The organism is Pseudomonas sp. EL_65y_Pfl2_R95, from assembly GCF_963971045.1.
Taxonomy (GTDB): Bacteria; Pseudomonadota; Gammaproteobacteria; order Pseudomonadales; family Pseudomonadaceae; genus Aquipseudomonas.
Genome location: NZ_CAXAOV010000001.1, coordinates 916303 through 1144253, shown reverse-complemented (window position 1 = coordinate 1144253; position 227951 = coordinate 916303). Strand labels below are relative to the sequence as shown.

The window sequence follows — 227951 nt, the reverse complement described above, 5'->3', positions numbered from 1 at the left end:
AAGTTTTTACTTAATTCTGTGAACAAAGACGAATCCAAATAACGAGGAACTGATAATGATCAAAGTACTTCGTAACAGCCTTATCCTGTTGCTGACGGCGCTGCCCCTTATCGCCGTTGCCGCGCCGACCGCTAATGAAGTGGTTCAGCAAACGACCACCAAGCTGCTTGATGACCTCAAGGCTAATAAAGAGCAGTACCGCAGCGATCCGAATGCGTTCTACACCGCCCTCGACTCCATTCTCGGGCCGGTGGTGGACGTTGATGGCATCTCCCGTGGCGTCATGACAGTGCGTTATTCGCGCAAAGCGACCCCGGCACAGATGGAGCGCTTTCAGGGCAACTTCAAGCAGAGCCTGATGCAGTTCTATGGCAATGCCCTGCTTGAGTACAACAATCAGGACATTCGCGTACTGCCGGCCACGGGTAAGCAAGATCCTGAGCGCACCACGGTGAACATGGAGATCAAGGACGGCAGTGGCACCATTTATCCGCTGGCCTACACCATGGTCAATAAAGGCGACTCATGGATGATGCGTAATATGGTCATCAATGGTATCAACGTCGGTAAACTGTTCCGCGATCAGTTCTCGCAGTCGATGCAGAAAAACGGCAACGATTTGGACAAGGTCATCGATACTTGGCCAGAAACTGTCGCCAAGGCGCGTCAGGCCAAGGGTGAGTCGTGAGTCAGGCCAGTATTGATGAGTTATCGCCAGGGGTGTTTCAGCTCTCTGGCGTGATCGATTACACCTCTGGGCCGCAGCTACGTAAAGATGGCGGCAAATTGCTCAAGGACTGCAATGTCAGCACCTGCGTAATTGATTGTGCGGCTGTCGACAAGTCCAGCAGCGTCGGACTTTCGCTGTTGCTGGCCTTTGTTCGCGATGCCCAGAGCAAAGGTAAAAGCATCCTGGTGCGCAATCTGCCCAAGGATATGCAAGAAATCGCCAAGGTGTCCGAACTTCTGGATATTTTGCCGCTTGAACAGGCACCCACTGAGCAGCACTCAGTGGACGTTGTAAGCGAGTAGTCACCATCTATACCGATCGGCGGGTTCTTCAGGATTCGCAGGTTCCGAGCTTTTTTTGTATGATGCGCCACCCGAGAGCTTAGGCTCCGCTGTCGCTAATGAATACGCTGATTGAGGTTGCTCATGCAGGCCCTAGAAGTAAAAAGTCTCCTGGAGGCTAAACTGCCGGATACCCAAGTTGAAGTTGAAGGCGAAGGCTGCAACTTCCAGCTGAATGTGATCGGCGACGAGGTGGCTGCTTTGAGCCCCGTCAAGCGTCAGCAGCAGGTCTACGCCCACCTGAATCCATGGATTGCCGATGGCAGTATTCATGCAGTGACTATGAAATTCTTCAGCCGTGCCGCATGGGCCGCGCGTTCCTAGAGGCAGCGAGACAGTAATGGATAAATTAATTATTACCGGCGGCGTCCGTCTTGACGGCGAGATCCGCATTTCCGGTGCGAAAAACTCTGCATTGCCGATTCTGGCGGCCACCTTGTTGGGTGATGCCCCGGTCACTATCTGCAATTTGCCGCACTTGCACGACATCACCACGATGATCGAGCTGTTCGGTCGCATGGGCATCGAGCCGATTATCGACGAGAAGCTCTCGGTCGAGGTTGATGCACGGGCCATCAAGACCCTGGTTGCGCCATACGAATTGGTTAAAACCATGCGTGCCTCGATTCTGGTGCTCGGGCCGATGGTCGCGCGCTTTGGCGAGGCTGAAGTGGCCCTGCCTGGCGGCTGTGCTATTGGCTCGCGTCCGGTGGATCTGCATATCCGTGGCCTTGAAGCCATGGGTGCAATCATTGACGTCGAGGGCGGCTACATCAAAGCCAAGGCGCCAGAAGGCGGCTTGCGCGGTGCGCGTTTCTTCTTCGATACCGTCAGTGTGACCGGTACTGAAAACATCATGATGGCCGCTACCTTGGCCAAAGGCCGTAGTGTGCTTGAAAATGCTGCACGCGAGCCGGAAGTGGTTGATCTGGCCAACTGCCTGATCGCAATGGGCGCGAAAATTCAAGGCGCCGGGACTGACACCATTACCATTGACGGCGTTGAGCGTCTTGGCGGCGCGCGCTTCAATGTGATGCCTGATCGTATCGAAACAGGCACCTACCTGGTGGCTGCAGCCGCTACAGGTGGGCGAGTCAAGCTCAAGGACACCGATGCTTCAACTTTGGAAGCCGTAATCTCCAAGCTTGAAGAAGCTGGCGCTGAAATTACCAGCGGTCCTGATTGGATCGAGCTGGATATGAAAGGCAAACGGCCGAAGGCTGTGACCTTGCGCACTGCGCCATATCCTGCGTTCCCAACCGACATGCAAGCTCAGTTCATCGCGCTTAATGCGATTGCTGAAGGCAGCGGTGCCGTGATTGAAACCGTCTTCGAAAACCGCTTTATGCACGTTCACGAGATGATTCGCATGGGCGCGCAGATTCTGGTTGAAGGCAATACAGCCGTGGTAACCGGTACCGACAAGCTCAAGGGCGCGCCAGTGATGGCCACCGATCTGCGTGCATCGGCCAGCTTGGTGATCGCGGCATTGGTTGCTGAGGGTGATACCTTGATCGACCGCATTTACCACATTGACCGTGGTTATGAATGCATCGAAGAAAAACTGCAGTTGTTGGGCGCGAAGATTCGCCGCATTCCGGGCTAGTTTTCCAGCGTACCGCCTGCGGGTAACGCAAACCGGGCAATATTGCTGCCTGGTTTGCGATGTTTAGTTTCTAAGGATTTACAACCACCATGCTCACCATCGCGCTGTCGAAAGGCCGCATTCTTGATGACACTCTGCCGCTGCTTGCTGCGGCGGGTATTGTGCCAACCGAGAACCCTGAAAAAAGCCGCAAGCTGATCATTCCGACGACTCAGGATGATGTGCGCTTGTTGATTGTGCGTGCGACCGATGTGCCAACCTACGTTGAGCATGGCGCCGCCGATTTGGGCGTTGCTGGTAAAGACGTATTGATGGAGTACGGTGGCCAGGGCTTGTACGAGCCTCTGGACTTGCGTATTGCCAAGTGCAAGCTGATGACTGCTGGCGCTGTGGGTGCTGTTGAGCCGAAAGGTCGCCTGCGGGTGGCGACTAAGTTCGTCAATGTGGCCAAGCAGTACTACGCAGAGCAGGGCCGCCAGGTTGACGTGATCAAACTCTACGGTTCCATGGAACTGGCGCCTTTGGTGGGATTGGCCGACAAGATTATCGATGTCGTCGACACCGGTAACACCTTGCGTGCCAACGGCCTCGAGGCTCAAGAGCTGATTGCAACTATTAGCTCGCGTCTGGTGGTCAACAAGGCTTCGATGAAGATGCAGCACGCGCGTATCCAGGCGCTGATCGACACCTTGCGTGAAGCGGTCGAGTCGCGACACCCTAATTAATACCTTTACGCAGCCCAGGGCTGCGTCCGCCTATCCGTGTCATAGCCAGAATATTCAGGTGCCCGCGCGGAGCGGCTGGTATTCTACGGGCGCTTGAGCATTTGCTAATTCAAGAGGCCCGTTATGACTGCTCCCATCGCTGTACGCCGACTCAATGCCGCTGACCAAGGTTTTGCCCATGATCTTGATCATTTGCTGAGCTGGGAGAGTGTGTCTGACGACGGGGTAAACCAGCGGGTGCTGGAGATCATCGCCGCGGTGCGCAGTCGGGGCGATGCCGCGCTGGTTGAATACACGCAACGGTTTGACGGGCTGGAAGTCGCCAGCATGGCGGATCTGATCCTGCCCCGTGAGCGTCTGGAGTTGGCACTGACGCGCATTACGCCGGCTCAGCGCCAGGCGCTTGAAGTCGCCGCAGAACGCGTGCGCCGCTATCACGAGAAGCAAAAACAAGACTCATGGCGCTACACCGAGGCCGATGGCACTGTTCTGGGTCAGCAGGTCACGCCTCTGGATCGTGCGGGTTTATACGTGCCGGGCGGCAAAGCGACTTACCCGTCATCGGTATTGATGAATGCGATCCCGGCGAAAGTCGCCGGCGTGGCTGAGGTGGTCATGGTGGTACCGACGCCACGCGGTGAGATCAATGAGATCGTGCTGGCCGCCGCCGCTATTGCCGGGGTTGACCGGGTGTTCACCATCGGCGGGGCCCAGGCTGTTGCCGCGCTGGCCTATGGCACTGAAAGCGTGCCGCCTGTAGACAAGATTGTCGGCCCAGGCAACATCTATGTGGCCACGGCCAAGCGCCATGTGTTCGGTAAGGTCGGCATCGACATGATTGCAGGACCGTCCGAAATCCTGGTGGTGTGCGATGGCCAAACCGATCCAGATTGGATCGCGATGGACCTGTTCTCACAGGCAGAACACGATGAAGACGCTCAGTCGATTCTGGTAAGCCCGGATGCTGACTTCCTCGATAAAGTCGCGGCGTCTATCGCCAAGCTGCTGCCAACCATGGAGCGCGAAGAGATAATCCGCACCTCGCTGGTAGCCCGCGGTGCGTTGATTCAAGTGGCCGATATGGCGCAAGCCATTGAAGTGGCGAATCGCATCGCGCCAGAGCATTTGGAATTGTCGGTGGAAGACCCTGAGCAGTGGTTGCCGCAGATACGCCATGCGGGCGCGATTTTTATGGGTCGCTACACCGCAGAAGCCCTGGGCGATTACTGCGCCGGACCGAATCACGTTTTACCGACCTCTGGTACGGCGCGTTTTTCTTCACCCTTGGGCGTGTATGACTTCCAGAAACGCTCATCAATCATTTATTGCTCAGCCGACGGTGCCTCTGAATTGGGTAAAACCGCTTCGGTGCTGGCTCGCGGTGAGTCGTTGACGGCTCATGCGCGCAGCGCTGAATACCGGATCAAACACTAATTCAGTTAATCTCTGGCGAGGCTCAATGCCTGCGCCAGGCTGTAGGAGAGCAGGGCAGTGAGTAAATTTTGGAGCCCCTTCGTCAAGCAATTGGTGCCTTATGTGCCGGGCGAGCAACCCAAGCTGGCCAAGCTGGTTAAGCTCAATACCAATGAAAACCCCTACGGGCCTTCGCCACTGGCGATTGCCGCCATGCAGGCGGAAGTGAACGATCAATTGCGCCTGTATCCCGATCCGAACAGTGATCGCCTCAAACAAGCGGTTGCCGAGTTCTATGGCGTGCAAACGGCGCAGGTTTTTGTCGGCAATGGCTCCGATGAAGTCCTTGCTCATGCGTTTCATGGCCTGTTTCAGCACGGAAAACCGCTGTTGTTTCCGGACATCAGTTACAGCTTTTACCCGGTCTATTGCGGCCTTTACGCAATTGAGCCCGGGATTATCGAGCTGGATGAACAGTTCCAAATCCAGGTTGAAGACTACGCGCGGCCTAATGGCGGCATCATTTTCCCGAACCCCAATGCGCCAACAGGCTGCCTGTTGCCGCTTGAGGCGATTGAGCGCCTGCTGAACCTCAATACAGAAAGCGTTGTGCTGGTGGATGAAGCCTACATCGATTTTGGGGGGGAATCGGCGATTAGCCTGGTGGATAAATACCCCAATTTGCTGGTCACTCAAACCTTGTCCAAATCACGTTCGCTGGCAGGGCTTCGGGTTGGTTTTGCGGTGGGGCATCCTGATTTGATTGAGGCGCTGGAGCGAATCAAAAACAGCTTTAACTCCTATCCGCTGGACCGTATTGCGATTGCCGGTGCCGCCGCTGCATTTGCTGACACTGTGTACTTCGAACAAAGTTGTCAGGCCGTCATCAACAGCCGCAATGACGTAGTGGCGGGCTTGGAGCAGCTAGGTTTCGAGGTGCTGCCTTCCGCAGCTAACTTCGTCTTTGCGCGCCACGTCCAGCGGGATGCGGCAGAGTTGGCCGGGCTGTTGCGCGAGCAAGGGGTGATTGTGCGTCACTTCAAACAGGCGCGGATCGCTCAGTTCTTGCGCATCAGTATTGGTACGCCCGAGCAGAACCAAGCGCTGTTAGACGCCTTGCACGGCATTTGCTCGATGCGGTGAAAACCTGTGATAGCGGTTTCGCCCACTGAGACCGCTGCCGATCAATAGATTACCTACTGATTGTCCTCGGTTTTAGTGGATGCCGGTGGGCGCACGCCAACCTCTGCGGTGAGGTCCATTGGCTTGCCGTTACGCAGAATCTCAATGCGAATTTTGTCACCCGGTTTGGTCCGCGCCACCTGATTCATCGAGCGGCGGCCATCGCCTGCCGGCTCGCCATCGATATTCATAATCAAATCACCCGGCTGCAGGCCGGCGCGTTGAGCAGGGCCGTCGCGGTAAATACCGGCGACAACAATGCCCGGGCGTCCTTCAAGGCCGAATGACTCTGCCAACTCTGGCGTCAGTGGCTGAACTTCAATGCCCAGCCAGCCGCGTATGACCTGGCCGTGTTCAATAATGGCCTGCATCACCTCAAGGGCAAGCTTTACCGGAATGGCAAAGCCTATGCCTTGCGAACCACCCGACTTGGAGAAGATAGCGGTGTTGATGCCGACGAGATTGCCGTCGGCATCCACCAGTGCGCCGCCTGAGTTACCGGGGTTGATTGCAGCGTCCGTCTGGATGAAGTCTTCGTATGTATTGAGGCCCAGTTGATTGCGGCCAGTGGCACTGATAATGCCCATGGTCACGGTTTGGCCGACCCCGAATGGGTTGCCAATGGCCAAGGTCACGTCGCCAATCTTGATATTATCCGAGCGGCCCAGAGTGATCGCAGGCATGTCATCCAGGTCAATCTTGAGGACTGCCAGGTCGGTTTCTGGGTCACTGCCAATCACCCTGGCCAGGGTTTCACGGCCGTCTTTGAGCGCCACAACGATTTGATCGGCGCCGGCCGTCACATGGTTGTTGGTCAGCAGATAACCTTCCGAACTCATGATTACAGCTGAACCGAGGCTCGACTCCATGCGGCGTTGTCTTGGCAGGTTGTCGCCAAAGAACTTTTTAAACTGCGGGTCTTCAAACAGAGGAAGCGCGGGCTTGTTAACGTATTTGGTGGTGTACAGGTTGGCAACTGCAGGCGACGCCAGGGTCACTGCATTGGCATATGAGGCCGGAGCGCTCGAAGGGTTGCCGCGGTGTTTGGGAGCCTGACGAACTTCTACATCGTGGTCAGGCAGGCCAACCCATTCTGGGTATTGCTGGATAAACAGTAAGGCGACTAACACGCCAACGAGCAAAGGCCAGCCAAAAAAACGCACTGCTTTGAGCATCAAAGAAGTCCTGAGAGTTGCGAGGGGCACCTGAGCCCCTTAAGGTGAGCCATTATAAGGGCCCTAGCGCGAATATTGCATTGGCTTGCATCAATCTATTAAGGAAACAACATGGCAATCGCCCTGACCACTCTTGTCGCAGAGACCCAACGCTATTTGAATGCAGACAGCATCAGTGACTATTGCCCCAATGGCTTGCAAGTTGAAGGGCGGCCCAATGTGCAGCGATTAGTCACAGGGGTAACCGCGAGTCAGGCGCTGATTGATGCCGCGATAGAAGCGCAAGCTGATGTTGTGTTGGTGCATCACGGCTATTTCTGGAAGGGAGAAGATCCGTGCATTACCGGCATGAAGCAGCGCCGGCTTAAGGCGCTGTTGGCCAATGACATCAGCTTGCTTGCCTACCACTTGCCGCTCGATGTGCACCCTGAAGTAGGCAATAACGTTCGGCTCGCTGCACAGTTGGGCATTACCGTCGAGGGGCCACTCAATCCAGATAACGCACGCACAGTCGGTTTGGTTGGGTCTCTGGATGAGCCGCAGAGCGCGAGGGATTTTGCCCGTCATGTGGGTGAGGTGCTTGGCCGCGAGCCGTTGCTGGTGGAAGGCTCTGAGATGATTCGCCGCGTGGGTTGGTGTACCGGTGGTGGGCAGGGCTATATCGATGAAGCCATTGCAGCTGGCGTCGATTTGTACCTGACCGGGGAGGCCTCTGAGCAGACTTTTCACAGTGCGCAGGAAAACGGCATCAGCTTTATTGCCGCCGGTCATCATGCAACCGAGCGCTATGGTGTGCAGGCATTGGGTGATTATCTGGCAAAGCGATTTGCTATCGACCATATCTTCATCGACTGCGCCAATCCAATTTGAATCTGTGCGCAGCGCGATAGCGACATTTTGTGCTGCTTTGGCGGGCGTGGGGCCTAGAAAATACTGAGCATAAAGTTAGATCGTTTTGATCTAGATGGCGTCCTGAATAGAAGCTAGCGCTGTGCTAGAGTGCGCCCATGTCCACGGCCCGCTGGCCCCATTACAAAGCAAATCGTGAGTAGCTATGCTCGACAAAATGACCCACCTGAAAGAGCTCGAGGCGGAAAGTATCCACATCATCCGTGAAGTGGCCGCCGAATTCGACAACCCGGTAATGCTCTATTCCATTGGCAAAGATTCTGCCGTGATGCTGCATTTGGCACGCAAGGCGTTCTTTCCTGGCAAGCTGCCGTTCCCGGTTATGCACGTCGATACTCGCTGGAAGTTCCAAGAGATGTATAGCTTCCGCGACAAGATGAAGGCTGAAATGGGCCTGGATCTGATTGTTCACGTCAATCAGGAAGGTGTGGCCCAGGGCATTAATCCCTTGACCCACGGCAGCGCCAAACACACCGACATCATGAAAACCGAGGGCCTCAAGCAGGCGCTCGACAAGCACGGTTTCGATGCCGCTTTTGGTGGTGCTCGTCGTGATGAAGAGAAATCCCGTGCCAAAGAGCGCGTTTACTCGTTCCGCGACAGCAAACACCGCTGGGACCCAAAGAATCAGCGCCCAGAACTGTGGAATGTCTACAACGGCAAGGTGAAGAAGGGCGAGTCGATTCGCGTTTTCCCGTTGTCGAACTGGACCGAGCTGGATATCTGGCAGTACATCTATCTGGAACAGATCCCGATTGTGCCGCTGTACTTTGCCGCTGAGCGCGAAGTGATCGAGAAGAATGGCACGCTGATCATGATCGATGACGAGCGCATTCTCGAGCACATGTCCGACGAAGAAAAATCACGTATCCAGAAGAAGATGGTGCGTTTCCGTACGCTCGGTGACTACCCGCTGACGGGCGCCGTTGAGTCGCAGGCGACCACGCTGGCAGACATCATTCAAGAAATGCTGCTGACGCGTACCTCTGAGCGCCAGGGTCGTGTAATTGACCATGATGGTGCCGGTTCGATGGAAGAGAAAAAACGTCAGGGGTACTTTTAAGATGTCGCACCAATCTGAATTGATCAGCGAAGATATTCTCGCTTACCTGGCGCAGCACGAACGTAAAGAACTGTTGCGGTTTTTGACCTGCGGCAATGTGGATGATGGCAAGAGCACCCTGATCGGGCGGCTGCTGCATGATTCCAAGATGATCTACGAAGATCACCTGGAAGCCATTACCCGCGACTCGAAGAAAAGCGGCACCACCGGCGAAGAGGTCGACCTTGCCCTGCTGGTTGATGGTCTGCAGGCCGAGCGTGAGCAAGGCATTACCATCGACGTGGCTTACCGTTATTTCTCGACGGCCAAGCGCAAATTCATCATTGCCGACACGCCGGGGCACGAGCAGTACACCCGAAACATGGCCACCGGTGCATCGACCTGTGACCTGGCAATCATCCTGATTGACGCTCGTTACGGCGTGCAAACCCAGACCAAGCGTCACAGCTTTATTACCTCGCTGCTGGGTATCAAGCACATCGTCGTGGCCATCAATAAGATGGACCTGAAAGATTTTGATCAAGGTGTCTTCGAGCAGATCAAAGCTGACTACCTGAAATTCGCCGAAGGTATCGAGCTGAAGCCAACGACCTTGCACTTCGTGCCGATGTCGGCGCTCAAGGGCGATAACGTAGTCAGCAAAAGTGAGCGTTCACCCTGGTATGCCGGCCAGGCGCTGATGGAAATTCTTGAGACCGTTGAGATTTCGGGTGACCGTAATTTCAATGATCTGCGCTTCCCGGTGCAGTACGTAAACCGTCCTAACCTGAACTTCCGTGGGTTTGCCGGTACCTTGGCCAGCGGCATCGTGCACAAGGGCGATGAAGTAATGGTCTTGCCGTCGGGTAAAGGCAGTCGCGTTAAGTCGATCGTGACTTACGAAGGCGAGCTGGAGCAGGCCGGTCCTGGTCAGGCGATTACCCTGACCCTTGAAGACGAAATCGATGTTTCCCGTGGCGATATGCTGGTCCACGCCGACAGCCGTCCGCAGGTGACTGACAGTTTTGATGCGATGCTGGTATGGATGGCTGATGAGCCGATGCTGCCGGGTAAAAAATACGACATCAAGCGCGCTACCAGCTACGTGCCGGGCTCGATTGCCAGTATTACTCACCGGGTTGACGTTAATACCTTGGAAGAGGGCGCTGCGAGCAGTCTGCAGCTTAACGAAATCGGCAAGGTACGCATTGCCCTAGACACCCCGATTGCCTTGGACGGTTATGCGCACAATCGCACCACCGGTTCCTTTATCGTGATTGATCGCCTGACCAATGGCACTGTGGGCGCGGGCATGATTATCGCTGATGCGGTGGGTGCTCAAGCGGGTTCAGGTCATCACGGCAAGTTGGCCCATGTCTCGGTTGAGGAACGTGCTGCACGACTCGGTCAGAAGCCTGCAACGGTTCTGTTCAGCGGCTTGTCGGGTGCAGGTAAAAGCACCTTGGCCTATGCGGTTGAGCGCAAACTGTTCGACATGGGTCGTGGGGTCTACGTGCTGGACGGCCAGAACTTGCGTCAGGACTTGAATAAGGGCCTGCCCCAGGATCGCTCGGGTCGCACAGAGAACTGGCGTCGTGCTGCGCACGTGGCGCGTCAGTTCAACGAAGCGGGTTTGATCACCTTGGCGGCTTTTGTTGCGCCGGATGCAGAAGGGCGTGAACAAGCCCGGACGCTGCTGGGTGCTGAGCGTCTGATCACGGTTTATGTTCAGGCTTCGCCGCAGGCGTGCCGTGAGCGTGACCCACAGGGCTTGTATGCAGCCAATGGCGATAACATCCCGGGCGAGTCATTCCCCTACGATGTGCCGCTCAATGCGGACGTGGTCGTCGACACTCAGACCGTATCGGTTGATGAGGGCGTCAAGCTCGTTCTGGCGGCGCTGCGTGAGCGTGGTGCAATCTAACTGAAGCGCGGCCCCTGTATCTGTTTGCAGGTACAGGGGCATAAAAAAACCGCTAATGCGGTTTTTTTTATGCCTGCCATAGGGTGGTCGACGCTTTTATCGGCCACCATTTTGCAGGGTTGCAAGGGTGACAAGCTTCGCCTTGCCACACGCAGGTTTTGCCTTATTAGCGCTTGCTCTTTAAACCGTAGTTTTCGTCGAGCATCCCTGGGATGTTGGCCATTTTCGGCGCGTAATCCTTGGGCGTTTCATGGTCGCGTGGCGGGGTTAAACGCTCGCGTTTATCACGTTTATCACCTGCCTCATCTGCATGCAGCGCGGCCATCAAGCGTTGGCGAGTTAACTCGTCGAGGGCCAGTTGGCTGGTGCCTTCAGTGAGATGCTCTTGGACGTCCTGATAGCTCTGGGTTAATTTCTTGACCAGATTTGCAGTGGTGTTGAAATGCGTGACGACATCACTCTGGTAGTTGTCAAAACGTTCCTGCAGATCGTCAAGCTGGCGTTGAGTTCGGCCAGGAACTGCATTGGGCGCCAAGCGCGCAATCAGAAATCCTATTGCGATACCTGCAACCAGGGCTATGGCCGGTATCAGCCAGGCTGTTAGCGTCTGTTCCACGAGTCCTTCCTCTCTAAACGGCTTTGCTTTACGTTAGCGGTTGGCGCCTGCGCTGTATAGCGTAATGCGAGCCGATGTGTTTTTTGGCGCAGGCTGACAGCCTAGACGAATCGACCCTGCGATGGGTCACGGAGTTCACTTTTGCTCACCCGTGAAACTGCTGTATTTATTCCTGGCCCAAGCGGTCAGCTTGAAGCCCTTGCGCTTGAAGTCCCCGACGCCCGTGGCGTGGCGCTTATATGCCACCCCAACCCGATACAGGGCGGCACCATGCTAAATAAAGTGGTGTCTACCTTGCAGCGCACTTCACGTGACGCAGGCTTGCACACCTTACGCTTTAACTATCGCGGTGTCGGTAGCAGCGCAGGTACCCATGATATGGGCACTGGCGAAGTCGATGACGCCGAGGCGGTCGCAGCGTATTTGCGTCAACAATACCCGAATTTGCCGCTGACCTTGATGGGTTTTTCCTTTGGTGGTTTTGTTGCCGCCACCCTGGCGGCTCGGTTGGAGGCGCAAACGGTAGATGTGGACAAGTTGTTTATGATCGCTCCGGCGGTGATGCGCCTGGACAAAAGCCCGCTGGCTCAGCGCTGCGCCATGACGGTCATCCAGCCTGAGGCGGATGAAGTGGTCGAGCCGCAGTTGGTTTATGACTGGTCAAGTGCGCTTGAGCGTCCACATGAGTTGTTGACCGTGGCAGAATGTGGGCACTTTTTTCATGGCAAACTGACGGATCTGAAAGATTTGTTATTGCCGCGCCTCTAATTAGTAAGCGAAAGCCCATGACCACTCGTATTCTTACCGGTATCACCACCACAGGCACCCCGCATCTAGGCAACTACGCCGGGGCTATTCGTCCGGCAATTGTGGCAAGCGGCGACGCAAACGTGGACTCGTTTTACTTTCTGGCTGACTACCATGCGCTGATCAAGTGTGATGACCCGCTGCGCATTCAGCGTTCGCGTCTGGAAATCGCGGCAACTTGGTTGGCCTGTGGTCTGGACGTTAACAAGGCAACCTTTTATCGCCAGTCGGATATTCCGGAAATTCCAGAGCTTTGCTGGTTATTGACCTGTGTGGCTGGCAAAGGCCTGCTTAATCGTGCTCACGCCTACAAAGCCTCTGTGGACAGAAATGTTGAGCTCGGCGAAGACCCAGACGCGGGCGTGACCATGGGGTTGTTTAGCTATCCGGTGTTAATGGCGGCGGACATTTTGATGTTCAACGCCCACAAGGTGCCTGTCGGTCGTGATCAGATTCAGCACGTCGAAATGGCACGCGATATCGCCCAGCGGTTCAATCATCTATTTGGTCAGGGCCAGGAACTCTTCACCCTGCCCGAGGCGGTGATTGAGGAAGATGTGGCGACATTGCCCGGCCTGGATGGTCGCAAAATGTCGAAAAGCTACGACAACACCATCCCGTTGTTCAGTGGCGCCAAGCAGATGAAAGAGGCAGTGGCGCGTATCGTCACCGACTCGAAGCTGCCGGGCGAAGCCAAAGATCCGGATAACTCGCACCTGTTCACCCTGTACCAGGCCTTCGCAACGCCAGAGCAGCAAGCGCAGTTCCGTGCTGAGTTAATCGATGGCTTGGGTTGGGGTGAGGCGAAGCAGCGTTTAAATGAGCTGCTTAATGCTCAGCTTGGTGATGCGCGAGAGAAATACCACGCACTGATTGAGCGCCCGGCTGATCTCGAAGATATTCTTCTCGAAGGTGCGGCAAAGGCGCGCAAGATCGCAACGCCGTTTCTGACCCAGCTGCGCGAGGCTGTGGGCCTGCGCTCATTCCGGTCGGCGGCTGCGAGCACCGAATCGTCGAAGAAGAAAGTCGGAAAGACTGCACGCTTCGTCAGCTTCCGCGATGAGGATGGCAGCTTCCGCTTCCGCTTGCTCGATGCCGCTGGCGAACAGCTGCTACTCTCGAAATCATTTTCTGATGGCAAGTCGGCGGGTATGGTTACCAAGCGCCTGCAGTCGGGTGAGCCGCTGGATGTTCGTGAAGACGGCAAGGTCTTTGCTGTTTGGCTAGAGGGTGAATCAGTGGCAAGCAGCCCTGAATTCGCTGATTTAGAGGCGCTTAGAGCTGCAGTTGAGCGCTTGCGCGAGGCCCTGGCGGCCGAGCAAGCGTAACTCAGTACCTACGGTTGATTGATTATCTGCGGGGCAGGGCCTAAAGTACCTGCCCCGTTTTTGTTGCTCAGCTAACGAATATGACTCCGCTAGAACGCTATCAAGCCGATCTCAAACGTCCAGACTTTTTCCATGATGCGGCGCAGGAAGTGGCTGTGCGCCATTTGCAGCGTCTGTACGACGATTTAGTCGCGGACTCACAAAACAGCAAGCCGGGTTTGTTCGGCAAACTATTCGCCAAGAAAACGCAGACGCCAATCAAAGGCTTGTATTTTTGGGGCGGAGTCGGCCGCGGTAAGACGTATCTGGTCGATACCTTTTTCGATGCGTTGCCGTTTGAGCAGAAGGTCCGCACCCACTTCCATCGCTTTATGAAGCGTGTGCACGAAGAAATGCGCGGCCTTAAAGGTGAGAAAAATCCACTGACCATTATTGGCAAGAAGTTTGCCGATGAAGCGCGGGTGATTTGTTTCGATGAATTCTTCGTCTCGGATATTACCGATGCGATGATTCTGGCGACCCTGCTTGAAGAGCTATTCAAAAATGGCGTGAGCCTGGTGGCTACGTCGAATATCGTGCCTGACGGGCTTTACAAGGACGGTTTGCAGCGCGCGCGCTTCTTGCCAGCTATTGCCTTGCTCAAGCAACACACTGACATCGTGAACGTCGACAGTGGTGTGGATTATCGTTTGCGCGCCCTTGAGCAGGCTGAATTGTTTCACTGGCCTTTGGGGGTCGAAGCAGAAGCCAGCCTGCACAAGAGCTTTAAGAGCTTGCTGCCAGACTGCACTCACGCGGTTGAGAACGAGTCGATCAGTATCGAGAACCGGCAGATCACTGCAGTGCGTGTCTGTGAAGACGTGGCTTGGTTCGAGTTCCGTGAGTTGTGTGACGGCCCGCGTAGCCAGAATGACTACATCGAGCTGGGCAAGGTGTTCCACGCGGTACTGCTGGCCAACGTCGAGCAGATGGGCGTTGCCACCGACGACATGGCCCGGCGCTTTATTAACTTGGTCGATGAATTCTACGACCGTAACGTAAAGCTTATTATCTCGGCAGAGGTTGAGCTGAAGGACCTGTACACCGGCGGCCGTCTGACCTTTGAGTTTCAGCGTACCCTTAGTCGTTTGCTGGAAATGCAGTCGCACGAATTTTTGGCGCGAGCGCACAGGCCCTAAACGGCTGTCAGACAAGCAAATCAGGCTGCCAATGAGCAGCCTTTTTTGTGCTTGTAAGCGCCTCAGTTGGCTGCGATGCGTTGCTTGAAGGCAGTCAGTAGTTGTTTGGCGTGGGCAACCTCCAGCGACTCCATAGCGCTTATCGGGGCAATGGCCACAGCTTGCTGCAAGTGGTGCAAGGCTTTGTCGTCCTGGGCGTCGTCATAGACGTAGCTCAGCGCGTTGGCATATTCATAATGTCCAATTGGCAGATCATCTCTGACGGCGAAGGAACGTTGGAAGTAGCGCTCCATTTTCTCGGCACTTACGCCGTATGTCAGGCCGCCTACCATCGAGCCAACCTTGCGAATAACCCCCGCCTGATAGCCGCCGTACAACGCCAGCGCATACGGCTGCTGTGGGTCCTTGCTGAGGATTGCATCCAGTTCGTCAGGGATCTGCGAGCTATAGCCGCGCTTGAGTGTTACCGGGATCGAGAGTTCTTCGCCCAGGCGCGCTTTGGCATAAATTCGGCCGAACTGGGCGATTACGTCGAGCTTGGCCAAATCACCGGCGTTGTCGGTCAGGTCGATGACTTGTTCAAGCAACCGGTGTTTCTCATCCTGATCCGTCTCAAGAAAGGTGGCGTAGATAACTTGCGCGAACATCGCGGGTATCTGGCCGCCAAACCCTAGACTCATGCCCTGCTGCCTGGCTTGGGCAAAGTCACCGCGAAACATGCTGCGCCAGGCATCCTGAAGTTTTGCTGCGTAAGTGCTGGCGGCTTCTTCTGCTGTGCCTTGATTCAGGCTTGCAGTTGCAGAAACGGTTAACAACAGAGGATGCTGGCGGGCCATGTTCAGCACCCATTTCGCATCAGGGAATGGGTAGTCATTACCAAAGCCACGCGTAAGCTGTGGCCAGGCTTCACGCAGTTTGTCGCCGGAGTAGTCGAAGCGGGACTGGTCGTAGGGAAAGGCTTTCCACTCGTTCTGCGCCTGGGCAGATACGCTGAGAAAGCTGAAGGTGGCAAGCAAAGCGACAAGCAGATTGCGCATAACGGCGTCCTATTGTTGTTGTTCGAGGGCTACCCCGATCATAGGACGCTGTTGTTTAACGCCTACCCATCCAAGGGTTTGCGCTGGCGCCGGCCCTTGCGCTTAGATCGGGCCGTTTTTGTGCTGGAACTGGCGGCGGTAAAGGTTGGGAGAGAGTTCAGTGTGTTGACGAAACAAACGGGCAAAAAAGCTGGCATCGTCATAGCCCACTTCGTAACTGATGGTCTTGATGCTTTTGCGGGTGGCGCTTAAAAGTCCCTTGGCTGTTTCGATGCGTAACCGTTGCAAGTAGTGCAGTGGCTTGTCACCGGTGGCACTCTGAAAACGCCGCATAAAATTTCGAATACTCATGCCGTGTTCGCGGGCGACGTCTTCAAAGCGAAACTTGTCGGCGTAGTGCTCTTCAAGCCATTGTTGAATCTGCAGGATCGTCAGGTCGTGGTGGAGTTTCTGGCCGCCAAAACCGATCCGACCCGGTGTATAGCTGCGTTGCACCTCAAACAGGATATCGCGGGCTACGCCTTGGGCAACGCTGGCACCGCAGAATTGCTCGATCAGGTAGATAAACAGGTCACAGGCCGATGTCACGCCGCCTGCGCAGTAGAGGTTGTCTGCATCTGTCAGGTGCTTGTCTTGATTGAGCAGTACCTTGGGGAAGCGCTGGCTGAATTCATCAAAAAAACGCCAGAAGGTGGTGGCTTCTTTACCATCGAGGAGCCCGGCCTGAGCCATCCAGAACACGCCGGTGGCTTCTCCGCAAATAGCGCTGCCCGCCTTATGGCAGTCTTGCAGCCAGGTGAGTACGTTGGGGTGACGCTGGCGCAGGGCATCAAAGTCATCCCAGAAGGCTGGCAGGATGATCACATCCGCCGGTTCAAGGCTGCTGTCGACAGGGATCATGACATCACTAAAGCTGCGTACGGGGAGGCCATCAGGGCTGACCAGGTGGATTTCTATGGTTGGGGTAAGGCCCATGCCTTGCTGCTTGCCATGGCGCAAGCTGGCCATGTGAAAGAAGTCTTTGGCTTGCAGCACGGTTGAGGCGAAAACACCGGTGGTTGCCAGAATGCACACGCGTTTGAGCGGAGTCGGGTGTTGAGTGGTCATGGTCTGTTTATTCTTATTTAGTTCGGCATGCACCTGAGTGCGGTTGGCCGATGTATCTGCGTTTTTCGCTTGAGTGCCCACTGGTAGGGGCAATTTGGTCAAGGTACGGCTTGATCGTCTTATTTTTTGGCGCTTGTGTCCAGTGTGACTGCGCTCGCTACTGCCCTAAAGTCTCATCACGTTTGCTAATTGATGAACCAGGTGACGGCATGATTCCAAGAACAATATTCAGCTCTGACCACGAACTCTTTCGCGACAGCGTGCGCAAGTTTCTTGAACAGGAAGCAGTGCCTTTTCACGCGCAGTGGGAAAAGGACGGCCATATCGACCGGGCGCTTTGGAATAAAGCGGGTGAGGCAGGGATGCTGTGCTCACACATCCCGGAAGAGTACGGCGGTATTGCCGCAGATTTTCTCTATAGCGCTGTGGTGATCGAGGAAGTAGGGCGTCTGGGTCTTACGGGGATTGGGTTTTCATTGCATTCAGACATTGTCGCGCCTTACATCCTGCATTACGGCTCTGAGGCGCTGAAGCAAAAGTACCTGCCGAAGTTGGTCAGTGGTGAAATGGTCACCGCCATTGCCATGACTGAGCCGGGTGCCGGGTCAGACTTGCAGGGGGTGAAAACCACGGCGGTGCTTGATGGCGATGAGTACGTTATCAACGGTTCCAAGACCTTTATCACCAACGGTTTTCTAGCTGATCTAGTGGTTGTGGTTGCCAAGACAGACCCTACGGCTGGCGCTAAAGGCACCAGTCTGTTTCTGGTGGAGGCCAATACCCCGGGGTTCGCCAAGGGCAAGCGTCTGGAAAAAGTCGGGATGAAAGCGCAAGACACCTCCGAGCTGTTCTTTCAGGATGTGCGCGTGCCTAAAGAAAATCTGTTGGGGCAGGCGGGGATGGGCTTCGCCTATCTGATGCAGGAGCTGCCGCAGGAGCGTTTGACCGTCGGCATCGGCGCTTTGGCCTCGGCTGAGGCAGCATTGCAGTGGACCTTGGAATACACCCGCGAACGCAAAGCCTTCGGCAAGGCCATTGCTGATTTTCAGAATACCCGTTTCAAGCTGGCGGAAATGGCCACTGAAATTCAGATCGGCAAGGTGTTTGTTGATCGCTGTCTGGAGTTGCATCTGCAGGGCAAGCTCGATGTGCCCACCGCGGCAATGCTTAAGTATTGGGGCACGGATTTGCAGTGCAAGGTGCTGGATGAGTGTGTGCAGCTGCACGGTGGCTACGGATTTATGTGGGAGTATCCGGTGGCGCGGGCCTGGGCAGATGCTCGGGTGCAGCGGATTTATGCGGGTACCAACGAGATCATGAAAGAAATAATCGCCCGCTCACTTTGAGCGGGGGTTGCAACAAAACGGAGAATCCCGGCAATTGCCGGGATTTTTCTGGGTGGCTTTGCAGTGCGATTGGGCGTTAAGGCGCGGGATTGGGTTGCGACTTGTGAATCGCGTCGATCGCTGCAAGTAGTTCGCTAGATAGCGTGATTTCGCTACTTTTTAAGTTGCTTTCCAGTTGTTTCATAGTGGTTGCGCCGATGATGTTGCTGGTCACGAATGGGCGCGCGGTAACGAATGCCAAGGCCATTTGCGCCGGGTCGAGGGCATGTTCCTGAGCGAGCTCGACATAGCGTGCGCAGGCCGATTCTGTTTCAGGGTTGCTGTAGCGGGCAAAGCGGCTGAACAGGCTGAGGCGAGCACCTGCGGGGCGTGCACCATTGGCATACTTGCCTGAGAGCATGCCGAATGCCAGTGGCGAGTAAGCCAGCAGGCCGCATTGCTCACGAATGGCAACTTCAGCCAAGCCCACTTCAAAGCTGCGGTTTAGCAGGTTGTAGGGGTTTTGGATGGACACACTGCGTGGCAGGCCACGGCGTTCGGCCAGCTCAAGAAACTTCATGGTGCCCCAAGGAGTTTCGTTGGACAGGCCAATGTGGCGGATCTTGCCGGCCTTGACCTGTTCGTCGAGTGCTTCGAGCACCTCTTCCAGTGGGGTGAACTCGCTGGCTTGGTGCTTGTAGTCGAGTTGGCCGAAATAGTTGGTCGGGCGCTCAGGCCAGTGCAGCTGGTAGAGGTCGATCCAGTCGGTCTGTAGGCGCTTAAGGCTGGCGTCGACGGCGGCGCTGATGTGCGTGCGGTTGTGTTTTAGCTTGCCGTCACGGATGTAATCGATGCCATTGCCTGGTCCGGCGATCTTGCTGGCCAGCACCCAGTCGGCGCGATCACCGGTTTTGGCGAAGTATTCACCTATAATTTGTTCGGTCTTGCTGTAGGTTTCGGCACGGGGTGGTACCGGGTACATTTCGGCGGTGTCGATAAAGTTGACGCCACAGGCTTTGGCTCGCTCAATCTGGGCGAAGCCCTCGTCGCGGGTGTTCTGTTCGCCCCACGTCATGGTACCTAGGCAGAGTGCGCTTACTGAAATGTCGGTTTTGCCTAGTTTGCGAAAGTCCATTACGTCGTCCTCTGGAAAAAGAGTTATACAATCAGGTTGCTAATTTTTTCGCAATCTGCATAATTGCGCAGCTCTTTCTGCAGTGGAAGTGATGCGCCGTCTGCCGAAGAAATCTTGCCGTGTAACGGACGCGCTGACCCGAGCCCCCGATAGCGTCTGTCTCCGGCTGCCTTTGACCTTGTCAAAGTACGCACTATTCAGTAAGATCCGCCGTCTTATTTATCAGGGCGGCCCCTGAGGCTATAAAGAATGAAAACTTTTACTGCTAAACCAGAAACAGTTAAGCGCGACTGGTTTGTCGTCGACGCTGCTGGTCAGACCCTGGGTCGTCTGGCTACCGAAATCGCTACCCGTCTGCGTGGCAAGCACAAACCTGAGTACACTCCGCACGTTGATACCGGCGACTACATCGTCGTAATCAATGCAGAGCAGGTACGTGTTACCGGTGCCAAGACTACCGATAAAATGTATTACTCTCACTCCGGTTTCCCGGGTGGCATCAAGTCGATCAACTTCGAAAAGTTGATCGCCAAGGCGCCAGAACGCGTGATCGAGACCGCGGTTAAGGGCATGCTGCCTAAAAACCCACTGGGTCGCGACATGTACCGTAAGCTGAAAGTCTATGCGGGCGCTGCTCACCCTCATACTGCTCAGCAGCCCCAAGAACTGAAGATTTAACGGAATAGTTCATTATGTCGGCGACTCAAAATTACGGCACTGGCCGTCGCAAGACTGCAACCGCACGCGTTTTCCTGCGTCCGGGTAATGGCAGCATCTCTATCAACAACCGCACTCTGGACGTGTTCTTCGGTCGCGAAACTGCCCGCATGGTAGTTCGTCAGCCGCTGGAACTGACCGAGATGACCGAAAAGTTTGATATCTTCGTTACCGTTGTTGGCGGTGGTGTAAGTGGTCAAGCTGGCGCAATCCGCCACGGTATCACGCGTGCATTGATGGATTATGACGAAGCTCTGCGTCCGGCTCTGCGTAAAGCAGGCTTCGTGACACGTGATGCTCGTGAAGTTGAACGTAAGAAGGTTGGTCTGCGTAAAGCGCGTAAGCGTCCGCAGTACTCGAAGCGTTAATTCGTTTCCTGCGTTCAAAAGCGCCCAGTTTCCTTTCGGAGCTGGGCGTTTTTTATGGGTGCTAAACTAGTCTGCGACATCGTGACGCATCTATATCGTGCGCGCGTGCTAAGGTGTTTAGAGCTTTTGACCGGGTAATTACCTTGTCAGAAATGGGGCTTTTCTTTACCATTTGGCGAATTTTTTGCGCGACCAGAATTTTACTTAGTATAGGCCTGAACAACAGGCCACAAAGCTGATGGGAGACGACTGAATGAGCAATGACGGCGTGAATGCAGGCCGGCGTCGCTTCCTGGTAGCAGCCACCTCTGTGGTGGGTGCTGCAGGAGCGGTGGGTGCCGCGGTCCCGTTCGTGGGGTCATGGTTCCCGAGCGCTAAGGCCAAAGCTGCCGGTGCACCAGTGAAGGTGAACGTTGGCAAGGTCGAGGCAGGGCAGCAGATGATTGCTGAATGGCGGGGGCAGCCGGTATTTATCGTGCGCCGTACTGAGGAAATCCTCGGTAACCTGACCAAGATCCATGATCGTATGGCCGACCCAGAGTCAAAAGCCTCTGTGCAACCAACTTATGTTGATCCGGTCACGCGCTCGATCAAGCCAGAGTTGTTGATCCTGGTTGGTATCTGCACGCACTTGGGTTGCTCGCCGACTTTCCGTCCGGAAGTTGCTCCTGCGGATTTGGGGCCTGATTGGGTGGGAGGGTATTTCTGCCCATGCCACGGCTCGCGTTACGACTTGGCGGGGCGCGTATATAAATCGCAGCCTGCTCCGTTGAATCTGCCAGTGCCGCCGTATTCGTATGATTCGGATAACATCGTCACCGTTGGCGTGGATCAGGAGAAAGCTTGATGAGCAAGTTCATGGAATGGGTTGATGCTCGCTTCCCCGCCACAAAAATGTGGGAAGACCACCTCAGCAAGTATTACGCACCGAAGAACTTCAACTTCTTCTACTTCTTTGGCTCGCTGGCCCTGTTGGTTCTGGTTAACCAGATCGTAACCGGTGTTTGGCTGACCATGAGTTACACACCGTCGGCTGAAGAGGCATTTGCTTCGGTCGAATACATCATGCGTGATGTCGATTACGGTTGGATTTTGCGTCTGATGCACTCTACAGGTGCTTCTGCGTTCTTTATCGTGGTCTACATGCATATGTTCCGCGGCCTGTTGTACGGCTCATACCAGAAGCCTCGCGAGCTGGTCTGGGTGTTCGGCATGCTGATTTACCTGGCGCTGATGGCTGAAGCCTTCATGGGTTATCTGCTGCCTTGGGGTCAGATGTCCTACTGGGGTGCCCAGGTAATTATCTCGCTGTTCGGTGCCATCCCGGTTATCGGCGATGACCTGACTCAGTGGATTCGTGGTGACTACCTGATTTCAGGGATTACCCTGAACCGCTTTTTCGCCTTGCATGTGGTGGCCCTGCCGATCGTAATTCTCGGTCTGGTTGTGCTGCATATTCTGGCGTTGCACGAAGTTGGTTCGAACAACCCGGACGGCGTCGATATCAAGAAGCACAAAGATGAAAACGGCATTCCACTAGACGGTATCCCGTTCCATCCTTACTACACCGTGAAAGACATTGTCGGTGTTGTGGTGTTCCTGTTCGTCTTCTGCGCGATTATCTTCTTCTTCCCTGAGATGGGTGGTTACTTCCTCGAAAAGCCTAACTTCGAAGCGGCTAACGCATTCAAGACGCCAGAACACATTGCGCCGGTTTGGTACTTCACACCGTTCTACGCAATTCTTCGTGCCATTCCTGACAAGCTCATGGGTGTAATTGCCATGGGTGCTGCCATCGCAGTGTTGTTCGTGCTGCCTTGGCTGGACCGCAGTCCAGTCAAATCGATGCGCTACAAAGGCTGGCTGAGCAAAATCTGGTTGCTGGTGTTCTGCATCTCATTCGTCATCCTCGGTATTTTGGGTGTGTTGGCGCCAACGCCAACCCGTACGTTGATCTCGCAGATTTGTACCTTCCTGTATTTCGCGTACTTCATCCTGATGCCGTTCTACACCAGGATGGAAAAAACCAAACCGGTTCCGGATAGGGTGACTGGCTGATGAAAAAGCTATTTGCAGCAATGATTGTGGCGTTTCTGCCGGTACTTGCTTTCGCTAATACCGAAGGCGTTCATCTGGACAAGGTTGATATCGACCTGACAGACAAGGCCGCTATGCAAGACGGTGCGCGTACCTTTGCGAACTATTGCATGGGTTGCCACGGTGCCAAGTTCCAGCGTTTTGAACGGGTTGCTGATGATCTCGGTGTTCCCCATGAAGTCATGCTCGAAAACGTCGTGTTCAACGGCGGTAAGATCGGTGACCACATGCAGAGCAGCATGCGTCCAGAAGATGCCAAAGGCTGGTTCGGTGCAGCGCCACCGGACCTGACACTGGTTGCGCGGGTGCGTGGTAATGATTGGTTGTACAGCTACCTGCGTAGCTTCTATGAAGACCCTACGCGTCCAATGGGCGTGAACAACACCGTATTCCATAACGTGGGCATGCCTAACGTTCTGGTTGGGTTGCAGGGTCGTCAGTACATGGGTTGCAAGCAGGTGCAGGTGATTGAAGACGGTAAGAAGCGGTTCGATCCGTTGACTGGCACGCCGATCACTCATCAAGCCTGTGATCAACTGGTCGTTGAACCGAAAACCGGTTCGCTTTCGGAAGAAGAGTTCGACGAGAAGATCAAGAACCTGGTGACCTTCCTCGCTTACTCGGCTAATCCGGTAAAACTGGAAAGTCAGCGTATCGGCACCTATGTTCTGCTGTATCTTGCCTTCTTCTTCGTATTTGCTTACTTATTGAAGCGTGAATACTGGAAGGACGTGCATTAATCTGTGTGTCTCTGTTGTTGACCTGCGCGCCCTACTGGGCGCGCAGGTTTTTCTGCTCCATATAACTTTATAAGCGAGGAGGACCGCCATGGGCGTGACCAATCGGTTGGCCTGTTACTCCGACCCCGCCGACCACTATTCCCACCGCGTACGTATCGTGCTCGCCGAGAAGGGTGTCAGCGCTGAGATCGTCACTGTCGAGCCGGGTCGTTACCCGCCAAAGCTGCTTGAGGTCAATCCTTATGCCAGCTTGCCGACGCTGGTTGATCGTGACTTGGCGTTGTATGAGTCGACAGTGGTAATGGAATACTTGGATGAGCGTTATCCGCACCCGCCACTGTTGCCGGTCTACCCGGTAGCCCGTGCTAACAGTCGTTTGTTGATTCACCGTATCCAGCGTGACTGGTGTGCTCTGGTCGACCTGATTCTTGATCCACGCAGTAAAGAGCCAGCCCGCGTGCAAGCGCGCAAGGAGCTGCGTGAGAGTCTGACGGGTGTATCGCCGCTGTTTGTCGATAAGCCATACTTTCTCAGCGATGAGTTGAGCCTGGTAGATTGTTGCTTGTTGCCAATTCTCTGGCGTTTGCCGGTGCTGGGTATTGAGTTGCCAAAACCCGCTAAACCGCTGCTCGAATACATGGAGCGGCAATTCGCCCGTGAGGCCTTCCAGGCCAGCTTGTCCACGGTTGAACGTGATATGCGTTAATGCGCGAGGAGAGGTCTATGAACTCGAGTCGTCCCTATCTGGTTCGTGCTCTGTATGAGTGGATCGTTGATAACGACTGCACGCCCCACTTGTTGGTCAATGCCGAGTACCCCGGCGTGCAAGTGCCCACAGGCTTTGCCAGTGATGGGCAGATAGTGCTCAATGTATCGCCCAGTGCGGTTCGTCACTTGCATATGGACAATGAAGCGGTGAGTTTCGAGGGACGCTTTGGTGGTGTGGCGCATACGCTGTACGTACCGGGGCCGTCGATTCTTGCTGTTTACGCCCGTGAAAACGGTCAGGGTATGGTTTTTGACTTGGAGGCGCCGAGCGTCGATGAGGAGGAAACGGTAACCGGACCTGATGATCAAGGGCCGCCTGATACTGATCCGCCGCGCCCGAGCGGCAGACCCAGCTTGAAGGTTGTGAAGTAGCCAGACAGCAGAAATAAAAAAAGGCGATCCAAGGATCGCCTTTTTTATGCCTGTAGAGGGCTAATTGATGTACTGGAACAGCTTGATGACTTTCTGCACACCGGAGACGCCCTGTACCACTTGCGAGGCGCTCTGGGCTTCCTGGCGCGTCACAAGGCCAAGCATATAGACGATGCCGTTTTCGGTGATGACCTTGATGTTGGTGCTCGGTACGTTGCTGTTGGCAAGCATTTCAGTTTTGATTTGCGCGGTCAGCAGCGAATCATTGCTGCGAGCGATCAGCGAAGTTGGCGGCAGGATTTGCAGTTCGTTGTAGACCTTTTTCACGCCTTGAACGGTGTTGGCCGCTCTTTCGGCCGTTTGCTTAAGCTCATCCCGTGGGGTTTGACCGGCTAGCAGGACAATGCCGTTGTAGCTGCTGACAACGATATGTGAGGTCGGGCTAGTCAGGTCAGGGCTGGCTTTCTGCACGGCGCTGCGCACGTCAGGGTCGAGCAATTTGTCGTCAATCGAGTTGCCGATGCTGCGGTTGCTGCAACCGCTAACCAATAAGGTTACCGCCAGTGCTGCAATGGCCAGTGGTGTACGGATCATTCTTCACTCCCGAATAGTAGGCTGTCGATTAGGTCGCACAAGCAATGGATGGTCAGAAGGTGTACTTCTTGTATGCGTGCGGTGGATTTTGCTGGGACACGGATTTCGACGTCCTCAGGCAGTAACAGTGAGGCCATATTGCCACCGTCGCGGCCGGTAAGGGCGACGACCGTCATTTCGCGGTCATGGGCAGCTTGGATGGCTTGAATAATATTGGCCGAGTTACCACTTGTGGAGATGGCCAATAGCACGTCGCCAGGCTGGCCCAGGGCGCGAATTTGCTTTGAGAAAATCTCGTTGTAGCTGTAGTCGTTCGCAATTGAGGTGATGGTCGAGCTGTCGGTGGTGAGGGCGATAGCCGGTAAGCTTGGACGCTCACGTTCAAAGCGATTGAGTAGCTCAGAAGAGAAGTGCTGGGCATCGCCGGCTGAACCTCCGTTGCCGCATGAGAGGATTTTGCCCTCGTTCAACAGGGCATTAACCATCGCCATGCTGCCTTGCTCGATAAGTGGTGCAAGGACTTCCATTGCCTGCTGTTTAGTGTCGATGCTGGCTTGGAATAACTGGTGAATACGGGCTTGCATATCCATCTAAGATGTCACCTTAAGTTTTGCGGGTGCAGAAGTTTAAATGTGTCTGGGGTGCTGCCTTATTGTGACCATGAATGGTTGACGGGTTCAGCTATCAAACGCATTTCTAATCCAATTCAATTGCAACTTGCCTTTGCTGGCGGCGTTTATGGCCACCACATCAAAGCGGCAGGGGTGTTGGTTCCAGCGTGATTCTTGTTGCAGAAAAGCCATGGCCACGTGGGTGAGCTTAGTGCGCTTGCGTGCATCCACGCTTTCGGTCGCACCGCCCCAGGCACTGTGGTGGCGAAAGCGAACCTCGACAAATACTACTGTATCGATGTCGAGCATGACCAGATCAAGCTCGCCTAGCCTGCACCGCCAGTTCTTTGCAATGAGGTGCAGGCCATGGTGTTCGAGGTGTTCGAGTGCCATGGCCTCAGCAGCGTTGCCGCTGCTTTGGCTGCTAGATCGGTCAATCAAGCGGGGTGTCGTTCAGGCGCTGAATCTGGCCGCCGGTGAATTTTGCCCAAGGCAACTGGCGTACAACTCGTTGCTGGGGGTCAAGGCTGAGGCTGCCGGTGAGGCCGTCAATGCGGGTGTTTGGCAGTGCCTTAAGCTGATCCAGGCGCGGTGCAAGGGTGAAGGCGTCTGCGCCCATTGCATAGAGGCGACCGAGGCTACCGCCTGCCTGCGGCCATTGGCTGACCACTTGCTGGCGGGTTGGGTCGTCTGTATTGAGCATCCATGGGGTTTCGCAAAATTGAATGCCTTCCATGTCCAGGTACTGGGCTTGGTTATACACGCCACTGTTGAGTGTGGATGTGGCATAGACCGGCATGTCACCTGCGTACTGGAATACCAGCGTTGGCTTGATCTGTTGCGCTTGCTGTGGCGTGGCGGCAAGGAATAGGAAATCAACATCCTGGCGGCGTGCAGGTTGAGCGGCGACGTCTGTGCCGAGTTTTTCCTCAATGTTTTTGCTGCGGTCCTCGCTCTGACGCAGTTGCAGGAGCTTGCCAATTTGTTGGGCCAGCTCTACTGGTTGGGCAATGCTCTGCGCTGCCAGTAATTCACCACCTTGGCCTTCCCAGCTTTCGCGGAAAGCTGCCAGTACGCGGTTGCCCCAGTCGCCACTTGGCGCCAAGGCAATCGCCCGGCGCATGCCGTCTGCCCAGGCGCGGCGAGCCGCTTCACGTGCTTCATCTTCAGCGGCAAGGCCAAATTGAAACAGTTGAGCAGGGCCTTCCTGATTACTTTGGCTGTAGTTCAGGGCCAGGGTTGTGATTGGAAGTTGTTCGCGGCTGCTCAGCTGGGTGACCAGATCTTTTTCCAGTGGGCCAACGACTAACTCAACGCCAGCACTCTGTGCCTGCTGGTAGAAGCTGTCCATGGAGCTGATTCGTGAGCTGTCATAAACCTGCACGTCGGGCAGTGTTTCGCCAGCTTGCTGGGCTTGATAATAAGCGGCCATGAAGCCGTCACGCAGGGCGCGACCCACGCTGGACAGTTTGCCTTCCTGGGGCAGCAGCAGGGCAATTTGGCCAATCGGCTTGCTCGACAGCTGTTTCAAATCTTGCAGGGGTTTTGGCAGTTGAGCTGCCGCCGGGTGGTCTGGGTGAGTGGCGACCCAGTTATCAATAGCGGCTTGCTGCTGTTCAAGGGTGGTCGCGCTTTTCGATGCGCGCGCAAGTGCCAGCCAGCCTGTCAGGTCGGCGTCACCTGTTGCTTGAAGTTGGTCGTTTGGCAGGCGGGAAACCAAAGCCCAGATCGCTTCGTGGTTGCTGGACGCTGCGCTTGCATCGCTAAGCAATGGCGCAATGTAGATGCGTTCGCGCGCGGCGGCGAGCAATTGACCGTCTTGCTCAAGGGCGTTGGCGCGCGTAAGTTGGCTGCGCACCTGCTGTTCAACGGGCAGTTCACCAAGGCGTTCAAAGCTCGGGTGGCTCAGTGCCTGCAAGGCAGCTTTGGGATTCTTTCGGGCCAATGCCAGTTCTGCGGCCAGGGTGCTGGCGAAGATTTGTTGGGCAGGTTTGAGGGTTTCAAGCTGAACCTGTTCAAGGATGCTGCTGGATCGGCCGAAGTCCTTTTGTTTATAGGCTTGGTCAGCTGCAGACAGGCGCAATAAATTAGCGTCTTCGGTCTGTGCGTCCCCTGCCTGCTGGAGCAATTGCTCAATGCTGGCTTGAGGTGTGCGCGGCAGTTCACCGACAGAGTTTGATGAGCTGGCACAAGCGGCAAGCAAGCCGACAAGGCAAAGGATGAGGAGCGGGCGCAGGCGGGCGATCATGTAAGCGTTCCTGATACTTGATCAAATGAGAGTTGAATTGTACCCAAGCTGGGCCATTGGTGCGATGTTGACGGCCCTTAAACGGGCTACAATGCGCGTTTTAGTGATAAATGAGGCGTGTGCAGTGACTTCTACAGATGCGTTGAGTTCAGCGTTGGGCACGCTTTATGTGGTTGCAACGCCCATTGGTAATCTGGAGGACATCAGTGCCCGTGCCCTGAAGGTGCTCAGTGAAGTGGGGCTAATCGCTGCAGAGGATACCCGGCATTCGGCGCGTTTGATGCAGCACTTTGGTCTATCCACACCGCTGGCAGCCTGCCATGAGCATAATGAACGTGACCAGGGTGGCAAGTTTTTGTCGCGTCTGCAGGCGGGTGAGGATGTCGCCCTGATTTCTGATGCGGGTACACCATTGATATCCGATCCTGGCTACCACTTGGTGCGCCAGGCGCGCGCTGCGGGTGTGGCGGTGGTCCCGGTGCCTGGGGCTTGCGCATTGATCGCGGCACTATCGGCAGCGGGCTTGCCATCGGATCGCTTTATATTTGAAGGTTTCTTGCCAGCGAAGTCGGCGGGTCGTCGGTCGCGTCTTGAGCAGGTTAAGGAAGAGCCGCGCACCCTTATTTTTTATGAGGCGCCGCACCGTATTGCTGAGTGCCTCGAAGATATGCGCGCCATCTTCGGTGACGAGCGCCCGGCCTTGTTGGCCCGTGAGCTGACAAAAACCTTTGAAACCCTTAAAGGCTTGCCGTTGGCAGAGTTGAGTGCCTGGGTGGCGGTGGACAGTAATCAGCAGCGCGGCGAATGTGTGGTGTTGGTGGCAGGCTGGCAAGCCCCCGAAGGTGATGCTGCGGTCAGTGCCGAAGCCTTGCGTGTGCTCGATTTGTTATTGAAAGAAATGCCCCTGAAGCGAGCGGCGGCCTTGGCGGCGGAAATTACCGGGGTGCGCAAAAATTTGCTGTATCAGGTGGCGCTGGAGCGTCAGGCAGAAAATTAATGGTTGCCAATATGCTGCGTGATGCGGCGCGCTGAACTTGCTTATCCGTTGTTGAAGCTGGATTTTTTACCCCGCCAATGCTCGGTTACGCTTGTTCTAACGGCCAAGTGCAATTACCCTAGGCGGCGGAGAGTCGATCGGACAGTCGCTGCCGCATTTCGTTCGCGATATGTGGGGGAGGAAAGTCCGGGCTCCATAGGGCAGAGTGCCAGGTAACGCCTGGGAGGCGTGAGCCTACGGAAAGTGCCACAGAAAATAACCGCCTAAGCGCTTCGGCGCCGGTAAGGGTGAAAAGGTGCGGTAAGAGCGCACCGCGCGGCTGGTAACAGTCCGTGGCTAGGCAAACCCCACTCGGAGCAAGACCAAATAGGGTTTCATTGGCGTGGCCCGCGCTGAAACCGGGTAGGTTGCTAAAGGCGTGCAGTGATGTACGTCGTAGAGGAATGACTGTCCTCGACAGAACCCGGCTTACAGATCGACTCTCCACCTTTCTTCTTGGTAGTACGCTTGGTGTCCTTCCTTGCGGTTCTAATACCTAAATAGTCTTACTCTTAACAAACTACTTTAAGTTTGAAGTGCAGCTATATGCTTGTGCTGACATTTAGTATTTAAAACCCGACTTAAGCTGTTCTCCCACCTTCGTAAAATTCGCTAAATCTCCGTTCTATAAGGGTTTTTCCCTGTTTAAGCACCTTGACGGTGGGGTATGCGCGTTCCTATAGTGTGCACAGGTGGTAAGAAGTGGCGCAAAGTGGGTTTTTTGGGCATGGAAAGCTAAATAACAAGGGGAAGCGCAATCGTGTTTCGTGGAGCCAACACCATAAGTCTCGACGCAAAAGGTCGACTCGCGATGCCAAGCCGGTATCGGGACGAGCTCGTGTCGCGCTGTGCTGGCCAGTTAATCATCACGATTGATGCAATTGACCCTTGTTTATGTGTGTATCCATTGCCTGAGTGGGAGCTTATTGAAGCCAAGCTTCGTGAGCTGGCCTCCTTTCGCGAAGAAAACCGCCGTTTGCAGCGTTTGTTGATCGGTAATGCGGTTGACCTGGAGCTGGATGCCAGTGGTCGCTTTCTGGTGCCGCCCCGCTTGCGCGAATACGCCAAGCTGGACAAGCGCGCCATGTTGGTCGGCCAACTCAATAAATTTCAATTGTGGGATGAAGACTCCTGGAATGCCGTGGCAGATGCCGATTTGGCCGCTATCAAGCAACCGGGTGCTTTGTCTGACGATCTACGTGACTTAATCCTGTGACTATTAATAGCGACTTCCGCCATATAACCGTGCTGCTCGACGAGGCTGTCGCAGGGCTGGCTGTGCGCGCAGACGGTTGCTACATGGACGGGACATTTGGGAGGGGCGGGCATAGCCGGCTTATCCTTGAGTCGCTCGGCCCTGATGGCCATTTGCTGGGGTTCGATAAAGACCCCCTGGCAATCGCCACAGGGAATGCGCTAGCGGCCGAAGACGGCCGCTTTGTCGTTGTGCAGAGAAGTTTTGCGGAACTTTCTGCAGAGGCGGCTGTCCGCGGGTTGTCGGCCAAGGTCAGCGGTATTTTGCTCGATCTGGGTGTGTCTTCGCCGCAATTGGATGATGCCACCCGTGGCTTTAGCTTTCTTAACGACGGTCCGCTGGATATGCGCATGGACCCTTCGCGGGGTGTCAGCGCTGCGCAGTGGATTGCCAGTGCCAGCGAAGAAGAAATTGCCCGGGTTTTTAAAGAGTATGGCGAAGAACGTTTTGCCAGGCGCATGGCGCGTGCCGTGGTTATGCGTCGCGCAGAGCAGCCATTCGAGCGCACTGCCGATTTGGCGCAGGTGCTGACCGTTGCCAATCCTGCCTGGGAAAAGGGTAAAAACCCAGCCACCCGTGCTTTCCAAGGGCTGCGCATCTACATCAATAATGAGCTTGGTGATCTTGAGCTTGGTCTTGATGCCGCGTTGGAAACACTTGAAGTCGGCGGTCGCCTGGTGGTGATCAGCTTCCATTCGCTGGAAGACCGTATTGTTAAGCAGTTTATGCGTAAGCACGCCAAGGGTGAGCAAGACAAGCTGCCCCGTGACTTGCCGATCATCCCTAAAGCATTTGAACCACGCCTGAAGTTAATTGGTAAGCCCGTGTTTGCCTCAGAAGCCGAGCTCAAGGCCAATCCGCGCTCCCGTAGCGCCGTAATGCGCATCGCGGAGAAGTTACGGTGAATCTGCGCATGGCGAAATCCTTTCCACGTGGCAGCGTGTTGATGCTGGCGCTATTTGTCGCCGTGCTCGCCTCAGCGCTGGCTGTTTCTTACTGCGCGCATTGGAATCGCCAACTGCTCAATGAACTCTATTCCGAGCTGAGTGTGCGTGACAAGGCGCAGGCTGAGTGGGGGCGATTGATTCTTGAGCAAAGCACTTGGACGGCGCACAACCGTATCGAAACACTGGCCAGTGAGCAGCTCAACATGCGCATTCCCGATGCCGCAGAAGTGCGGATGGTGAAGCCATGATCAAACTTGAAGGCGCACTTTACCCTTGGCGTTTCCGTCTTGTTTTGCTGCTCATGGCAGCCATGGTGGGTGCCATTGTCTGGCGCATCGTTGACCTGCAGATTTTTGACCACGACTTCCTTCAGGCCCACGGCGATGCGCGCAGTGTTCGTCATATTCCAATTCCTGCACACCGCGGCTTGATGACGGATCGCAACGGCGAGCCGTTGGCGGTGAGTACTCCGGTGACCACGCTTTGGGCAAACGGCAAAGAGCTACAGGCGGCTAAAGATATGTGGCCAACCCTGGCGCAAGCCTTGGGTCAGAATCCCGCTGATTTTGCCAAACGTCTGCAAGCTCACGCCAAGCGTGAGTTTATGTATTTGGTGCGGGGCTTGACGCCAGAGCAAGGCCAGAAAATTCTCGACCTCAATGTGCCTGGGGTCTACTCAATTGAAGAGTTCCGCCGCTTCTATCCTGCTGGAGAAGTGGCTGCGCAGGTGGTTGGTTTTACCGATGTCGATGATCGCGGCCGTGAAGGCATGGAATTGGCTTTTGATGATTGGCTGGCAGGTGTGCCGGGCAAGCGTCAGGTGCTTAAAGACCGGCGCGGACGACTGATTAAAGATGTTCAGGTTAGCCAGAACGCCAAAGCCGGTAAGGCGTTGGCGTTGTCGATTGACCTGCGCCTGCAATACCTTGCGCACCGCGAGTTACGCAACGCTCTGGTCGAGTTCGGCGCCAAGGCAGGCAGTCTGGTGATGATCGATGTAAAAACCGGCGAAATTCTGGCCATGGTTAACCAGCCAACCTATAACCCCAACAACCGCAGCACCCTCCAGCCTGCGGCTATGCGCAACCGGGCAATGACCGATCTGTTTGAGCCGGGTTCGACCGTTAAGCCATTCTCCATCAGTGCGGCATTGGAAAGTGGTCGCTGGAAACCCACTGATACCGTGAATGTGGCGCCAGGCTGGTTGCGTGTGGGTCGGTACACGATTCGCGATGTGTCGCGTAACAGTGGTGTGCTCGATCTGACCGGGATTTTGATCAAGTCGAGTAACGTCGGGGTCAGCAAGGTCGCGTTTGATATCGGCGCCGAAGCAATCCACGACGTGATGCGCCAGGTTGGTTTTGGCCAAGATACCGGTTTGAGCTTCCCGGGCGAGCGCGTGGGTAATCTGCCGACCCATCGCAAGTGGGGCCAAGCCGAGACTGCAACGCTGGCCTATGGCTATGGCCTTTCGGTGACAGCTGTTCAACTTGCGCATGCATATACCGTGCTGGCCAACGATGGCCGCTTGGTGCCTTTGTCGCTGATTCGAGTCGATAAAGCGCCAGATAGCGTGCAGGTTATTCCAGAAGACATTGCCAAGACTGTGCAGGGCATGTTGCAGCAAGTGATTGAAGCGCCGGGTGGTGTCTATCGGGCAAAAGTACCGGGTTACCACGTAGCGGGTAAGAGCGGGACTGCCCGTAAAACCACAGCCGGGACCAAAGGCTACACCCCGCACGCCTACCGCTCGCTGTTTGCCGGCTTTGCCCCGGCACAAAATCCACGTATCGCGCTGGCGGTGGTGATCGACGAACCGACTAAAGATGGCTATTACGGCGGCCTCGTTTCGGCACCGGTCTTCAGCCGAGTGATGGCCGGTGGCTTGCGCTTGATGAATGTCACGCCAGACAACCTGCCATCTGAAGAAGACGTGAAAACAGTTGATGCCACATCGAGTAAAGGAGGGCGCGGCTGATGCCTATGCCTCTTAATCAGCTGTTACCTAAAGCGAGCAGCAGCGTTTTGATTCGCGAATTGACTCTGGACAGCCGCAAAGTCCGCCCAGGTGATCTGTTTTTGGCGGTCCCGGGCTTGAGTCAAGACGGTCGTGAGCATATCGCCGATGCGCTTGAGCGCGGCGCTGCAGCCGTGGCCTATGAGGCTGGTGGCGCTTTTGACATGAGTGTCGATAAAGCCGAACTGGTTGCGATCAAGGATTTGGCCGGACAACTGTCTGCGATCGCAGGACGCTTTTATGGCGAGCCGAGTCGCGGCTTGCACATGGTCGGGATCACCGGCACTAACGGTAAAACCAGTGTTAGCCAGTTGTTGGCTCAGGCGCTCGACACGCTGGGCGAGCGTTGTGGGATTGTTGGCACCCTGGGCAATGGGTTCTACAACGGCCTCGCCCAAGGACTGCATACCACGCCAGACCCGATTGGCGTGCAGGCAGTGCTGGCTGATCTGAAAAAATCCGGTGCGCGTGCAGTGGCGATGGAAGTGTCGTCGCATGGGCTTGACCAAGGCCGGGTTGCAGCGCTGGCCTTCAATGTCGCGGTGTTCACTAACCTCTCCCGCGACCACCTGGATTACCACGGCACCATGGAAGCCTACGGCGCGGCCAAGGCCAAGCTGTTTGCCTGGTCGGGCCTGCGTTGCCGGGTAATCAATCTGGATGATGCATTTGGCCAGCAACTGGCCGGGCAAGATCATGAGTCGCGTTTAATCAGCTACAGCCTGAACAACGCCGACGCTTACCTGCATTGCCGTGATATTCAGTTTGACGATCAAGGCGTGCGCGCAACATTAGTTACACCGCGCGGGGAAGGCAGTCTGCGCAGCTCGCTATTGGGGCGGTTCAATCTGAGCAACCTGCTTGCCGTGGTCGGTGCCTTGCTCGGTCTGGATTACGCGCTGGACGAAATACTCAAGGTCTTGCCAGGCCTGCAGGGCCCCATTGGCCGTATGCAGCGGTTGGGCGGGCGTGAAGTTGCTGGGGTTAAACAACCACTGGTCGTGGTGGACTACGCACACACACCGGATGCGCTGGAAAAAGTACTCGAGGCCTTGCGTCCACACGTCAAGGGCCAGTTGCGCTGTGTGTTTGGCTGCGGCGGCGACCGTGATCGCGGCAAGCGTCCGTTGATGGCCGCCGTCGTTGAGCGCCTGGCTGATCAAGTCATAGTCACAGATGACAACCCGCGCAGTGAATCACCTGAGCAAATCTTCGCTGATATTCGTGACGGTTTGGTTAATGCCGAGGGTGCACAGTTTATTGCCGGTCGTGGTGCTGCCATCGCACAAGTGATTGGCGCTGCTCAAAGTGATGATGTGGTGGTACTCGCCGGCAAAGGCCATGAGGACTACCAGGAAATAAATGCAGTGCGCCAGCCATTCTCTGATTTGCAAGAAGCGACCAAAGCCTTGTCAGCATGGGAGGTGGCTCATGCTTAAAGCATTGCGCCTAAGCGAAATCGCTGACGCATTGAATGCGCGGCTGATCGGTGACGATTGCACCTTTGCCGCAGTCGGCACTGACAGTCGCTCGATCAAGCCGGGGCAGCTGTTTGTTGCCCTGGCCGGGCCAAATTTCGACGGCCACAATTATCTGGCCGATGTGAGTGCAAAAGGTGCGGTTGCTGCGTTGGTCGAGCGTGAAGTTGCAGGCGCACCGCTGCCGCAATTGTTGGTGGCTGATACGCGACGTGCCTTGGGGCAGTTGGGTGCAATCAATCGTCAGGCCTTTGGTGGACCCTTGGCTGCTGTAACCGGTTCGAGCGGTAAAACCACGGTCAAAGAAATGCTTGCCAGCATTCTGCGCGAAGCCTTTGTTGAGCATGGCGATGCAGTATTGGCCACCCGTGGCAACCTGAACAATGAACTGGGTGCTCCGCTTACCCTGCTCGAGCTGGCACCTGAGCACAAGGCTGCGGTCATTGAGTTGGGTGCATCGGGGGTGGGTGAAATAGCCTACACCGTAGCTTTGGCTCAGCCGCAAGTTGCCATCATCACCAATGCTGGCACCGCCCATGTCGGAGAGTTCGGCGGTCCAGAGAAAATCGTTGAGGCCAAGGGCGAAATACTACAAGGCTTGGGTGATGACGGCGTGGCAGTGCTCAATCTCGACGACAAGGCGTTCGCGACGTGGGCAGCCAAGGTCAAAGGCAAGCGCGTGCTGAGCTTCTCTATGCACAACGCAACGGCTGACTTCTTCGCCACAGAGATTGCCCGCGATTGCCGTGGCTGCCCTAACTTCCACCTGCACAGTGAACAAGGTCAGGCGCGAATTCAGCTCAACTTGCTCGGTGAGCACAACGTCAGCAATGCCTTGGCTGCCGCTGCTGCTGCAAGCGCATTGTCGGTCCCACTGGTGGATATCAAAGCCGGTCTGGAGGCCTTGCTTCCGGTCAAGGGTCGCGCGGTGGCGCAACTGACGGACACGGGCATGCGGGTAATTGATGACAGCTACAATGCCAACCCCGCGTCGATTTGCGCGGCGATTGATATTCTTGCCGGCTTTTCCGGGCGTACCGTGCTGGTCTTGGGTGACATGGGCGAGTTGGGCGCATGGGCCGAGCAAAGCCACCGTGATGTTGGCAGCTACGCCAAAGGTAAAGTCGATGCGCTCTACGCCGTCGGCCCTCTGATGGCCTATGCCGTTGAAGACTTCGCTACAAATGGCCGGCATTTCGCTGACCAAACCAGTCTGATCCAAGCCCTGCAGGCTGAGAGCAGTGACAGCACAATTCTAATTAAAGGTTCACGCAGCGCCGCGATGGAAAACATCGTGGCGGCGCTTTGTGGCACGTCTGGGGAGAAACACTAATGCTGCTGCTGCTGGCTGAATACCTGCAACAGTTCCACACGGGCTTCGCGGTGTTTCAATACCTGACACTGCGCGGCATCCTGGGCGTGCTCACCGCGTTGGCGCTGTCCCTGTGCTTGGGGCCGTGGATGATTCGCACCCTGCAGATTCGTCAGATTGGACAGTCGGTCCGCAATGATGGTCCGCAGTCGCACCTGTCGAAGAAAGGCACGCCCACCATGGGCGGCGCGCTTATCCTATCCGCCATTGCGGTCAGTACCTTGCTCTGGGCTGACCTGAGCAATCGCTATGTGTGGGTGGTATTGGCCGTGACGCTGCTGTTTGGCGCCATTGGTTGGGTCGATGATTATCGCAAAGTGATTGAGAAAAACTCCCGGGGATTGCCGAGCCGTTGGAAGTACTTCTGGCAGTCGGTGTTTGGGCTGAGTGCGGCAATCTTTCTGTTCGTCACCGCGCAAACCCCAGTCGAAACCACGCTGATTCTGCCGCTGCTTAAAGATGTCAGCATTCCGCTGGGTGCAGGGTTTGTGATCCTCACGTATCTGGTTATTGTCGGCTCAAGCAACGCGGTCAACCTGACAGACGGCCTCGACGGCCTGGCTATTCTGCCAACCGTCATGGTGGGTGGCGCGTTGGGGATCTTTTGCTACCTGTCGGGCAACATCAAGTTTGCCGATTACCTGTTGATTCCATACGTGCCGGGGGCAGGTGAGCTGATCGTGTTCTGCTCCGCCTTGGTCGGTGCCGGTTTGGGCTTTCTGTGGTTCAACACCTATCCGGCTCAAGTCTTTATGGGCGATGTCGGCGCGCTGGCGCTTGGCGCTGCACTGGGCACCATTGCGGTGATCGTGCGTCAGGAAGTGGTGCTGTTCATCATGGGCGGTGTGTTCGTGATGGAAACCCTATCGGTCATCATTCAGGTCGCCTCCTTCAAGCTAACCGGCAAGCGGGTGTTCCGCATGGCGCCCATTCATCACCACTTTGAACTCAAGGGCTGGCCTGAACCACGGGTCATCGTTCGTTTCTGGATCATCACCGTAATCTTGGTGTTGATCGGCCTTGCCACTCTTAAACTGCGCTGAGGACGAGATGAGTCTGATTGCTTCTGATCACTTCCGCATTATTGTCGGCCTCGGCAAGAGCGGTATGTCCCTGGTGCGCTTCCTGGCGCGCCAAGGCGTACGCTTTGCTGTTGTCGATACGCGTGCGAACCCGCCGGAGCTGAGCGCCTTGCGTGAACAGTTTCCGCAGGTCGAAGTGCGTTGTGGTGATCTGGACGTCGAGTACCTCTGCCGTGCGAGTGAATTGCTGGTTAGCCCGGGTATTGCGCTGGCGACCCCCGCTTTGCAGGAAGCAGCAAGCCGTGGCGTGAAAATCTCCGGCGACATCGAACTGTTCGCCCGTCATGCAAAAGCGCCAATCATTGCCATTACCGGCTCGAACGCGAAAAGCACGGTCACCACCTTGGTTGGTGACATGGCTGTGGCGGCGGGCAAGAAGGTGGCCGTTGGCGGCAACTTGGGCACTCCGGCCCTCGATCTGCTTGATGATGACGTTGAGTTGTACGTCATGGAGCTGTCGAGCTTCCAGTTGGAGACCACCGATCAGCTCAATGCTGAAGTGGCAACTTGCCTGAATATCAGCGAAGACCACATGGATCGCTACAGCGGCTTGCCGGCCTATCATCTGGCCAAGCACCGGATTTTCCGTGGCGCCAAGCAGGTGGTGGTGAATCGGGATGATCCATTGTCGCGGCCGCTGATTGCTGATCAAGTGCCCTGCTGGAGTTATGGCTTGGGTAAACCCGATTTTCAGCGTTTCGGTTTGCTTGAAGAAAAGGGTGAGAAATTCCTTGGTTTCAAGTTTGAGAGCTTGATGCCAGTGCGCGAGCTGAAGGTCCGTGGCGCCCATAACCAGTCAAATGCCTTGGCGGCCTTGGCCCTGGGCCATGCTGTTGGCCTGCCGATGCCGGCGATGCTCGAGAGCCTGAAGAAATTCACCGGTCTGGCCCATCGCTGCCAGTGGGTGGGCGAGCGTCAGGGCGTGAGTTACTACGATGACTCCAAAGCCACCAATGTGGGTGCTGCGCTGGCAGCCATTGAGGGCTTGGGTGCAGATATCCAAGGCAAGTTGGTGTTGATTGCCGGTGGTGATGGCAAAGGTGCTGATTTCTCGGCGCTGGCCAAGCCTGTGGCCAACTTCTGCCGCGCTGTGGTGCTGCTGGGTCGTGATGCTGAGCGCCTGGCCAAAGCGCTGGGTGATGCCGTGCCGCTGTATCAGGTTAGAACCCTTGATGAGGCAGTACTGCGCAGTGCCGAGCTCGCCGAGTCAGGTGATGCCGTGTTGCTGTCGCCAGCCTGTGCCAGCCTCGATATGTTCAAAAACTTTGAAGAGCGCGGCCGTTTGTTCAGCCAAGCAGTGGAGGGCCTCAACTGATGCTGTCCTTCCTGCGTCCTTATCCTTCGCCCCTGTTCAGCCGTCGCGGCTTTGATATGGACTTTGGCTTGCTTGCCGGTTGCCTGGCGCTGCTGGGCCTGGGGCTGGTGATGATTTCATCAGCCTCTACCGAAGTGGCTGCGGTGAACACCGGCAACCCGCTCTATTACATGATTCGCCACCTTATCTATCTACTGATTGGCCTGGGCGCGGCGGGTATTGTGGTCATGATTCCCTTGGCGACTTGGCAGCGCTGTGGCTGGCTGTTGCTGATTGCTGCAATCGGTTTGCTGGTGATGGTGCTGATCCCCGGAGTTGGTCGTGAGGTTAACGGCTCCATGCGCTGGATTGGCTTTGGTGCCTTCAACATCCAGCCCTCGGAAATTGCCAAAGTGTTTGCGGTGATTTACCTCGCCGGCTATCTGGTTCGTCGTCAGGAAGAAGTGCGGGAAAGCTGGGCGGGTTTCTTCAAGCCCTTTGTCGTGCTGCTGCCAATGGCCGCCTTGCTGCTGGCTGAACCTGACTTTGGTGCCACCGTGGTGATGTTTGGTGCTGCCGCGGCGATGTTGTTTCTAGGTGGTGTGGGCCTGTTTCGCTTTGGTCTCATGGTGTTGCTGGCCGGTGGCGCAGTATTCGCCTTGGTCCAGGACCCGTATCGCTGGGCGCGGATGACCAACTTTGCCGACCCATGGGCTGATCAATTCGGCGCGGGTTACCAGCTTAGCCAGGCCTTGATTGCCTTTGGCCGTGGCGAATGGTTCGGCGTTGGCCTGGGCAACAGCATCCAGAAGCAATTCTATCTGCCAGAAGCCCACACTGACTTTGTATTCTCGGTGCTCGCTGAAGAGTTGGGCATGGTCGGCGCGCTGATAACGGTCGCCTTGTTTGTATTCGTCTGCGTCCGTGCGCTGTACATCGGTTTGTGGGCTGAGCGGGCCAAGCAGTTCTTTGCCGCTTACACCGCATACGGATTGGCATTTTTGTGGATTGGTCAGTTTTTGATCAATATCGGGGTAAACATCGGCCTGCTGCCAACTAAAGGCCTGACCCTGCCATTCCTCAGCTACGGCGGTAGCTCGCTGGTGATCTGCTGCATCAGCTTGGCGCTGTTACTGCGTATTGAGTGGGAATGCCGCAATCAGTTTGGCAGCGAAGACGTCGAGTTCACTGAGGCGGACTTTGCTGAAGATCAGCCGGTCAAGCCGAGCCCTGCCAAGGAGGCCAATCATGCGCGGTAATGTGCTGATCATGGCCGGTGGCACTGGTGGCCATGTGTTCCCGGCGTTGGCCTGCGCGGCCGAGTTCAAGGCGCGTGGCTATAGCGTTCACTGGTTGGGTACGCCACGCGGCATCGAAAACGAATTGGTGCCTGCCGCTGGTTTGCCGCTGCACCTTATCAATGTGTCAGGGTTGCGCGGCAAGGGTAAGTTGTCACTCCTTAAAGCGCCCTTCCAACTGCTTAAGGCCTTGTTTCAGGCGCGTAAAGTAATGCGTCAGCTTGAGCCGGTGTGCGTACTGGGGATGGGCGGCTATGTCACCGGTCCAGGTGGCTTGGCTGCCAAGTTGGCAGGCGCGCCATTGATCATTCACGAACAAAATGCAGTGGCGGGAACCGCTAACCGCAGCTTGGTGCCATTCGCCAGTCGCGTGTGCGAGGCCTTCCCGAATACCTTCACCGACTCTGAGAAGCGCCGTACTACGGGTAATCCGGTGCGTGAAGAGTTGTTTCTTGAAACCCCACGCGACAGCTTGCAAAACCGCAGGCCGCGATTGCTGGTCATGGGTGGCAGCCTTGGCGCTGAGCCCTTGAATAAATTGCTCCCTAGTGCGCTTGCGCAGGTCTCTGCAGAGCTGCGCCCTGAGGTGTTCCATCAGGCAGGCAAGCAACACGCTGAATTGACTGACGAACGTTATCGCGAAGCGGGCGTCGAAGCGCAGGTCGCGCCGTTTATTAAGGACATGGCTCAGGCATATGCATGGGCTGATCTGGTGGTTTGCCGCGCTGGCGCGCTGACTATCAGTGAGCTGGCCGCCGCTGGGCTGGTTTCATTTTTGATACCGCTTCCGCACGCCATCGACGATCACCAAACACGCAATGCCGATTATCTGGTGAGTGAGGGTGCAGCCATCCTCCTACCCCAACGCTCCACTGATGCAGCCGCGCTTGCTGCACAGCTGACCGAGGTTTTGATGCACACCGAACAACTGACCGCAATGGCCGCCAAGGCGCGCCAACTGGCCAAGCCTGACGCAACCCGCACAGTGGTCGATATCTGCCTGGAGGTGGCCCGTGGTTGAGAATCAAAAAGCGTATCCGCAGCCTGAGATGCGCCGTATTCGCCGCATTCACTTCGTCGGCATCGGCGGTGCAGGTATGTGCGGTATTGCCGAGGTTCTGTTGAACCTGGGCTATGAGGTTTCCGGCTCCGACCTTAAAGCATCACCTGTGACCGAACGTCTCGAAAGCTTTGGGGCGCACATCTTTATTGGTCACCGTGCCGAAAACGCCGAGAGCGCCGATGTATTGGTGGTGTCGAGTGCAATCAATACAGCCAACCCGGAAGTCGCAGTTGCGCTTGAGCGCCGCATTCCTGTTGTGCCGCGTGCCGAGATGCTGGCCGAACTGATGCGCTATCGCCACGGTGTGGCGGTTGCGGGTACCCATGGCAAAACCACCACGACCAGCCTGCTTGCCTCGGTGTTTGCCGCTGGCGGCCTTGATCCGACCTTTGTTATCGGTGGCCGGCTCAATGCTGCCGGTACCAATGCCCAGCTTGGCACCAGCCGCTACCTGATTGCCGAAGCGGATGAAAGTGACGCCAGCTTCTTGCACCTGCAGCCCATGGTTGCGGTTGTCACCAACATCGATATGGATCACATGAGCACCTATGAAGGGGACTTCAATCGTTTGAAGAAAACCTTCATCGAGTTCCTGCACAACCTGCCGTTTTATGGCCTGGCAGTAATGTGTGTGGATGACCCGGTGGTGCGCGAAATTCTGCCCCAGGTCGCACGTCCCACCATGACTTACGGATTTGATGAAGGCGCCGATGTGCGTGCGATCAATGTTCGTCAGCAAGGCATGCAAACCTTCTTTACCGTGTTACGCCGCGACAGTGAGCCACTGGATGTGTCGGTCAACATGCCCGGTAACCACAATGTGCTCAATGCATTGGCAACGATCGCCATTGCCACGGATGAAGGCATCTCTGACGAAGCCATCGTACAGGGCTTGTCGGGGTTTCAAGGCGTCGGTCGCCGTTTCCAGGTATATGGCGAGCTGCCGGTTGAAGGCGGTGAAGTGATGCTGGTTGATGACTATGGTCACCACCCGCGTGAAGTTGCTGCGGTAATCAAAGCCGTGCGCGGCGGATGGCCAGAGCGTCGCCTGGTCATGGTCTACCAGCCGCACCGTTTCAGCCGGACCCGCGATCTCTACGACGATTTCGTTCAGGTGCTCGGTGAGACCAATGTGCTGCTGTTGATGGAAGTCTATCCCGCCGGTGAAGAACCGATTCCGGGGGCCGACAGTCGTCAGTTGTGTCACAGCATCCGTCAGCGCGGCCAACTGGACCCTATTTACATCGAGCGCGGTGTTGATCTCGCGCCATTGATCAAGCCACTTCTGCGCGCGGGCGACATCCTGTTGTGCCAAGGCGCAGGCGACATCGGTGGCTTGGCTCCACAACTGCTCAAGAGCCCACTGTTTAGCGCGTCTGCAGGTAAGTCGAAATGAGTGTTTTGAAGTCAGAGCTGCCGGTTAGCGCATTCGGCCGTGTTGCTGTGTTGTTTGGTGGCAAGAGCGCAGAGCGCGAGGTTTCACTGAAATCGGGCAATGCCGTGCTTAAAGCATTGCAAGCCGCCGGGGTCGATGCCTTTGGTATCGATGTAGGCGATGACTTGCTGCAACGCTTGCTCAACGAAAAAATCGACCGAGCCTTCATTGTTCTTCACGGCCGTGGCGGTGAAGACGGCAGCATGCAGGGTTTGCTCGAGTGCGCAGGTATTCCTTACACCGGCAGCGGCATCCTTGCATCGGCATTGGCAATGGACAAACTGCGCACTAAACAAGTTTGGCAGAGCCTGGGTTTACCGACACCGCGTCACGCCGTATTGGCCAGTGTTGAAGACTGCCAGGCCGCAGCCCGCGATCTGGGATTCCCGCTGATCGTCAAGCCAGCGCACGAGGGTTCGAGTATTGGCATGGCCAAGGTCAACAGTGCAGATGAGTTGGTCGCTGCGTGGCAAGACGCTTGTCAGTACGACAGCCAGGTTCTGGTCGAGCAGTGGGTCCACGGCCCTGAATACACCATCGCCACCTTGCGTGGACAGGTGCTGCCACCGATTGGCTTGGGCACCCCGCATAGTTTCTACGACTACGACGCCAAGTACCTGGCCAACGATACTCAGTACCGCATTCCAAGCGGTCTGGATGCGGCCAAGGAAGACGAGCTTAAAACCCTCACCGAGCGCGCTTGTGAGGCCGTAGGTGTGCAGGGTTGGGCGCGGGCGGATGTGATGCAAGATGCCAGTGGCAAGTTTTGGTTGCTTGAGGTGAATACGGTTCCGGGCATGACCGATCACAGTTTGGTGCCTATGGCTGCGCAAGCCGCCGGTTTGGATTTCCAACAGTTGGTGTTGGCGATTTTGGCCGACAGTATTGAGGCTCGGGGTTAAGTCATGAACGCCATTGCCCGCCATCAGCCAGGAACGACCCGTGCCCCCGTGCGCGGTAAGCCTGCGCAACGCGGTGCCAGCCGTTTGGTGGATAAGGAGCCGTTGGGTTCGCGCTTGCGCAAACCGAATCTGACCATCCTCAAGCGCCTGACGTGGCCGTTGCTGCTGCTGGCGCTGGGCTTTGGTGCATATGAGCTGTCAGTACGCCTGATGCCTTACGCCGATCGGCCAATTGCCAAGGTCAGCGTTGAGGGTGATCTGAGCTATGTCAGCCAGAAAGCGGTTCAGCAGCGAATCGCGCCCTACATCAAGGCGAAGTTCTTCAGTGTCGATTTAACGGGCATGCGCCACGAGCTGGAACAAATGCCCTGGATTGCCAGTGCTGCGGTCCGTCGGGTGTGGCCAGACCAGATTGTGGTCAGCCTTGAAGAGCAAATGCCGATTGCCCGCTGGGGTGATGGCTCGCTGCTGAACAACCAGGGTCAGGCCTTCGCACCAGAAGAATTGGCGCATTACGAACATTTACCGCAGTTGTACGGTCCTAAGCGTGCGCAACAACGGGTTATGCAGCAATACCAGGTGCTGAGCCAGATGTTGCGGCCGATGGGATTTTCAGTTGCACGGCTTGAACTGCGTGAGCGCGGAAGCTGGTTTTTAGTGACATCACAGGGGGTCGAGCTGCTGTTAGGGCGTGATCACCTCGTCGAGAAAATGCGCCGCTTTATTGCCATTTACGACAAAGAATTGAAAGAGCAAATCGCGAATATCGCGCGTATCGATCTGCGTTACTCCAACGGCCTGGCCGTTGCGTGGCGTCAGCCGGACGCGCCCACGGCGGCAGAAACCGCTGCTGTGCAGTGAATCAGGAGAAGGCAATACACATGGCAAACGTTGAGAGTGGCAAGATGATCGTTGGCCTCGACATAGGCACCTCTAAAGTGGTGGCGCTGGTGGGCGAAGTTACCCCAGACGGCCAATTGGAGATCGTCGGTATCGGTACGCATCCATCTCGCGGCCTGAAGAAGGGCGTGGTGGTTAATATCGAGTCGACAGTGCTGTCGATCCAGCGCGCGGTAGAAGAGGCGCAGCTGATGGCGGGTTGCCGGATTCACTCGGCATTCGTCGGTGTTGCAGGTAATCACATTCGCAGCCTCAACTCACACGGCATCGTCGCTATCCGTGATCGCGAAGTGAGCCGCGCTGACCTTGAACGTGTGCTGGATGCCGCCCAGGCGGTCGCTATCCCGGCCGATCAGCGGGTGCTGCACACCTTGCCGCAGGATTACGTGATCGACAACCAGGAGGGTGTTCGTGAGCCACTGGGTATGTCAGGCGTACGTCTTGAGGCCAAGGTTCATGTGGTCACCTGTGCAGTGAATGCCGCTCAGAACATCGAAAAGTGCGTGCGTCGCTGCGGCCTTGAGGTGGATGACATCATCCTCGAACAACTGGCTTCGGCCTATGCCGTGCTGACTGACGACGAGAAAGAGCTGGGTGTGTGCCTGGTTGATATCGGTGGTGGTACGACTGACATCTGCATCTTCACTGAAGGTGCAATCCGCCACACCGCGGTCATCCCGATTGCGGGAGATCAAGTCACCAACGACATCGCCATGGCACTGCGCACCCCGACGCAGTACGCCGAAGAAATCAAGATTCGTTATGCCTGTGCCTTGGCCAAGCTGGCGGGGCCTGGTGAAACCATCAAAGTGCCAAGCGTGGGTGATCGTGCCCCCCGTGACTTGTCTCGCCAAACCCTGGCTGAGGTGGTCGAGCCGCGTTATGACGAACTGTTCACCTTGATTCAGGCCGAGCTGCGCCGCAGCGGTTATGAGGACCTGATTCCAGCGGGCATCGTCCTGACGGGCGGCACCTCGAAGATGGAAGGTGCGGTAGAGCTGGCCGAAGAAATTTTCCACATGCCCGTGCGCCTGGGTGTTGCTCAGGGCGTTAAAGGGCTGGGTGATGTGGTGCGTAACCCGATTTATTCAACAGGTGTTGGCCTGTTGCTGTACGGGCTGCAGAAGCAGGCCGACGGCGTATCCATGTCTTCGCTGGGCAGCAGTGGTTACAGCGACGACAAGAAAGAACCGGTACTTGAGCGTTTGAAGCGTTGGGTACAGGGCAACTTCTGAGTGTTCAGTGGTTGTTAAAGCGTGTGCAGTAGGCGTTATAAAACTAGAGTGTAAAGGAGAGGGAAAATGTTCGAACTCGTAGATAACATCCCGCAGAGCGCAGTTATCAAAGTTATCGGTGTCGGTGGCGGTGGCGGCAATGCCGTAAACCACATGTGCGTCAGTAACATTGAAGGCGTTGAATTCATTTGCGCTAACACCGACGCTCAGGCGTTGAAGAACATTGGTGCGCGCACCGTCCTGCAACTCGGCACTGGCGTGACTAAAGGCCTGGGTGCGGGTGCTAATCCTGAAGTTGGCCGTCAGGCTGCTTTGGAAGACCGCGAGCGTATCGCTGAAGTGCTGCAGGGCACTGACATGGTCTTCATCACCACGGGGATGGGTGGCGGTACCGGCACCGGCGCTGCTCCTGTGATCGCAGAAGTCGCCAAAGAAATGGGGATTCTGACCGTTGCTGTTGTAACGCGTCCGTTCCCGTTCGAAGGCCGCAAGCGTATGCAAATTGCTGAAGAGGGCATCCGTTCTCTGTCGCAGAGCGTTGACTCGCTGATCACCATTCCTAATGAAAAACTGCTGACCATCCTCGGCAAAGATGCCAGCTTGCTGTCGGCTTTCGCTAAGGCTGACGATGTACTGGCCGGTGCCGTGCGCGGTATCTCCGACATCATCAAGCGTCCAGGTATGATCAACGTCGACTTTGCTGACGTTAAAACCGTGATGAGCGAGATGGGCATGGCGATGATGGGCACTGGTTGCGCCAGTGGTCCGAACCGCGCTCGTGAAGCCACTGAAGCGGCAATTCGCAACCCACTGCTGGAAGATGTAAACCTGCAGGGCGCGCGTGGCATCCTGGTTAACATTACCGCCGGTCCTGACCTGTCATTGGGTGAGTACTCCGACGTGGGTAACATCATTGAGCAATTCGCGTCCGAGCACGCCACCGTTAAAGTGGGCACCGTGATCGACCCGGATATGCGCGATGAGCTGCACGTGACTGTGGTTGCCACGGGCCTGGGTGCCAAAATCGAGAAGCCGGTCAAGGTTATCGACAACACCATGCAGGTCAGTTCAGCGCCAGTTTCAGCACCTTCGGCTACCCAGTCGGCCCCAGCTGCTACGGCAGCACCGCGTGAGCAAAGCGTTAACTACAAAGACTATGAGCGTCCAACCGTTCAGCGTCAGAGCCACGGTGCTGCGACTGCAGCGAAGTTGAATCCGCAGGACGATCTGGACTATCTGGACATCCCTGCTTTTCTGCGCCGTCAGGCCGATTAATGAAATGTATCAGGAGCATTAGGGTGATTGGTATTCAGCAAAGGCCGGTTCTGCTATCATCGCCGGCCATTGTTGAAAACAATTCGCAACTAGCGCTATAGCGGCCAGAGACATGATCAGACAACGCACCTTAAAGAACATTATCCGCGCCACTGGCGTCGGCCTGCATTCGGGGGAAAAGGTTTACCTGACCCTGAAGCCGGCACCTGTGGACACTGGTATCGTGTTCCGACGTACCGACTTAGACCCTGTCGTAGAAATTGCTGCGCGGGCGTGCAACGTCGGTGAAACCACCATGTCAACCACTCTGGTGAATGGTGACGTCAAGGTTGATACGGTAGAGCACTTGCTTTCGGCCATGGCAGGCCTGGGCATCGATAACGCCTACGTCGAACTCTCTGCATCCGAAGTACCGATCATGGACGGCAGTGCAGGTCCTTTTGTCTTCCTGATTCAATCCGCTGGCCTGCAAGAGCAGGACGCGGCTAAGAAATTCATCCGGATCATTCGTGAAGTGACTGTGGAGGAGGGCGACAAGCGCGCCACCTTCGTACCATTTGAAGGGTTCAAGGTGAGTTTCGAAATCGATTTCGATCACCCTGTTTTCCGTGACCGTACGCAAATGGCAAGCGTTGACTTCTCTAGCACCTCCTTTGTTAAGGAAGTCAGTCGTGCACGAACATTTGGTTTCATGCGCGACATCGAGTTCCTGCGTTCGCAGAACCTGGCACTCGGCGGCAGTGTAGATAACGCCATCGTGGTCGATGAAAACCGCGTGTTGAACGAAGACGGCCTGCGTTATGAGGACGAGTTCGTTAAACATAAGATTCTCGATGCGATCGGCGATCTCTACCTGCTGGGTAACAGCTTGATTGGTGAGTTCCGTGGTTTCAAATCCGGACACGCCCTGAACAACCGTTTGTTGCGCGAATTGATTGCGCAGCCGGATGCCTGGGAAACCGTGACCTTTGATGATCCGAAGAACGCGCCGATTTCCTACATGCGTCCAGTGGCTGCGGGTTAAACCGAACACTCTCCGCTTTATGCTTAAGGCCACCCAACGGTGGCCTTTTTTATTAGATTTTTTGCAAGGGGCACTGCCAGCCCGTTCGGCAAGTACGCTCAGTCAGCAGCTTTGGTGTGCTTGGCGAGTCGCTCTAACGCTGCGCGTAATGACGGGTCGCTGATGCCGTCGGCCGTGGACTGAATATGCTCGGCAGCACTGTCCGAAAGGATGATTGTGCGACCTTGCGCACGCCTTTCGACTGTTGGCGGTTGCACCTTGAAGTGAATCTTAGTTAATGTCGCGAACGCTTCGAGCGACTGCAATTGTTTCAGCAGTCGCTTTTGCTGATAACGCAGTCGGGTGGCCCAGTGGCCATCAGTGACAATAAGAAGCAAACAACCTTCTCGCCACGTCGCTACATGACAGTGTTCTCGGGCAGCAGGTTGGAGCTGGCTTTCAAGCAAGCGCTGTAATTGATCAAGCCGCTGAGCTTGATTAAACAAGGCTTGCAAGGGCTTCGCTTCGCGCAATAGTGCGGCGGGGGCCTTAGCTGGCAACGGACGAAAAGTCATGGCTGGACGCCTACGTTTGTGGAACCGCCATGGTAGCAGAAATGCTGCTACCGACTTGGGCTCCACCAAAAGGGGAAGTCGTGCAAATCATTTTATTAAGTCGGCGCCATGGCGCTGCCCGGACATTGAGCCTCGATTTAAGGTGGCTGGTGGCGGGACTATTTATGTTGGTGGGCGTTTCGCTCAGTCTTGGCACCTTTGTCGGTGTGTGGATGTCACCCGAAGCCGAGGTGGTGGCCCACGATGACAGCCAAATAATTAATCAGGCACTCGATGAACAGCGAGCCGAGGTCGGCGCTGTGCGGGTTGATGCGCAACGCCAACTCGATGCTTTTGCCGTCTATGTCGCCGAGCTTCAGGCGCGTTTGACCCGTCTGGATGCGCTGGGGGAACGTCTGACCGAATTGGCAGACATTGACTCAAGCGAGTTCGACTTTTCGTTAAACGTGGGCCAGGGCGGTCCTGAAGATCCCTATGACAGTGCTGCCTACGCGCCACCCGCGTTTATGAGTACCTTGGATGACCTGGCTCTGCAGCTCGACAGTCGTGAGCAGCAGCTAGAGGTGCTTGAGCAGCTATTGGCCGAGCGTCGCCTTAATGAAGCTGAATATTTGGCGGGCCGTCCAGTCTTGCAGGGTTATGTGTCTTCACCCTTTGGCCGCCGCACGGACCCATTGACCGGGCGCGGTAGCGTGCACAAGGGCGTTGATTTTGCCGCCAAGGCCGGAAGCCCCGTAGTTTCTGTCGCGGCGGGTGTCGTGACCTTTTCCGGGCGTAAAAACGGGTATGGTAATGTAGTTGAGATTAGCCATGCCGATGGCTACACAACCCTGTACGGGCATAATAAACGCAACATTGTACAAGTCGGTGATCTGGTCAAACGTGGGCAAACAATCGCTCTAGTTGGCAGCACCGGACGCTCTACGGGTTATCATGTGCACTTCGAAGTTACCAAGCTGGGTCGAGTGGTAAACCCTTCCAGCTACATCGCTCGTGTAAGTGGCGTCGAATAACGCCGCTTTCATCATCTGCGTTTCCGGGTAGAATGCCCCCTTCGCACGCAGCCATTAGGGCTGCATGGGCGGTTTTTGGATCGCCCTCCATCCATACGTGTGGGAAGAACCTGTCGATATGTTTGCGCCTTTGTTGAAAAAACTCTTTGGAAGCAAGAATGAGCGTGAGGTTAAGCGCATGCTCAAGGCGGTTCAGTCCGTTAACGGCTTCGAGGAGCAGCTGCTTGCCCTCTCGGATGAGCAACTGCGTGCCAAGACCGAAGAATTCAAGGCTCGTTTAGCCAAAGGTGACACGCTCGATCAGCTGTTGCCTGAAGCCTTTGCCGTGGCCCGTGAGGCCGGTAAGCGGGTTATGGGTATGCGTCACTTTGACGTGCAGTTGATCGGTGGCATGACCTTGCATGAAGGCAAAATTGCCGAAATGCGTACGGGTGAAGGTAAAACACTGGTGGCGACACTGGCTGTTTACCTCAATGCATTGGCCGGTAAGGGCGTGCATGTGGTCACGGTCAACGATTACCTGGCCCGTCGTGACGCCAACTGGATGCGTCCACTGTACGAATTCCTTGGTTTGTCCGTAGGAATCGTTACCCCTTTTATGCCGCCAGATGAAAAGCGTGCGGCATACGCCTCTGACATCACTTACGGCACCAACAACGAATTCGGTTTCGATTACCTGCGCGACAACATGGCGTTCAGCCTTGAAGACAAGTTTCAGCGTGAACTCAACTTCGCCGTAATCGACGAAGTCGACTCGATCCTGATCGACGAAGCCCGTACCCCGCTGATCATCTCTGGTCAGGCTGAAGACAGCTCAAAGATGTACGTTGAGATCAACAACCTGATCCCACGACTTGAGCTGCATGTCGAGGAAGAAGAAGGCGTTGTGACCAAAGAAGGTCACTACACCGTTGATGAAAAAACCCGTCAGGTTGAGCTCAATGAACAGGGTCACCAGTTTATCGAGGACATTCTGACCCAGGCCGGTCTGCTTGCTGAAGGCGAAAGCCTGTACTCGGCACACAACCTTGGCCTGCTGACGCACGTTTATGCTGGCCTGCGTGCGCACAAACTGTTCCACCGTAACGTCGAATACATCGTGCAGAACGATCAGGTGTTGCTCATCGATGAGCATACTGGCCGGACCATGCCGGGTCGTCGTTTGTCTGAAGGCTTGCATCAGGCTATTGAAGCAAAAGAAGGTCTGAACATTCAGGCTGAAAGCCAGACGCTTGCGTCGACTACCTTCCAGAACTACTTCCGGTTGTATAACAAGCTGTCCGGCATGACCGGTACGGCTGACACTGAAGCGTTCGAGTTCCATCAGATTTACGGCCTCGAAGTCATGGTTATCCCGACCAACCGTGCGCTGGCACGTAAAGACTTCAATGACTTGGTGTATCTGACTCAAGAAGAGAAGTATGCGGCTATCGTCGCGGATATCCAGGAGTGCCAGGCGCAGGGGCGGCCGATTCTGGTGGGTACCGCTTCGATTGAGACGTCTGAATACATGTCAGCCCTGCTCGAAAAGCAAGGCATCGAGCACAAGGTTCTCAACGCCAAGTTCCACGAAAAAGAAGCCGAAATCATTGCTCAGGCCGGCCGACCAGGCGCGCTGACCATCGCCACCAACATGGCGGGTCGCGGTACCGACATTCTGTTGGGCGGTAACTGGGAAGTTGAAGTGGCTGCGCTTGAAAACCCAACCGATGAGCAGATTGCCCAGGTTAAGGCCGACTGGCAGAAGCGTCACCAAGCGGTAATCGAGTCGGGCGGTTTGCATGTGATCGCTTCTGAGCGTCATGAATCGCGCCGTATCGACAATCAGTTGCGCGGTCGTTCAGGCCGTCAGGGTGATCCAGGTTCGAGCCGTTTCTATCTGTCGCTTGAGGACAGCTTGATGCGCATCTTCGCCTCTGACCGGGTGAAGAACTTCATGAAAGCCCTGGGCATGCAGCAAGGCGAAGCGATCGAGCACCGTATGGTCAGCAACGCCATTGAGAAAGCGCAGCGTAAGGTTGAAGGCCGTAACTTCGACATGCGTAAGCAACTGCTCGAGTTCGATGACGTGGCAAACGAACAGCGTAAAGTGATTTATCACATGCGTAATACGCTGTTGGCCTCGGACGAAATTGGTGAAACCATCGAGGAGTTCCGCAAGGAGGTTCTGGAAAGCACCATCAACGAGCATATTCCACCGCAGTCGTTGCCTGAGCAGTGGGATGTCACTGGCCTTGAGTCAGCGATTTACACGGGCTTCGGCATCAACCTGCCGATCCAGCAGTGGTTGGATGATGACCACAAACTCTATGAAGAAACCCTGCGTGAGCGGATTCTTCAGGAGCTGATCGCGGCGTACAACGAGAAGGAAGAACAAGCCAGCGCCGAAGCGCTGCGGACCTTCGAAAAACAGATCCTGCTGCGTGTGCTGGATGACTTGTGGAAAGACCACCTGTCGACCATGGATCATTTGCGTCACGGTATTCACTTGCGCGGTTACGCTCAGAAGAACCCGAAGCAAGAGTACAAGCGCGAGTCGTTCACCTTGTTCCAGGAGCTGCTTGATTCGATCAAGCGCGACACCATCCGCGTGCTTTCGCATGTGCAGGTTCGTCGTGAAGATCCGGCTGAGGAAGAAGAGCGTCTGCGCCGTGAAGCTGAAACCATGGCTGCACGCATGCAGTTCCAGCATGCTGAAGCCTCAGGTCTCGATGAGCCAGAGGTTGCGCCGCAAGACGATACTGCCGTGGCGACCGCGCCGGTGCGTGCTGATCAGAAGATCGGGCGTAACGAGCCATGCCCTTGCGGATCGGGTAAGAAATACAAGCATTGCCACGGGCAGTTAGGCTAATCGATATCACCTTGGCTGGCCGCTGGCTGGACAGGGTGAAGGCAATGGTTTGATTGACCCGAAACGCCGCGACCGGTTGAACCGATCGCGGCGTTTTACCATCTACTAACAAATGGCGTGACGCCTCAACATCTCAAGGAGTTTATTCATGGCTGTAGGTCTTGGCCCGCTGTCTACCCTGCACCCGGTTGCAGGCTTCGAACTGGGAATCGCCAGCGCCGGTATCAAGCGTCCTGGGCGAAAAGATGTTGTCGTCATGCGCTGCGCTGAAGGCTCAAGCGTTGCCGGGGTCTTCACCCTCAACTCCTTTTGCGCAGCGCCGGTTATCCTGGCGAAAAAGCGTGTGCTCGGCCCAGTGCGGTATCTGCTCACCAATACTGGCAATGCCAACGCCGGCACCGGTGAAGCGGGGTTGGAAAACGCCGCGCGCACCTGTGCCAAGCTGGCAGCGCTTGCCGGTGTCGATGAACAGTCGGTATTGCCGTTCTCAACCGGTGTGATTGGTGAGCCGCTACCGGTTGAGAAGATTGAGGCGGCCCTGCAAGCGGCGCTCGATAATCTTTCGGAAAACAACTGGGCGGATGCGGCAACTGGCATCATGACCACTGATACTTTGCCTAAAGGTGCAAGCCGTCAGTTTGTGCATGAAGGCGTTACAGTCACGGTCACCGGTATCAGCAAGGGCGCTGGCATGATCAAGCCGAATATGGCGACCATGCTTGGTTATATCGCCACCGACGCTAAAGTTGCCCAGGGCGTGCTGCAAGACCTGTTGCGTGATGCAGCGAACAAGTCGTTCAATCGCATTACCATTGATGGTGACACCTCGACGAATGACTGCTGCATGCTGGTGGCAACCGGCAAAGCCGCGCTGGATGAGATCACCCAAGCCAGTGGCGCATATTTTGCGGCATTGAAGCAGGCGGTGTTCGAGGTATGCATGGAAGTCGCCCAAGCCATTGTCCGTGACGGTGAAGGTGCGACCAAGTTTGTGACAGTTGCAGTGAATGGCGGCGCAACGCATCAAGAGTGCTTGGATGTGGGTTACGCCGTTGCGCATTCACCCCTGATCAAAACCGCGCTGTTCGCCTCGGATCCAAACTGGGGACGTATCCTGGCGGCCGTAGGCCGGGCAGGCGTTGCGCAGCTGGATGTAAGCAAGATTGATGTATTCCTCGGTGATGTCTGTATTGCCAGCAAAGGGTGCCGTGCAGCCTCCTACACCGAAGAGCAGGGTTCGGCGGTGATGGCTGAAGCGGAAATCACCATCCGTATTGAGCTGGGTCGCGGCCCGAGCAGTGAAACCATCTGGACAACTGATTTATCGCACGAGTACGTCAAGATCAATGCGGAATACCGCACCTGATCAAAACGCCCTATGTCAGACGCAGGGATAGATGCTTGTTCCTGCGTCTGAAGCAAGCCTGCAATGATTTGCCGGAGAACTCAGATGACGCTGCAATTAGTCGTAGGTGATAAACGCTACTCTTCTTGGTCTTTGCGTGCTGCGCTGGCGCTTGAGCTGGCCGGTACTGAATACACTGAGGTCATTATCGCGCTGAACAAGCCCGATACAGCTCAGCGTATTGCAGAGCATTCGCCAACCGGTAAAGTTCCGCTGTTGAAAACGGCGCAAGGGCCGGTGTGGGACTCCTTGGCGATCATCGAATACCTCGCTGAGCTGTATCCACAACTCTGGCCCCGGGACACTTATGCACGCGCCGTTGCCCGCAGCGTCTGTGCGCAAATGCACAGCAGTTTCGTCGGTTTGCGTACGCATATGCCAATGGATCTGCAGCGCAATAAGCCTTTAGCCGAAGTCCCTGCAGACGCTGTTGCCGATATCCAGCAGGTGTGTGCTGTGTGGGCAGAGTGCCGGGCGAGATTTGGTCAAGGTGGAGACTTTCTGTTTGGTCAACCAAGCGCTGCCGATGCCTTTTATGCGCCTGTAGCCAGTCGTCTGCGCAGCTATCAGGTTGAGCTGCCGCCCGAGGCCCAAGCCTATGTCGAGACCATCTACAATTGGTCAGCCTTTCAGGGCTGGTACACAGCTGCACAAGAGGAAGATTTTGGGTGAAACGCGTACATGTTGCCGCTGCAGTCATTCGTGGAAATGACGGCCGAATTCTCATCGCCAAACGTGCCGATGAGCAACATCAAGGTGGTTTATGGGAGTTTCCCGGCGGCAAGGTCGAGGCGGGCGAAGCCATTGAGGCTGCGCTTGCCCGTGAGCTGAGCGAAGAGCTGGGTATCGTGCCGACCGCTGCGCAACCGCTGATCCAGATTCGCCACGACTATCCAGACAAGCAGATTCTGCTCGATGTATGGGATGTCACCGCGTTTCAGGGCGAACCACAGGGGATCGAAGGACAGCCTTTGCAATGGGTGACGAATAAGCAGTTGCTGGAGTATGAGTTTCCGGCGGCGAACAAACCGATCGTCGCTGCCGCACGGCTTCCTGAGCACTACCTTATTACTCCAGAGGGCCTGGAGACGGGTGAACTGCTGCGTGGTATCAAGCGCGCCGTGGACGGTGGTGTGCGTTTGCTTCAGCTGCGTGCGCCGGCCATGTTTGATCCGCAGTATCGTGACCTGGCCCTCGACGCGGTTGGCCTTTGTACAGGCCGTGCGCAGCTTATGCTCAAAGGACCTTTGGAGTGGCTCAGCGACTTCCCGGCTGCGGGTTGGCATCTGACGTCCAAGCAATTGCATCAGCTTGCTTCCGGTGAGCGGCCGATTCCGCCTGAACGCTGGCTCGCGGCCTCTTGTCACTCGGCTGAGGAGCTTCTGCTGGCTCAAAAGCTGGGCGTTGATTTCGCTACGCTCTCGCCATTGCAGGCCACCCAGACCCATCCTGAAGCACAGCCTTTGGGGTGGCAGCAGGCTGAAACATTAGTGGCTGCAGCGCAGTTACCAGTCTATTTGTTGGGCGGTGTGGGGCCTCAAGACGCCTTGCGCGCACGCCAGTTGGGCGCACAGGGCGTCGCTGGGATTCGCGCCTTTTGGCCACAATAATCACATTCATTACGCGTTCCTTTGAGGCTACGCAGGTTATGTTTTTTTACTGAGGTGCCAGGTTGTGAGTAGTACTAAAGCGTGGCTGCGATCATTCTGGCCCGCACCCATGGCAATCAGTAAAAGTCAGCAGGCCTTCAGTTGCCTGGGGGCTTTCTTGGGTTTGTCGTTCACCGCCTGGTTTTGTCATTCGGTCCTCGGCGAGTCCGGTTTGTGGTTGATTGCGCCGATGGGGGCATCCGCGGTATTGCTATTTGCGGTGCCTTCAAGCCCGCTGGCACAACCTTGGTCAATTCTCGGTGGCTGCATTGTCTCGGCGCTGGTTGGTGTTAGTTGCGCACGTTGGTTGGGGCACAGTGGCTGGGTGGCGGGTTTAGCGGGCGGCCTGGCAATTGCCGTGATGTTCGCCTTGCGCTGCCTGCATCCACCTGGCGGCGCTGTGGCGTTGTCGGCCGTTTTGGCGGGAGAACCCGTTGCGCAGATGGGCTATCACTTTGTGGTTTACCCTGTGGCCATTAACGCGGCGGCGATGTTGTTAATCGCTTTGCTGTTCAATAACCTGTTGCACCGTCGTTATCCCCACCGCGTGAGCGATCACCAGAACCCGCATAAAACCACTGACGCGCTACCTCGTGATCGCGTCGGATTTACCCCGGACGATCTTGATGCGGTGCTACGCGCGCGCGGTGAACTGCTCGATATTGCCCGCGATGACCTTGAGGAAATTCTTCGGCAAACCGAAGAGCGTGCTTACCGTCGTCGCTTTGGCGAGATTCGGTGCGTGGATATCATGTCGGGTGATGTCATCAGCGTTAATCCGCAAACGCCGATCAGCGAGGCCCTCTCGATCTTGCTTGAACATCGCTTGAATGCGCTGCCCGTCATCAATCAAAACAAGCAGCTTCAAGGTATGTTGAACTTGCACGATGTAGTGGCCACAGCCGATGCTCAAGACACCTGTGAGCAGATCATGCAACGCAACGTGTTGACCTGCAGAGCCGAGTGGCCGGTGTCCTATTTGCTTGAAAGCTTGGGTTCATCGGTTGAGCATCGCATGCCGGTACTCGGTGAAAATAAAGTGTTAATGGGCATAGTCACGCAGACCGATCTAGTCGCTGCGTTATATCGGACTGCGTTAGAAACCCCAGCCTGACTTTGCACATCTTCGATTCAGGTGTTGTTTTGGCCGCTGCGTCTGTAGGCCACTCATTTTTAGTAAGAGAACTGTATTCCCATGGCGTCAGTGTTGAGTGTGATCCTGCCAATTTTTGCCCTTATCTTGGCTGGGTTTGGATGCCGGAAACTTAAGTTGCTAGGGCCCGATGCCGCGTCGGAAATTAACCGCATGGTGGTCTGGCTCTGCTTGCCGGCCATGCTGTTTGAGGCCACCGCTACCGCTGTGTGGTCGCATATTTGGCAGCCCAAATTCATTCTGGTTTACACCTTGGGCACCATGGTCCTGTTTATTGCGACTGTGATCTGGCGCATGGGTAAGTCGCGAGACCTCGCCGACGCCAGCATCCAAGGGCTCAGTGCGTCTTACGCCAACACAGGGTATATGGGCATTCCGTTGTGTTTGCTGGTGTTTGGTGATGATGGTTTGGAGCCTGCCCTGATCGCCAGTTTGATCGTCATTTGCGTGCTTTTTGCCTTGTCAGTGGTGTGCATTGAGGTGGCGTTGCAAGGCGAAAAAAACATGCTGCGCGCGGTGCGCAAAGTGGCTTTGGCGCTGGCAAAAAATCCGCTGGTTATTTCCCCGATCCTCGGCGGCGTCTGGGCCTATTCAGCTGTGCCCTTACCTGAAGCAGTGCATTCATTTCTAACCTTGTTAAGTAATGCCACCGCGCCTTGTGCGCTGATCTCACTGGGCTTGTTCCTGGCCCACAAGCAATCAGGAGAAAGTCAGGGCAGCATTCCACTGGTGCTGCTCAAGCTTTTTTTACATCCATTGCTGGTTTGGATTCTGGCGTTCTGGGTGTTCCAGTTGCCGCCGTTATGGGCGATGTCTGCAGTGTTATTGGCCGCTCTGCCCACCGGGACCGGGCCTTTCATGCTTGCCGAGTTTTATCGCCGTGATGCCGCTGTCGTCTCCAGCAGTATTCTGCTGTCGACAGTCGGCTCGCTGATTACTCTGTCGCTGTGTTTGTACTGGATTGAAACGGCGCGCCAAGGGGCTGCTTTGTAGCTGCTGCAGGCCTGTAAAGCACGATGCAGTAGCTGCCAAGGCTGATAATCCAGCAGAACAATGCCGTCCACAGGTTATGTGAAAAAAAGTGTGCGCCCTGCAGCATGCGCCCCACAGAAAATACCGTGCCCAGCGTCAACGTGAAGATCAGAGCTGCTTTGGCAAGCTTGGGCCGCCGGTCACGCAGCACGAAAAACAAGGCGAACCAAGCGAAGCCGGCTGTGGCATGACCGCCAGGCCAGCACCGACCTGGCTTCTCGGTGGGCGCGCGTTCACTGAGTAGTGGGGTGTAAATTTCCGTGCCGCCAAACTCAGTCAAGCTCCAAGGGCAATGCACGCCAGTCAAGGCCTTCAACGGGGTAACGAAGCTGGTTGACAGTGCCAGTGCCATCACCATGTAGCCCAGCGGGCGACGCAGGTGGTGCAGGCGCTTGAACGCCAAACTGGCGATGAACGAAACAATGGTCAACAGGCCTATGAGAATGATTGCCTGCTTGGCCCGGTCATGCAAAATGTCCTCGAGCCAGTAGCTGTGTTTGCCGATAAAACCATCGCCCGGACTGTACGCTAATTTCTCCAGGGCAAAATCAAGCGCAGTCGGATCTGCGATGAGCAACACCGCCATTATCAATAAGGGCACGCCAAAGCCAAGGTAAAGATTGAATGGCCTTGAACCAGTGGGGGCAGTGGAGTTCATGGATTTCATCCTGTCGCGCATCGCAATAATGCGCTGCATTCTACTGAGCCACTGTGATCCCGATGTCATAAGCATGTGAAAGAAACGTGAGGTGATCAAGGTGCCTGCCTGGATAAACGGGGCCAGCAGGTGCAGCACATCGACCATGGCGCGAATATTGGTGTTTAATAGGCCCTTAAAATTTCTACAGCCTGGCCCGGAGGGCACAATCAAGATGCGTATTCTTGTGGTTGAAGACAACCGGGACATCCTCGCCAATGTCATGGACTATCTAACCCTGAAAGGCTATACGGTCGATTGTGCACAGGATGGGGTCAGTGGTTTGCATTTGGCAGTGACTGAGCACTACGACCTGATTGTGCTGGATATCATGCTGCCGGGCATGGATGGCTATCAGCTGTGTAAACGCCTTCGCGAAGATGCGCGCAGCGAGACTCCGGTGATCATGCTCACTGCCCGTGATGCGCTGGATGACCGTCTACAAGGCTTGGGCGTTGGTGCAGATGATTACCTGCTCAAGCCCTTTGCATTGTCTGAACTGGTCGCGCGGATTGAAGCTGTATTGCGTCGCAGTCATGGCAGCCGTAAGCGGCAGATGCAAGTGGGTGACTTGGTCTATGACCTCGACACGCTGTACATCTCCCGCGCCAACCAACCGCTGAAGCTGAATCCTTTGGGTTTGAAACTACTGGCTGTGCTGATGCAAAAAAGCCCGGCGGTGGTTCGCCGTGAGGTGCTGGAAGAAACCTTATGGGGGGACAACTGCCCAGACAGCGACAGCTTGCGCAGCCATATTCACCAGTTGCGCCAGGTACTCGATAAACCCTTCGACAAACCCTTGCTGCATACCATTCACGGCGTCGGATACCGGCTTGCGGAGTCCGCTGATGGTGTCTAAACAACCGCTGCTGCGGCGCATTGTTATTGCCTTCGTGCTGATGACGTTTTGTGTCAGTGGTTTTTTTTCGTTAAGCATCGTTGCAGTTGTTCACTTCATTGAGGAGAACTTGGTTTCGCAGGAGCTTGATGAAGAGTTGCTCGGGGTTTTACAGCATGATCTCGCCAACGGCTTGCCGCCGAGACTGGATTCGCGCACGCAGTTTTTTGCCACAGATATGCCACGCTATGCAGTGCCAGACCGGTTTATCAAGGCGGAAGAAGGGTTCTCTGAGTCGGTGGATGATACTGACGCTTTTTATGTGTTTAAGCGCAGTATTAATGGGCAAGGTTATTTTTTGGTGCAAGAACAGCATGAATTTGAAGAGCGCGAAACCGCGCTTTATCACGCCGTTCTGGCGGGTTTTGTGCTCAGTGTGATTCTGGCCTGGATACTCGGTTTGTGGCTGGCGCGCAGAATCGTCGCGCCGGTCGTGCGCTTGGCGAATCAGGTACGTCACCGCGATCAGTTACACCACCTTGCCCCCGATATTGCCCCCGATTATGCCGATGATGAGGTCGGGCATCTGGCCAAGGCTTTTGACAGCACGCTGGGGCAGTTGCGTAACTCCCTGGAGCGCGAGCAGTTGTTCACCAGCGATGTCAGTCACGAACTGCGCACGCCGTTGATGGTGATCAACTCATCCTGTGAGTTGTTGGATGTAGCCACAAACCTCGACCCGCGACAGCTGGAAAAAGTCGAACGGATTAAGCGGGCGACCGATGAAATGAGCTCATTGGTGCAAACATTCCTGCTATTGGCCCGCTCGACGAGCAATCAATCCATTGAGGGTGGCAGCGCAACATTAGCGGTAGTGGCGCAGGAGCAAGGCGCGCGCTGGGGCGCGATGATCAGGGAAAAGGGCCTGCTATTTGAAATGGTCGATGAGGGCGCGGATGAGACCCGCTACAACCTGACATTCTTGCGCACCGTCATGTCCAATTTACTGCGTAATGCCTTGCACTACACCGAGAGCGGCGGCGTGCGCTTGCGTTTGATGGCAGATGGCTTTTGCGTCGAAGACAGCGGCATAGGTATTCCCCTTGAGCAGCATGAGAAAATGTTCCAGCCTTTTGTCCGTGGCCAGCAGGCGCGAGGCGAAGGTTTAGGTCTTGGTTTGTCCTTGGTTAAACGCATTTGCTTTCACGAGGGCTGGCGGGTGAGTGTAAGAAGCCGGGAACCCAGTGGCAGCGAGTTCAGGGTGTTTCTACGGGACGCCGGGTAACATTCTGAATCACTTGTACGCCTTGTGCCACAAGGGTTCTGGCATTTTTCACGTTTTTTTCACACCGCCATAACAGGGTGATGATGACTGGCCGGTTAGCCTCCGCTCACGATTTTAGTGAGATGAACCCATGTCCAAGACCCAGCCGATACAGCTCGAGTTCTCCGGAAAGTACGACCGCGAACACGCCCATATGTACCTCAACAAGCACCGCACCGGTTTCTCCCGGCGCGCGTCCCATTGGCGTGAAGTACAAATTGCCCGTGCGGCTTTGAAGATGGCGGGTGAGCCTAACCTGGTGCTTGATCTGCCATCTGGTGCGGGACGTTTTTGGCCGATGCTTTGTGAGCAACCCAACCGGATGATTCTTGCCGCCGACAATTCACAAGACATGCTGGATGCCGGTATGCACGGACAGCCCCCTGAGATTGTGGCCCGGGTGAAGCCCTTTCAGACCTCGGCTTTTAATATCGATCTGGGTGAAAACGCAGTCGATTGCATCTTCTCAATGCGTTTGATGCACCACATCGGCAAGCCAGAACACCGCCAGGCGATGCTCAAAGAATTCAAGCGCGTGACCCGCGATACCGTGGTGATGTCGTTATGGGTCGATGGCAATTATAAAGCTTGGAAACGTCAGCGCAGCGAAGCACGACGGCCAGATGCCGAGCGTGATCCAATGCTGCAAAACCGTTTTGTGATTGCCCGCGAGACGATCGAAGCCGAGTTTAGGCAAGCTGGTTTTAAAATTGTCGGGCATAAGGATTTCATCCCAGGCTATGCCTTGTGGCGTATCTATGTCTTGCGCAAGTTGGACTAAATAAACGTTGGATTATAGGTTTGCCCGATGAAACTTGAAGTCGTGACGGTAGAGATCCCGGATGCCAGTGGTTTGAAGGGCCGCACCGGCCTGCGGCGCATTTTGCAGGCTGCGGGCTATTCCCAGGCGGGCCTGTTGGCAGCCTTTAAAGGCGAGGCGGCTTTTCGTCAGTTGGTGTTGCTGAACCTGTTGCTGATCCCCATTGCTTTTATGCTCGATGTCAGCAAGGTCGAGCGTGCGGTGTTGATCGGCGTGTGCTTGTTGGCCTTAATAGTCGAGCTGCTTAATTCAGCGATCGAAGCTACTGTCGACCGTATTTCACTGGATTTGCACCCACTCTCCAAGCAAGCCAAAGATATGGGCAGTGCTGCGCAGTTTGTCGTATTGACTATGATCGCCATCGTTTGGGCGATGATTTTGCTGTAGCAGATATGTGGCCTTTGACCGCTTGACGGGACTGCGGCCTAATAGGCAGCTGTTGCAGTTGTCGAGAGCCTAAATGCCTGTTCAAGCCCGTTCCCCTTCTAATATGCGCCCCAGTACTGTCCACTTGCCACAAGGCCAGTGGTTAACAGTGCTGGAATGCTTATGCGCGCACTTTTCCGGTGTTGCACCTGAGGTCTGGGTTGATCGCTTTCAGCGCGGGCGTGTGCTCAACGCAGAGGGTGTTCCGCTCGGCTTGCAGCATCCTTATCAAGCTGGGTTGCGAGTGCATTATTTTCGTGAAGTGCCGATTGAAATAGTCATTCCGTTCAACGAAAGCGTTTTGCACATCGATGAGCATTTAATGGTGGTCGACAAGCCGCATTTTTTACCGGTGATGCCTTCCGGTGGCTATGTTGAGCAAACCTTGCAGGCGCGTTTGACCAAGCGTTTTGCCAATGCGGATATTGTGCCCTTGCACCGCATTGACCGGCACACCGCAGGTTTGGTGCTGTTTTCGACCAATGTGCAAACTCGAGGTCTGTATCAAGCGTTGTTTCGTGAACGCAAAATGTTCAAGCGCTACGAGGCACTTGCCAAGGCATTGCCTGAGCTGACCTTCCCGTTGCTGCGCAAAACCCGCTTCGGACCCGGCGAGCCATTCTTTCGCATGCAGGAAGTCGAAGGCGAAGCCAACACCGAGACGCGTATTGAAATTGCGCAGCGGTTGGGGGATCAGTGGTTGTACGCGCTCTATCCGGTGACCGGTAAGAAGCATCAGTTGCGGGTGCACCTCGCCGCATTGGGCGCACCCATCTGCAATGATCCGTTTTATCCGCAGGTGTTAGAGGCTCCGGGCGCGCCTGATGATTACAGCAAACCATTGAAGCTGTTGGCTCAGGCGCTCGGCTTTATTGATCCTGTCAGTGGCCGAGAGCGGCGCTTTCAGAGCCAGCTAAGTTTGCTCTGAGCAACGCACAGCTCGTCGGCCGTAGTTCGTTCACTTAGTCAGCGCGCTTAGGCGCTGCCTGCCAGAGTACTTCGCTGACCTGTTGGTGATGCGCGATGATTCTGGCGGCCACGAACAGCAGGTCTGACATACGGTTGATATACGCCAGCCCCTCCTTGCGGATCGGTTCCTGTGCGTTGAGCTGCTGGCAGCGCCGCTCGGCACTGCGCGCCAGGCTTCGGCAGATATGTGCCTGGGCGACGACCTGCGAACCACCCGGGAGGATGAAGTTCTTCAGTGGGCCCACGACTTCATTCCAGCGATCGATGGCCAGTTCCAGGCGTTCAACCTCGGCCGGTTGCAGGGCTTGATAGTCGGGCATGGCCAGTTCGCCACCCAGGTCGAACAAGCGGTGCTGACAAGGTTCAAGTACCGCAATCACATCACTCAGCCCAGGGTGTTGCTTGCTCAGTGGCTGCAACGTGGCAAGCAACAGGCCAATGTGGCTGTTTAGCGTGTCAATTTCGCCCATGGCTTCAATGCGGGGGTGGTCTTTGGCTACTCTGCGGCCATCTGCTAAGCCGGTTTCGCCAGCGTCGCCGGTGCGTGTATAAATCTTTGAAAGTCGAAATCCCATGGTTATAAACCTGTGTCCTGCGTGGGGGCTGCCAGAGGTATGCGCAGAATAAAGCAGGTGCCTTTATTCTTGTTGGCCTGTACCTCCATCTGCCCTTTGTGATTGTTTGTGACAATGAAATATGAAACGGATAAACCCAGTCCTGTGCCTTGGCCGACTTCCTTGGTGGTAAAAAAAGGCTCGAAGATACGTTTGCGCACTGATTCAGGCATGCCCACACCGTTGTCTTCGACTTCAATAATTGCCCATGGCGGACACAGGCGCGTGCGCAAGCTGATTTTCCCCGCAACGCGCTGATCATCGCGTTGGTGGATGGCCTGCGCGGCATTCTTCAACAGGTTGAGCAGCACCTGCTCCAACTCATTCGCGGTTGCGGGAACGGGGCCAAGTGCGGGGTCAAATTCACGCTCGATAATCAGGCTTTTGAAGTCGAACCGCTCGGTGAGGTCGAAGTCATTGCTGGCGATTTCAAGCGCCTGGTCGATGAGCCCAGGCAGGTTGCAGGGGCTAAGTTGACGATTGCTCAAACGGCTGAAGCTGAGCATATGGCTGACGATTTTCGCGGCCCGTGTACCTGCCTGCTGAATCCCGCCCAGAAGCTGGGGAATTTCCCTGGCTTGCAAATAGCGGTCGATGGCCTCAAGCGAAATATCCTCTTGCGTCGCTATTTCACGGTTGCGCTCAAGTTCGGGTGACAAGCGCCGGCGAATATTTTGCACGTTATGCAATATGGCGCCGAGCGGGTTGTTGATCTCGTGGGCCATGCCGGCGGCCAGCCCGCCCACGGAGAGCATTTTTTCCGACTGGACCATGACTTCTTCAAGATTGAGGCGCTGAGTAATGTCATCGATGCGGATCACCACCCCCCGCCCGCTGACCCCGGTCAGCGGATAGAAGGTCAGGGCGAAGTGGTGCGCCTGGCCATCACGGCTCCACGTGATACGTTCGATTTTTTCGACTTGATGCTTATCAATCGTGCGCTTGAGCTGGTTGAGATACAGCTTAAGGTGGGGGAAGGCCAGGAACACCGGCTGGTTAAGGGCTTCGTCCAATGTAGTGCCGGATAGTGCGCTCGCTTCCTGATTCCATTGGGTGACATAGAGCTCGTCATCCAAAGCGATAAGCGCCGAGGGCATCGAGTCAATGATGCTATTGAGGTAGTTCTGAAAACCGGTGAGTTTCTTTTCAATCTTGCTGCGAAACTGCACTTCCAGCTCAAGTTTGCGGTTCGAGTGGCGGGTTTCCTCCGCCAATTGTTGCGCCTGATCGAAGGCTGTTTGTGATTCATCCCGGGCGCGCTTGAGTTGCTGCTCACGTGCCTCAATGCGCATCAACATGGTATTAAACGCATCGGCAAGGCTGCCAATCTCGTCTCTGTTTCCGCGTTTAGCGCGCAACGAGTAGTTTTCTTCGCGGGTTACTTGGCGAGACAGTTCCTCAAGCTTGCGAATCGGTTTGGTGACCAGGCGGCGAATCTGCCGGGCGACCAAAAACCAGAGCATGGCACTGATGATCAGAATCAACAGGCTTGCGGTCCAGGTGCCGGTGTAGAAGGCGCCCGGAAGCTCACTGGAGGCCACTAACAGGAGGTGGCCAGGGCGACCAGCCAGTTGAGGTAGTTCAATCAACTGGTTGCTGCGAAACTCAGTCACGCGCCAAGAGTCGAGTTCGTCCAGGCGCTCAGGCATGTCGAGTTTTTCGCCGCGCTGCAACTGCGCGAGACTATTGCCGTCGCTGTCGTATATCACCGCACCGCGCAAAGGCGGGTAATCGTCCAATCGTTTAAGCAATGCTTGCGCTTCAGTGGCGGAGCTCAATGCTTTGGCACTCAGCACCGGGCTGGCAATAATACGCCCCAGTGTGTGCATCGCTTGCGGCGCGGTGCTTTGTTGGGAGATCCAGTAAGCCGCGCTGATAAAGGTCAAGTTAGCGACCAGCAACACTGTGATGACGAGCACCAGCAATGCGGCAAGCATTTTTCGGCCAACTGGAAGGTTTTCTAAACGCTGGCGCAGAGTCATGGCAGCAGAAGTCGTAATGGCTAAAGTGCTATTGAGGGTAGCGTGGTGCTAGTGGCGGGGCAATCCATGTGTATCAAGGTAGTGGCAAAGGCGGGTGTTTAACTCATTGAGTTGTGTCAATTGCAGTTGATGTTGTTCCGCGGCGGAACAGACGTAGCCCATCAAGTAGGCAATTTCAGTGCGGCGTTTTTGCCGGACATCCTGATGCATTGATGAGTAGTTGGCTGCGGTGGCATTGATCACCTTTAGTACCTGCTCATGCAAGCCTGTTGCGGCGTCAGGCATGCCGCACGCTTGCAGTAACTGGCTCAGCTCAGCACAGAGGCCTGCCACTTCGTCGGTGTGTTCACGTAAGCCGCCGTTGCGACAATCATATAACACCGTCAGCGGATTAATTGCGCAGTTAAGTGCCAGCTTGCGCCACAGGCGGCTGACGATATCCACCGTCCAGTCGTGACTTATCTGGCTTTGCTGTAAATCCTCAAGCCAACTCGGCGGTGCAGGCCGCAGCGGATCACCCAGCCATGTGTGACCATGCCCGGCATAAACGATGGAAAAGTCGGCCTGGCGAAATGCGCCTTCAGTGCTTGAGGCCAGAATACAGCGGGCGTTGATTAGGTCTGCGACGCGCTCCTGGCTGCCCAGACCGTTCTGCAGAAGGATCACCTCTGCATTGGCTGTGAGCAGGGGCGCCAGTTGGCTAGCGGCCGCGGGCGCATCATAGGCTTTGCAGGCCAGCAGCAGCCGAGAGACAGGCCCGCAGTTATCCAGCGCTACGGCAGGTATTGGGTAGCAGTTAACCTGATCGTCTTCAGTGAGGGTCAAGCCTGCGGCACTTTTATAGTCGGCAAGACGCTGCTGATCGCGCAGAATTAATTCGACATCGCAGCCGCTGCGAAACAGGCGAGCGGCCCACAATCCGCCTAGTGAGCCCGCGCCTAGAACATGCCAACGGCTAGTCACACGGCCTCTGGCAGGCGCATCGCCGCCACACGGCCACTGGCATAGGACTCCGGTAGTAGGCGCTTGGCATTGTTGATCAAGTCGACTGGGCTGACGGGTAGGTTGCGGTTATCCAGGCCGATGAGGCAAACCCCGGCCTTGAGGCTGATAAAACCTTCGCTGGTCTTGAATGCCTTGAGGTTGAGGCCTTCGTGCAAGCGTTTGAAGCTGCTGGGTGAGCACTCTTGCAGGTTGGACAGCAAGGTGACTAGGCCAAAGTGGTTGTCATCGATGCGGGTTAGCACATCCAGCGGTCGTACCAACTGCTGCAGACGCCTGCCAACGTTGTGCAACAGCTCATTGTAGAGAGATTCGCCATACTGTTTGCGCAGCTCATCCGCTTCTTGCAGGCCGATCAGCAGGTATCCCAAGGCGCCGCCGCGTGACTCGACATTGCGCAGGCTGGTTTCGAGTTTGAGTTCGAGGTAGCGTGAATTGCCCAATCCAGTCAGTGAATCAACCAGATTGCGCTGTTCAAGGCTGGCGATATTGTCGGCCAGCAGGCGGTTTTCGATCAGCAGGCGCTGCAATGTGTTGCACAAGCGATCAGCGGCGAAGACCCGCGGAACCAGTTGTTCATTCATCACGGATTTATTGATGAAGTCATCTACGCCACTGTCAAAAGCTTCGCTCAGGACATTTTCACCTTCTTTGCCGGTGAGCAAAATAACATAGGTGTAGTGGTCTGACGTTTCATCCAGCTGGCGTACTTGGGAAGTCAGCATCAAACCGTCTGTTTCAGGCATTAGCCAATCGGCAAGGAGTACGTTCGCAGGGCGTGCTTCAAGTTGCCTGAGTGCTTCGCTTGCGCTGTTGGCGAAGCGGATATCGATGTATCCGGCTTGGCTCAGCGTGCGGCCGATAATTGCACTGGAGAACTTGGCATCGTCCACCACCATGATGCTGAGGTGTGGGTTAGGCATTTAAAACTCACAAAAGGAGGTGTGAACTGGGAGCACTGCTGGGCAGTCGATGTCGCTCCCGATATATAATGATTAAGATTTTTACTCGTCAAGCAATCTGCGGCCCATTCGTGATGTGGGTCGCGCCAAATAGAGGGGAAACCTATGCCTTCGTTCGACGTGGTGTCCGAGTTGGACAAACACGAAGTGACCAATGCCATCGACAATGCCATGAAAGAGCTGGAGCGTCGCTACGACCTTCGCGGCAAAGGCAGCTTCGAAGCTAAGGAATTAACCGTCACTTTAACCGCTGACGCCGACTTTCAGCTTGAGCAAATGGCTGAAATTCTCAAGCTGAGTTTGGTCAAGCGCAAGATTGATGTGCAGTGCCTTGAATTTAAAGATGCTTACGCTTCAGGTAAGTTGGTCAAGCAAGAAGCTACCCTGCGTGAAGGGATCGATAAAGAGCTGGCGAAAAAAATCGTCGCCTATATCAAAGAGGCCAAGCTTAAAGTGCAGCCCGCGATTCAAGGCGAACAGGTTCGTGTGACAGGCAAAAAACGGGACGACCTGCAGGAGGCGATTGCCGTATTGCGTGCGAAAGAGTTCGATATGCCACTGCAATTCAACAATTTCCGCGATTAAAGCCCAATGGATTGAACCTTGACGGCGCGATGCCGTCGCAAAAAGGTGTAGTAGCAATTTAATCGCCATGGCTTGCCATGGCGATTTCGTTTTACCTATTTGCTGTAGTGAAGTTTGGTTTTTAAAGGAGTGCTCCATGGATATAACCGTCGATCAGATTCTCGAGATGTCTCAGGCATGGCTGCCAATTGTGGTGGGCTATGCCTTGAAGTTCGGTTTGGCTTTATTGACCCTGGCAATCGGCTGGTGGTTGATCAACGCCTTGACCCGTCGCGTTGCAACTGTGCTCAGCGCGCGCAAGGTTGACCCAGCGCTCACTGGTTTTGTCGGCAGCATTGCCAATATCATCTTGAAAATACTGCTGGTGGTCAGCGTTGCTTCGATGATTGGAGTTGAGACCACTTCATTTATTGCGGTCATTGGTGCAGCCGGTCTGGCGATTGGTTTGGCGCTGCAAGGCAGCCTGGCCAACTTTGCCGGCGGTGTGCTGATCATGATGTTTCGCCCGTTCCGTGTCGGCGACTGGATCGAAGGCCAAGGGGTTGGCGGTACCGTCGACACCATCCAGATTTTCCACACCACCCTGAAAACCGCTGACAACAAAGTGATCATTGTGCCCAACGGCAGCCTGTCGAACGGCAATATCACCAACTACTCGCGGGAGCCTAAGCGCCGTGCCGAGATTGTAGTGGGTATTGATTACTCCAGCGACATCAAAAAAGCCCGTGAAGTACTGCTGAACATCGCCAAGGACCCACGTGTGCATGCCTCACCAGAGCCGGTGGTGTATGTGACGGGGTTGGGTGAGAGCTCGGTCAATTTGTCATTGCGCGTGTGGGTCGCGACAGGCGATTTCTGGCCCGTGACCTTTGAGTTTACCGAGCGCACCAAGGTCGAGCTTGAGGAAGCCGGCATTGGCATTCCATTCCCGCAGCGTGTTATGCACATGGCGCCTGCACCGGCGACTAAAGAGTAAGGCATCCTGTGGCGTTAAACCTGCGTGCACGTAGCTGGGCGCAGGGACCTTCAGCCAGGCAGATGAGCATCATCTGCCTGGCTGAATGCCTGTACGGCTATCAGTCGGGTAGCTCGCTGATTTTGCGGCCGAACTCTTGCTCGTAAGCGTCTTTGAGGATTTTCCAATCCACCGCACTCCAAGCCGAGTGCCGGCGCAGTTGCTTCATGTCGTGCAACGCGGCCTGTTTACTGGTCAGGCGCTGACGGCATTTTTCCAGATCAAGTAGTGCGGCGTGTGACTTAGCGCCAGTGCCTTCGCCCTCAACATAGACAAACACGTGCTTGGCGTAGATGCAGCCATGTTGCCAGCGCGCACGGTTGAGACGGGCGATGTTGATTCCCACGGTTTTCAGCAGTTGCGTATGCAGGGCCTCACCGTATTGTTCGCGTCCACCAGAGGCGTACCAGTCTTCAATGGTTTGATAGCCTTCCAATGCTGCTGTCACTAGCAGGCCGCGCTCACCGCTGGTTGAGCAGTAAACAATCTGCGGGACATTCACACCCGCCTGGCGGGCGCCCGTCAGGGCATCGCGCTCGCGCAGAACGGTCAGGCGGCCGAATGGGTGTAGCCAGCTGCGGTGAATGTGACCGGTTTGACGTTTGGCATAGAGCAGGTTGCCGTTGTCATCCTGAATGCGCTGCACACCACTTTCGCCGCCGCGGCGCACATTGGGTGGCTCAACCCATTCACCTTGCTTTGCCCACCAGGCTTCAAACAGGTTGTTTTCAGCGCTGGAGGCCGAATGTTGCTCTGACTGCATACTGAGCTCCGTAGCGAAATCAATCAGCCCGCGCCGGTACAGTGCAATCCAACACAGCAGCAGGGTGTTGATTTCATTATTGTGTGGACCGAATGTCCGTGAATAACGAATCTAAAATAGTCGGCAACAATACCACCACTTTATCGTCAGATTGAAGTAGATCGGCCTTTAGTTATGATTCAAATAGTAATATTGCAGAGGTTAGCGATGCTGTTGTCGGCAGCATCGCCACAGATGGGTGGCCTTACGCTTGCTCGGTGGTGCTCTGAGGCTGGGTGCCTTCTGCGGGTGTAGGCGAGTCACCATTGGTTTGTGTGCGCTCGCGGCGCCATTGGATAAGGATCATAAACAACGTGGGTATGCCGAGCAGGGCGGTGATCAGGAAAAAGTGCTGGTAACCGAATTTCTCAACCATTACCCCTGAATAGCCGCCAATCAGGCGCGGCAACAGCAGCATGATTGAACTGAGCAGGGCATATTGAGTGGCGGAGAATTTGAGGTTGGTCAGGCTCGACAGGTAGGCAACAAATGCAGCCGTGGCGAGGCCCGCACTGAAGTTGTCCGCTGATATGGTGATAATCAGCATGTGCAGGTTCGCACCCATGCCCGCCAGCATCAGGAACAGTAAGTTGGTGGCTGCTGACGCCGCACCGCCGATAAACAGAATCGGCAAAATCCCGAAGCGCACGATCAGCAAACCACCGAAGCCTGCGCCAAACAGGGTCATAAACAAGCCGAACAACTTGCTGACACTGGCAATTTGATCTTTGGTGAAGCCCTGGTCGATATAGAAGACGTTAGCCATCACACCCATCACCGTATCAGACATGCGATAGGTGGCGATCAACCCCAGTAGCACGAACGCTTGCCAGCGGTAGCGCATCACAAAATCATTCACCGGTGTCAGTACCGGCGCCAAGCTGCGCCGGCCCATGGCTGACAGGCACAGTGTGGTCAGAATGGTGTAGAGCAGGGCACGCAGAAATGCGCGATCGGTGAGCAGCAGATCCAGCATGCTCATCTGGCCGGATATTACGCTGGCAAAGTCGGTGTTATACAACTGGGTGAACATTGCGGGAACTGAGACCAGCAGCACGATCAACACTAGCACCGAGGCGACTTGATGGCTGAAGCCATATCGAGCGGCCGCCATCTGGGTGCGGATTGGCACGTCCGGCTCTCGCATCCACAGGCTGGTAATCAGCGCGGGCACCATCAGCAAGGCAAATACCAGGTAGGTGCTTGACCACGCGCTGAATTGATAGAGCTGGGTGGTTGAGCCGAACCCCTCTGCGAAATACAGCGCGCCAGCTGTGGCGAGCAAGGCGGCAATACGGTAACCGGCCATGTAACTTGCGGCCAGCGCGGCTTGGCGGCTGTCATCCACGATTTCAAGACGATAGGCATCAACAGCAATGTCCTGGGTGGCAGAGGCGAACGCGACGACGACCGCCAGTGCAATCAACCAGGTGAGGCGGGTTTGTGGGTCGCACATGGCCATGCCCGCCATGCCGATCACAATCAATAGTTGCGAAAGTACTAGCCACGAACGACGTCGACCGAGTTTTCCCAGCAGGGGTAGGCGCCACTGATCGAGGAGCGGTGACCAAACCCATTTAAAGGCGTAGGCAAGGCCTATCAGGCTGGCGAAGCCAATGGTGTCACGGGCAACACCGGCTTCACGCAGCCACACTGACAGAGTGGAAAACACCAGCATGTAAGGCATGCCGGCAGCGAATCCAAGTAGCAGTAGTACCAGTGTCGAGGGGCTAGAGTAGGCAGCGAGAGCTTCGCGCCAGCTTTTTTGAGGCATTGGGCAGGTTTCAGCCTAAAGAAATACTTAACAAAGGGCGCACTCTAACCGCTGTGCTCCATTGGACGCCAGCCGTGCTGTCGGATATCCACTTTTTCCCCGCGAATCGTTAAGCCTTCGGCACGTAATCTGGCGCGTTGTTCCGCCCCTGAATGGCTGCCTGCACTCAAGCTCAGTCTGCCGCCGGCGGCCACCACCCGGTGCCAGGGTAATGTGCTGCCATCTGGCAATTTACTTAGGGTTCGCCCCACCCAGCGCGCAGCACGACCCAAGCCTGCGAGTTCGGCCAGTTGGCCATAACTCACCACGCACCCCTGAGGAACCTGTGCCAGCACCGTATACAAGGCGGTCAGGCGCTCCTGCTGGCTTGCTTTGGAGGCTTGCAAGGCGGCATCCTTGGCGGGTTTAACCTGTCTTGGGTCTGGGTGATTAATCATGTGGCTGCGTACCTGTTTACTTTTAATCCTGCTCGGGGTTGCTGCGCCGCTTATGGCCGATACCGTCTGGTTGAATAATGGTGACCGCATGAGCGGTGAAATTATCCTGCTCGATGGTGGAAAGCTGGCGCTGAAGACCAAATATGCCGGCCAAGTATTAATCAACTGGTCCGATATCGAAACACTCAGCGCCGAGCAGCCGCTGTTAATTCGTCGCCAAGGTTTGGACAGTACCCACAGTGAGCGCATTGCTGCCGCAGGCAAAGGCATGGTGCGCATTACCAACGGCTCTACAGAGACCGTGCCGCTGGCCAGTGTCACGCGCCTGGTGCCTGCGAGAGACTTGCTTAAAGACTTTACCTGGGAGGGCAATCTCGACGCCAAACTAAACCTTGAGCGCAAAGACGACAACTCCGATGAGTTCAGGATCAAAGGCGATACGCGCATCGAGCAAGGCCGCTGGCGTCAGGTGATGAATGGTGAGTACGAACGGGAGACAACCAACGACCGTTTGACCGATGACAACTGGCATGTTGAATACGATATTGACCGGTTTTTCAACGAGCATTGGTTTTGGCGTTTAGGCGGTGAGCAGGAAATCGATCACCTTGAGTTTGTCGAGAAACAGCAGATTATCGGCACCGGGCCCGGCTACCGATTCTGGGATGATTCCCTGGGCCGCTTCGATCTGATTGGGCAGGTCAACCAGGTTAAATTCGATTACCCCGGCGGCGACCTGAGCTTCCGTACGTTTTCAATGGCATGGGATTACAAGCGCTTGCTCTGGGGGACACGCCTGGAGCTCTACACCAACGCGGAAATTCAGTTCCCGGAGATCAGCGAGATTGATTATGTCATCGACAGTGAGTTTGGCCTGCGTTATCGGCTGAATAGTTGGGCGCGGGTGTCGATTTTGTATGAACTGGACCGCATTGAAGCGCAGGGCGCAAATAACAGCGATGAGAACTTTTTGATCGGCGTTGGCGTGGGGTGGTAGCCAATACCTGAGTCAATTGATCGGAAAATCCTGAACTTGACCGAAAAAGCTCGGTCAGTGGTTGTTCAGCTGTCGCGAATGTAGATAATGCGCGGCATCCCTTGAATCCACGCAGTCATAGTCCAACTATGTTTTCAAATACAGCTTTTCGTGCATTACTCAGTCTTACCTTGTCGCTGGTCGCATCCCCACTTTTAGCCGATACCGTCTGGCTAAAGAACGGCGATCGTCTGACTGGGACAATCAAATTCTTCGACGGCAGCAAATTACTCCTGCAAACCGATTATGCCGGGGCGATTCCGCTGAAGTGGAGCAACGTCAAAACCCTTGAAAGTGAGCGTGAGCTGCTGGTTAAGGAAGACGACTCGAACACAGAGCGGGCGAAATCATTACGCGCTGGCGATACCGGGCAAGTGGTGTTGGTCAATGGTGAGGAACGCACCGTCGAATTGGCCAGTATCACCCAGATCATGAAGCCCAAGCCCTTGGTCGAAGACCTGACATGGCGCGGTAATATCGATGCAGCCTTTGACTTCAAGCGTGCAGACACCGATACCGACGATTATGACCTCGACCTGAAAACCCAGGCTCGACATGGCAAGTGGCGGCATAATGCGACCGCCAGCTACAACCGCGAACTGTCGGACAATGTGGTCACCACTGACAACTGGGACGCCGAATATGCACTTGACCGGTTTCTGGATGAACATTGGTTCTGGCAAGGACGGCTTGAGTACAAGCGCGACAAGGTTGAAGACGTAGAGCGCCAGCGCACGGTCGGTACCGGTCCTGGTTATCAGTTCTGGGACGACGAGTTGGGCGCATTCTCTATTGCCGGCCTTCTTGACCGCACGGATTACGAATATGCCAACGGCGACAAGACCAACTTCTACGCCATCAGTGGCAAGTGGGATTACAACCGTTACCTGCTGGGCAAGGCGGTTGAGTTCTTTACCACGGGCGAGGTCGGCAAGCCGCTTGATAACGTAGCCGAGTACACCTTCGACGCCGAAGTGGGTCTGCGCTACAAGGTGACTGACTGGGCCTCGCTCAATATGAAGGCCGAGAAGGACTTGGTCAGCGGTGGCGACTCTGACAATGAGTTGGATGAAACCCGTTACAGCCTGGGCTTCGGTGTCGGCTGGTAAAGGCGACTCGTCTAGCAAAAAAGAACGCCCCGCATTGCGGGGCGTTTTTCGTTGAGCGGGCTAAGGCTCGCAATGATTACAGGCGCAGGCCGCCATCCAGTTCGAGAATACGACCGGTGTAGTAATCGTTTTCGAGGATGTAAGCCACTGAGTGGGCGATTTCAGCGGGTTTTCCCAGGCGGCGCAACGGAATGCCTGAGGTCATTTTCTCCAGGGCTTCTGGTTTCATGCTGGCAACCATCTCGGTCTCGATGAAACCTGGTGCAACGCCTGCAACGCGGATGCCGTAGCGTGCAAGCTCTTTGGCCCAGACCACTGTGTCTGCCGCTACACCGGCCTTGGCCGCCGAGTAGTTGGCCTGGCCCATGTTGCCAGCGCGCGAGATCGAGGAAATATTGATAATTGCGCCCTGATTGTTCAGCTCAACCATCTTCGCCGCGACTTCACGGGTGCAAAGGAACACACCCGTCAGGTTAACGTCGATAACCGCTTGCCACTGGGCCAAGCTCATTTTGCTCATCTCGCCATCTTTAACCTTGATGGTCAGGCCATCACGCAAAATTCCGGCGTTGTTAACCAGGCCATTGATGGCGCCGAAGTCTTCAGCGATTTGCGCGACAGTGTGAATGACTTGCTCTTCACTGGCGACGTTACACAGGTACGAGCGGGCTTCAGTGCCAAAAGCCTTACAGGCCGCTACGGCTTCGTCGAGACGCTCTTGATTGAGGTCGACCAGTGCCAGCTTGGCGCCTTTGCTGGCCAGGTATTCGCCCATGGCGCGGCCCAGGCCCTGGCAGCCACCGGTGATGATGATGACTTTGTCTTGCAGTTGCATGGAGTAACCCCCTAAAAGTGTGTTGTAAGCCCCTGCAGGCGACCGTGGGTCGAGCCTGTGATTCGTTCGATTGGCGAAATCTACTGAAAATTTGCCCTGGCAGCGTAAACTGCGGGCATAAGCGGATCTCTAGCGCTGGGTTGGCCGGTTAATTTAACCATGGCGCCAGCGGTATTTTTTATGACGAATTTTTTTCAGGGGGTCATTAAATGAGCGTAAGCGCGGCTAAGCATGCCCGAGAATTGTTGCTCAAGGAATACCGGGGTGTACTTTCGACGCATTCCAAGAGCATGCCTGGCTTCCCTTTTGGATCAGTGGTGCCGTACTGCCTTGATGAACAGGGTTACCCGTTGATCCTTATTAGCCGTATTGCCCAGCACACTCATAACCTGCAGCGGGACCCCAAATGCTCCCTTCTCGTCGGCGAGCGCGCGGCTGAAGATGTCCAGGCCGCAGGGCGCTTAACGGTGCTGGCCGAGGCCAAGCAGTTGGACGATGCGCAAGCCATTGAAGCCGCTGCTGCGCGTTACTACCGCTATTTTCCTGAGTCGGCTGATTATCATCGTGCCCATGATTTTGATTTCTGGCGTCTTGAACCGGTGCGCAGCCGCTACATTGGCGGATTCGGGGCAATCCACTGGGTGGACCAAGTGGCCTTGAGTAACACCTTTGCCGGGGAATCAGAGTTGAGCATGATCGAGCACATGAATGCTGATCACAGCAAAGCAATTGCCCACTATATTGAGCTTGCAGCCTTGCCAGCCCAGTCGCCTGCGCAGTTGGTGGGTATTGATAGCGAAGGTTTCCATCTGCGCATTGGCAAAAGTATCCACTGGTTGGCCTTCCCAACACTTTGTAACACTCCCGGGGCGGTGCGCCAGGCCTTGGTGGCATTGGCCCACGCCGACGTATGGCCGGTAAATAATGATGCTTAAGCTTGAATTAAGCACGCGAACCCATACTTCATCCTCACAGGAAGCTGTTCTTCCGTTAAGGAAATTCTGATGCGTGCTTTTTTGTTTTTAGTGTTGTTGTTCCCGCTCATCGAGCTGGCCGTATTGATTAAAGTGGGTGGCGCAATTGGTGCGATACCGACTATTTTGCTGGTAATTGGCTCCGCCGTGCTGGGTAGCATTCTTCTGCGAGTTGCTGGAATCGCGACTGCATTTCGTGCCCGTGAACGTCTTGCCCGTGGCGAACTGCCTGAGCAGGAAGTCCTGGAAGGCCTGATGATTGCAGTAGGAGGTGGCTTGCTGCTGCTGCCCGGTTTTATCAGCGACATCTTTGGTTTGCTCTGCCTGATTCCGTTCACCCGCCGTATTTTTGTCGGTAAAATCCGTGCGCGCGCAGCTGATCAGGCTGCACGCCAGCGTGCATTTGCGGATGACCTGGCAGCGGCCCAGCGTCCAGCCGATTCGCGTCCTAATGTGCTCGAAGGCGAGTACGAGCGCCGCGAATAACCGCAAAATCTTTGTTCAGATGCAATCAGCCCGTGCCTAGCACGGGCTTTTTCATTAAGGCTGACAAGGCACTGAGCTGCCGCGGGGATAGCGTCGCTACAGGGCAGGCATTTAAGCCTCTGGTCGCAGGTTTTATTGTAAAAAAAATTGCCGGCCACCCTTGAAATCCTCTTTTGCGCCCGCATGTAGCAGACACCGCAAGGTTTTCTGTCATTTAGACAGAACAGACTTCAGCGTTGTGCACTGCACAGCGCTACCGGCAACGCCGGACTTTGCTAACCGCCGGTGAAGACACCGGCTGATAAACCAATCTATTGGGAGAGATCGACAATGAAGCTTCGTCCTCTGCATGACCGCGTAGTGATTCGCCGCAGCGAAGAAGAAACCAAAACCGCTGGCGGTATCGTTCTGCCTGGTTCCGCTGCAGAAAAGCCTAACCAAGGCGAGATCGTTGCCGTAGGCACTGGTCGCGTGCTGGACAACGGCGAAGTTCGTGCACTGGCCGTCAAGGTTGGTGACAAGGTTGTGTTCGGCCCTTACTCCGGTAGCAACACCGTCAAAGTTGATGGCGAAGACCTGTTGGTAATGGGTGAAAGCGAAATCCTGGCCGTTGTTGAAGCCTGATTTCCACGAATCTCCGTTTAACCGTCAAGAATTGAGGAACCATTTCCATGGCTGCTAAAGAAGTTAAATTCGGCGACTCCGCCCGTAAAAAAATGCTCGCCGGTGTCAACGTCCTGGCTGACGCTGTAAAAGCAACTTTAGGCCCTAAAGGCCGTAACGTTGTGCTGGAAAAGAGCTTCGGTGCTCCGACCATCACCAAAGACGGCGTTTCTGTTGCTAAAGAAATCGAGCTGAAAGACCGCTTTGAAAACATGGGCGCTCAGCTGGTTAAAGACGTTGCCTCCAAGGCAAACGACGCTGCAGGCGACGGTACTACTACGGCTACAGTTCTGGCTCAAGCTATCGTCAACGAAGGCCTTAAAGCCGTCGCTGCTGGCATGAACCCAATGGACCTCAAGCGCGGTATCGATAAAGCAACCATCGCTATCGTTAAAGAGCTGAAGAACCTGTCCAAGCCATGCGCTGACACCAAGGCAATCGCTCAGGTCGGTACTATCTCGGCTAACTCCGACAACTCCATCGGCGACATCATCGCTGAAGCCATGGAAAAAGTCGGTAAAGAAGGCGTGATCACTGTTGAAGAAGGCTCGGGCCTGGAAAACGAATTGTCTGTTGTAGAAGGCATGCAGTTTGACCGTGGCTACCTGTCGCCATACTTCATCAACAAGCCAGACACCATGGTTGCTGAGCTTGAAACGCCGCTGATCCTGCTGGTCGACAAAAAGATCTCCAACATCCGCGAAATGCTGCCGGTGCTGGAAGCTGTTGCCAAAGCCGGTCGTCCACTGTTGATCGTTGCTGAAGACGTTGAAGGCGAAGCCCTGGCGACTCTGGTTGTGAACAACATGCGCGGTATTGTCAAAGTCGCTGCTGTTAAAGCGCCAGGCTTTGGTGATCGTCGTAAGGCCATGCTGCAGGACATCGCGATCCTGACTGGCGGTACTGTGATCTCTGAAGAAGTCGGTCTGAGCCTTGAAGGCACGACACTTGAGCACCTGGGTAACGCTAAGCGCGTAATCCTGAGCAAAGAAAACACCACCATCATCGATGGTGCTGGTCAGCAGGTTGATATCGAAGCCCGCGTTGCTCAGATCCGCAAGCAGGTTGAAGACACCTCTTCGGATTACGACAAAGAGAAACTGCAAGAGCGTCTGGCCAAACTGGCTGGCGGTGTTGCCGTGATCAAAGTCGGTGCTGGTACCGAAGTTGAAATGAAAGAGAAGAAAGCCCGCGTTGAAGATGCCCTGCACGCTACCCGTGCAGCGGTAGAAGAAGGCGTGGTACCTGGCGGTGGCGTGGCACTGGTTCGCGCTCTGCTGGCTATCGTCGACCTGAAAGGCGACAACGAAGATCAGAACGTCGGCATCGCACTGCTGCGTCGCGCTGTTGAAGCGCCACTGCGTCAGATTGTTGCCAACGCAGGCGACGAGCCAAGCGTTGTAGTCGACAAGGTCAAGCAAGGCGAAGGTAACTACGGTTACAACGCTGCAACTGGCGTGTACGGCGACATGATCGAAATGGGTATCCTTGATCCAGCTAAGGTTACTCGTTCGGCGCTGCAAGCGGCTTCCTCTATCGGCAGCCTGATGATCACTACCGAAGCGATGATCGCTGAAGTAGCTGACGACAAAGGCCCAGCAATGCCTGATATGGGCGGCATGGGTGGTATGGGTGGCATGGGCGGTATGATGTAACCCAGCCTGTACCTAAAGAACCCCGCGCCTGTCGCGGGGTTTTTTTTGCCTTCGGTAAAGGCCAACCACTGATCGACAAGCGTCTGTGACCACCGTTGGGCCTGAGTCAATTGACGTTTTTTTCACCAACTATTGGAGAGAATCAATGGCAGTGGGAAACAATCCAGAGCACCAGGTTCTGAGGCTCTGCCTGGTCGGAGCCTATTGCTGGTCGCTCCGATTCAAGCGCCTACCGCTTGTCGCACAAACCCACATTCTTCGCTTGGGTGATCTAGGGTAAGAAAACAGCGTTTAACAGCGCTATCAAGAGGTTGCAGTAATGAAGTTAGAAATTGCTCGAGGTTTGTTCCTGGTCGGCGCGCTAGGTGTGACGTCCCTGGCTTTCGCCGCGTGGAGCGAAGACAGCCCGCAGATTATTACCGGGTTCAGTCAAGGGTACTGTCCAGTGCCGATCAGTCAGCGTGCTGACGAGCAAACCAAACCTGATCACGACTTGCTGTTATTTATGTTCGGCATGTCGCAGGGCCTGAAGTAGGGCGCACGACGCTCATTCCGTCCGCCATTGTTAACCTTGGATCGTTGGATTATTCGCCCTCTGGTGGGCAGGCTTCGCCTTGTCGCCTCCTGGACAGTATTCATTGTGCATAAAAAAACGCCCGTGCGGTGCATGCCACGGGCGTTGTTGGGGCTGAGGGCAGGCTATGGCGTAACGGGCCCTGCGAGGTGATCTGGCTCAGGTTCAGGCGCTTTATCCGGGTGTGCAATCAGCGTGTACACGCAGGGCAATACGAACAAGGTGAACAGGGTGCCGACGCTCATGCCGGTGGCAATCACCAAGCCGATATCAAAGCGGCTCACTGCGCCCGCACCGGTGGCCAAAATCAGCGGCACCATGCCGAAAACCATTGCCGCCGTCGTCATAAGCACTGGACGCAGACGAATCGAAGCTGCTTCTTCAATGGCTTCACGACGTGACAGCCCTTTGTCGCGCCGTAGCTGATTGGCGAACTCGACAATTAAAATGCCGTGCTTGGTAATCAGTCCGATCAAGGTCACCAAACCCACCTGGGTGTAGATGTTCATACTCGACAGGCCGAGAAACAACGGTATCAGCGCGCCACAGATCGACAGCGGTACGGTGACCATGATCACCAGCGGGTCGCGGAAACTCTCGAATTGCGCGGCCAGCACCAGGAAAATCAGCGCCAAGGCGATGCCGAAGGTTGCATACAACGCCGTGCCTTCCTGGATGTACTGTCGTGAGGAGCCGGCGTAATCGAATGAGTAGCCCGCTGGCGCTTCTTCCTCGGCGATTTGCCGCACCGTGTCGATGGCTTCGCCCATGCTGACAATCGGGAAGCCTTGAATGATTGCCGAATTAAGCTGCTGAAACTGGTTGAGCTGGGTCGGCCGCGCGCGGTCGCTGACCTTGATCAGCGTCGACAGCGGTAGCAGCGCGCCACTTTCACTCTTGACGTAGTAACTGCTTAGCCAGCCGGGGTTGTCGCGATAGGCCCGTTCGACCTGAGCGATGACCTTGTAGCTGCGCCCCTCGATGGTGAAACGGTTGATCTCACCCTCGCCGAGCAAGCTGGACAGGGCAACGCCGATGTCTTCCATCGATACGCCCATCTGTGCAGCTTTTTCGCGGTCGATATCAACCACGACTTCAGGCTTGTCGAATGCCAGATCGACATCGAGGAAGGCGAACTTACCGGATTCTTCTGCACGCTTTTTGATCTTGTCGGTCAACGCCAGCAGTGACTCGTAATCATTCGGCGTGTTAACCACAAATTGGAAGGGCAGACCCTGGCCCGTGCCCGGCAAGGAAGGCAGATTGAAGGCAAACACTTGCAGCCCGGGAATGTCGTTGAGCTTGGCTTGCACCTCTGGCAACAACTCCATCTGGGTGCGCGAGCGCTGGTCCCACGGCTTTAATTGGAAGCCGCCAATACCCGATTGCACACCATCAAAGCCATTAATCTGGAACCAAGAATTGTACTCCGGGATGTCCTTGAAAATCGGCAGAAATTGATCGGTGTACTTATTTAGGTAATTGAGGTTGGTGGGTTGCGGTGCATTGGCAAACATAAAGATGATGCTTTGATCCTCTTCAGGCGCCAGTTCGTTCTTGGTGAACTTGAGCAGCACCGGAATCAGACACATGACGATGATCGCAAATACCAACACCACAGCGCGGGTTTCAAGGGTGCTGTGCAAGCTGCGCTGATAGCGGGTTTTGAGCCTGTCGAAGATCTGATCCAGCTTATGGGTGAGGCCGCCGGACTTCTGTTCATGGCGCAACAGCTTGGAGCACATCATCGGTGACAGCGTAAGGGCGACGATACCGGAGATGATCACTGCGCCGGCCAGGGTCAGAGCAAACTCTTTGAATAACGCCCCCGTCAGGCCGGAAAGAAAGCCGATAGGCGCATATACCGCTGCCAGGGTAATGGTCATTGAGACCACGGGCACGGCGATTTCTCGTGCGCCTTCAATGGCAGCATCGAACGGGGTTTTACCTTCTTCTATATGGCGGTGGATGTTCTCCACCACGACGATCGCATCGTCGACCACCAAACCAATGGCTAAGACCATCGCCAGCAGGGTCAGCAGGTTGATGGAATAGCCCATCAGTTGCATGAAAAACAACACGCCGATCATCGACAGTGGAATGGTGATCACCGGGATCAACACCGAACGCAGTGCGCCGAGGAACAGGAACACCACGATGATGACGATAATCACCGCTTCGCCCAGGGTCTTGACCACCTCATCGATCGACGCCTGGATAAACAGCGTGGCATCGTAGGCAATCGAAACTTTGAGGTTGGGCGGCTGTTGCGCTTCGAGCGACGGCAAGGCCTTGCGCACTTCTTTGATCACATCCAGCGGGTTGGCACTGGGCGTGCCCTTGATGCCGATATACACCGAGGGAATGCCATCAAAGGAGCTGATCGAGTCGTAATTCTCGGCACCCATTTCTACCCGGGCGACATCACTGATCAACACCCGACTGTCGCCTACGGTTTTCAGCGGAATGGCAGAAAAGCCGTCCACGGTTTTAAGGTCGGTCTCAGCATTGATGCTGGTGACCACGTACTCGCCTTTGACTTCGCCAGCCGCAGAAAGGAAGTTGTACTTGCGTACGGCGCTGTTTACGTCACCCGCGGTGATGCCATAGGCGGCCATTTTCACCGGGTCGAGCCATAAACGCATGGCAAACACCTGGTTGCCAAGAATCTCGGCTTCGGCCATGCCCGGCAAGGTCGCCAGCTTTGGCTGGATGACCCTCGACAGGTAATCGGTGATTTGCGGGTTGGTCAGCTCATCACTGTAAAAGCTTACGTACATCAAGGCGGAGGCGTCAGCGGCTTCTTTCGATAACACCGGATCTTCAGCGTCTTGAGGCAGCTGGTTTTTAACTTCGTTGGCCTTGGCCAGCAGTTCGGTAAACAAGCGGTCGCTGTCAGCGCCAATCCGCGCATAGATCGAGATCACCGAGAAATTCTGCCGACTTACAGAGGTCATGTAGTCAATGCCTTCGGCACTGGCCAGACTCTGCTGCAATGGCTGGGTAATGTAGCCCTGAATAGTCTCGGCGTTCGCCCCGGGGTAAGCGGTGGTCACGGTGATCAGGGCGTTTTCCAGCTGCGGATATTCACGAATGGTCAGTTTATTGAACGCCTGCAAACCGAGCAGGATAATCAACAAACTGACCACGGTCGCCAACACCGGGCGCCGAATAAATGGGTCAGTAAAAGCCATGTCTGATTCCTTGGGCTAGGCGCCGCTTATTGCTGGGCGTCAGGCGTGCTGGCCGTCGCAGAGGGTTGATCGACAATTTTTATATGGGCGTCGTTATCGAGCTTGAGTTGGCCGGAAGTCACCACCCGCTCACCTGTCTGCAGGCCTTTCAATATCACTACTAGGCCATCACGTCGCTCACCGGTTTCAATGACCCGGCGTTGCGCAATGAGCTGGGGCATGCCGTCCTCTTCGTTGACCACATTGCCTTGCTCGTCTTTCTTTTCAGCGACCACGTATACCGAATTGCCATACAGGGTGTAGGTCACGGCCGTTTCAGGAATAACTTTCTGGGCACTGTTGTCAGCTAACAACAGTTGCAGGTTGGCAAACATGCCCGGCAGTAGCTTGTTGTCTGGGTTTTTCAAGGTGGCGCGCACTTGCACATTGCGCGTGCTGTCTTCAACTTTAGGGTTGATCGCAGAAATGCTTGCCATGAAGTCTTGCTGCGGATAGGCCGCAACAGTGAACTTGAGTTTCTGGTTAACAGCGACTTGCGGCACATCCTGTTCTGGCAGGAAGAAATCTAGATACAACTGCGAAATGTCCTGCAGGGTGGCAATGCTGGTTCCCGATGAGAGGAAGTCACCCACGTCTACCTGACGGATACCGATGGTGCCGCTAAAAGGGGCCAGGATGCGTTTTTTTGCCAGCAATGCCTGTAATTGGTCGACGCTGGCTTTGGCTTTGGTGTTCTCGGCCGCGAGCTGATCGTATTCGCTCTTTGACAGGTTCTGCCGTGCGACCAGTTTTTGTCCGCGTTCAAACTGTACGCGCGCCAGATTGAGATCAGCCTTGGCGGTTGCCAGATTCGCCGTTTCGACGTCGCTGCTCATCTGCACCAGCGGTTGATCCTGCTTGACCTGTTCGCCGGATTCAAACAGCACGCTTTGCACAATGCCGCTGACTTCAACGGTGAGGTCGACGCCTTGGAAGGCTTTCAGGGTACCAATCGCGGGAATGCGCTGCTGCCAAGGGCGTTCTTCGACACGGCTGGCGCTGACGCTGATGGCCGGCTTGGGTGCTGAGAACATTTGAATTTGTTGGTAGATCGAGTAGCCCTTGTAGCCGCCAAGAGCAAGCACTACAAGAACAACCACGCCTATCATTATTAGCATCCGGCGAAGCAACATGTTGCATATCCTTGGCAGGTAAAAGGAGCCTAAAATTTGGCCAAGCGAGCACATTAGTGCCGTTACGCAGGCAAGTCAAAGCCTGCCATTAACAAATGATTTCGCATTGTGCAGGGGTTAATAAGAACAGGCCTTCAGGCCGCTTATTTAACCCTGTTTACCGCTGCGGGTTACAGATGGCGACCTGATCGTTGCAATGCATACACTGGGTGCATGCATTGCGGGGCCGGGTTATGCGCTCAGGCGTTGGGTCACATCGCTGAGGCCGGTCGATAAGCTGCGCAGGTTCTGGCTGGCAGCTTCGGTGCGTTGCACGTTCTTTTCATTCTCACTGGCGATGGTGGTGATCTCGGTCAGGTTGCGCGAGATATCCTCGGCCACTGCTGTTTGCTCTTCGGCGGCGGTTGCGATCTGGCGATTCATATCACGGATCGCCTCAACGGCTGCGGTAATCTGCTGCAAGGTGGTGCCTGCTTGCATCACTTGCTCAAGGCCTTTGTTGCTTAGCTCTTGGCCATTGTCAATGGCGCGAACGGCATTGCTGGCTCCGGTCTGCACGGTACTGATGATCTGGTTGATTTCGGCAGTTGACTGAGCCGTGCGCTGGGCTAGGGTGCGAACCTCATCGGCAACTACCGCAAAGCCGCGGCCAGCCTCACCCGCCCGTGCAGCCTCGATCGCCGCGTTGAGTGCGAGCAGGTTGGTTTGTTCGGCAATCCCACGAATGACCTCAAGCACCTTGCTGATGCGTCCACTGTCGCCTTCGAGCTGGCGGATAACCTCGGCGGTCATGACAATTGCCTGGCTCATGTCGGTGATGGTTTCGATAGTGGCTTGCATGACTTGCTCGCCTTGCTGAGCAGAACTGTCGGCATCATCGGCCGCGTTGGCGGCTTCACCGGCATGGCGGGAGACCTCTTGTGCGGTCGCGGACATTTCATGCATGGCGGTAGCCACTTGATCGGTGCGGGAAAACTGGTCGCGGCTGCCTTGGGCCATGATGGCGGCGATTGCGCTCAAGTCGCCACTGGCGCTGTCTAAATTTGTGGTGCTGCGCTGGAGCTGGTTGAAGGTTTCGGCCAGAAAGTCACGCAAGGTGTTTGCCGCTACAGCTAGGCGCCCGAGTTCGTCCTGGCGGTTGATCTCGGTACGATTGGCAAAGTTGCCCTGACTGAGCTGAGCGATGTACTCGATCAATTGTTGGATGGGGTTGACCAGATTGCGGTTGACCAGCCACAGGCTTATGAGCCCGACAATCACGCTCGATATCAGCATAAAACCAATACCCAGGCTCAAGGCTTGACTGGCCTGTGCTCCAATGGCGACCGATTGCGCATGACTGTGCTTGGCCAGTTGGCTGACCAGCGCTTCCATTTTCTGGCTGGCATCGCGGTCTATACCTTTAACCGCCGCATCACCTGCCGTTGCATCGCCACCGGCGTCTACGAAGGCTTGAAAACCTTTGCGGTAGGCGCTGCCCATTGTGCTGTGCTCATTTATCAGGCTATTAACTTGGGCCTGCAATTGTGGATTGGCGGTATGTGAAAGCTGTTTCAGTATTTGCTGAACACTGGCTTCGCGGGCTTGGAACTGCTGCCAGTATTTGTCGCGATCGACTGGATTTTTGCCGCGTAACAGCACGTTTTTCCATTCCTGAACCTGGATCTTGAATTCAACGTTGGCCTCATTGACCAAGCGTGAGGACAGTATCGGCCCATCAATCAGATCGCGGTAGGACTGCATCGAGCTGGACATAAAGCCAAAGCACAGCAGCGCAATGACTACAACCAGCAGCAAGCTGCCGCCCAGTAGGGCAAGAATTTGCGCGCGCAGGGAGCGTTTCAAGAACATGGTAATCACCTCTAATCAGAAATTTGCCGCAGCTTCGCGCGCTCCTTTTAGCGAGGCGATGTAACCTCCGTGTCGTGCTCTAGGCGCATGTTGAAGACTGCTATAACTGCTGTCGGCGGTGGGTCTTGAATCTTGAGGGTGTGCGGCCACCAGGCAGACTGGGCTGACTGGTGGTCGTGGGAGAAGAGGGGCCTGATCAGGCGAGGCGTAAGTGGTTATCCCACAAACCTGCCGGCAACTGCAGCGGCTGCATGGCGATTTTCTGTTCGCGGCAATCGTAGAGGCGGCAACGGCCTTGCCCGGAGCTGACCACAAAACCCTGTTCGACGGCGCCAACGCCGGCGCAATCAGGCAGCGGGGCATCAAGACGCACCGCGCCGGTGTCCAGGTCCCAGATAAACACCCGATTTCCCCGCGGTGCGGTCATCGCCAGCAGGCGCAGTTCGCTGTTAATCGCCACGCTGGCGGTGTACTGGTGCATGGCCTGGCGCTGCTCTTCGGCTAACGGGAAATGCTCGAAGGGCTTTCCCGGCCGCTTGATTGCCAGCAATGGGATTTTATCAGTTATATCGCCCATATATTGCTGGCCGCTGACGATGGTCCCATCGCTGGCAATGGCCAGGTGGCGCACGCTGTTCATGGTTTCTGGCAGCTGTTCTTTGCTGATCAGTGTGCCATCACGCTTGAGCAGTACCAGGCTGGGCTCCATGGCGTCGAGGTTCATCTCGACCCGGCTTTCAGCTTCGGTGCGAATACCGCCGTTGGCAACCACCAAGGTTTCACCGTCGGGCAGCCACAGCAGTTGATGAGGCCCTACACCGTGGGTCGACAGTTCATGGTCGCGCTCGAGCTGGGTGCCTTGCACCCGGTAGACGCTGATGACGCCGCGTCCCGGTTCGCTGGTGTCATTTTCCGTGGCATACAGCCAATTGCCATCTTTATGAAAAGCACCATGGCCATAGAAATGTCGATCAGCAGGTGAGGTCAGTGTCTGCAACAGCTTGCCGTCGCGGGTGTCGACCAAGTAACTCTCGGTGCTGGGACGGCGGCCCACGAACAAGGCCATTGGCTGGCTCGGATGGGGCACCACGTCGTGGCAGCGCTCTTTGACTGGGGTCGCGAAGGCCTTGCTGCCATCCAGGTGGTAACCAACGGCATAGTGCTGACCGTCGCTACCGTCGCGGGCTGAAACCAGCAGCGGTTGTGCGCCATTGCTGACCAGTGTCCAGCCGCCGAATGCGCTGGCAGCGAGGGCGGTGCCCGCCAGGCCGAGGAATGCTCTGCGTTTCATTCAGTCTCCGTCGTTGGCATTAAAGCCGAGTTGGATGCCCAAGGTTCTTGCAAGCTCGCCCTCATGCAGGCGGTGCAACACATTCAGGCTGTCGTAAAATTCATTGAGTCGAAGGCGACCGTCTTCTTCTTTGAGCAAGTCAGACAGTGGGCGCTGTATGGCAGCCAATTGCTGACGTGTATCAACATAGGCCGCGTCGATGCGTTTTTTAAGCGCATCTTGATCACTGCCGAGCAGGCTTTGCATGCCATCTTGGTTGGCACCGTGCCAGAGGCGCTCAGCGCTGGCCAAGGTTGCCGCGAGGTTGGCCAGGCTGGCATTGCTGCGCCATGCTTCGGCCTGATACGGCTGCGGCTGGCCTTTGCTTTGACGCCCCAAGGGTGTGCCGAGCTTTTTCTTCAGCACATCAATGGCGGTAACTTGGCTGCGCAGTATGTCAGCCAGTGCTTCCGGCGCTTCAGCGTAGCGATCATTAGGGAATGTTTTGAACTGACTGGCGACACCGTCTTTGGCCTGCCAGTCAGCGAGTATCTCGGCAGAGAGTTGTTGCTGGTGCTCTCCAATCGCGGTAATCAACGGGCAGAATTGTTCTTTCTGTTTGGCGTCAGTCAGGTCGATTGACTCGTCGTAGAGGATGTATTCATAGGCGGTCAAGCCTTGAACAACGACGCTGGACTTTTCCAGGTCCGCTTCGGTGAGCTGTGGTTTGCTCTTCAGTAAGCTTTGTACCTGGCGGGCGACAAGGTTCTTTTTGTCTGGCCAGAACTGCACCTGCCACGCCCGGTTGCCCTCGGTTATCGGCCCGACCAACACCGTTTGCAGGCCAGCCCATGCGCTTTGCGCGGCGAGGAATGCTTCGCGCGCCTGGGGTAAATCCTGCTTACCCGCACAGAATGCCTGTGCACTGACGGCGAGCTTTTGGTCGGCTTCAGCCCATGAGCTATAGGCGGGCAGCACCACGCCATCAGCCAATGCAGCGGTGACTTTCTGCTGCGGGTCAGATGGCGCACAAGCGCTGAGTAAAACGCTCAACAGGGTGAGGGTCAAAGGTGAGCGTTTCATGTGCAGCTCCTATAGCGAATTCAGAAAGGCCAGCAGCGCTTTGCGCTCCTCGGCGTTAAAAGCTAAGACGCGTTGTTTGGCCGCTTCGGCCTCGCCTCCATGCCAGGCAATAGCTTCGAGCAGGTTGCGTGCGCGACCGTCATGCAAATACTGGGTGTGGCCGTTAACCGCTTGGCTCAAGCCGATGCCCCATAGCGGGGGTGTCCGCCATTCTTGAGCGGTGGCGCTAAACTCTGGACGATTGTCAGATAAACCGGGACCCATGTCATGTAGCAACATATCGGTGAAAGGGCGAATGGCTTGATTGGCCAGTTCTGGCTCGGCGGCATCGGTCGCGGTGGTGAATTTTTCGATATGACACGCGCTGCACTGTGCTTGGTAAAACAGATTTTTGCCCTTGAGTACGTCTGGTTTATCGACACCGCGGCGTATGGGCACCGCCAGATTGCGGCTGTAAAACAGAATGCTGGCGAGCAGCTTGTCACTCACCTCAGGCTCTCCACCATTGGCTGCGGCGAGGCAGTCAACTTGTGCGGCGGTGCAGTCGTCATTTTTCATCAAGCTGGTGGTCAGGCCCATATCACCCGAAAACGCATGGGCGTTTTGTTGATTGAGTGTGGGCTGTCCTGCTTTCCAGCCGAAACGACCGATCACGGTTTGCCCGCGTGCATCGTCCCACACCTGGTTGGGTCGCCCGGAAATACCGTCGCCATTGCTGTCGTCCGGGTCGGCATTGGCGGTTATGTCTGCCTCGGGAATTGCCTCAAGCAACCCCAGGCCAATCATCGGTGGCGCAATTCGCGCCGAAAACATTGTATCCGGGTGCATTGGGCCGTAGCCGAGTTGAGTGATATTCAGCGTGGGTTTGCGCAACTCAATCCGGGTGCCATCGTTGAATTCGACAGTGCTCAGGGTGTAGCTGAACCGTACTTTGCCTTCCGGGGCAACGCCGGGGTTGGCCATATCCTGCAATTGACCGCCGTAGGTGGGCTCTGGAACCACGCCCAGGTGTTGGATGATTTTCGCCTGTTCAGCGGTGGTAGCCGGGATCGACAACCGGACCAACATGGAGGTGGCGGTGACCGCATCGGGTTCTGGCGGGTGGCCGCGGCCATCTTTGATATGACAGTTTTGACAGGCGTTGGTATTAAACAGCGGGCCCAGACCGTCGCGGGCAATGGTGGTTGCCGGGGCGATCACCCATGGGTTGCGGAAGAAGCTATTGCCGACACTGAAATCCAAGCGCCGTAATGGCGACAGATTCGCCGAAGGCTGGGAATACGCATTGTGGTCTGCTTTGGACACGCTGGTGCCGCCGCCAGAGAGCGCTTCGCCGGGCTCAGCCTGGGTGAACTGCGGCGGCTTTTCACACCCGCCTAATGCTAGCGCTAACGCGAAGCCGAGTAGGGGGAGAGGGCGTTGCAACAGCGCAAGCATCAGCATGTGTCCGAGAAAAACTGCGCGCAATACTACCAGTACAGCGACATTTAAATAAGAGCGATTTGCGTTATCAGCACGATTTGGCGCGTGCTGCGCCACTGGGTCGCAGGGCTTAGCCGAAGGTAACGCGCGGGAATAAAAAAGCCGGTGCGCTGTGAGCGTACCGGCTTTATCGACATCGCGCTCGCTTAGAACGAGTGATCCGCGTTGTCTGGGTTGAGGTCGCTGATGCCGAGCTTGCCCGCAGCGTCTTCGATAGCGCCAGTCTGCTTGACCAGTGCTGCGATCGCATCACGCACGATCTGATTGCCCTTTTCGTTATCAGCGGCGATCAGTTGGTCGTAGTGCTCGCCGTTGTTGGCGCTGTCGACCATGACCTGCAGCTTGGCTTCGGTGTCAGCCAAATCAGCTTTGAGGGTTTCGTCAGTTTTTGCATCAGCCTTGGCCACCAGCGATGACAGGCTTGGGCCAGTCAGGGTGGTGCCGTCGACTTTCTTGTACTCGCCCAGGTAGATGTTGCGGATACCTTTGGCATCGTAGAAGTGAGCGTTGTGGGTGTTGTCGCTGAAGCAATCCTGCTCGTCTTCAGTCGAGTTGGCTTCCAGTGAAACCTTCATGCGCTCGCCAGCCAATTCGCCCAGCGACAGGCTGCCCATGCCGAACAGCATTTTACGCATGCCGTTTACTGGGGTGTCTTTTTCGAGGCTTGCACGGTAGTTATCGGCAACACCGGCTTTCCATTGGCCAACCATTTCGTCGAGGTCGCTAACCAGCAGATCAGCAGCAGCTTTCAGGTATTCACGGCGACGCTCATTGTTGCCGCCAGTTGCACCTTCGCCAACCACGAAATCAGTGGCAGGGCGATCGCCCGCGCCTGGATTGGTACCGTTGAGGTCTTGGCCCCAAAGCAGGAACTCGATGGCGTGGTAGCCAGTTGCAACGTTGGCTTCCGAACCGCCCAGCTCATTCAAGCTGGCCAGTACTTCAGGGGTGATTTTGCTGACGTCGACTTTATCTTCGCCCACTTGAATTTCGGTGTTGGCCACGATGTTGGCGGTTGCGCCAGGGTTGCCCAGTGCGTGCTGGTAATCCTTGGCGACGTAATCGATCAGGCCTTCATCAAGCGGCCAAGCGTTCAGTTGACCTTCCCAGTCGTCCACTACCGCGTTACCAAAGCGGAACACTTCACTCTGCATGTAAGGCGTACGGGCAGCGATCCACGCTTCGCGAGCAGCTTTCAGGTTGGCGTCGTTTGGAGTGGCGAGCAGGGTATCGATAGCTGCATGCAGGGCTTTGCCTGTGCTGGCGGCATCGCTGAATACGGCGAAGGCGATGTCGGCGTAGTGCGAAACAACGGCTTTGGCGGCCGCTTCATCAACCTTGCTGGTGACATCCGCTTTTTCAGCGGCTGCAACCGGAGTGGCTTGTTTAGACTCAGCGGCGGCCTGAGTTGTAGGCGCCTTTTCTTCGCCACAGCCAGCGAGAGAGATAGCAATGGCCAAGAGGCTGGCGGAGGCCAGGGGCATACGAATCATGACAACATCCTTTGTAGTGGGTAAGGAGGGCGGGCGTTTCAACCGCTAAACTCGTAACATAATGCGAAAGATTTGCATTCCGTGTAAAGGGTATTGGGAACAATTCGTATAAAAAACTCATGCGCTGAGTCACGCTCTGAGCCACTCAATGCCGCTAGAATGCCACTATTGCGCCTTTGCAGACCTCATAGGGAAACGTTCATGGGCTCCACCAGTATTGTGTTGATCGTTCTCTTAGTCCTGCTGGCAGGCTATGCCGTGACGCTTTATAACGGCTTGGTGCGCTTGAAACACAGCATCAGTAAAGCCTGGGCCAACATTGATGTGCTGCTCAAGCAGCGTCACGAAGAACTGCCCAAGCTGGTCGAAACCTGCAAGCAATACATGCAGCATGAGCGCACAACGCTCGAACAAGTGGTTGTAGCGCGCCAAGCGGTATCCCATGCCCGTGAGCAGGGCGACGTACCCGCGTTGGGCAAGGCCGAGAGCGGTTTACGCGCCGGTCTGGGCCAGTTGTTTGCCCTGGCCGAGAACTATCCTGAACTTAAGGCCAATGAAAGCTTTCAGCACTTGCAACAGCGCATCAGTGGCTTGGAAAACGGCATTGCGGATCGCCGGGAGCTATATAACGAAGCAGTGAACCTCAATAATGTGCGCATCGAGCAGTTTCCCGATGTGCTCGTCGCCCGGGCGATGGGCTTCAAGTCAGGCGATTTGCTGCAGTTCTCCGAGGCTGAAAAAGCGGATGTAAATATCAAGTCCTTGTTCAGTTGAGTGATGGCCATCGAAGCTTATTGGCTGAGCTTGGCAATGAGCGGCGGCATAGCCGCCCTAGGCGCTTGGTGGTGCCTGCGCCGAGTCTCACAAGCACGTCACCTGCTGGATACCCCCACCTCGAAGATACGCTCGGCAGCCCAAGGTTACGTCGAGTTCTACGGGGTTATCACCGAGCAATCTGAAAACGCTGTGTTCGGGCCGTTAACCGGCAAACCCTGTGTTTGGTGGCGGTTTAAGATCGAAGAGCATGTGCAAGACGACAAAAAGCGCTCGTGGCGTTCGCTTGAGTCTGGGGTCAGTGAGGCTTTGTTTTCGCTGAGTGATGGCACCGGTGATTGCCTGATTAACCCCAAGGGTGCACACGTTCGAACCACGACCCGAGAAGCGTGGAGCGGCAATCAGCGTCATCCCCGCGTGGCCAATAAGGGCGGTATATTAGGCTTTCTCAGTCTTGGCACGCGTTACCGTTACACCGAGGAACGTTTGCATGTTGGCCAGCCGCTCTATGCGATTGGCGATTTTCGCAGCGCCGGTGGCGGTCGTCAGGGTTTGGATCTGGCGGCGCAGCAGAGCGCAGTGATTCGCGAGTGGAAGTCTGATTTTTCCGGCCTGCTGCAGCGCTTCGACAGCGACAAAAACGGCCAACTCGACGATCAGGAATGGAGTCGCGTGCGCTTGGCTGCGCAATTGGAAGCGGAGGACCGTCATCGTCTTCAAAGCCTAATGCCTGCAATGCATCACTTGGCAAAGCCGCGGGAGTCCCAGCCCTTTGTGCTCTCAACCACGGGTGAGGATGAGCTGGCACGTGGCTTCTACTGGCAAGCAGCGGGGGCTGCGGCGGTTTGTTTGGCTGGAGCATTGAGCTTGGCTTGGCAACTCGGGATTGTCTAAATCGCCGCAGTGAAAAAACCAAGTCCACGGCCGGATCTGAGGCTGTGACAACCCGAAGATTGTTCACCCTAGCTCAACGCTGAGCAAGGCTTAGCCGGCAAAAAAATACTGGATAAAAATCATTGTTCCGAACGCTGAGCTGTTACGAGGTGGCCGAACCGGACGCTGCTCGGATACGACGCGCCTGCTTTAGGTACAGGGTCAGTTCGCGCGCGGGAAGTGGCTTGCTATAGAAGTAACCCTGACCTTCATTACAGCCTTCGCTGATGATATAGGCTTCCTGTGCTGCGGTTTCCACGCCCTCGGCAATAACTTGCATGCCAAGACTTTTGCCCAGTTGGATGATAGCGCGAACAATGGTTGCGTCGTCTTCATCTTCGAGCAGGTCCTGGACGAAGCTTTTATCAATTTTGATCTTGTCCAGCGGCAGACTTTTCAGGTAACTCAACGACGAGTAACCGGTACCAAAGTCATCAATCGCGATAAGCGCCCCTGCGCGGCGCAGGCTGAGCAAGTGCTGAGCCGCAGTGCTGATATCTTCCATCAGGCCCGTTTCGGTTACTTCAAGTTCAAGGCTGCGTGCTGGCAGGCGATACATTTGCAGCAAGTTATTAACCATTCGCGGCAGTTCAGTGTGATGCAGTTGCACGGTTGAAAGGTTGACCGCCATGCGCAGGTGGTTATAGCCCTGATCATGCCACTCGCGCAGTTGCCGGCACGCTTGATCAAGCACCCACTCGCCAATGGCAATGATGCTGCCGTTTTGCTCGGCGAGCGGAATGAACTGATCAGGTGGAATCAGGCCAAGCTGCGGATGCTCCCACCGCAACAGCGCCTCAACGCCCACCACATGCTTGGCTTGGTAGCTGATTTGCGGTTGATAGACCAAAAATAGCTGGTTGCCTTCCAGGGCAACGCGCAGGTCTTTCTCAAGTTCGCGCAGACGGCGCATTTCGCTGTCCACGCTGGCAATGTAGAACTGATAGCGATTGCGCGAACGGCTTTTCGCCAGCGTCATGGTTTGCTCTGCTTTTTGCAAGAGCTTTTCAGTGCTGTCGCCATCTTCAGGGAACAGGGTAATGCCGATGGTTGCGCGCAGATGTACCGGCTGATCATCGAGGATAAAAGGATTGCTGAGGTCGTCGAGAACGTTTTGTGCCAGCTCTGCGGCCTCATAAGGCTGTTCAATGTCGGCTTGGACCAGTGCGAACTGGTCACCGCCCAGCCGCGCCAGCGCACCCAAGCGTCCGCCGTGACCGCGTAAACGGTCAGACAGCGCCAGCAACAGTTGGTCACCCGCCTGGTAACTAAACTGCTCATTGACCCCTTTAAAGTCATCCAGCCCCACGCAGAGAACGGCAACACGACGTTGCAAGCGACCTGCATCATTAAGGATCTGATCCAGTTGATGTTGCAATTGCTGGCGGTTAGGCAGGCCCGTGAGAAAGTCATACTGCGCCATGCGCTGCAGGCTGTTTTCTGCTTCGTGGCGCAGGCTGGTGTTGCGCTCAATGGATTCGAGTAACTGGTTGGCCGTATTGACCCATAGACCCAGCTCGTTATGTTCATTGCCTTTGGGCATTGGCAACTTGTGAGCGCTGGGTCGGTCAGGGTTTATATTGGCCAGGTGCTCAATGATTTTTGCCAGCGGCTTGGTCAATAGCCAGTGATAGACCAGATACAGCACCAAGCCCATGGCGAGGGCGCGCAGGACCCCGGACACGAAAATAATCACCGAGTTAGTGATGAAATTCTCACCGTAGAGTGCTGTGTCGAGGGTGATATTGAGGTCGCCGTAGTACTCACTGTACGGGCCCTTACCCACCAACTGGGTAGAGAAGTTTTGCGCTTTGCCAAGGATCGGGTCCGTTATCCAGCGCGTAGCGATTTCAGCCAGCGGCCGTTGGCGCTCTGCGAGCATCGGCTCGTTGGGGTGGCCGATAGACGCCATTTGCACTGACTCATGCTGGAACAGACCCTCGATAACCTGCATGCCCATTTCCCGGTCGAGGCTATACACCGCTTGGGTTGAGGGGTCGCGGAACATACCGAGGATGCGGTGGGCATCGTTGTCAACCGCCTGCTTGGTCTTATAGGCGTCAAATACAATCTGCGCACAGCTTAGGACCACACCCACGATTAATGCTGAAAGCAGCACGACGCGGAGTAATCTCAGTGACAGTCTGTTTTTCAGTTCCAACTTCAAAAGATATGTCCTTGTGATGCCGGCTGCCGGGAGGCACATTGAGTATTGGCAAACTCAGAGTTGCAGTCAAAAACCATCGTGGGCTGAGTGCTTCACGGCTACTGAAATCTAGCGGTGCTTTATAAAGTTATTATGGGCGATGCCCAGTGTTATATCGGCGATTATTGGCCGTAGCTTTAATAGGATAAAGTGTTTTTATAGCATAGTACTTTTAATTAAGATGGCTATGAGCCATCTTTTTAACACGCTACAGATATCCACAAAATAGTACAAAAAAAACCCGGCGTTTTTTGCCGGGTTTTTTAACAAGCACAAAGCCTGTTGCGGTACTGAATTAAGCGGCGAAGTTTTTCGCTACGAAATCCCAGTTTACCAAGTTCCAGAATGCTTCTACGTACTTCGGACGCGCATTGCGGTAGTCGATGTAGTAGGCGTGCTCCCAGACATCGCAAGTCAGCAGCGGAGTATCACCGCTAGTCAGCGGGCAGCCAGCGCCAATGGTGCTAGCCAGCGCCAGGGAACCGTCAGCTTTCTTGACCAGCCAGCCCCAACCAGAACCGAATGTACCGATCGAAGTTTTGCTGAACTCTTCTTTGAATTTGTCGAACGAACCGAATGCAGAGTTGATCGCGTCGGCCAGTGCGCCAGTAGGCTCGCCACCGCCGTTAGGGCTTAGGCAGTTCCAGTAAAAGGTGTGGTTCCAGATCTGTGCAGCGTTGTTGAAAACACCACCCGAAGAAGTCTTGATGATTTCTTCAAGGGTTTTGCCTTCAAACTCGGTGCCCGGCACCATGTTGTTCAGGTTCACAACGTAGGTGTTGTGGTGCTTGCCGTAGTGGTAATCCAGAGTCTCGGCGGAAATGTGCGGCTCGAGGGCGTTTTTCTCGTACGGCAGCGGTGGCAATTCAAAAGCCATGGTTAATCTCCTACTCAGGTCATGTGCGGTGAGCGCAAGGCCGATCACGGACGGCCATACAATACAGACTGTGTGAAAAAGACTGCGTTCGGCGCGAGGTCGATTTAACCCGACAAAAGCTACAGGTTGACCTTGGGGTCATCCCAGCCTGCCAGTGTTCGCTGCGCTCTCTACATTTTCACATTAAGACTGTTCGCGCCGATGCTAACTGTTCAGAGCCTGTTCACCGGTTGGCCAGGCTCGCAACGACGCAGACCACGGATCATAGCACCGGGACTGCGTCATAACCACGCAACAACTGTGTGGGAAAGCATCTGCGACCTAGGTTGTAGCCGCTTTCAAAGGGAAATAAGCCTGCGCTGAAGCTCAGATCACCTCGCGTATCAATTGCCAGGCAATGCTGAACATCATCAGCGCAACGCCTAAATCAATCAGTCGCCAGGTAATGGGTCGGGCCAGCCATGGCGCTAACCAAGCCGCACCCAATGCAAGGCTCATAAACCACAGCAGTGAAGCACTTGCCGCGCCTATCACATAGGCACCGGGCTCCGTTTGCTGAGCGCCAAGCGAGCCAATCAGCAACACGGTGTCGAGGTAAACATGGGGGTTGAGCAGGGTGACGGCGAGGGTCGCCAGAATGACGGCTTTCAATGATCGCGGCAGGGCCGACCCTCCTTGATCCAAGGCCTGTGGCTGCCAGGCGCGACGTAAGGCCTGACTCCCGTACCAGAGCAAGAATGCAGCCCCGCCCCAGCGTGCAACGCCCATTAAGGTAGGGCTTTGGCTGAGTACAGCGGCCAAGCCAAATACCCCGGCTGCCACCAGAACTGCATCGCAAGCAATACACAGCAGCGCTGCGGGGAGGTGATGCTCGCGGCGCAGACTTTGCGCTAGGACAAAAGCGTTCTGCGCACCAATCGCCATGATCAGGCCGATCGCCACCAGCAAACCGTTTATATAGCTTTGCCACATGGTTTTACGCCTCTGCAGCAGATTGCTGGCTCAGTTGCTGCAGAACCTCCAGCGCGCGCTGCCCTTGGTTGATGTCGACAAAAATATGATCGTGGTAGTAACCGGCGATCACGTTGCAACTGATGTGGTGCGTGGCGAGTGCGTTGGCGAATGCAGCGGTCAGACCGATGGCGCTGAGTGCCGAATGCACCTCAAGTGTTAGCCAGGCAGCAATGTAGTCAGCGTTCAGTGAAAGCTGCTGCGCCTGTGCTTGCGAGATAATCACGGTCAGGCCTTCGCGCTCACGAAAACTGCCTTGGGGCTCTATATCGCCCAGTTGTTTAAGCGACTCGACACTGCAAAACACGTAGGCGCCGGGGTTTAGGGTTGGGGTCATGCTTTGCAGCAGGGTTTGCAGTGATGTTTCGCCCGCCATGAGTGGATTCCTTTGGTTGGATATAGCCAGTGTGCGGGGTCAGGATGTATAAGGAAAAGCAATCTTGCTGATGAGTCATTAGGAAAACTAATGTGTTTGATTACAAGTTACTGGCGGCTTTAGCCGCAGTTGTTGAGCAAGCAGGTTTTGAGCGGGCGGCTCAGGTGCTGGGTTTGTCACAGTCAGCGGTGTCGCAGCGGGTCAAGTTGCTTGAAGCACGGGTCGGACAGCCGGTGCTCGTGCGCACCACGCCACCCACCCCTACTGAGGTGGGGCGACGTTTACTCAACCATGTGCAGCACGTTCGACTGTTGGAGCGAGACCTGCAAGGACAGGTGCCCGGCTTAAATCAGAATAGCGCTCCGGAACGCCTGCGTGTGGCCTTGAATGCCGACAGTCTGGCGACATGGTGGGCGGGTGCGGTTGGCCAGTTCTGTGCACAGCATCAGCTGTTACTGGAGCTGGTCGTTGAGGACCAGGATGTTGGCTTGAAGCGCATGCGAGCAGGTGACGTCGCCGCCTGTGTCTGTGCCACCGACCGGCCTGTTGCAGGCGCGCGAAGTGTCTTGCTGGGGGCAATGCGCTACCGGGCGTTGGCGAGCCCGGCGTTTATTGAACGCCATTTCAGTCAGGGTGTTGACGCTCAGGCCTTGGCTAGAGTGCCGGCGATTGTATTTGGCCCAGATGACTTTTTGCAGCATCGTTATTTAGCGGCTCAGGGCGTTGAAGGCGGATTTCTGCATCACTTGTGCCCCTCATCGGAAGGTTTTCTGCGGCTGGCTCAGGCCGGTTTAGGTTGGGGGCTGGTTCCCGAGCAGCAGGTCGTCAATGAGCTGGCCAGCGGTGAACTGGTAGAGCTGCAGCCGCAGCAGGCGATAGATGTTCCCTTGTATTGGCACCACTGGAGTAATGGCGGTGAACTGCTTAACCAATTGACCCGTCACCTGCTTGGCACGGTGCGTGGCAGCTTGATTGCGCCGTAAAGGCGTGAAATAACCGACCTCGCATCAAGTGCACGCCTGTTTACGGCCTGAGAGGTCGTGATTTTGGCATGTTGCGACACGCTATCTCACCGCCCTTGCTGATAAAGTGCAGCATCAGTCGATAACAATAACCAAGGGTGTTCAATGAAAATTCTCGTCACCGGCGCAAGCGGTTTTATTGGCGGACGCTTTGCTCGTTTTGCCTTGGAGCAAGGTTTGACGGTGAGGGTGAACGGACGTAGACCCGAAGTTGTTGAGCATCTTATAAAGCGCGGTGCTGAATTTATTCAGGGCGATTTGAATGATCCTGAATTGGCGCTGGCGCTCTGTGATGACGTCGAGGCGGTGGTGCATTGCGCGGGGGCTGTGGGTGTGTGGGGCAAGTATGAGCACTTTCATCAGGCCAACGTAGTCGTCACTGAGAACATCATCGAAGCCTGTTTGAAAAAGCAGGTGCGGCGCCTTGTGCATTTATCCTCGCCGTCGATTTATTTCGATGGTCAGTCGCATCTCAACATCAACGAAGAACAAGTGCCAAAACGATTTTCCGATCATTACGGCAAGACTAAATACTTGGCTGAGCAGCAGGTGTTTGGTGCGCAAGAATTTGGTCTTGAAGTGCTTGCTGTGCGCCCACGCTTTGTCACGGGCGCTGGTGATACCAGTATTTTTCCGCGGTTGATAAAGATGCACAGCAAAGGACGTTTGTCGATTATCGGCAATGGCCTGAACAAGGTGGATTTTACAAGTGTGCATAACCTAAATGACGCCTTGTTCAGTTGTTTGCTGGCGGCGGGCCCTGCCTTGGGCAAGGTTTACAACATCAGTAACGGTTCGCCAGTGCCGCTCTGGGATGCGGTCAATTATGTGCTGCGCCAGATGGGCCAGCCGCCGGTCACTCGACACATGCCGTATGGGCTTGCCTACAGCGCCGCGGCCCTGAATGAAAGCATCTGCAAGTTGATTCCGGGGCAGCCTGAGCCTGGTTTGTTTCGCTTGGGTGTTGCGGTAATGGCCAAGGATTTTACGCTGGATATCAGCCGGGCCCGGGAATTGCTCGACTACGATCCGCAGGTTAGCTTGTGGACTGCCCTTGATGAGTTTTGCCTGTGGTGGAAGGCCCAACAGCCCGCATAAACAAACTGCCTGACTTGTTTCAGGCGTAGACCCGCTGGCCGCGGTACATCCGCAATGAACCAGTTGGTGCATTGGGCTTAAGCGGAGAGATTTCGGTTTGTACGGGTTTGGCTGGCGGGGTAAATGCGCTTGGGGTATCGCTGAACTGCGCGAGCCTTTGACCCAGCAGGCGAGTTTCTTCATTGCTCGAGCTGATGCAAGCACTCAGCATCGCGCTAATCGCGTCCGGTTGGCTGAGGCGAATATCAATCGACATCTCTTCGCGCAAGCGCCGACGTAAACCTTGCATGCAATCGAGTACGGCTTTATTCAACTCCATTGATCACCCCTCGTAACTGTCAGATTCTTTTTAATTTAGACACTTGGTACGGGCAGACACCGCCTTCGTTGCGGCTTGACTGTACTTGGGGGCGTGCAAGCTGCGTACCAGATCACATAATGAGGAACTGTGCGGGTTCCTGCAGGTCGATCTGCTAGGAACTTGGCCGACTTCGGTGCGCCTTGCACCGGCTTAGCGCAAAACTGCTTACCATTCGGCGAATCGTTATACTAGGCGCCAGTACTATGGGTTTGGCTGCTGTTCTTCAATGTTGCTTTGATAACCCGCCTAGCAAGCCACGCTATCCGGCAGCGCTGCGTTTCACAGGCTTTACGGCCCTTTCAGTGTTTTTTGTTTAAAGGTTTAACCATGCGTAACGATGCTAATGATGAATTTGATGATGTGCCTAGCTTGTCAGCTGGTACGCGTGAGGAAGAGGAGTATGTGCCACCACGTCGCGAGCCAGCGGCTGATATCGCTCCGCGCCGCGCGGCTGCCCCGGTAAAAAAAGCCAGTACTGGGCCGCTCTGGGCATTGGTCGGTGCCTTGATGATTGCTTTCGCGGGGCTGGGTTGGTGGAGCTTCCAGCAGATCAGTCTGATGGAGCAGCAGTTAGTTGCCACTCAGGAAAGCTTTGCCCGTATCAGTGAGGAAGCCGCAGGACGGATCAAAGATATTTCCGGCAAAGTGGTTGCCACTGAATCGAATATCACCACCGGCAGTGAAGCCCTTAAGCTGCAAGTCAAACAACTTGAAGGCAAGTTGGCCGATTTGAATAAACAGCAGCTCGGCAGCAGTGGACAGCAGGGGGATTTGACCAAGCGTTTAGATGAGTTCAGCAGCGCGCTAAAAGCTCAGCAAGATGCCAATGCAGAGTTGAGTAAAGCATTGAAGGCGCTGGCTGTTGAGCAAACAGCATTGACTGCTGCTCAGGCTGAGTTGAAAGGCTCCATCGGTGAGCAAGCCAAGCTGTCGGGTCAGGTTAAGGACCTTGCCGCTGATGTGCAGGGACTGAAAAAGGTTGCGAACCCAACCCAAGCCATCAATGACTTGCAAGATGAGTTGCTGGTGCTGAAAAGCACCTTGGATAATCGCCCGACTCCGGCTCCGGCTGCAAAGAGCAATACCGCCGAGTTTGATGCCTTCCGTGCGCAGGTCACGCGCACCACCAGCACCCTTCAATCGCAGATCCGTAACTTGCAGGATCAGATCGACGCTAAGTAATGCTGAGTTGTAGACCAAGAAAACCCGCCTAGGCGGGTTTTCTTGTATTCATGAATCAGAATTACAAACGTGGGTAGTCGATGTAACCCACCGGGCCCGAACCGTAGAACGTCTCTGGTTGCGGGTCATTGAGTGCCGCATCCGTTTGCAAGCGGGCAGGCAAGTCAGGGTTAGCAATAAAGGGCACGCCGAAAGCGATCGCATCGGCTTTGCCACTTGCCAGCCACTCGTTGGATTGTGCTTTGGTAAAGCGCTCGTTGGCAATAAATACACCGCCAAAAGCTTGCTTGAGGCTTGGCGCCAGGCTGTCGTCTGCGGCCTTTTCACGGGCGCAGATAAAGGCGATGCCGCGCTTGCCCAACTCAGTGGCTACATAGGTGAAGGTTTCGCTGCGTTGTGAGTCGCCCATGTCGTGTGAGTCAGCACGGGGTGCCAAATGCACACCGACACGCCCAGCGCCCCAGACCGAGATCACCGCGTCAGTTACTTCGAGCAGCAGGCGTGCACGGTTTTCAATTGAGCCGCCGTAACGGTCAGTGCGCTTGTTGGTGCTGTCCTGCAGGAATTGGTCGAGCAGGTAGCCATTGGCCCCGTGAATTTCTACGCCATCAAACCCCGCGGCTTTTGCGTTCTCTGCACCCTGACGATAGGCCTCGATAATGTCGTCGAGCTCTTCGGTTTCCAGGGCGCGCGGCACTGGGTAATCGCGCAGCGGACGCAGCAAGCTGACGTGGCCGTTGGCAGCGATTGCGCTCGGCGCCACTGGCGCTTCACCGTTGAGGAAGCTCGGGTCAGAAATTCGGCCTACATGCCACAGTTGCAGGACAATCTTGCCGCCATTGGCGTGGACGGCTTGAGTAATGTTGCTCCAGCCGCGGATCTGCTCGTCAGACCAGATACCTGGGGTGTTGGCGTAACCGACACCCATGGGCGTTACAGCGGTGGCTTCTGAGATAATCAGGCCAGCACTGGCGCGCTGGACGTAGTACTCGGCCATCAAGGCATTCGGTACCCGGCGTTCATCTGCACGGGCGCGAGTCAGCGGTGCCATGATGATACGGTTGCGCAGTTCAAGGTCGCCGATTTTGATAGGGTCAAATAGAGTCGTCATTGCTTAATTCTCCAGCAGGTTTATTCGTTGAGTGCAAAAGCTGCAGTCGGTTCAGTGGCAGTCACTGCGTCAGGACGACGCGTGGTCAGTAACAGGGTAAAAAGTGCCAGCACAGCCAGGACTGCGGCGGCGAAAGGCACGCTGGTGAGGCCCAGACCTTGGGCGATAACCACGCCGCCAAGCCAGGCGCCCAGAGCGTTGCCGACGTTGAATGCACCAATATTCAGGGTTGAGACCAGGTTCGGCGCGCCGCCACCAAAGGTCACCACGTTGACTTGCAATGCAGGCACGGCAGCAAAGGCGGAAACAGCCCAGAAGAACAAGGTGACCTCTGCAGGGATCAGGGCATGGCTGGTCCAGCTAAACAGCGTTGAAATAATCGCCATGGCGGCGAACACCGCAATCAGCGTGAATTTCAGATGGCGATCGGCAAAGCGTCCACCGAGCACGTTGCCAAGAGTCAAGCCCAAACCAATCAGCAATAGCGTGAAGGTGATGCCCTTTGGCGATACTCCGGTGACTTCGCCAAGCAGTGGAGCAATGTAGGTAAACAGTGCAAACATTGAGGCCGAAAACAACACGGTGGTGCTCAGCGCCAGCCACAATCGAGAGTTGTTAAGCGCGCGGATTTCACTGCGCAGATCTGCCTTTTCAGCATCTTTCTGATTCGGCAGGTAGCGCCACAAGCCAATCAAGGCGACTACGCCAATCAGGGTGACGGCCCAGAAGGTCGAGCGCCAGCCAGCCATTTGTCCAAGGGCTGTGCCCAGTGGTACGCCAAGCACGTTGGCCAGGGTTAAACCGGTAAACATCAGTGCGACCGCGGAGGCGCGGCGATTAGCCGGAACCAAACTGGCGGCCACCACCGAGCCAATCCCGAAGAAAGCGCCGTGGCACAGTGCGGTGACGATGCGGGCAGCCATCAGCATTTGATAATCAGGTGCCAATGCGCAGAACAGGTTTCCGGCGATGAAGATACTCATAAGCGTCATCAGCGCGGCTTTACGCGGCCAGCTAGAGGTTGCCAAGGCCATGATCGGGGCGCCAATGGCCACACCCAATGCGTAGCCGGTAACCAGCCAACCTGCGCCGGGGATTGAAACGGATAAGTCGGTTGCGACCTCAGGCAGCAAGCCCATGATCACGAATTCTGTGGTGCCAATGGCAAACGCAGATAAAGCAAGAACGATTAGCGCGATGGGCATGTCCGCGGCTCCATTGTTAAGAATGTGAATTAAAAAACTGATTCGATCAAAGCTGCTTGCTGAGCTGGTCGAGGAAGGTTCGGATGGTGTGTTCATCGCGTTTGAAGAAGTGCCACTGTCCAACTTTCTTGCTGCTGATCAGACCGGCTTGCTGCAGCGTGCGCAGGTGAGCCGATACGCTCGACTGGGAAAGCCCGGTGCGTTGATCTATCTGGCCGGCACACACGCCAATTTCCAGGGGATGATCTTGGTCAGCAAAATACAGCTGAGGGGTTTTCAGCCAGGTCAAAATGTCTCGGCGAACGGGATGAGCCAACGCTTTGACGATTTCATCGATGTCGAGTTGTTTGTGGGTGCTCATCTGGTTAACTCCGTGATCGGCATAGCACTGATCGATTGGTATCGGCTTGAAACGAACTTTATATCGGGTTTGCACGATATACAGATCGTTTGTAGCAATACTCTTCATCAACACCGCTGATAAACAGCCCACAGCCGGTCAACACGGGCATGGGGCCGTTATAAACACCTGCCAATATTGCAACGCGTCAATAACAGGTAAGCTTTAGCGATGAATTATCTTGCCCATCTCCACCTTGGTGGTAACGCGCCAGCCCAATTGCTGGGCAGTCTTTACGGCGATTTTGTCAAAGGTCCGCTGGCGGGTCAGTGGCCAACTGATATCGAAGCGGCTATCCGTCTGCATCGACGTATCGACATGTTTACCGACAGCCATCCGTTGCAGCTCCAGGCGCGAGCGCGTTTTCCTTCGGCACGCCGGCGGTATTCGGGCATCTTGCTGGATGTGTTCTTTGATCATTGTTTGGCGTTGAACTGGGCGCAGTTCAGCGACGAGCCCTTGGCTCAGTTTACCGATCGGGTTTATCGGGTGTTGACTGACGAGGCTGAGCTGCCGGGGCGCCTGGCCTACATTGCGCCGCGTATGGCCGAGCAGGACTGGCTCGGCAGTTACACTGACTTCAGCGTGCTGGAGCAGGTCATCTACGGTATGCAGCGACGGTTGTCGCGGCCCGAAGGTTTGGATGGCTCGATGCGCGAACTGGAGCAGCTGTATGAGCCGCTCATGGATGATTTCCAGCAGTTTTACCCGCAGCTGCAAGCCTATGTCGCTGGCCAGTTGGCCAATAAACCTTAGGCAGCTTCGAGTTCACTCTCTTCTGTGACGGGCGCTGCACTGGCGCCAAATAATGCGCCGGTGATCGCTGCCTGCGCTTGCCGGGCCAGCGCATTGCGGTTCAAGCCGCTACTGTCGATAGGGGCTAACAATTGAATTTCCACCTGTGCGACGTCGCTATGAAGCAGACGCAACAAGTGAGAAAGCATGTCGTCATCTCCAATAAACGGGGCGATTTCATCACGCTCGCCATTGCGCAAATAACGAATCGCCACCGGCTGCAGTGCAACCGAAGTCTCAATGGCGCTGCTCAGTAAGCGGCCATGGAAGGTCCGAACAGCCTGACCATCGGTGGTGGTGCCTTCCGGAAACATCAATAAATTGCGCGACAACTGCAAGTGACGGCTGAGCTGCTGATTGAGCAGCGTGCTATCACCGGCGCCACGGCGAATAAACAGGGTGCCAGCCTTCAGCGCTAACCAACCCGCGACCGGCCAACTGCGTACTTCAGCTTTGGACAGAAACGACAGCGGCGCAATCATGCCGAGCAATGGAATGTCGGTCCAGGAGATGTGATTGCTGACCCACAACATGGGCGTTTTCGGTGACTCGCCACTGACCTTGATGCGAAAGGGCAGGGCGGCGCTCAGGCGTGCCATAAACCAGCGAGTCAGGCGCTGGCGAACGCTCATCAAATCATGTTTAACCATCCGTTCGCACAGGCTGATTACAGCCGCCATCAGGGTGCCCAGGGCGATAACGGCAAGCAAGCGCAACAGACGAAGATAGAGGCGCAGTTTAATCATGTGGGTTCCGTGGCTGGCAGGTGGCAACACACGTGAGTGTACAAGGCGCGGACGCCTGCATGCACTCACCGATCAACCTAGAGTTGGTGCAAACCGCGAGGCTGGCAGCTTGGGTTCAGCCGACCGCTTTAAAATGGCGGGCGTAACGCGGGCACAGCTCGTCACGTTTTAACAGAATAAACACGTCGGCCACTTGGAAGTCTTGGTCCCAGCAGGGCTCTCCACAGATCTTCGCCCCCAAGCGCATGTACGCTTTGAGCAGAGGTGGCATTTCAGCAATGACATTGCCGGGTAGGTCCAAGCTTGGTAGGGGTGTTTTAGGTTCAGCGCGCAGGTGTTCGGTACACAGATAACGCTCCCTTAGGCGCTGCATGATCGCCTGTGCCTGAACACCGCCGTCTTGCATTGGAATGCTGGCGCAGCCCATCAAGTAGCTGTAGCTGCCTTCGTTAAGTACCTCAGCCAACTCACTCCAAAGCACGGCGATAGTGCCACCGTTGCGGTACGCCGGGTCAACGCAGGTGCGACCAATTTCCAGCACCGGGCCTTGCAGATGAGCTAAACCATGCAGGCTGAATTCTTCTTCGCTGTAAAAGCTGCCTAAACTTGCAGCTGCTTGATGATCGAGCAGGCGCGTGGTGGCAACCAGTTCACCGCTGTTGAGGTCACGTACACCAATGTGGCTGCAGTGAACGTCGTAGTCATCCATGTCCAGACCAAGTTCGGCGCCTTTGAGCTTTGCATCAAACTCACGGCTGAATACGCGAAAGCGCAAGGCCTGAGCTTCTTTCAATGCGGCGCTGCCAAGTAAGCGTTCAGCTTGCAAGCGGCGGGTTGCGTTGCTGGTGTCGTGCGCTACCTGAGTCATAACCTTTTCTCCGTAAGTCGACTGCTGTTTGTTGGCGCTGTGCCTTGCAGTCGATCAATCTTGTTCGGCAGACTCAGGCTAAGTAGGGTGAGTGTCACCACTGTGAAGTTTTAGTGATGCTTGTGTGACAGCGGTCGCGGGCAGTCCAGCCCGCGCGACGGGTGACAGGAAGAGGATCGACCCATGCTCTGGGATAAAATGTTGCAGCCATATCCGCGCATGGCCGCTGGGCATACGCTCGAAGATTGGTACAGCGCGCTTTTAGAACAGCTGACCAAACCTTCGCCGCTTGAATTAGCTATGCTCGGTGGCCGACTCGCGCCAACGCCGGGCCTGGCGTTTCTTGCCGGTTACCAGGGCGCGCTGCGGGCGCTCTGGCCGTCCGCGCCTTGGACGCTGGGCGCGCTGTGCGTGACCGAGAACAAAAGTGTGCGACCTGCGGATATGCAGACACGCTTGAGCGAGTTGCACCTCAGTGGCCAGAAAGATTTTGTCACCGCAGGTGATGCTGCGCAGTGGCTGTTGGTTGCCGCGCGCGAGGAAGCTGATGGTCTGCTGCCGCGAGTCGCGGTCACAGTGGTTAGCAGTGGGGCGCCGGGTGTACGAGTTGAGCAACTGCCTGCGCTGGGGTTTATGCCGGATGTGAGTCATGCGCGATTGAGCCTCGATCACGCATGCTGTGAGCGCCTGCCCGGCGATGGTTGGGATGACTATGTAAAACCCTTTCGCAGCATCGAGGACCTGCATGTATTGGCTGCTGTCGGTGCTTGGCTTTATGGTGTTGGCCAAGAGTCAGGTTGGCCAGCGGATTTGCTGTTGCGCTTGCTGGCGTTGCTCAGTGGTTGCACAGAAGTCAGCAGGGGCAGCGCCAATGCGCCAACCACTCATGTGTTGCTTGGCGGTTTGTTTGCCCAGTTCGAGGCTCTGGCCCCAGAACTGGACGAGGAATTGGCCAGTGGGGATGCACATTGGGCAACCCTGTGGCAGCGGGACAAGGCACTTATGACGATCGCCCGAAGTGCACGCGTACAGCGTCTGCAAAAAGCGCTAGCACAGGTGGTTTTGCCTACTCGCTGAACGGCTTGGGCGCGCCGATTTTTGCCAAAGGCATGGATCAAGCCGCTCAGCGATGGGCCAAATTGTCACTTAAACAGGCGCGTTCGGCGCTACTTTGGTCATATTTGCCGTGCTAGTGTGCGGCCTCGAATCAATAAGAGGCGCACCAATGCCCGCTCCAACCCTAGCCAAGCTGAGTTTCGCACTGCTGCTCGCCACCACTAGCGTGGCAACCTACGCTGAGAATTGGCCGATACCGGATTGGTCGACAGAAGCCGTCACCCAAAGTGCTGGCCAGCAGTCGGCACTTGCCGCACTTGAGGACTATGCCTTTCCTGCGCGTGATGACGATACCCGCAAAGGCGTGCGCACGGACGCATTGCTGGTGGTGCGTGACGGCCAGATTATTTATGAGCGCTATGCCGGGCCAACCAAGGCCAGCACTCCGCACCTGACGTGGTCTGTCAGTAAGAGCATCTTTGCTGCGGTGTTGGGCGTGGCGTACGGGCAGGGGCGCTTCAAGCTTGATGCGCCTGTGGCGGATTACTACCCGCCGATGGCTGTGCATCCCGGCATCAAGATGGGCCATTTACTCAATTGGGCCTCAGGGCTCGATTGGGAAGAGGACTATGAATATGCGCCGCTGAAATCCTCGGTGGTCGCCATGCTTTATACCCGTGGCCGCGGTGATATGGCGGCTTTTGTCGCCAATCACCCAAGCGATGCCGAGCCGGGGGAGCGATTTCGCTATTCAAGTGGTGACAGCACCATGCTCGCCGCGGCGCTGAAAGGCATGACCCGCCCTGATGAATACAAAAATTACCCTTGGAAAGCGTTGTTTGAGCCCCTGGGTATCAACTCTGCGGTGTGGGAAACCGACCCGACCGGAACCTTTGTTGGCTCATCCTATGCCTACATGAGCGCTCGTGATCTCGCGCGGGTGGGGCTGTTGATGCAGCGTGACGGACGTTGGGGGGAGCAGCAGGTATTGCCGAAAGCCTGGATTGACTTCAACCTCACGCCGTTTGCCAACTATCAGCCCAATCCCGAACACCCCAATGATGCAATTCCCGGCGGCCAGTGGTGGCTTAATCTCGGGTTTAACGACGCTGGCAGACCGTGGCCGGATGCGCCTGCAGATACCTTCGCCGCACTTGGTCATTGGGGGCAAAGCCTGTATGTGATCCCCAGCGAAAAGCTGATTGTCGTGCGCTATGCCGATGATCGTGACGGCAGTTACCAGCACAACCAATTGCTCAAGTTGACGCAGGCAGCGTTTGTGGAGGCGCAACCATGATCCGTCGACTGCTTAGCCGATTGTTAATTGTATTGTTGGCGTTGTTGGCTATTTGGGCGTGGCTGAACCGTGAGCATTTGCAAGCGTTTCCGGGCATTCTCGGCGGCTACACGGCAAAAGAGTATTGCTCGTGTCGTTATGTCATGGATAACCCGGCGGATTACTGTGTCGCCTATGCCAAACAGTACTTGCCGCTCAGTGGTTTTGTTGATGATGAGGCCAATAAGCGGGTCACGGCACGTGCCTTGGGCAGGAGTCAATCAGCGCAGTGGCTGGGCGCGCGTGAAGGTTGCCAGCTTTTGCCTCAAGCAGCTGCTCTGTCTGAGTAACGCGGGGAAAATCAACGGTCAGTATTCGGTGAGGCTTTGCAAGGCGTGCTCATGCAGCTATCGTTGCGCTTGAGCCGCGTTGCTCAGCCTCTCGCATTGTTTGATTCGGAGATTTATGCGCCTTGATGATCATTGCTATCAGGTCGTCCTGCTCGCGCCGCTGGCGCAAGCCGACGCGGGTTGCAGAGTGGGTATAAGGCTTGAAGCACTGCTAAACAGCGCCGGCTTGTTGGCTATCAGTCGCTCAGCGCCGGTTGGTGCTGTCCCGATCCTGGCTCAACGCTAATGTCGGGGCTCGTATTTGATTGGCGCCAGGGTAATAAATTTACCTTGCTCTGCGACGGCCAGGAGTTCTTCCCGCGGATGCTTGAAGCAATCGACGCTGCGCGACAGCAAGTTGAATTCGAGCTGTACCTGATCGAAAGCGGTACCTGCGCTGACAAGGTGGTGCGTTGTCTCTGTGCGGCAGCCCAGCGCGGCGTTGCTGTGCGGTGTTTGTTTGATGGTTATGGTGCTCAGGGATTGGCGAAGGCAGACCGTGAGTTGCTTACCGATGCCGGGGTAGAACTGCGCTGGTATAACCCAATCCGCTGGCGCGGCGGGTTGCGCAATTTTTACCGTGATCATCGCAAGCTGTTATTGGTTGATGGGCACCTGGCATTTATCGGTGGCACCGGTGTGACTGACGCATTCTGGTGTACCGATAACCCGGAAAGCGTCTGGCATGAGTTGATGGTCGAAATCGATGGGCCAGTGCTGAAGGATTGGCAGCAACTGTTTGAACGCCAGTGGCAGGCGTGCAACGCGCGCCTTGCCTGGAAACCTAAAGCGACACTGGGACTCAAGCGCCTGCCAGTGTCGCCAGTGGTGGGTATCGGCCTCGGGCGCGTGGCTTATGCGGATGCTAAACAGCACCGCGATATTTTGCAGTCCTTGGTGCGAGCATTGCAGTCCGCCAAAGGTCGTATCTGGTTTGCCACGCCGTACTTCTTGCCAACGTGGAAGGTGCGCAGGGCATTACGCAAGGCGGCGGCTCGTGGAGTCGATGTGCGCTTGCTGCTGAGTGGGAGACGTACCGACCACCAACCTGTGCGTTTAGCCGGGCACCGCTACTACCCGCGGCTGCTGCGCGCCGGGGTGCAGATTTTTGAATACCAGCCCCGTTTTTCCCACCAGAAAATTGTGCTGGTCGATGATTGGGTCAGCATTGGTTCCTGTAATTTCGATCACTGGAATCTGCGTTTTAACCTTGATGCCAACCTTGAGGCCTTGGATAAAACCTTCACCCTGGCCATTGTTGATCGTCTTGAAGCTGACTTCGCCGATAGTCGGCAGGTCGATCTCGATCTGTGGCTGGCCCGACCCTGGTGGAAACGGGTGCAACAACGGTTATGGGGATGGCTGGACCGGGTGGCGGTGAACCTGCTGGATCGGCGCCGCTAAGGATTGCTGGCGCGATTTAAATGCAGCACTTTTGTTGGGGGGCGGTGACTGTTTAGCAAGCCTATGCTCGGCGCATAACAATAAAGGGAATGGTTATGCGCTGTCCTTACTGCTTACTCAATCTGATATTGGCTATAGGGTTTGGGCTTGCCGGCTGCTCAACGCTCGGTGCATTTTTCGCGGATACCCAGGGCCCCGCATTTATTGCCCAGCAGCCGGAAAACGCTCAGCAGGTGATTGCCTACATTTACCGACCTAAGAGCGATTGGGCTGATCAAGAACTTGAGGCACCCGGGGTTTTTCTGAATAACCAGCTTACAGGCAGTCTGCCGAGTAATGGTTACCTCGCCTTCGAGTTCGACCCCGCACGTTACAAAATTGAATTGCGCCGGCCACTCTTCGGCAGTTATTGGACCTGGTTTGCAGACGGGCCCTTGGACTTTGTCAGAATTGCCAGCTTCAGTTTGGATAGCGAAGCCGGAAACCATTATTTTTTTCGCTACGACGAGCTTAATCCTCCGCCGGGTGTGAGTGAGGCGCCTGCAATGGGGGATGGCCCTCTGCAAAGAGTGCCTGCTTCGGTTGCCCAGTCTGAGATTCTGTACACGCGGCAGATTCAACCCCTGCTCAAGATCGATGCAGAGGTGCCTGAGGAGCGTCCCCAGCGCAGCTTTTGGCGTAGTGTGGGTGAGTCTTTGCAGCATATCGGTATTTGACGGGCTGGATTTTTCACCCTGTCTGCAGGCTTTGTCATTATTGCTTGAAGTAGTCATCGGCTATTACCTGTCTACCCTGCAAGGGGCAGATACTGGCTGCCGAGATTAACGACCAAGCGAGGAATGCAAACATGGCTGCGAAGAAAATTCTGATGTTGGTGGGTGACTACGTCGAAGATTACGAAGTGATGGTGCCGTTTCAGGCATTGCAGATGGTCGGTTACACCGTCCATGCGGTATGCCCGGACAAGACCAGCGGGCAGTATGTACGCACCGCTATTCATGACTTTGAAGGCGACCAGACATACAGCGAGAAGCCCGGGCATAACTTTGTCCTGAACTTTGACTTTGCGGATGTAAAAGCCAAGGATTATCACGGGCTGGTCGTACCTGGAGGTCGTTCCCCCGAATACTTGCGCCTAAACGCCGAGGTGTTGAAGTTGATACAAGCCTTCGCCAAGGCTGACAAACCCATTGCTGCCGTTTGCCATGGTGCACAATTGCTGGCCGCTGCCGGCGTGCTCAAGGGGCGTGAGTGCAGCGCTTATCCAGCCTGCGCGCCTGAAGTGACCTTGGCCGGTGGTACTTTTGTGGATATCGCCGCTGACCATGCCCACGTTGAAGGTAATCTGGTGACCGCCCCGGCATGGCCAGCGCACCCTACATGGTTGGCAGGCTTTTTGATGCTGATGGGCGCTAAAGTTACCCTGTAATGTCAGTGCCGGCACCGAACAATCGAGGCCGCGCCTCGGTTGAACTGCTGCGTGCAAAACGAGAGCAAGCCTATGTGTGAGCTGTATGTAAAAGCCGACCCGATTCTGTATGAGTCACGTTCGCGCTCACTGCGAATTCGTGGCGTTGTGACTACCTTGCGCCTGGAAAATCAGTTTTGGGACATCCTCACTGAAATTGCCGAAGTTGACGGCATGACTACCAATCAACTGATTACCAAGCTCTTTGATGAGGTGATGGAGTACCGCGGTGAAGTGGTCAACTTTGCATCCTTCTTGCGGGTCAGTTGCAGTCGCTATCTCGCACAGCGACGCAGCAATGAGGCTGTTAACGTGACCGAGTTGACTCTGGTTGGGCGCAGAGGCTGAAACAAGGCTGCGTAACGCAAAACGCCCCGATCAAGTCGGGGCGTTTTGTTGGCAGCAGTTCATGCGAGCGTTACTTGACCTCGACCGCCAGGCTTTCGGAGATCTTTTTGTTCCAGATCGCCGGACCTGTGATGTGCACAGATTCACCTTTGGTGTCGACGGCTACGGTGACCGGCATGTCTTTGACCTCAAACTCGTAGATCGCTTCCATGCCCATTTCCGGGAACGCCAACACCTGCGACTTTTTGATCGCTTGTGACACCAGATAGGCAGCACCACCCACGGCCATCAGGTACACCGCTTTGTTGTCTTTGATCGCTTCGATGGCGGTAGGACCACGCTCGGATTTACCGATCATGCCCAAAAGGCCTGTACTTTCAAGGATCTGACGAGTGAACTTGTCCATCCGCGTAGCTGTGGTCGGACCGGCAGGCCCTACAACTTCGTCACCCACCGGATCAACCGGGCCAACGTAGTAGATAAAGCGGCCTTTTAGGTCCACCGGCAACTCTTCGCCACGATTGAGCATCTCGATCATGCGCTTGTGCGCCGCATCGCGACCGGTAAGCATCTTGCCGTTTAGCAAGATGGTTTCACCCGGTTTCCAGCTTTGCACGTCTTCAGGGGTCAGGGTGTCGAGGTCAACCCGGCGCGCCGATGGACCGGCTTCCCAAACGATCTCTGGATAAGCATCCAGCGACGGCGCTTCAAGCTCCGCAGGACCCGAGCCATCGAGCACGAAGTGGGCGTGACGGGTGGCGGCGCAGTTAGGAATCATGCACACCGGCAGCGAGGCTGCGTGGGTTGGATAATCCATGATCTTGACGTCGAGTACGGTGGTTAGACCGCCAAGGCCTTGAGCACCGATGCCCAATTGGTTGACCTTTTCGAACAACTCAAGCCGAATTTCTTCGATACGGTTTTGCGGGCCGCGAGCTTTCAACTCGTGAATGTCGATGGATTCCATCAACACTTCCTTGGCCATGACCGCGGCTTTTTCAGCCGTGCCGCCAATACCAATGCCGAGCATGCCTGGCGGACACCAGCCAGCACCCATGGTCGGAACGGTTTTGAGTACCCAGTCAACGATCGAGTCGGATGGATTGAGCATGGCCATTTTCGACTTGTTCTCGGAGCCGCCGCCTTTGGCTGCCACGTCGACCTCAACCTTATCGCCCGGGACGATAGAGAAGTGAATAACTGCCGGGGTATTGTCTTTGGTGTTTTTGCGAGCGCCAGCCGGGTCGGCCAGGATTGAGGCGCGCAATACGTTTTCAGGCAAGTTGTAGGCGCGGCGCACACCTTCGTTGATCATGTCGTCAACGCCCATGGTCGCGCCATCCCAGCGTACATCCATGCCCACGCGGATAAACACGGTGACAATGCCGGTGTCTTGGCAGATCGGACGATGGCCCGTCGCACACATGCGCGAGTTAATCAGGATCTGAGCCATGGAGTCGCGTGCAGCCGGCGACTCTTCACGCAGATAGGCTTCGTGCATCGCTTGAATGAAGTCAACGGGATGATAATAGGAGATGAACTGCAGGGCGTCTGCAACGCTCTGGATCAGATCGTCTTGCTTGATCACGGTCATGCTTGGCGCTCCTTTATTTGGGCAGGAACTTGATGGGTGCACCGATACAGTTATCCGGTGTGCGTACGGTAAAAAAGGGCGCGTAGTATAGCGCGCTGTCAGGCTAGCGGGCACCTGCCTGATGTGCAGTAGATTCTGCGCATCCGCTGCTAGTTAGTTTACAGAGTTAAAGGTACAGTAGTGGCAAGATGCCTTTATGGGATGGAATCCATGAGCAACAGTGCTCAAGTCCTTGCTAGCCGCACCCTGCAGAGCCTTATGCTGAAACGCTTTGGCATGGCTGTCTTTACCTATTTTCTGGCAATTGCCCTTGGCGCCATTGCATTCAAGTACAACCAGTTATCAATACCACTGGGCAACTTTCTACTGCTTGTTGGCGCTGTTGTACTCAGTCAGCTGGTATTTCTTGGCTTATTTGTCTCAGGCCGCAACCTGCTGTTTCAAGATCCCAGCCTGACCGAGCCGCAAGTGCTGGTCGGGTTGGTCTTGCAAACCCTGACCCTTGCCCTGCTGGACGATGCACGTGGACCGATGCTGGTCATGTATGTGCTTATTTTGATGTTTGGGGTTTTCCAGCTGCGGCCGAAGGTATTTGTGCGGTGCGCCATATTGGCATTTATCGGTTTTGCGGGTGTAAATCTAGTTGATGCCTACAACCTCAAATTAACCAAGCCGGGCCTGGCAGTGCTGGAGGTTTGCGTGCTCAGCGTGGCATTGGCGTGGCTGAGTTTGTTTGCAAGCTACGTGCATAGCATGCGCCAACGTATGCGCCAGCGACGTTTCGCACTGCAGGCGCACCAAGACACTCTGCGCGGGATGATGCGTCAGCTTGAGGATCTTGCCTCGACGGATGAACTTACCGGCTTATTCAACCGCCGGCACTTTCTCAATATCGCCTCCCGTGAGCTATCCAACTTGCGCAGGGGGCACCAGCACGGTTTAGCTTTGATTGACTTGGATCACTTCAAGCGGATCAACGATGTCTATGGTCATGCTAGCGGTGACCGGGTGTTGCAGACGTTCGCCAGCGTGGCACAGACCTGTCTGCGTGATGGGGATGTGGTCGCGCGTTATGGTGGGGAAGAGTTTGTATTGTTATTGCCCAACACTGAGCCGGATCATTTTGTCGCCTGTTGTGAACGTTTGCGTGAGGCCTTTAGCCGAGCTGAGCCTTTAGGTATAAAGGTGAGTAATCTCAGCTTATCAATAGGCATGACCTTGCTGAATATGGACGACAACCTCGACGAAGCACTTCACAGTGCTGACCAAGCGCTTTACCAGGCCAAACGCAGCGGTCGCAACCGCTGTGCCGCTGCGTGGGCGGGCGCAGATGCCTGAGTTACGTGCGGCAGGCCAGGTGGTAAAGGTCGCAACTGCTGCAAACCTTCTCGATAGCTTGCTTGATAACGGCATAAAGGTGCCTTACAGCTGCCGGGCGGGCAGTTGCCACGCCTGTATCGTGCGCTGCGTGACGGGAGAACCCCAGGACAACCAGCCTCAGGCCTTGGACGCCCAAAGCCGTGCGCAAGGCTGGCGGCTGGCATGTCAGTGTCAGATTGTGGGTGACCTGAGTATTGAGCTCTATGATCCGGGGAAGCAGGCCACTCGCGCAACGCTCTGCGCATGCGATTGGATCAGTACGGATGTATTGCGACTGCGCCTTATACCGGACAAGCCCGTCATGTACCGTGCAGGCCAGCATGCCTTGCTCTGGTCTGCGCAGGGTATTGCCCGGCCCTATTCGTTCGCGAGCCTGCCTGATGCTGACCCCTGGCTGGAGTTTCATATCGATTGCCGGCACAGCGGCGCATTTGCCGATGCCGCGCGCCACTTCAAGGTCGGTGAGCATCTGCATGTGGGTGTGGTCAGTGGTGGCGAACTGCATTACGAGCCTGACTGGCACGACCGGCCACTGATTTTGCTGGCCGCTGGTACTGGGCTAGCCCCTCTGTATGCCGTGTTACGCGACGCCTTGCAGCACAATCATCAAGGCAAGATCCGGCTTATTCACAGCGCCCATGATGTCCAGGCGCTGTACCTGGGTGAAGCCCTGCGAGACCTGCAAGACAGCACGCCATTGCTGGAAGTACAGCAAGTTAGCGCGGCTGAGTTGCCCGCGGCTTTGGCGCAACTGCGGCTTGTCTCCCGGCAAACTCTCGCCTTAATCTGCGGGCAACCCGGCAGTGTCGAGTTATTTGCGCGCAGCTTGTATATGGCAGGCGTGCCGCGCAATCAGACATTTTCTGACCTTTTCTTACCGCACGCCTAGTCGCTTGATGCGCTTGCGGACTGTTACCAGGAGTTCGCATGAGCGAGCACGTATTGACTGAGCGCGAAGGCGGTGTACTGATTCTGCGCATGAATCGCCTCGAGAAAAAGAACGCATTGACCCGGTCCATGTACAAGCGCATGGCTGATGCAATCAATCAGGCCGATCAAGATGCCAGCGTTCGTAGTTTGCTTATTACCGGCGGGCATGAGTGTTTCACCAGTGGCAACGACGTTGCCGATTTTCTGCAAGCGCCGCCCAGCGGGCTGAACAGTGAAGTGTTCATGTTTATGCAGGCGCTCTTTGACTTCTCCAAGCCCGCGATCGCCGCTGTGTGTGGTCCCGCCGTGGGCATTGGTACGACGCTGCTGCTGCACTGCGATCTAGTTTATGTCAGCCGCGATGCCACACTGAAAATGCCATTTGTAAGCTTGGGACTTTGTCCTGAATACGGTTCCAGCATGATTCTGCCGCGCTTGCTCGGACAGGCAAAAGCCACCGAACTATTGCTCTTGGGCAGCGCATTCAGTGGCGAGCAGGCGGCGGCTTGGGGCATTGCGAATCAAGCGCTGCACGACAGCGCCGCAACCCTGGCCAAGGCACATGATATGGCGCAGCGTTTCGGTTCACTGCCGCCTACAGCTTTGGTAGACAGCAAGCGCTTGATGCGCGCCCCCGACCGCGAGCAGCTGCGCCAGATCATTATCGAAGAAGGGGAACTGTTCAGCCAACGCCTGCACTCGCCTGAAGCACGGGAAGCCATGACCGCCTTTATGCAGCGGCGTAAGCCTGATTTCTCGAACCTGTAGAGGGCTGCCGGAACTTATTGGTGAGGGAAGGCATTTTCAGCGCTTTCTGCTGCTCCGGTAGCGAACAGCAACGGCAGCAGTGCGAAGTGAGACAGACACTGACTAAGCAGACTCACAACAAAATGCCCGATGCAGAGCATCGGGCGTCAGGGTGCTTCGGGTGGGCTTTTTACGAGGCTTAGACCAGTGCTTCGCCGACATGCAGAATCTTCATGCCGTTGGTGCCACCAATGGTGTGGTAGCTATCGCCTTTGGTCAGAATTACCCAGTCACCTTGCTCAACAACGCCGCGCTTGAGCAGTTCATCGACGGCTGCTTGGCTAACCTGCTCGGGTGGCAGTTCAGCGGGGTCGAAGGGGACAGGGTAAACACCGCGGAACATGGCGGCGCGTGCTTGCGTGCCACGGTGCGGGGAGAACGCGTAGATCGGAACGGATGAGCGAATCCGCGACATGATCAGTGGCGTGTAGCCGCTTTCAGTCAGGGCGATGATCGCTTTAACCCCCGGGAAGTGGTTGGCGGTGTACATCGCGGCCAGTGCAATGCTCTCATCGCAACGCTGGAAACGCTCACCCATGCGGTGTTTCGAGGTTTTGCTGGTTGGATGCTTCTCGGCGCCGACACAAATACGCGCCATCGCCTGAACGGCTTCGAGCGGGTAGGCACCTGCAGCGCTTTCTGCAGAGAGCATCACGGCGTCGGTATAGTCGAGCACGGCGTTGGCCACGTCTGAGACTTCAGCACGGGTTGGCATCGGGTTCTGAATCATCGACTCCATCATCTGCGTCGCAGTAATGACAGCCTTGTTGTGCGTACGCGCATGCTGGATGATTTTCTTCTGAATACCCACCAGCTCGGCGTCGCCAATTTCTACGCCGAGGTCTCCACGGGCAACCATCACTGCATCACTGGCGCGGATCAGCCCGTCGAGGGTTTCGTCGTCGGCAACGGCTTCAGCCCGTTCAATCTTGGCCACCAGCCAGGCAGTACCGCCCGATTCGTCACGCAGTTGGCGTGCGTATTCCATATCAGAGGCATCACGCGGAAACGAGACGGCGAGGTAGTCCAGGTCCATTTCGGCAGCGAGTTTGATATCGGCTTTGTCTTTTTCAGTCAATGCTGGCGCAGTCAAGCCGCCGCCACGACGGTTGATACCTTTGTGGTCGGAGAGCGGTCCGCCAATGAGCACTGAGCAATGCAAGGCATCGCCTGTTGCAGAATCAACGCGCATGACCACACGGCCGTCGTCGAGCAATAGCTCGTCGCCCACGCCGCAGTCTTTGACCAAATCGGGGTAGTCGATACCGACAATTTGCTGATTGCCTTCTGTCAGCGGGTGGCTGGTGGAGAAGGTGAAGCTATCGCCAACGGCAAGCTCAATACGCTTGTTGGCGAACTTGGCGATACGAATTTTAGGGCCTTGCAGGTCACCTAGCAGCGCTACATGGCGGCCGTGTTTGGCAGCAAGCTCGCGAACCAGCTTGGCGCGGGCCTTGTGCTCATCTGGTGTGCCGTGGGAAAAGTTCAGGCGGGCGACATCCAGGCCTGCGAGAATCAGTTGTTCAAGCACCTCTGGTGAGTTGCTGGATGGGCCAAGGGTGGCAACGATTTTAGTACGACGAAAGGTCATGCACAGACTCCTGAGTTGAAGCTGGCTGGGAGGCTACTACGCTGTGCGGCTGTAGTCATTGTTCATCTGCACTACCCGCTTATTTATCTGTCACCGGTTGGTTACGCAGTAAAGCGTGCGCCTTTTACCTTGAACAGGGTAGTTGAAGAACATGACGGCTTGATGCGGGCTAGGGTGGGCTGAGGTTCAGTGCGCGATCAAGGTGTACGGCGGCCTTATGCCGCAGCTTGGGGTCAGGTTGTTGCTGGAGCAGCTGGCGCAGGTAGGCGATTGATTTGTCTCGGTCTGCCCGTGGATTATCGGGAGCCTGGTACATCAAGGCCATCTGGTAGAGGGCTTTGTGTTTGATCTCTAGGGGCACGCCTGGGTCCTTTAAGGCAAGCTGGTAGAGCGCTTCGGCTTCAGGAGCACGGTCTTTTAAGACAGCGCGGCGTGATAGCAGGGTCATATCCGTGTCGAGACTGGGCTTGTTGAGGTCCAGATCAAGTTGCGGTTGCCAGTGTTCGAGCCGCTCGCGCGCGTTTTTTTGCACCTCGTGGGCCGCACGCTGCTCAATAATCGACAGGTGGCTGCGACCGCGCCGCGCCGCTTGGCTGCTGGGGAATTCACGGTTTATTTGCAGCAAGTAGTCTCGCGCCTTGGTGTCATCACGCTGGTCGTTGAAGCGGCTCATGTAGATCAGGGCGATTTGATACAGGGCAAAGGCGCGAATCTCGTCGCTGAGGTTGTGGTCCCGGTAGCCCGATAAATATAACTGCTCGGCTTGCAGGCTTTTTACATCACGGATGGCTTGCGCGCTGTAGGTCAGAAGGTCGCCTTCTTCTTCAATTGCAGCGGTCATGCGTTTGGCTTTAAGGGCTTTGTATTCAACCACTTCACCGGTGGTGACTTGAGCTATAAATAATGGCGTGGTGGGTGCGCAAGCGCTGATCGCCAAGCAGCCCGCGAGCAGATGTGGGACAAAGCGCCTAGGCTGCATTGTGCTTCCTTGTCGATCGATTGAAGGCTGCAGCATAGAGAGGAGCTTTTATGGGTAATACCCATCAGAGGTTCGGACTGTAGCTTTTGCCTGGTGTGCCGATAGACTCTTCATTGAAGGAGAGAATGTATGCGAACCCTATTAGTGATGGCGCTGTTGCTGACCCTGTCGGGCTGTACCCGCTGGGCGCTTGATCGCCATTTGAACAGCGCCTACGAGGCCTATGACAAAGGCAACTGTGAGGCGGTGATGCTGGAGTTGTCACAAGCAGAACGCTACAGCCGCTCAAGGCGCTACATCCAACCGGAAATCTCACTGCTGCGCGGCCAGTGCCTCGAACGTCAGAGCCTATTCGTCGATGCGGCGCAAACCTATGAGTTCATCATTAGCCGTTACCCGGCGAGCGAGTATGCGTTCCGTGCGCAAGCCCGCTTGCAAACGCTGAGCGAGCTAGGGCATAAAGTCTCAACGCCTGCGGCAAGCACGCCTCATACCGCACTCTGACGGTGGGGCGTTACTTAGCGGCAGTCTCAATGCGGTCGGGTGAGGAACGTATGCGGTTGTTACTCTGTTTGTTACTGCTGCCGGGAATGGCGGTGGCAGAGATTTATCGATGGACCGACGCCAATGGGCAGGTTCATTTTGATCAGCGGCCAACAGGGCAGGGCGCTACTGCGGTTGAGGTCCGACCCCAGGTGGTCGAGCGCGATCAGGCTACCCGCAATAGTGAACAGCGCGCTGAACGGTTTTATGATGCGCGCCGCCAAGAGCAGGCTGAAGCCGCAGCGGCATCGGTGCAACGTAACAGTGAACGTGATGCTCAATGCCAGAAGTTACGCAGCAGTCTTGCGCAAATGCCCGAAGGTCGACGTTATTATCGGGTTGAGGCTAATGGCGAACGGACTTACTACAGTGATGAACAACTGGATACTGCCCGTGCTCAATTGCGTGAAAGAATTTCCAGTGGTTGTCAGTGAGCTGGTCTAAATGCACAACTACAGCCATACTAAGTGGCAAAACATAGCGATATGCCATCATGCCAATGCAGCGACACATTGAGCGCCATCAATTACCTTACTATTTGAAGGTATATAACCGTGTGACGGACAAGCCTATGGGTTATATAGGCAATGTATCCTTCGACGGTATGCTGTTGGTCAGTCAACTGCCGATGTTGGTGGGCGGGCGCTTTGATATGCGGATTAAACTCCCTGGCCAATCAAAGCCCTGTTTCATTGACTTTACGGCGACCTGTCAGTGGTCCCATGAAGATGTCACCCCCGGCTGTTATGACTCGGGTTTCTCGTTGATTGCCCCGCCCGCTGAATACACTGAAATGGTTGAGGCATTGCGCATCTATTTCAGTTTTCATCCGCTTTCGGCATCTGCCTGAGCGCTATCAATCCAGTATTGTATTGGGCAAAAAAAAACCGCCGGTGAAGGCGGCTTTTTTATGACTCATGTTACTCAGCTGCAGCCATTTCCGGCTCAGTGAGTTGCAGGAGTCGGTCGCAGTGCGCCTGAACTTCACGATAACGCTCAGCATCAGTCGCCAGTACATCTCCCATCGCTGGGAATATTGTATTGAGCTTGTTGCTCCATTGCTCGGATTTCGCCTGCTCAGGGAAGCAGCGACGGATTAGATCAAGCATGATCGAAACCGTGACTGACGCCCCAGGGGATGCGCCCAGCAGGGCCGCGAGAGAGCCGTCAGCCGCAGCAACCAGTTCAGTACCAAACTGCAGAATGCCGCCGCGCTTAGGGTCTTTCTTGATGATCTGCACGCGCTGGCCAGCGACTTCAAGGCGCCAGTCAGCCGGGTCCAGTTCTGGATAGAAGCCGCGCAGGGTTTCTAAGCGTTTCTCTTCCGACTGCAGGACTTCTTTGATCAGGTAGCGGGTCAGGTCGAAGTTATCGCGGGCAACGGCGAGCATCGGCCCGATATTATTCGGTCGCACCGACAACGGCAGGTCCATTAAGGAGCCGTGACGCAAGAATTTGGTCGAGAACCCGGCATAAGGTCCGAACAGCAGCGATTTCTTGCCGTCGACTACGCGCGTATCAAGGTGTGGCACCGACATCGGCGGTGAGCCAACAGCCGCCTGACTGTAGACTTTGGCCTGGTGATGCTTGACCACTTCCGGGTTGTCGCAACGCAGCCATTGACCGCTGACCGGGAAACCGCCAAAGCCATCACCTTCTGGGATGCCGGATTTTTGCAGCAACGGCAGAGCCGCGCCCCCAGCACCAAGGAAGACAAACTTGGTTTGGAGCTGACGGTTGCTGCCGTCTTTCATGTTTTTGATGCTGACTCGCCAGCCGTCGCCACTGCGCTCAAGCCCTGTGACTTTCTGGTTGCACTTGACCGCTGCATCGGGTTGTTTGGCCAGGTGGTCGAGCAAGTGTTTGGTCAGGGCACCGAAGTTAACGTCAGTACCGGCCATTACACGGGTGGCGGCATTGCGTTCGTTCGGGTCGCGGCCCGGCATCATCAGTGGCATCCACTGCGCCATGGTTTCGCGGTCTTCGGTGTATTCCATGTCTTCAAAGGCATGATGCTTGCGCAGCGCTTCGAAGCGGGTTTTCAGAAAAGCGATGCCTTTCTCACCGCGCACGAAACTCAAGTGCGGCACTGGATTGATAAAGCTTTTCGGCGAGCCGAGGCTGCCTTGCTCAAGCAAATAGGCCCAGAACTGCTTGGACTCTTCGAACTGGGTATTGATGCTGACCGACTTCTTAATGTCGATCGAGCCATCCTCCGCCTCAGGCGTGTAGTTAAGCTCACACAGCCCTGCGTGGCCTGTACCTGCGTTGTTCCAAGGGTTGGAGCTTTCAACGGCTCCAGAGTCCATCAGTTCAACAATTTCAAGCTTGATGGTCGGGTCGAGTTCTTTCATAAGCACGGCTAGAGTCGCGCTCATGATGCCGGCACCGACAAGCACCATATCTACTGCTTCGTAATCGTTTTGCGCCATTACCACTTCTCCAAAATCAGCACCCAAATCACGGCTCAAGAGCCTTCGCGTGAAACTCCGCAGGTCAGCTGTTGCTGAAGTCTCCACAGGTTTGGGGTTGAGTGATAACAGAGCGTTTGCCGCACGCAATGCTGTTCATATTTTCGCCACACTCTTGTGAAGTTGTTAAAACCATTTTTTTCACGCTCTTTTGGAGTCGTGAACCTCAAAAGTTCGCGTCACTGTTTGGCCGGTAATGGGTTGCACGGTCAACAGGTGCTGCATAAATGCAGGCATTGTTGCACGACCAACCAATGGATTGCAGCCAAAGTAGGGGTGCGAAGTGGGCGACTCTCTGTGGGCATTGCCGATGGCTCAAGCATCAGCGGGACGGCGAGGCCGATCAGGAGGCGTCCTTATAATCGGGGCGCGATTATAAGGCGAAAGCGGGAAAATTGATTGTTTTGTGTGACTTTTATTCTTCCATCGGTCAGGCGGCCAACGGTTTTTTCCGATTTGAGTATGTGACGACCGGTGCAATTCTGGCGCAGGCAGGCAGTGGATTGTTCAGCCAGTTAAGGCGCTGCTCGTTCACTTCAATCCAGCCAAGGCCTGACGGGGCTTGAGTTGCCTGCTTGAATGCACGGCAAATACCGTGGCCATCGAGCAAAGCAAAAGTACGCACTGGGTGACGTGGTGCGAACAACGAAGCTAATAATGACATGGCTCAAACCCCGCTTTATCAAAGACTAAAGTCTTATCCCATATACGCATGACAAGGCCATTACAGGAACCAGCACCATCCTTTTACAGTCTCAATCTTTGGAGCTGTTAGCGCACTCGCTGGCTGGTTATACTGCCGGCAACTTTTTTGCGTATCAATTTAGGGAGAAACGAGCATGCTGCACCGCCTGTTTATTGGTCTGTTAGCTGCAGCCAGCCTGACACTCGCTGGCTGCGCACTCAGCCCACAACAACTTAATCCGGACCCGAAGTTGACCGGGCCGCTCACGGCCGTTGGTCATGGGCAACCTGTGGTGGTTCGCGTGGTTGATGGTCGTCCGTCTCCAGTTCTGGGCACGCGAGGTGGTTTGTACCCTGAAACCAGTTCGATCTCTGTGTCGGCCAATTCGATTGTGCCCAAGCTGCAGACTCAAGCCGAAGCGGCCGTGCGTCTACTGGGCTTCACGCCGACTGCCAATGCCGTCAATGCACCGACCTTGACCTTGACCTTGGCCGAGCTGAAGTTCCAGTCGCCGAAGGACAATATGTTCGTCAATGAGTCTGATATTGGCGCCACCATTCGCGCAGAGGTGCAAAACAGCAGCCGTCGCTACACAGGTCGTTACGGTGCTTCGCTAAACCAGCGCTCTGGCACTGCGCCGAATCAGGAAACCAATACCAAACTGGTGACTGATGTACTTAGCGATGCGCTGACTCGCGCCTTTAAAGACCCCACCATTGGCCAAATTTTGGCTCAATAGAGCTTTAGTTTCGCGCAATGAATAAAGCCCGCTTTTGCGGGCTTTTTGCTGGGTGACTACTTAAGGCTGGCTGCGCTCAAGCCGCTTCATCGTACATTTCAGGGAGGCTGAAACCGGTGTGCATATCGATATCAGGCAGATCGTAATGTTCGTGGCCGCCCATCGAGCAGTACACCAACCAGTGATTGTCCTGGACATTGAAAGAAAGTTCGTCGATCACAGCGTCCACTTCGTCCAGCGATTCGATCATGTAATCGTGGTCAACAGGTTGTGGGTTGAGCATGACAATTTCCTCTTCTTTAACCTAGGAGGCGCACCACGCAGTATTGCGTGGGTGGCTGACAAACAGAATTCAAACATTAGGCCAGTTATATGACGGTTTTCAGACAGCTTTGCTCTTGAGCCTGCATTCGTCGGAAGTTAATCATCTAAGCAAGTGGCTGGCGTAAAATGGGCTGCTTTATTTCGGCCTTCTTGGCGCAGTGCCCGGTTTCACAATGTGGTCTCTGGGTCGATAAATCCGTGATGTGCAGGGGCCTTGGGCGTGAACTTGCCCTGAGTTCAACGCCAATACGGCCATTTGGGTTAGGTTTTTTTAGCAATGCGGACGTGTTTTGTCCCCTTGCTGGTGCGCCCAGCCGTCGGATGCACCAATCTGATGTGGAGATGTTGATGTTCGTGCAGTTGTTGTGGTCGTTTTTTTCCGCGTATCCAAGGCGAACGCTAAATGCCTTGGCGCTTTTTTTTGCCTTGATTGGCGGGCTGTTGCTGGTGATGACTCGTCTCCGTGAGCAACGGGCGCTTGCGCGTCTGCTGGCGGGTGATAGCGAGGTGGTCACTGAGTCAGTCTCGATTGATCCACCGACTCAGCGGGTGAACAAATTCTTTTACAGCTTCGGCAGTATCGCGCTGGCGGCGGGCTTGCTGCTATCTGAGTTCAGCACCCAGTTGTAGATATTGCTCTTTGGCTGGATGTATAAAAAAGGCAGCCATCAGGCTGCCTTTTCAATTCAGCGCCTTGGCTTACAGCGCCAAGCCTGCTTTGACCCGGTACTGATTGCGCACCGGGTTGGCGTATTGCAGGATCAAATAAGGCTGCTGTTCAGTTGGGCAGGCCGCCAGACGCTTGCGCCACTGGTCTTTAGCCGCAGTAAGTTCGTCTTTGCTGAATAACTCAAGTGCTGCCGGCACTTGGAGTTGCGGGTCTTGCTCTGCCCACATCTCATACGCCAGATAATGGACAGGGAAGAGTCGGTAGTCACCGAGAATGCACCTGTCCATCTCCATCGCCAGTTGTTTGCTGTCTTCACAGTCGCGCTCAATCGGCTTGCCAAAGTGGATATGCACCCGACCTTTATAACCGGTAATACCCAAGCCAATGCTTTTGTCATCTTCGCCCGCGGCTTTTTCATAGGTACCGGTCGTGGCGCGGATATACAGCTCACGGGCCTTGGCCAGGTCGCAGGGGTCATATTCGTAGCTGATCGACACCGGTGTAAGTTTCAGCGAGCGGATCACATCACCGAAGGCTTCGGTCTTGCGGCTCATATGAAACATCTTGAGGATCGCTGAGTCAGTTCTGTCATCACCGTCTTTGGCGCGACCTTCCGCCTGGGCGATCCAGATCGATTCGCAATCATTGCGAATGGAATGGTTGATATAGGCCGAAAGCAATTGATACGCCGCCAGCTTTTCTCGCCGACCGCTGATTGTGCGGTGCACGATAAAGCTTTTGTTGAGGCGCATCAGGTCGCTGACAAAAGGCTTCTGCAGCAGGTTGTCGCCAATCGCGATACGGGGCGTGGGCAGGCCGGCGTGGTACACGGCATAGTTGACGAAAGCCGGGTCCATCACGATGTCGCGGTGGTTGGCCAGAAGCAAATAGGCGCTGCCGCTTTTGAGGCCTTCGACGCCGGAGTAGGTGACGCCGTCAGTCGCATGTTCAATGGTACGGTCAACATAGGGTTCCACTTTGTCCTGCAATGCAGAGACGGAATTGACCCCAATAAACTCTTTACGCAGCCGATAGGCTATAAGTGGTTTAAGTAGCCAAGCGAATGACTTGGCTAAACGCGGGAAGCGGAATTGGGTGATGATGCCGAGAAATACGTCGTCCGCAAGCAAGCGCGCCAAAACGGCGGGAACTTCTGCGTCGGCGTAGGGCCGGATGGAGTCGAATTCGCCCATCATGATCTCATGTGGTTAGCCGGCGGATAAATGCCGGTATTGTAAAGTGAACGTCCCGCAACTTCTGCGGGTCTGCATTGAGGCGCATATCAACAGTAAGTGCATGGGCTTGCAATAGACCTGCGATTATACCCCCAAGTCACATGGAGGCTTAGATGCTCGAAAGTCAGACCTATCAATGCCCCTATTGTGGGGAGACAGTTGAAGCCTTGCTTGACCTGTCTGCCGGGGACCAACAGTACATTGAAGACTGTGAAGTGTGCTGTCGGCCAATTGTCTTTGATCTCTCAACCAATGGTGAGGACTGGACGCTGGACGTCAGAGGGGAGAATGACTAATGCAAAGGATTTATGAGCCGCAAGACTTGATCGAGGCCGAGTTACTACTCGGGATGCTCGCCAGCGAGGGTATCGAGGTGTTCATCACCGGACGTCACCTGGCGGGGGCTGTTGGAGAATTGCCGGCGAGCGGCTTGTTGGGTCTGATGGTCAATGATCGTCAGGCAGGGCAAGCACGTGAGTTGATCACTGCGTACAATGGTGCGCAACCGCTACCGGGCGATGAGCCCGAAAGCTATCAAGGCGAGTTGGTCTGCTAGGCGCTTCGTCACGTTAAACCCGGCATGCAATTCGTGCCCTGCTGCCCAATCGAGTTAAACCATGTGTGGACGTTATGCTTTTTTTCGTTGGTCGCCAGCATTTGCCGGGTTGTCTGGCTTTCCGGCGGACCAACAGCCACATTGGAGTATCTCGCCTAATTCTCAGGTGCTGTTGTTACGCCGTGAAGCAGGCATGCAAGTGCTCAGCCGTGTGCGTTGGGGCTTAACCCCTCCGTGGCTGACCGATCTGAGCAAAACCCCAGCGCAAGCGCGGGCAGAAACCGTCGCCGATCAACCGATGTTTCGTGACGCCTTTCGCTTGCGCCGTGGCCTGCTGCCCGCCAACGGTTTTTACGAGTGGCGCGGCACTGTCCGTAAACGCCCTTACTGGTTGGCTGGCGATACCCCGACCCTATATTTCGCCGCGTTGTGGGAAGCCTATCCAGTTGAAGGGGCCGTGTATTTGAGTGCCGCCGTGGTGACTCAAGCCGCTGCGAGCCAGCGCCGCCCCTTGATCCTTGATGAAGCGCAGCAGCAACTCTGGCTCGACCCCGATACAGCGGTTGATGAACTGCTGAAAATACTCAACAGCCAGCAACCGGTATTGCGTGAGCGCGTATTGGCTAATTTTGTCAATGACCCCAAGCTCGATGCACCTGAGTGCCTGACGCCCGCATAATGGAGCCTTGGCGCTTATTTGTTATGCTAAGACAATCATCAAAACCCGCAGATTATGTGCATGTTTGACAGTTGCTCAGTGCCGCTTTGCGGCCTAGCATAGCGGCCTTATTCAAAGGAGATTCAGGATGAAAAAGTCGTTGCCCATAACGGCGCTCGTTGCGGCACTGCTGCTGGCAGGATGCCAAGCTGTGAACACCACTAGCGGCGGAGCTGTGGGCGTCGATCGCAAACAGTATATGTTCAGCATGCTCTCGACCGAGGAAGTGAATCAGTCCTACGCGCAGTCTTACCAGGAGACGGTGGCGGCTGCCTCAAGCAAGGGCAAGCTGGAAAAAAACAGCGCCGACGCCAAGCGCTTGCAAGCTATTGCCGACCGGTTGATCAAGCAGGCACCGAACTTTCGTCCTGACTCGGCTCAGTGGCAATGGGAAGTTAATCTGATTGATAGCCCTGAACTGAATGCCAATTGTGGTCCTGGCGGCAAGATTATTTTCTACAGCGGATTGATCGACTCGCTGAAGCTGACTGATGACGAAATCGCTGCCGTCATGGGCCATGAAATTGCCCACGCACTGCGTGAACATGGGCGTGAAGCCATGTCCAAGGCCTACGGTATTGAAATCGCCAAGCAAGGTGCAGGTGCCTTGTTGGGACTTAGCCAAGACACCATGGGCCTGACCGACTATGCCGTGCAATACGGCATGACCCTGCCCAATAGTCGTTCCAACGAAAACGAAGCTGACTTGATTGGCCTGGAACTGGCAGCACGTGCCGGTTACAACCCTAACGCTGCAGTCAGCCTGTGGAACAAAATGGCCAAGGCCAGTGAGGGTGCCCCTCCTGAGTTTATGAGCACTCACCCTTCATCAGACAGCCGAATTGCTTCGCTGCAAGCGGCGATTCCGAAAGTGATGCCTCTGTATCAGCAGGCTAAGCGCTGATTGGAGATTCGCCGTTAACGAGTCCAGTGAACCTTTGGTTCACTGGACTTTTTTATGGGCAAAGAAGCGAGCTTACAGTCAGTTTTTGCGTGCGTCGTAAATGCGAAACCCCTTGGCCTCGGCTCGGGTCGTACAGGGCCCGAGGTGCTCTTCGATCAGCGGAGGGTATTTGAGGAAGCTGTTCGCGACCAAGCGTAGCTGACCACCCGGCTTGAGATGCTTGGCCGCTTGACGCATCAGGTTTTCGCTGGCGTGGTAATGGGTGTGCACGCCCTGATGAAACGGCGGATTACTGAGGACGGTGCTCAGCTCAAATGGCGCGGCATCAATGCCGTCACCACAAATAACCTCGGCTTCAAGGTTGTTTTGCGCCAAGGTCAGGCGGCTGCTGGCGACCGCGAAGGCGTCGACATCCAGCATGCTTACTTGGCTATCCGGATAACGGCGTTTCAAGGCTGCGCCGAGTACGCCGGCGCCACAGCCAAAATCGAGCATGTGCCCCTGCTGCAGGCCGTCCAGGTGGTCAAGCAGTAACCGGCTGCCGACATCCAGGCGACCGTGACTAAACACGCCGGGCAAGCTGACAACGGTCAATGGGCCGTCATCCAGTTGCAGGCTGTAGTGTTGGGCTAACGCAGGCAGATCAGGCGCCTGCGGGGCGTTATCCACCCGCACTTGCCAAAGCTGGCAGTGGCGGGCGCTGTCGAGTTTGCGTGGCTTGCCGAACGCCACCATTTGTTTGGCTGCGCGTTCAATGCCAGCTCGCTTTTCACCAACCAGAAATAGCTCACGCCCTGGCAACTGTGCCGCCAGTGCATTGAGCAGGTACTCGGTCAGTTCACGGGATTTGGGCAGAAACAGCACGGCCGCTTCTGCTGAGGTTTGCGGGGCATTGACACCGAAATGGTTACGCCCGACAAAGCGCGCTTCCAGCAGACCATGGTCGCCCGCATGCCAGCTCCAGCCCTGCGCATTGGGCAGATGCCTGAGCAAGTCATCGCTGGGCAGTCCTGCCAAAAGCAGTGGGCCAGCAAACAACTCTGCCTGTCGCAATAGCACTTCGCTTCGCGGGTCCATGGTCGCTCCTCGATTTAAAAGCCGCGCAGCTTAGCTGACTACGCGACGTGCTGCACCGCTGAAAAATGCCTGAGCATTTTCTGCCATCTGTACCACGATCCGCTGGCGCGCCTCTTTGCTGCCCCAGGCACTGTGCGGGGTGATGATCAACCGTGGAATATCACCTGCCAGCAGTGGGTTGTCGCCGCTTGGTGGCTCTTGAGTGAGTACATCGGTTGCCGCGCCGCCCAGATGACCGCTGCGCAAGGTATCGGCCAGCGCTTGTTCATTGATCAAACCACCGCGTGCGGTGTTGATAATGTAAGCGGTCGGCTTCATCAGTTTCAGCTGTTGCGCACCGAGCATGTTTTCAGTGTCGGCGTTCAGCGGGCAGTGCAAGGTGAGCGCATCAACCTGGGGCAGTAATTCAGCCAGCGGTAAACGATCAGGGCGTGTAGGACGGCCAGGGATCTGTCCGATCAAAATCCGCATGCCAAAGGCTTCCGCCAGCTTTACAACGGCGCCGCCGAGCTCACCGTGGCCAAGCACGCCAAGCGTCTTGCCTTCTAACTCAACGATTGGGTAATCCAGCAGGCAGAACTGCGATGATTTTTGCCACAGGCCCGCTGCGACATCACGCTGGTAATCCGGCAGGCGGGTGGCCATGGCCAGCAACAGCATCAAGGTGTGCTGAGCAACCGAGGGCGTGCCATAACCCTGGCAATTACACACGGTTACGTGGTGTTCACGTGCGGCGTTCAGGTCGACGTTATTGGTGCCGGTTGCCGAGATCAAAATCAACTTAAGGTCGGGGCATGCCGCCAGGGTTTCAGCATTGATGACGGTCTTATTGATGATGGCGACTTGAGCACCTTGCAGGCGTTCGATGATCTGCTGTGGTGCAGTGCGTTCATGTACGCGCAGCTCGCCAAAGGCCTGCTGCAATGGCGCCATGTCGAGGTCACCGAGATCAAGAGAACTGTGGTCGAGAAAGACTGCGAGGTGACTGTTGCTCATCAGCTGTACCTTTATTTTGCAAATGGAAAGGGCGTAGTCTTGCGAGACTAACAGACTCATGGGAACGAAGACTGCGATGTATTGGGCCGAGTTTTTTACCGTAGCATTGATTCATCTACTTGCTGTAGCCAGTCCGGGCCCCGATTTCGCCATTGTCGTGCGCGAAAGTGTTGGCTTTGGCCGCCGGGCAGGGATCTTTACCGCCCTTGGCGTTGGCGTCGGGATTTTTGTTCATGTTGCCTATTCCTTGCTCGGCATCGGCCTGATCGTATCGCAATCGATTGTACTGTTTAACGCGTTGAAGTGGCTGGCTGCGGCTTATCTCCTCTATATCGGCATCAAAGCACTGCGCGCTAAACCGGCAGACCCTGCGAGCCTCGATCTGGGCAAACCTCTTGGAGAGCGCTCGGCACGCGGTGCTTTTGTCACCGGTTTTGTGACTAACGGGCTCAACCCTAAAGCCACCTTGTTTTTCTTGTCCTTGTTTACCGTGATCATCAACCCCCACACGCCGTTACTGGTGCAGGCCGGTTACGGGGTGTATTTGGCCGTTGCTACGGCGCTGTGGTTTTGTCTGGTGGCAATGCTGTTCAGTCAGCAGCGTGTACGAGCTGGTTTTGCCCGCATGGGGCACTGGTTCGACCGACTGATGGGCGTGGTGTTGGTCGGCTTAGGCGTCAAGCTGGCGTTTACATCCCTGCGTTAAAAATGTCCTCGCCGAATACAAAACGCCCGGCATAAAGCCGGGCGTTTTGGTTAGCTGTTTATTAATTACAGCAGTTCAATTGCCACTGCCGTTGCTTCGCCGCCGCCAATGCACAGGGCTGCAACGCCACGCTTGCCACCGGTGTTTTTCAGCGCATTGATCAGGGTCAGAATAATTCGTGAGCCGGTAGAGCCCACCGGGTGGCCTTGAGCACAAGCGCCGCCGTAGATATTGACCTTGGCGTGGTCGAGATTGTGTTCGCGCATGGCCAGCATGGTCACCATGGCAAAGGCTTCATTGATCTCAAACAGATCAACATGATCTGCGTTCCAGCCGGTTTTATTGAACAGGTTCGTTATTGCGCCAACCGGCGCCAAGGTGAACTCACTTGGGTCCTGGCTCTGCGTGGCGTGCGCGACGATTCTAGCCAGGGGATTGAGGCCGCGCTTGGCCGCTTCGTCAGCAGTCATCATCACCAGTGCCGAGGCGCCATCGGAGATGGAGCTGGCGTTTGCGGCAGTAATGGTGCCGTCTTTTTTGAAAGCAGGGCGCAGGCTTGGGATTTTTTCTAGGTTAGCGTTATGCGGCTGCTCATCATCTTTGACGATGATCTCACCTTTGCGGCTGCTGACTGTCACCGAAACGATCTCCGCATCCAGTGAGCCGTTGCTGATAGCGGCTTGGGCACGCTTGAGTGATTCGATGGCGTAGGCGTCCATTTGCTCTCGGGTAATGCCATGCGCGTCAGCTGTTTCTTGGGCAAATGAGCCCATCAGACGGCCAGTTCGGGCATCCTCAAGCCCATCGAGGAACATATGATCTTTGATCTCTCCGTGGCCCATGCGCAAGCCCGTGCGAGCTTTCTCGAGAACATAGGGCGCATTCGACATGCTCTCCATGCCGCCCGCGACCATAACGGTATTACTGCCTGCTTTCAGTAAATCGTGGGCAAGCATGACTGCTTTCATGCCCGAGCCGCAGAGTTTGTTGATGGTGGTGCAGCCGGTTGCGCTTGGCAGGCCGGCATTGAGCGAGGCTTGGCGGGCAGGACCTTGTTTAAGGCCTGCCGGGAGTACGCAGCCCATGATGACTTCTTCTACATCGGCTGGGGCAATGCCCGCGCGGCTGACAGCTTCACGGATAACAGTGGCGCCAAGTTCGACTGCTGGAACGCTGGATAAGCTGCCTTGAAAGCCGCCCATTGGAGTGCGAGCGCCGCTAACGATGACGATGTCAGACATGGTGATTACCTCGAAAATTAAAAACTACAAGCAGGTTGAGTGACTAACTGTGACTTTTATATTCTGCGATTGTATCGTGTGACCAGAATCGACCAAAGAGTCATGTGGCAAATCATTCTTTTGACTGATTTGCTGCCAGCTAGAGGCCTCTAGAGTCATAACAATTCAAACGACCCACTGTAGAAAGGTGCCAAATGTTGCAAACCCGGATAATTCCACCCGCAGCTAACGCCCATCAATCACCGCTATTGATCAAGCGCTTGCTGCTCTCAGGTGGTCGCTATGAAAAGACTCGCGAAATTGTCTACCGTGACCAGGTTCGCTACGACTACACCACCCTCAATGAGCGTATCGCGCGTCTGGCCAATGTTCTCAGCGAGGCCGGTGTCAAGGCTGGGGATACCGTCGCGGTGATGGACTGGGACAGCCACCGTTATCTGGAGTGTATGTTTGCGGTGCCAATGATCGGTGCTGTGTTGCATACCATCAATATTCGCCTGTCCGCCGACCAGATCCTCTACACCATGAATCATGCCGAGGATAAATTTGTTCTGGTTAACAGTGAATTTGTCGAACTCTATAATGGCTTGGCGGAGCAGCTGACCACGGTTGAAAAGACCCTGTTTCTGACCGATACCGAGATCAAAACCACAACGCTTCCAAACTGCGTAGGTGAATACGAGCAATTGCTTGCGGCCGCCAGTGCAAGCTATGAATTTGCTGACTTTGATGAAAACTCAGTCGCGACCACCTTCTACACCACGGGCACCACGGGTAACCCAAAAGGGGTTTACTTTACCCATCGTCAGTTGGTGCTTCACACAATGGCTCTGGGCACGACAGTCGGCGCGCTCGATAGCATCCGCCTGCTCGGCAATGATGATGTGTACATGCCCATCACGCCGATGTTTCACGTGCATGCCTGGGGCATTCCCTATGTGGCGACTATGCTCGGGATCAAACAGGTTTATCCGGGACGTTATGAGCCTGAACTGCTGTGCAAGTTGATCCGTGAAGAAAAAGTCACCTTCTCCCATTGCGTACCGACCATCCTGCAAATGCTGCTCAACAGTCCAAGTGCCAAAGGCCATGACTTTGGCGGCATGAAGATGATCATTGGGGGCAGCTCGCTCAATCGCGCCGTTTACGATGCGGCAAAAGCCACGGGTATTCAGTTGACGGCTGCCTACGGCATGTCCGAAACCTGCCCTTTGATTTCCTGTGGTTACCTCAACGCTGAACTGCAAGCGGGCAGCGAGGATGAGCGCATCACTTATCGCATCAAAGCGGGTGTTCCGGTGCCAATGGTAGAGGCGGTGATAATGGACAGCGCCGGCAATATTCTGCCCTCTGACGGTGAGACCCAGGGCGAGTTGGTGCTGCGTGCGCCATGGCTTACTCAAGGCTACTTCCGTGAGCCGGAGAAAGGCGAAGAGTTGTGGGAAAACGGCTGGATGCATACCGGCGACGTCGCAACAATTGACGGTATGGGCGTTATCGATATCCGCGACCGGATTAAAGACGTGATCAAAACCGGGGGTGAATGGTTGTCATCACTCGCCCTTGAAGACCTTATCAGCCGTAGCAGCATTGTCCGTGAAGTGGCAGTGGTGGGTGTCGCTGATCCGCAGTGGGGTGAGCGTCCTTTTGCCTTGTTAGTGCTGCATGAAGGTCAGCAGTTGGATGCAAAAGGACTTAAAGAACACCTCAAGCCTTTTGTTGAGCAAGGCCACATCAATAAGTGGGCGATTCCAACGCAAATTGCTGTTGTTACTGAAATTCCCAAGACCAGTGTCGGCAAGCTGGATAAGAAACGAATTCGGCTGGATATCGCTCAATGGCAAGAGACCGGTAGCGAATTTCTGTCGACCCTGTAGTGCATGTAAGCCAAAGGTTTGAGTGTGACTGATCAGTCAGCCAGGCTTTTGGCTTGCAAATACCGATTTTATAGCCATTCTTGCCTTGGTAGTGTTTGCCTATAGCCGGTGAAACCCTTGGTCTAGAGTGGTTGTAGATTTCAAAATCACACTTTCGAGGGATCTGTCTGTTTAAACCGCTGGATATAGTCGGGCCCTATATAAAAATAAAAACACCAGGGAGTTGTATCGATGACCACAAAAATAAGTCCGCAGTGGCGCTTGGCGAAATTGCCTCTGGCAGTCGGCCTCGCTTCTACTCTCGCAGCACCTGCATTTGGTGTGACATTCAATATTGGTGAAATTGAGGGTCAATTCGACTCCTCACTTTCAGTAGGTGCCAGTTGGTCGACTGAAAGCCCTGATAAAGACCTCATCGGCGTTAACAACGGTGGTCGGGGGCTGTCGCAAACTTCAGACGATTCGCGCCTTAACTTTAAGAGTGGCGAAACCTTTTCCAAGATTTTCAAGGGTATCCACGACCTTGAGTTGAAGTACGGCGATACCGGCGTGTTTGTGCGCGGCAAGTATTGGTATGACTTCGAATTGAAGGACGAAGACCGCCTCTTCAAAGATATCGATGACCACAACCGCAAGAACGCAGCCCAGGCATCCGGTGCTGAAATCCTCGACGCCTTCGTTTACCACAACTATGCCATCGGTAATCAGCCGGGCACTGTGCGTCTGGGTAAGCAGGTTGTGAGCTGGGGTGAAAGTACCTTTATCCAGAACTCGATCAACTCGATCAACCCGGTAGACGTTTCCGCTTTCCGCCGCCCTGGCGCAGAGATCAAGGAAGGTCTGATTCCGGTCAACATGTTCTACGTATCACAGAGCCTGACCGACAGCCTGTCGATGGAAGCCTTCTATCAGCTGGAGTGGGACCAGACCGTGGTTGATAACTGCGGCACGTTCTTCTCTCAGCCGGACGTAGTGGCCGATGGTTGCGATGAGAACCTGGCGGTACTGTCCAACGACCCGGCATCGATCAACCTGATTAATAGCATTCTTGGCGGCGCGGGCTTGGGTGTGACGCCGTCACCGTGGAACGAAGGCCTGGTAGTCGCACGTGGTGGCGACCGAGACGCTCGAGACAGCGGTCAGTACGGCGTGGCGTTTCGTTACTTTGCCGATCAGCTAGACACTGAGTTCGGTGCCTACTTCATGAATTACCACAGCCGCCTGCCTATCTTCAGCGGCACGGGTGCCTCGGTGGATGCGGTTAACACCATCAACTCGGTGGCGACCTCTGCCGCAGGCCTGGTTGGCCCATCAACCGCCGCACGTTTGGCTGCAGCCGCCACAGCGGGTAACAGCAGTTATTACATTGAATATCCAGAAGACATTCGCTTGTATGGTTTGAGTTTCTCGACGACCTTGCCTACGGGTACCGCATGGAGCGGTGAGTTGAGCTATCGGCCAAATGCGCCTGTTCAGCTCAACACCACTGACATTCTCTATGCAGGCTTGAACCCAATCAGCATCGGCGGCAATGCTGTATACGACAACGCTTCATTGCTGGATGGTCAGGCCGGTCAGGACCTGGAAGGTTACCGCCGCAAAGAAATCACTCAACTGCAAACCACCTTTACCCACTTTATTGACCAGGTGATGGGCGCCAGCCGTTTGACTCTGGTTGGTGAAATTGGCTGGACTCACGTCGGTGGGCTTGAGAGCACTAGCGACACGCGCTATGGCCGTGACCCAATCTTCGGTCCCGGTGCTCTGCCTGGGACCATTGGCGGTGCTCCATCCTGTCAGGCACTGAACGCTGGCACCTTGGGTGACCCGAATGCCAAGAATGTTAGTCGCTATTGCGATAATGACGGTTTCACAACGGCTGACTCTTGGGGCTACCGCGCCCGGGCAATCTGGGATTACCCAGATGCCTTAGTGGGTATCAACCTCAAACCAAGCATTTCATGGTCGCATGACGTTGATGGTTATTCCCCGGGTCCAGGCGCGAACTTTGAAGAAGGTCGTAAAGCTGTGAGTCTGGGGTTGGATGCTGAATACCAGAACACCTACACCGCAGGCCTGTCCTACACCAGCTTTTTTGGTGGTGACTACAGCACTCAGGCGGACCGCGACTTTGCCGCGCTTAGCTTCGGTATGAACTTCTAAGGCACTCAGATTTAAAGGAAGCCTGTTTTTATGAAAACAACAAAAAATTTACTTCATACCAGTGCAATGGTTTTTGCCCTGAGCTTGATGTCCACCAGCGTGCTCGCTGCAGTTTCTGCTGAAGAAGCTGCAAAGCTTGGCACCAGTCTGACCCCAATCGGCGCTGAAATGGCCGGGAATGCGGCTGGCACAATTCCAGCTTGGACGGGTGGATTGCCAAAGGACGCCGGTACGGTTGACGGCGGCGGGTTTCTGTCTAATCCATTTGCGGGTGAAAAGCCGCTGTTCACCATTACTGCTGAAAATATGGATCAGTACAAAGCTAACCTGACCCCAGGTCAGATTGCGATGTTCAAGCGCTATCCAACCACCTACAAGATGCCGGTTTACACCACGCATCGCTCAGCAACCGTGCCGGCCAAAATCATTGACGCAACCAAGAAAAACGCCATCAATACCAAGTTGATTGAAGGTGGCAACGGTATGGAGAACTTCGATACCGCTAACCCGTTCCCGATCCCTAAAAGTGGTCTTGAAGTTATCTGGAACCACATTACCCGTTACCGCGGTGGCAGTATTCAGCGGGTCGTTGCCCAAGCCACGCCGCAACAGAACGGTTCTTACTCTCTCGTCTATTTCCAGGATGAGTTTACCTTTCGCAATTCCTTGACCGATTACGACCCAAGTAAAGAAAGCAACGTGCTGTTTTACTTTAAACAGCGGGTCACAGCACCATCGCGTCTGGCCGGTAACGTGCTGTTGGTTCACGAAACCCTTAACCAGGTAAAAGAGCCGCGTTTGGCTTGGCTGTACAACGCCGGGCAGCGTCGTGTGCGCCGTGCACCACAGGTGTCGTATGACGGTCCGGGAACCGCGGCCGACGGTCTGCGTACTTCTGATAACTTTGACCTGTATAACGGCGCCCCTGACCGTTATGACTGGAACTTGGTTGGCAAGGAAGAAAAGTACATCGCTTACAACAGCTATGACCTCGACTCGCCGAAACTGAAGTATTCGGAGATCATCAAGCCGGGTCATATCAACCAGGACCTGACGCGTTACGAGCTGCACCGCGTATGGCATGTCACTGCCACCTTGAAAAAGGGCGAGCGGCATATCTATGCCAAGCGTGACTTCTTCATTGATGAAGATACTTGGCAAGCGGCAGTCATCGACCATTATGATGGCCGTGGCACACTGTGGCGTGTAGCGGAAGCGCATTCGCAGTACTACTACAACCATCAGGTGCCTTGGTACACCTTGGAAACCCTGTATGACCTGCTATCGGGTCGTTACTTGGCCTTGGGTATGAAGAACGAAGAGAAGCAAGCTTACAACTTCAACTTCAAAGCCTCTGAGAGTGATTTCACCCCAGCGGCATTGCGTCAGGCGGGTGTGCGCTAAGCGTATCGCGTTGATAAAGAAACCGGCCAAGTGCCGGTTTTTTTTGACTTGAACCTGAGCGCTGATGTGAACGTAAGCCATGGAGAGGTGCCTGGTTTATGTGCGGTAACACCTAAGGGCTTCAAATGACTGGAGCAAGCCGTTAGTCTGGTGGCATGTCGTGTAGATTGCTGACCTAACTAATCCAAGAACTGGCACATGACCGATTTATCCAGCCTGCCTGGCTCATCTCGCATCACCGCTCAAGGGGAATTACGCTTTTACAGGCCTCCGTTGCCTGAAGGGCATATTGCCCGGTCACGCCTGTGCCAGCGACTTGAGCAGGGGCTACACGGCCGATTGCTGTTGGTATCTGCGCCTGCCGGTTTCGGTAAGAGCTCCTTGGCCATTGAGTTTTGTGAGCATTTACCGAGTAACTGGCAAAACCTGTGGCTGGGTTTAAGCGAACGTGACAGCGACCCTGGCAAGTTTCTCGAGCGATTGCTATTGGGGTTGCAACAGCATTACTCGAATATTGGCGATGAGGCACTCGGTTTATTGAAGATGCGCCAGCGCCACCAGCCCTTTGCTTTTGAAGAGTGGCTGGATGCTTTTCTTGATGAGCTAACCCTGGTTTTGGATCCGCGTCAGCCCTTATTGCTGGTGCTGGATGACTATCACTTGGCTCAGGGAGCGGTCCTTGATCGTTGCCTGCAATTTCTGCTGAATCACTTACCCGATGGAATGCTGCTCTTGGTGACGAGTCGCCAGCGCCCTGACTGGCACCTTGCACGCTTGCGTTTGTCGCAGCAATTGTTGGAGCTGAACGAGCAGGACTTAAGGCTGACGGAAAATGAAATCAGCCAATTGCTCAGTCGTCAGGGGGCGAGTTTGCCTAGCCAAGCCCTTGCCGAATTGTGTGTCCGCAGCGAGGGGTGGATTGCGGGGCTTCGCTTATGGTTACTGGCGGCAAAAGACGCGGGCGAATTGACTGACTTGGAACATGTCATGGCGGTGCCTCATGGCGCGCAAGGGCTGATACGCGAGTACTTGCTTGAGGAGGTTATTGAACGTCAGCCGGCTGAGGTTCAGGCATTTTTGTATGACACTGCGAGTATGGATCGATTCTGCGCTGAGCTTTGCGATGTGATACGTGATAGCCGTGACAGTGCGAGCATTCTCGAGCATCTGCAAACACACCAGGTTTTTCTGGTGCCGCTCGATGAGCAGGGTAAGTGGTTTCGCTACCATCATTTGTTTTCTGATTTGTTGCGAGCGCGTCCCTTGCAAAGCGCGGAGCGAAATGTTGCCCATATGCATTTGCGTGCATGCCGTTGGTTCAGCGCCCAAGGCCTGCTTGATGAAGCCATTGAACAGGCGCTGCAAGCGGGTCAGCCGGATGTTGCCGCAAACCTGGTGCAGAGCCTGTCAGAAGAGCAATTATTGGCTGAGCAAAATGTATCAGCACTATTGCGCTGGAAGATGGACTTACCCGATCACTTACTGAGCAGTACCTCGAGACTGATACTACTGTATAGCTGGGCGTTGGCACTGGCCTGTCAGCTCGACGCTGCTGAGGAACTTGCCGCGCAGCTAAGCCGTTTTCTACCTGCACCCTCAGAAGTGCAGCAGCGGGAATTGGTGGCGCAATGGCTGGCGATCAGCGGTGTTATTGCTCGCGGGCGTGGTGACAGTTTACGCGCCATCGAGTTCTGTACCGCTGCTTTGGCTGGCTTGTCTCATGAGCGCTACGGCCCACGCCTTACCTGCCTGTCGATGTTGGCCAATCTGGCCATAGTACAAGGCGATTTATGGCGCGCACGTGGCCTTAATCGTGAAGCACTGGAGCTTGCCCAACGCATTGGTAATCCACTGTTTGAGGCGCTTGCCTACTACGACCGCGCCAGAGTACTGCAAGCCCGCGGTGAAGTTTCACGTGCACTGGTAGAAACACGTCAGGGTCTAGAGCTGCTACGTGATTTCCCGGCGCATCGCTTTTATGCGGCTCGCGCCAGATTAAAACTCTATGAGGGCACCTTGCTCTCTTTGCGTTTGCAGCCGCAGCAAGCCGACGCTCATTTGCGCGCCGGGATTCGAGAGGCCCGCGCCTGTCGCGACATCAGTGTGTTGATCGGCTATTGCGTTTTAGCCAGTCAAGAAGGCCGGGAAGGGCGTCTCTCAGAGGCCTTTGTATTGCTCAGTGATGCGGAGCGGCTGATGCACATCTGGGATGTCCCCCCGGTTTATTACCTGGCGATGATTACCCTGATCAAATGCGAGCTGTGGTTGCGTCAAGGCCAAGCTGACCTAGCTCAAGCCTGGCTTGAGCGTTTGGACGAAACCTATGGGGCCGGGCAGGGGGCTACAGCCCCTGAGTACCACCCACAACTGGCGCTGCACATTGATTACCATCTGGCGGTTCTTACGCGTGTTAAAGGGGATATGGGTGAAGCGGAGCGCCGTCTGAAGGTTTTAATTGAACGGGCACAAACCGCTGGTGGGCAGAACATCGGCTCGTTTGCCCAGGTGCAGTTGACCTTGCTTTTACTCCACGGTGGGCGCGAGCGCGAAGCACAACTGCAATTAAGTAGTGCGTTAGCTATGGCAGCTGGCGGGGGCTTGCTGCAGTTTGATGAACTTGTGGTGCATCGGCCCAAATGGTTCCGCGAGCAGCTCATGGTTGGGGCCTGCAATCCCATCAATGCGGCTTTGCTGGCGATGTTGCCAGCGCAAGATACCTTGCCTAAGGCGACGGTTGAGAACCTAGGCCTCACTGAGGCGTTGAGTGGCCGCGAACAGGCAGTACTTGAGTTGATTGCCAAGGGCTACTCGAACCAGGAAATTAGCGAGCGCTTGTTTATCTCGCTGCACACCGTTAAGACCCATGCCCGGCATATCAACAGTAAGTTGGGCGTAGAGCGGCGCACTCAGGCTGTTGCCCGGGCTAACAGTTTAGGCTTGCTCTGAACACACGCACCTTAGAACGGCAGATCAGATTCGGGCGGCGTTAAGCTCAAGGGCTGCGTGGTTCTTTTTTCGGCGCGACTACCCGTGCGCAGGCTGAGCTGTTTTTGCATATCGCTCTCTAGCACGAGCAAGACCGGTTGCATTGACTGAACATTGGTTCGCACTGACGGGTTGCTATGGTTTTGCCCAATATCGTTGATTCTTTGCAGTAGTTTTCGCCGGGCCTCGTCGGAGAGGTGTACAAACAAACGGGGTAACGCTTTGCTTAATTCTGCGCTATACACCGCCAGTTCCGTGGGGCCGAACTGTTGTGTAAAGCTCAAGTAGTCGAGCGCGCTTTGGGTCAATAGAGCTGCTGCTGCCTTGGTTTGTGCCAAGCCCTTTAAGCGAACTGGGTTACTTTGTTCATTGGGGGAGAGGGTCATCCAGAACTCGGTCGTAAGGGTAAAGAGTACTGTTTGTTGGTTGAGTGAGTAGCTCATCAAGCCAAGTGCCTCCGCCGCATAGGGCTGCTTGGCTGCCTTCAAGTCAAAGTACAAAGCCATTAACTCTTTGAGCTGGAACAAAGACTCACGGGCCTCGTTCTGGCGCGACTCGAGTGGTCTGTAGATATTCAGTTGCGCATGCAGGTTCTGGACATTGACCATACGTTGGTAGATAGGGCCGGTGAATTCACCGCTACGCCTTGGCATGGCGTGTGCCTGGGATTGGTTGACCTTTTTCAACGCCTCAACAAGCTGTCGGTATTGGTTGCTGCTCCAGGGTCGCCGTATGTCAGGGATCTTTTGACCTAAATAAAACAGCTGTGTGGCACCGGCGACGTTTAACCAAAGCAGTAACAGCGCGACCCCTAGCAGGCTGAGGGATCTGGTTGATTGCTCGATGGTTAGCTGCACCCTGTGCCCCCTGTATATGCGGCTGGCAAACTGAGTTTGAAGCTAGCGCTTTGATGGCATGGCGTCTGCCGAATAAAAGTATGGATTCGTCCTCGTTTTAACGTTGCGAGTGTTACCCCATCTGGATGCAGACTTAGCACTTCGGCTTTGAAACTTTGAAGTCCTGTTCCTAGGTTTGGTAGAGCCATGGGCTGCTATGTGATCTTCTGGTTTTCTGCTGGCGCTCGCTATTGGGATTTCTGATGGCCAGTCCACGAAGCGCATATCCATAGCAATAAAAAGGGGGCTTTAATGGCTTTATCTAACTCAGCACTGTTCTCGCCAGTGTTTCGGCTGCTCACTGCTCTGGGAGTGGGTGGGTTAGCCCTTAATGAGCTGAAAGCCCTCTATGCGCCGGCGGATAGTGGCTCTAAGTTTGTTGAGATCGACGGTCTCAACCTGCATTACCGTGATCAGGGGGAGCGTCACCTGCCTGTTATCGTCATGCTTCATGGTGTTGTTTCATCCTTGCACACTTGGGACGATTGGCTGCTCGACTTTAGCGAGCATTACCGGGTGATCCGCTTTGATCTTCCCGGTTTTGGTCTAACTGGGCCAAGTAAGGATGGGGTCTATAGCGTTGAACGTATGCTTAACCTCCTGGGTTCTTTGATGGATCACCTGCAGGTTGATAAGGCCAGTTTCGCGGGTAATTCCCTTGGTGGTTATCTGGCGTGGAACTTTGCACTGAGTCAGCCGGAGCGGGTCGAGAAACTGATATTGCTCGACCCTGCCGGCTACGCCATGGAAAAAATCCCATGGCTGATCGCCGCCTCTGAGCTGCCGGGCGCTACTATTCTGATGCCGATTTGGATGCCTAGAGCATTGATCGCACAGGGGGTAAAACAGGTTTATGGCGACCCGAAAAGAATTAAAAACCACGTCGTTGAGCGCTATTACCGGCTTAGCAGGCGGCCCGGCAATCGCAAGGCGATGATGACGGTTTTCCGGCAGATGGTCCTGAGCAATCGTACACTGCTGCATCAAACACCCGCAGCAGTCGCCAAGCTGAGGGTGCCTACCTTGCTGTTGTGGGGGGAGGACGATCGCTGGATTCCACCAGCGCAGGTGCAGTTTTGGCGGCGTGACCTTCAGGGAATCCAGGTAACAACCTATCCCGGCGTCGGGCATTTACCGATGGAAGAGATCCCTCGGCAAAGTGCGGCTGACGCCTTGAAATTCCTGTTGGCGATGGAAGCGCAGGAACCCCCTGCCTGATCCTTTATTTAACCTCCTCAGTCGTGCCGGATATCGAGCCTAAGCTGCGACGGGCTGGGCCCCATCAAACTCTTGGCGAACCGCGTAAAGCAGCTCAATATTGTTGTGTTGCCATGGATGAAAGTCTTCTTTGAAGAAGTCTTTATAGGTTTTGATCAATGGCCGGAAAACACCTTCTTTGCCCCACATCCAGCGCAGCCCGTCACGCCAAACTCGCCAGTTCCAGAGCAGCCCGTCTTGCTTGAGCATGTGCGCTAAGCCTAGGAATGTGTCTTTGAGAAAAAAGAAGGTGCCGATTCGCATCGCCCGGTGAAGAATTTTTCTATCGCCTCCCACTTGGTTGTACACATCAAAGGCGACCGCTTTGTGTTCGGTTTCTTCCAGTGCGTGCCAGCGCCACAACTGGCGCATCATTGGATGGGCACCTTGCATCTGGGTGTCATCGCGCAGAAGGCCGTCAGCCATGATCGCAGTGATGTGTTCCATGGCAGCGGTTGCCGCTAGCTGGCGCTTTGCCGAGAATGTGTTCTGCGTGTAATGGATGCGCTTTTTAGCGCGATTTTCCATGGTTGTGATGTCATAGCCCAAGTCTCGCAGGCGATCACTGTAGACCAAGTGTTCGCGGCTGTGATGGCCTTCCTGGCCGATGAATCCACGTATTTGCTCAGAGAGTTCGGGGTCGTTTATTTGGTCGCGAAATTTACGCACCGAATCGATAAAAAACCGTTCGCCATCAGGGAACAGCACCGACATTGAGTCAAACAGATGACTCTTGAATGCGTCGCCGCTATGCCAGTGGCGAGGCAAAGGGTCAGGAAATTCAAAATTCATATGCCGTGGGCGAATTTTTAATCCCGCAGGTGTGGTGCTAGCCATGCTGACTCCTGATTTTTTAGTTGTTCTAGTCATTCACTATGAGCGGCCAATTGCCATTGGAAAAGGTTATCTACTGCCAATTTAGCGGTCATATATGGCCAGTTCAGATTGTCAATGAACTGTCCGGTAGGGCTAACGATCGATAAATCGGATTCCTCAGCTTGCTAGGCCTCGCTGCTTGCGAGTATGTTTTGGCCTATGGTCATATCAGGCCATGACTAATAAGAGCCCAATGAAGCCGACCTTGAATTTCAACGCAGAACTGGTGCCGGTTGCCTATGCCGAAGCACTGCTCGAATTGTCAGAAGAGTTGGGCGTCAGCCGCTCGCAGGTTTTTGCAGGGGCAAATGTTCGCGCGCAGGTGCTGGATAACCCGCAAGGACGCCTGTCTTTTTTTGATTTCAATTTGCTCGCCCTCAGTGCATTACGCCTGTGCGACGAGCCCGCGCTCGGATTATTGCTGGGCCGGCGGTTGAATGTTTCAACCCATGGCATTTTGGGCTATGCCGTGCTTTCAAGTGCCAACCTTGATAAGGCTATTCAATTCGCGCTGAAGTACTACCGGGTACTGGGCATCAGTTTCGAGCTAGAGCGAGTTGAGCTGGCAGACCGGGTTGAAATGCGTGCCAGAGAAACAATGCCATTGGGCGGCCTTAGTCGCTTTGCTGCAGAAGGATTGCTCGTCAGCTTGTTCACCATTGCCGGTTTTTTGGTAGGTGAACGGCTTCGGGATATTGAGGTGGGGTTTACCTATGCTGCACCCGACTATGCCGATCGATACACCCAGGCGTTCGGTGTGGCTGCAAAATTTGAGCAGCCTTACCTTTTTCTGAGTATTCCCAAGTTTTATCTGGAAAAGCCGATGGCCTTGGCTAATCCCGCTACGGTGCAGATGTGCGAGCAGCAATGTGAAGCCTTGCTTTCAACGCTGGAGACCCAAGATGGACTGCTAACCCGTGTCCGGCGTTTATTATTGGCGCGCCCTGGCGATTTTCCGGATCTGGCAAGTGCAGCCAATGCCTTGCATACCAGTGGCCGCACTTTGCGCCGACATCTGTCCAGTATGGGCACCAGCTACCAGGAAGTGCTTGATGATGTTCGGCGTAGCCTTGCATTGCAGTACCTGACCACCACGCATTTGCCTTTATATGAGATCGCTTATCTGCTGGGCTTTAACGACCCCTCCAACTTCCGCCGCGCGTTTAAAAAGTGGACGGGCAAGCTGCCAAGCGCCTACCGTTAATATTATGTTGCGCATCCTGCGATTTCACTGCATCCGAGGCGCGGGCCGCTTAGGCATCGTTGTTCAGTTCCATCACCTGTTCAATTTCGCGAGCAAGGATTTGTAATTCACGTTTTACCCTTTGCCCTTCGGCTATAGCCCGTTGCGAGTCCTGGCTCGCGCATGCTTGCTCCAAGACCTCACAAGAATCGACCAAGGGTGTGGCCCTGATGATTTTCGCCGCGCCCTTGATGCGATGCGCGAGATCAGCAAGTGCAGTCAGATCTCCAGTAATGAGTAACGGCTCAAGCGTGGCAAGGTCGTCTGCTGCGCTTTCAAGAATCTGATCCAGCAAGCGTATGCCGATGGCCTTGTTGCCCCCGGTAATCTGCTCCAGTACCGCCTGATCAAATACCGAAGCGTGAGCGCTGGGCTCTTCAGGAACCAGGGGTTTGAGTGCATTGAGGGCACGGCTTAAGTCTGCCAACTCTACGGGTTTGAACAAGCAGCCATTCATGCCCGCGTCCATGCAATGCCTAAGCATTTCAGGTTGCGCATTGGCGGTGAACCCCAGAATTGTGCAGGCGCTTGCACCGCGCTCTTGCTCCCAGGTTCGTATGGTCCGGCTAAGGGTGTAGCCGTCCATAACTGGCATATTGCAATCGGTGATCACGAGGTCGAAGTGTTGAGATTGCCAAAGGCTAAATGCACTTTCACCGTCCACCGCACATTCAACCTGTTGACCCAGAAAAGCCATTTGTTGGGCCAGCAGCATACGGTTGGCTGGGTGGTCGTCTACCACCAATATTTTCAACTGAGCGAGCGCCTGGGCTTGCTCAAGCTCAACTTTCGCAGTTGCTGTGTCAGGGCCTTTTTCTAAAGGCTCTAGGCACAGCAGTTTGAGTTCGGCAGTGACACAAGTCCCCACGCCCTCTTGACTGTCGAGGTGAAGCGTGCCGCCCATCATCTCGACCAAGTTGCGGCAGATCATCAACCCCAGGCCGCTTCCACCGGAGGTCTCAGTCACTTGAACAAATGGTTGGAACAAGCTGTGCTGAGCGCTCGCGGGGATACCAATACCTGTATCTGATACCTTGACCTGCAGTTGCAGGTAGTCATCACTTAGCGGGTGGCTGGAAAGTTTAAGTAAGACATGGCCGTGGGCAGTGAACTTGATTGCGTTGCTGACCAGGTTTGACAGCACCTGCCTGAAGCGCAGCGGGTCGAGCAATACTTGCCCATCGAATGACCCTTCAAACTCGAATCGCAACTCCAGCGCTTTCTGTTTCGCCAAGCCATCGAAGACCCTTACCACGCCTTCAGCGATTTGCCTGATATCGGCGCGTTCGGGATGAATATTCAGGTGCCCGGACTCGATCTGCGCGACGTCGAGAATATCGCCTATCAGTTCCAACAGACCCCGGGCAGAGTTATAGGCGACCTCCAGTGAGGCGTGATCCGGCGGGGCGTTAGAGTTACGTTTCAGGGCAAGCTCAAGCATGCCAATCACCGCATTGAGTGGCGTGCGGATTTCATGGCTCATGGTGGCGAGGAAGGTGGTTTTGGTGCGGTTCGCCGCGTCCGCCTGATCCTTGGCTGCGCGGAGTTGTTCGTTCAGCGCGCGGCGGTCACTGATATCAACCCAGCCGCCAATAATGCCTCGCACCACGCCATTGCGGTCGACATAAGGCAGTTTCCAGTGATAGATAACCCGGGACTCGCCATTGAGTGTGACCATACGGTCCATGATGACGGGCTTGCGCTCTACAATTACCCGGTGGTGGTCCCGGGTAATGTCTTGCGCGTCTTCGGCTGAAAAGTGCCGCAGGTCAGAGTGGCCAATGACGTCATCCCTTGATGCACCTAAGGCTTCCAGGTAACTGTCATTGCAGATACGAACACTCATGTCGATATCCCGAACGTAGATCGGGTGCGGCGTGCCGTTAATGAGCAGTTCCATGAACTGTATCTGCTCGCTTAGCGCACGCTCCGCCACACGGCGTTTGCGAATCTGGTTGCGAAGATAGAAGTTCCAACCGAGAAATATCAGCAATACGATGACCGCAACGGTTATCGCTTGATAAATTAACGGTCTATAACTGCGCCAAGAGGGCGGGGATAGCACCACACGGCTGCGCCAGCGATTGAACAGAGCGCTGTACTCATCGGGGGATATGTCGATTAGCACGCTGTTGATAATTGATTGGAGCTCGCGGTCTTCGCGGCGCATTGCAAATGACGAGGCGGCCAAGGGTTTGTTCAGCGTCATGCTGACGCGCAACTTCTTCTTATAGAGGCGCGAGATGTAGTAGCGCGCCACAAGCAGCGGCTGCAAAGTGGCGTCGGCTTTACCCTCGGCGACCAACTCAAACGCATCCGGTATGTCGAGGGCATTAACCAACTTAATGCCCGGATAATTTTCCGTTAAGTAGTGCCTCAATGCATGCCCCTTTGGAATGGCAACACGCATGTCGGGCATTTGCCCAAGGGAGGCAATGCTTTTGTGGTTAGCCGGGATAACCAAAGCATAGGGCGCCGAAAAATAAGTTCGGCTAAAAGCCATGTGCTCACGTCGCAATTCGGTGGGCGAAATATCGGCAACCATGTCGATATCGCCATCCGCTAGCGCATCGAACATGCTGTCAATTTTGGCGTACCGGTCGACCACGACCTCAAGATTGGTTTGGGTCTGGATCATGGCGAGCAGGTCCCCTGTGATTCCGTAATAGCGGCCATCATTGCCGAAATACGAATAAGGCGGATAACTTTCGTACACCCCGACATGTACGACTGGGTGTGCCTGAATCCATCGTTGCTGTGCCCCGCTTAACTCTGGAATATCGAGACTGGAGATGCCGCCTCCGCTCCAGCGTTTCAAGATGTCTTTACGCTGTTGAACTGAGATGCTGTTATGGATTACATGATTGAGAATGTTTAATAAGCGCCCGCTGCCTTTGGCTAGAACAAAACGGGATCCCTGCGGTTCAGCGTCCTTGAAGGCGTTAGTCACCCTTAGTTCGTTGGCGTAGAAAGTGTTGACCAGAAACGTGCCGGACACAGCATCACTCAGCACCGCGTCTTGTAAACCGAATGCAACGGCTGAAAACGAATCCAGGTCACTGGAGTAAGGCGTAAGCTGTGCCCCGGGGGCCAGTTTTTCAGCTTGTGAGCGACTCATGTCCAAGCGGTTGTAAGCTACTTTACTTCCGGATAGCCCCTGATCAAGCGAGCCCCAGCCATCACCATTGGCCAGCACCAGAACAGGTGCCGAGTGGAGGTAGGGGGCGCTTTTTAGTAGCTCAGGCGCTTCTTCGATAGGGCCTAGCGAAGAGAGCATGTCCACGTCGCCGCGGGTTAGGGCTTTGACTGCTGCTGCGCGGTCTTTATACAGCTTGGCCTCAAACTTAACCCCGAGTTCGCGACTGATGATCGCAATGATATCGGCGGTCACTCCAGCAAATTCGTTGCTGTCAGCCCCTAGCCGGTAGGGCGGGTAGTCTGTGCCGTAGGTCGCCAGAATCAAGGTTTCCTTTTTGCGTAACCACGCCCAGTCGTCGTCGCTTAACTGAGTACGATGCAGTACTGAGGGCGACTGCCCTAATAACTCCAAGCGCGTGGAAGGCTCAGTGGTATTGAGTGCATATGCCCCGGCAGCGGTGCTCAAACACACAAGAGCGAGGCAACATCGACGCAGGAAATTTAATATCATGCCTACGCAGCATTGTTACGTTTGGCGAACTCAAGTAGCTCGACTAAAGATGTCGCTCCGAGTTTTTGCAGCAAACGTGTCTTGTAGGTGCTCACCGTTTTGTTGCTCAGCAGCATGACGTCAGCAATCTGTTTGTTGGTCATGCCCTTGGCCAAGTGCTGCAGCACCATCAGTTCTCGATCGGAAAGACTTTCAAGTAACTGGCTCTCGGGCTGCTCACTGTCATTAACGGTTCCGATCACCCCATAGGGGAAGTACGTGTAGCCCGACAGTATTGCGTTGACAGCGCCGCATAGGCCGGCCAAGTCTTGGTCTTTACTAACGAAGCCAGCTGCACCAGCTTGCATGCAACGGTTTGCAATAGTGCTTGCCGGCTGCGAGGTGAGCACCAGCACGCGCGTTGCACCGCCAGTTGCTTTTAAACGGGAAATTACCTGTAGTCCATCCAGGCGGGGAATGCCGATGTCGAGAATCACCACGTCGGGCTTTTTGTCCTTGGCTATTTGCAATGCATCGACGCCATTGTCGGCCTCGCCCGTGATTTCGTAACCTTCCTGCTCGAGCAATACGCGAACGGCTAAACGGATCACTGGGTGATCATCAACAATCATGATTTTGCGCATACTGCACCTAAATACTTTAATAATTTATTAAAACTGCATGTTCAGGATGTACCCTGCGACAGCATGATGTGGCGATGAAAGGATCCCGTGAAGGGAGATAAACACGCGTCTTGTGGACCTGCCATAACTACTGATTTCAAGCCAATGCTGAAGTTTCTTTGAGGCACTGCCCCTGTCATCACGATCGGGGTTATCTCAGGATTGCCATACTTAAGTTTAGTCATTGCAGCGAATGTCGGCCGGTTGCAATGTGCGATCTAACCTTTACATCTATCGAGCTTTCCCCATGCCCTGTTTGCACAGGCTAAGCATGAGCTTAGCTGATTGAGCTGTGTGGGTAGGTCACGAGGATTCTCACTCGGCCTGCGCCGCAATCTGGGCACCGATCGTGCTCTGATCACATAAAGCGCCGCTATGGTGACGAAAACCCTGTAGGTTTTATGTAGGAGAACTCCTACGGCGGGGCGGGTTGATTCCTAAATGCCACCAACTTTTCGATAGTTATTGGCGATAAGTAGGTGGCTGTTATTGACAGATAGGTAACGGTGATAAAAGCCCCTGCAGTCATCGCCTCCGCTTTCTGCGCCACCCGCGCTGTGCCAGAATTGCCCGGTCAACTCAGCAGGTGCCATCATGAACGCTGCAAATCCCGCGCTAATCCGCGAAACCTTCCCCGTCGGGCCTTTGCAGTGCAACTGCACGATTATTGGTGACCCCGTCAGCAAAAAGGCGATGGTGGTGGATCCAGGTGGCAATCCCGACGAAATCATGGCTCGCCTTGAAGCCCATGGTTTGAAAGTCGTCAGCATTATTCACACTCATGCGCACCTGGACCATTTTCTGGCCTCGGGTCAGATGAAAGAGAGAACCGGCGCCACGCTGCACTTGCATAAGGAAGACCAATTCCTCTGGGACAACCTTGAGATGCAGTGCAAGATGTTTGGCGTGCCCTACACGCCAGTTCCCGCACCGGATCAGTGGCTGACAGATGATCAAGCGCTGGATTGCGGTTGTGGTGTGGCATTGCATACCCCAGGCCATACGCCGGGTTCCATGAGTTTCTGGTTTCCCGAGGCGAAACTGCTGATTGCCGGTGATACCTTGTTTCGCCGTGGAATCGGGCGCACTGATTTGTGGGGGGCGATTACCCAACGATCGAGCGTTCGATCAAGCAACGTTTATATCGCCTCGATGAAGACGCCACGGTAGTAACAGGACACGGCCCCGATACTCTGTTAGGTGACGAAATGCGCGAGAATCCATTTATCAAAGCCTGATCATCGAATCGCTGGCGGTATAGGCGTTAGAGTTGGTAGGCTTGAACTTAAAGGCCATCTTCAAGCTCGAAGGCGCAGGTACAGGCCTGTTTAACTGTGAGAATCAAGGGAAAATTTATGAGCAATGTGCGCAATTTTGCACTGGTAATTGCAGCGTCAACCTTTTTAGCCGCATGCACCAATAACCCCTATACCGGCGAAAGTGAAGCCGGCAAGTCAGGTATTTATGGCGGTATTGGCGCGGTAACCGGAGCCGTTATTGGGGCTGCTACCTCAAGCAAGAAGGACCGCGGCAAAGGCGCATTGATCGGTGCTGCTGTAGGTGGCGCCGCAGGTGGTGGCTATGGCTACTACGTTGATAAGCAAGAAGCTCAACTGCGTCAGAAACTAGTCGGAACCGGTGTTCAAGTTCAGCGTAACGGCGATCAATTGACCCTGATCATGCCGGGCAATATCACCTTTGCCAGCAACTCGTCGGACATTTCCAGCAGCTTCTATCCAACCTTGAATTCGCTGGTGACCGTGTTTAAAGAGTTCGACAAAAACGGTATCGATATCACCGGTCACACAGACAGCACCGGCTCGCTGGCACTGAACCAGAACCTGTCGAATGCGCGTGCGCAAAGTGTGGCGTCGTACCTCGCCTCAAACGGCGTAGCGGGCAATCGCATTTCAGCCTTTGGCGCAGGCCCTAATCAGCCTATCGCCAGTAACGCTACTGAACAAGGTCGTGCCCAGAATCGTCGCGTAGAAATAACCCTTCGCCAGCTGTAATTCTGGCGAGGTTTAAAGCCTCCAGCTTGAACTGAGTCCGTTGGATTGGGCCGGTAAAGCTGGGGGCTTTTTTTGTGCGTGGGATATTTTGCGTACTGGCAGAATGCTATTTTAAATCGCTCGGCTAAACTTAACTGGGACTGTCGTTCAATTATGCCCCACCGTGGTCGATACCCTAGGTGTAAGGCATCATGAGTGGCTGTGTTTTGGCGTGGGGGATTTATGGTGAAGCCGAAGTCGGTTATGCAGGTTATTTTAGTGGTTGATGACCTGCAGGATAACCTGGATGCCATGCAGGAGTTGCTTGAGGAGCCAGCCAGGAAACTGCACTGCGTCAATAACGGTGTGGCCGCGCTTGAATTTCTTGACGCCCAGGATGTTGATCTGATCTTGCTTGATGTACAGATGCCTGGCATTGACGGCTTTGAAGTTGCTCGACGCTTGCGTGAGAACCCCAGAACCCTGCTGACGCCGATTATCTTTCTCTCTGGGCTCGATCAAACTGATGCTGTCTTGGCCCAAGGCTATGCGTCGGGCGCGATCGACTTTATAAAAAAACCCTTTGATCCCGCAGTGCTTAGCCACAAGGTCACGGTCTTGCTTGCACTGGAGCACCAGCGCCGCGAGTTACGTGCTTTGACTGAGCAACTCGACGGTGCGCGTGCCTTCAACGCCTCAATACTTGAGAACGCTGCCGAGGGCATCATGGTGGTGTCTGACCAAGGACAAATACAGTTTGCTAACCCGGCTATTGCCGGCATGTTGCGTTGCACGACTGAGCAACTGCTCGGCAGCCAAGTGCAAGGCTTTATGCAAATGCCGCCCGTGACAGAGGCGTGGCAAAACTGTGATTACTATCAGCGCTGGCTGCAGGGTGAGACGTATTGCGTGCATGATGCGTCGCTATTTACCTGCGAGGCGCAAACCTTGCCAGTCGCACTTTCATGTTCACCACTGCCGGGGCAACAAGCCATGGTGTTCATGGCGCTGGACATGTCAGTCACACGCAGCCTGCACGAACAGCTTGAGTCATTAGCCCTGTGTGATGCACTTACCGGGCTGCTCAATCGCCGCGGGTTTCGTCAGGCGATGGCGAATGCTTTGTCGCGTCATGGGCGCAGCGGGCAGGGCTTGGCCGTGCTTTATCTGGACCTGGACGGCTTCAAGCGAATCAATGACTTGCTTGGCCACGATGCAGGTGATGAGCTTTTGTGTCAGGTCGCTCAGCAATTAAGAGGCTGTATTCGGTCCTATGACATGCTTGGGCGAATGGGGGGTGACGAATTCACTTTACTGCTCGACAGCCTCGCTAAACCCGAGGATGCGGAGCGGGTAGCCAGTAAGTTGATTGAAGTCATTTCCGGGCGGCGTAACCTCAATGGCTTTGACTTCAATCTGGGGGTGAGCATTGGCATTGCCCATCTGCCCGATGGCGGTGTAGACATTGATGAGCTGCTTGGCGCAGCGGATATGGCGATGTACGAAGCCAAGCGCGGCGGGCGTCGGCAGTACCGGATTTACTCTGAAGAAATGAAAGGCAGGGCGAACTCCAAGCGCATGCTCGAAGAGCAACTGCGCAAGGCAATTAACGAGCAGCAATTTGTCTTGCTCTATCAGCCCCAGATCAATCTTAACAGCGGCGCTCTGCGAGGATTTGAGGCCTTGCTGCGCTGGCGTCAGACGGATAACAGCCTAGTGCCGGCCGCAGACTTTATTCAGGTGCTGGACGACACCCGGTTAATAAATGACTTGAGCATTTGGACCTTTCGCCAAGCGGTTGCACTGCGCCAGTCTTTGATCGGCAAGGTTGCGGACGAGGTGTGTGTGACACTCAACATCGGAGCCCTACAGTTCAGTCTGACCGGCCTGACCGATGACCTGAGTCAGGTGTTGCGTGAGTTCGAGGTCAAGCCTGCACAGATTGAGCTGGAAATTTCCGACGCTGCACTGATGCAAAACATGACGCACAGTCGTGAACAGTTGAAGCGTTTGCGCAGCCTCGGGGTTAAAACCTGCTTTGATGGGTTCGGCCGTGGGCCATTCTCTTTGGCGGACTTGCGCAACCTAGAATTGGATAGCCTGAAAATCGATCGCCAGTTTATTAAGTCAATGCTCGAATCGCCAGTCGATGCGGCCATTGTTAAGTCGATTGTTCAGCTCGCACACAACCTCGGGCTTGAGGTAATTGCCACAGGCGTTGAAACTAAAGCGCAGCGCGATTGGCTGGTGCTGCACGACTGTCATACCCTCCAAGGGTATCTGATTGCTGCGGAGCTGAAATCTGAAGAGCTCAGGTTAAGTTGGACAAATCGGCTGATTGAAGCGTTGCAGCCGGTCGATTAACCGGCTGCATAACGGCGGGCGGCTATTGGTTTAGTTCGGCGAGCTCGGCGTCTTTTTCCTGCCACAACACATTGATCCACTGCTGGAATACCTGCCGGTACTGCGCATCTTGGTCGTAGTTTTTACCGATAAATTCAGCCGGAATATTAATTTCTTTGATGGTCACGACCACCTCGTGAACCTCTCCGCTCAACAACGCCCAGAAGCCGGGGCTGCCTTGTGGGTAGAAGATGGTCACATTGAGGATGCTGTGCAGTTGGTCACCCATTGCGTCGAGCACAAAAGCAATGCCGCCCGCCTTGGGTTTGAGCAAATGTTTATAGGGTGACTGTTGCGCAGCATGCTTGCTTGAGTTGTAGCGAGTGCCTTCGAGGAAGTTGAAGATACCGACCGGGTTGGCGCGGAATTTGTCGCAAGTGCGCCGTGTTGTTTCGAGGTCTTTGCCTTTCTTTTCGGGGTGCTTTTCCAGATAGGCTTTGGAGTATCGCTTCATAAACGGGAAGCCTAGTGCCCACCAGCACAACCCGATCACCGGCACCCAGATCAGCTCTTGTTTAAGGAAGAACTTGAGTGGGCGAATGCGTCGGTTCAGCAAGTATTGCAGCACTAAGATATCGACCCAGCTCTGATGGTTACTGGTCACCAGATAAGAGTGCTGGTAATCCAGCCCCTCAAGCCCATCCACCTTCCAGCGGGTGCTGCAGACCAGATCCATCCAGACCTTGTTGCAGCTCACCCAAAACTCATGGATGTGGTTCATGATCCAGTTGCAGGCGCGCTGCGCTGGAGCAAAGGGTAGGCAAATTTTAAGCAGGGTGACGGTGAACAAAGGGACACAGCAGAACAGCGTGTTCAGGATCAAGCAGCACAGGCCAATAATGCCGCGTAAAAACGCAGGAAGAACATTCAGCATGGGGGCAAATGCCTCCAACAGTAGGGCGCGTGCGCCGTTTCAATCAAAGCCTGCAGTTTTTTACCGCAGATCGGTGTGGCGCACAGGTTAACCCGAACTGCATTAACTGCAACTGCTGAGGGGCTAAATTTGCGCGAAATTCCGGAGAAAATCTGACAAATACCGCGCTGTTGTCGTCAAAGTCAGGGCGTATCGACTGGATGGCGCTACGCACCGATTACCTGCGTTGATCAGTTCCTCACTTCGGTAGATTTGCCGCCTGAATGGCAGTAAGGGCAATGGTGTAGACAATGTCATCGACCAGTGCGCCACGGGACAGGTCATTTACCGGTTTGCGCAGTCCCTGCAACATGGGGCCAACGCTGATGCAGTCGGCGCTACGCTGTACCGCTTTGTAGGTCGTGTTGCCAGTGTTCAGATCGGGGAACACGAACACGGTTGCGCGTCCGGCTACCGGGCTATTGGGCGCTTTCTGACGGCCCACGGATTCGATTGCTGCAGCGTCATATTGCAAGGGGCCATCGAGCAATAAATCGGGCGCGCTCAACTTGGCCAAACGGGTGGCTTCGCGAACTTTCTCGACTTCTTCGCCGGTGCCGGAGTCGCCCGTTGAGTAGCTGAGCATGGCCACGCGTGGGGGGATGCCAAAAGCGCTGGCGGATGCGGCGCTCTGCAGGGCAATTTCAGCCAGTTCCGGGGCGCTTGGATCAGGGTTTACTGCGCAGTCGCCATAGACCACGACTTGATCCGGCAGCAGCATGAAAAACACTGACGACACCAGCTTGTAGCCGGGTGCGGTTTTAATCAGTTGCAGCGCCGGGCGGATAGTGTTGGCCGTGGTATGTACGGCGCCAGATACCAGACCGTCAACCTCATCGAGTGCGAGCATCATGGTGCCGAGCACCACGCTGTCTTCCAGTTGGGCGCTGGCCATGGGCGCATTCAGACCTTTGCCTTTGCGCAACTCGACCATGGGCTCAACGTAGCGCTCACGAATCAAGTCCGGGTCAAGGATCTCCAGGCCTTCTGGCAGATTGATACCTTGAGCCTTGGCCACGCTTAGCACTTCGTCAGGCTTGGCCAGCAGCACGCAGCGAGCAATGCCACGTTCCTGGCAAATAGCCGCAGCTTGAATGGTTCTGGGTTCATTGCCTTCGGGGAGCACAATCCGCTTGTTTGCCGCCTTTGCACGTTGTACCAGTTGATAGCGAAAGGCTGGAGGGGACATGCGCAACTCGCGCACAGTGCCGCAGCGTTCGCGTAACCAGTCATGGTTGATGTGGTTGGCGACAAAGTCTGCAACTTTCTCCGCGCGCTCTTTATCGTCGACGGGGATCTCACGGTTGAGCCTATTGAGGTTGGTCGCCGTGTCGTAGGAACCGGTGCTCACCGCCATGACCGGTAAACCACTTTGCAGCGCGCCACGGCAGAGTTCGACTATGCGCGGGTCCGGGGCAAAGTCGCTGCACAGCAACAGGCCAGCTAACGGCATGCCATTCATGGCAGCGAGGCTGGCGGCGAGAATAATATCGTCGCGGTCACCCGGTGTGACGACCAAGGTGCCCGGCTTGAGCAACTGCACGGTGTTGGCAACCGCACGGGCGCAGAGCACGATTTGCAACATGCGCCGTTGTTCGTAATCACCGGCGTTGAGTACCCGGGCGCCGAGCAGGTCAGCGATGTCGCGCGTGCGCGGGGCGTTGAGTTCTTCTTGCCAGGGGATGCAGCCAAGCAGCAGGAAATCATCACGACGAAACAGCGGTGACTGCTCTTTCAAGCGAGCGGCAAACGCCGCAATACCGTCGTCGCTGCGTACTTTGTTGAGGATTGCTCCCAGCACTTTCGGGTCTTTCGGGCCGCCAAACATCTGCGCCTGAATCTCAACCCGGTCACATAACTCGCTGAGGCTTTCCTGCTCCGGGGCAGAGACCAAAATCACGTCGGCGTCGAGACTTTTTGCCAGGTGCAAGTTGACCCGTGCGGCGTAACTGGCTTGGCGGGTTGGTACCATCCCTTCAACGATGACCACGTCTTTGTCAGTGGCCGCGACTTGGTAGAGGCTGATGATTTCTTCGAGCAATTCATCAAGCTGGCCGTCACCTAACCGACGTTCAACATGCGCAAGGTCCAGGGGTTTAGGCGAGTGCAGGCCGTGGGTGCGGGCAATTAGCTCGCTGGAGCGCTCTGGCCCCAAGTCGCCTTGATGCGGCTGGGCGATGGGTTTGAAGAAGCCCACTTTGAGCCCGGCGCGCTCCAGCGCGCCAACCAGACCAAGGCTTATCGAAGTCAGGCCAACACCAAAACCGGTGGGTGAGATGAAGAAGGTATGCATGCTAGGTCCTGTCATTAAACGCAAGAGTCGGGCGCAGGGTAATCAGGCGCTGTGCTGTTTCAGTAGCGCGAGCGTATCAAGGGCGATTTGCCGCTCTTCGTTGGTGGGTATGACCAATACGCGTGGATGGCCCGGGGTATGGATAGGGCCGGCCACTCCACGGATGCACAGCGCGTTGGCTTCGCGATCGAGTTGCAGATTGAGTAATCGCAAATGCTCAACAGTTTTGGTGCGAACAAGGGGCGAGTTCTCGCCAATGCCACCGGTAAAAACCAGTCCATCCAGCCGGGTGAGGGCGCAGCTCATTGCGGCCAAGGACTTGGCCAGGCGATAACAGAATACTTCGATGGCCAGCGTCGCGCCTACATGGCCTTGCTCCCGTGCTTGTTCGAGGCTGCGCATGTCATTTGACAGCCCGGATAAGCCGAGCAGACCGCTTTCCTGATTGAGTACGCGATCGATTTCATCAAGGCTCCAGCCCAAAATTCTGGCGAGGTGGCCATGCAGGTTTGGATCAACGTCACCGCTGCGGGTGCCCATGACTAAACCTTCCAGCGGGGTCAGGCCCATGCTGGTGTCGCGGCTTTTACCATTGACTACCGCACAGGTTGAGCAACCGTTGCCAAGGTGAGCGACGAGCCAACTGCTGTCGCCGTAAGCAAGGCCGGTGACGGAGGCAGCTTGAGCACTTACATAGTGGTGACTGGTGCCATGAAAGCCGTAGCGGCGTACCCCATGTTGACTGTAAAGGGCTTCGGGCAGGGCGTAGCGAAATGCATGTTCTGGCAGGCTTTGGTGAAAGGCCGTATCGAAAACCGCCACCTGAGGCTGCTCTGGAAACAGCTTGATTGCCGCCTCAATACCTTGGGTATTGACCGGGATGTGCAAGGGGGCCAAGGGTTCGAGGGATTTGATTTGTTGCAGTGCTTTGCTGTCGATGCGAGTGGCTGCGGTGAAGTATTCCCCGCCATGTACAACGCGATGGCCAATGCCCAGCAGCTTACCCTGAGAGGCATGCTCTACCAGCGGCAGTAGTTCGCCAAGGGCCAAACGGTGATCCGCATGGGCGATAGTTTTCGAGTCTTTGCTACCGCGATATTGCCAGTGTAAGGCAGCATCAGCGCTACCAAGCCTTTCAGCCAGGCCACTCAGGGCAAAATCGGGCTCTGCCGGGTTGACCAAGGCAAACTTGATCGACGAGCTTCCGCAATTAATCACCAAAATATTTGATGCGTGCATAGAGCGTTCCTTAGCATTGTTTGTCGCCAGCCCTAGTTGCGTGTCACCCGCTGCGCACCAACCGCAGGCAAAGGGTTGACCCAGCTGCGCACGCCGCAGTTCCGGGTCTTCAACCCATGCGCGGTTTTGCCACGGGGGCTGATGTCGCAGGTGCTGAGTATGGCCGCAAGACAATACTGCCACCCAATGGCCTTCCTCGTCCTGACGGAAGTCAAGCAAGCGCGCTGGCATGTTGCCAGTCCGTCCGTCCGAGCTGGGTTCGCTTTCGGGCGGAGCCTTGGTTAAACTTGTTCGTTCTTTATTCATAAGCAAAAGGTTCCGCCCCATGCTGATCGCTGCCAATAAGGCTGTATCCATCGACTATACCCTGACCAACGATGCTGGTGAGGTGATAGACAGTTCCGCTGGCGGCGCGCCGCTGGTTTACCTGCACGGCGCTGGCAACATCATTGCCGGCCTTGAAAAGGCCCTGCTGGACAAGAAAGTAGGCGACGAGCTGGAAGTCTCCGTTGAGCCAGAAGACGCGTACGGCGAATACAGTGCCGAGTTGCTGGCTACCCTGAATCGCTCGATGTTTGAAGGTGTTGATGAACTGGAAGTGGGCATGCAGTTCCACGCTTCAGGTCCAGACGGCAGCATGCAAATCGTGACCATTCGTGAGTTGGAAGGCGATGACGTAATTGTCGACGGCAACCACCCACTGGCAGGTCAGCGTCTGAACTTCAAAGTCAAGATCGTTGATATTCGCGACGCCAGCGAAGAAGAAGTTGCTCACGGTCACGTGCACGGCGAAGGCGGTCACCAGCATTAATTGCTGCCACCGTTTAGTCACACAAAACGACTTATGGTCCTGTTATAAGTGTGACTGACTGCTAAGCTACAAGTGAGTAAGAAAGGGGCGCCTCAAGGGCGCCTTTTTTGTCCCATGTGGAATTTGCTGTGAGCTCAAGGAGCAAGCCATGAGTGCCTTTCACGATTTAACTTTACGGGCTCTGGATGGCCAAGAGTTGCCGTTAGCACCACTTAAGGGCAAGGTCGTTCTGGTGGTGAATGTGGCTTCCAAATGCGGTTTGACCCCGCAATATGCTGGCCTTGAAAAGCTCTATCAAGCCTATCGTGATCAGGGTTTTAGCGTACTTGGATTGCCCTGTAACCAGTTCGCAGGGCAAGAGCCGGACAGTGAAGACGCCATCAAGGCGTTTTGTTCCGTCAATTATGGGGTGACCTTTCCGCTCGCCAGCAAGATCGAGGTCAATGGTGCTGATCGCCATCCTTTGTACCGCTTACTGGCGGGAGAGGGGGCCGAGTTCCCCGGCGATATCACCTGGAACTTTGAGAAGTTTCTGGTCGGCCCCGATGGTCGTGTGCTGGCGCGCTTTTCGCCACGTATGACACCTGAAGACCCGGCGTTGATTCAGGCGATTGAAAATGGCTTGGGCATTACCGCTGAGCAGGCCATGACCGCCAAGTAAATTTCAGCTTTGTCGCTTTAGTGGCATCTCGGCTCAATCGGCTTGCCTAGTCGATTAAGCCGCGCTCAACCGCCTTCCATCGACTCCCAACCCGCGCCCAGGTCTGTTGCCGAGTTGCAGGTGACCGGGTTGTGAGTCTGAATTACGGTTCAGACAAGTTTTTGACTTAATCACTGATATCAATAGTGCTGGGCTTAGCGCTTGCGCCGCTCTATTGTCAGCCCCAATTAGATGCCCTGTCCTTTTGTTTGGCTCAAACGTCAAACGAGCGATGCCTATCCCATCGCCGGCCCTGCATTGATTACTCATTAATACTGTTTGGCTGCGCCCAGATCGCTCTGAAGAGTCCGATCAAGGCTAGGCTGCTGGAGACGCTATGACCGCACAAGCCCTGTTCCAACCGTTTAATCTGGGTAGTCTGACACTGCCGAGCCGGGTAGTGATGGCTCCAATGACCCGCTCGTTCTCACCGGGTGGTGTGCCTAACAGCAAGGTAATTGAGTATTACCGCCGCCGCGCTGCGGCAGGTGTGGGCCTGATCATCACCGAGGGCACCACCGTTGGCCACAAAGCAGCCAATGGTTACCCGAACGTGCCGCGTTTCTATGGTGAAGACGCGCTGGCAGGTTGGCAAAAAGTGGTTGAGGCGGTACATGCCGAAGGCGGCAAGATTGTTCCGCAACTATGGCATGTCGGTAACGTGCGCAAGCTCGGCACTGAACCGGATGCGACCGTTCCGGGCTATGGCCCGAGCGAGAAAGTGAAGAATGGTGAGGTGGTCGTCCACGGCATGAGCCACGACGACATTCGCGACGTTATTGCCGCCTTCGCCCAGGCGGCCGCTGATGCCAAGCGCATCGGCATGGATGGGGTTGAGTTGCATGGCGCCCACGGCTACCTGATTGATCAGTTCTTCTGGGAAGGCAGCAACCAGCGCACCGATGAATACGGCGGCGACCTGGCACAGCGTTCACGCTTTGCGATTGAGTTGATTGAGGCTGTGCGCGCTGCAGTTGGGCCTGACTTCCCAATCATTCTGCGGTTCTCGCAATGGAAGCAACAAGACTACAACGCACGCCTGGTGGAAACCCCTGAAGCACTTGAAGCTTTTCTCAAACCGTTGTCGGAGGCGGGTGTGGACATTTTTCACTGTTCAACACGGCGCTTCTGGGAGCCAGAATTTGCGGGCTCGGAATTGAACCTGGCAGGCTGGACTCGCAAACTGATTGGCAAGCCCACCATCACAGTTGGCAGTGTTGGACTCGATGGCGAGTTCTTGCAGTTTATGGTCAACACCGACAAGGTGGCGCAGCCGGCCAAGCTTGAAGGTTTGCTTGAGCGCTTGAATAATCAGGAGTTCGATCTGGTTGCCGTCGGTCGTGCCCTGCTTGTTGATCCGGACTGGGCGTTGAAAGTCCGCGAAGGTCGCGAGGAACAGATTCTGCCGTTCAGCCGTGATGCGCTGATGAGCTTGGTGTAACGTTTTAAATTTGCTCAGCTACAGACTGGCTGAGCACGTTCCTTAGCCCCGGCACATCGGGGCTTTTTTACGCCTGGTGTTTCAGGGCAGGGTGCGGGCCGCAGGAATATGCTGGACGGGCGCCAGAGCGCGGCGTAAGTGCGCTTCAAAGAGGTCGACGATTGCCGCCCAGCCTTGACGCGCCGCATGCTGCCTCCCATTAAGCCGTACCCTGCGCAGGCTCTCGGGGTCTTCAAGTAACCAGCATGCCGCTTCAATAAAACCCTGTTGATCTTGCGGCATGGCCAAGGCGCCATTGTGCCCATGGCGGATATGTTGGCTGGCAGCTGCTTGATCATAAGCCACTACACCAAGCCCCGACGCCAAGGCCTCAAGCACTACATTGCCGAAGGTTTCGGATAAGCTGGGGAAGACGAACAGGTCGCCCGATGCATAGTGGGCAGCCAGCTGTTCGCCGCGCTGCACACCACAGAATATCGCCTCGGGCAGCTGTGCGTGGAGTTCTGAGCGTTGCGGCCCGTCGCCCACTAGAATCAGTTTCAAGTTGCGCTGAGGATACTGCTGTTGCAGAGCCTTGAAGGTGTCGCACAATAGCAGCAGGTTCTTCTCTGCGGCCAATCGGCCCACATGTATCACCGCTGTATCGGATTCGCCCAGCCCCCATTGTTGACGCAGGGCGTCTGAGCGTTTGGCTGGATTGAATAGTTGACTGTCAACGCCCCGCGATAGCAGTTCTACCCGCTCGAAGTTGCGGCGCTCCAGCTCGATTTTTTGACTGATGCTGGGGGCGAGAGTCATGCGTGAGCTGTTATGAAACCAGCGCAGGTAATTGGTGATCAGGCGCGTCAGTATGGCCGCTCCGTAATGCCCGCTGTATTGCTGGAAGTTGGTGTGAAAGCCGCTCACCACCGGGATGTTCAAGCGCTTGGCGGCGCTCAGTGCCGACCAGCCAAGTGGGCCTTCTGTGGCGATGTACAGCACATCAGGGCGCTGCTTGCGCCAGCGGCTGAAAAGCTTATTCCGGGCTGACTGGCCCCACTGCAGGCCCGCATAACCAGGCAATGGCCAGCCGCGCGTAAGGACCAAATGCTCATCGTTCCTGCGCTCAAGGTCGCTGCTCTGTCGTGGTCGCACCAGTTGCAGGTGATGACCACGCTCACGCAAGCCATTAACCAAGCGCTCAAGGGTGTTGGCCACGCCGTTAATTTCAGGGGTGAAGGTTTCAGTAACCAGTGCGATGTACAAAGAAGATGTGCTCATGACAGCAGTTTCGGCTGCTGCCATGTCGCAAATGTGACGGCTTTATTGCAAATTTATGAAGCCGCCTGGCCGGGTGTTGTGGTCATGCGTGTATCGCCGCGCTCCCGGACCCAAAACAGCGTGGCGCCCGCTACGGCGGCAGGCATCATCACCAGATTAACCCCCGGTATTAGCAGGGCCAGGTAGGTGATGCCGCCAAACCCAAGGGACTGCCAACGCTTTTCACGCAGCCAGGCGAGCATGTCTTGCCAGCTCATTTTGTTGTTGTCCGCCGGGTAGTCGATGTACTGAATCGCCATCATCCAGACCCCAAACAACAGCCAAAGCGGTGCGGCAACCAAGTTGACCACCGGAATGAACGACAGGATAAACAAGCCAATGGCCCGGGGCAAAAAGTAGCCCAGTTTGCGCATTTCACGGCTTAAGGTTCGTGGCACCATTGCGATCAACTCGCCCCAACTGAAAGGGGGGAAGTTGTCCTCACCGCGAACAACCACTTCAACTTTCTCTGCAAGAAAACCATTGAACGGCGCCGCAACAATATTGGCGAGCATGGTGAAGGTGAAGAAGATCATCAGTAACACCAGAGCCACAAATAATGGCCAGATGATGTACTCCAGAAAGCTTAGCCAGTTGGGCAGATTAGGCATAAAAGTGTCGACCCAGCTACTGAATTGCTGAGTGGCAAAACCAACGAGCGCGCTAAACAACACTAAATTGATGGCAATAGGTAAGAGCACAAACAGGCGCAAACCAGGGCTGAGCACCAGCTTCAGCCCTTCGCTGAGGTATTGCGGGCCGGACAGTACGGGAGCAGGCATGGAGGTTTCCGTGATTAACAGTTTGTATCGACCTTACCGACTTTAGCGCATGGGCGAAAGCCTGCGCAGGGGCTAAACGGGCCTGTTTAGCCCGTTATAGTCAGGGCCTATGTGGTGAATTGTTAAAGCAAATTTCCCTCTATCAAAGCGCATCGATACGCTTCGCAGCAGTTCGGACCCTTTGCAAAGCTGGCGCTCCAGTTTTCACAGGTTCCTCAGGTTTCCGGGACTGCTGCTTTGACCATGCCTTCCCCTAAGGTTTTGGGCAGTCCCGCTTTATTTAGCAGGAGTCAACTATGTCGGCTACACGTCATGCACGCGTTATTATTCTGGGCTCTGGCCCTGCGGGTTACAGCGCAGCAGTTTATGCTGCCCGCGCGAACCTCAAGCCGCTGCTGATCACCGGCATGCAGGCGGGCGGTCAGCTCACCACCACTACCGAAGTCGATAACTGGCCCGGTGATGTGCATGGCCTGACCGGCCCTGCGCTGATGCAGCGGATGCAGGAGCATGCCGAGCGCTTCGAGACCGAGATTGTGTTTGATCACATCAATGCGGTCGATCTGGCCGGCAAGCTGTATACCTTGGTGGGCGATAACGCGACCTACAGTTGCGATGCCCTGATCATCGCCACCGGCGCCAGCGCTCGCTATTTGGGGCTGCCCAGTGAAGAAGCGTTTATGGGTAAAGGGGTTTCAGCTTGCGCAACCTGTGATGGCTTCTTCTATCGGAACCGTGAGGTTGCGGTAGTTGGCGGTGGTAATACCGCCGTTGAAGAGGCGCTGTACCTGGCCAATATTGCCAGCAAAGTGACCTTGGTCCATCGCCGTGAAACATTCCGTGCCGAAAAGATTCTGCAGGACAAGCTGCGAGCGCGAATTGCAGAGGGCAAGATTGAACTCAAGCTCAACGCCCAGGTTGATCGGGTTCTTGGCGATAATATGGGGGTTACCGGTGTGCGCCTGCTTAATAACGATGGCAGCCACGCAGAGTTGAAGGTGGACGGGCTGTTCGTCGCCATCGGCCACACTCCGAATACCTCGTTATTTGAAGGGCAGCTTGAGCTTAAGGATGGCTATCTGGTGGTCAATGGAGGGCGCGAGGGCAACGCCACTGCGACCAGTGTGGCTGGCGTATTTGCTGCAGGTGATGTGGCTGACCATATCTACCGTCAGGCCATTACTTCGGCGGGTGCCGGTTGCATGGCCGCGCTGGATGCTGAACGCTACCTTGATGGTTTGTAAACAGTCAGCCTGTTAAGCGAAGAAGCCCCGCATTGCGGGGCTTCTTTTTGTCTCAGGCTTAGGTGTTAGGCGGCCCGATCAAGCGGCTGCCGAGCAAACTTAACGGCGCTCAAACCATGGCTGATCAATGCGCGGATGTTGGCGTGGTCAACACCATCAGGCGTTGCCAGCACACTGCGATAATGTTCGCCGAAGCAGCGCAGGGCTTCTTCCTCACTCAGCTGTTCGAGTAATGCCAGGCCCAGGGTTTTGCACGAACCTTCGTTCTGTCCGGCCGCGTTTTCAACGCCACCGTTGTTAAATGCGCTGGGCTGATAAACATAATGGCTGGCAATAAAATCCAGGGTTTCGGCAAAGGCAAATGTGTCGCTGTTCAGGCGTGTACGAAATTCTTGCAGGGCACTCATGCAACTTATCCTTTGCTGTTTTGCTTGTTCATTGCAGCCAATTGCTCGGCTGTGGCTTCTTGCTGGTATTTGGCTTTCCAGTCGGCGTACGGCATCCCGTAGACTTCTTCACGCGCTTGGTCGGGGGTAATGGCGACACCGCTGTCGTCTGCGGCTGCCTTGAACCACTTGGATAAACAGTTCCGGCAGAAACCGGCCAGGTTCATCATGTCGATGTTTTGCACATCAGGGCGGCTGCGCAGGTGTTGCACCAGGCTACGAAAAGCTGCGGCTTCCAGTTCGAGACGTTCTTGATCAGTCATGGCAGTGCTCCGGGCGGGCAGGGCAGTAATGCGCCGATAATAAAAGGCTAATAGCCGGGCGGCAATCCTTGCGCGTTTGGTATGGCGCTACGCAGCCTTGGCAACGTAGCGCAGTTACAGCCTGTGATCGATCATCGATGGCCGGCAAGGGTGATAGATACCGACTCGGCAAACCGCAGCGCATGGGGTTTGTCGACTTCTACTTCAGCGTAGCGCACGGCATCGTTGCCCATGACCAAGTCGAGAATTTCCTGGGTCAGGCGTTCGAGCAGGGCAAAGCGGTTGTCTTCAACATGCTGGATGATTGCCTTGGTGATGGTTCGGTAATTCAAGGCATGATCAATATCGTTATCCCGTACAGCGTCCACTGCCGGGTAGAGAATCGTCAGGTTGATCAACACATCTTGCTTGTTGTTGATCTCTTCTTCTTTGATTCCGATAAAGGTGCGCAGGCGCAGATCCTTGACGCGAATCCGTGCCATCCCGGGTTCCAGTCGCGGCATAGTTACTTACTCCGTCCAATCAGTTTCAGAAATTCGAGGCGTGTAGTGTACGACTCACGAAAGGCGCCAAGCATGACAGAAGTATTCATGGCTGAGTTCTGCTTCTCGACACCGCGCATCATCATGCACATATGCTGAGCTTCAATGACAACAGCCACGCCTGCGGCGTTCGTAACGTCCTGGATCGCATCAGCAATTTGCCGGGTCAGGTTTTCCTGGATTTGCAGGCGCCGCGCGTACATGTCGACGATGCGCGCTATTTTCGACAAGCCCAGCACTTTACCGGTTGGCATATACGCGACATGTGCCTTGCCAATAAAAGGCAGTAGGTGGTGCTCACACAGCGAGTAAAGCTCAATGTCTTTGACGATGACCATTTCATCGCTATCGCTGGAAAAGAGCGCACCATTGACCACTTCGTCGAGACGTTTGCCGTAGCCGTTACATAGGTATTGCATGGCTTTGGCGGCGCGTGTGGGCGTATCCAGCAAACCTTCTCGTTCCGGGTCTTCGCCCACTCCGATCAATATGTCTCGGTACTGTTTGGGCAACTGGTCGTTCATTGTGCAGTCCTCAGGCTCAGCCTCATTTGAGGTGACGGCCGCCATTTACAGTGAGGGTGGTGCCCGTGGTGTAAGGCGAGTCGAGTAAATAACGCACAGATTGGTAGATCACCGCTGGCCCGGGTTCTATGCCCAGTGCCGACTTTGCCAAGGCTTTGCTGCGGTAGGTTTGATCATCATCCGGGTTAAACATGATCAACGCAGGAGCAATGCTGTTGACCTTGATATGCGGGGCGTATTTGGCGGCGAATGACAGGTTCAAACTTTCGAGACCCGCCTTGCTCGCGCAATAAGCGAGGTGTTTGGCGCTGCCTTTGCGGGCCACATCATCGGTAATGTGGATGATGTCGGCGCAGGGTGATTGTTCCAGCAGCTCGGCGCAGTGCAGATTGATCAAGTAGGGGGCCAGCATATGCACATTGGTCATCTGCTGGAACGCCTCGGCTTCATGCCCAGGTTGCTCGGCAAGCCAGCTTGAGGCGTTATGAATGATGGCGCGCAGGCGCTGGGCTTGGCTTTTAAGTGCCTGGATAAACCCGAGAATGCCCGCCTCGGAACTGAAGTCGGCGGCTATCGCCAGCGCCCCTCGTGCTCTGAGTTGCTCAATGCTTTGGCGTTCAGTGCGATAGGTGACAATAACCGGTTGTCCCTCATCCAGCAGGCGTTGGGCACAGTAAAGGCCAATGCGTTGACTGGCACCGGTAATAAGGATCGGGGCTGGGTTGGCGCTCATGACTGGCTCGGATTATAAGGTTAAGGCGGCCCGGTGCTGCAGCGCCAAATTGCAATCAGGCTGCGCAACCGTGCCTAACGTTATAGCAGCAGTTGTGCTTGTACAACCGGCTCATTTGAGTGCTCGCGGCGGTTGCGGGTCAATATCGACGTGTTGGAGGTTAGGCCTGCCACCGGCAGGCCTGGAGTGGGCGCGCACGGCTCAGGCGCTACTTTTGCTCGTCTAAAAAGCTTATCAGCGGGGTGATAAACCGGTCGAAGGCTTCGATGTGGGGCATGTGACCGACATTATCCAGTTCCACCAGCTTTGCATTCGGAATCGCTTTGGCGGTCCGCTTGCCCAGTTGGTCATAACGGCCGAGCGAGGCTTTGACCTCATCGCTGGCGCGCTCCTTGCCGATTGCTGAGCGGTCACGTGTGCCAATGATCAGTAAGGTTGGCATGCTCACCTGTTCAAACTCGTACACCACCGGTTGAGTGAAGATCATGTCGGCGGTTAATGCTGCATTCCAGGCGAACAGCGGGTAGTTTTTATCCGTGGTGATGCCGGCGAGCAAATTGACCCATTCGTCATAGCCCGCTTTCCATTGATTATCGTAGTAGCTGGTCAGCTGATATTGCTTGATCTGCTTGTAGTTCGCGGCAAGGCTGGATTTATAGATGGCGTCGACCGAGGCGTAGGGGACTTTGGTTTTCCAGTCTTCCAGCCCTATCGGGTTGACCAGAATCAGCTGTTGGGTGACATCGCTGAACATCAAGCTAAAACGCGTGGCAAGCATCCCGCCCATGGAGTGGCCCAAAATACTGGCCTTTTTCACACCCAAGGAATCGAGCAACTGTTTGGTGTTGTTTGCCAGCTGCTGGAAGCTGTATTGATAGGCGAGCGGCTTGGTCGATTTGCCGAAGCTGATCTGATCGGGCGCAATCACCCGATACCCTGCATTTGTCAGCGCTTTTATAGTGTCGCGCCAGTAGGCACTGTTGAAGTTTTTGCCGTGCAGGAGAACGATGTTTTTACCGTTGCTCTTCCCTGCTGCCGGGGGAACGTCCATGTAGGCCATTTTCAGGGGCTGAGGCTCGCCATTCTGTAGTTGGCTGTTCAGCTCAAAGAAGCTGACCGGATAGGGGTACTGATAGTTTGTCAGGTCAATGTCGTAGGCCGGAATTTTGGCTGCAGATGAGGCGGCCTGTTCCGGCGCCGTTGTGGTGGCTGCTGCGGCGGGAAAAGCGGCTAGGCTGAGGCTGAGAAAAGCTGCAGCCGTGGTCATAAGGTTGCTCGAAAAATAGCGGGTCATATAGAAACAGTCCATTTGCGCGGAATGATCAGCTCTCGGCTGTAATGCGGAGATTCTGCGTTGCTGGCAGGGGCACCGGCTTAAAGGCAACAAACCAGTGGCCCCATTGCAGTCTATACAAGCCTTTCCAGGCGCTTTAGCCGATTTTGTAACCCCAAACTTCCGGGTTGCAGGCTGCTGGGCATGGCGCGTTGGCCCCTCAGCTCAGGGCGCAAAGCGTAGCCAAACGCCTTTGGGGCGATGAGGTCATCGTGAGCTGCTGCTTGCTCGGGGTTATCGCGTGCTTGGCGCTTCGCCGCCGCGCAGAATGGGTCGTTGGCGACTGAGCAACCAAGGGGCAAGTAGCCGGGTCGACAGCGGGATAAACAGGTAGGTCATCAGCGGTGTGAGCGCCAGGGTTGAGAGCAGCACCCGGTTGACCAAGGAAAAGTCCCTTAACCAGCCGCCAAGCAGGAAGTTGAAACATAATGAGACCGGGAAGAACGCCAGCCATATCGCCACGCTTTGTTTCCAACGCGGCGCTTGGCGGTGGGCCGAGCCAAACCAGCAATCAATTCCAACTGCGCGTTGCTCTTGCGGTTGGGCAAATAAGCCGCTGCCACGAGTCAGCCACGCTGTACGCGAGGCAGAGTGTTCCCACGAGGCTAGGGTTTGCTCGTCTGCAAAGCGGAAGATAATCTGGAACTCATCGCCATCAGGTGGCGGCGCCAGTACCCCGGAGCCTAAGTAGCCCGGGAAGTCAGTGGCCAGATGTTCGCCCTCGTGCAGCCAGGCGATAAGGTCGTGAAAGCGCCCGCTGGCAACGCGGCGCGCCACCATCAAGGTGACGGGTTGTGCAGACATTGTGTATCTCCATTAAACCGGGCTTGCATCCAGGGTATGGGTGCAGGCAATACGTCGCTCGGGATGGTGAGCAACGCAAACTGTGTGCAGGGTTACAAGCAAGGATTATTCCGGTTTTTCAGAAATAAGCCAGCGCGGGCTTCCTGGCGCTCAACGCATGATTCGTTGGGCGCTTTATTGCCGTTATATGCACCGTCTGGGTGCGGGCGTGATCAGCTGGCAGGCAGAAAGCCGGGGTTCGCGTGCACATATGGTCACTAAGGGGTCAGAGGGGTGGCTGGCCTGCTATCGATTTCGTCGGCTGTACAGGTTTGACCGACGATGCGGGCTCTCCGGCTGGGTTACAATATTGACACTTTATTTTGCAGAACCCCTTGCTATGTCCGACCCTGTTGCCGCATTGACCCTGAGCTCAGCTGCGCTTAAGCGAGAAGATCTCTTCCCTATTCGTGAGGTGTCACGTTTAACCGGCGTTAATCCAGTGACCCTACGCGCGTGGGAAAGGCGCTACGGGCTTATTCAGCCAACACGCACTGACAGTGGTCATCGCCTTTATTCGCAAGCGGATGTTGAGTCGGTGCGCACTATTTTGTCCTGGATTGAGCGGGGCGTTGCGGTTAGCAAAGTGGGTAAGGTTCTGGCTAAAACCCGCTCGCTTAAAGCGGCCACTGCACCGATGTATGACGTGGTAACAGGCTCCGAATGGCAGCAGTGGCAACGTCAGATACGCAGTGCAGTTGGCGCTTTCGATGACATCACGCTGGACCGTGTGTACGGTCAGGTGTTTTCAAGCTATCCCTTGCCTGTGGTGTTTCAGGACATTCTGATGCCGGTTTGGCAGGCGCTGCTCGTGGGCCATGATGGGGTCAGTCAAACCAGTGAGTGGCTGTTTTACGACGCCTTTCTGCGTGGTCGCGTGATGCAGCGCCTGCATGCCATTCGCGGCCAGGCTGAAGCGCGGGTGCTGCTGGCGGCATTACCTGGGCACTGTCGTGAACTTGAATTGCTGGTGACCGGCTTGTTGCTCAGTCAGTCAAGCGCTGCTGTCAGCGTTTTGGCCATCGGTCAGCCGCTTGATGAGTTGGTGTATCTGTGTGAACGGATCAAGCCGTTGGGGCTGGTGTTGTTTTCCAATCAGGTACCCAATGACCAGCTGCCGCAAACCCTTAAGCGCTTGGGTTTAAGCCTTGATTGCCCGGTGAGTTTGGCCGGTGAGTGTGCCGCTTTAAGTGAGAGTGTGCTGAGCGGATCAGCCATTGCAAGCCTGGGGAATGAAGGGCACTTGATGCTGCATCGCCTGCAACAGTTTCTCGAGGGTGCTCTCGATACTTAATGATGGCTTGAGGCTTATTCGGGGTGTGCTTGGGGGAAGAGGGTGCGGTGCTTCAGGTAAAGAAACTGCTGTAAGCGTTCGCTGCTCAGTCTGTCCATCGGATCAAGCTGGTAGGCCAGCAGCACTTTGTTGGCTTTGCGCACAAAGTGGCCTTGGACTGAAATCGGTTTTTGCCGGCCAAGGGGCAATAGCAGATTAAATTGAGCTGGTGCTCTGTGGTTCGGCAGCTGTTCAATCAGCAAGCCATCCATGGATAGCTCATGCACCATCAGGCCACTGGCTGTGCCATTAAGATTACGCAGCTCTATCGGTGGCGATAAAGGCAAGCGCCAAGCACGACTGTCGGCGCCGGACTCATCGAATATCTTCGGTGTGCCAAGTTCGAGGTGCTGATTATGCGAAGCATCCTCGGAAATATACGGGGTAAACGTCATCCGTTGGTTGGCAAAGCGCGCGTCTATGGTCAGCTTTTCAACATTCGCGTAATTGCTCAGTAGATCTTTAAGCGACTCTTCGAGGTCAATTTGGGCGTGCAAAGGCCCAAGGTGCTTGTTCGCAGGTCGGTCATAAAGATGCTGGATAAATTCCAGTTCATCTTCTGTGAGCAGTATTGGATCTTGCATGTTGAACTCTACGCGGAGCGTTGTTGATCATTTATGACACTTGAGAGCAGCCTAAGTTTCGCCTTTTGGTCAGGGTATTGCGTCCGTTAGTCTGATTTTTAGCCGGGCAATCTCGGCCTCCAACTGTTTGACGCGTTCCTGCATTGCCACAGGCGCCCTTACGGCTTGGTTGCCGTAAGTGAAGCTGAGAGTTTCATAATATCCAGATCTAAGTGATAAGCGGTTACCGTAACCATTGGAATACGCCGTTCCAATGGTCCGCTTCGGGGAGTGCGGGTAGCGCGTTCGTGGCTGATTCAATGGCTCATCGCAGGGCTGAAGAGCGCCAGGTGGCTCAGGTTCCGCCCGGTTGTCGGGCTTGTAATAGAGGTGCTGAATAAAGGCGCGCTCTTCGTCCGTGAGCAGTGATGGTTCTTCCATGGTGAACTCTTGCGTAAAACTTGAAAGTTAGGCTCTAGAGAAAAAGTTCAGCCAAGCGGGTGGGGGGAGGCTAGGCGTTTGTATCGGCGAGTCGGACTTTGAGCAGTGCCACCTCAGCTTCCAACTCCTTTATACGTTCCTGTGCCTGCACCTGTTCTGTCACGTTTTTCTGAATACCAATGAAGTAGGTGAGGTTATCACTTTCGTTATAGACCGGTGTTATGGAGAGTTCATTCCAGAATAGGGTGCCGTCTTTTCGGAAATTTCGCAGGATTTGGCGGCAGGGCGCCCCGCTTTTCAAGGCTGCCCGGATCACTTGCAAGGCCTCTTGATCACGCTCATCGCCCTGCAGAAAGCGGCAGTCCTGGTACAAAATATCGTCGCAGGCGTAGCCGGTCAGGGTTTCAAAAGCCGGATTGGCGTAGATCAAAATATTGTCGTCGCCTTCCTGCTCGGCGACAACGATGCCATCGTTTGAGGCGCTGATCACCAGCTGTAGCAGTTTTGCACTGATCATGCACTGAATTCCAAGTCTAGGTGAGGGCATTCTAAAACATCCAATGAGACTGTCCAGTTGCGGCATAATAGGCCCCGAATTTGCCTATTTCTGCAGGAGTTTCTATGAGAGTCGCGATCTTTTCTGGCTCGGTCTACGGCACCGCTGAAGAAGTCGCTCGTCATGTCCAGGGCTTATTAAAGGCCGCTGGCCTGGAGACGTTTTATAACCCCCGCGCGAGTTTGGCTGATGTACAGACCTTTGCCCCTGAGGCTTTCTTGGCGGTGACCTCAACCACCGGTATGGGCGAACTGCCCGATAACCTGCAGCCGCTGTATTACGCCATTCGTGATCATCTGCCCGCCTGGAGCGGACTGCCAGGCGGGGTTATTGCCTTGGGGGATTCGAGCTATGGCGATACCTTTTGTGGTGGCGGCGAACTGGTACGCGAGCTCTATGCGGAACTGGGTATACGGGAAGTCCAGAACATGCTGCGCCTTGACTCTAGCGAGAGTGTGACCCCGGAAACAGACGCCGAACCCTGGGTAGCCGGATTTATTGCCGCGCTTGAAGACTGACATTCAGCCGCTGAATATCAGCTCTCAACAGGCCGTGGTGACTCGCTCGGTCACTAAGCTGGCTGCCAGAGCGACTAGGCAAGGGCGCAGCACTCGCTAGACTCAGGACTGTTGATAATAATAAGTCCAGAGGTGTCGTGATGACTGCTGCCCAAGAGCTTCCCCGTGTAAATCTTCAAGACCAGGTGTCTGCTGCTGAGTGGCAAACCCGTGTTGATCTGGCTGCCTGTTATCGGCTGATCGCAATGCACGGTTGGGATGACCTGATCTTCACCCATATCTCGGCGAAAATCCCCGGTGTTGATGAGTTCTTGATCAACCCCTTCGGCTTAATGTTCCACGAAATCACTGCCTCCAGCTTGGTCAAGATTGACCTTGCAGGTAATAAGTTGATGGACAGCCCTTACTCGATTAATCCGGCGGGTTATACCATCCACAGTGCTGTGCATGAAGTTCGGCATGATGTTGCCTGTGTGGTCCACATTCATACCGCCGCGGGTATCGCTGTTTCAGCGCAGAAGCAGGGTTTATTGCCGCTGTCACAGCAGTCATTGTTCGTCCTGTCGAGCTTGGCTTATCACGGCTACGAAGGCGTGGCGCTGAATCATGATGAGAAGGCGCGTTTGCAGGCGGACCTGGGCGACAAGAACTTTATGATCTTGCCGAACCACGGCCTCTTGACCGCTTCCTCGAGTATCGCCGACACCTTTTTAATGATGTTTACCTTGCAGCGCGCCTGTGAGGTCCAGGTCATGGCCCAGAGCGGTGGTGCCGAGCTTATTCATATCCCTCAGCAAATTCTGGATGGCGCCAAGGCCATGGTCGCCGGTGTGATGAAAAGCCCGCAGGGCATGGGTGGTTCTTTGGCATGGCCAGCCTTATTGCGTAAGCTCGACCAGCAAATGCCCGGTTATGCCAGCTGATGGCGTTGCCCGGGATTGCGCTGGAACAGTGGCGCTCGGCAAGTCAGGGCTTTGACTTCAAAGGCCATGAGATACGTTACTGGACAGCCGGCGCTGCTGATGCGCCGCCGCTGCTGCTGATTCACGGTTTTCCCACCGCGAGTTGGGACTGGCATTATCTCTGGCGGCCCTTGGCGCAGCGTTACCGGCTGATTGCCTGTGACATGCTTGGGTTTGGTTATTCGGCCAAACCTGCGGATCACGACTACAGCTTGCTGGAGCAGGCGGATTTACAGCAGGCATTGTTGGCCCACATAGGTGTCAGCGAGGATGTGCATGTGCTGGCCCATGATTATGGCGACAGCGTTGCTCAAGAGTTACTGGCACGCCAGCAGCAGGGCCGTTGCCAACTGGCGAGTTGCGTCTTCCTTAATGGTGGTTTGTTTCCGGAAACCCACCACCCGGTGTTGCTGCAAAAGCTGCTGCTAAGTCCTTTAGGGCGATTTATCGGCCCCTTGTTCAGTCGGCAAAAACTTGAAGCGAGTTTCGCCAAGATTTTCGGCCCCGAGACCTTGCCAGGCGCGGCCGAGCTAGACGACTTCTGGACCTTGATCACCCATAACAATGGGCCAGCGATCATGCACCGCCTGATTCGCTATATGCCGGAACGGCGCCAGCAACGGGAGCGCTGGGTGGCGGCCATGCAAGCTGGCCAAGTGCCGATGCGGATCATTGATGGCGCGGTCGACCCGATTTCCGGCAGGCACATGGTTGAGCGTTACCGGGAATTGATTGACCAACCCGACACTGTGCTCTTGGAGGATATCGGTCATTATCCACAAACCGAGGCGCCAGAAGCAGTATTGGAGCATTACTTGGCGTTTCGCCAGTGCTTGCAGCAAATACCTGCGCCGTCGCTGGACTAATCTATGCGTCAAGACGGCCGATTGATTTATATGATCAAGGTCGTTGGCGCTTATCTCTTTGCCTTATCGGGCACCATTCAGGCCCGGTTGTCATAGTTGTGGCAATCGTGACCCTGCCCGACACTCGGCGCATTAATTGACACTGCCAGGAGCCTACTGATGAGTGAAACCATTCGTTTCCAAGACCAAGTCGTGATTGTTACCGGTGCCGGTGGCGGGTTGGGACGCGCCCATGCGCTGTTGTTTGCCAAGCATGGTGCAAAAGTTGTGGTCAATGACCTGGGCGGCAGCACCCATGGTGAAGGTGCAAATGCGTCTGCGGCAGACAAAGTGGTCGAAGAAATTCGTGCTGCGGGTGGCACGGCGGTAGCCAACCATGACTCAGTAACCGATGGCGATAAAATCGTAGCCCATGCCTTGGAGGCATTCGGACGCATCGATGTTGTGGTCAACAATGCTGGCATCCTGCGTGACAAAAGCTTCCATAAGATGGAGCAGGTTGACTGGGATCAGGTGTATCAAGTGCACGTCGAAGGCGCCTACAAGATTACCCGTGCAGCCTGGCCCCATATGCGTGAGCAAGGCTATGGGCGCGTGATCTTTACCTCATCGACTTCCGGTATCTACGGCAACTTTGGCCAGTCAAACTACGGTATGGCGAAACTGGGGCTCTATGGGTTGACGCGCACCTTGGCGATCGAAGGCCGTAAAAATAATATTCTGGTCAATGCGATTGCGCCAACCGGTGGCACGCGCATGACCGAAGGCTTGATTCCGCCGCAAGTATTCGAGCAACTCAAGCCCGAACTGGTTAGCCCGTTGGTGGTGTATCTGGCCAGCGACAGCTGTGAAGAGACTTCAGGACTGTTCGAAGTGGGTGGCGGATGGATTGGTAAAGTGCGCTGGGAGCGTAGCCTCGGTGCCGGCTTCGATCCGCGTGCAGGCTTTAGCCCTGAAGATGTGGCCGCGCATTGGGCGCAGATCTGCGACTTTGAGGGCGCCGCGCATCCGGGTGACAACGTTGAGGCGTTGAAAGAGATGATGGCCAATTTGCAGAAATACGCCATCTGATACAGCTCGCGCACAACCGATCCGCGGTTGGCGCGCTTGAGCGATCTACGCGTTAGTGGGTAATCGACGCTCCTGGCTGGATGACGCTTTTTTCATCCACCATGGCGGTCTCTAATATTCAGGTTGTTTGCGCGGGTGGTGGTGTCCAGACTTGCCGTTCACTCACCTCAGGACGGCTTGGGAATGCCGTACTTGCGCAGGCGCACGGCAATGGCACTGTGCGACGTTTGCAGGCGGCTCGCCAATTGCCGGGTCGATGGATGGCTGTCATAGAGTTTTTCGAGCAAGGCTTTTTCAAACCCTGCAACGGCTGAGTCCAGGCTTTCAACCGGGTCATTTTGCGCATGCGTGGCGATTGCTGTGCCGGCAATGTCCAGGTCGTCAATCAGCACCAGATTGCTTTCGCTGATAGCGGCTGCGCGGAACACCACGTTTTGTAACTGACGCACATTTCCCGGCCAGCGATTGCTCAGCAGAGCAGGGTAGGTGTCCGGGGCCAACCGACAGGGCGGCCGTTGAATCTGCGCGCATGCCTGGCGCATAAAATGTCGGGCCAGCAGCAAAATATCCTGACCCCGTGCGCGCAATGGCGGCACTTCAAGGTTGAGCACATTCAGGCGGTAATACAGGTCTTCACGGAAACTGCCTTCGCTGACCATCTTTTCCAGATCGCGGTGGGTGGCGCTAAGAATGCGTACATCAACCTTAACTTCTCGCTCACCGCCAACCCGGCGGAAGGTTCCGTCATTGAGAAAGCGCAACAGTTTGGCCTGCAGATAAGGCGACATCTCGCCGATTTCATCGAGAAATACCGTGCCATGGTTGGCCAGTTCCAAGAGCCCCGGCTTGCCGCCGCGCTGGGCTCCAGTGAATGCTCCGGGGGCATAACCAAATAGCTCACTTTCGGCAAGGTTTTCCGGCAAGGCGGCGCAGTTCAACGCAAGAAAAGGGGCATCGCAGCGTGCGCTGCTGGTATGACAGGCACGGGCGACCAGTTCCTTGCCGGTGCCGGTCTCGCCCTGAATAAGCAGGGGCGCATCAAGGGTCGCCACTCTCAGCGCACGGGCTTTGAGGGTCCGAATGGGCGCAGAGTCGCCAAGCAGGGAATCAAAACCTTCGGCGTGGTCATGGTGCAGCGCCGACAAGCGTGCGCCGATCCGGCTTGGTTCGTAGAGCGTAAGCAAGGCGCCGGCCAGTTGCAGTCGCCCCGCGTCGGCCGTCTCACTAATCGGCATGGCATCGAGCAGCAGTGCTTGGCCGTTAAGGGTGACTTCCCGCAGCGGCAAGCGAAAGTTTTGCTCAAGCAGTTCGTGCTGCAGGGCTGGATTGGCGAATAAATCGCCAAGGGCTAGACCTTCCGGCTCCTGTTCGCAAAGCCCGATTAACGCGGGGTTAGCCAATAGCACGCGACCCTGGCCATCGACCGCCAGGACGGGATCGGTCATGGCCGCCAGCAGCGCATCAAGCTGCAAGCGCCGACGCTGACCGGGGAGAATATCGACGATAGTGACCGCCTGCACACCCTGCACCTTGAACAAGGCTTCACGTAACTCATCGAGCACCTCGGAGCTGAGGGTCGGTGCGTCGATGTAGACGTTGGGCGGAACCATCTCCACCGCATCCAGATTCAGGTTGCGTCCACCGAGTAACGCCAGTACTTCCTGGGTGATTCCGACGCGGTCGATAAAGGTAACGTGGATACGCATGGCGGCTACTAGAACGAGGGCAATGTCCAAGTATGCCCGGTCTGGGCGCCGAGGTTAACTGTTGCGGTCTCAGCGTGATCAAAGGCTGCTAAAAAATCGTTACGATAATCGTAACGATTGCGCTGCCTAGTTGATTGATGGCACTTGATCAGGCTCCTAATGTGGCACCACGACAGCGCACTACGTGGAGCCAGCATGACAACAACAATATCCCCGCCGCCGAATTGGTCACGTCGCCGTACCGAGAAACACCGTCGCCTTGAGCAGGTTCGTGCATTAGCCGATGGCGTGGTTTTGCCCAGCGATAAAATTGTCGCAGCGCTCGAAGCCTTGATCGCCCCGGGTGATCGCGTGGTGCTTGAAGGCAATAACCAGAAGCAAGCCGATTTTCTTTCCCGCTCGCTGGCCAAGGCCAGTCCTGAGCGTCTGCATGATTTGCACATGATCATGCCGAGCGTCAGTCGCGCCGAGCACCTTGACCTTTTCGAGCGCGGTATTGCGCGAAAACTCGATTTTTCCTTTGCCGGGCCGCAAAGCCTGCGCATCAGCCAATTGCTCGAAGATGGCCTGCTCGAAGTTGGCGCTATCCACACCTATATCGAGCTTTACTCTCGCCTGTTGGTTGACCTGATTCCCAATGTTGCGCTGGTCGCAGGCTTCAAGGCAGACCGGGCGGGTAACATCTACACCGGGCCCAGCACCGAAGACACCCCCGCGCTGGTCGAACCCACCGCGTTCAGCGACGGCATCGTTATCGTTCAGGTCAATGAACTGGTTGATGATGTCAGCGAGTTGCCGCGAGTGGATATTCCCGGGTCTTGGGTCGACTTTGTGGTGGTGGCTGATAAGCCGTTTTATATCGAGCCGCTGTTCACCCGCGACCCGCGCCACATCAAGCCGGTGCATGTGTTGATGGCGATGATGGCGATTCGCGGTATCTATGAAAAACACAATGTCCAGTCGCTCAACCACGGTATTGGATTTAACACTGCGGCTATTGAGCTGATTCTGCCGACCTACGGCGAGAAGCTCGGTCTCAAGGGCAAGATTTGTCGCAACTGGACCCTCAATCCTCATCCAACCTTGATTCCCGCAATCGAGACCGGCTGGGTCGAAAGCGTGCACTGCTTCGGGACTGAGCTGGGCATGGAAAACTACATTGCCATGCGTCCGGATGTGTTTTTCACCGGCCGTGACGGCTCGATGCGTTCCAACCGGATGATGTGCCAGTTGGCCGGCCAATACGCCGTCGACCTGTTTATTGGTGCCACCTTGCAAGTCGATGGAGATGGCCATTCATCCACCGTGACCCGAGGTCGCTTAGCCGGTTTCGGCGGGGCGCCAAACATGGGTCACGACCCGCGTGGACGACGCCATGCTACGCCAGCCTGGCTGGACATGTGTTCCGACACCGGCGCTCCCGTGACCATGCTCGAACGCGGTAAAAAGCTGGTGGTGCAGATGGTTGAAACCTTCCAGGAAGGCGGTAAGCCGACGTTTGTCGAGACCCTCGATGCGGTTGAAGTGGCCCGTAAAAGCGGCATGCCATTGGCCCCCATCATGATTTATGGCGATGACGTGACCCACCTGCTGACTGAGGAAGGCATTGCCTATCTGTACAAGGCGCGCTCACTTGAAGAGCGCCAAGCGATGATCGCCGCCGTGGCGGGCGTGACCAGTATTGGTCTGCGCCACGACCCTAAAGACACATTGCGCATGCGCCAGGAAGGCTTGATCGCATTGCCGGAAGATCTGGGCATTCGCCGTGCCGATGCCAGCCGTGAACTACTGGCGGCCAAGAGCATCGCCGAGCTGGTTGAATGGTCAGGCGGCCTGTACAACCCGCCCGCTAAATTCAGGAGTTGGTAATGACTGCCTTATACATTAAGCAGCCGCGCCTGAGTGTGGCTGACGACTTGGCTGATCTGGCTGTTGACGTGCTGATCGATGAGGCAGATCTGTCACCTAAACCGGGGCTGGTCGATCGCCGGGGCAATGGCGCCCATGACGACCTGCACTTGGGCCTGATGCATTCGTCGGCGCTGTCGCTGTGGCCCGCCTTTAAACAAATGGCAGAAGAAGCCAGCCAATATTCTGAAATTAACCAAAGCCTGCGCGAAACACTTGGCCGCATTGGCCGTGAAGCCGAGGTCGAGATGCTGCGCGTTACGGGCGGCGTCAACACTCACCGGGGTGCTATCTGGGCACTGGGTTTGCTCTGCGCTGCTGCTGCGCTGGATGACCAGGCGCTGAGTCCTGCTGAAGTGACCTTGCGCGCGGCGCAGATTGCCCTGTACACCGACCGCGCAATGCCAATCACGGCCGAGAGCCATGGCGCACAAGTTTGCCGAACCTATGGTTTGACCGGGGCGCGTGAGCAAGCCCAGTTGGGCTTCCCGGCAATTATCCAGTATGGCTTGCCGCAGCTGTTGCACAGCCGCTCGGTGCCGGCTGGTGAACAGAATGCACGGCTTGATGCGCTGCTGGCGATCATGAGCCAACTGACTGATACCTGTGTGCTTTACCGTGCCGGTCTGGCCGGGCTGGACTGCATGCAGAGCGGAGCACGCGCGGTTCTCAAGGCGGGCGGTTGCGCCAGTCTTGATGGCCGTCGATTGCTGCGCGATCTCGATAACGACATGTTGAGGCTACGTGCCTCGCCCGGCGGGGCCGCTGATTTGCTCGCCGCGACTTTATTCCTCGACCGCCTTGCGCCTGCTGTGCACGCGCCGATAGGGAGTGCCTGATCATGCAAACACTGTCTTTTCAGTTCAGTGCCGGGCAACCCGCCCTTGGCCGTGCTTTGGTCGGCTGCGTCGGCTCTGGCGATCTTGAAGTCATGCTTGAACCGGGCACCAGCGGCACCCTTGCCATTGAGGTGGTGACCTCAGTCAACGGCAGCGATGAGCGTTGGCAGCAGCTGTTTCAACGCATGTTCAGTGAGCAGCAGATGCCCGCGTTGAACATTTCGATCCATGACTTTGGCGCTACACCCGGTGTTGTGCGTTTGCGTCTGGAACAAGCAATGGAGGCCTTGGCCGATGACTGATGCAACCACAGACAAGATTGCACGCTTGCTGCAACAGCGCAGCTTTATCGAACTTGGCGCGCGCCAGCGGGCGCGGGCATTGCTTGATGCCGGCAGCTTTCGTGAATTACTCGATCCATTCGCCCGGGTGACTTCACCCTGGCTGCCCAGGCAAGGCATCGTGGTTCAGGCCGATGACGGCGTGATCATCGCCAAAGGCACTGTCGATGGCCAGCCCGCAGTGGTCGCGGCAATCGAAGGTGCCTTCCAAGGCGGCAGCCTCGGTGAAGTTGGCGGGGCAAAAATTGCCGGGGCTTTAGAGCTTGCCGCAGAAGATAACCGCAATGGCATCCCCACCCGAGCGTTGCTCTTGCTGGAGACCGGCGGCGTGCGTTTGCAGGAGGCCAATCTGGGACTTGCGGCGATTGCTGAAATTCAATCGGCCATCGTTGATCTGCGCCAGTATCAGCCGGTTGTTGGCTTAGTCGCCGGGCCAGTTGGCTGTTTTGGTGGCATGTCGATCGCGGCAGGCCTGTGCAGTTATCTGCTGGTGACTCAGGAGGCGCGGCTTGGTCTCAACGGCCCACAGGTTATTGAACAGGAAGCCGGTATCGATGAATACGATTCCCGTGACCGGCCGTTTATCTGGAGCCTGACCGGTGGCGAACAACGCAACGCCAGCGGCTTGGTCGATGGCTATGTGGCCGATGACCTTGAGCTTATCCGCGAGCAAGTCCGCAGCCTATTCAAACAGGGTGTCCCAACCCTGGAACGCAGCCGCAAACATGCATGGTTTCTTGAGCGCTTGCAGGCCTTTGATGCTGCGCAACAGATCGATGCCGCCCAAGTGCGCAGCCTATATCAGGGAGAGCAGTGATGACTGAACAACGTGGGCGTAATTGGTTTGGGTTGCTGGCCGCAGATGCACAGCAGGTCAAGGGTTTTCCGGATTCCCTTCTGGTTGCCGACGGCAGTCTGAACGGTCAGTCAGTGCGCTATCTGGCCGTGGTTGCCGATGCCAACAACCGCTTTCCCCGTGCTCGCAATGGTGAGGTGGGTTTGCTCGAAGGGTGGAGTTTGGCGCAGGCCATTGACCAAACCATCGAGCAGGATCGTGAACGCACAGATAAGCGTGCATTGATCGCCATCGTCGATGTGCCCAGTCAGGCTTATGGCCGCCGCGAAGAGGCGCTGGGGATTCATCAGGCGCTGGCCGGTGCGGTCGACAGTTATGCCCGTGCCCGTTTGGCGGGCCATGCGGTAGTTGCGTTGCTGGTGGGTAAAGCGATGTCTGGCGCCTTTCTGGCCCACGGATACCAGGCCAATCGGTTGATCGCCTTGCGCGACCCAAGCGTGATGGTCCATGCCATGGGCAAGGAGTCCGCCGCGCGGGTGACGCTGCGCAGTGTCGATGAGCTGGAAGCGTTGGCAGCGACCATCCCGCCAATGGCCTATGACATTGAAAACTACGACTCCCTTGGCTTGCTCTGGGAAACCTTAAGTGTGAATGACGCGCTTACGCCAGAGGCTGATGATGTCGCACGGGTGCAGGCTTGCCTGAGCAGTGCGCTAAATGATATCGCCACGGCCCCTCGGGATTTGCGCAGCCGACTGGGTGCGAGCAACCGCGAAGCGTCCTCTCGGGTGCGTGAACTGTTGCGGGCGCAGTGGTAAGCAGATGAACAGTCGCCCTCAATCATCCGCGCATCGGGGTTATCTGCCGCACGATCTGCTTTGGGGTTTTACCCCTGAGCATCTGCCGCAAGATGCCCCCGCGTGGACGGTTGATGCCTTGCTCGGTGAGCCGCCGGTGGTGGTTCGGCGGGCACAAGGTGCGGCAGACCTGATTGCCGTTGGACTGCGGGGCCGCAGTCGTGACCAACGTTTTGCATCTTGGATGCCGTTATCGGCGGTTCAACATTGTGTGCAACCTGAACACCTTGTTTCAGTGCCGCCAACGGGTGTTCAGGTGCAGCCTGAATGGCCACTGTTCAACGCGTTGGCGCAATTGACGGGTCCGCTTAATCACATGGGTTTGCCGTGGGGCATTACTGGCAGCTTGGGCTTTGAGTTGGCCAGCGGGATTGCGGTCACTCATCCTGCAAGCGATCTCGATCTTCTGGTGCGCACAGCCCAGCCGATGTCACGTGCACAGGCACGGGGTTTGTTAGCGTTGCTCGATCAAGCGCCCGGCACTGTCGATGTACAACTGCAATGCCCGATGGGGGCGGTTGCGCTACGTGAGTGGGCCGGCAGCAGCCTGAAGGTGATGCTTAAAACCCAGCACCAGGCGTTATTGGTTGATGATCCCTGGGCGCCGGAGCCGGTAGCCACATGAGCAGTCTATGGGTGTTTCCCGGCCAAGGCGCACAGCAGCCCGGCATGTTGCACGGCTTGCCAGACTCGCCTGAAACCGTTCAGTGCTTGGCTGAGGCCAGCGCTGTACTTGAGCAAGATGCCTTGGCCCTGGATTCTGTTACAGCGCTTGAAAATACCCGCGCGGTGCAGCTCTGCTTGCTGATTGGCGGCGTCGCCTGTGCGCGACTGCTGATGCAGCGTGGTCATCGTCCGGATTACGTTTCAGGTTTATCGATTGGTGCCTACGCCGCTGCGGTTGTAGCCGGGGCCATTAGTTTTGCCGATGCGTTGCGTCTGGTGAGTTTGCGCGGCGAACTGATGCAGCAGGCGTATCCGCAAGGCTTCGGCATGACCGCGATTCTCGGCTTGGATTTAAACCGGGTTGAATCGTTACTGGCGCAGGTCAACTGCGCCGAGCAGCCGGTGTATCTGGCCAATATCAACGCTGAAGCACAGCAGGTAATCGCTGGCAGCCACGGTGCCATGCAGCAAGTGGCTGTGCTGGCTAAAGCAGCCGGCGCCGCTTGCGCCAAGCCCTTGGCGGTGAGTGTGCCTTCGCATTGCCCGTTGCTGGATAGGCCTGCTGCTGAGCTTGCTGAGGCATTTTCTCAGGTCAAAGTCAGTCCGGCGCAGATCCGCTATTTAAGCAGCAGTAGCGCACGACTACTGAATAAGCCTGAACAGTTACGTGACGACCTGGCCAACAATATGTGCCGCGTTGTCGATTGGCATAACACCCTGCGCACGGCCTATGAGCGCGGTGTTAGATTGCACCTCGAACTTCCCCCCGGAGCCGTGCTGACCGGTTTGGCCCGGCGCGTGTTTGAGCCCGGGCAGGCAATTGCCTTTCAGGGTGCCCGACTCGATACCTTGGACGCCATGTTGCGTCAGGAGGCGAGTCGCGACTCTTGAACTTAGTAGTACCGCTTGATCGTTACGAAGGACAAAAACAACAACTTCGAACAGTTTCTTGAGGATAAAAATAATGATTATTTATGGTGTAGCGTTTCTTGCGTTCTGCACCCTGGTGGGCATCACGGTCGGTGAGCTGCTGGGGAAACTAATTGGCGTACCCGCCAACGTCGGTGGCGTCGGTATCGCCATGATGATGCTGATCTTCCTCGGCGGTTACCTGAAAAAGCGCGGCTATCTGATCCCAAAATCAGAACAGGGCATCGAGTTCTGGAGCGCCGTGTACATCCCTATCGTGGTGGCAATGGCTGCCCAGCAAAACGTCTACGGCGCCCTGAGTGGTGGGCCAATGGCGATTCTTGCTGGTGTGGCGGCAGTGGTGTTGGCGTTTGCTCTGGTCCCCGTGCTGGACCGGATGGGACAAAAAAAGCCAGATGAGCCTGCTGACGTTGAACCAACCCCTCTGCCTAAACTGCCACGGTGATCACGATGTACGAAAGTATTCTGAAAGTATTCACCGCTTACAGCTTGATCGCCGGTTTCGCCATTATTGGCATCACCATGTGGTTGTCGTACTGGCTGTCTGACAAGTTAACCAATGGCCGCTTGCACGGCTCGGCCATCGCCATCCTGATTGGTTTGCTCCTGGCTTATATCGGCGGCGCTGTAACCGGTGGCAGCAAGGGTTTGGTCGATATTCCGCTGCTATCCGGAATCGGCATATTGGGTGGCGCCATGTTGCGTGACTTCGCCATTGTCGCCACCGGTTATGGGGTCAATGTTGAAGAGTTAAAGCGCGCCGGCATGGTCGGTGTACTGGCGCTGTTCGTCGGTATCGGCTCATCCTTTGTCGCGGGAGTCGGCGTGGCCATGGCGTTCGGTTATACCGATGCGGTAAGCCTGACCACCATCGGCACGGGTGCGGTTACCTATATTGTCGGGCCGGTAACCGGTGCGGCGATCGGTGCCAGTTCTGAGGTGATGGCGCTGTCGATTGGGGCCGGTCTGGTTAAAGCCATTCTGGTGATGATTGCCACACCTTTTGTTGCACCCTATATAGGCCTGAACAATCCACGCAGCGCAGTGATTTTCGGCGGCTTGATCGGCACATCCAGTGGCGTGGCCGGTGGGCTGGCGGCGACGGATCCAAAGCTGGTGCCTTATGGCTGCCTGACTGCGGCGTTCTACACCGCATTGGGTTGCTTGCTTGGCCCCTCGCTGTTGTTCCTGATCATGCGTGGCCTGCTGGGCTGAAGCCGGTCTACAGCCAAGCTTTGAAAGTAACAATCCCGCTTAGGCGGAGTTCCGGCTGTACATCCGGCACTCCGCCAGCAGCGCGAGCAGGTTGGGGTCGCGTTCCTTGGCTTTGAGGAAGACCACTCCAATGTGTTGCTGCATCTGATACTTGGCCTGTAGCGGAATGAGCTTGATGCGATTTTCGTAGACAGCAGCAATTCGGCCGGGCAGCAGGGCATAACCCACCCCCGAGCTGACCATGCTCAACAAGGTGAAAATATCATTCACCTGCATGGCAATTTTCGGTTCAAAACCCGCTTGGCGAAATACCCGCGCACCGTCCTGGTGGGTGGCGAAGCCGTGGGTCAAGGTAATAAAAGTCGATTCTTTAAGGTCGGCCAGATCAATCTCGGCTTGTTGCGCAAAGGGTGAATCGGTGGGGGTCGCGAGAAACATATCATCTGAAAACAGCGGCAGTTGCTCGCAATCCTGATCCGTCATGTGCTCGTTCAGCGCTATTAGAATTGCGTCGACTTCGAGATTTTTGAGCTTGAACATGAGGTCGACATTGGAGCCCAGAATCAGATCAATATTGAGTTCGCTGCGGCGCAGTTTAAGGCCCATGATCAACTGCGGAACGGTTTTCACCGTCAGCGAATAGAGTGAACCGAGTTTGAACCGCTCTGCGGAGAAGCCCGCTGCTTCACGGGTTAAACGCACCGTGTCGAGTACGTCCTGAATCAGTTTTTGCGCGCGATCTTCAAGTAGATAAGCACTTTCCAGCGGAATCAGGTTGCGCCCTTCGTGCTTGAATAGCGGGCAGCGTAGCGCACTCTCAAGCGAATGAATCGCCCGATGTACGCTGACGTTGCTGGTCTGAAGCTCTGCGGCTGCGCGACTGAGATTTCCACTGCGCATAAAGGCCAGAAAGGTTTCAAGTTTCTTCAGGGTAAACTCTTCATCAATCTGCATGCTTCAGTGCTCAGAGCGTTAAGGAGCCACGGCTCCATTGAGGGGCAGCACGGGTTTAACCGCAGGTAATGCGGTCTATCACTTCAGCTTCGTCGGTGTCGATATTCAGACGGGTTGATTTGTAATCCATGGTCATTGCGTCAGTCGGGCCCAAAACACGAACGCTTTTGGCGCCGGCTTTTTCTTTGATCTGCTTGCTGAGTTCAGGGGTGACGCGTTGGCCCAGCATGTCTTGCACTACCTCGGCGTTGCACTTGTCTTTGAAGCGATCAGGCGCAGCGGCTGCGGCACTGTCAGAGCTTGCGCCATCCATTGAGCTGCAGGCGCTCAGGGATGCAATCAGGGCCAGGCCAGCGAGATGTTTTAGTTGCATAAAAATGTCCTCTGAATCGGGTAATAGCAGCACAGCCTGTGCAAAATAAGCGCGCTTGGCAAGCGCAAAGCGACGACCTAAGGCTGTCAGCGGTGCATCAGCATAACGACAGGGGCGACTGCGGCCAAGCATGGGCACCGCTAAATCAAATGCAATACCTGTCTGGGGATCAATCTGCCAAGGCGTCATTGCTGCGCCCACTGGACTGCGCTTGTCGTATCGCTCTTGATCGGCAAAACCGGCGCGCCGGTGCAGATGCCAAAACCCGTGGGGCGCCGATTAGTCTGATACAAGATGGCGGCGCAATCGGCTAGAGTAGCGCTTTAGTCCTTGGGATGACCGCCTGGGAGCGGTGTCTTGGCCTGGCCGGATGCGTGGAAGAAACGCGGCGGCTGTTTTGAGGTCGAAGATGCAATTCGCCCGACTCATCGGCCCTCAGGGTCGGCTACTTATAGAACGCTTTCCGACGCCCCTCAAACAAGGTGGTTGTGTGCAATCAGTAATCTCGATACAGCAATTGAGCAAGGTGTATGCCTCGGGTCATCCGGCGCTGAAAACCATCAATCTAGACATTAGGAAAGGCGAGATTTTCGCGCTGCTCGGCCCTAATGGTGCGGGCAAAACCACCTTGATCAGCATTATCTGCGGAATCGTCAATCCCGGTTCGGGCAAGGTGCTGGTCGACGGTCACGATATTATCGCGGACTACCGCGCCGCGCGGGCCAAGATTGGCTTGGTGCCCCAGGAGTTGTTCAACGAAGGCTTTGAAAGCGTGCTGGCCACGGTCAAGTTCACCCGTGGTTTGTTCGGGAAACCGGCCAATCCTGCCTACCTCGAACAGCTGCTGCGCGACTTGTCGTTGTGGGATAAAAAGGACGCACGTATTTTTGAGCTGTCCGGCGGCATGAAGCGTCGGGTGATGATCGCTAAAGCCTTGTCACATGAGCCGCAGATTCTGTTTCTCGACGAGCCAACGGCCGGTGTCGATGTGGAGCTGCGGCGTGATATGTGGAATATGGTGCGGGGCCTGCGCGAGCGCGGCGTGACCATCATTCTGACCACCCACTACATTGAAGAAGCCGAAGAAATGGCTGATCGCATTGGCGTCATCAGCAAAGGTGAAATCATTCTGGTCGAAGACAAAGCCGCACTGATGCACAAGCTGGGCAAGAAGCAGCTGACCCTGCACCTGCAACAACCCTTGACCTGCATTCCTGAGGCGCTCGCCAGCTACCCGCTGGAGCTGGCTGATGCGGGGCACGCCCTGGTATTTACCTTTGATGCACAGCGTGAACACACTGGAATCGCCGAACTGCTCAAGGACTTGGCACAGCAAGGTATCGACTTCAAAGACTTGCAGTCGAGCCAGAGCTCGCTTGAGGATATTTTTGTCAGCCTGGTGAGGAGCCGCCCGTGAATTTTTACGCGATCCGCGCCATTTACCTGTTTGAGCTCGCAAGGACCTGGCGCACCTTGCTACAAAGCATCGCCACACCGGTGATCACCACTTCGCTGTATTTTGTGGTGTTTGGCTCGGCGATTGGTTCGAGCATGACTCAGGTGCATGGCGTCAGTTACGGGGCCTTTATCATCCCCGGTTTGATCATGCTGGCGCTGCTCACCGAGAGTATCTCCAACGCCTCGTTCGGCATTTACATGCCCAAGTATTCGGGGACCATTTACGAGATACTTTCTGCGCCGGTTTCCTACCTCGAGATATTGGTTGGCTATGTCGGCGCTGCGGCGACCAAATCCATTGTGCTTGGATTGATTATCTTGCTGACGGCGCGATTGTTCGTCGACTTCGAGATTCTGCATCCATTCTGGATGGTGGCCTTTCTGATTCTTACGGCCGTGACCTTCAGCTTGTTCGGTTTCATTATTGGGGTCTGGGCGGATGGCTGGGAAAAACTGCAGATCGTGCCCGCACTGATCGTTACGCCGCTGACATTTCTGGGTGGTAGTTTCTACTCGATCAGCATGCTGCCGCCGGTTTGGCAGACCGTCACCCTGTTTAATCCGGTGGTGTACCTGATCAGTGCATTTCGCTGGAGCTTCTATGGGGTTTCCGACGTCAGCGTCGGCGTCAGCCTTGCCATGATTCTCGGCTTCCTGGCGCTGTGCATTGGCGCAGTGGGCTGGATCTTTAAAAGCGGCTATCGACTGAAAAGCTAAATGAGCACCGCAGGAGGTGCGAGTGGATACGCAGCAAGCGTTGAACCAGCAGCTCGACGCGCTTTATCGCACTGAGTCGCGCCGCGTGCTGGCGACCTTGATTCGCTTGCTCGGGGATTTCGAGCTGGCCGAGGAAGCCTTGCACGAAGCGTTTCGAGCCGCGCTCGAGCAGTGGCCTACTCAAGGCGTGCCGGCCAATCCGCGTGCTTGGCTGGTGTCTGCAGGACGGTTCAAAGCCATCGATGGCCTGCGCCGCACTGCGCGCTTTGAATCACTTGCAGAGCATGATCAGGCAAGCAATGCACCGCCTATGGATGAGCTGGAAAGCGTCGAAGATGATCGCCTGCGGCTGATCTTTACCTGCTGCCACCCGGCACTCGGCGATGACGCTCAAGTGGCCCTGACCCTGCGCGAGATATGTGACCTCAGCAGCGAAGATATCGCCAAGGCCTTTCTCAGTACGCCCAGTACTATCGCCCAGCGGATTGTGCGCGCCAAAGCGAAGATTCGTGATGCGGGCATTCCCTATGAAGTCCCTGCGCGAAGTGAATTGCCACAACGGTTGGCGGCCGTGTTGCGGGTGATCTATCTGGTGTTTAACGAGGGGTATTTTGCCAGCTCAGGCGAATCCGTAGTGCGCAGTCAGCTCTCTGAAGAGGCGATTCGACTGGGGAGACTGCTCCTCGAGTTATTGCCAGAACCACCGGTAAAAGGCTTGCTGGCGCTGATGCTCTTGCATGAGTCGCGCCGCCCGGCGCGGATTTCGGTGGACGGGCTGGCGGTGTTACTTGAGGAGCAGGATCGCAGCCTGTGGTCGCAGGCGCATATTGCCGAAGGTCAGGCGCTGATCCTGCAAGCGCTGCAACAAGGCGGTTATGACAGCTACAACGTGCAGGCGGCCATTGCTGCCGTGCATGCCGAGGCCGGGACGGCAGCCGCCACCGATTGGCTGCAGATTGTTGGGCTCTATGATGTGTTGTTGCGCTTGCAGCCTTCACCGGTGATCGAGCTGAACCGTGCGGTTGCGGTCTCGATGTGCCATGGCCCGGCTGCGGGGCTTGAGTTGATTGAAGGCCTGCTCGAACGGGGTGAACTGGCGAGCTATCACCTTGCGCAGATGGCCAAAGCTGATTGCCTGCGCCGTCTGAATGATCGGGTTGCCGCGCGCGAAGCCTACGACCGGGCACTGCAACTGGCAGGGCAAAGCCCCGATCGCGTGATGATTGAACGGCGCTTAAGCGAGCTGCAAGATTGAACCAAGGGCTGCTCAGTCGTTGGTTCAATTCGGGGATAAAACCGCTGTCCGCCAGATAGAAAATGGGTAGAATCCGCCCCCCTTTTATCCAGCAGGAGTACTCCATGAGTTTTAATCTGGCGAACAAACCCGCTGCAGAGCGCGATGCCGGAGAGGCTGAAAAGGCGCGTTTGTTTGATTTGTGGCAGCAGAACCTGCAGCGTTCAAAGGTTGATGCTGCGCGGCTGTTTGGCGAAAAAAACAAGCGTAAAAGCAAATGGCATGAGTGGATGCGTGAGCAAGTCGCGCAACTGACGCCGCCGGAATACGCGAGCATGGTCGAGCGCGAAGTGCGCCGTTTGAATAGCCAAGGCTGAAGCACCCCGGCATCACCACTGGCTGGCTGTTGCAGTGTCAGCCAGAGGCAGTTGCCGGTTAAGCTTCTTTTTGCTTGGTGCCGAAAATTTTGTCGCCAGCATCACCGAGCCCGGGAATGATGTAGCCGTGCTCGTTAAGCCGCTCGTCAATTGATGCAGTGTAAATCGCTACGTCCGGGTGGGCATCGTGGACGACCTTGATACCTTCAGGCGCGGCCACCAGCACCATGGCGCGGATTTCCTTGCAGCCAGCCTTCTTCAGCAGGTCAATGGTTGCGACCATCGAACCGCCGGTTGCCAGCATCGGGTCGATAATCATCGCCAGGCGCTCATTTATCTCCGGGACTAACTTTTCCAAGTAGGTGTGCGCTTGCAGGGTTTGCTCATTGCGCGCAACGCCGACCGCGCTGACCTTAGCGCCCGGAATCAAACTGAGTACGCCTTCGAGCATGCCGATTCCTGCACGCAAAATAGGCACCACTGTGATCTTCTTGCCGGAGATCTTCTCGACTTGCACGGGGCCACACCAGCCGGCAATTTCATAGGTCTCCAGCGGCAGGTCCTTGGTTGCTTCGTAAGTCAGCAGTGCACCGACCTCTTGAGCCAATTCGCGAAAGTTTTTAGTGCTGATATCAGCGCGGCGCATCAGGCCAATTTTGTGGCGAATCAGCGGGTGGCGAATCTCTTGGATTGGCATGGGTTGGGGCTCTCCGACTGAGCTGGCAAAAAAATCTGGCTTAGATTAAAGCATTGCGCGCCATAAAGGGCGGCCCTGTGAACACTTATGCTGTCGCCTAAGTTAAGGCTGGTTTAGTTGATCTGTGCCAATTATCTTCAAGATTGGCGCAATAGTGTGCCTAAATAACGCTACGTTCGTCTGTGGGGGCTTGCTCCTCGCCAGACAGATGCGTACCTTTGCCGACTTTTATTTGACGCACCGATCAGGTTTTCGTGTTGCGCTAACCCAAGAGGAATGACCATGTCTGCTGATCTCGCGCACATCCGTCAGATAATGGCTGAAGCTGATTGTCTGTATACCGACGAGCAAGTTGAAGCGGCCATCTGCAAAATGGCTGAAGTTATCAATGCCGAGATGGCTGAGACCAATCCCGTGGTGTTCTGCGTCATGAACGGCGGGCTGATCTTCTCGGGCAAGCTGGTGCCTAAGCTGAACTTCCCGCTGGAACTGTCTTACCTGCACGCTACGCGCTACCGCAACCAAACCAGCGGTGGTGACCTGTTCTGGAAGGCCAAACCGGAAGTTTCGTTTATTGATCGCGACGTACTGATCATTGACGACATCCTCGATGAAGGGCACACCCTCGGCGCAATTATCGATTTCTGCCATCACGCTGGCGCGCGGGCTGTGCACACCGCTGTACTGGTTGATAAAGACCACGACCGCAAGGCACGTCCCGACCTGAAGGCCGACTACGTGGGTTTGCCTTGCGTTGATCGCTACGTGTTCGGCTACGGCATGGATTACAAAGGCTACTGGCGCAACGCACCCGGCATCTATGCCGTTAAAGGTCTGTAAGCCTGTGCGGGGGCCGGCATTTATTGATCAGGCGCTGTTTGCCGACCTGGCGTCCAAGGCCGCGCAAAATCCGCGTCAACGTCAGCACCACAACTTCCATGCCATGGAAGAACCCTGTCACCGCATGGCTATTGGCCTGCATCCAGATACTTACATTCCGCCACATCGCCACCTGTCAGCGGACAAAGCTGAAGCGTTGTTGGTGATAAAAGGGCGGTTGGGCCTGCTGATTTTCGATCAGCATGGCGCCGTGCAAGATAAGCGCATTCTTGCTGCGGGTTCTGATTGTGTCGGTGTTGATTTGCCGCCAGGAATATTCCACGCCCTGGTGGTGCTTGAGGCTGACAGCATCTTGTTTGAGTGCAAGGCTGGGCCGTACTTGCCGATTGGGCAGGGTGAGCACGCCAGTTGGGCCCCGCAAGAAGGCAGCCCTGAAGTGGCCGATTATCTGACTTGGATGCGCGCGCAGTTCGAAGCTGTGGACTGAGCGTTGAGCGCAATGGGTGCGCGGGGTACACTTGCCGCCCCGTGTAGCCCGGTAAAGCTGGAGTCAGTGATGCGTAAAGACAAAAAACAGGTGATTGGTGAAGAGATTGGTGATGAGCCGATCAAGTTGTTCCTCGATGTCGAACCCGCTGATGACACACCGCCTTCGTTACACAAGCTGGTTAAAGCCTATCGTGGCCTGCGCTTTGATGACTTCGAGCGGTTCCTCGGCTTTTTCGTTGCCGCCGGTTTCGACGTCAACGCCAAAGACGCCGACGGCAAGGATTTTGTCGCGCTGATCCAGGATCAGCGCAATGCCCAGCCGTACATTGAGTTGATCAAGTCGGTCGCTTAATCGGGCTCCGTGATGGGCCTGCGCAATGGTGGGTTGGTAGGGTGTGGCAACGCGAAGCTTGCCCATCATGGGTCAATTAATAATCGAATTCACATGTGAAAATGGTGGATGAAAAGAGCGTCATCCACCCTACGGTTGGCCTGTGCGATGGTGGGTTGGTAGGGTGTGGCAACGCGAAGCTTGCCCACCATGGCGTTATAGAACGCCGGCTTTTTTCCAGGATAAATAACGGCTGACCAACTCCGGGCCCAGTTCGCTTGGGCGTGCATCAAGCACCGGGATATTGTTGGCGACGAGTCGCTCATGCAGCGTGTCGCGGGCATTTAGGTAATCGACTGTGCCGCAATAGGCCAGGGCCGAGTCAAAATTCTGCACCGGCGACTGGCGCAGGGTATCGAGCACTTCTTCACGCAAGCTGGCGATCAGCACACGATGCTGGCGGCCGAGGCGGTTAATGGCATTAAGCAGCTCTTGATCATCCTCATCGCGCAGATTGGTAACTATTACCACCAGCGCGCGGCGGCGTTGCCGGCTGAGCAGGGCCTCGGTCGCCGCTGCATAATCTGCTGGCAGCTGAGTGCTCTTGAGGTCATACAGGCTATTAAGCAATACATTAAGCTGAGCAGCACCTTTGACCGGTGCCAGGTAACGGCTCTGTTCGCTGGCAAAGGTGCTAAGGCCAACCGCGTCCCCTTGGCGCAGGGCGATATAACTGAGCAGCAGGCTGGCGTTGAGCGCGTGGTCAAAGTGGGAAAGCTCGCCGTCCTGACTGCGCATGCGTCGGCCGCAATCGAGCATAAAAACAATCTGCTGATCGCGTTCATCCTGATACTCACGGGCGATCGGCGTGCGCTTGCGCGCAGTGGCTTTCCAGTCGATCTGGCGCATTGAGTCGCCATCACGAAATTCCCGTAGTTGATGAAATTCCATGCCCAGGCCGCGGCGCTGATGCTGGCGCACGCCCATTTGGCTGAGCCAGTCATCCACCGCCAGCAATTGGGCGCCGTAGAGGCGGGCAAAGTCAGGATAAACCCGGGTTTCTCCGGGCACATCGAGCACGCGGCGGGCATCCCATAAACCCAAGCGGCTGGGCAGGCTGAGCTCGATCCGGGGAAACCAGAAGTGGCCGCGCACCAGTGGCCGTACCCGGTAACTGAACTGGCTTTGCTCTGCGGCGCGCACTACAACGCGCTGGGGCATCTGTTCGGTGGTCATTTCCGCTGGCGAGTGGTCGAAGACCTGTACGTCAGTTTGATAGGTGTAGCTGTGGTGCAGGGTCAGCTGCACTTCACTCCAGCGGCCCAAGGGGAGCTGACCGGGCAGGTTGCGCTCAAGGCGCGGTGAAGGTGTTTTGTGCAACAGCCAGGCATCCACCAACGCGGCCACGCCGAGCAGCAACAGCAAGCCCCACCACAGTGAGCTAATCGCTGCAGGCAGTTCAACAGCCAATGCATCCAAGGCTCCTAGCACGAGTGCGCAGAGCAGCAGGCCAGCCAAGGCGAGAAGTAGGCGGCGTGCCGGTTTCATCGCGTGTACTGCTCGTAAGGCATGAAGGCTGAGGTCATAGACGTGGTGCCGGTACTTGATCAAGCAACTGTTGCAACACCTGATCAATCGACAGGCCTTCGATATCCAGCTCGGGCGAAAGGCGCACGCGGTGACGCAGAACCGCCAGGGCACAGCCTTTGATATCGTCCGGCAGAACGAAATCGCCACCCCTTAATAAGGCACGGGCGCGACCGCCACGGACCAAGGCGATGGAGGCGCGCGGGCCTGCACCGATTGCAAAGCCAGGCCAGCTACGGGTTGCGCGGGTCAGGCGCACGGCGTAGTCGAGAACCTGCTCGTCAATCGGTAGATCGCTGGCGATTTTTTGCAGGGCCTGCACGTCTTTGGCTTGCAGCAAGGTGCGCAGCGGTGCGACTTCAAGCATGTCGGCTTTGCTTGAGCGGGTCACCTGGCGGACCATTTGCATTTCTTCATCTTGCTGCGGGTAATCAATACGCAGCTTGAGCATAAAGCGGTCGAGTTCAGCTTCTGGCAGCGGGTAGGTGCCTTCTTGTTCAATCGGATTCTGCGTGGCCAACACCATAAATGGCAGCGGCACCACCAGCGCTCGGCCTTCAAGGGTTACTTGGCGTTCTTGCATCACTTCGAGCAAGGCCGCCTGGGTCTTGGCCGGGGCCCGGTTAATTTCGTCTGCCAGCAGCAAGTTGGTAAACACCGGACCTTTGCGCAGTTTGAATTGCTCGCTTTGCAGGTCGTATACCGCGTGGCCTGTGACATCGCTGGGCATCAGGTCGGGGGTGAACTGAATACGTGAAAACTCGCCGCCAAAGCATTTGGCCAGCGCACGCACCAATAAGGTCTTACCCAAGCCGGGCACGCCTTCGATCAAGACATGACCGCCGGCAATCAGCGCGGTCAGCACATCATCAATCACGCGCGCTTGGCCGATCAAGGCTTTTTGCAGCTCCAGGCGTAGGGCTTGAGCCAGTTGGCTGGCGCGCTGGCGTTGTTGCGCTGCATTGGCTGTCGAGGCAGGTGCGGTTGCTGGATTAGCGCTTGGCTGGTCGGGGCTGTATTCGCTCATAGGGCATTCCTGAGAGTTTGCAGGTGGGCAACCTGACGGGTGAATTCGGAGGCGGTTAGCCGTTGCAGAGGCACGGGTCGCATGGCTTTGCCCACTGCGCTGGTGGTGAGGCGTGTGAGGCGGCTGAGGACTAACCATTGATCTGCGACTGGCAGGCGTTCAAAGCCTGGGTGGCGCTTACGGGCGCGGCGTTGAATATCCAGTTGCAGGCCTTGTAACAGGGGCTGTTGGCCGCTGCGTCTGAGGCTAAAGTCGGCACTGGCGCGGATATGCTCCTGCAACTGTCGCCGGCTTAAACTGGCCGGTAATAGCAGCGGGCCTTGGCGCATGCCGACACGCCACAGCGTCAGTCCAATAAGCAACGCCAGCGCCAATAGCGCTTGTGGGAAGTAGCGGTAAAGCAGGCTCAGCAAGCCATCGCGATCGGCGCGAAAGAGCAGGGTGACGTCAGTATCCTGAGTCAGGTACCAGAGTAACCAAGCGTTATCGTACTTGGCGATTTTGTCGTTTTGCCAGACCCAGCTATCGGTTAGTACCGTTATCAGGCCGTCGCCATGAAAGAGCTGGAGCATATGGGTGGATTGGCCGCTATTGGCCCAGGCAGTGGCAATGTTTTTCGCGTCATAGAGATGGAAGTCGGTATCAAAACTGATGTAGGCCGGTGCGTCTTCGTTTTCGAGGTAAAGCTTGGTCAGCTTGGGATAAGCATCTTTCTCTTCATCTGGGGTCACGGCCTCGGCCGCTGGCTCAGGCTCGCCTTGGGAGAGCTGCTCCAGCTGCGAGGAGGGTTCTTGCTCAGGTTCCGAGGCCGCCTGGGTGGTGTCGTCGTCAAGCGGGGTCGTCTGCTTATCGGCCTCAGCTTTAGTGGTCTCAGTGGGGTCCAACTTATCGCTTTCCAGCTGTTGAATTCCCAGGCTGTCGAGCAATAGATCGCCACTCTTGTTTTTCTTTTTGTCCCACAGGCGCTCTGCAACAAAGACCAGATGCCCGCCTTTGGCTGCCCAGTCGAGCAGTCGTTGAGTCTGCTGGGGTGTAACTTTTTCGCGATCAGCCAAGAGCAACAGTGTGTGGCCAATGCTCGGTAGCTGGTTCAGTTTGGCCAGGCTGTCAGCCGTCTCGACCTTGACCCGTTGCGCGCGCAGGAAAGCCTCTGCGGCGGAGTAAGGGTTGGCTTTTACCTCGGGTGCGGCACCGTGGTTGATGACGGTTTCATAAGATTCGGCGCGCCCCAGTAAATAACTGGCAAGCCAGCCAAGGGCCAGAACAACCAGGGCGCCAACCATAAAACCGGTACGGCGGCTCATGCCTTGCCCCTCGACTCGAACAGTTGGCGCCAGCTGTCGCACAGCGACGCTTTGGCGGCGACTGGGGGCAGGTTGTGACCATAGGCCAAGTTTTGCCAATGACGGGTCAATGTATCGCTGAATTGGTAGAGTTCCGGCTGATACGAATCTTCAACCAGCTGTAAGACTTCCTGCTCAGTGTGAGCACTTTTCAGGCCTATCCGATAATCATGCAGCAAGCGGCTGAGCAGGGCGCGGTAGAGCAGGCTCAAGGCCGCCCGTGGGTCCTGTGCCCAAAGCCGGTCAACTTCGCTGCAAATATCATCCGGCAGGCTTTCAGGGCTGACTTCCAAGCCAAACAGCTGGCTCGGAGGGCTCGTTTTAAGGCGCTGGGGCAAGCCAAACCGTCCGGCGAAAGTGTTTAACCAATCGCGGTAACGCCACAGCACCCAGAGAATAAGCGCGAGCAGCGCAGCCCAGAGCAGGGCGGCGAAGACCTGCGCCAGTGTCTCCATCGACTTCCAGAGCTTGCCCAGCTTGCCTAGGCCCGCTATCAGCGACTCCAGGAACTCGGTGTCTGGCTTGGTTTGCTTGTCGCTGGCGTCATCTCGCAGGCGCCAGCGGGTTACCGTTTCCGGGTTTTTAAACGGTGGTTTATCGAGCAATTGCTGGAGGCTGTGCCTCGCTGCTTCACTACTTAAAGCTTGTTTTTGCAAACGTTCGGCTTGTGGCCCGAGTGGATCTGCCGGGGCGCTGATGACGGGGGGGCTGGCGGCGGATTTAGCCGGGATGGAGACCGCCGAATCTGGCTTGCCGGTATCGGCCATCGCGGTGTCTGGCAGTTGGCTGAACAGCAAGCCCGCAGCGAGCAGTGCGGCATAGGCAATACCGGTCAGGCGTTGGCGCAGTTGGCGGAACACCAGTTCGATATCCCAGGCTTCCAGCGCGGTGCGGCGGTTCAAATACAGGCTAAAGCCGCAGGCGACATAGACCGGCTCCCAAACAATCAGGAGCAAGGCGTAGAGTCCGTTGGACAAGTGCTCCAACCACATCCATTGATTCTGCTCGGGAGCGATCAGACTTTGCCAGCTCCAGTCCAGCTCCAGCTGCTGCGGCAACATCAGGTAGAACAAGGTTGCGAGCCCAAGGCTCAGGGCCAGTTCAACATGGGCGCCGACAATTGTCAGCCACGTAGCGCCACTGGAGTTTTTATGTCCGAGTACTGTCAGGCGCTGGCTGCGCGCTGCACCTGAAAGCCCTTCAAGTTGCATGACGGGCATATCAAAACTGCGCGTCGTGCTGATGCGCCGCCATGTCAGGCTGGCCAACAGCTGTGGTTTAAGCAGCCGCGGATAGGCTTTGAGCGCTTGTTTGAGGGTCGGGGTATTGCCGAACAGGCTGTTGGACAGGATATGCAGCGGTAACCGCTCATAGGCTGGTTTCAACCACCAGAAGACAAAGATGGCAATGCTTGGATAGTCCCAGAAAATCAGGCAAAGCAGCGCGAATATAGGCAGGGTCACCAGTGCCCAGCTGGCCATCAGCAACCCGGCATGCCGGCGCGCAAGAAGTACACCGAGATCCAACGCTTCCCAGCTGCTGCGGGGTCGAATCGCCACGCTGGCTTCAGTCAGGCGCATGCACACCTCGGCCAGCCAAGGTCAGGTAACTCAGGACCAGAGCCCAGAGTAGAGCGCCAACTGCGTATTTGACATGGGGCGTGGCGAAGGTCATGGATGACCAATATGCCTCGATAAAAGCCGCCAGCAACAAGAACACCACAACCCCGGCAACCAAGCGAATACTGTCCGCGGCGGCCAGGCGTAAAGCTTCCATGCGCGGCAAACGGTCGGGGGCCAGTAACGCCCAACCCAGTTTCAAACCTGCCGCGCCTGCCAGTGCGATGGCGGTCAGTTCGAATGCGCCATGACCGATGACGAATGACCAGAAGGTTTCGCTGTAGCCAATTTGAGTGAGGTGGCCCGCAACGGCGCCGATCATGATCCCGTTAAACAGGAGGAAGAACAAACTGCCGATGCCGAAGAGCAAACCACTGGCGAATGTCTGAAAGGCAATGCCGATGTTATTCATGATATAGAAGCCGAACATCATCCAGTCGTCCCCGGAGCCGCGCTCGCTAAAGCGACCAAGGCGCCTGGCATCGGGGTCGTACATGCTTTCCATGCTGGCAACTTGCTGCGGGTCGACCACGCTGTAAACCAGATGGGGAAACCAGTAGACCAGCAGCCCCATAAGCATCAGGCTGCCAAAAAATAGCAGGCAGGCGGCGAGCACAAAGCGCCATTGCGCGCGAACCAAACGGGGAAAACCACTGAGCAGGAAACCCAGCAACTGGGCGCCAATAGTGCTGCGATGGCGGTAGAGTTGTTGGTGCCCGCGCAGGGCCAATTGCTGTAGCCGTTCAATCAGGTGATTGCTATAGCCTCGCGCCTGAGCCAGTGCGAGTTGCTGGCAGATGCGCCGGTAATCAGCCGCAAAGCCTTTGCTATGGGCTGCATCGGTTTTACCGTTTTTCTCCAGGCCATCGAGTTTGCCGGCAAAGTCTTTCCAGCTGGCTTGGTGATGGACCTCGAATTGACTTTGCTTCATCGAGGTCCCACCAGACTGCGGGCAATGCCGTTGATGGTTTGCTCAGCCTGCTCGGCCGGCACTTTTAGCGGCTCTGCGATAATCGCTGCCAGTTCAGCGCGGCGTTCCGATGACAGGTTGCTGGCACGTTCGGCGAAATTAAGAATTGCCCGCTGTTCTTTCAAGCTAAGCGCAACAGGTGCGCGCACAGCTTCCGCTTCGGGCAGAACCGGCGCTGAGGGTTTTTCCTCGCGGTAGACCACCAGCGTGCCCGCTGCTATATCGCCCAAGCGTTTGAATGTCGGGCTATTGAGGCAGCTCAGAATGCCAAAGCTGTAGCCGAACGGCAGTATGTCGACAAAACGCAATAGATTGCGGGTCAGCGAGGCAGGCCAGCCCACCGGGGTGCCATCGTCGTGTACCACGCGTAGACCCAGCCACTGTTTGCCGGGGGAGCGGCCTTGGTTGAGCACTTCAAACAACACCATGTACCACCAGGTCACCACAAACAGCAAAATCGTGCCGAGCCCCATGCCCAGTTTGCCGAGCAAACTCAACAGCAGATACATCAAGCCCAGCACCACGCAGCGAATAATCAAGTCGATGCTGTACGCCAGCGCACGTGGAACCAATCCGGCAGGGCGCAGGATGAGATCGATACCTTCGGGCGTTTCGACGTGGTAACGGGTATCCAGCAGGTCAGCAGTGGGCTGGCTGGTCGCGTTGGCTTGGTTGTTTTCGGTAGGCGGCATCGGCTGACTGCGATGAATAAAGCCCGATGCTAGCCAGCGCGAGCCGTTGAGGCAACCTGTCTAAAGACAATCTGTAGATTAAGTCAGCAATCTAAGGCCTGACCTGGTTGCCGCTCACAGGGTGTTGCGCGGCGTATGGCGTGTGGTGAAACCCATTTTCGGTGAGGAAATCGAGCCGGGCGATGACTCTACAGGCCTTTGCCTTCAAGGCTGTGGCGTTACCGGGAGGCCTAATCGCCCTGTATTATCAGACGCTTTCCAGCCATCTGGTGTGCAGGAACAATCACAGTATTAAGCGATGGTAGACTGCACAGGCCATTTGCTCAGGACAACACTGTGACTTCAAGCATCTTCTGGTACGACTACGAAACCACCGGTATCGATCCTCGCCGCGATCGCCCTTTGCAGGTGGCGGGTATTCGCACCGATGAGCAACTTAACGAGATTGCCGAGCCGTTGAATATCTACTGCGCGCCCAGTGACGATATTCTGCCGCATCCCGCCGCCTGCATGATTACCGGTATTAGTCCGCAGACACTGGCTGAGCGTGGGCTTGATGAAGCCGAGTTTATGACCCGGGTGCATGAGCAGTTGTCTTTGCCCGGAACCTGCGGTGCGGGCTACAACAGTATTCGATTCGATGATGAGGTCACGCGCTACAGTTTGTATCGCAATTTCTTTGATCCCTATGCACGAGAATGGCAGGGCGGTAATAGCCGGTGGGATTTGATTGATCTGGTCAGGACTGCATATGCCTTGCGCCCCGAGGGCATCGTCTGGCCTGAAGTGGAAGGGCGTGTCAGCCTTAAATTGGAGTTGTTAACAGCGGCCAATGGTATTGATCATGGCCAGGCGCACGATGCGTTGTCGGATGTGCGGGCAACCATTGCTTTAGCGCGACTGCTGCGTGACAGGCAACCCAAGCTCTACAACTATTTGTATGGCCTGCGTAGCAAAGCGCGGGTACTTGATCAAATTAAACTGCTGCAGCCGTTGGTTCATATTTCCGGGCGTTTTGCCGGGGCCAATCATTACTTATCAGTGGTGCTGCCTTTGGCTTGGCATCCGCGTAACCGCAACGCGCTGATCGTTTGCGACTTACAGCGTGATCCAAGTGTCTTGCTCAATGAGACTGCCGACACCCTTCGTGAGCGTTTGTATACCCGCCACGATGCGCTGCTCGAAGGCCAGTTACCGGTTCCGCTGAAATTGCTGCAGATAAATCGTTGCCCGGTTGTTGCGCCGCTAAGCGTGCTGCGTGAAAGCGATATTCAGCGCCTGGCCCTCGACATGCCGACCATTGAGGCGCGCGCCGAGCAACTCATTGCCAGCCAGGCGCAGTGGCAAGTAAAGATGCCGGAGGTCTATCGTGAGGAAGCGTTTGCCGCCAGTGAAGACCCAGAGCAGCAACTTTATGACGGTTTTATCGGCAATCGCGACCGCAGTTTGTGCGAACGTGTGCGCAATGGTGAGCCTGAGCAACTGGCCACTGAAAGTTGGCCTTTTGATGATGCTCGACTCCCCGAACTTTTATTTCGTTATCGGGCGCGTAACCTGCCTGGGAGTTTGAGTGCCGAAGAACAGTTGCGCTGGCAAACATTTTGCCAACAGCGTTTAACGCTGCCCGAATATGGTGCGCCTAATACTGTGCAACAATTTGCTCAAGCCATGACTCAAGTGCTGCCGACAGCTACGCCTGCCCAGCAAAAAGTTTTGAATGAGTGGCAAGCCTATGTCGATAGGTTGATCGCGCGCTATGGAATAACTGAACAACAACCCCTGTGCTAGTTAAGTCTGCGCGTCGCGTTCTACGTGGCTTTCTTAGCGTGGCGTGTCAGGGTGTCGCACCTTTGGCTTGAGGGGCACATAGCTTTCCAGGCATCGCGGGCGCCATTTCACACCGGTTATTTTTCGCAGATCAATGTAGGACTCCGTCACTAATAACCTGGGGTGGGGGGCTAATTGCATTCTTGGCGTTGATTTTTTGGCATAAAAAAACGCCGGACTTACCGGCGTTTTTTAAACACTGAGCAACTTGTGACGGATTAGCCTAGCAGCGTAGCCCAGCTTTCAACCACGTCACCGCCCCACTTGGCTTTCCACTCTTTCAGGGTTTTGTGGTTGCCACCTTTGGTTTCGATGACTTCACCGTTGTTAGGGTTCTTGTATTGCTTAACTTTGCGGGCACGCTTGGTGCCGGTCGCTTTGCCAGCGCGTGCGTTCTTGCTTACTTTAGCGTCTGGGTCGAGCAGCGCGATAATGTCACGCAGGGATTTTTGATATTCGCCCATCAATTTGCGCAGTTTGCCTTCGAACTCAAGTTCTTTTTGTAGCTTGTCATCTTGTGACATGTTCTTGAGGCGTTCTTGCAGTTCTTTGATGGCTTCTTCTGTAGCGCGGTATTCGTTGATCAGCGACATATTGTGTACCTTGATTCATTCGGTGGTGACTCTGTGTAACTAATAATAGACACGCACTTTTCACAAGTAAACCGGTTTATAAAGAAAAGACGCACTGTTACAAGTAATTAGTTGTTTTGGCGTGGGCTAACACCTGCGGTTGGGGAAAATAACAATACTCGTTTAGTTGGCGCGCCTAGTTAGGCTGATGAGTATGAAAAAAAGACCAGTCTTTAGTCTGGTGAATTCCCTATATGAAGGTTGTGCAAGCCTTTAGAGTTTTTAAGGCGTTCAACCACTCAGGGTTAATGCGGTTTGTTCGCATGGTGTCTAGAATAGCCACCTTTGAAAATTCAGCAGGAGCTTTTCATGCGCACTTTTCGGCTGGTTATCGCCTGCCCAGACCGTGTGGGTATTGTGGCCAAGGTCAGTAATTTTCTGGCCACCTACAACGGCTGGATCACTGAAGCCAGTCATCACTCGGACCATCAGACTGGCTGGTTTTTCATGCGCCATGAAATCCGCGCGGACTCGCTGCCGTTCGATGTCGATGGCTTTAAACAAGCCTTTGGGCCTATCGCCCGTGAATTTTCGATGGAGTGGCGCGTTACCGATTCGGATCACAAGAAGCGCGTGGTGCTGATGGCAAGCCGTGAGTCCCATTGTTTGGCGGACCTGCTGCACCGTTGGCACAGCGCCGAGCTTGATTGTGAAATACCCTGTGTTATCTCCAACCACAATGACCTGCGCAGCATGGTCGAGTGGCACGGCATTCCTTTTTTTCATGTGCCGGTTGACCCACAAGACAAGCAGCCAGCCTTTGATGAAGTGGCGCGATTGGTCGAGGCCCATCAGGCGGATGTGATTGTGCTTGCCCGCTACATGCAAATATTGCCGCCGCAGCTATGCCGTGATTACGCCCAGCGGGTGATAAACATACACCACAGCTTCTTGCCGTCATTTGTCGGAGCCAAGCCCTATCACCAGGCGTCGCTTCGTGGGGTCAAGTTGATTGGCGCTACGTCACATTATGTTACTGAAGAGTTGGATGCCGGTCCGATCATTGAACAGGACGTGGTACGGGTCAGTCACCGTGAAAGTATCGAGGAGATGGTGCGCTTGGGTAAGGACGTTGAGAAGATGGTGCTCTCACGTGGGCTACGCTATCACTTGGGAGACCGGGTTCTGGTGCACGACAACAAAACGGTGGTGTTCGATTAATCGTCTTGTAGACGCCGGCCGGACGTCACTAAAAGGAGTTCGATTATGCTCAAGTCAATCAAAGTGCGTGATTACATGACCACCCATTTGGTGACCTTTCGTGCCGAGACCGATTTATTCACGGCAATAAACCGTTTACTTGAGCATCGTATTTCCGGGGCCCCCGTGGTCGACCCGCAGGGACGTTTGATTGGTTTGATCTCTGAGGGAGATTGTCTGCGGGCAACCTTGTCTGGCGCTTATTACGAATCAATTGGCGGCACTGTGGGTGATTATATGAGCCGTAACATTGAAACCATCACCCCGGACGCCAGCGTGATCGAAGTGTCCGAGCGTTTTTTGCAGGGTAAACTCGGGCGTATGCCAGTGATTGCGGACGGTCGCCTGATCGGTCAAATAAGTCGTAGCGACGTACTGCGCGCGGCGAAAGAGTTTGCCCAGCATGACAAAGGCACAGCCTCGCAGGATTGAGTCAAAGCTTTAGTTACCACCCCGGCTTGACGCGGGGCGTAAGCCAAACAGGAGATAAACCATGGCTGATCCACTTGATCGCGCTGTATCAAAGGCCCCGGAGACTGTTGGCGAGGGATGTCTAAGTCGCTACGACATCGATCAGTTAAGCGCTGAGGACGGTGCGGACTTCAGCCAAGCGCAAGCGCTGCTCAAGCAAACGCAAAGCCTTGATGATTCTGACCCGAGCGCCGAACAATAGCAGCCGAATACTAAAAAGGGCGCCTCGTGGGCGCCCTGCGTAAAGGGTTTGCTGCGCCTAGATGCGGAAGCTGCCAACCAGTTGGTTGAGGCGTGTCGCCTGACGCTCCAGATCGCTGCAGGCACGCAGTGTCGCCTGAAGGTTCTCAACGCCTTCCTGGTTAAGGGTGTTGATTTCGATGATGTCCATGTTCAGCGATTCGATCACCGAGGTTTGCTCCTCGGTTGCCGTGGCCACTGACTGGTTCATCCCGTCGATCTCACCGATGCGCTGGGTCACGCTGCCAAGACGCTCACCCGCTTGGTTGGCAATCGCCACGCTTTCCTCGCTGTAGCGTTGGCTCTCGGTCATGGTGGTGACCGACTCGCGTGAACCCACCTGCAGCTCTTCAATCATGCTTTCAATCTCTTGCGCCGATTCCTGGGTGCGGTGGGCAAGGTTGCGCACCTCATCAGCAACCACGGCAAAACCACGACCGGCTTCACCGGCGCGCGCCGCCTCAATCGCCGCGTTGAGTGCCAGCAAGTTGGTTTGTTGCGAGATGCTTTTGATCACTTCAAGAATCTGGCCGATGTTCACGGTTTTGCTGTTCAGGGTTTCAATGTTGCTGCATGAGGCGCTGATCTTGCCTGACAGGTCATTCATCGCCGCGATGGTACGCTCAACCACTGAGCGTCCATCTTCCGCTTGTTCACGGGCATCAGAGGCTTGGGTTGAGGCGTCTGCCGCATTGCGCGCAATTTCCTGGGCAGCCGCGCCAAGCTCATTGATTGCTGCGGCGACACTGTTGGTACGGCTGGCTTGTTCGTCGGAGTTAAGCATCGAGGAATTCGAGGCGTTGACCACCAGCTTGGCCACTTCGTTAACCTGAATGGTCGCCGAAGAAACCTCACGAATTGAGGTGTGAATCCGCTCGACGAATTGGTTGAACGATGTGGCCATTTCGCCGAATTCATCGTTACTGTTGGTGGTCAGGCGTTGAGTCAGATCACCATCACCCATGGCGATGTCGCGCATGGCTTTGCCCATGGTGTGCAAAGGTTGCATCAGGACGCGCATCAATACACTGAGCAGCAACATGATCAATACCACGGCAATAATGGTCGCGATGATCGCCGACGTGCGGAACTTGCTGAGCATTGAGTAGGCTTTGTCTTTGTCGATCGACAGGCCCAGATACCAGTTCACCGACGGCAAACCTTTTACCGGCGTGAAGCTGATGATGCGTTGCTTGCCGTCGATTTCTACCTCAGTAATGGTGTCGCTAATGGCCGGGGCATTTGCGGCATAGACATCGTTGAGCGACTTCATCACCAGCGATTTATCCGGGTGCACCAGGATCTGCCCGGAAGAGCTGACGAGAAATGCATAGCCGATACCGCCAAAGTCCAGCGAATTGATGGTCTCAACCAGGGTTTTCATGCTCAGGTCGCCGCCCACAACGCCTGCACTTGCTGCCGGTGTAGCAATGGTGATGATCAGGCCGCCGGTTGCAGCATCTACATAGGGTTCGGTTAGGGTGGTGCCGCCGGTTGTCAGGGCGTCTTTGTACCAAGGCCGGGTTCGCGGGTCGTAGCCTTCAGGCATTTTGTCATCGGGGCGCATGGCGAAGCTGCCGTCGGTGCCCCCCAGGTAGGTAAAGTCGAAAGTCGATGTCAGCGCTTTTTGCTCAAGCAGGCTAATAACCGCTGTGTTGTCAGGGTTTTTTGCGATCGACTGGGCTGCGCTTTCGACCAGCAGAATCCGGCCTGACAGCCAGTTCTGGATGTTGCTGGCGGTGATATCGCCCATTTCATGCAAGTAGCTTTCTAGATCTTCACGGATCGCGTTGCGTTGCAGGTAATCGTTGTAAAGCGTGAAAAGCGAGAAAGCTGCGACTACAACTAATGCAGCAGCAATCAGTATCTTGTGACTGAATTTCAAATTTGTGCTCATAAAGTCTTGCGCCCGTAAGGTACTGAAGCCAGTCTTTGATAAAAGTAGGTGTGAAGTCGCAAACTAGCGGCCTTAGCCAGATATGTCGGCAAATGGCTCGAAAAGCTTTAATCCAGAGGAAGGTAAAAATGGCTGTAGCGAACCAATTAATTATCGGCGCTGATCTGGAAGGTCAGGCGGTCGGTCAATCCTTGCGTCTGGCCAACCGCCATGGCTTGATCGCGGGGGCAACCGGCACCGGCAAAACGGTGACCTTGCAACGGTTGATCGAGACGTTTAGTGAGGCCGGGGTTGCTGTATTCGCTGCAGACGTCAAGGGCGATCTGTGCGGGGTTGGCGCGCAGGGGAATCCCCAGGGGAAAATTGCCGAACGCATTGCCAGCATGCCGTGGCTCAACCATGTGCCCAAGGCCTGTCCGGTCTCACTCTGGGACATCAACGGCCAGAGTGGTCACCCATTGCGAACCACCTTGAGTGAAATGGGACCCTTGCTGCTTGGCTCATTGCTAGAGCTGAGTGACAGCCAGCAAGCGGCGCTCTATGCCGCGTTCAAAGTGGCTGACCGCGAAGGCTTGTTGTTGCTTGACCTGAAAGACCTGAAGGCATTGCTCAATCATCTCAAAGACCACCCGGAAGTGCTCGGTGATGACGGCGCGCTGTTTACCAAAACCTCCGGGCAAGCCTTGTTACGCCGTCTTTCAGGCCTCGAACAGCAAGGGGCAGAGGCGCTCTTTGGTGAGCCTGCCTTGCAGTTGGAAGATATTCTTCAGCCTGACGCCAACGGCAGTGGGCGCGTGCATTTGCTGGATGCCAGCCGCCTGGTGCATGAAGCGCCTAAAGTGTACGCCACCTTCTTGCTGTGGTTGCTGGCTGAGCTTTTTGAGCAGTTACCCGAGCGTGGTGATGCCGACAAGCCTGTGTTGGCGCTGTTTTTCGATGAGGCGCACCTGCTCTTTGCTGATACGCCAAAAGCCCTGCAAGAGCGGTTGGAACAGGTGGTACGGCTGATTCGCTCTAAAGGCGTTGGGGTGTACTTTGTCACGCAGTCGCCGAGTGATCTGCCCGATGATGTACTGGCGCAATTGGGCTTACGTATTCAGCATGGTTTACGCGCCTTTACTGCTAAAGAGCAGAAATCGCTGCGCGCTGTAGCCGAAGGTTTCCGGCCGAATCCAGCGTTTGACACCCTCAGCGTTCTAACTGAACTGGGCATTGGCGAGGCGTTAGTCAGCACCATGGAAGAGAAGGGCACGCCGGGCATGGTAAGGCGCGTGCTTATCGCCCCGCCGCAGTCACGGATAGGGCCGTTGACCGAAGCAGAGCGCGCCAGCTTGATCAAACAATCACCACTGGCAGGGCGTTACGACAAGCCTATTGATCGCGAATCTGCCTATGAGCTGCTGACTGCACGGGCGGCTGCGGCTGAGGTTAAGCCGCAGACGCAAACCCCAACTGCTGGCAAAACCAAGGCCGCTAAAGAAGATGAGAGCTTTGGTGATATGGCCACGGACTTACTGGGTGGCTTTGCCAGCCAGGCGATGAAAACCGCTGTGCGCCAAGCCGCCAATCAGTTTGGCAGGCAGTTGGTGCGTGGCTTGATGGGATCGCTATTGGGCAGTAAAAAGCGCTAGGGATTGGAGCTCAGTCTGCCAGAGGGAGGTTAAATAGCTCTGTCTGGCGGGTGATGAGTCAAAATTCAGATTTGTCTTCCAGCTCTTTTTCGATCTTCTGTATCTCTTTATCGAAAGCTTGGTCGAGAAGAGAGGCTCTTTTGCGCCACGGCTTGCGTTCAGGTTCCGGTTGAGCGGCGTAGGTTAAAACTTCTCCGCCGTAAACATCCTTGTAACGCTGCGCCTGGCGCTCGAGTTCGGCGCGCAGTTCGTCTTTCGTCACATTAAATCCTAAGGTCTAAGTTGTAGTCCGTTGTTACGGCCACTTTCAGGTTCAAGCGTACGGTCAGTTTTCAATTGAATAGCGTGCGGCGCGCTGACTGGGGCGCTACACATACAGACGGTGAAAACAATCGCTTAAAAGGGGTGTCGACTTTTGTTGTCGATCTAGGCCAATTATCGCGATCGGTTAGAAAATGTCCAGTTCTTGTGCAGCGTGCTTTAGATGCACCTGTATACCCCTGTTAGTTTGCGCTAGTTAGCATAGTTGGCACGCTCGTTCTGTTGATGACGCTGTGAGTTGCCAAGGTGTAATTAAGACTGATAGCGGCTTAAAAGGTTACAAGGCTGTGGAAAATAAACCGGCGATCAATAACGGTTGAGTTTCTTGAACCTTTTGGTTCTTAACTAGCCCCTCTATTCCGGCACTCTTGGAGGGAATGGTCGTTCCTTATGCAAGATAAAGAACTGTGCAGTGTCGAATGTCATTTGGCCCAAACGACTAGGACATACACAAGCATATTGCAGCGAGCAAGGGAGAGTGTGATGAAATATTTATGTCTGGTTTACAGCAACGAGCAGCAACTTCATTCCAGCGCAGACAGTCCTGCGGATGAAGAGTGTTGGGCCTACGCCGAAGCAGTCCAGCGCAGTGGCCGTATGATTGCCGCAGAAGCGTTGCAGCCAGTGCACAGTGCAACAACGGTGCGTATGCGCGGCGGGCAACTTTCAATCACCGATGGCCCCTTCGCCGAAACTAAAGAACAACTGGCAGGGTTTTATCTGATTGAAGCCCGCGACCTGAATGAAGCGATTCAAGTGGCGGGCAAGATTCCTGCTGCACGGGTTGGTTGTGTGGAAGTGCGACCGGTGAGGCAGTTGGACATATGAAACAACACGCCCCGCAAGTGCGGGGCGTGTTTGCAGCAAGTCGGCGTTGGTTACGGGGTCTGCAGTTTCTTCAGGGCTTCACAGCTGACTTGGTAGTTGGCTTTACACGCGGCGGTGTACAGGGCCACTGCCTGGTTAGGGTCGCGGGCGACACCGTGTTCGCCGGTAAAGTAGAGGTTGCCAAGGATGTGCTGCGCCATTGGGTTACCGCCAGCTGCGGACTGGTTCAGGTACTTGAGCATGGCATCACGATTGGCAAAGGAGGCATCGTCTCGGCCGGTGTAGAGGTAAGCCAGGCTTACCGCTGCCATCGAGTGGCCTTTGTCAGCGGCTTTTTTCCACCAGCTCTCAGCTTGCTTGAGGTCTTTGATTGGGCGGCCAACGAAATAAGCACTGCCTAATTTGAATTGACTCTCAACGTCGCCACTTTCAGCGGCCTTACGCAGTTGATCGAACTCGGGGTTGGCACTCTGCTCTTGGGTTGTTGCCGGAGCCGTCGTAGGCTCGGTGGTATCAGTGTCGGTATCGTTGCTGGCGCAACCGCCGAGAACAAGCAGGGTACAGAGCAGGGCGGGAAGTGTTGAACGCGCCAGTAAATTTGTTTTCATCATGTTGATTCCTGATTTGACGAGAGCATGTTGCATACGACGGTATGACTAAGTGCTGGATGATTCAAGCCTCAGAATTTGCCAAAGCGCATGCCTAATTAGGCTTCTCATGCCCGCGTCAGGTTTATACCCCAGCCCCAGAGGTGAGTGATTACGGCTACATCAAAGACAACAGTTTTGTGCAGAAGTTGGCAGGTCTGCGTGTTACTTGGCTATATGAAATTTATGTAGTAAATTTTCATGAAATTATAAGCGAAATAATTCATGAGGCTCGAATGTTCAAGCAGTCTGCCCAGCATTTACCCACCTATTATGCGTCAACCTTTCCCGGGCCAATTGGGTTGAGGCCAGCGCTTGATGAGCCCCTTGATACCGAGGTGCTGATCATTGGCGGCGGCTTTAGCGGCCTGCATTGTGCGTTGCAGTTGTTACAGGCAGGTAAGCGCGTGGTTGTTCTGGAGGCCAGTCGTTTGGCGTGGGCGGCATCAGGTCGTAACGGCGGGCAAGCCTTACTCGGCTGGTCATGTGATATGCCACCTTTGGAGGCCGCACTGGGTTTGAGTGGCGCCCAGCGACTTTGGCGCAGCATGCAATGGGCCGCCGATGAGATGCGCGAACTGCCTCAGCGTCACGGTTTCGATATCGATTACCGCCAAGGCAGTCTGTACAGCGCAGTACAGGCACGGCGTGTCCCTCAGTTGCAAGCCGCTGAGCGCGAAGCCCATGAGAAATGGGCCTCGCCGGGTGTTCGTTTTATTGCCGGAGAGGAGTTGCGCGGCTGGATTGGCAGTGGCCGCTATCAGGCCGCGCTCTATGATCCGCAAGGGGCCCATATCAATCCGCTGAAACTCGCCCATGGGTTGGCCGCGGCCATTGAGCAATTGGGTGGGCAGATCTTTGAGCAGACTCATGTGCGGGACTACCGCCAGACGGCTGAAGGCTATCGCGCGCGGACGGATAAAGCCGAAGTGCGCGCCGATGTTCTTGTTCTCGCCTGCAATGCCTACATTGATAAGCTGGACCCGGGGTTAAGCCGACGTATCTTGCCGGTGGGCTCCTATCAAGTGGCTACAGCGCCATTAGCGGCCGAACTGGCTCATTCACTTTTGCCGAAGAACAGCTGCGTCATCGACAATCAATTTGTCCCGGACTACTTCCGCTTAACCCCGGACAACCGTCTGCTGTTCGGAGGTGGGTGCACCTATCTTGGCGGTATCCCCAAGGATGTCGCGAAGGCAACCCGGCCGTACCTGGAACGGGTATTTCCGCAGTTAATCGGGGTCGGGCTGGACTATGCATGGGGCGGCCATATCGATTGCACCATGAAACGCACCCCTGATATCGGCTGTGAAGGCCAGCGTTATTGGCTACAAGGGTTTTCCGGGCATGGCGTGCTCCCCACACTCGCCGGGGCGCGGGCGGTAACCGATGCAATTCTTGGCAACGCAGACCTGCTCAGGCTGTATCAGGGTTTGCACAACCCGGCGTTCCCCGGCGGCTCAACCCTTGCTGCACCTATCGAGGCGCTGGGTAAAGCGTGGTACCGACTGCGTGACAGCCTGTAACCTTTATCGGCTTATAAGTCAGTTAATAGAAGTGCTTTGAGGACCAGATATGGATATGCAGGATGAGGTTGAGGGGTTGGCGATATTGATTCGCGACCTGCGCAAGCACAAGAAGGTGAGTCTCGAAGCGTTGGCCGAGCAGATTGGACGTTCAGTGGGGTTTGTGTCTCAGGTTGAACGGGCAATATCCAAGCCCACCGTAGCCGATCTCACTGCCATTTCGGAGGCCTTGGGCGTCTCTACCAGCTATTTTTATAACCTTAGTAAACCGCGTGAAGTCAGCTGGGTGACTCGACCCGATGAACGTCGCACCTTGTATTACGCCGGTGAGATTACCGATGTGCTGGTTTCGCCAAGCATGTCGGCTGGTTTCTCAATGTTGGAAAGTCATCTGGCGCCGGGGGCGAGCAGCGGTGAAGGGCATTTGGATGACAGTTCAGAGCAAGGCGGCTTTGTGCTCGAAGGAGAGCTGACCATTTGGCTTGACGCTGAACCGGTGACCTTACTGGCGAATGATGGCTTCCAGCTACCGCCGCACAGCCAGTTTCGTTATGCCAATCTCAGTCAGCAGGCGACTCGGGTACTTTGGGTCTTTAAATAATCGCCCACTGAACAGCCAGTTCTGGCGCGAGCGGCAATTATTTTCTGGGTTTTACCGTTTGCAAGTCGGGCTGGAACTGCGATGCTTTAGGCCGTTATTGAATTCAGCGTATTTGAGGTGCGTATGCAGATCAGTTGTGATTTCGACAGTGGCAATATTGAGGTTATTGATGCCAGTAATCCTCAGCGGGTATTGCTGGAGATTCGCCCTGATCTCTGCAGCCACCACTTCCAGTGGTTTCATTTCAAAGTGGAGGGGCTTACACCGGGTAAGCCGATTGGCTTCAGCTTGATCAATGCCCACCACTCTGCGTATAGCCATGCGTGGAGCGGCTATGATACCGCTGCGTCCTATGATCAGAAAAAATGGTTCAGGGTGCCAAGCCGCTTTCAGGACGGTGCCCTCGATTTTGAGCTGGCGCCCCATCAGCCGCAGATATGGTTCGCCTACTTTGAGCCCTATAGCCGCGAGCGCCATGATCAACTGATCGCCACGGCAGTTGCTGAGGCCGGAGCGCAAGTCATCGCTACGGGCAAGAGTATCGAAGGGCGCGATATTCAGTTGCTCAAAGTCAGCCGTAACCCCAATGCACAGCGCAAGGTCTGGATCATCGCCCAACAGCATCCGGGCGAGCACATGGCTGAGTGGTACATGGAGGGAGTGATCGAGCGCCTGCAAAACAGTGAAGATGCGCAGCTCAACCATTTGCTTGAGCATGCTGATTTGTACCTGGTGCCGAACATGAATCCTGATGGGGCCTTCCGCGGTCATTTGCGCACCAATGCGGCGGGTCAGGACCTCAATCGTGCTTGGCAATCTGCCAGTGAAGAACAAAGCCCCGAGGTGTATTTCGTCCAGCAACAGATGCGCAAGATCGGTGTTGATCTGTTTTTGGATATCCACGGCGATGAAGAAATCCCTCACGTGTTTACGGCTGGTTGTGAGGGTAACCCGGGGTATAACGCCCGCTTGGAGAAACTTGAACACGATTTTCGCAGTCGGCTGGTTGCCAGCGGTGCGGAATTTCAGACGCGCTTTGGTTATCCGCGCAGTGAGCCCGGCAAAGCCAATACCACCCTGGCATGCAACTCGGTCGGTATGGAGTTCGACTGCTTGGCGTTCACCATCGAGATGCCTTTTAAAGACCACAATGACACGCCGTGCCCACGCACTGGATGGAATGGCCAGCGCTCTGCACAACTGGGCAAAGATGTTCTCAGCGTGATCGCGGATATGGTTGAGCAGTTGCGCTAAACACAGTTTGTAACGCTCGCAATCAGCGGTTGTTGAACCCTTTACATAACGGACGTGTCGCAGTTGTTTGCCTTTTCAGGCACAACTGATCTCAAGGAATGCAGATGCTTAGCGTTAACCTTGGGCCCTTGACTATGTCAGCGGCCCATTTGTTGTTATTGACCAGCCTGTTTGTGGCCACGCTGGTTGGCTGGTGGGTTGGGCGTAGCGCTAAGAGCAATCCGGAAAATCGCTTGTTTTTGATGTTCCTGACAGGTGTGCTGGGCGCGCGTTGCGCCTTCGTTGTGCGCTACTTTGAGCATTTCGAGAATGATTTGTGGCAGGTGATTGACCTGCGCGATGGCGGGTTTATCGCCTGGCCGGGCGTTCTTGTGGGGCTGGCGCTGGGCGGGTATTACTGGATTAAACAACCAGCGATGCGCCGTCCGCTTGGCATTGCATTGGTTGCCGGCTTACTCGTCTGGGGTTCCGGTACGGCAGTAATGCGTGCACTGGAGCATGGCACGCGTCTGCCGCAAGTGGCCCTGACCTCGATGGAAGGTAAAGCCGTTAGCTTGAATGACTATCTCGGCAAACCTCTGGTAGTCAACCTCTGGGCAACCTGGTGTCCGCCGTGTCGCCGTGAAATGCCGGTGCTGGCGGCAGCACAGGCGCGCCATACTGATGTCACCTTCTTGTTCGTCAACCAGGGTGAAAGTCAGGACGAAATCAGTCGATTTTTGCAGGCCGGTCAGCTCACTATGAGCAATGTACTTATGGATAACCACGCCCAGCTTGGGCCGCTGGTCGGTTCACGGGCATTGCCGACTACGGTGTTTTATAACGCGGATGGGCGGCAGATCGGCAGTCACTTGGGTGAGTTGTCGGATGCCAGCCTATCGCAGGTTCTAGAGCTGTTTAAAAAGGATGATAAACAATGATTACCTTAACTTCGCGTTGGTTGGCACTGGCGCTTATAAGTAGCGTTGCTACGGGCCTGCATGCAGAAGAATGGCCTGCGCCGATTAAAGCGGTGGAAGCGCGTGGCGCAGAAGTGGTCGGCAAGTTCGATGCCCCCGGTGGCATGCAGGGGTTTGCGGCTAAATATAATGGCCAGGCCATGGCCCTGTATCTGCTGCCCGATGGTAAGCACGTGCTGCTTGGCACCTTGCTGGATGAGCAGGGCGCCGATCTAAGCGAGGCGCCGCTGGAAAAATTGGTTTACCAGCCAATGGCCAAGGAAATGTGGGCCCGCATGGAAAAAAGCCACTGGGTGGCAGATGGCAAACCCGATGCGCCACGCGTGGTCTATGTATTCAGCGACCCCAATTGTCCGTACTGCACGCTGTTCTGGAAGCAGTCACGTCCTTGGGTCGAGTCCGGCAAGGTTCAGCTGCGCCATATCATGGTCGGCATCATTCGCGAAGATAGCGAAGGCAAGGCCGCGACCATACTCACAGCCAAATCACCCGAGAAGGCACTTCACACGCATGAGTCTGCCGGTCAATCCAGCTCGCTTAAGCCGTTGAAAACCATTCCCGCGGATATCCAAAAGCAGCTCGATAGCAACGTCGCGCTGATGGGCGAGCTGGGTGGCCAGGCAACGCCGGCGATTTTCTATCTGGATAAGGATGGGCGCATGCAGCAGCAACAAGGTGCACCGCGGCCAGATGCATTAAAAGCGATTATGGGCGAGTAACAACGGGGGCTTCCCAGCGCGCACAAAAAAGCCCGTATCGTGACATACGGGCTTTTTTGCTATTGCTCGATCGATCAGCCGCGGTAGTAGCGCTGTTCTACAAAGGGTGTTTTGGCCACTTTCATTGCTACGCGCTTGCCACGCACGATAGCCCAGACATCGCTGCCCACTGGCACGTGGCTGGCCTGGACGTAGCCCATGGCAACCGGGGCGCCCAAGGTTGGGCCGAAACCGCCGCTGGTGACGGTGCCAATGGTGTTGCCCTCGGCATCAACAATTTCAGCGCCTTCACGCACCGGAACCCGCTCTTGTGGCAACAGACCGACGCGCTTGCTGGCAACGCCAGCCTGCTGTTGGGCAAATACCTGTTCTGCGCCCGGGAAGCCACCAGCACGTGCACCGTCGGCGCGGCGTGGTTTGGACATGGCCCAAAGCAGGCTGGCTTCGATGGGAGTGGTGCTGGTGCTCATGTCGTGGCCGTACAGGCACAGACCGGCTTCCAGGCGCAGTGAGTCGCGAGCGCCAAGGCCAATCGCCTCGACTTCAGGCTCGGCCAGCAGGCTGCGCGCCAGGGTTTCAGCGCTTTCGTTTGGTACCGAGATTTCATAGCCATCTTCACCGGTGTAGCCAGAGCGGCTGACGTAGCAGTCAACACCGAGCAGGCGCACTTGGGTGAATTGCATAAAGGTCATCTTCGCTACTTCTGGAGCAAGACGGCTGAGCACGTCCACGGCCTTCGGACCTTGCAGGGCCAGCAGTGCGCGCGAATCAAACAGGCTTTCAATCTCGCACTGCTCGCCAATGTGTTTGCGTAAGTGTTCCAGGTCCTGGTCTTTGCAGGCCGCGTTGACCACTAGAAACAGGGTGTCATCACCGAGGTTGGCCACCATCAGGTCGTCGAGGATGCAGCCGTTTTCGTCGGTAAACATCGCGTAGCGCTGCATGCCTACCGGCAGGTCGATAATGTCGACAGGCACCAAGGTTTCCAAGGCTTTGGCTGCATTGGCGCCCCTTAGAACCAGCTGGCCCATGTGCGAGACATCAAACAAGCCCGCCTGATCGCGGGTCTGCAAATGTTCTTTCATGACGCCGAGCGGGTACTGCACCGGCATGTCGTAGCCAGCGAACGGCACCATACGTGCGCCCAGCTCAAGGTGCAGTGTGTGCAATGGGGTTTTAGCGAGAGTTTCGGTAGTCATGCAGGTCTCCTTGGTGTTCGGCTCGCCGCGCGCTTGTGCAGCACGCAGCGCTTAATCAGCATTCGATGATGTTCACGGCAAGGCCGCCGCGAGAGGTTTCTTTGTACTTGCTTTTCATATCAGCGCCGGTCTGGCGCATGGTCCGAATCACTTTATCCAGTGAAATAAAGTGCTGGCCGTCGCCGCGCAATGCCATGCGCACGGCATTGATGGCTTTAACCGAGCCCATCGCGTTGCGTTCAATGCAGGGCACTTGGACCAAGCCGCCGACCGGGTCGCAGGTCAGGCCGAGGTTGTGTTCCATGCCGATTTCCGCAGCGTTTTCAACTTGCTGCACGCTGCCGCCAAGCACTTCGCACAAGGCGCCGGCAGCCATGGAACACGCCACACCGACCTCACCCTGACAACCCACCTCGGCACCGGAGATCGAGGCATTTTCTTTATAGAGGATACCGATGGCGGCTGCAGTGAGCAGAAAACGCACCACGCCATCGTCATTGGCACCGCTGATAAAGCGGGTGTAGTAATGCATCACAGCCGGGATAATACCCGCCGCTCCATTTGTAGGCGCGGTGACTACGCGGCCGCCGCTGGCGTTTTCTTCATTGACGGCCAATGCATACAGGTTGACCCAATCGAGCACGCTCAGCGCATCGCGCATGTTCGCTTCCGGGTTTTTGCACAGCTGACGATAGAGGGCCGCTGCTCGGCGTTTAACCTTCAGACCGCCGGGCATGATGCCTTCGTTGTTGCAGCCCGCGGTGACGCAATCTTGCATCACCTGCCAAATCTTCAGCAGGCGCTCGCGGGTTTCCGCTTCGGGACGCCAGGCCGCTTCATTGGCAAGCATTACCTGGCTAACCGACAGGCTATGTTCGGCACAGTGGGCCAACAGTTGCTTGCCGGTGGTGAACGGGTAGGGCAGTTTGGTTTGATCTTCAACAATGCGGTCGGCGCCTGCAGCTTCGTCGTCCACCACAAAGCCGCCGCCAACCGAATAATACTCGCGGCTGCGAATCTGTATTCCGGCTTGATCGAATGCTCGGAAGATCATGCCATTGGGATGAAACGCCAAGGGCTTGCGGATCATCGCCAGGTGTTCTTTCTCGACAAAGCGAATGGTTTTTTCGCCGAGTAAATCAAGTTCTCCTGCGGCTCGAATCGCTTTTAAGCGTTGATCAATGGTGCTGGTGTCGACGTTGTCGGGTTGTTCACCAAGCAGGCCAAGTAGCACGGCTTTGTCGCTGCCGTGGCCTTTGCCGGTCGCGCCCAGAGATCCGTAGAGTTCGACATTAACCCGCTCGGTCGTGGTGAGCAGTTCATCGCGGCGCAGGCCTTCGACAAAACGAGCGGCGGCACGCATCGGTCCAACCGTGTGTGAGCTGGAAGGGCCGATACCGATTTTGAACAAGTCAAAAACACTGAGTGACATAAAACCTCGCAGGTCTGCGCTTGTGGCAGCAGACCGCATCAATAGTTGCGTGTGAGGCGCTCTGTAGAGTGCCTTACTTAGTCAGCGTAGACCGGGAAGGTCTTGCAGAACTCGCTTACCTGACCACGTACACGTTCGATTACGGCTGGGTTGTCCAGTTCATCAAGAATGTCGCAGATCCAGCCAGCCAATTCACGGCACTCGCCTTCTTTAAAGCCGCGCGTGGTCACGGCCGGGGTGCCAATGCGAATACCCGAGGTGACAAAAGGTGACTGTGGGTCGTTGGGCACCGCGTTTTTGTTGACGGTGATGTGGGCATCGCCCAAGGCCGCATCAGCGGCTTTGCCCGTCAGGCCTTGCTTGATCAGGCTCAGCAGGAACAGGTGGTTGTCAGTACCACCGGAAACCACTTCAAATCCCCGGCCGATAAATACTTCAGCCATCGCCCGGGCGTTGTTGATCACTTGCTGCTGGTAGGTCTTGAAACCGGGCTCCATGGCTTCTTTGAAGCACACTGCCTTGCCCGCGATAACGTGCATCAACGGACCGCCCTGGCTGCCGGGGAACACCGCCGAGTTGAGTTTCTTCTCGATGGCTTCGTTCGCCTTGGCCAGGATCAGACCACCACGTGGACCGCGCAAGGTTTTGTGGGTCGTGGTGGTGACAACATCGGCGTACGGCAGCGGGTTCGGATACAGGCCTGCCGCGACTAGACCGGCAACGTGCGCCATGTCGACAAACAGGTAAGCGCCCACTTTGTCGGCGATTTCACGGAAACGGGCGAAGTCCAGGGTGCGCGAATACGCGGAGAAGCCCGCCACGATCATTTTCGGTTGGTGCTCGACGGCGAGGCGTTCAACTTCGGCGTAATCAATCAGGCCTTGTTCGTCGATGCCGTACTGGATGGCGTTGTAGAGCTTGCCCGATGAGCTCACTTTGGCGCCGTGGGTCAAGTGGCCGCCGTGGGCCAGGCTCATGCCGAGAATGGTGTCACCTGCTTGCAGCAGTGCCAGGTACACCGCTGAGTTCGCGGAGGAGCCCGAATGGGGCTGGACGTTGGCGTAATCGGCGCCGAACAGTTGCTTGGCACGCTCGATGGCCAGGCTTTCGACCACATCGACGTGCTCACAGCCGCCGTAATAACGCTTGCCCGGGTAGCCTTCAGCGTATTTGTTGGTCAGGCCGCTGCCCTGAGCTTCCATTACCGCTGGGCTGGTGTAGTTTTCCGAGGCGATCAGTTCGATGTGATCTTCCTGGCGGCGGTCTTCGGCATTCAGTGCACGCGCGAGTGCTGGATCATATTCGTTCAGAGTCAGGCTTTTGTAGAACATTGCAGGTGTCCTTAAAGTCGGGCGCGAGCGCTTATCGCTCGCGCCATAGTGAGTCAGCGTTGCAGCGAGTCGACGCTGCGCTTGACGATGTCCGGGTTGAAGTGATCGCGGGTCAGCTTGACCACAATAGGGCTCAACAGTAACAGCGAGAGCAGGTTCGGCAGGGCCATCAAGCCATTCAGGGTGTCAGCCAGCAGCCAGGCAAAGTCGAGTTGGGCAATAGCGCCAAACGGCACGGCCAGCACCCAGATAATCCGGAATGGCATGATCGCTTTGGTGCCAACCATAAATTCCCAGCAGCGCTCGCCAAAGTAGCTCCAGCCAAGAATAGTCGTGAAGGCAAACACCACCAGCGCAATGCTCAGAAATGCACCGCCAAAACCCGGCATGGCGGACTCGAAGGCCGATGCCGAAAGGGCTGCGCCGCTGACACCGCTGGTCCAAACGCCAGAGCAGATGATCGCCAGGCCGGTCATGGTGCAGATCACCAGGGTATCGATAAAGGTGCCGAGCATGCCGATCATGCCAGAGCGCACCGGGCTGTTGGTGGTGCCAGCAGCTTGAGCGATACCGGCAGTGCCGAGGCCTGCTTCGTTGGAGAAAATACCCCGGGCGACACCAAAGCGGATCGCCGCAATCACTGCCGCACCGGCGAAACCACCGGTGGCTGCTGCTGGGCTGAAGGCGTGGGTGAAGATCAGGTTGAAGGCATTGGGGATTTGGTCAGCAAAGACAACCAGCACCACGATTGAGGCGACGATGTAGGCGATGCACATAAAAGGAACAAGTGCTGCGGCAACCACGCCAATACGCTTGATGCCGCCAAGGATAACCAGACCGACAGCGACCATGCTCACAACCCCGGTCACCCACAGCGGGATATCGAAGGTGCTCTCAAGGGCATGGGCCATGCTGTTGACCTGAACCATGTTACCGATGCCAAAGCCTGCCAGCCCGCCAAAGATGGCGAATGCAGTGCCGAGCCATAGCCACTTTTTGCCCAGACCATTTTTGATCGCGTACATCGGACCGCCGACGTGTTCGCCGCGCTCATCTTTTTCGCGGTAGTGCACCGCCAGCACCACTTCGCAGTACTTGGTTGCCATGCCGACCAGTGCGGTGCACCACATCCAGAACAGGGCGCCGGGGCCACCGAGGAAAATAGCAGTGGCCACACCGGCAATGTTACCGGTGCCGACTGTGGCAGCGAGGCAGGTCATCAAGGCTTGAAAGGGGCTGATTTCGCCACTGGCGTCGTCGTCTTTCTTGCGGCCTTGCCACATCAAGCTGAAGCCTGCGCCAATCTTGCTGATCGGCATAAACTTCAGGCGAATCATCAGGAACAGGCCTGTGCCGAGAATCGCCACCAGCATCGGCGGGCCCCAGACGAGTCCGTTTATTGAGTTAACTAATGTGTTGATAAATTCCATGGAACGCACCTTTTTGTTGTTGTTAGCGTCAGGGGTAGCCTGCGCGGGATAGGGGCAGTTTGCAGTGGTTTTGCGAGTGGAATGTGCTGCTGTGGTAAGGGTTACGGTTGTGCTTTGATACCTGGTCTTGACGCATGACTGAGTGCGGGTTGGCCTTCAGTTGTTGGTTGCCGTCATGGTTGATGCCGGCAATCCACCTGGCGGGTGATTAACCCGCCGGGTTTGAATAAATGGGGCGGTTTAAGGCCCCGTAACAAACGCCCGCAACTGTCGCTGGCGTTTGCTGGGTGCTGCTTTAGGCGTCCTGGTAGGCTTCGATCGACGGGCAAGCGCAAATCAGGTTGCGATCGCCAAACACGTTGTCGACCCGGCCCACTGGCGGCCAGTACTTACCGTCGATAAGCGAGGCAACTGGGTACACCGCCTGCTCACGGCTGTAGCTGTGCGTCCACTCACCGACCAGCTCAAGCGCGGTGTGCGGGGCGTTTTTCAGCGGGTTGTTTTCCTTGTCGAGGTCACCGCGTTCTACTGCGCGAATTTCGTCACGAATGGCGATCATCGCGTCGCAGAAACGATCCAGCTCTTCTTTCGATTCACTTTCAGTCGGCTCGATCATCAAGGTGCCCGCCACCGGGAACGACATGGTCGGCGCGTGGAAACCGAAATCGATCAGGCGCTTGGCCACATCATCAACGCTGATGCCGCTGGCGTCTTTGATTGGGCGAATGTCGAGAATGCACTCGTGGGCAACCAGGCCGTTGGTGCCGCTGTAGAGCACTGGGTAGTGTTCTTCAAGGCGACGGGCGATGTAGTTGGCATTGAGGATTGCCAGCTGCGAAGCACGCTTGAGGCCTTCGCCGCCCATCATGCTGATGTACATCCAGGTGATAGGCAGAATGCTTGCGCTACCAAATGGCGCCGCGCTGACCGCACCTTCTTTACGCGCCATGTTGGCGTGGCCTGGCAGGAACGGAATCAAATGTTCCTTCACGCCGATAGGGCCAACACCTGGGCCACCACCGCCATGCGGGATGCAGAAGGTTTTGTGCAGGTTAAGGTGCGATACGTCGCCGCCGAACTGACCTGGGGCGCAGAGGCCGACCATGGCGTTCATGTTGGCGCCGTCGATGTACACCTGACCGCCGTTGTCGTGGATGATTTGGGCGATCTCGCGGATGCCTTCTTCAAACACGCCGTGGGTCGACGGGTAGGTGATCATCAATGCAGCCAGACGATCCTTGTGTTCGATCGCCTTGGCACGCAGGTCTTCAATGTCGACGTTGCCACGGGCATCGCATGCGGTCACTACAACGCGCATGCCAACCATGCTCGCGGTGGCCGGGTTGGTACCGTGCGCCGATTGCGGGATCAGGCAGATATCGCGCTGATCGTCGCCACGGCTGATGTGGTAGGCGCGAATCGCCAGCAGGCCTGCGTATTCACCTTGTGAGCCGGCGTTTGGCTGCAGCGATACACCGTCATAACCGGTGGCAGCGCAAAGCATCGCTTCCAGTTCGTCGGTCAGTTGCAGGTAACCCTGGCTTTGCTCGGTCGGCGCAAAGGGGTGCAGGTTGCCGAATTCAGCCCAGGTGACCGGGATCATTTCGCTGGCAGCGTTGAGCTTCATGGTGCAAGAGCCCAGCGGGATCATGCTGCGATCCAGCGCCAGGTCTTTGTCAGCCAGCTTGCGCAGGTAGCGCATCAGCTCGGTTTCCGAGTGATAGCGGTTGAATACCGGATGGCTCAAAATGGCCGATTGACGCAGCAATGCTTGTGGCAAGCGAGTCGCCACCGCTTTAGCCAGTTCAGCAAAGCTTGGCAGGCTGTTGCCTGGCTCGGCAAAGACTTCCCACAGGCTTTCAAGCGCGGCTTGATCAGTGGTTTCGTCAAATGAAACGCCAACCCGCTGGGCATCAACCACGCGCAGGTTGATCGACAGCTCGTGTGCATGCTTGTGCAGCGCAGCCGTTTTCTCGCCCGATGCGATGGTCAGGGTGTCGAAGAAGTTTTCTTGCTCGACTGCATAACCCAGCTTCGCCAGACCCTGGGCAAAGATTGCAGTCATCTGATGTACGCGTTTGGCGATGCGGGTCAAGCCTTGTGGGCCGTGATACACCGCATACATGCTGGCGATGTTGGCCAGTAGAACCTGAGCGGTACAGATGTTGCTGGTGGCCTTCTCGCGGCGAATATGTTGCTCGCGCGTTTGCATGGCAAGGCGCAGCGCAGGCTTACCGAAACGGTCAACCGAAACACCGACCAGACGGCCAGGCATGTCACGCTTGAAGGCGTCGCGAGTGGCAAAGTAGGCCGCGTGTGGGCCGCCGAAACCAAGCGGTACACCGAAACGCTGAGCGCTGCCCAAGGCAACGTCTGCACCAAACTCGCCGGGTGGCGTCAGCAGGGTCAGGGCCAGCAGGTCAGCGGCCACTGCAACCAGCGCATTGGCGGCGTGGAAACGCTCAACCAGAGCGCGGTAGTCAAAGATGTCGCCATTGCTCGCCGGGTATTGCAGCAGGGCGCCGAAGTAAGCGCTGGCATCGGTGATCTCGGCTTCATCGCCGACCACAACTTCGATGTCCAGTGGTTCGGCACGGGTGCGCAGTACATCGAGGGTCTGCGGGTGGCAATGCCTGGATGCAAAGAAGCTGTTGCTGGCCTTGTTCTTCGACAAACGCTTGCAGAAGGTCATGGCTTCGGCGGCAGCGGTGGCTTCGTCGAGCAGTGATGCGTTGGCGATTGGCAAGCCAGACAGATCACTGACCAGGGTTTGGAAGTTAAGCAGTGCTTCCAGGCGACCTTGGGAAATTTCTGGCTGATAAGGTGTGTAGGCGGTGTACCAGGCTGGATTTTCCAGCAGGTTGCGCAGGATCGGCGACGGCGTATGGGTGCCGTAATAGCCCTGACCAATAAAGGTCTTGAACTGTTGGTTCTTGGCGGCGATGCCTTTGATCTTGGCCAATGCATCGGCTTCGCTCAGGCCTGGCGTCTGGCCCAGTACGCTGGTGCCTTTGATGCTTTCAGGGATAACGCTGGCGCTGAGTGCATCGAGCGAGTCAAAGCCAAGTTGCTGGAGCATGGCGTCAACATCAGCGTCGCGCGGGCCGATATGACGGGCGATAAATTCGTTTTCAGTGGTCAGGTCAGTCATCAGCTAGCCTCAGGCGTCAGCGTTGGCGTTAAGCAGGCGGTCGTAAGCCGCCTGGTCGAGCAGGTCATTGATGGCGCTTGGGTTGGCCGGACGGAAACGGAAGAACCAGCCTTTACCCAGCGGGTCTTCGTTGACCAGTTCAGGACTGGCTTCGAGGTCGCTATTGATTTCAACCACTTCACCGTCAAGCGGCATGGTGATGTTGCTGGCGGCTTTAACCGATTCCAGCACCGCGACTTCGGCTTCAGCGCTGTAGCTTTGCGCGTCCGGCAATTGAACGAATACCACGTCACCCAGTGCTTCTTGGGCAAAGGCGGTGATGCCAACGGTTACCAGGCCATCTGCTTCTTGACGCAGCCATTCGTGCTCGACGGTAAAACGCAATTCGCTCATGTGAACTCCTCAAGTGACAGTCTCGCCCGTTTCTGTTGCAGGCGATGATTCAAATGCCCGCAGTCGGCGAGCGTGTTGTGAAAATTGTCTGCAAGGTGAGTGCCATTGATAAATTAATCAATAAAATCAATGACTTGAGAAATTATAAAGAATGCAGTTTTATTCGTTTTGTATTGAAATCAATACACTTCACCCGACCTCGGTTTCGCCAACTTAAGCAAGGCCACTGATGCCGGAAGTCCACCTTCATTGTATCGTATTCAATACGGTGTATTGGTATTGATACGGTCGTGCTCGGCACTAGTCAGAGCAAGGCTTAGGCTGCGCCGAATTGACAGCGTCAGCAGCGGATTTGCCCTGGCCAGGTTAAGTGCCCTGTGGGGGCGTGCATTATTCAGTCATTCAATAACACACCATTGTGCCGGCCGATCTACGTCCTGAAACCTCGAATTGGCGGGGGGATTCACTCTTTCGGCTGACATTCAAAATACCTCTTTCGGGCGCTTATCGCTCGGGGTCGCTCTGGTTAGGTTGGCGGCAACACTCAACACATCGCTTTCAGGAGCGTCGCATGACAACAAAAACAAGACATGCATTGTTTCAACCCCGTGCACTGGCAGTAGCCGTTGCGCTCGGTTGCACAGCACAAGCACAAGCGGTGAATTTCACCATGGGACCGATTGAAGGGCAGTTCGATTCTTCACTGTCCGTGGGCGCCAGTTGGGCTACCCGTGATGGCGACAAAGACTTCATCTCAACGGCGATGGGTGGCAATGCATCATCACGGACTTCAGATGATGGCCGGCTGAATTTCAAGAAAGGTGAAACCTTCTCGAAGATCTTCAAGGGCATTCATGACCTTGAGTTGAAGTACGGCGACACCGGTATTTTTGTCCGCGGTAAATACTGGTACGACTTCGAAACCAAGGATGAAAGCCGCCTGTTCTATGACATTGACGACCATAACCGCAAACAAGCGGCGCAGTCGTCAGGGGCCGAGATTCTCGATGCCTTTATCTACCACAATTACACCATTGGCGATTTGCCTGGCAGCGTGCGTGCCGGTAAGCAGGTTGTCAGTTGGGGTGAAAGTACCTTTATTCAAAACTCGATCAACTCAATCAATCCGATCGATGCGGCAGCCTTTCGCCGTCCGGGTGCAGAAATCAAGGAGGGTTTGATTCCGGTCAACATGCTCTATGTTTCGCAAAGCCTGACCGACAACGTGAGCATGGAAGCCTTCTACCAACTGGAGTGGGACCAGACGGTTGCGGATAACTGTGGCACGTTCTTCTCGACTTCAGACGTGGTCGCCGATGGTTGTGAGGATCGCTTAGTGGTTGCGGGCCCCGACTTACCGGTGGGTGAGTCGACCAACTCTTTTGTCGATAACGCTTACATTCCCCGTGCCGGTGACCGCGATGCGCGCGACAGTGGCCAGTATGGTTTAGCCCTGCGCTGGTTTGCCGAATCACTGAACGACACTGAGTTTGGCCTGTACACCATGAATTACCACAGCCGAGGCCCAGTGTTCAGCACCATTCGCACCACCTCACCCAGCGCTGCATTTATCCCGGGGGCCCCTGATGCGCGTTACTTTATCGAGTACCCGGAAGATATTCGCCTATACGGTTTGAGCTTCGCCACGAATGTGGATGGCACCGCCGTTTCGGGTGAGTTGAGCTACCGGCCAAATATGCCGCTGCAAATCAACTCCACCGATATGTCCTTTGGCGCATTGGGCTTGCCGTTCTCACCAATCTTCGTTTCCGGCGAGTCGCAGAACGTATCTTCCGCAGATCTTCATGGTTATGAGCGCCGTGAAGTGACTCAGGCGCAGATTAGTGCTGTGCAATTTATCGACCGGGTGCTGGGGGCAAGCCGCCTGACACTGGTGGGTGAAGTGGGCTACAACTACATCAGTGGCATCAGCGATGACGTCGGTGATGTGCGCTTCGGCCGTGACCCCATTTTTGGTGCCGGCGAGTTCACCGCACCGGGTGTTTGTGAAGCCTTCAATGCCGCCAACCCCGACGAGTGCAATGACGATGGTTTCTACACTTCGAGTTCATGGGGCTATCGTTTGCGCGCCAGTGCCGATTACAACAACGTATTCGCCGGTATCAACCTGACCCCGAGCTTGGCCTGGTCCCATGACGTCAGTGGTTATGGGCCCAACTTTACCGAGGGCAGCAAGGCGATCAGCGTCGGCTTGAACGCCGAATACCAGAATACCTATAACGCCAGCCTCAGTTACACCGACTTCTTCGGTGGCGACTACAACGTGATTACCGACCGTGATTTCGTTGCTCTGAGCTTTGGCGTGAACTTCTGATCAACGATAACCAAAGGATCCGTAATCGATGAAAAACACAAGAATCCTATCAGCAGGCGCGTTGTTCCTGACACTGCTGGCAAGCAGTGTGATGGCCGCCGTGTCTGAGCAGGAAGCTGCCCAGTTAGGTGCAAGCTTGACCCCGCTAGGCGGGGAAAAAGCCGGCAACGCCGAGGGCACCATTCCGGCATGGGATGGTGGTTTGCCGAAAACAGCAGGCAGCGTGGATGCTGCAGGTTTTATCAGTGACCCCTTTGCTGACGAGAAGCCGTTGTTCGTCATTACAGCGAGTAACTTTGAACAGTACAAAGACAAGTTGTCTGCGGGGCAGCAGGCGATGTTCAAGCGTTATCCGCAAACCTACAGGATGCCGGTGTACACCACCCACCGCACCGCAGGCGCACCGCCTGAAATTTACGCTGCCGCTAAGAAAAGTGCGCTCAATACCGTCGGTGTCGATGGCGGTAATGGCCTGCAAAACTTCAGTGACAGCCGCTACTACGCTTTCCCTATCCCGAAGACCGGAGTCGAGGTGATCTGGAACCATATCACCCGTTACCGCGGGGGTAACGTGCGCCGGCATATTGCTCAGGCAACGCCGCAGGTGAATGGCTCTTATAGCCTGGTCAAGTTCGAGGATGAGGTGGCATTCCCAACCGAACTGGAAGGTTCGGACCCAGCCAAGACCAATAATATCCTGCTTTACTTTAAGCAGCGGGTGACAGCACCGTCGCGCTTGGCCGGTAATGTGTTATTGGTGCACGAGACCATTGATCAGGTTAAAGAGCCGCGACTGGCGTGGATCTATAACGCCGGTCAGCGCCGTGTGCGCCGTGCTCCTCAAGTTGCCTACGATGGTCCAGGCACCGCATCTGATGGCATGCGCACTGCTGACAACTTCGATTTGTTTTCTGGCGCTCCCGATCGTTACGACTGGAAGCTGATCGGCAAGAAGGAAATGTATATTCCCTACAATGCCTACAAGCTTGATTCGCCGAAGCTCAAATATGACGAGATCATCAAAGCCGGGCATATCAACCAGGATCTCACCCGTTATGAGTTGCACCGGGTGTGGGAAGTCGAAGCCACGCTGAAGTCGGGGGAGCGGCATATCTACGCCAAACGCCACTTCTATGTTGATGAAGACAGTTGGGAGATCGCCCTGGTTGATCACTACGACGGTCGCGGCCAACTCTGGCGCGTCGCTGAAGGTCATGCCCAGTATTACTACCCGCGGCAGATGTCAGGCTACACAGTCGAGACGCTGTACGACATCATTGCCGGGCGCTATTTGGTGTTGGGCATGAAAAACGAAGAAAGCACCGCCTACGAGTTTGGTTTCAAATCCAGTGTTGCTGACTACACGCCAGCAGCGCTACGCGCATCCGGGGTGCGCTGATTCAGGTTTCATCTGACTGACTCCATTTTAAGCGGCCTTTTATGGCCGCTTTTTTTATTGCCGGCCATCAGTCGGCTTTATTGAGCTTTCTAACGCGCGAGATAGACGTTAGCGTCCTATGCTATCTGCTCCATAACAATAACCATGAGTGGCTATGAGCGCTTACGCATTCTCCGCTGGCGTGGCACTTCAAGTCTGCGCCAAAACCACATTACCCAAAGTGCCACTTGGGCACGTTATTCGTTCGCGTTTACGGCAACGGCTGTTGGCTGAGAACTGTCGTCTGCGCTTAATGGTGGCGCCGGCAGGTTTCGGTAAGTCGGTACTGCTGGCGGATTGCGCGCGCGAGTGTCCACCCGAGCGCACCGTGATCTGGCTTAATTGTGCCGGTGCGTCCTGGAGTAGCGATGAGCTGTGTCTGCAATTATCCAGCGCGCTGGGCTATTCCCACGACCTCTCGGCTGATCAGCTTTTGCGGGCTATCGCTGCGGAGCGTCGCAAGTTGTGGATCATTCTTGATGATTACGCGCGCGAGCCCAATGAGTTACTGGACAATCACCTCGACCGCTTGATCGGCAGCGCCTCGGATTCTATTGGCTGGTGGTTGACCAGTCGGCGCCGACCTCAGTGCAATCTTCCGAGGTTGCTGCTGGAGGGCGAACTGTTTGAGCTCGGTGGCAACGAGCTGGTGTTCAGTTACGAAGAATTGTGCGAATGGTTGGGCAATATCGATGCGCCACACCTGGCCCATGCCGCGCAATTATTCGAGCTGTGCGCAGGTTGGCCGGCAGCCATGCGCTTGCTACATCTGGCCGCCAGTCATTCGCGCTATGAGAGTCCGCTTGAGCTAAGCAGCAGTTGCAGTGTTTTGCTTGATTATATTGAGCATGAAGTCCTCACGGGGCTGGATGCCGACTTGCGTCAGGCACTGCTGCAATTGGCGCAGCTATCGCATTTTAACGCCGAGTTGTGCGAGCACGTACTGGGTGTGGGTGAGGGCGCGAATTGGCTTCAAGCGCTGCGTATACGCGGCCTGTTTATTCAGCCGATGGACGATCATGGTGATTGGTTCGAGTTGTTTGCACCGCTGGCTGCGCAGCTTCGCCATTGTTCGTCCCGTGCGCCGGCAACTGCTATCCATTTGCATGCCAGCCAATGGTTTGCCGTGAATGGGGATATTCCCTCGGCAGTCGAGCATGCACTCTCGGCGGGTCAACCGGAAGTGGCGGCAAGTTTTCTTGAGCGTTTCACCGAGGAAAACCTGCTCCAGGGAAAAGATATCGGCCTGATATTACGCTGGCGTGAAGATTTGCCAGAAGATTTGCTGATGAGTACTCCGCGTTTGGTGGTCTTGAATGCGTGGATATTACTCCTGGCGGGGCGTCTGGATGAGGCAGGGGAGTGCAGCGCTGCCTTGGCTCGGTTTCAGCCGCAGCCCGAGCCTGAGCGAACCACTGAATTTTTCGCCCAGTGGCAGGCGTTAAAAGGTGTTGAAGCCTGCTCGCGCGTACAGAGTGATCAAGCAATCAAGCATCTGCAGCAGGCGCTCCAGTGGCTGCCGGAAAGTGCCTGGGCGCAAGCGCTTATCTGTCGCTCGGTGCTGACCCAGATCGCGATTGGTGAAGGCCGTCTCGATGAAGCCCAGCAACTGGGCTACGAAGCCCTTAAGCTCGCTCGCAGTTGTGGCAGTGCGGTGTTTGAGGCGTTACTTGAACTGGATCACGCCTTACTGCTTGAGGTGCGTGGCGAGTTTGTTCGAGCCCAGGCGCTATTGGGGCGGGTGCGTGATCAATACCAGCATCAAGCCTTGCGCAAAACCCCGGTATGGGGGCGCATTCATCTGCGGCTCGGGCGCTTGGCTATTCGTCAGCGGCAACTTGATAAGGCGCGCGCACTGTT

218 protein-coding genes, 1 other RNA gene and 4 pseudogenes (2 of these 223 only partly in view) are annotated in these 227951 nt (G+C 55.6%); 136 read left to right on the top strand and 87 right to left on the bottom strand.

The annotated features are described in order from the left end of the window. The 8 genes from mlaD to hisC all read left to right on the top strand — a co-directional run. On the top strand, nt 1–42 hold the 3' portion of the coding sequence (mlaD, locus tag AACY09_RS05435; protein ID WP_339486509.1) for an outer membrane lipid asymmetry maintenance protein MlaD. The gene continues 429 nt to the left of window position 1, outside the view; the window shows 42 of its 471 coding nt (coding positions 430–471); its start codon lies off the left edge, out of view; it ends in the stop codon at nt 40–42. A 13-nt stretch (nt 43–55) separates the two neighbouring features. Further along, nucleotides 56–688 carry an MlaC/ttg2D family ABC transporter substrate-binding protein gene (locus AACY09_RS05430; protein WP_339486507.1) on the top strand — a complete coding sequence of 211 codons (633 nt, stop codon included), beginning with the start codon at nt 56–58 and terminating at the stop codon, nt 686–688. Beyond that, a complete protein-coding gene (locus AACY09_RS05425) occupies nt 685–1032 on the top strand; it encodes an STAS domain-containing protein (protein ID WP_339486505.1) in 348 nt (115 codons plus the stop codon). The genes AACY09_RS05430 and AACY09_RS05425 overlap by 4 nt, the downstream gene beginning before the upstream one ends. 123 nt (nt 1033–1155) lie before the next feature. After that, nucleotides 1156–1395: a BolA family protein gene (locus tag AACY09_RS05420; protein ID WP_087518093.1), complete on the top strand. Its 240-nt coding sequence runs from the start codon at nt 1156–1158 to the stop codon at nt 1393–1395. A 16-nt stretch (nt 1396–1411) separates the two neighbouring features. Beyond that, on the top strand, nt 1412–2677 hold the full coding sequence (murA, locus tag AACY09_RS05415) for a UDP-N-acetylglucosamine 1-carboxyvinyltransferase (RefSeq protein WP_339486504.1): 1266 nt from the start codon (nt 1412–1414) through the stop codon (nt 2675–2677). An 89-nt stretch (nt 2678–2766) separates the two neighbouring features. Then, complete coding sequence (gene hisG / locus AACY09_RS05410) at nt 2767–3402, top strand: ATP phosphoribosyltransferase (protein ID WP_339486503.1); 636 nt, start codon at nt 2767–2769, stop codon at nt 3400–3402. A 123-nt stretch (nt 3403–3525) separates the two neighbouring features. Continuing rightward, nucleotides 3526–4836 carry a histidinol dehydrogenase gene (gene hisD, locus AACY09_RS05405; protein WP_339486502.1) on the top strand — a complete coding sequence of 437 codons (1311 nt, stop codon included), beginning with the start codon at nt 3526–3528 and terminating at the stop codon, nt 4834–4836. Nucleotides 4837–4893: 57 nt separating this feature from the next. Continuing rightward, nucleotides 4894–5958, top strand: a complete 1065-nt coding sequence (gene hisC / locus AACY09_RS05400) for a histidinol-phosphate transaminase (protein ID WP_339486501.1) — start codon at nt 4894–4896, stop codon at nt 5956–5958. 53 nt (nt 5959–6011) lie between these two features. On the opposite strand, the gene algW is transcribed toward hisC, so the two are convergent. After that, nucleotides 6012–7172, bottom strand: a complete 1161-nt coding sequence (gene algW, locus AACY09_RS05395) for a Do family serine endopeptidase AlgW (protein ID WP_339486500.1) — start codon at nt 7170–7172, stop codon at nt 6012–6014. 111 nt (nt 7173–7283) lie between these two features. Here algW and AACY09_RS05390 point away from each other — a divergent pair, with 111 nt between their 5' ends. From AACY09_RS05390 to cysN, 3 genes are all read left to right on the top strand, one after another. Continuing rightward, nucleotides 7284–8042 carry a Nif3-like dinuclear metal center hexameric protein gene (locus AACY09_RS05390; RefSeq protein WP_339486499.1) on the top strand — a complete coding sequence of 253 codons (759 nt, stop codon included), beginning with the start codon at nt 7284–7286 and terminating at the stop codon, nt 8040–8042. Between the two features lie 184 nt (nt 8043–8226). Next, nucleotides 8227–9144: a sulfate adenylyltransferase subunit CysD gene (gene cysD / locus AACY09_RS05385; RefSeq protein WP_339486498.1), complete on the top strand. Its 918-nt coding sequence runs from the start codon at nt 8227–8229 to the stop codon at nt 9142–9144. A 1-nt stretch (nt 9145) separates the two neighbouring features. Continuing rightward, complete coding sequence (gene cysN, locus AACY09_RS05380) at nt 9146–11047, top strand: sulfate adenylyltransferase subunit CysN (RefSeq protein WP_339486497.1); 1902 nt, start codon at nt 9146–9148, stop codon at nt 11045–11047. Nucleotides 11048–11213: 166 nt separating this feature from the next. Here cysN and AACY09_RS05375 read toward each other — a convergent pair whose 3' ends face one another. After that, nucleotides 11214–11663, bottom strand: a complete 450-nt coding sequence (locus AACY09_RS05375; protein WP_339486496.1) for a YhcB family protein — start codon at nt 11661–11663, stop codon at nt 11214–11216. A 141-nt stretch (nt 11664–11804) separates the two neighbouring features. Here AACY09_RS05375 and AACY09_RS05370 point away from each other — a divergent pair, with 141 nt between their 5' ends. The 3 genes from AACY09_RS05370 (at nt 11805) to zapE (ending at nt 14976) form a co-directional block, all read left to right on the top strand. Next, nucleotides 11805–12431 (top strand): alpha/beta hydrolase, encoded by a 627-nt coding sequence (locus AACY09_RS05370; protein WP_339486495.1) that lies wholly within the window; start codon nt 11805–11807, stop codon nt 12429–12431. Between the two features lie 17 nt (nt 12432–12448). Beyond that, a complete protein-coding gene (locus tag AACY09_RS05365; protein WP_339486494.1) occupies nt 12449–13798 on the top strand; it encodes a tryptophan--tRNA ligase in 1350 nt (449 codons plus the stop codon). Between the two features lie 80 nt (nt 13799–13878). Further along, the gene (gene zapE / locus AACY09_RS05360; RefSeq protein ID WP_339486493.1) at nt 13879–14976 is read left to right on the top strand and encodes a cell division protein ZapE; all 1098 of its coding nucleotides are present in this window, start codon (nt 13879–13881) and stop codon (nt 14974–14976) included. 62 nt (nt 14977–15038) lie between these two features. Here zapE and AACY09_RS05355 read toward each other — a convergent pair whose 3' ends face one another. Both AACY09_RS05355 and AACY09_RS05350 read right to left on the bottom strand, forming a co-directional pair. Continuing rightward, a complete protein-coding gene (locus AACY09_RS05355; RefSeq protein ID WP_339486492.1) occupies nt 15039–16013 on the bottom strand; it encodes a hypothetical protein in 975 nt (324 codons plus the stop codon). Between the two features lie 102 nt (nt 16014–16115). Further along, complete coding sequence (locus AACY09_RS05350) at nt 16116–17021, bottom strand: GlxA family transcriptional regulator (RefSeq protein ID WP_339487085.1); 906 nt, start codon at nt 17019–17021, stop codon at nt 16116–16118. Between the two features lie 308 nt (nt 17022–17329). Here AACY09_RS05350 and AACY09_RS05345 point away from each other — a divergent pair, with 308 nt between their 5' ends. Continuing rightward, nucleotides 17330–18466 carry an acyl-CoA dehydrogenase family protein gene (locus AACY09_RS05345; RefSeq protein WP_339486491.1) on the top strand — a complete coding sequence of 379 codons (1137 nt, stop codon included), beginning with the start codon at nt 17330–17332 and terminating at the stop codon, nt 18464–18466. 76 nt (nt 18467–18542) lie between these two features. Here AACY09_RS05345 and AACY09_RS05340 read toward each other — a convergent pair whose 3' ends face one another. Next, nucleotides 18543–19580 (bottom strand): NADP(H)-dependent aldo-keto reductase, encoded by a 1038-nt coding sequence (locus tag AACY09_RS05340; RefSeq protein ID WP_339486490.1) that lies wholly within the window; start codon nt 19578–19580, stop codon nt 18543–18545. A 249-nt stretch (nt 19581–19829) separates the two neighbouring features. Here AACY09_RS05340 and rplM point away from each other — a divergent pair, with 249 nt between their 5' ends. From rplM to AACY09_RS05305, 7 genes are all read left to right on the top strand, one after another. Then, nucleotides 19830–20258 (top strand): 50S ribosomal protein L13, encoded by a 429-nt coding sequence (gene rplM, locus AACY09_RS05335; protein ID WP_069897891.1) that lies wholly within the window; start codon nt 19830–19832, stop codon nt 20256–20258. 14 nt (nt 20259–20272) lie between these two features. Then, nucleotides 20273–20665: a 30S ribosomal protein S9 gene (rpsI, locus tag AACY09_RS05330; RefSeq protein ID WP_339486489.1), complete on the top strand. Its 393-nt coding sequence runs from the start codon at nt 20273–20275 to the stop codon at nt 20663–20665. A 253-nt stretch (nt 20666–20918) separates the two neighbouring features. Then, a complete protein-coding gene (petA, locus tag AACY09_RS05325) occupies nt 20919–21512 on the top strand; it encodes a ubiquinol-cytochrome c reductase iron-sulfur subunit (protein ID WP_339486488.1) in 594 nt (197 codons plus the stop codon). Further along, nucleotides 21512–22723 carry a cytochrome b gene (locus AACY09_RS05320; protein ID WP_339486487.1) on the top strand — a complete coding sequence of 404 codons (1212 nt, stop codon included), beginning with the start codon at nt 21512–21514 and terminating at the stop codon, nt 22721–22723. Before petA ends, AACY09_RS05320 begins: the two co-directional genes overlap by 1 nt. Further along, on the top strand, nt 22723–23502 hold the full coding sequence (locus tag AACY09_RS05315) for a cytochrome c1 (protein WP_339486486.1): 780 nt from the start codon (nt 22723–22725) through the stop codon (nt 23500–23502). The genes AACY09_RS05320 and AACY09_RS05315 overlap by 1 nt, the downstream gene beginning before the upstream one ends. 88 nt (nt 23503–23590) lie before the next feature. After that, nucleotides 23591–24208 carry a glutathione S-transferase N-terminal domain-containing protein gene (locus tag AACY09_RS05310; RefSeq protein WP_339486485.1) on the top strand — a complete coding sequence of 206 codons (618 nt, stop codon included), beginning with the start codon at nt 23591–23593 and terminating at the stop codon, nt 24206–24208. Between the two features lie 17 nt (nt 24209–24225). Further along, nucleotides 24226–24642 carry a ClpXP protease specificity-enhancing factor gene (locus AACY09_RS05305; protein ID WP_339486484.1) on the top strand — a complete coding sequence of 139 codons (417 nt, stop codon included), beginning with the start codon at nt 24226–24228 and terminating at the stop codon, nt 24640–24642. A gap of 60 nt (nt 24643–24702) precedes the next feature. On the opposite strand, the gene AACY09_RS05300 is transcribed toward AACY09_RS05305, so the two are convergent. The 4 genes from AACY09_RS05300 to AACY09_RS05285 all read right to left on the bottom strand — a co-directional run bounded on the left by AACY09_RS05300 (nt 24703) and on the right by AACY09_RS05285 (nt 28095). Continuing rightward, complete coding sequence (locus AACY09_RS05300; protein ID WP_339486483.1) at nt 24703–25236, bottom strand: BON domain-containing protein; 534 nt, start codon at nt 25234–25236, stop codon at nt 24703–24705. Continuing rightward, nucleotides 25233–25826, bottom strand: coding sequence for a phosphoheptose isomerase (locus tag AACY09_RS05295; protein ID WP_339486482.1), 594 nt, complete (start codon nt 25824–25826; stop codon nt 25233–25235). Before AACY09_RS05295 ends, AACY09_RS05300 begins: the two co-directional genes overlap by 4 nt. 87 nt (nt 25827–25913) lie before the next feature. Next, on the bottom strand, nt 25914–26285 hold the full coding sequence (locus AACY09_RS05290) for a YraN family protein (protein WP_445323791.1): 372 nt from the start codon (nt 26283–26285) through the stop codon (nt 25914–25916). Further along, nucleotides 26281–28095, bottom strand: coding sequence for a penicillin-binding protein activator (locus tag AACY09_RS05285; protein WP_339486480.1), 1815 nt, complete (start codon nt 28093–28095; stop codon nt 26281–26283). The genes AACY09_RS05290 and AACY09_RS05285 overlap by 5 nt, the downstream gene beginning before the upstream one ends. Nucleotides 28096–28186: 91 nt before the next feature. Between AACY09_RS05285 and rsmI the strand changes: the two genes are divergently transcribed. From rsmI to lpxC, 18 genes are all read left to right on the top strand, one after another. After that, nucleotides 28187–29092 (top strand): 16S rRNA (cytidine(1402)-2'-O)-methyltransferase, encoded by a 906-nt coding sequence (gene rsmI, locus AACY09_RS05280; protein ID WP_339486479.1) that lies wholly within the window; start codon nt 28187–28189, stop codon nt 29090–29092. Between the two features lie 129 nt (nt 29093–29221). Next, an RNA gene (rnpB, locus tag AACY09_RS05275) (RNase P RNA component class A) lies at nt 29222–29579 on the top strand. A 312-nt stretch (nt 29580–29891) separates the two neighbouring features. Beyond that, a complete protein-coding gene (gene mraZ / locus AACY09_RS05270) occupies nt 29892–30347 on the top strand; it encodes a division/cell wall cluster transcriptional repressor MraZ (protein ID WP_087518065.1) in 456 nt (151 codons plus the stop codon). A 2-nt stretch (nt 30348–30349) separates the two neighbouring features. Further along, on the top strand, nt 30350–31291 hold the full coding sequence (gene rsmH, locus AACY09_RS05265; protein WP_339487084.1) for a 16S rRNA (cytosine(1402)-N(4))-methyltransferase RsmH: 942 nt from the start codon (nt 30350–30352) through the stop codon (nt 31289–31291). An 8-nt stretch (nt 31292–31299) separates the two neighbouring features. Further along, nucleotides 31300–31581, top strand: a complete 282-nt coding sequence (ftsL, locus tag AACY09_RS05260; RefSeq protein WP_339486478.1) for a cell division protein FtsL — start codon at nt 31300–31302, stop codon at nt 31579–31581. Continuing rightward, complete coding sequence (locus AACY09_RS05255; protein ID WP_445323771.1) at nt 31578–33311, top strand: peptidoglycan D,D-transpeptidase FtsI family protein; 1734 nt, start codon at nt 31578–31580, stop codon at nt 33309–33311. The genes ftsL and AACY09_RS05255 overlap by 4 nt, the downstream gene beginning before the upstream one ends. Then, nucleotides 33311–34789 carry a UDP-N-acetylmuramoyl-L-alanyl-D-glutamate--2,6-diaminopimelate ligase gene (locus AACY09_RS05250; protein WP_339486477.1) on the top strand — a complete coding sequence of 493 codons (1479 nt, stop codon included), beginning with the start codon at nt 33311–33313 and terminating at the stop codon, nt 34787–34789. The genes AACY09_RS05255 and AACY09_RS05250 overlap by 1 nt, the downstream gene beginning before the upstream one ends. Further along, the gene (locus AACY09_RS05245) at nt 34782–36161 is read left to right on the top strand and encodes a UDP-N-acetylmuramoyl-tripeptide--D-alanyl-D-alanine ligase (protein ID WP_339486476.1); all 1380 of its coding nucleotides are present in this window, start codon (nt 34782–34784) and stop codon (nt 36159–36161) included. Before AACY09_RS05250 ends, AACY09_RS05245 begins: the two co-directional genes overlap by 8 nt. Continuing rightward, a complete protein-coding gene (gene mraY, locus AACY09_RS05240; protein ID WP_339486475.1) occupies nt 36161–37243 on the top strand; it encodes a phospho-N-acetylmuramoyl-pentapeptide-transferase in 1083 nt (360 codons plus the stop codon). The genes AACY09_RS05245 and mraY overlap by 1 nt, the downstream gene beginning before the upstream one ends. Nucleotides 37244–37250: 7 nt before the next feature. Continuing rightward, a complete protein-coding gene (gene murD / locus AACY09_RS05235; protein ID WP_339486473.1) occupies nt 37251–38597 on the top strand; it encodes a UDP-N-acetylmuramoyl-L-alanine--D-glutamate ligase in 1347 nt (448 codons plus the stop codon). Further along, nucleotides 38597–39835, top strand: coding sequence for a putative lipid II flippase FtsW (ftsW, locus tag AACY09_RS05230; RefSeq protein WP_339486472.1), 1239 nt, complete (start codon nt 38597–38599; stop codon nt 39833–39835). The genes murD and ftsW overlap by 1 nt, the downstream gene beginning before the upstream one ends. Further along, complete coding sequence (gene murG, locus AACY09_RS05225; RefSeq protein WP_339486471.1) at nt 39825–40895, top strand: undecaprenyldiphospho-muramoylpentapeptide beta-N-acetylglucosaminyltransferase; 1071 nt, start codon at nt 39825–39827, stop codon at nt 40893–40895. The genes ftsW and murG overlap by 11 nt, the downstream gene beginning before the upstream one ends. A gap of 28 nt (nt 40896–40923) precedes the next feature. After that, entirely contained in the window at nt 40924–42333 is a 1410-nt protein-coding gene (murC, locus tag AACY09_RS05220; protein ID WP_339487081.1) for a UDP-N-acetylmuramate--L-alanine ligase, read from the top strand. Continuing rightward, nucleotides 42330–43274 (top strand): D-alanine--D-alanine ligase, encoded by a 945-nt coding sequence (locus AACY09_RS05215; RefSeq protein ID WP_339486469.1) that lies wholly within the window; start codon nt 42330–42332, stop codon nt 43272–43274. Before murC ends, AACY09_RS05215 begins: the two co-directional genes overlap by 4 nt. A 3-nt stretch (nt 43275–43277) precedes the next feature. Further along, nucleotides 43278–44135 (top strand): cell division protein FtsQ/DivIB, encoded by an 858-nt coding sequence (locus AACY09_RS05210; protein WP_339486468.1) that lies wholly within the window; start codon nt 43278–43280, stop codon nt 44133–44135. Between the two features lie 20 nt (nt 44136–44155). Then, a complete protein-coding gene (gene ftsA, locus AACY09_RS05205; RefSeq protein WP_339486466.1) occupies nt 44156–45409 on the top strand; it encodes a cell division protein FtsA in 1254 nt (417 codons plus the stop codon). A 66-nt stretch (nt 45410–45475) separates the two neighbouring features. Next, nucleotides 45476–46684 carry a cell division protein FtsZ gene (gene ftsZ / locus AACY09_RS05200; RefSeq protein ID WP_339486465.1) on the top strand — a complete coding sequence of 403 codons (1209 nt, stop codon included), beginning with the start codon at nt 45476–45478 and terminating at the stop codon, nt 46682–46684. 112 nt (nt 46685–46796) lie between these two features. After that, complete coding sequence (lpxC, locus tag AACY09_RS05195) at nt 46797–47708, top strand: UDP-3-O-acyl-N-acetylglucosamine deacetylase (protein WP_339486464.1); 912 nt, start codon at nt 46797–46799, stop codon at nt 47706–47708. A 98-nt stretch (nt 47709–47806) separates the two neighbouring features. Here lpxC and AACY09_RS05190 read toward each other — a convergent pair whose 3' ends face one another. Continuing rightward, a complete protein-coding gene (locus AACY09_RS05190) occupies nt 47807–48262 on the bottom strand; it encodes a DUF721 domain-containing protein (RefSeq protein WP_339486463.1) in 456 nt (151 codons plus the stop codon). Between the two features lie 80 nt (nt 48263–48342). Between AACY09_RS05190 and AACY09_RS05185 the strand changes: the two genes are divergently transcribed. The 7 genes from AACY09_RS05185 (at nt 48343) to AACY09_RS05155 (ending at nt 57326) form a co-directional block, all read left to right on the top strand. Continuing rightward, on the top strand, nt 48343–49275 hold the full coding sequence (locus AACY09_RS05185) for a M23 family metallopeptidase (RefSeq protein ID WP_339486462.1): 933 nt from the start codon (nt 48343–48345) through the stop codon (nt 49273–49275). A 118-nt stretch (nt 49276–49393) separates the two neighbouring features. Further along, nucleotides 49394–52126 carry a preprotein translocase subunit SecA gene (secA, locus tag AACY09_RS05180; RefSeq protein ID WP_339486461.1) on the top strand — a complete coding sequence of 911 codons (2733 nt, stop codon included), beginning with the start codon at nt 49394–49396 and terminating at the stop codon, nt 52124–52126. Nucleotides 52127–52274: 148 nt separating this feature from the next. Further along, nucleotides 52275–53492 carry a bifunctional glutamate N-acetyltransferase/amino-acid acetyltransferase ArgJ gene (gene argJ, locus AACY09_RS05175; protein WP_339486460.1) on the top strand — a complete coding sequence of 406 codons (1218 nt, stop codon included), beginning with the start codon at nt 52275–52277 and terminating at the stop codon, nt 53490–53492. A gap of 84 nt (nt 53493–53576) precedes the next feature. Next, complete coding sequence (locus AACY09_RS05170; RefSeq protein ID WP_339486459.1) at nt 53577–54203, top strand: glutathione S-transferase; 627 nt, start codon at nt 53577–53579, stop codon at nt 54201–54203. Then, on the top strand, nt 54200–55141 hold the full coding sequence (locus AACY09_RS05165) for a Nudix family hydrolase (protein WP_339486458.1): 942 nt from the start codon (nt 54200–54202) through the stop codon (nt 55139–55141). The genes AACY09_RS05170 and AACY09_RS05165 overlap by 4 nt, the downstream gene beginning before the upstream one ends. A 64-nt stretch (nt 55142–55205) precedes the next feature. Beyond that, nucleotides 55206–56294: an HPP family protein gene (locus tag AACY09_RS05160; protein ID WP_339486457.1), complete on the top strand. Its 1089-nt coding sequence runs from the start codon at nt 55206–55208 to the stop codon at nt 56292–56294. A gap of 81 nt (nt 56295–56375) precedes the next feature. Further along, a complete protein-coding gene (locus tag AACY09_RS05155) occupies nt 56376–57326 on the top strand; it encodes an AEC family transporter (protein WP_339486456.1) in 951 nt (316 codons plus the stop codon). Here AACY09_RS05155 and AACY09_RS05150 read toward each other — a convergent pair. After that, the gene (locus AACY09_RS05150; RefSeq protein ID WP_339486455.1) at nt 57268–58023 is read right to left on the bottom strand and encodes a phosphatase PAP2 family protein; all 756 of its coding nucleotides are present in this window, start codon (nt 58021–58023) and stop codon (nt 57268–57270) included. The two genes, AACY09_RS05155 and AACY09_RS05150, sit on opposite strands and share 59 nt — an antisense overlap. A gap of 214 nt (nt 58024–58237) precedes the next feature. Between AACY09_RS05150 and AACY09_RS05145 the strand changes: the two genes are divergently transcribed. The 5 genes from AACY09_RS05145 (at nt 58238) to AACY09_RS05125 (ending at nt 62398) form a co-directional block, all read left to right on the top strand. Next, nucleotides 58238–58921: a response regulator transcription factor gene (locus AACY09_RS05145; protein ID WP_339486454.1), complete on the top strand. Its 684-nt coding sequence runs from the start codon at nt 58238–58240 to the stop codon at nt 58919–58921. Beyond that, nucleotides 58911–60185: a sensor histidine kinase gene (locus AACY09_RS05140; RefSeq protein ID WP_339486453.1), complete on the top strand. Its 1275-nt coding sequence runs from the start codon at nt 58911–58913 to the stop codon at nt 60183–60185. Before AACY09_RS05145 ends, AACY09_RS05140 begins: the two co-directional genes overlap by 11 nt. A 130-nt stretch (nt 60186–60315) precedes the next feature. Further along, nucleotides 60316–61005 carry a class I SAM-dependent methyltransferase gene (locus AACY09_RS05135; RefSeq protein WP_339486452.1) on the top strand — a complete coding sequence of 230 codons (690 nt, stop codon included), beginning with the start codon at nt 60316–60318 and terminating at the stop codon, nt 61003–61005. A 27-nt stretch (nt 61006–61032) separates the two neighbouring features. Beyond that, complete coding sequence (locus AACY09_RS05130; RefSeq protein ID WP_339486451.1) at nt 61033–61431, top strand: diacylglycerol kinase; 399 nt, start codon at nt 61033–61035, stop codon at nt 61429–61431. A gap of 73 nt (nt 61432–61504) precedes the next feature. Next, the gene (locus AACY09_RS05125) at nt 61505–62398 is read left to right on the top strand and encodes a pseudouridine synthase (RefSeq protein WP_339486450.1); all 894 of its coding nucleotides are present in this window, start codon (nt 61505–61507) and stop codon (nt 62396–62398) included. A 34-nt stretch (nt 62399–62432) separates the two neighbouring features. On the opposite strand, the gene AACY09_RS05120 is transcribed toward AACY09_RS05125, so the two are convergent. From AACY09_RS05120 to AACY09_RS05105, 4 genes are read right to left on the bottom strand one after another with little or no spacing between them, the layout of a single operon-like run. Next, the gene (locus AACY09_RS05120) at nt 62433–63014 is read right to left on the bottom strand and encodes a cob(I)yrinic acid a,c-diamide adenosyltransferase (RefSeq protein ID WP_339486449.1); all 582 of its coding nucleotides are present in this window, start codon (nt 63012–63014) and stop codon (nt 62433–62435) included. Between the two features lie 2 nt (nt 63015–63016). Then, complete coding sequence (locus tag AACY09_RS05115; protein WP_339486448.1) at nt 63017–65035, bottom strand: sensor histidine kinase; 2019 nt, start codon at nt 65033–65035, stop codon at nt 63017–63019. A gap of 48 nt (nt 65036–65083) precedes the next feature. Further along, on the bottom strand, nt 65084–65998 hold the full coding sequence (locus tag AACY09_RS05110) for a putative 2-dehydropantoate 2-reductase (protein ID WP_339486447.1): 915 nt from the start codon (nt 65996–65998) through the stop codon (nt 65084–65086). Then, on the bottom strand, nt 65995–66960 hold the full coding sequence (locus AACY09_RS05105) for a response regulator (RefSeq protein ID WP_339486446.1): 966 nt from the start codon (nt 66958–66960) through the stop codon (nt 65995–65997). The genes AACY09_RS05110 and AACY09_RS05105 overlap by 4 nt, the downstream gene beginning before the upstream one ends. Nucleotides 66961–67104: 144 nt before the next feature. Here AACY09_RS05105 and AACY09_RS05100 point away from each other — a divergent pair, with 144 nt between their 5' ends. Beyond that, entirely contained in the window at nt 67105–67584 is a 480-nt protein-coding gene (locus AACY09_RS05100) for a YajQ family cyclic di-GMP-binding protein (protein WP_339486445.1), read from the top strand. A gap of 136 nt (nt 67585–67720) precedes the next feature. Then, a complete protein-coding gene (locus AACY09_RS05095) occupies nt 67721–68560 on the top strand; it encodes a mechanosensitive ion channel family protein (RefSeq protein WP_339486444.1) in 840 nt (279 codons plus the stop codon). A gap of 100 nt (nt 68561–68660) precedes the next feature. On the opposite strand, the gene AACY09_RS05090 is transcribed toward AACY09_RS05095, so the two are convergent. From AACY09_RS05090 to AACY09_RS05080, 3 genes are all read right to left on the bottom strand, one after another. Beyond that, the gene (locus AACY09_RS05090) at nt 68661–69362 is read right to left on the bottom strand and encodes a lipopolysaccharide kinase InaA family protein (RefSeq protein WP_339486442.1); all 702 of its coding nucleotides are present in this window, start codon (nt 69360–69362) and stop codon (nt 68661–68663) included. A gap of 244 nt (nt 69363–69606) precedes the next feature. Further along, nucleotides 69607–71175 (bottom strand): AmpG family muropeptide MFS transporter, encoded by a 1569-nt coding sequence (locus AACY09_RS05085; protein WP_339486441.1) that lies wholly within the window; start codon nt 71173–71175, stop codon nt 69607–69609. 44 nt (nt 71176–71219) lie between these two features. Beyond that, on the bottom strand, nt 71220–71612 hold the full coding sequence (locus tag AACY09_RS05080) for an MGMT family protein (RefSeq protein ID WP_339486440.1): 393 nt from the start codon (nt 71610–71612) through the stop codon (nt 71220–71222). On the opposite strand from AACY09_RS05080, the gene AACY09_RS05075 reads away from it, so the two are divergent. Beyond that, nucleotides 71611–72609, top strand: coding sequence for a DUF481 domain-containing protein (locus AACY09_RS05075; RefSeq protein ID WP_339486439.1), 999 nt, complete (start codon nt 71611–71613; stop codon nt 72607–72609). The genes AACY09_RS05080 and AACY09_RS05075 overlap by 2 nt on opposite strands. A gap of 128 nt (nt 72610–72737) precedes the next feature. Further along, entirely contained in the window at nt 72738–73757 is a 1020-nt protein-coding gene (locus AACY09_RS05070) for a DUF481 domain-containing protein (RefSeq protein ID WP_339486438.1), read from the top strand. A gap of 76 nt (nt 73758–73833) precedes the next feature. Here AACY09_RS05070 and AACY09_RS05065 read toward each other — a convergent pair whose 3' ends face one another. Next, complete coding sequence (locus AACY09_RS05065) at nt 73834–74592, bottom strand: SDR family oxidoreductase (RefSeq protein WP_339486437.1); 759 nt, start codon at nt 74590–74592, stop codon at nt 73834–73836. A gap of 209 nt (nt 74593–74801) precedes the next feature. Here AACY09_RS05065 and AACY09_RS05060 point away from each other — a divergent pair, with 209 nt between their 5' ends. From AACY09_RS05060 to AACY09_RS05040, 5 genes are all read left to right on the top strand, one after another. Further along, the gene (locus AACY09_RS05060) at nt 74802–75527 is read left to right on the top strand and encodes a HugZ family pyridoxamine 5'-phosphate oxidase (protein ID WP_339486436.1); all 726 of its coding nucleotides are present in this window, start codon (nt 74802–74804) and stop codon (nt 75525–75527) included. Between the two features lie 69 nt (nt 75528–75596). After that, nucleotides 75597–76052 carry an FxsA family protein gene (locus AACY09_RS05055; protein WP_339486435.1) on the top strand — a complete coding sequence of 152 codons (456 nt, stop codon included), beginning with the start codon at nt 75597–75599 and terminating at the stop codon, nt 76050–76052. A gap of 330 nt (nt 76053–76382) precedes the next feature. After that, nucleotides 76383–76676 carry a co-chaperone GroES gene (locus tag AACY09_RS05050; protein WP_010486228.1) on the top strand — a complete coding sequence of 98 codons (294 nt, stop codon included), beginning with the start codon at nt 76383–76385 and terminating at the stop codon, nt 76674–76676. A gap of 47 nt (nt 76677–76723) precedes the next feature. Then, nucleotides 76724–78370, top strand: a complete 1647-nt coding sequence (groL, locus tag AACY09_RS05045; RefSeq protein WP_339486430.1) for a chaperonin GroEL — start codon at nt 76724–76726, stop codon at nt 78368–78370. Nucleotides 78371–78689: 319 nt separating this feature from the next. After that, nucleotides 78690–78905 carry a hypothetical protein gene (locus AACY09_RS05040; RefSeq protein WP_339486429.1) on the top strand — a complete coding sequence of 72 codons (216 nt, stop codon included), beginning with the start codon at nt 78690–78692 and terminating at the stop codon, nt 78903–78905. A 164-nt stretch (nt 78906–79069) separates the two neighbouring features. Here the strand turns inward: AACY09_RS05040 and AACY09_RS05035 are convergent, their stop codons facing one another. From AACY09_RS05035 to AACY09_RS05005, 8 genes and pseudogenes are all read right to left on the bottom strand, one after another. Further along, nucleotides 79070–82138, bottom strand: coding sequence for a multidrug efflux RND transporter permease subunit (locus AACY09_RS05035; protein ID WP_339486427.1), 3069 nt, complete (start codon nt 82136–82138; stop codon nt 79070–79072). A 26-nt stretch (nt 82139–82164) separates the two neighbouring features. Further along, a complete protein-coding gene (locus AACY09_RS05030) occupies nt 82165–83310 on the bottom strand; it encodes an efflux RND transporter periplasmic adaptor subunit (RefSeq protein ID WP_339486425.1) in 1146 nt (381 codons plus the stop codon). 231 nt (nt 83311–83541) lie between these two features. Next, nucleotides 83542–84246 carry a methyl-accepting chemotaxis protein gene (locus AACY09_RS22010; RefSeq protein ID WP_445323790.1) on the bottom strand — a complete coding sequence of 235 codons (705 nt, stop codon included), beginning with the start codon at nt 84244–84246 and terminating at the stop codon, nt 83542–83544. A 228-nt stretch (nt 84247–84474) separates the two neighbouring features. Further along, nucleotides 84475–84585, bottom strand: a pseudogene (locus AACY09_RS22005) (hypothetical protein); the annotation flags it as partial. Nucleotides 84586–85357: 772 nt separating this feature from the next. Continuing rightward, the gene (locus AACY09_RS05020; protein ID WP_339486421.1) at nt 85358–86452 is read right to left on the bottom strand and encodes a DUF1513 domain-containing protein; all 1095 of its coding nucleotides are present in this window, start codon (nt 86450–86452) and stop codon (nt 85358–85360) included. After that, a complete protein-coding gene (locus AACY09_RS05015) occupies nt 86453–87514 on the bottom strand; it encodes an imelysin family protein (protein ID WP_339486419.1) in 1062 nt (353 codons plus the stop codon). It lies immediately after the preceding gene. 9 nt (nt 87515–87523) lie between these two features. Next, nucleotides 87524–88951, bottom strand: a complete 1428-nt coding sequence (locus AACY09_RS05010; RefSeq protein WP_339486418.1) for a di-heme oxidoreductase family protein — start codon at nt 88949–88951, stop codon at nt 87524–87526. 191 nt (nt 88952–89142) lie between these two features. Then, nucleotides 89143–90489, bottom strand: coding sequence for an imelysin family protein (locus tag AACY09_RS05005; protein ID WP_339486417.1), 1347 nt, complete (start codon nt 90487–90489; stop codon nt 89143–89145). Nucleotides 90490–90690: 201 nt separating this feature from the next. Here AACY09_RS05005 and AACY09_RS05000 point away from each other — a divergent pair, with 201 nt between their 5' ends. Together AACY09_RS05000 and AACY09_RS04995 are read left to right on the top strand one after the other, a co-directional pair. Next, entirely contained in the window at nt 90691–91263 is a 573-nt protein-coding gene (locus tag AACY09_RS05000; RefSeq protein ID WP_339486416.1) for a LemA family protein, read from the top strand. Between the two features lie 3 nt (nt 91264–91266). Then, complete coding sequence (locus AACY09_RS04995; RefSeq protein WP_339486415.1) at nt 91267–92157, top strand: GIDE domain-containing protein; 891 nt, start codon at nt 91267–91269, stop codon at nt 92155–92157. A 142-nt stretch (nt 92158–92299) separates the two neighbouring features. Here AACY09_RS04995 and AACY09_RS04990 read toward each other — a convergent pair whose 3' ends face one another. From AACY09_RS04990 to AACY09_RS04975, 4 genes are all read right to left on the bottom strand, one after another. Beyond that, nucleotides 92300–94363, bottom strand: a complete 2064-nt coding sequence (locus AACY09_RS04990; RefSeq protein ID WP_339486414.1) for a putative bifunctional diguanylate cyclase/phosphodiesterase — start codon at nt 94361–94363, stop codon at nt 92300–92302. A gap of 334 nt (nt 94364–94697) precedes the next feature. After that, nucleotides 94698–95279, bottom strand: coding sequence for a superoxide dismutase [Fe] (gene sodB / locus AACY09_RS04985; RefSeq protein ID WP_010486246.1), 582 nt, complete (start codon nt 95277–95279; stop codon nt 94698–94700). Nucleotides 95280–95645: 366 nt separating this feature from the next. Further along, nucleotides 95646–96251: a LysE/ArgO family amino acid transporter gene (locus AACY09_RS04980; RefSeq protein ID WP_339486412.1), complete on the bottom strand. Its 606-nt coding sequence runs from the start codon at nt 96249–96251 to the stop codon at nt 95646–95648. Between the two features lie 4 nt (nt 96252–96255). Next, on the bottom strand, nt 96256–96666 hold the full coding sequence (locus tag AACY09_RS04975) for an ACT domain-containing protein (RefSeq protein ID WP_339486411.1): 411 nt from the start codon (nt 96664–96666) through the stop codon (nt 96256–96258). A gap of 92 nt (nt 96667–96758) precedes the next feature. Between AACY09_RS04975 and AACY09_RS04970 the strand changes: the two genes are divergently transcribed. Together AACY09_RS04970 and AACY09_RS04965 are read left to right on the top strand one after the other, a co-directional pair. Next, nucleotides 96759–97649, top strand: coding sequence for a LysR family transcriptional regulator ArgP (locus AACY09_RS04970; protein WP_339486410.1), 891 nt, complete (start codon nt 96759–96761; stop codon nt 97647–97649). A gap of 144 nt (nt 97650–97793) precedes the next feature. After that, nucleotides 97794–98786: an NAD-dependent epimerase/dehydratase family protein gene (locus tag AACY09_RS04965; RefSeq protein WP_339486409.1), complete on the top strand. Its 993-nt coding sequence runs from the start codon at nt 97794–97796 to the stop codon at nt 98784–98786. A gap of 19 nt (nt 98787–98805) precedes the next feature. On the opposite strand, the gene AACY09_RS04960 is transcribed toward AACY09_RS04965, so the two are convergent. Further along, nucleotides 98806–99105 (bottom strand): hypothetical protein, encoded by a 300-nt coding sequence (locus tag AACY09_RS04960; protein ID WP_339486408.1) that lies wholly within the window; start codon nt 99103–99105, stop codon nt 98806–98808. 369 nt (nt 99106–99474) lie between these two features. Between AACY09_RS04960 and AACY09_RS04955 the strand changes: the two genes are divergently transcribed. Beyond that, nucleotides 99475–100329: an ATPase gene (locus tag AACY09_RS04955; RefSeq protein ID WP_339486407.1), complete on the top strand. Its 855-nt coding sequence runs from the start codon at nt 99475–99477 to the stop codon at nt 100327–100329. Nucleotides 100330–100390: 61 nt separating this feature from the next. On the opposite strand, the gene AACY09_RS04950 is transcribed toward AACY09_RS04955, so the two are convergent. From AACY09_RS04950 to AACY09_RS04940, 3 genes are read right to left on the bottom strand one after another with little or no spacing between them, the layout of a single operon-like run. Then, complete coding sequence (locus tag AACY09_RS04950; protein WP_339486406.1) at nt 100391–101440, bottom strand: alkene reductase; 1050 nt, start codon at nt 101438–101440, stop codon at nt 100391–100393. A gap of 20 nt (nt 101441–101460) precedes the next feature. Next, complete coding sequence (locus AACY09_RS04945; RefSeq protein WP_339486405.1) at nt 101461–102645, bottom strand: MFS transporter; 1185 nt, start codon at nt 102643–102645, stop codon at nt 101461–101463. A 46-nt stretch (nt 102646–102691) separates the two neighbouring features. Further along, a complete protein-coding gene (locus tag AACY09_RS04940) occupies nt 102692–103006 on the bottom strand; it encodes an ArsR/SmtB family transcription factor (protein WP_339486404.1) in 315 nt (104 codons plus the stop codon). Nucleotides 103007–103216: 210 nt separating this feature from the next. On the opposite strand from AACY09_RS04940, the gene AACY09_RS04935 reads away from it, so the two are divergent. Next, the gene (locus AACY09_RS04935; protein ID WP_339486402.1) at nt 103217–103801 is read left to right on the top strand and encodes an acyl carrier protein phosphodiesterase; all 585 of its coding nucleotides are present in this window, start codon (nt 103217–103219) and stop codon (nt 103799–103801) included. On the opposite strand, the gene AACY09_RS04930 is transcribed toward AACY09_RS04935, so the two are convergent. Both AACY09_RS04930 and olsB read right to left on the bottom strand, forming a co-directional pair. Then, the gene (locus tag AACY09_RS04930; protein ID WP_339486400.1) at nt 103798–104586 is read right to left on the bottom strand and encodes a lysophospholipid acyltransferase family protein; all 789 of its coding nucleotides are present in this window, start codon (nt 104584–104586) and stop codon (nt 103798–103800) included. The genes AACY09_RS04935 and AACY09_RS04930 overlap by 4 nt on opposite strands. Nucleotides 104587–104701: 115 nt before the next feature. Beyond that, the gene (olsB, locus tag AACY09_RS04925) at nt 104702–105454 is read right to left on the bottom strand and encodes an L-ornithine N(alpha)-acyltransferase (protein WP_339486399.1); all 753 of its coding nucleotides are present in this window, start codon (nt 105452–105454) and stop codon (nt 104702–104704) included. 183 nt (nt 105455–105637) lie between these two features. Here olsB and AACY09_RS04920 point away from each other — a divergent pair, with 183 nt between their 5' ends. The 8 genes from AACY09_RS04920 to AACY09_RS04885 all read left to right on the top strand — a co-directional run bounded on the left by AACY09_RS04920 (nt 105638) and on the right by AACY09_RS04885 (nt 111395). Continuing rightward, nucleotides 105638–106531, top strand: coding sequence for an acyl-CoA dehydrogenase family protein (locus AACY09_RS04920; RefSeq protein WP_339486398.1), 894 nt, complete (start codon nt 105638–105640; stop codon nt 106529–106531). Nucleotides 106532–106679: 148 nt separating this feature from the next. After that, a complete protein-coding gene (locus AACY09_RS04915; protein ID WP_339486397.1) occupies nt 106680–107807 on the top strand; it encodes a serine hydrolase domain-containing protein in 1128 nt (375 codons plus the stop codon). Beyond that, on the top strand, nt 107804–108136 hold the full coding sequence (locus tag AACY09_RS04910) for an amidase (RefSeq protein WP_339486395.1): 333 nt from the start codon (nt 107804–107806) through the stop codon (nt 108134–108136). Before AACY09_RS04915 ends, AACY09_RS04910 begins: the two co-directional genes overlap by 4 nt. A gap of 115 nt (nt 108137–108251) precedes the next feature. Continuing rightward, a complete protein-coding gene (locus tag AACY09_RS04905) occupies nt 108252–108422 on the top strand; it encodes a hypothetical protein (protein WP_339486394.1) in 171 nt (56 codons plus the stop codon). Then, the gene (locus tag AACY09_RS04900; protein WP_339486393.1) at nt 108422–109579 is read left to right on the top strand and encodes a phospholipase D-like domain-containing protein; all 1158 of its coding nucleotides are present in this window, start codon (nt 108422–108424) and stop codon (nt 109577–109579) included. Before AACY09_RS04905 ends, AACY09_RS04900 begins: the two co-directional genes overlap by 1 nt. Nucleotides 109580–109674: 95 nt before the next feature. After that, complete coding sequence (locus tag AACY09_RS04895) at nt 109675–110295, top strand: DUF2846 domain-containing protein (RefSeq protein ID WP_339486392.1); 621 nt, start codon at nt 109675–109677, stop codon at nt 110293–110295. 131 nt (nt 110296–110426) lie between these two features. Further along, complete coding sequence (locus tag AACY09_RS04890; protein WP_339486391.1) at nt 110427–111008, top strand: DJ-1/PfpI family protein; 582 nt, start codon at nt 110427–110429, stop codon at nt 111006–111008. A gap of 72 nt (nt 111009–111080) precedes the next feature. Continuing rightward, a complete protein-coding gene (locus AACY09_RS04885) occupies nt 111081–111395 on the top strand; it encodes a ribbon-helix-helix domain-containing protein (RefSeq protein ID WP_339486390.1) in 315 nt (104 codons plus the stop codon). A gap of 70 nt (nt 111396–111465) precedes the next feature. On the opposite strand, the gene AACY09_RS04880 is transcribed toward AACY09_RS04885, so the two are convergent. Beyond that, nucleotides 111466–112989: a fumarate hydratase gene (locus AACY09_RS04880; RefSeq protein ID WP_339486388.1), complete on the bottom strand. Its 1524-nt coding sequence runs from the start codon at nt 112987–112989 to the stop codon at nt 111466–111468. A 210-nt stretch (nt 112990–113199) separates the two neighbouring features. Between AACY09_RS04880 and AACY09_RS04875 the strand changes: the two genes are divergently transcribed. The 3 genes from AACY09_RS04875 to AACY09_RS04865 are packed head-to-tail and all read left to right on the top strand — an operon-like array spanning nt 113200 to nt 116067. Beyond that, on the top strand, nt 113200–114327 hold the full coding sequence (locus tag AACY09_RS04875) for a GGDEF domain-containing protein (RefSeq protein WP_339486387.1): 1128 nt from the start codon (nt 113200–113202) through the stop codon (nt 114325–114327). Then, nucleotides 114320–115258 carry an iron-sulfur-binding ferredoxin reductase gene (locus AACY09_RS04870; protein WP_339486385.1) on the top strand — a complete coding sequence of 313 codons (939 nt, stop codon included), beginning with the start codon at nt 114320–114322 and terminating at the stop codon, nt 115256–115258. The genes AACY09_RS04875 and AACY09_RS04870 overlap by 8 nt, the downstream gene beginning before the upstream one ends. A gap of 38 nt (nt 115259–115296) precedes the next feature. Further along, nucleotides 115297–116067, top strand: a complete 771-nt coding sequence (locus AACY09_RS04865) for an enoyl-CoA hydratase (protein ID WP_339486383.1) — start codon at nt 115297–115299, stop codon at nt 116065–116067. A 178-nt stretch (nt 116068–116245) separates the two neighbouring features. Here AACY09_RS04865 and pyk read toward each other — a convergent pair whose 3' ends face one another. Both pyk and AACY09_RS04855 read right to left on the bottom strand, forming a co-directional pair. Next, nucleotides 116246–117697, bottom strand: coding sequence for a pyruvate kinase (gene pyk / locus AACY09_RS04860; RefSeq protein ID WP_339486381.1), 1452 nt, complete (start codon nt 117695–117697; stop codon nt 116246–116248). A gap of 169 nt (nt 117698–117866) precedes the next feature. Next, nucleotides 117867–118676 (bottom strand): outer membrane assembly lipoprotein YfiO, encoded by an 810-nt coding sequence (locus AACY09_RS04855; protein ID WP_339486379.1) that lies wholly within the window; start codon nt 118674–118676, stop codon nt 117867–117869. 129 nt (nt 118677–118805) lie between these two features. Between AACY09_RS04855 and AACY09_RS04850 the strand changes: the two genes are divergently transcribed. Genes AACY09_RS04850 through AACY09_RS04840 form a run of 3 tightly spaced genes read left to right on the top strand, consistent with a single transcriptional unit; the run spans nt 118806 to nt 120069 of the window. Next, nucleotides 118806–119180 (top strand): tetratricopeptide repeat protein, encoded by a 375-nt coding sequence (locus AACY09_RS04850; RefSeq protein ID WP_339486377.1) that lies wholly within the window; start codon nt 118806–118808, stop codon nt 119178–119180. 50 nt (nt 119181–119230) lie between these two features. Further along, complete coding sequence (locus AACY09_RS04845; RefSeq protein WP_339486375.1) at nt 119231–119653, top strand: DUF4124 domain-containing protein; 423 nt, start codon at nt 119231–119233, stop codon at nt 119651–119653. Between the two features lie 59 nt (nt 119654–119712). Beyond that, nucleotides 119713–120069, top strand: a complete 357-nt coding sequence (locus AACY09_RS04840) for a PilZ domain-containing protein (protein WP_339486373.1) — start codon at nt 119713–119715, stop codon at nt 120067–120069. A 70-nt stretch (nt 120070–120139) separates the two neighbouring features. Here the strand turns inward: AACY09_RS04840 and mqo are convergent, their stop codons facing one another. Together mqo and AACY09_RS04830 are read right to left on the bottom strand one after the other, a co-directional pair. After that, on the bottom strand, nt 120140–121651 hold the full coding sequence (gene mqo, locus AACY09_RS04835) for a malate dehydrogenase (quinone) (protein WP_339486371.1): 1512 nt from the start codon (nt 121649–121651) through the stop codon (nt 120140–120142). A gap of 469 nt (nt 121652–122120) precedes the next feature. Next, complete coding sequence (locus tag AACY09_RS04830) at nt 122121–122354, bottom strand: hypothetical protein (RefSeq protein WP_339486369.1); 234 nt, start codon at nt 122352–122354, stop codon at nt 122121–122123. A 175-nt stretch (nt 122355–122529) separates the two neighbouring features. Here AACY09_RS04830 and AACY09_RS04825 point away from each other — a divergent pair, with 175 nt between their 5' ends. Further along, nucleotides 122530–123114 carry a YajG family lipoprotein gene (locus tag AACY09_RS04825; protein ID WP_339486368.1) on the top strand — a complete coding sequence of 195 codons (585 nt, stop codon included), beginning with the start codon at nt 122530–122532 and terminating at the stop codon, nt 123112–123114. A 76-nt stretch (nt 123115–123190) separates the two neighbouring features. Here AACY09_RS04825 and AACY09_RS04820 read toward each other — a convergent pair whose 3' ends face one another. Then, nucleotides 123191–123397, bottom strand: a complete 207-nt coding sequence (locus AACY09_RS04820; protein WP_339486367.1) for a hypothetical protein — start codon at nt 123395–123397, stop codon at nt 123191–123193. Nucleotides 123398–123786: 389 nt separating this feature from the next. Here AACY09_RS04820 and AACY09_RS04815 point away from each other — a divergent pair, with 389 nt between their 5' ends. After that, nucleotides 123787–124068, top strand: a complete 282-nt coding sequence (locus tag AACY09_RS04815) for a hypothetical protein (RefSeq protein ID WP_339486366.1) — start codon at nt 123787–123789, stop codon at nt 124066–124068. A 69-nt stretch (nt 124069–124137) separates the two neighbouring features. Here the strand turns inward: AACY09_RS04815 and AACY09_RS04810 are convergent, their stop codons facing one another. Further along, nucleotides 124138–125301, bottom strand: a complete 1164-nt coding sequence (locus AACY09_RS04810; RefSeq protein ID WP_339486365.1) for a 1-acyl-sn-glycerol-3-phosphate acyltransferase — start codon at nt 125299–125301, stop codon at nt 124138–124140. A gap of 155 nt (nt 125302–125456) precedes the next feature. On the opposite strand from AACY09_RS04810, the gene AACY09_RS04805 reads away from it, so the two are divergent. From AACY09_RS04805 to AACY09_RS04790, 4 genes are all read left to right on the top strand, one after another. Beyond that, the gene (locus tag AACY09_RS04805) at nt 125457–125639 is read left to right on the top strand and encodes a CPXCG motif-containing cysteine-rich protein (protein WP_339486364.1); all 183 of its coding nucleotides are present in this window, start codon (nt 125457–125459) and stop codon (nt 125637–125639) included. Then, complete coding sequence (locus AACY09_RS04800; protein WP_339486363.1) at nt 125639–125899, top strand: putative signal transducing protein; 261 nt, start codon at nt 125639–125641, stop codon at nt 125897–125899. The genes AACY09_RS04805 and AACY09_RS04800 overlap by 1 nt, the downstream gene beginning before the upstream one ends. Nucleotides 125900–125960: 61 nt before the next feature. Then, nucleotides 125961–126578: an SOS response-associated peptidase gene (locus AACY09_RS04795; RefSeq protein ID WP_339486362.1), complete on the top strand. Its 618-nt coding sequence runs from the start codon at nt 125961–125963 to the stop codon at nt 126576–126578. Between the two features lie 127 nt (nt 126579–126705). Continuing rightward, nucleotides 126706–127521, top strand: a complete 816-nt coding sequence (locus tag AACY09_RS04790; RefSeq protein ID WP_339486361.1) for a M48 family metallopeptidase — start codon at nt 126706–126708, stop codon at nt 127519–127521. A gap of 78 nt (nt 127522–127599) precedes the next feature. On the opposite strand, the gene AACY09_RS04785 is transcribed toward AACY09_RS04790, so the two are convergent. Together AACY09_RS04785 and AACY09_RS04780 are read right to left on the bottom strand one after the other, a co-directional pair. After that, the gene (locus AACY09_RS04785) at nt 127600–128598 is read right to left on the bottom strand and encodes a class I SAM-dependent methyltransferase (RefSeq protein WP_339486360.1); all 999 of its coding nucleotides are present in this window, start codon (nt 128596–128598) and stop codon (nt 127600–127602) included. Nucleotides 128599–128628: 30 nt separating this feature from the next. Next, nucleotides 128629–129594 (bottom strand): 2-hydroxyacid dehydrogenase, encoded by a 966-nt coding sequence (locus AACY09_RS04780; protein ID WP_339486359.1) that lies wholly within the window; start codon nt 129592–129594, stop codon nt 128629–128631. 76 nt (nt 129595–129670) lie between these two features. On the opposite strand from AACY09_RS04780, the gene AACY09_RS04775 reads away from it, so the two are divergent. After that, nucleotides 129671–130300, top strand: a complete 630-nt coding sequence (locus AACY09_RS04775; protein ID WP_339487080.1) for a LysE family translocator — start codon at nt 129671–129673, stop codon at nt 130298–130300. A gap of 65 nt (nt 130301–130365) precedes the next feature. On the opposite strand, the gene AACY09_RS04770 is transcribed toward AACY09_RS04775, so the two are convergent. Further along, nucleotides 130366–131541, bottom strand: coding sequence for an acetyl-CoA C-acyltransferase (locus AACY09_RS04770; protein WP_339486358.1), 1176 nt, complete (start codon nt 131539–131541; stop codon nt 130366–130368). A gap of 194 nt (nt 131542–131735) precedes the next feature. On the opposite strand from AACY09_RS04770, the gene AACY09_RS04765 reads away from it, so the two are divergent. The 4 genes from AACY09_RS04765 (at nt 131736) to AACY09_RS04750 (ending at nt 139931) form a co-directional block, all read left to right on the top strand. Beyond that, nucleotides 131736–133418 (top strand): fatty acid--CoA ligase, encoded by a 1683-nt coding sequence (locus AACY09_RS04765; protein WP_339486356.1) that lies wholly within the window; start codon nt 131736–131738, stop codon nt 133416–133418. Nucleotides 133419–133649: 231 nt separating this feature from the next. Beyond that, on the top strand, nt 133650–135581 hold the full coding sequence (locus tag AACY09_RS04760) for a DUF1302 domain-containing protein (protein WP_339486355.1): 1932 nt from the start codon (nt 133650–133652) through the stop codon (nt 135579–135581). 30 nt (nt 135582–135611) lie between these two features. Beyond that, nucleotides 135612–136985, top strand: a complete 1374-nt coding sequence (locus AACY09_RS04755) for a DUF1329 domain-containing protein (protein WP_339486354.1) — start codon at nt 135612–135614, stop codon at nt 136983–136985. A gap of 198 nt (nt 136986–137183) precedes the next feature. Next, nucleotides 137184–139931, top strand: coding sequence for a LuxR C-terminal-related transcriptional regulator (locus AACY09_RS04750; RefSeq protein ID WP_339486353.1), 2748 nt, complete (start codon nt 137184–137186; stop codon nt 139929–139931). 11 nt (nt 139932–139942) lie between these two features. Here the strand turns inward: AACY09_RS04750 and AACY09_RS04745 are convergent, their stop codons facing one another. Further along, complete coding sequence (locus AACY09_RS04745; protein ID WP_445323789.1) at nt 139943–140815, bottom strand: hypothetical protein; 873 nt, start codon at nt 140813–140815, stop codon at nt 139943–139945. A gap of 303 nt (nt 140816–141118) precedes the next feature. Between AACY09_RS04745 and AACY09_RS04740 the strand changes: the two genes are divergently transcribed. Beyond that, complete coding sequence (locus AACY09_RS04740; RefSeq protein ID WP_339486351.1) at nt 141119–142084, top strand: alpha/beta fold hydrolase; 966 nt, start codon at nt 141119–141121, stop codon at nt 142082–142084. Between the two features lie 39 nt (nt 142085–142123). Here AACY09_RS04740 and AACY09_RS04735 read toward each other — a convergent pair whose 3' ends face one another. Continuing rightward, complete coding sequence (locus AACY09_RS04735; protein ID WP_339486350.1) at nt 142124–142960, bottom strand: metal-dependent hydrolase; 837 nt, start codon at nt 142958–142960, stop codon at nt 142124–142126. Nucleotides 142961–143192: 232 nt separating this feature from the next. On the opposite strand from AACY09_RS04735, the gene AACY09_RS04730 reads away from it, so the two are divergent. Next, a complete protein-coding gene (locus AACY09_RS04730) occupies nt 143193–144203 on the top strand; it encodes an AraC family transcriptional regulator (protein WP_339487079.1) in 1011 nt (336 codons plus the stop codon). 49 nt (nt 144204–144252) lie between these two features. Here AACY09_RS04730 and AACY09_RS04725 read toward each other — a convergent pair whose 3' ends face one another. Together AACY09_RS04725 and AACY09_RS04720 are read right to left on the bottom strand one after the other, a co-directional pair. Continuing rightward, on the bottom strand, nt 144253–147846 hold the full coding sequence (locus AACY09_RS04725; RefSeq protein WP_339486349.1) for a transporter substrate-binding domain-containing protein: 3594 nt from the start codon (nt 147844–147846) through the stop codon (nt 144253–144255). A 47-nt stretch (nt 147847–147893) separates the two neighbouring features. After that, entirely contained in the window at nt 147894–148514 is a 621-nt protein-coding gene (locus AACY09_RS04720) for a response regulator transcription factor (RefSeq protein WP_339486348.1), read from the bottom strand. Nucleotides 148515–149147: 633 nt separating this feature from the next. Here AACY09_RS04720 and AACY09_RS04715 point away from each other — a divergent pair. From AACY09_RS04715 to AACY09_RS04705, 3 genes and pseudogenes are all read left to right on the top strand, one after another. Continuing rightward, nucleotides 149148–149791: pseudogene (locus AACY09_RS04715) on the top strand (MBL fold metallo-hydrolase). A gap of 117 nt (nt 149792–149908) precedes the next feature. Next, the gene (locus tag AACY09_RS04710) at nt 149909–150565 is read left to right on the top strand and encodes an OmpA family protein (RefSeq protein WP_339486347.1); all 657 of its coding nucleotides are present in this window, start codon (nt 149909–149911) and stop codon (nt 150563–150565) included. 243 nt (nt 150566–150808) lie between these two features. Then, nucleotides 150809–152908 (top strand): EAL domain-containing response regulator, encoded by a 2100-nt coding sequence (locus tag AACY09_RS04705; RefSeq protein ID WP_339486345.1) that lies wholly within the window; start codon nt 150809–150811, stop codon nt 152906–152908. A gap of 22 nt (nt 152909–152930) precedes the next feature. On the opposite strand, the gene AACY09_RS04700 is transcribed toward AACY09_RS04705, so the two are convergent. From AACY09_RS04700 to AACY09_RS04685, 4 genes and pseudogenes are all read right to left on the bottom strand, one after another. Next, a complete protein-coding gene (locus AACY09_RS04700; RefSeq protein ID WP_339487078.1) occupies nt 152931–153818 on the bottom strand; it encodes an acyltransferase in 888 nt (295 codons plus the stop codon). A 241-nt stretch (nt 153819–154059) separates the two neighbouring features. Beyond that, on the bottom strand, nt 154060–156153 hold the full coding sequence (pta, locus tag AACY09_RS04695; protein ID WP_339486343.1) for a phosphate acetyltransferase: 2094 nt from the start codon (nt 156151–156153) through the stop codon (nt 154060–154062). Between the two features lie 42 nt (nt 156154–156195). Then, nucleotides 156196–157392, bottom strand: a complete 1197-nt coding sequence (locus tag AACY09_RS04690) for an acetate kinase (RefSeq protein WP_339487077.1) — start codon at nt 157390–157392, stop codon at nt 156196–156198. Between the two features lie 51 nt (nt 157393–157443). After that, nucleotides 157444–157749 (bottom strand): annotated as a pseudogene (locus AACY09_RS04685) (DUF3565 domain-containing protein); the annotation flags it as partial. On the opposite strand from AACY09_RS04685, the gene AACY09_RS04680 reads away from it, so the two are divergent. The 3 genes from AACY09_RS04680 to AACY09_RS04670 all read left to right on the top strand — a co-directional run bounded on the left by AACY09_RS04680 (nt 157718) and on the right by AACY09_RS04670 (nt 160344). Beyond that, nucleotides 157718–158203, top strand: coding sequence for an FKBP-type peptidyl-prolyl cis-trans isomerase (locus AACY09_RS04680; protein ID WP_339486342.1), 486 nt, complete (start codon nt 157718–157720; stop codon nt 158201–158203). The pseudogene AACY09_RS04685 and the gene AACY09_RS04680 overlap by 32 nt on opposite strands. Nucleotides 158204–158351: 148 nt before the next feature. Beyond that, on the top strand, nt 158352–158864 hold the full coding sequence (locus AACY09_RS04675; RefSeq protein ID WP_339486341.1) for a glutathione peroxidase: 513 nt from the start codon (nt 158352–158354) through the stop codon (nt 158862–158864). Nucleotides 158865–159240: 376 nt separating this feature from the next. Then, entirely contained in the window at nt 159241–160344 is a 1104-nt protein-coding gene (locus AACY09_RS04670) for an NADH:flavin oxidoreductase (RefSeq protein WP_339486340.1), read from the top strand. Nucleotides 160345–160425: 81 nt separating this feature from the next. Here AACY09_RS04670 and AACY09_RS04665 read toward each other — a convergent pair whose 3' ends face one another. Further along, a complete protein-coding gene (locus tag AACY09_RS04665; protein WP_339486339.1) occupies nt 160426–161628 on the bottom strand; it encodes a glycosyltransferase family 4 protein in 1203 nt (400 codons plus the stop codon). Between the two features lie 29 nt (nt 161629–161657). Then, nucleotides 161658–162425 carry a sulfate transporter CysZ gene (gene cysZ / locus AACY09_RS04660; protein WP_339486338.1) on the bottom strand — a complete coding sequence of 256 codons (768 nt, stop codon included), beginning with the start codon at nt 162423–162425 and terminating at the stop codon, nt 161658–161660. Between the two features lie 296 nt (nt 162426–162721). On the opposite strand from cysZ, the gene trxB reads away from it, so the two are divergent. Beyond that, on the top strand, nt 162722–163669 hold the full coding sequence (gene trxB / locus AACY09_RS04655; protein WP_339486337.1) for a thioredoxin-disulfide reductase: 948 nt from the start codon (nt 162722–162724) through the stop codon (nt 163667–163669). 65 nt (nt 163670–163734) lie between these two features. Here the strand turns inward: trxB and AACY09_RS04650 are convergent, their stop codons facing one another. The 7 genes from AACY09_RS04650 to AACY09_RS04620 form a co-directional block, all read right to left on the bottom strand. Next, on the bottom strand, nt 163735–164076 hold the full coding sequence (locus AACY09_RS04650; RefSeq protein ID WP_339486336.1) for a HopJ type III effector protein: 342 nt from the start codon (nt 164074–164076) through the stop codon (nt 163735–163737). A 5-nt stretch (nt 164077–164081) separates the two neighbouring features. Then, nucleotides 164082–164378 (bottom strand): DUF1244 domain-containing protein, encoded by a 297-nt coding sequence (locus AACY09_RS04645; protein WP_339486335.1) that lies wholly within the window; start codon nt 164376–164378, stop codon nt 164082–164084. A 131-nt stretch (nt 164379–164509) separates the two neighbouring features. Beyond that, a complete protein-coding gene (gene folX, locus AACY09_RS04640) occupies nt 164510–164881 on the bottom strand; it encodes a dihydroneopterin triphosphate 2'-epimerase (RefSeq protein WP_339486334.1) in 372 nt (123 codons plus the stop codon). A 2-nt stretch (nt 164882–164883) separates the two neighbouring features. Continuing rightward, nucleotides 164884–165444: a GTP cyclohydrolase I FolE gene (gene folE, locus AACY09_RS04635; protein ID WP_339486333.1), complete on the bottom strand. Its 561-nt coding sequence runs from the start codon at nt 165442–165444 to the stop codon at nt 164884–164886. A gap of 22 nt (nt 165445–165466) precedes the next feature. Then, nucleotides 165467–166177 carry a dihydromonapterin reductase gene (gene folM / locus AACY09_RS04630; RefSeq protein ID WP_339486332.1) on the bottom strand — a complete coding sequence of 237 codons (711 nt, stop codon included), beginning with the start codon at nt 166175–166177 and terminating at the stop codon, nt 165467–165469. A 208-nt stretch (nt 166178–166385) separates the two neighbouring features. After that, the gene (locus AACY09_RS04625; protein WP_339486331.1) at nt 166386–167471 is read right to left on the bottom strand and encodes an alpha/beta fold hydrolase; all 1086 of its coding nucleotides are present in this window, start codon (nt 167469–167471) and stop codon (nt 166386–166388) included. A gap of 273 nt (nt 167472–167744) precedes the next feature. Beyond that, a complete protein-coding gene (locus tag AACY09_RS04620) occupies nt 167745–168314 on the bottom strand; it encodes an antibiotic biosynthesis monooxygenase (RefSeq protein ID WP_339486330.1) in 570 nt (189 codons plus the stop codon). Nucleotides 168315–168693: 379 nt separating this feature from the next. Between AACY09_RS04620 and AACY09_RS04615 the strand changes: the two genes are divergently transcribed. Next, nucleotides 168694–169647 carry a MerR family transcriptional regulator gene (locus AACY09_RS04615; RefSeq protein ID WP_339486329.1) on the top strand — a complete coding sequence of 318 codons (954 nt, stop codon included), beginning with the start codon at nt 168694–168696 and terminating at the stop codon, nt 169645–169647. A 14-nt stretch (nt 169648–169661) separates the two neighbouring features. On the opposite strand, the gene AACY09_RS04610 is transcribed toward AACY09_RS04615, so the two are convergent. Both AACY09_RS04610 and AACY09_RS04605 read right to left on the bottom strand, forming a co-directional pair. Then, nucleotides 169662–170270, bottom strand: a complete 609-nt coding sequence (locus AACY09_RS04610) for a PilZ domain-containing protein (RefSeq protein ID WP_339486328.1) — start codon at nt 170268–170270, stop codon at nt 169662–169664. 490 nt (nt 170271–170760) lie between these two features. After that, nucleotides 170761–171207: a PAS domain-containing protein gene (locus AACY09_RS04605; RefSeq protein ID WP_339487076.1), complete on the bottom strand. Its 447-nt coding sequence runs from the start codon at nt 171205–171207 to the stop codon at nt 170761–170763. 104 nt (nt 171208–171311) lie between these two features. Here AACY09_RS04605 and AACY09_RS04600 point away from each other — a divergent pair, with 104 nt between their 5' ends. The 4 genes from AACY09_RS04600 to AACY09_RS04585 all read left to right on the top strand — a co-directional run bounded on the left by AACY09_RS04600 (nt 171312) and on the right by AACY09_RS04585 (nt 174663). Beyond that, nucleotides 171312–171764 carry a flavodoxin gene (locus AACY09_RS04600; RefSeq protein ID WP_339486327.1) on the top strand — a complete coding sequence of 151 codons (453 nt, stop codon included), beginning with the start codon at nt 171312–171314 and terminating at the stop codon, nt 171762–171764. 140 nt (nt 171765–171904) lie between these two features. Further along, entirely contained in the window at nt 171905–172687 is a 783-nt protein-coding gene (locus tag AACY09_RS04595) for a class II aldolase/adducin family protein (RefSeq protein WP_339486326.1), read from the top strand. Beyond that, entirely contained in the window at nt 172687–173592 is a 906-nt protein-coding gene (locus AACY09_RS04590; protein WP_339486325.1) for an alpha/beta fold hydrolase, read from the top strand. The genes AACY09_RS04595 and AACY09_RS04590 overlap by 1 nt, the downstream gene beginning before the upstream one ends. A gap of 159 nt (nt 173593–173751) precedes the next feature. Beyond that, entirely contained in the window at nt 173752–174663 is a 912-nt protein-coding gene (locus tag AACY09_RS04585) for an SDR family oxidoreductase (RefSeq protein ID WP_339486324.1), read from the top strand. 167 nt (nt 174664–174830) lie between these two features. Here AACY09_RS04585 and AACY09_RS04580 read toward each other — a convergent pair whose 3' ends face one another. Then, nucleotides 174831–176369: a sigma-54-dependent transcriptional regulator gene (locus AACY09_RS04580; protein WP_339486323.1), complete on the bottom strand. Its 1539-nt coding sequence runs from the start codon at nt 176367–176369 to the stop codon at nt 174831–174833. Between the two features lie 195 nt (nt 176370–176564). On the opposite strand from AACY09_RS04580, the gene mdcA reads away from it, so the two are divergent. From mdcA to madM, 9 genes are all read left to right on the top strand, one after another. Continuing rightward, nucleotides 176565–178238 carry a malonate decarboxylase subunit alpha gene (mdcA, locus tag AACY09_RS04575; RefSeq protein WP_339486322.1) on the top strand — a complete coding sequence of 558 codons (1674 nt, stop codon included), beginning with the start codon at nt 176565–176567 and terminating at the stop codon, nt 178236–178238. After that, nucleotides 178238–179116 carry a triphosphoribosyl-dephospho-CoA synthase gene (locus tag AACY09_RS04570; RefSeq protein ID WP_339486321.1) on the top strand — a complete coding sequence of 293 codons (879 nt, stop codon included), beginning with the start codon at nt 178238–178240 and terminating at the stop codon, nt 179114–179116. Before mdcA ends, AACY09_RS04570 begins: the two co-directional genes overlap by 1 nt. A 2-nt stretch (nt 179117–179118) precedes the next feature. Then, nucleotides 179119–179418, top strand: coding sequence for a malonate decarboxylase subunit delta (locus AACY09_RS04565; RefSeq protein WP_339486320.1), 300 nt, complete (start codon nt 179119–179121; stop codon nt 179416–179418). Continuing rightward, nucleotides 179411–180274 (top strand): biotin-independent malonate decarboxylase subunit beta, encoded by an 864-nt coding sequence (locus AACY09_RS04560; RefSeq protein ID WP_339486319.1) that lies wholly within the window; start codon nt 179411–179413, stop codon nt 180272–180274. Before AACY09_RS04565 ends, AACY09_RS04560 begins: the two co-directional genes overlap by 8 nt. Beyond that, entirely contained in the window at nt 180271–181071 is an 801-nt protein-coding gene (mdcE, locus tag AACY09_RS04555; protein ID WP_445323769.1) for a biotin-independent malonate decarboxylase subunit gamma, read from the top strand. The genes AACY09_RS04560 and mdcE overlap by 4 nt, the downstream gene beginning before the upstream one ends. Nucleotides 181072–181075: 4 nt before the next feature. Then, a complete protein-coding gene (locus tag AACY09_RS04550) occupies nt 181076–181735 on the top strand; it encodes a malonate decarboxylase holo-ACP synthase (protein WP_339486317.1) in 660 nt (219 codons plus the stop codon). Continuing rightward, the gene (gene mdcH / locus AACY09_RS04545; RefSeq protein WP_339486316.1) at nt 181732–182667 is read left to right on the top strand and encodes a malonate decarboxylase subunit epsilon; all 936 of its coding nucleotides are present in this window, start codon (nt 181732–181734) and stop codon (nt 182665–182667) included. Before AACY09_RS04550 ends, mdcH begins: the two co-directional genes overlap by 4 nt. A 73-nt stretch (nt 182668–182740) precedes the next feature. Then, nucleotides 182741–183151 (top strand): malonate transporter subunit MadL, encoded by a 411-nt coding sequence (gene madL / locus AACY09_RS04540; protein WP_339486315.1) that lies wholly within the window; start codon nt 182741–182743, stop codon nt 183149–183151. Between the two features lie 5 nt (nt 183152–183156). Beyond that, nucleotides 183157–183921, top strand: a complete 765-nt coding sequence (gene madM, locus AACY09_RS04535; protein ID WP_339486314.1) for a malonate transporter subunit MadM — start codon at nt 183157–183159, stop codon at nt 183919–183921. Nucleotides 183922–183960: 39 nt separating this feature from the next. Here madM and AACY09_RS04530 read toward each other — a convergent pair whose 3' ends face one another. Further along, entirely contained in the window at nt 183961–184875 is a 915-nt protein-coding gene (locus AACY09_RS04530; RefSeq protein WP_339486312.1) for a LysR family transcriptional regulator, read from the bottom strand. A 55-nt stretch (nt 184876–184930) separates the two neighbouring features. Continuing rightward, nucleotides 184931–185437: an I78 family peptidase inhibitor gene (locus tag AACY09_RS04525; protein ID WP_339486310.1), complete on the bottom strand. Its 507-nt coding sequence runs from the start codon at nt 185435–185437 to the stop codon at nt 184931–184933. Nucleotides 185438–185738: 301 nt separating this feature from the next. On the opposite strand from AACY09_RS04525, the gene AACY09_RS04520 reads away from it, so the two are divergent. From AACY09_RS04520 to AACY09_RS04505, 4 genes are all read left to right on the top strand, one after another. Next, nucleotides 185739–186665: an ABC transporter ATP-binding protein gene (locus tag AACY09_RS04520; RefSeq protein ID WP_339486309.1), complete on the top strand. Its 927-nt coding sequence runs from the start codon at nt 185739–185741 to the stop codon at nt 186663–186665. Further along, nucleotides 186662–187423, top strand: a complete 762-nt coding sequence (locus AACY09_RS04515; protein WP_339486307.1) for an ABC transporter permease — start codon at nt 186662–186664, stop codon at nt 187421–187423. Before AACY09_RS04520 ends, AACY09_RS04515 begins: the two co-directional genes overlap by 4 nt. A gap of 40 nt (nt 187424–187463) precedes the next feature. Further along, entirely contained in the window at nt 187464–188678 is a 1215-nt protein-coding gene (locus tag AACY09_RS04510) for an RNA polymerase sigma factor (protein ID WP_339487075.1), read from the top strand. A gap of 104 nt (nt 188679–188782) precedes the next feature. Next, on the top strand, nt 188783–189034 hold the full coding sequence (locus AACY09_RS04505; protein WP_339486305.1) for a hypothetical protein: 252 nt from the start codon (nt 188783–188785) through the stop codon (nt 189032–189034). Between the two features lie 58 nt (nt 189035–189092). On the opposite strand, the gene upp is transcribed toward AACY09_RS04505, so the two are convergent. Beyond that, complete coding sequence (upp, locus tag AACY09_RS04500) at nt 189093–189731, bottom strand: uracil phosphoribosyltransferase (protein WP_339486303.1); 639 nt, start codon at nt 189729–189731, stop codon at nt 189093–189095. 282 nt (nt 189732–190013) lie between these two features. On the opposite strand from upp, the gene AACY09_RS04495 reads away from it, so the two are divergent. From AACY09_RS04495 to AACY09_RS04485, 3 genes are all read left to right on the top strand, one after another. Beyond that, nucleotides 190014–190571 carry a hypoxanthine-guanine phosphoribosyltransferase gene (locus tag AACY09_RS04495; protein WP_339486301.1) on the top strand — a complete coding sequence of 186 codons (558 nt, stop codon included), beginning with the start codon at nt 190014–190016 and terminating at the stop codon, nt 190569–190571. 4 nt (nt 190572–190575) lie between these two features. Continuing rightward, nucleotides 190576–191058, top strand: a complete 483-nt coding sequence (locus AACY09_RS04490; protein ID WP_339486300.1) for a WbuC family cupin fold metalloprotein — start codon at nt 190576–190578, stop codon at nt 191056–191058. Nucleotides 191059–191127: 69 nt separating this feature from the next. Beyond that, nucleotides 191128–191412, top strand: a complete 285-nt coding sequence (locus AACY09_RS04485; protein WP_339486299.1) for a PA4642 family protein — start codon at nt 191128–191130, stop codon at nt 191410–191412. Nucleotides 191413–191607: 195 nt separating this feature from the next. On the opposite strand, the gene AACY09_RS04480 is transcribed toward AACY09_RS04485, so the two are convergent. From AACY09_RS04480 to AACY09_RS04455, 6 genes are read right to left on the bottom strand one after another with little or no spacing between them, the layout of a single operon-like run. Continuing rightward, the gene (locus AACY09_RS04480) at nt 191608–192939 is read right to left on the bottom strand and encodes a DUF58 domain-containing protein (protein ID WP_339486298.1); all 1332 of its coding nucleotides are present in this window, start codon (nt 192937–192939) and stop codon (nt 191608–191610) included. 34 nt (nt 192940–192973) lie between these two features. Further along, nucleotides 192974–194005, bottom strand: coding sequence for an AAA family ATPase (locus AACY09_RS04475; protein ID WP_339486296.1), 1032 nt, complete (start codon nt 194003–194005; stop codon nt 192974–192976). Then, a complete protein-coding gene (locus AACY09_RS04470) occupies nt 194002–195309 on the bottom strand; it encodes a DUF4350 domain-containing protein (protein WP_339486295.1) in 1308 nt (435 codons plus the stop codon). Before AACY09_RS04470 ends, AACY09_RS04475 begins: the two co-directional genes overlap by 4 nt. Further along, nucleotides 195306–196928: a DUF4129 domain-containing protein gene (locus tag AACY09_RS04465; protein ID WP_339486294.1), complete on the bottom strand. Its 1623-nt coding sequence runs from the start codon at nt 196926–196928 to the stop codon at nt 195306–195308. Before AACY09_RS04465 ends, AACY09_RS04470 begins: the two co-directional genes overlap by 4 nt. Continuing rightward, a complete protein-coding gene (locus AACY09_RS04460; RefSeq protein WP_339486293.1) occupies nt 196915–197898 on the bottom strand; it encodes a stage II sporulation protein M in 984 nt (327 codons plus the stop codon). The genes AACY09_RS04465 and AACY09_RS04460 overlap by 14 nt, the downstream gene beginning before the upstream one ends. Further along, nucleotides 197895–198629, bottom strand: a complete 735-nt coding sequence (locus tag AACY09_RS04455; protein ID WP_339486292.1) for an RDD family protein — start codon at nt 198627–198629, stop codon at nt 197895–197897. Before AACY09_RS04455 ends, AACY09_RS04460 begins: the two co-directional genes overlap by 4 nt. A gap of 306 nt (nt 198630–198935) precedes the next feature. Here AACY09_RS04455 and sbcB point away from each other — a divergent pair, with 306 nt between their 5' ends. Further along, on the top strand, nt 198936–200417 hold the full coding sequence (sbcB, locus tag AACY09_RS04450) for an exodeoxyribonuclease I (RefSeq protein ID WP_445323788.1): 1482 nt from the start codon (nt 198936–198938) through the stop codon (nt 200415–200417). 257 nt (nt 200418–200674) lie between these two features. On the opposite strand, the gene mvaT is transcribed toward sbcB, so the two are convergent. Next, the gene (gene mvaT, locus AACY09_RS04445; protein WP_339486290.1) at nt 200675–201049 is read right to left on the bottom strand and encodes a histone-like nucleoid-structuring protein MvaT; all 375 of its coding nucleotides are present in this window, start codon (nt 201047–201049) and stop codon (nt 200675–200677) included. A 348-nt stretch (nt 201050–201397) separates the two neighbouring features. Here mvaT and purU point away from each other — a divergent pair, with 348 nt between their 5' ends. From purU to AACY09_RS04430, 3 genes are all read left to right on the top strand, one after another. Further along, nucleotides 201398–202249, top strand: a complete 852-nt coding sequence (gene purU, locus AACY09_RS04440) for a formyltetrahydrofolate deformylase (protein ID WP_339486289.1) — start codon at nt 201398–201400, stop codon at nt 202247–202249. 45 nt (nt 202250–202294) lie between these two features. Beyond that, the gene (locus tag AACY09_RS04435) at nt 202295–202720 is read left to right on the top strand and encodes a CBS domain-containing protein (RefSeq protein ID WP_339486288.1); all 426 of its coding nucleotides are present in this window, start codon (nt 202295–202297) and stop codon (nt 202718–202720) included. A gap of 61 nt (nt 202721–202781) precedes the next feature. After that, complete coding sequence (locus tag AACY09_RS04430) at nt 202782–202961, top strand: hypothetical protein (RefSeq protein ID WP_339486287.1); 180 nt, start codon at nt 202782–202784, stop codon at nt 202959–202961. Between the two features lie 57 nt (nt 202962–203018). On the opposite strand, the gene AACY09_RS22000 is transcribed toward AACY09_RS04430, so the two are convergent. Both AACY09_RS22000 and AACY09_RS21995 read right to left on the bottom strand, forming a co-directional pair. After that, on the bottom strand, nt 203019–203783 hold the full coding sequence (locus AACY09_RS22000) for a methyl-accepting chemotaxis protein (RefSeq protein ID WP_445323787.1): 765 nt from the start codon (nt 203781–203783) through the stop codon (nt 203019–203021). 93 nt (nt 203784–203876) lie between these two features. Next, nucleotides 203877–204896, bottom strand: a pseudogene (locus AACY09_RS21995) (cache domain-containing protein); the annotation flags it as partial. 128 nt (nt 204897–205024) lie between these two features. On the opposite strand from AACY09_RS21995, the gene AACY09_RS04420 reads away from it, so the two are divergent. Further along, the gene (locus AACY09_RS04420) at nt 205025–206527 is read left to right on the top strand and encodes a helicase HerA-like domain-containing protein (RefSeq protein WP_339486285.1); all 1503 of its coding nucleotides are present in this window, start codon (nt 205025–205027) and stop codon (nt 206525–206527) included. A gap of 58 nt (nt 206528–206585) precedes the next feature. Here AACY09_RS04420 and AACY09_RS04415 read toward each other — a convergent pair whose 3' ends face one another. Next, on the bottom strand, nt 206586–206789 hold the full coding sequence (locus tag AACY09_RS04415; RefSeq protein WP_339486284.1) for a hypothetical protein: 204 nt from the start codon (nt 206787–206789) through the stop codon (nt 206586–206588). Nucleotides 206790–207331: 542 nt separating this feature from the next. Here AACY09_RS04415 and AACY09_RS04410 point away from each other — a divergent pair. Then, nucleotides 207332–207676: a YciI family protein gene (locus AACY09_RS04410; protein ID WP_339486283.1), complete on the top strand. Its 345-nt coding sequence runs from the start codon at nt 207332–207334 to the stop codon at nt 207674–207676. A 50-nt stretch (nt 207677–207726) separates the two neighbouring features. On the opposite strand, the gene AACY09_RS04405 is transcribed toward AACY09_RS04410, so the two are convergent. Further along, complete coding sequence (locus tag AACY09_RS04405) at nt 207727–208287, bottom strand: tetratricopeptide repeat protein (RefSeq protein WP_339486281.1); 561 nt, start codon at nt 208285–208287, stop codon at nt 207727–207729. 272 nt (nt 208288–208559) lie between these two features. On the opposite strand from AACY09_RS04405, the gene AACY09_RS04400 reads away from it, so the two are divergent. The 5 genes from AACY09_RS04400 to dsbG all read left to right on the top strand — a co-directional run bounded on the left by AACY09_RS04400 (nt 208560) and on the right by dsbG (nt 213382). Continuing rightward, nucleotides 208560–209849 carry an NAD(P)/FAD-dependent oxidoreductase gene (locus tag AACY09_RS04400; protein WP_339486279.1) on the top strand — a complete coding sequence of 430 codons (1290 nt, stop codon included), beginning with the start codon at nt 208560–208562 and terminating at the stop codon, nt 209847–209849. Between the two features lie 49 nt (nt 209850–209898). Beyond that, a complete protein-coding gene (locus tag AACY09_RS04395) occupies nt 209899–210450 on the top strand; it encodes a helix-turn-helix domain-containing protein (protein ID WP_339486277.1) in 552 nt (183 codons plus the stop codon). Between the two features lie 123 nt (nt 210451–210573). Next, nucleotides 210574–211704 carry a M14 family metallopeptidase gene (locus AACY09_RS04390; protein ID WP_339486276.1) on the top strand — a complete coding sequence of 377 codons (1131 nt, stop codon included), beginning with the start codon at nt 210574–210576 and terminating at the stop codon, nt 211702–211704. A 104-nt stretch (nt 211705–211808) separates the two neighbouring features. Further along, nucleotides 211809–212624: a TlpA disulfide reductase family protein gene (locus AACY09_RS04385; RefSeq protein WP_339486274.1), complete on the top strand. Its 816-nt coding sequence runs from the start codon at nt 211809–211811 to the stop codon at nt 212622–212624. After that, entirely contained in the window at nt 212621–213382 is a 762-nt protein-coding gene (gene dsbG, locus AACY09_RS04380) for a thiol:disulfide interchange protein DsbG (protein ID WP_339486273.1), read from the top strand. The genes AACY09_RS04385 and dsbG overlap by 4 nt, the downstream gene beginning before the upstream one ends. A gap of 74 nt (nt 213383–213456) precedes the next feature. Here dsbG and gcvT read toward each other — a convergent pair whose 3' ends face one another. From gcvT to gcvH, 6 genes are all read right to left on the bottom strand, one after another. Then, a complete protein-coding gene (gcvT, locus tag AACY09_RS04375) occupies nt 213457–214581 on the bottom strand; it encodes a glycine cleavage system aminomethyltransferase GcvT (protein ID WP_339486271.1) in 1125 nt (374 codons plus the stop codon). A gap of 55 nt (nt 214582–214636) precedes the next feature. Then, on the bottom strand, nt 214637–216013 hold the full coding sequence (locus tag AACY09_RS04370; RefSeq protein WP_339486269.1) for an L-serine ammonia-lyase: 1377 nt from the start codon (nt 216011–216013) through the stop codon (nt 214637–214639). A gap of 77 nt (nt 216014–216090) precedes the next feature. Next, entirely contained in the window at nt 216091–217344 is a 1254-nt protein-coding gene (glyA, locus tag AACY09_RS04365) for a serine hydroxymethyltransferase (RefSeq protein ID WP_339486267.1), read from the bottom strand. Nucleotides 217345–217397: 53 nt separating this feature from the next. After that, entirely contained in the window at nt 217398–218774 is a 1377-nt protein-coding gene (locus tag AACY09_RS04360) for an alanine/glycine:cation symporter family protein (protein WP_339486265.1), read from the bottom strand. Between the two features lie 295 nt (nt 218775–219069). Then, a complete protein-coding gene (gene gcvP, locus AACY09_RS04355; RefSeq protein ID WP_339486263.1) occupies nt 219070–221925 on the bottom strand; it encodes an aminomethyl-transferring glycine dehydrogenase in 2856 nt (951 codons plus the stop codon). Between the two features lie 9 nt (nt 221926–221934). Next, entirely contained in the window at nt 221935–222318 is a 384-nt protein-coding gene (gcvH, locus tag AACY09_RS04350) for a glycine cleavage system protein GcvH (protein WP_339486262.1), read from the bottom strand. A gap of 571 nt (nt 222319–222889) precedes the next feature. Here gcvH and AACY09_RS04345 point away from each other — a divergent pair. The 3 genes from AACY09_RS04345 to AACY09_RS04335 all read left to right on the top strand — a co-directional run. Beyond that, on the top strand, nt 222890–224653 hold the full coding sequence (locus AACY09_RS04345; protein WP_339486261.1) for a DUF1302 domain-containing protein: 1764 nt from the start codon (nt 222890–222892) through the stop codon (nt 224651–224653). 28 nt (nt 224654–224681) lie between these two features. Further along, nucleotides 224682–226052 (top strand): DUF1329 domain-containing protein, encoded by a 1371-nt coding sequence (locus AACY09_RS04340; RefSeq protein WP_339486260.1) that lies wholly within the window; start codon nt 224682–224684, stop codon nt 226050–226052. A gap of 154 nt (nt 226053–226206) precedes the next feature. Further along, nucleotides 226207–227951: the 5' portion of a LuxR C-terminal-related transcriptional regulator gene (locus AACY09_RS04335; RefSeq protein WP_339486259.1), read on the top strand. The gene runs 787 nt beyond the window's last position; the window shows 1745 of its 2532 coding nt (coding positions 1–1745); it begins with the start codon at nt 226207–226209; the stop codon falls past the right edge of the window.

Excerpts from the sequence above, each read along its gene's own strand:
- AACY09_RS05145 (WP_339486454.1), top strand. The coding sequence starts at position 58,238 with ATGCGTATTCTTGTGGTTGAAGACAACCGGGACATCCTCGCCAATGTC.
- mqo (WP_339486371.1), bottom strand. The coding sequence starts at position 121,651 with ATGGCGCAAAACGATTACGAAGCAGTAGATATGGTGCTTGTCGGTGCC.
- AACY09_RS04345 (WP_339486261.1), top strand. The coding sequence starts at position 222,890 with ATGACAACAAAAACAAGACATGCATTGTTTCAACCCCGTGCACTGGCA.
- AACY09_RS04915 (WP_339486397.1), top strand. The coding sequence starts at position 106,680 with ATGCCCGCTCCAACCCTAGCCAAGCTGAGTTTCGCACTGCTGCTCGCC.
- pta (WP_339486343.1), bottom strand. The coding sequence starts at position 156,153 with ATGCATACCTTCTTCATCTCACCCACCGGTTTTGGTGTTGGCCTGACT.
- secA (WP_339486461.1), top strand. The coding sequence starts at position 49,394 with ATGTTTGCGCCTTTGTTGAAAAAACTCTTTGGAAGCAAGAATGAGCGT.
- gcvH (WP_339486262.1), bottom strand. The coding sequence starts at position 222,318 with ATGAGCGAATTGCGTTTTACCGTCGAGCACGAATGGCTGCGTCAAGAA.
- AACY09_RS04785 (WP_339486360.1), bottom strand. The coding sequence starts at position 128,598 with ATGGACCCGCGAAGCGAAGTGCTATTGCGACAGGCAGAGTTGTTTGCT.
- olsB (WP_339486399.1), bottom strand. The coding sequence starts at position 105,454 with ATGACTCAGGTAGCGCACGACACCAGCAACGCAACCCGCCGCTTGCAA.
- AACY09_RS05030 (WP_339486425.1), bottom strand. The coding sequence starts at position 83,310 with ATGTTGCTTCGCCGGATGCTAATAATGATAGGCGTGGTTGTTCTTGTA.
- AACY09_RS04360 (WP_339486265.1), bottom strand. The coding sequence starts at position 218,774 with ATGGAATTTATCAACACATTAGTTAACTCAATAAACGGACTCGTCTGG.
- AACY09_RS05090 (WP_339486442.1), bottom strand. The coding sequence starts at position 69,362 with ATGCAGTCAGAGCAACATTCGGCCTCCAGCGCTGAAAACAACCTGTTT.
- AACY09_RS04670 (WP_339486340.1), top strand. The coding sequence starts at position 159,241 with ATGACCGCACAAGCCCTGTTCCAACCGTTTAATCTGGGTAGTCTGACA.
- petA (WP_339486488.1), top strand. The coding sequence starts at position 20,919 with ATGAGCAATGACGGCGTGAATGCAGGCCGGCGTCGCTTCCTGGTAGCA.
- AACY09_RS04975 (WP_339486411.1), bottom strand. The coding sequence starts at position 96,666 with ATGGCGGGCGAAACATCACTGCAAACCCTGCTGCAAAGCATGACCCCA.
- AACY09_RS04585 (WP_339486324.1), top strand. The coding sequence starts at position 173,752 with ATGAGTGAAACCATTCGTTTCCAAGACCAAGTCGTGATTGTTACCGGT.
- murA (WP_339486504.1), top strand. The coding sequence starts at position 1,412 with ATGGATAAATTAATTATTACCGGCGGCGTCCGTCTTGACGGCGAGATC.
- purU (WP_339486289.1), top strand. The coding sequence starts at position 201,398 with ATGCGCACTTTTCGGCTGGTTATCGCCTGCCCAGACCGTGTGGGTATT.
- AACY09_RS04620 (WP_339486330.1), bottom strand. The coding sequence starts at position 168,314 with ATGTCTGCACAACCCGTCACCTTGATGGTGGCGCGCCGCGTTGCCAGC.
- cysN (WP_339486497.1), top strand. The coding sequence starts at position 9,146 with ATGTCGCACCAATCTGAATTGATCAGCGAAGATATTCTCGCTTACCTG.
- AACY09_RS05295 (WP_339486482.1), bottom strand. The coding sequence starts at position 25,826 with ATGGATATGCAAGCCCGTATTCACCAGTTATTCCAAGCCAGCATCGAC.
- AACY09_RS04780 (WP_339486359.1), bottom strand. The coding sequence starts at position 129,594 with ATGAGCAACAGTCACCTCGCAGTCTTTCTCGACCACAGTTCTCTTGAT.
- mraY (WP_339486475.1), top strand. The coding sequence starts at position 36,161 with ATGCTGCTGCTGCTGGCTGAATACCTGCAACAGTTCCACACGGGCTTC.
- AACY09_RS04795 (WP_339486362.1), top strand. The coding sequence starts at position 125,961 with ATGTGTGGACGTTATGCTTTTTTTCGTTGGTCGCCAGCATTTGCCGGG.
- AACY09_RS05365 (WP_339486494.1), top strand. The coding sequence starts at position 12,449 with ATGACCACTCGTATTCTTACCGGTATCACCACCACAGGCACCCCGCAT.
- folM (WP_339486332.1), bottom strand. The coding sequence starts at position 166,177 with ATGAGCGCCAACCCAGCCCCGATCCTTATTACCGGTGCCAGTCAACGC.
- AACY09_RS05035 (WP_339486427.1), bottom strand. The coding sequence starts at position 82,138 with ATGGCTTTTACTGACCCATTTATTCGGCGCCCGGTGTTGGCGACCGTG.
- madL (WP_339486315.1), top strand. The coding sequence starts at position 182,741 with ATGATTATTTATGGTGTAGCGTTTCTTGCGTTCTGCACCCTGGTGGGC.
- AACY09_RS05390 (WP_339486499.1), top strand. The coding sequence starts at position 7,284 with ATGGCAATCGCCCTGACCACTCTTGTCGCAGAGACCCAACGCTATTTG.
- AACY09_RS04680 (WP_339486342.1), top strand. The coding sequence starts at position 157,718 with ATGCTGATCGCTGCCAATAAGGCTGTATCCATCGACTATACCCTGACC.
- AACY09_RS04820 (WP_339486367.1), bottom strand. The coding sequence starts at position 123,397 with ATGCTCAACCCACAACCTGTTGACCACGATTACATGATCGAATCGCTG.
- AACY09_RS04740 (WP_339486351.1), top strand. The coding sequence starts at position 141,119 with ATGGCTTTATCTAACTCAGCACTGTTCTCGCCAGTGTTTCGGCTGCTC.
- AACY09_RS04945 (WP_339486405.1), bottom strand. The coding sequence starts at position 102,645 with ATGCCCATCGCGCTAATCGTTCTTGCTTTATCTGCGTTTGCCATTGGC.
- AACY09_RS05005 (WP_339486417.1), bottom strand. The coding sequence starts at position 90,489 with ATGATTCGTATGCCCCTGGCCTCCGCCAGCCTCTTGGCCATTGCTATC.
- AACY09_RS22010 (WP_445323790.1), bottom strand. The coding sequence starts at position 84,246 with ATGTCCGCGACCGCACAAGAGGTCTCCCGCCATGCCGGTGAAGCCGCC.
- ftsA (WP_339486466.1), top strand. The coding sequence starts at position 44,156 with ATGGCAAACGTTGAGAGTGGCAAGATGATCGTTGGCCTCGACATAGGC.
- AACY09_RS04790 (WP_339486361.1), top strand. The coding sequence starts at position 126,706 with ATGAAAAAGTCGTTGCCCATAACGGCGCTCGTTGCGGCACTGCTGCTG.
- AACY09_RS05170 (WP_339486459.1), top strand. The coding sequence starts at position 53,577 with ATGACGCTGCAATTAGTCGTAGGTGATAAACGCTACTCTTCTTGGTCT.
- AACY09_RS05315 (WP_339486486.1), top strand. The coding sequence starts at position 22,723 with ATGAAAAAGCTATTTGCAGCAATGATTGTGGCGTTTCTGCCGGTACTT.
- AACY09_RS05085 (WP_339486441.1), bottom strand. The coding sequence starts at position 71,175 with ATGCCTCAAAAAAGCTGGCGCGAAGCTCTCGCTGCCTACTCTAGCCCC.
- AACY09_RS04595 (WP_339486326.1), top strand. The coding sequence starts at position 171,905 with ATGACTGCTGCCCAAGAGCTTCCCCGTGTAAATCTTCAAGACCAGGTG.
- AACY09_RS04910 (WP_339486395.1), top strand. The coding sequence starts at position 107,804 with ATGATCCGTCGACTGCTTAGCCGATTGTTAATTGTATTGTTGGCGTTG.
- AACY09_RS04370 (WP_339486269.1), bottom strand. The coding sequence starts at position 216,013 with ATGTCACTCAGTGTTTTTGACTTGTTCAAAATCGGTATCGGCCCTTCC.
- AACY09_RS04930 (WP_339486400.1), bottom strand. The coding sequence starts at position 104,586 with ATGATTAAACTGCGCCTCTATCTTCGTCTGTTGCGCTTGCTTGCCGTT.
- AACY09_RS04435 (WP_339486288.1), top strand. The coding sequence starts at position 202,295 with ATGCTCAAGTCAATCAAAGTGCGTGATTACATGACCACCCATTTGGTG.
- AACY09_RS04995 (WP_339486415.1), top strand. The coding sequence starts at position 91,267 with ATGGCCATCGAAGCTTATTGGCTGAGCTTGGCAATGAGCGGCGGCATA.
- AACY09_RS05130 (WP_339486451.1), top strand. The coding sequence starts at position 61,033 with ATGAAACTTGAAGTCGTGACGGTAGAGATCCCGGATGCCAGTGGTTTG.
- AACY09_RS04955 (WP_339486407.1), top strand. The coding sequence starts at position 99,475 with ATGCGTAACGATGCTAATGATGAATTTGATGATGTGCCTAGCTTGTCA.
- upp (WP_339486303.1), bottom strand. The coding sequence starts at position 189,731 with ATGCCAATCCAAGAGATTCGCCACCCGCTGATTCGCCACAAAATTGGC.
- AACY09_RS04420 (WP_339486285.1), top strand. The coding sequence starts at position 205,025 with ATGGCTGTAGCGAACCAATTAATTATCGGCGCTGATCTGGAAGGTCAG.
- hisG (WP_339486503.1), top strand. The coding sequence starts at position 2,767 with ATGCTCACCATCGCGCTGTCGAAAGGCCGCATTCTTGATGACACTCTG.
- AACY09_RS04895 (WP_339486392.1), top strand. The coding sequence starts at position 109,675 with ATGCGCTGTCCTTACTGCTTACTCAATCTGATATTGGCTATAGGGTTT.
- AACY09_RS04705 (WP_339486345.1), top strand. The coding sequence starts at position 150,809 with ATGCAGGTTATTTTAGTGGTTGATGACCTGCAGGATAACCTGGATGCC.
- AACY09_RS04875 (WP_339486387.1), top strand. The coding sequence starts at position 113,200 with ATGAGCAACAGTGCTCAAGTCCTTGCTAGCCGCACCCTGCAGAGCCTT.
- mdcH (WP_339486316.1), top strand. The coding sequence starts at position 181,732 with ATGAGCAGTCTATGGGTGTTTCCCGGCCAAGGCGCACAGCAGCCCGGC.
- AACY09_RS04825 (WP_339486368.1), top strand. The coding sequence starts at position 122,530 with ATGCTGCACCGCCTGTTTATTGGTCTGTTAGCTGCAGCCAGCCTGACA.
- AACY09_RS04675 (WP_339486341.1), top strand. The coding sequence starts at position 158,352 with ATGAGTGCCTTTCACGATTTAACTTTACGGGCTCTGGATGGCCAAGAG.
- AACY09_RS04850 (WP_339486377.1), top strand. The coding sequence starts at position 118,806 with ATGCGAACCCTATTAGTGATGGCGCTGTTGCTGACCCTGTCGGGCTGT.
- AACY09_RS04385 (WP_339486274.1), top strand. The coding sequence starts at position 211,809 with ATGCTTAGCGTTAACCTTGGGCCCTTGACTATGTCAGCGGCCCATTTG.
- groL (WP_339486430.1), top strand. The coding sequence starts at position 76,724 with ATGGCTGCTAAAGAAGTTAAATTCGGCGACTCCGCCCGTAAAAAAATG.
- AACY09_RS04885 (WP_339486390.1), top strand. The coding sequence starts at position 111,081 with ATGTGTGAGCTGTATGTAAAAGCCGACCCGATTCTGTATGAGTCACGT.
- AACY09_RS04645 (WP_339486335.1), bottom strand. The coding sequence starts at position 164,378 with ATGACTGATCAAGAACGTCTCGAACTGGAAGCCGCAGCTTTTCGTAGC.
- folE (WP_339486333.1), bottom strand. The coding sequence starts at position 165,444 with ATGAACGACCAGTTGCCCAAACAGTACCGAGACATATTGATCGGAGTG.
- AACY09_RS04765 (WP_339486356.1), top strand. The coding sequence starts at position 131,736 with ATGTTGCAAACCCGGATAATTCCACCCGCAGCTAACGCCCATCAATCA.
- AACY09_RS04410 (WP_339486283.1), top strand. The coding sequence starts at position 207,332 with ATGAAATATTTATGTCTGGTTTACAGCAACGAGCAGCAACTTCATTCC.
- AACY09_RS04905 (WP_339486394.1), top strand. The coding sequence starts at position 108,252 with ATGCGCCTTGATGATCATTGCTATCAGGTCGTCCTGCTCGCGCCGCTG.
- AACY09_RS05115 (WP_339486448.1), bottom strand. The coding sequence starts at position 65,035 with ATGACTCTGCGCCAGCGTTTAGAAAACCTTCCAGTTGGCCGAAAAATG.
- AACY09_RS04590 (WP_339486325.1), top strand. The coding sequence starts at position 172,687 with ATGGCGTTGCCCGGGATTGCGCTGGAACAGTGGCGCTCGGCAAGTCAG.
- AACY09_RS05190 (WP_339486463.1), bottom strand. The coding sequence starts at position 48,262 with ATGACTTTTCGTCCGTTGCCAGCTAAGGCCCCCGCCGCACTATTGCGC.
- AACY09_RS05320 (WP_339486487.1), top strand. The coding sequence starts at position 21,512 with ATGAGCAAGTTCATGGAATGGGTTGATGCTCGCTTCCCCGCCACAAAA.
- AACY09_RS05150 (WP_339486455.1), bottom strand. The coding sequence starts at position 58,023 with ATGAACTCCACTGCCCCCACTGGTTCAAGGCCATTCAATCTTTACCTT.
- AACY09_RS04455 (WP_339486292.1), bottom strand. The coding sequence starts at position 198,629 with ATGCCGCCTACCGAAAACAACCAAGCCAACGCGACCAGCCAGCCCACT.
- AACY09_RS04870 (WP_339486385.1), top strand. The coding sequence starts at position 114,320 with ATGCCTGAGTTACGTGCGGCAGGCCAGGTGGTAAAGGTCGCAACTGCT.
- AACY09_RS04880 (WP_339486388.1), bottom strand. The coding sequence starts at position 112,989 with ATGACCGTGATCAAGCAAGACGATCTGATCCAGAGCGTTGCAGACGCC.
- AACY09_RS04340 (WP_339486260.1), top strand. The coding sequence starts at position 224,682 with ATGAAAAACACAAGAATCCTATCAGCAGGCGCGTTGTTCCTGACACTG.
- AACY09_RS04800 (WP_339486363.1), top strand. The coding sequence starts at position 125,639 with ATGCAAAGGATTTATGAGCCGCAAGACTTGATCGAGGCCGAGTTACTA.
- AACY09_RS05010 (WP_339486418.1), bottom strand. The coding sequence starts at position 88,951 with ATGCTTGCGCTGTTGCAACGCCCTCTCCCCCTACTCGGCTTCGCGTTA.
- AACY09_RS05250 (WP_339486477.1), top strand. The coding sequence starts at position 33,311 with ATGCCTATGCCTCTTAATCAGCTGTTACCTAAAGCGAGCAGCAGCGTT.
- AACY09_RS05215 (WP_339486469.1), top strand. The coding sequence starts at position 42,330 with ATGAGTGTTTTGAAGTCAGAGCTGCCGGTTAGCGCATTCGGCCGTGTT.
- AACY09_RS04460 (WP_339486293.1), bottom strand. The coding sequence starts at position 197,898 with ATGAAGCAAAGTCAATTCGAGGTCCATCACCAAGCCAGCTGGAAAGAC.
- AACY09_RS05140 (WP_339486453.1), top strand. The coding sequence starts at position 58,911 with ATGGTGTCTAAACAACCGCTGCTGCGGCGCATTGTTATTGCCTTCGTG.
- AACY09_RS04755 (WP_339486354.1), top strand. The coding sequence starts at position 135,612 with ATGAAAACAACAAAAAATTTACTTCATACCAGTGCAATGGTTTTTGCC.
- sodB (WP_010486246.1), bottom strand. The coding sequence starts at position 95,279 with ATGGCTTTTGAATTGCCACCGCTGCCGTACGAGAAAAACGCCCTCGAG.
- AACY09_RS04525 (WP_339486310.1), bottom strand. The coding sequence starts at position 185,437 with ATGACGCCTTGGCAGATTGATCCCCAGACAGGTATTGCATTTGATTTA.
- AACY09_RS05050 (WP_010486228.1), top strand. The coding sequence starts at position 76,383 with ATGAAGCTTCGTCCTCTGCATGACCGCGTAGTGATTCGCCGCAGCGAA.
- AACY09_RS05060 (WP_339486436.1), top strand. The coding sequence starts at position 74,802 with ATGAGCGTAAGCGCGGCTAAGCATGCCCGAGAATTGTTGCTCAAGGAA.
- AACY09_RS05055 (WP_339486435.1), top strand. The coding sequence starts at position 75,597 with ATGCGTGCTTTTTTGTTTTTAGTGTTGTTGTTCCCGCTCATCGAGCTG.
- murD (WP_339486473.1), top strand. The coding sequence starts at position 37,251 with ATGAGTCTGATTGCTTCTGATCACTTCCGCATTATTGTCGGCCTCGGC.
- AACY09_RS05310 (WP_339486485.1), top strand. The coding sequence starts at position 23,591 with ATGGGCGTGACCAATCGGTTGGCCTGTTACTCCGACCCCGCCGACCAC.
- AACY09_RS04465 (WP_339486294.1), bottom strand. The coding sequence starts at position 196,928 with ATGCGCCTGACTGAAGCCAGCGTGGCGATTCGACCCCGCAGCAGCTGG.
- AACY09_RS04390 (WP_339486276.1), top strand. The coding sequence starts at position 210,574 with ATGCAGATCAGTTGTGATTTCGACAGTGGCAATATTGAGGTTATTGAT.
- AACY09_RS05245 (WP_339486476.1), top strand. The coding sequence starts at position 34,782 with ATGCTTAAAGCATTGCGCCTAAGCGAAATCGCTGACGCATTGAATGCG.
- AACY09_RS04710 (WP_339486347.1), top strand. The coding sequence starts at position 149,909 with ATGAGCAATGTGCGCAATTTTGCACTGGTAATTGCAGCGTCAACCTTT.
- zapE (WP_339486493.1), top strand. The coding sequence starts at position 13,879 with ATGACTCCGCTAGAACGCTATCAAGCCGATCTCAAACGTCCAGACTTT.
- cysZ (WP_339486338.1), bottom strand. The coding sequence starts at position 162,425 with ATGCCTGCTCCCGTACTGTCCGGCCCGCAATACCTCAGCGAAGGGCTG.
- AACY09_RS05345 (WP_339486491.1), top strand. The coding sequence starts at position 17,330 with ATGATTCCAAGAACAATATTCAGCTCTGACCACGAACTCTTTCGCGAC.
- AACY09_RS04530 (WP_339486312.1), bottom strand. The coding sequence starts at position 184,875 with ATGCAGATTGATGAAGAGTTTACCCTGAAGAAACTTGAAACCTTTCTG.
- rsmI (WP_339486479.1), top strand. The coding sequence starts at position 28,187 with ATGCGCGTTTTAGTGATAAATGAGGCGTGTGCAGTGACTTCTACAGAT.
- AACY09_RS05020 (WP_339486421.1), bottom strand. The coding sequence starts at position 86,452 with ATGAAACGCAGAGCATTCCTCGGCCTGGCGGGCACCGCCCTCGCTGCC.
- AACY09_RS04920 (WP_339486398.1), top strand. The coding sequence starts at position 105,638 with ATGCTCTGGGATAAAATGTTGCAGCCATATCCGCGCATGGCCGCTGGG.
- AACY09_RS04610 (WP_339486328.1), bottom strand. The coding sequence starts at position 170,270 with ATGCAAGATCCAATACTGCTCACAGAAGATGAACTGGAATTTATCCAG.
- AACY09_RS04615 (WP_339486329.1), top strand. The coding sequence starts at position 168,694 with ATGTCCGACCCTGTTGCCGCATTGACCCTGAGCTCAGCTGCGCTTAAG.
- AACY09_RS04430 (WP_339486287.1), top strand. The coding sequence starts at position 202,782 with ATGGCTGATCCACTTGATCGCGCTGTATCAAAGGCCCCGGAGACTGTT.
- AACY09_RS05065 (WP_339486437.1), bottom strand. The coding sequence starts at position 74,592 with ATGCAACTGCAAGACAAAGTCATCATCATCACCGGTGGCTGCCAGGGC.
- AACY09_RS04845 (WP_339486375.1), top strand. The coding sequence starts at position 119,231 with ATGCGGTTGTTACTCTGTTTGTTACTGCTGCCGGGAATGGCGGTGGCA.
- ftsW (WP_339486472.1), top strand. The coding sequence starts at position 38,597 with ATGCTGTCCTTCCTGCGTCCTTATCCTTCGCCCCTGTTCAGCCGTCGC.
- AACY09_RS04805 (WP_339486364.1), top strand. The coding sequence starts at position 125,457 with ATGCTCGAAAGTCAGACCTATCAATGCCCCTATTGTGGGGAGACAGTT.
- AACY09_RS04810 (WP_339486365.1), bottom strand. The coding sequence starts at position 125,301 with ATGGGCGAATTCGACTCCATCCGGCCCTACGCCGACGCAGAAGTTCCC.
- AACY09_RS04470 (WP_339486295.1), bottom strand. The coding sequence starts at position 195,309 with ATGAGCCGCCGTACCGGTTTTATGGTTGGCGCCCTGGTTGTTCTGGCC.
- AACY09_RS04565 (WP_339486320.1), top strand. The coding sequence starts at position 179,119 with ATGCAAACACTGTCTTTTCAGTTCAGTGCCGGGCAACCCGCCCTTGGC.
- AACY09_RS04550 (WP_339486317.1), top strand. The coding sequence starts at position 181,076 with ATGAACAGTCGCCCTCAATCATCCGCGCATCGGGGTTATCTGCCGCAC.
- AACY09_RS04965 (WP_339486409.1), top strand. The coding sequence starts at position 97,794 with ATGAAAATTCTCGTCACCGGCGCAAGCGGTTTTATTGGCGGACGCTTT.
- AACY09_RS05135 (WP_339486452.1), top strand. The coding sequence starts at position 60,316 with ATGTCCAAGACCCAGCCGATACAGCTCGAGTTCTCCGGAAAGTACGAC.
- rpsI (WP_339486489.1), top strand. The coding sequence starts at position 20,273 with ATGTCGGCGACTCAAAATTACGGCACTGGCCGTCGCAAGACTGCAACC.
- hisD (WP_339486502.1), top strand. The coding sequence starts at position 3,526 with ATGACTGCTCCCATCGCTGTACGCCGACTCAATGCCGCTGACCAAGGT.
- AACY09_RS04405 (WP_339486281.1), bottom strand. The coding sequence starts at position 208,287 with ATGATGAAAACAAATTTACTGGCGCGTTCAACACTTCCCGCCCTGCTC.
- lpxC (WP_339486464.1), top strand. The coding sequence starts at position 46,797 with ATGATCAGACAACGCACCTTAAAGAACATTATCCGCGCCACTGGCGTC.
- AACY09_RS05350 (WP_339487085.1), bottom strand. The coding sequence starts at position 17,021 with ATGGCCAGCTTGCGCCATGGCAAGCAGCAAGGCATGGGCCTTACCCCA.
- rplM (WP_069897891.1), top strand. The coding sequence starts at position 19,830 with ATGAAAACTTTTACTGCTAAACCAGAAACAGTTAAGCGCGACTGGTTT.
- AACY09_RS05155 (WP_339486456.1), top strand. The coding sequence starts at position 56,376 with ATGGCGTCAGTGTTGAGTGTGATCCTGCCAATTTTTGCCCTTATCTTG.
- AACY09_RS04960 (WP_339486408.1), bottom strand. The coding sequence starts at position 99,105 with ATGGAGTTGAATAAAGCCGTACTCGATTGCATGCAAGGTTTACGTCGG.
- AACY09_RS22000 (WP_445323787.1), bottom strand. The coding sequence starts at position 203,783 with ATGCTTAACTCCGACGAACAAGCCAGCCGTACCAACAGTGTCGCCGCA.
- AACY09_RS05015 (WP_339486419.1), bottom strand. The coding sequence starts at position 87,514 with ATGAAACGCTCACCTTTGACCCTCACCCTGTTGAGCGTTTTACTCAGC.
- AACY09_RS04480 (WP_339486298.1), bottom strand. The coding sequence starts at position 192,939 with ATGAAACCGGCACGCCGCCTACTTCTCGCCTTGGCTGGCCTGCTGCTC.
- murC (WP_339487081.1), top strand. The coding sequence starts at position 40,924 with ATGCGCCGTATTCGCCGCATTCACTTCGTCGGCATCGGCGGTGCAGGT.
- madM (WP_339486314.1), top strand. The coding sequence starts at position 183,157 with ATGTACGAAAGTATTCTGAAAGTATTCACCGCTTACAGCTTGATCGCC.
- AACY09_RS05075 (WP_339486439.1), top strand. The coding sequence starts at position 71,611 with ATGTGGCTGCGTACCTGTTTACTTTTAATCCTGCTCGGGGTTGCTGCG.
- AACY09_RS04730 (WP_339487079.1), top strand. The coding sequence starts at position 143,193 with ATGAAGCCGACCTTGAATTTCAACGCAGAACTGGTGCCGGTTGCCTAT.
- AACY09_RS04865 (WP_339486383.1), top strand. The coding sequence starts at position 115,297 with ATGAGCGAGCACGTATTGACTGAGCGCGAAGGCGGTGTACTGATTCTG.
- AACY09_RS05420 (WP_087518093.1), top strand. The coding sequence starts at position 1,156 with ATGCAGGCCCTAGAAGTAAAAAGTCTCCTGGAGGCTAAACTGCCGGAT.
- algW (WP_339486500.1), bottom strand. The coding sequence starts at position 7,172 with ATGCTCAAAGCAGTGCGTTTTTTTGGCTGGCCTTTGCTCGTTGGCGTG.
- AACY09_RS04735 (WP_339486350.1), bottom strand. The coding sequence starts at position 142,960 with ATGGCTAGCACCACACCTGCGGGATTAAAAATTCGCCCACGGCATATG.
- murG (WP_339486471.1), top strand. The coding sequence starts at position 39,825 with ATGCGCGGTAATGTGCTGATCATGGCCGGTGGCACTGGTGGCCATGTG.
- pyk (WP_339486381.1), bottom strand. The coding sequence starts at position 117,697 with ATGACCTTTCGTCGTACTAAAATCGTTGCCACCCTTGGCCCATCCAGC.
- AACY09_RS05210 (WP_339486468.1), top strand. The coding sequence starts at position 43,278 with ATGAACGCCATTGCCCGCCATCAGCCAGGAACGACCCGTGCCCCCGTG.
- cysD (WP_339486498.1), top strand. The coding sequence starts at position 8,227 with ATGCTCGACAAAATGACCCACCTGAAAGAGCTCGAGGCGGAAAGTATC.
- AACY09_RS04940 (WP_339486404.1), bottom strand. The coding sequence starts at position 103,006 with ATGAGCACCCACAAACAACTCGACATCGATGAAATCGTCAAAGCGTTG.
- AACY09_RS04935 (WP_339486402.1), top strand. The coding sequence starts at position 103,217 with ATGAATTATCTTGCCCATCTCCACCTTGGTGGTAACGCGCCAGCCCAA.
- AACY09_RS04950 (WP_339486406.1), bottom strand. The coding sequence starts at position 101,440 with ATGACGACTCTATTTGACCCTATCAAAATCGGCGACCTTGAACTGCGC.
- AACY09_RS05120 (WP_339486449.1), bottom strand. The coding sequence starts at position 63,014 with ATGGGATTTCGACTTTCAAAGATTTATACACGCACCGGCGACGCTGGC.
- AACY09_RS04840 (WP_339486373.1), top strand. The coding sequence starts at position 119,713 with ATGCCAATGCAGCGACACATTGAGCGCCATCAATTACCTTACTATTTG.
- AACY09_RS04475 (WP_339486296.1), bottom strand. The coding sequence starts at position 194,005 with ATGAGCGAATACAGCCCCGACCAGCCAAGCGCTAATCCAGCAACCGCA.
- AACY09_RS04485 (WP_339486299.1), top strand. The coding sequence starts at position 191,128 with ATGCGTAAAGACAAAAAACAGGTGATTGGTGAAGAGATTGGTGATGAG.
- dsbG (WP_339486273.1), top strand. The coding sequence starts at position 212,621 with ATGATTACCTTAACTTCGCGTTGGTTGGCACTGGCGCTTATAAGTAGC.
- AACY09_RS05285 (WP_339486480.1), bottom strand. The coding sequence starts at position 28,095 with ATGATCGCCCGCCTGCGCCCGCTCCTCATCCTTTGCCTTGTCGGCTTG.
- AACY09_RS04690 (WP_339487077.1), bottom strand. The coding sequence starts at position 157,392 with ATGCACGCATCAAATATTTTGGTGATTAATTGCGGAAGCTCGTCGATC.
- AACY09_RS04665 (WP_339486339.1), bottom strand. The coding sequence starts at position 161,628 with ATGGCAGCAGCCGAAACTGCTGTCATGAGCACATCTTCTTTGTACATC.
- AACY09_RS04625 (WP_339486331.1), bottom strand. The coding sequence starts at position 167,471 with ATGACCCGCTATTTTTCGAGCAACCTTATGACCACGGCTGCAGCTTTT.
- AACY09_RS05040 (WP_339486429.1), top strand. The coding sequence starts at position 78,690 with ATGAAGTTAGAAATTGCTCGAGGTTTGTTCCTGGTCGGCGCGCTAGGT.
- AACY09_RS05305 (WP_339486484.1), top strand. The coding sequence starts at position 24,226 with ATGAACTCGAGTCGTCCCTATCTGGTTCGTGCTCTGTATGAGTGGATC.
- AACY09_RS04980 (WP_339486412.1), bottom strand. The coding sequence starts at position 96,251 with ATGTGGCAAAGCTATATAAACGGTTTGCTGGTGGCGATCGGCCTGATC.
- gcvP (WP_339486263.1), bottom strand. The coding sequence starts at position 221,925 with ATGACTGACCTGACCACTGAAAACGAATTTATCGCCCGTCATATCGGC.
- AACY09_RS05070 (WP_339486438.1), top strand. The coding sequence starts at position 72,738 with ATGTTTTCAAATACAGCTTTTCGTGCATTACTCAGTCTTACCTTGTCG.
- AACY09_RS04760 (WP_339486355.1), top strand. The coding sequence starts at position 133,650 with ATGACCACAAAAATAAGTCCGCAGTGGCGCTTGGCGAAATTGCCTCTG.
- AACY09_RS04560 (WP_339486319.1), top strand. The coding sequence starts at position 179,411 with ATGACTGATGCAACCACAGACAAGATTGCACGCTTGCTGCAACAGCGC.
- AACY09_RS05340 (WP_339486490.1), bottom strand. The coding sequence starts at position 19,580 with ATGGACTTTCGCAAACTAGGCAAAACCGACATTTCAGTAAGCGCACTC.
- AACY09_RS04395 (WP_339486277.1), top strand. The coding sequence starts at position 209,899 with ATGGATATGCAGGATGAGGTTGAGGGGTTGGCGATATTGATTCGCGAC.
- AACY09_RS04830 (WP_339486369.1), bottom strand. The coding sequence starts at position 122,354 with ATGTCATTATTAGCTTCGTTGTTCGCACCACGTCACCCAGTGCGTACT.
- AACY09_RS05095 (WP_339486444.1), top strand. The coding sequence starts at position 67,721 with ATGGATATAACCGTCGATCAGATTCTCGAGATGTCTCAGGCATGGCTG.
- AACY09_RS04775 (WP_339487080.1), top strand. The coding sequence starts at position 129,671 with ATGTATTGGGCCGAGTTTTTTACCGTAGCATTGATTCATCTACTTGCT.
- AACY09_RS04580 (WP_339486323.1), bottom strand. The coding sequence starts at position 176,369 with ATGCGTATCCACGTTACCTTTATCGACCGCGTCGGAATCACCCAGGAA.
- AACY09_RS04605 (WP_339487076.1), bottom strand. The coding sequence starts at position 171,207 with ATGATCAGTGCAAAACTGCTACAGCTGGTGATCAGCGCCTCAAACGAT.
- AACY09_RS05125 (WP_339486450.1), top strand. The coding sequence starts at position 61,505 with ATGCCTGTTCAAGCCCGTTCCCCTTCTAATATGCGCCCCAGTACTGTC.
- AACY09_RS04600 (WP_339486327.1), top strand. The coding sequence starts at position 171,312 with ATGAGAGTCGCGATCTTTTCTGGCTCGGTCTACGGCACCGCTGAAGAA.
- AACY09_RS05000 (WP_339486416.1), top strand. The coding sequence starts at position 90,691 with ATGGGCTCCACCAGTATTGTGTTGATCGTTCTCTTAGTCCTGCTGGCA.
- gcvT (WP_339486271.1), bottom strand. The coding sequence starts at position 214,581 with ATGACTACCGAAACTCTCGCTAAAACCCCATTGCACACACTGCACCTT.
- AACY09_RS04855 (WP_339486379.1), bottom strand. The coding sequence starts at position 118,676 with ATGCAGCCTAGGCGCTTTGTCCCACATCTGCTCGCGGGCTGCTTGGCG.
- AACY09_RS04900 (WP_339486393.1), top strand. The coding sequence starts at position 108,422 with ATGTCGGGGCTCGTATTTGATTGGCGCCAGGGTAATAAATTTACCTTG.
- AACY09_RS05430 (WP_339486507.1), top strand. The coding sequence starts at position 56 with ATGATCAAAGTACTTCGTAACAGCCTTATCCTGTTGCTGACGGCGCTG.
- AACY09_RS04650 (WP_339486336.1), bottom strand. The coding sequence starts at position 164,076 with ATGAGTGCCCTGCAAGAATTTCGTACACGCCTGAACAGCGACACATTT.
- AACY09_RS04770 (WP_339486358.1), bottom strand. The coding sequence starts at position 131,541 with ATGTCTGACATCGTCATCGTTAGCGGCGCTCGCACTCCAATGGGCGGC.
- glyA (WP_339486267.1), bottom strand. The coding sequence starts at position 217,344 with ATGTTCTACAAAAGCCTGACTCTGAACGAATATGATCCAGCACTCGCG.
- AACY09_RS04720 (WP_339486348.1), bottom strand. The coding sequence starts at position 148,514 with ATGCGCAAAATCATGATTGTTGATGATCACCCAGTGATCCGTTTAGCC.
- AACY09_RS04815 (WP_339486366.1), top strand. The coding sequence starts at position 123,787 with ATGTTCGTGCAGTTGTTGTGGTCGTTTTTTTCCGCGTATCCAAGGCGA.
- AACY09_RS04400 (WP_339486279.1), top strand. The coding sequence starts at position 208,560 with ATGTTCAAGCAGTCTGCCCAGCATTTACCCACCTATTATGCGTCAACC.
- AACY09_RS04505 (WP_339486305.1), top strand. The coding sequence starts at position 188,783 with ATGAGTTTTAATCTGGCGAACAAACCCGCTGCAGAGCGCGATGCCGGA.
- trxB (WP_339486337.1), top strand. The coding sequence starts at position 162,722 with ATGTCGGCTACACGTCATGCACGCGTTATTATTCTGGGCTCTGGCCCT.
- AACY09_RS04570 (WP_339486321.1), top strand. The coding sequence starts at position 178,238 with ATGACTGCCTTATACATTAAGCAGCCGCGCCTGAGTGTGGCTGACGAC.
- AACY09_RS04890 (WP_339486391.1), top strand. The coding sequence starts at position 110,427 with ATGGCTGCGAAGAAAATTCTGATGTTGGTGGGTGACTACGTCGAAGAT.
- AACY09_RS05255 (WP_445323771.1), top strand. The coding sequence starts at position 31,578 with ATGATCAAACTTGAAGGCGCACTTTACCCTTGGCGTTTCCGTCTTGTT.
- mvaT (WP_339486290.1), bottom strand. The coding sequence starts at position 201,049 with ATGTCGCTGATCAACGAATACCGCGCTACAGAAGAAGCCATCAAAGAA.
- AACY09_RS05100 (WP_339486445.1), top strand. The coding sequence starts at position 67,105 with ATGCCTTCGTTCGACGTGGTGTCCGAGTTGGACAAACACGAAGTGACC.
- AACY09_RS05300 (WP_339486483.1), bottom strand. The coding sequence starts at position 25,236 with ATGATCCGTACACCACTGGCCATTGCAGCACTGGCGGTAACCTTATTG.
- AACY09_RS04495 (WP_339486301.1), top strand. The coding sequence starts at position 190,014 with ATGTCTGCTGATCTCGCGCACATCCGTCAGATAATGGCTGAAGCTGAT.
- ftsL (WP_339486478.1), top strand. The coding sequence starts at position 31,300 with ATGGCGAAATCCTTTCCACGTGGCAGCGTGTTGATGCTGGCGCTATTT.
- AACY09_RS05355 (WP_339486492.1), bottom strand. The coding sequence starts at position 16,013 with ATGCGCAATCTGCTTGTCGCTTTGCTTGCCACCTTCAGCTTTCTCAGC.
- AACY09_RS04750 (WP_339486353.1), top strand. The coding sequence starts at position 137,184 with ATGACCGATTTATCCAGCCTGCCTGGCTCATCTCGCATCACCGCTCAA.
- folX (WP_339486334.1), bottom strand. The coding sequence starts at position 164,881 with ATGCCGCGACTGGAACCCGGGATGGCACGGATTCGCGTCAAGGATCTG.
- AACY09_RS05105 (WP_339486446.1), bottom strand. The coding sequence starts at position 66,960 with ATGCCTAACCCACACCTCAGCATCATGGTGGTGGACGATGCCAAGTTC.
- argJ (WP_339486460.1), top strand. The coding sequence starts at position 52,275 with ATGGCTGTAGGTCTTGGCCCGCTGTCTACCCTGCACCCGGTTGCAGGC.
- AACY09_RS05080 (WP_339486440.1), bottom strand. The coding sequence starts at position 71,612 with ATGATTAATCACCCAGACCCAAGACAGGTTAAACCCGCCAAGGATGCC.
- ftsZ (WP_339486465.1), top strand. The coding sequence starts at position 45,476 with ATGTTCGAACTCGTAGATAACATCCCGCAGAGCGCAGTTATCAAAGTT.
- mdcA (WP_339486322.1), top strand. The coding sequence starts at position 176,565 with ATGACAACAACAATATCCCCGCCGCCGAATTGGTCACGTCGCCGTACC.